This window comes from Salibaculum halophilum (assembly GCF_002094885.1).
Classification (GTDB): Bacteria; Pseudomonadota; Alphaproteobacteria; order Rhodobacterales; family Rhodobacteraceae; genus Salibaculum; species Salibaculum halophilum.
In genome coordinates, this window is sequence record NZ_MSIT01000007.1 from 1 (window position 1) to 220,350 (window position 220,350).

General features: G+C 67.4%; 232 protein-coding genes, 2 tRNA genes and 1 pseudogene (1 of these 235 only partly in view). 125 read left to right on the forward strand and 110 right to left on the reverse strand.

Features of this window, described 5'->3' with window-relative positions:
- Nucleotides 1-344 (forward strand): adenosylhomocysteinase (locus BU124_RS05565; RefSeq protein WP_143529899.1); only part of this gene is annotated, 344 nt, incomplete at its 5' end.
- 137 nt (nt 345-481) lie between these two features.
- On the forward strand, nt 482-823 hold the full coding sequence (locus BU124_RS05570; protein ID WP_084861502.1) for a DUF2853 family protein: 342 nt from the start codon (nt 482-484) through the stop codon (nt 821-823).
- A 284-nt stretch (nt 824-1,107) separates the two neighbouring features.
- Here the strand turns inward: BU124_RS05570 and BU124_RS05575 are convergent, their stop codons facing one another.
- Genes BU124_RS05575 through tsaD form a run of 4 tightly spaced genes read right to left on the reverse strand, consistent with a single transcriptional unit; the run spans nt 1,108 to nt 3,857 of the window.
- Nucleotides 1,108-1,530 carry an EVE domain-containing protein gene (locus tag BU124_RS05575; RefSeq protein ID WP_084861504.1) on the reverse strand — a complete coding sequence of 141 codons (423 nt, stop codon included), beginning with the start codon at nt 1,528-1,530 and terminating at the stop codon, nt 1,108-1,110.
- Nucleotides 1,530-1,802: a YciI family protein gene (locus BU124_RS05580; protein WP_084861506.1), complete on the reverse strand. Its 273-nt coding sequence runs from the start codon at nt 1,800-1,802 to the stop codon at nt 1,530-1,532. Before BU124_RS05580 ends, BU124_RS05575 begins: the two co-directional genes overlap by 1 nt.
- A 1-nt stretch (nt 1,803) precedes the next feature.
- Nucleotides 1,804-2,766 (reverse strand): NAD(P)H-dependent glycerol-3-phosphate dehydrogenase, encoded by a 963-nt coding sequence (locus tag BU124_RS05585; RefSeq protein ID WP_084861508.1) that lies wholly within the window; start codon nt 2,764-2,766, stop codon nt 1,804-1,806.
- Nucleotides 2,763-3,857, reverse strand: coding sequence for a tRNA (adenosine(37)-N6)-threonylcarbamoyltransferase complex transferase subunit TsaD (gene tsaD / locus BU124_RS05590; protein ID WP_084861511.1), 1,095 nt, complete (start codon nt 3,855-3,857; stop codon nt 2,763-2,765). Before tsaD ends, BU124_RS05585 begins: the two co-directional genes overlap by 4 nt.
- A 72-nt stretch (nt 3,858-3,929) precedes the next feature.
- Here tsaD and BU124_RS05595 point away from each other — a divergent pair, with 72 nt between their 5' ends.
- From BU124_RS05595 to BU124_RS05635, 9 genes are all read left to right on the forward strand, one after another.
- Entirely contained in the window at nt 3,930-4,622 is a 693-nt protein-coding gene (locus tag BU124_RS05595; protein WP_179141869.1) for a uroporphyrinogen-III synthase, read from the forward strand.
- 171 nt (nt 4,623-4,793) lie between these two features.
- Nucleotides 4,794-6,251 (forward strand): COG4223 family protein, encoded by a 1,458-nt coding sequence (locus BU124_RS05600; RefSeq protein ID WP_179141870.1) that lies wholly within the window; start codon nt 4,794-4,796, stop codon nt 6,249-6,251.
- Between the two features lie 10 nt (nt 6,252-6,261).
- Entirely contained in the window at nt 6,262-7,728 is a 1,467-nt protein-coding gene (locus BU124_RS05605) for a heme biosynthesis protein HemY (RefSeq protein ID WP_084861518.1), read from the forward strand.
- 42 nt (nt 7,729-7,770) lie between these two features.
- Nucleotides 7,771-7,846 (forward strand) — tRNA-Thr (locus BU124_RS05610).
- Nucleotides 7,847-8,025: 179 nt separating this feature from the next.
- Nucleotides 8,026-8,472 (forward strand): c-type cytochrome, encoded by a 447-nt coding sequence (locus BU124_RS05615; RefSeq protein ID WP_084861520.1) that lies wholly within the window; start codon nt 8,026-8,028, stop codon nt 8,470-8,472.
- A 156-nt stretch (nt 8,473-8,628) separates the two neighbouring features.
- On the forward strand, nt 8,629-9,252 hold the full coding sequence (locus BU124_RS05620) for a CDP-alcohol phosphatidyltransferase family protein (RefSeq protein WP_084861522.1): 624 nt from the start codon (nt 8,629-8,631) through the stop codon (nt 9,250-9,252).
- A complete protein-coding gene (locus BU124_RS05625; protein ID WP_084861525.1) occupies nt 9,249-10,448 on the forward strand; it encodes an ABC transporter substrate-binding protein in 1,200 nt (399 codons plus the stop codon). Before BU124_RS05620 ends, BU124_RS05625 begins: the two co-directional genes overlap by 4 nt.
- A gap of 37 nt (nt 10,449-10,485) precedes the next feature.
- On the forward strand, nt 10,486-12,126 hold the full coding sequence (locus BU124_RS05630) for an ABC transporter permease (RefSeq protein ID WP_084861960.1): 1,641 nt from the start codon (nt 10,486-10,488) through the stop codon (nt 12,124-12,126).
- The gene (locus BU124_RS05635; protein WP_084861527.1) at nt 12,119-12,754 is read left to right on the forward strand and encodes an ATP-binding cassette domain-containing protein; all 636 of its coding nucleotides are present in this window, start codon (nt 12,119-12,121) and stop codon (nt 12,752-12,754) included. The genes BU124_RS05630 and BU124_RS05635 overlap by 8 nt, the downstream gene beginning before the upstream one ends.
- Before the next feature lie 3 nt (nt 12,755-12,757).
- On the opposite strand, the gene msrA is transcribed toward BU124_RS05635, so the two are convergent.
- Nucleotides 12,758-13,267, reverse strand: coding sequence for a peptide-methionine (S)-S-oxide reductase MsrA (gene msrA, locus BU124_RS05640; RefSeq protein ID WP_084861530.1), 510 nt, complete (start codon nt 13,265-13,267; stop codon nt 12,758-12,760).
- Complete coding sequence (gene msrB / locus BU124_RS05645; RefSeq protein ID WP_084861532.1) at nt 13,267-13,713, reverse strand: peptide-methionine (R)-S-oxide reductase MsrB; 447 nt, start codon at nt 13,711-13,713, stop codon at nt 13,267-13,269. The genes msrA and msrB overlap by 1 nt, the downstream gene beginning before the upstream one ends.
- 171 nt (nt 13,714-13,884) lie before the next feature.
- Between msrB and BU124_RS05650 the strand changes: the two genes are divergently transcribed.
- The 5 genes from BU124_RS05650 to BU124_RS05670 all read left to right on the forward strand — a co-directional run bounded on the left by BU124_RS05650 (nt 13,885) and on the right by BU124_RS05670 (nt 19,683).
- Nucleotides 13,885-14,697 carry a flagellar motor protein MotB gene (locus BU124_RS05650; RefSeq protein ID WP_084861534.1) on the forward strand — a complete coding sequence of 271 codons (813 nt, stop codon included), beginning with the start codon at nt 13,885-13,887 and terminating at the stop codon, nt 14,695-14,697.
- Between the two features lie 107 nt (nt 14,698-14,804).
- Nucleotides 14,805-16,103 (forward strand): flagellar hook protein FlgE, encoded by a 1,299-nt coding sequence (locus BU124_RS05655; RefSeq protein ID WP_084861536.1) that lies wholly within the window; start codon nt 14,805-14,807, stop codon nt 16,101-16,103.
- A 21-nt stretch (nt 16,104-16,124) separates the two neighbouring features.
- The gene (gene flgK, locus BU124_RS05660) at nt 16,125-17,570 is read left to right on the forward strand and encodes a flagellar hook-associated protein FlgK (RefSeq protein WP_084861538.1); all 1,446 of its coding nucleotides are present in this window, start codon (nt 16,125-16,127) and stop codon (nt 17,568-17,570) included.
- A gap of 2 nt (nt 17,571-17,572) precedes the next feature.
- Nucleotides 17,573-18,583 (forward strand): flagellin, encoded by a 1,011-nt coding sequence (locus BU124_RS05665; protein ID WP_084861540.1) that lies wholly within the window; start codon nt 17,573-17,575, stop codon nt 18,581-18,583.
- Nucleotides 18,580-19,683, forward strand: a complete 1,104-nt coding sequence (locus BU124_RS05670; RefSeq protein WP_425442452.1) for a flagellar basal body P-ring protein FlgI — start codon at nt 18,580-18,582, stop codon at nt 19,681-19,683. The genes BU124_RS05665 and BU124_RS05670 overlap by 4 nt, the downstream gene beginning before the upstream one ends.
- Before the next feature lie 251 nt (nt 19,684-19,934).
- Here the strand turns inward: BU124_RS05670 and fliP are convergent, their stop codons facing one another.
- The 4 genes from fliP to fliF are packed head-to-tail and all read right to left on the reverse strand — an operon-like array spanning nt 19,935 to nt 23,103.
- Nucleotides 19,935-20,675, reverse strand: a complete 741-nt coding sequence (gene fliP, locus BU124_RS05675; protein WP_084861542.1) for a flagellar type III secretion system pore protein FliP — start codon at nt 20,673-20,675, stop codon at nt 19,935-19,937.
- Nucleotides 20,668-20,940 (reverse strand): FliM/FliN family flagellar motor switch protein, encoded by a 273-nt coding sequence (locus BU124_RS05680; protein ID WP_084861545.1) that lies wholly within the window; start codon nt 20,938-20,940, stop codon nt 20,668-20,670. The genes fliP and BU124_RS05680 overlap by 8 nt, the downstream gene beginning before the upstream one ends.
- Nucleotides 20,933-21,490, reverse strand: a complete 558-nt coding sequence (locus BU124_RS05685; protein ID WP_084861547.1) for a FliH/SctL family protein — start codon at nt 21,488-21,490, stop codon at nt 20,933-20,935. Before BU124_RS05685 ends, BU124_RS05680 begins: the two co-directional genes overlap by 8 nt.
- Entirely contained in the window at nt 21,487-23,103 is a 1,617-nt protein-coding gene (gene fliF / locus BU124_RS05690) for a flagellar basal-body MS-ring/collar protein FliF (protein ID WP_143529900.1), read from the reverse strand. Before fliF ends, BU124_RS05685 begins: the two co-directional genes overlap by 4 nt.
- A 120-nt stretch (nt 23,104-23,223) precedes the next feature.
- On the opposite strand from fliF, the gene BU124_RS05695 reads away from it, so the two are divergent.
- From BU124_RS05695 to BU124_RS05735, 9 genes are all read left to right on the forward strand, one after another.
- A complete protein-coding gene (locus BU124_RS05695) occupies nt 23,224-23,730 on the forward strand; it encodes a flagellar basal body-associated FliL family protein (RefSeq protein WP_084861551.1) in 507 nt (168 codons plus the stop codon).
- 13 nt (nt 23,731-23,743) lie between these two features.
- Complete coding sequence (locus BU124_RS05700) at nt 23,744-24,100, forward strand: hypothetical protein (protein WP_084861553.1); 357 nt, start codon at nt 23,744-23,746, stop codon at nt 24,098-24,100.
- Nucleotides 24,097-24,669, forward strand: a complete 573-nt coding sequence (locus tag BU124_RS05705) for a MotE family protein (protein WP_084861555.1) — start codon at nt 24,097-24,099, stop codon at nt 24,667-24,669. The genes BU124_RS05700 and BU124_RS05705 overlap by 4 nt, the downstream gene beginning before the upstream one ends.
- A gap of 88 nt (nt 24,670-24,757) precedes the next feature.
- A complete protein-coding gene (motA, locus tag BU124_RS05710) occupies nt 24,758-25,624 on the forward strand; it encodes a flagellar motor stator protein MotA (RefSeq protein WP_084861557.1) in 867 nt (288 codons plus the stop codon).
- Nucleotides 25,621-27,810 (forward strand): hypothetical protein, encoded by a 2,190-nt coding sequence (locus tag BU124_RS05715; protein WP_084861559.1) that lies wholly within the window; start codon nt 25,621-25,623, stop codon nt 27,808-27,810. Before motA ends, BU124_RS05715 begins: the two co-directional genes overlap by 4 nt.
- A gap of 285 nt (nt 27,811-28,095) precedes the next feature.
- Nucleotides 28,096-30,126: a flagellar biosynthesis protein FlhA gene (gene flhA / locus BU124_RS05720; RefSeq protein WP_245831625.1), complete on the forward strand. Its 2,031-nt coding sequence runs from the start codon at nt 28,096-28,098 to the stop codon at nt 30,124-30,126.
- Entirely contained in the window at nt 30,123-30,884 is a 762-nt protein-coding gene (locus tag BU124_RS05725) for a flagellar biosynthetic protein FliR (protein WP_084861564.1), read from the forward strand. Before flhA ends, BU124_RS05725 begins: the two co-directional genes overlap by 4 nt.
- Nucleotides 30,881-31,963, forward strand: coding sequence for an EscU/YscU/HrcU family type III secretion system export apparatus switch protein (locus BU124_RS05730; protein ID WP_084861566.1), 1,083 nt, complete (start codon nt 30,881-30,883; stop codon nt 31,961-31,963). Before BU124_RS05725 ends, BU124_RS05730 begins: the two co-directional genes overlap by 4 nt.
- Entirely contained in the window at nt 31,960-32,334 is a 375-nt protein-coding gene (locus BU124_RS05735; protein WP_084861568.1) for a hypothetical protein, read from the forward strand. The genes BU124_RS05730 and BU124_RS05735 overlap by 4 nt, the downstream gene beginning before the upstream one ends.
- Nucleotides 32,335-32,350: 16 nt before the next feature.
- On the opposite strand, the gene BU124_RS05740 is transcribed toward BU124_RS05735, so the two are convergent.
- From BU124_RS05740 to BU124_RS05780, 9 genes are read right to left on the reverse strand one after another with little or no spacing between them, the layout of a single operon-like run.
- The gene (locus BU124_RS05740) at nt 32,351-32,872 is read right to left on the reverse strand and encodes a flagellar basal body-associated FliL family protein (RefSeq protein ID WP_084861570.1); all 522 of its coding nucleotides are present in this window, start codon (nt 32,870-32,872) and stop codon (nt 32,351-32,353) included.
- 9 nt (nt 32,873-32,881) lie between these two features.
- The gene (gene flgH / locus BU124_RS05745; RefSeq protein WP_084861572.1) at nt 32,882-33,619 is read right to left on the reverse strand and encodes a flagellar basal body L-ring protein FlgH; all 738 of its coding nucleotides are present in this window, start codon (nt 33,617-33,619) and stop codon (nt 32,882-32,884) included.
- Nucleotides 33,606-34,034 (reverse strand): flagellar basal body P-ring formation chaperone FlgA, encoded by a 429-nt coding sequence (flgA, locus tag BU124_RS05750; RefSeq protein WP_084861576.1) that lies wholly within the window; start codon nt 34,032-34,034, stop codon nt 33,606-33,608. The genes flgH and flgA overlap by 14 nt, the downstream gene beginning before the upstream one ends.
- The gene (gene flgG / locus BU124_RS05755; protein ID WP_084861578.1) at nt 34,031-34,816 is read right to left on the reverse strand and encodes a flagellar basal-body rod protein FlgG; all 786 of its coding nucleotides are present in this window, start codon (nt 34,814-34,816) and stop codon (nt 34,031-34,033) included. Before flgG ends, flgA begins: the two co-directional genes overlap by 4 nt.
- Nucleotides 34,817-34,842: 26 nt before the next feature.
- Nucleotides 34,843-35,559: a flagellar hook-basal body complex protein gene (locus BU124_RS05760; RefSeq protein ID WP_084861580.1), complete on the reverse strand. Its 717-nt coding sequence runs from the start codon at nt 35,557-35,559 to the stop codon at nt 34,843-34,845.
- 3 nt (nt 35,560-35,562) lie between these two features.
- Nucleotides 35,563-35,832 (reverse strand): flagellar biosynthetic protein FliQ, encoded by a 270-nt coding sequence (locus BU124_RS05765; protein ID WP_084861582.1) that lies wholly within the window; start codon nt 35,830-35,832, stop codon nt 35,563-35,565.
- A complete protein-coding gene (gene fliE, locus BU124_RS05770; RefSeq protein ID WP_084861583.1) occupies nt 35,832-36,122 on the reverse strand; it encodes a flagellar hook-basal body complex protein FliE in 291 nt (96 codons plus the stop codon). The genes BU124_RS05765 and fliE overlap by 1 nt, the downstream gene beginning before the upstream one ends.
- 13 nt (nt 36,123-36,135) lie before the next feature.
- Complete coding sequence (flgC, locus tag BU124_RS05775; RefSeq protein WP_084861585.1) at nt 36,136-36,528, reverse strand: flagellar basal body rod protein FlgC; 393 nt, start codon at nt 36,526-36,528, stop codon at nt 36,136-36,138.
- A 3-nt stretch (nt 36,529-36,531) separates the two neighbouring features.
- Nucleotides 36,532-36,918 (reverse strand): FlgB family protein, encoded by a 387-nt coding sequence (locus BU124_RS05780; RefSeq protein ID WP_084861587.1) that lies wholly within the window; start codon nt 36,916-36,918, stop codon nt 36,532-36,534.
- A gap of 83 nt (nt 36,919-37,001) precedes the next feature.
- Between BU124_RS05780 and BU124_RS05785 the strand changes: the two genes are divergently transcribed.
- Entirely contained in the window at nt 37,002-38,363 is a 1,362-nt protein-coding gene (locus tag BU124_RS05785) for a FliI/YscN family ATPase (RefSeq protein ID WP_084861589.1), read from the forward strand.
- Here the strand turns inward: BU124_RS05785 and BU124_RS05790 are convergent.
- The 6 genes from BU124_RS05790 to BU124_RS05815 form a co-directional block, all read right to left on the reverse strand.
- Nucleotides 38,353-39,201, reverse strand: coding sequence for a DUF1217 domain-containing protein (locus BU124_RS05790; protein ID WP_084861590.1), 849 nt, complete (start codon nt 39,199-39,201; stop codon nt 38,353-38,355). The genes BU124_RS05785 and BU124_RS05790 overlap by 11 nt on opposite strands.
- Nucleotides 39,198-39,608 (reverse strand): flagellar biosynthesis repressor FlbT, encoded by a 411-nt coding sequence (gene flbT / locus BU124_RS05795; RefSeq protein ID WP_084861592.1) that lies wholly within the window; start codon nt 39,606-39,608, stop codon nt 39,198-39,200. The genes BU124_RS05790 and flbT overlap by 4 nt, the downstream gene beginning before the upstream one ends.
- Complete coding sequence (gene flaF / locus BU124_RS05800) at nt 39,605-39,982, reverse strand: flagellar biosynthesis regulator FlaF (RefSeq protein ID WP_084861594.1); 378 nt, start codon at nt 39,980-39,982, stop codon at nt 39,605-39,607. The genes flbT and flaF overlap by 4 nt, the downstream gene beginning before the upstream one ends.
- Before the next feature lie 84 nt (nt 39,983-40,066).
- A complete protein-coding gene (locus BU124_RS15115) occupies nt 40,067-41,410 on the reverse strand; it encodes a flagellin N-terminal helical domain-containing protein (RefSeq protein ID WP_084861596.1) in 1,344 nt (447 codons plus the stop codon).
- A gap of 239 nt (nt 41,411-41,649) precedes the next feature.
- Complete coding sequence (locus BU124_RS05810) at nt 41,650-41,991, reverse strand: hypothetical protein (protein WP_084861598.1); 342 nt, start codon at nt 41,989-41,991, stop codon at nt 41,650-41,652.
- Nucleotides 41,984-42,259 (reverse strand): rod-binding protein, encoded by a 276-nt coding sequence (locus BU124_RS05815; RefSeq protein ID WP_084861600.1) that lies wholly within the window; start codon nt 42,257-42,259, stop codon nt 41,984-41,986. The genes BU124_RS05810 and BU124_RS05815 overlap by 8 nt, the downstream gene beginning before the upstream one ends.
- Before the next feature lie 820 nt (nt 42,260-43,079).
- On the opposite strand from BU124_RS05815, the gene BU124_RS14750 reads away from it, so the two are divergent.
- Together BU124_RS14750 and BU124_RS05825 are read left to right on the forward strand one after the other, a co-directional pair.
- Nucleotides 43,080-43,793 (forward strand): flagellar hook-length control protein FliK, encoded by a 714-nt coding sequence (locus tag BU124_RS14750; RefSeq protein ID WP_179141871.1) that lies wholly within the window; start codon nt 43,080-43,082, stop codon nt 43,791-43,793.
- A gap of 10 nt (nt 43,794-43,803) precedes the next feature.
- Nucleotides 43,804-44,469, forward strand: coding sequence for a flagellar hook capping FlgD N-terminal domain-containing protein (locus tag BU124_RS05825; protein ID WP_084861604.1), 666 nt, complete (start codon nt 43,804-43,806; stop codon nt 44,467-44,469).
- Here the strand turns inward: BU124_RS05825 and ubiB are convergent.
- Together ubiB and ubiE are read right to left on the reverse strand one after the other, a co-directional pair.
- Nucleotides 44,464-45,993, reverse strand: coding sequence for a 2-polyprenylphenol 6-hydroxylase (gene ubiB, locus BU124_RS05830; RefSeq protein WP_084861606.1), 1,530 nt, complete (start codon nt 45,991-45,993; stop codon nt 44,464-44,466). The two genes, BU124_RS05825 and ubiB, sit on opposite strands and share 6 nt — an antisense overlap.
- Entirely contained in the window at nt 45,994-46,743 is a 750-nt protein-coding gene (gene ubiE, locus BU124_RS05835; RefSeq protein WP_084861607.1) for a bifunctional demethylmenaquinone methyltransferase/2-methoxy-6-polyprenyl-1,4-benzoquinol methylase UbiE, read from the reverse strand.
- Nucleotides 46,744-46,915: 172 nt separating this feature from the next.
- Between ubiE and mutM the strand changes: the two genes are divergently transcribed.
- From mutM to gyrB, 10 genes are all read left to right on the forward strand, one after another.
- Complete coding sequence (gene mutM, locus BU124_RS05840; RefSeq protein ID WP_084861609.1) at nt 46,916-47,761, forward strand: bifunctional DNA-formamidopyrimidine glycosylase/DNA-(apurinic or apyrimidinic site) lyase; 846 nt, start codon at nt 46,916-46,918, stop codon at nt 47,759-47,761.
- Nucleotides 47,762-47,822: 61 nt separating this feature from the next.
- Nucleotides 47,823-48,599: an enoyl-CoA hydratase gene (locus BU124_RS05845; protein WP_084861611.1), complete on the forward strand. Its 777-nt coding sequence runs from the start codon at nt 47,823-47,825 to the stop codon at nt 48,597-48,599.
- Nucleotides 48,600-48,772: 173 nt separating this feature from the next.
- Nucleotides 48,773-49,036 (forward strand): 30S ribosomal protein S20, encoded by a 264-nt coding sequence (gene rpsT, locus BU124_RS05850; protein ID WP_084861613.1) that lies wholly within the window; start codon nt 48,773-48,775, stop codon nt 49,034-49,036.
- Nucleotides 49,037-49,590: 554 nt separating this feature from the next.
- On the forward strand, nt 49,591-50,937 hold the full coding sequence (gene dnaA, locus BU124_RS05855; RefSeq protein WP_084861614.1) for a chromosomal replication initiator protein DnaA: 1,347 nt from the start codon (nt 49,591-49,593) through the stop codon (nt 50,935-50,937).
- Between the two features lie 177 nt (nt 50,938-51,114).
- Nucleotides 51,115-52,233 carry a DNA polymerase III subunit beta gene (dnaN, locus tag BU124_RS05860; RefSeq protein WP_084861616.1) on the forward strand — a complete coding sequence of 373 codons (1,119 nt, stop codon included), beginning with the start codon at nt 51,115-51,117 and terminating at the stop codon, nt 52,231-52,233.
- 64 nt (nt 52,234-52,297) lie between these two features.
- Nucleotides 52,298-53,413 carry a DNA replication/repair protein RecF gene (gene recF, locus BU124_RS05865; protein ID WP_084861618.1) on the forward strand — a complete coding sequence of 372 codons (1,116 nt, stop codon included), beginning with the start codon at nt 52,298-52,300 and terminating at the stop codon, nt 53,411-53,413.
- Complete coding sequence (locus BU124_RS05870; protein WP_342743724.1) at nt 53,410-53,832, forward strand: VOC family protein; 423 nt, start codon at nt 53,410-53,412, stop codon at nt 53,830-53,832. The genes recF and BU124_RS05870 overlap by 4 nt, the downstream gene beginning before the upstream one ends.
- Nucleotides 53,829-54,371, forward strand: a complete 543-nt coding sequence (locus BU124_RS05875; RefSeq protein ID WP_179141872.1) for a GNAT family N-acetyltransferase — start codon at nt 53,829-53,831, stop codon at nt 54,369-54,371. The genes BU124_RS05870 and BU124_RS05875 overlap by 4 nt, the downstream gene beginning before the upstream one ends.
- A gap of 10 nt (nt 54,372-54,381) precedes the next feature.
- Entirely contained in the window at nt 54,382-55,002 is a 621-nt protein-coding gene (locus BU124_RS05880) for a LysE family translocator (RefSeq protein WP_084861622.1), read from the forward strand.
- Between the two features lie 80 nt (nt 55,003-55,082).
- Nucleotides 55,083-57,500 carry a DNA topoisomerase (ATP-hydrolyzing) subunit B gene (gene gyrB, locus BU124_RS05885; RefSeq protein WP_084861623.1) on the forward strand — a complete coding sequence of 806 codons (2,418 nt, stop codon included), beginning with the start codon at nt 55,083-55,085 and terminating at the stop codon, nt 57,498-57,500.
- A gap of 6 nt (nt 57,501-57,506) precedes the next feature.
- Here gyrB and BU124_RS05890 read toward each other — a convergent pair whose 3' ends face one another.
- The 3 genes from BU124_RS05890 to trhO are packed head-to-tail and all read right to left on the reverse strand — an operon-like array spanning nt 57,507 to nt 60,291.
- Entirely contained in the window at nt 57,507-58,754 is a 1,248-nt protein-coding gene (locus BU124_RS05890) for an aminotransferase class V-fold PLP-dependent enzyme (RefSeq protein WP_084861625.1), read from the reverse strand.
- 40 nt (nt 58,755-58,794) lie between these two features.
- Nucleotides 58,795-59,358, reverse strand: a complete 564-nt coding sequence (locus BU124_RS05895; protein WP_084861627.1) for a hemerythrin domain-containing protein — start codon at nt 59,356-59,358, stop codon at nt 58,795-58,797.
- A gap of 9 nt (nt 59,359-59,367) precedes the next feature.
- Nucleotides 59,368-60,291 (reverse strand): oxygen-dependent tRNA uridine(34) hydroxylase TrhO, encoded by a 924-nt coding sequence (gene trhO / locus BU124_RS05900; RefSeq protein ID WP_084861629.1) that lies wholly within the window; start codon nt 60,289-60,291, stop codon nt 59,368-59,370.
- Between the two features lie 73 nt (nt 60,292-60,364).
- Between trhO and pncA the strand changes: the two genes are divergently transcribed.
- The 4 genes from pncA to BU124_RS14550 all read left to right on the forward strand — a co-directional run bounded on the left by pncA (nt 60,365) and on the right by BU124_RS14550 (nt 63,672).
- Entirely contained in the window at nt 60,365-60,958 is a 594-nt protein-coding gene (pncA, locus tag BU124_RS05905) for a bifunctional nicotinamidase/pyrazinamidase (RefSeq protein WP_084861630.1), read from the forward strand.
- 22 nt (nt 60,959-60,980) lie between these two features.
- Entirely contained in the window at nt 60,981-62,273 is a 1,293-nt protein-coding gene (gene pncB / locus BU124_RS05910) for a nicotinate phosphoribosyltransferase (protein ID WP_084861632.1), read from the forward strand.
- Between the two features lie 64 nt (nt 62,274-62,337).
- On the forward strand, nt 62,338-63,216 hold the full coding sequence (locus BU124_RS05915) for a DUF4747 family protein (protein ID WP_084861634.1): 879 nt from the start codon (nt 62,338-62,340) through the stop codon (nt 63,214-63,216).
- Nucleotides 63,217-63,672 carry a hypothetical protein gene (locus BU124_RS14550; RefSeq protein ID WP_143529901.1) on the forward strand — a complete coding sequence of 152 codons (456 nt, stop codon included), beginning with the start codon at nt 63,217-63,219 and terminating at the stop codon, nt 63,670-63,672.
- A gap of 217 nt (nt 63,673-63,889) precedes the next feature.
- Here the strand turns inward: BU124_RS14550 and BU124_RS05920 are convergent, their stop codons facing one another.
- The 6 genes from BU124_RS05920 to BU124_RS05945 form a co-directional block, all read right to left on the reverse strand.
- Complete coding sequence (locus BU124_RS05920; protein WP_084861635.1) at nt 63,890-64,813, reverse strand: L-lactate dehydrogenase; 924 nt, start codon at nt 64,811-64,813, stop codon at nt 63,890-63,892.
- A 22-nt stretch (nt 64,814-64,835) separates the two neighbouring features.
- Nucleotides 64,836-65,258, reverse strand: coding sequence for an alternative ribosome rescue aminoacyl-tRNA hydrolase ArfB (gene arfB, locus BU124_RS05925; protein ID WP_084861637.1), 423 nt, complete (start codon nt 65,256-65,258; stop codon nt 64,836-64,838).
- Between the two features lie 324 nt (nt 65,259-65,582).
- A complete protein-coding gene (locus BU124_RS05930; RefSeq protein ID WP_084861638.1) occupies nt 65,583-66,227 on the reverse strand; it encodes a queuosine precursor transporter in 645 nt (214 codons plus the stop codon).
- 89 nt (nt 66,228-66,316) lie between these two features.
- A complete protein-coding gene (mepA, locus tag BU124_RS05935) occupies nt 66,317-67,243 on the reverse strand; it encodes a penicillin-insensitive murein endopeptidase (RefSeq protein ID WP_084861640.1) in 927 nt (308 codons plus the stop codon).
- A complete protein-coding gene (locus tag BU124_RS05940; protein ID WP_084861643.1) occupies nt 67,213-68,607 on the reverse strand; it encodes an MFS transporter in 1,395 nt (464 codons plus the stop codon). The genes mepA and BU124_RS05940 overlap by 31 nt, the downstream gene beginning before the upstream one ends.
- Before the next feature lie 60 nt (nt 68,608-68,667).
- Nucleotides 68,668-69,204, reverse strand: coding sequence for an acyl-CoA thioesterase (locus BU124_RS05945; RefSeq protein ID WP_084861644.1), 537 nt, complete (start codon nt 69,202-69,204; stop codon nt 68,668-68,670).
- A 122-nt stretch (nt 69,205-69,326) separates the two neighbouring features.
- Between BU124_RS05945 and BU124_RS05950 the strand changes: the two genes are divergently transcribed.
- The 3 genes from BU124_RS05950 to yaaA all read left to right on the forward strand — a co-directional run bounded on the left by BU124_RS05950 (nt 69,327) and on the right by yaaA (nt 72,541).
- Entirely contained in the window at nt 69,327-69,593 is a 267-nt protein-coding gene (locus tag BU124_RS05950) for a YggT family protein (protein WP_084861647.1), read from the forward strand.
- Between the two features lie 78 nt (nt 69,594-69,671).
- Nucleotides 69,672-71,705, forward strand: a complete 2,034-nt coding sequence (gene recQ, locus BU124_RS05955) for a DNA helicase RecQ (protein WP_084861649.1) — start codon at nt 69,672-69,674, stop codon at nt 71,703-71,705.
- Between the two features lie 62 nt (nt 71,706-71,767).
- Nucleotides 71,768-72,541, forward strand: coding sequence for a peroxide stress protein YaaA (yaaA, locus tag BU124_RS05960; RefSeq protein ID WP_084861652.1), 774 nt, complete (start codon nt 71,768-71,770; stop codon nt 72,539-72,541).
- On the opposite strand, the gene BU124_RS05965 is transcribed toward yaaA, so the two are convergent.
- The gene (locus tag BU124_RS05965; RefSeq protein WP_084861654.1) at nt 72,538-73,716 is read right to left on the reverse strand and encodes an acetyl-CoA C-acyltransferase family protein; all 1,179 of its coding nucleotides are present in this window, start codon (nt 73,714-73,716) and stop codon (nt 72,538-72,540) included. The genes yaaA and BU124_RS05965 overlap by 4 nt on opposite strands.
- A 738-nt stretch (nt 73,717-74,454) precedes the next feature.
- Between BU124_RS05965 and selD the strand changes: the two genes are divergently transcribed.
- Complete coding sequence (gene selD, locus BU124_RS05970) at nt 74,455-76,611, forward strand: selenide, water dikinase SelD (RefSeq protein ID WP_084861655.1); 2,157 nt, start codon at nt 74,455-74,457, stop codon at nt 76,609-76,611.
- Here selD and mnmH read toward each other — a convergent pair.
- From mnmH to BU124_RS05990, 4 genes are all read right to left on the reverse strand, one after another.
- Nucleotides 76,595-77,650: a tRNA 2-selenouridine(34) synthase MnmH gene (gene mnmH / locus BU124_RS05975; RefSeq protein ID WP_084861657.1), complete on the reverse strand. Its 1,056-nt coding sequence runs from the start codon at nt 77,648-77,650 to the stop codon at nt 76,595-76,597. The two genes, selD and mnmH, sit on opposite strands and share 17 nt — an antisense overlap.
- Before the next feature lie 43 nt (nt 77,651-77,693).
- The gene (locus tag BU124_RS05980; RefSeq protein ID WP_084861659.1) at nt 77,694-78,422 is read right to left on the reverse strand and encodes a metallophosphoesterase; all 729 of its coding nucleotides are present in this window, start codon (nt 78,420-78,422) and stop codon (nt 77,694-77,696) included.
- 55 nt (nt 78,423-78,477) lie between these two features.
- Nucleotides 78,478-80,073, reverse strand: a complete 1,596-nt coding sequence (gene serA, locus BU124_RS05985; protein ID WP_084861661.1) for a phosphoglycerate dehydrogenase — start codon at nt 80,071-80,073, stop codon at nt 78,478-78,480.
- 75 nt (nt 80,074-80,148) lie between these two features.
- Entirely contained in the window at nt 80,149-81,303 is a 1,155-nt protein-coding gene (locus tag BU124_RS05990; protein ID WP_084861663.1) for a phosphoserine transaminase, read from the reverse strand.
- A gap of 205 nt (nt 81,304-81,508) precedes the next feature.
- Between BU124_RS05990 and BU124_RS05995 the strand changes: the two genes are divergently transcribed.
- Together BU124_RS05995 and serB are read left to right on the forward strand one after the other, a co-directional pair.
- The gene (locus BU124_RS05995) at nt 81,509-82,303 is read left to right on the forward strand and encodes a sterol desaturase family protein (RefSeq protein WP_342743725.1); all 795 of its coding nucleotides are present in this window, start codon (nt 81,509-81,511) and stop codon (nt 82,301-82,303) included.
- 58 nt (nt 82,304-82,361) lie between these two features.
- Nucleotides 82,362-83,231, forward strand: coding sequence for a phosphoserine phosphatase SerB (serB, locus tag BU124_RS06000; RefSeq protein WP_084861667.1), 870 nt, complete (start codon nt 82,362-82,364; stop codon nt 83,229-83,231).
- A 32-nt stretch (nt 83,232-83,263) separates the two neighbouring features.
- Here serB and BU124_RS06005 read toward each other — a convergent pair whose 3' ends face one another.
- Complete coding sequence (locus BU124_RS06005) at nt 83,264-84,274, reverse strand: asparaginase (protein WP_084861669.1); 1,011 nt, start codon at nt 84,272-84,274, stop codon at nt 83,264-83,266.
- Between the two features lie 172 nt (nt 84,275-84,446).
- Here BU124_RS06005 and BU124_RS06010 point away from each other — a divergent pair, with 172 nt between their 5' ends.
- On the forward strand, nt 84,447-84,977 hold the full coding sequence (locus BU124_RS06010) for an invasion associated locus B family protein (RefSeq protein ID WP_084861671.1): 531 nt from the start codon (nt 84,447-84,449) through the stop codon (nt 84,975-84,977).
- A gap of 55 nt (nt 84,978-85,032) precedes the next feature.
- Here BU124_RS06010 and BU124_RS06015 read toward each other — a convergent pair whose 3' ends face one another.
- Nucleotides 85,033-86,067, reverse strand: a complete 1,035-nt coding sequence (locus BU124_RS06015; RefSeq protein ID WP_084861673.1) for a permease — start codon at nt 86,065-86,067, stop codon at nt 85,033-85,035.
- Nucleotides 86,060-86,371, reverse strand: coding sequence for an ArsR/SmtB family transcription factor (locus BU124_RS06020; RefSeq protein ID WP_084861675.1), 312 nt, complete (start codon nt 86,369-86,371; stop codon nt 86,060-86,062). Before BU124_RS06020 ends, BU124_RS06015 begins: the two co-directional genes overlap by 8 nt.
- A 130-nt stretch (nt 86,372-86,501) precedes the next feature.
- Here BU124_RS06020 and rlmN point away from each other — a divergent pair, with 130 nt between their 5' ends.
- Nucleotides 86,502-87,695 (forward strand): dual-specificity RNA methyltransferase RlmN, encoded by a 1,194-nt coding sequence (gene rlmN, locus BU124_RS06025; RefSeq protein WP_084861677.1) that lies wholly within the window; start codon nt 86,502-86,504, stop codon nt 87,693-87,695.
- 35 nt (nt 87,696-87,730) lie between these two features.
- Nucleotides 87,731-87,937, forward strand: coding sequence for a hypothetical protein (locus BU124_RS06030; RefSeq protein WP_084861679.1), 207 nt, complete (start codon nt 87,731-87,733; stop codon nt 87,935-87,937).
- A 28-nt stretch (nt 87,938-87,965) separates the two neighbouring features.
- Here the strand turns inward: BU124_RS06030 and BU124_RS06035 are convergent, their stop codons facing one another.
- The gene (locus BU124_RS06035; protein ID WP_084861681.1) at nt 87,966-88,814 is read right to left on the reverse strand and encodes an LOG family protein; all 849 of its coding nucleotides are present in this window, start codon (nt 88,812-88,814) and stop codon (nt 87,966-87,968) included.
- Between the two features lie 143 nt (nt 88,815-88,957).
- On the opposite strand from BU124_RS06035, the gene dapD reads away from it, so the two are divergent.
- From dapD to BU124_RS06050, 3 genes are read left to right on the forward strand one after another with little or no spacing between them, the layout of a single operon-like run.
- On the forward strand, nt 88,958-89,785 hold the full coding sequence (gene dapD / locus BU124_RS06040) for a 2,3,4,5-tetrahydropyridine-2,6-dicarboxylate N-succinyltransferase (protein WP_084861683.1): 828 nt from the start codon (nt 88,958-88,960) through the stop codon (nt 89,783-89,785).
- A complete protein-coding gene (locus tag BU124_RS06045) occupies nt 89,785-90,072 on the forward strand; it encodes a hypothetical protein (protein ID WP_084861685.1) in 288 nt (95 codons plus the stop codon). The genes dapD and BU124_RS06045 overlap by 1 nt, the downstream gene beginning before the upstream one ends.
- The gene (locus BU124_RS06050; protein ID WP_084861687.1) at nt 90,065-90,406 is read left to right on the forward strand and encodes a hypothetical protein; all 342 of its coding nucleotides are present in this window, start codon (nt 90,065-90,067) and stop codon (nt 90,404-90,406) included. Before BU124_RS06045 ends, BU124_RS06050 begins: the two co-directional genes overlap by 8 nt.
- Here BU124_RS06050 and BU124_RS06055 read toward each other — a convergent pair.
- Nucleotides 90,397-91,485, reverse strand: coding sequence for a Hint domain-containing protein (locus BU124_RS06055; protein WP_084861689.1), 1,089 nt, complete (start codon nt 91,483-91,485; stop codon nt 90,397-90,399). The genes BU124_RS06050 and BU124_RS06055 overlap by 10 nt on opposite strands.
- A gap of 5 nt (nt 91,486-91,490) precedes the next feature.
- Complete coding sequence (locus BU124_RS06060; RefSeq protein WP_084861691.1) at nt 91,491-93,080, reverse strand: Hint domain-containing protein; 1,590 nt, start codon at nt 93,078-93,080, stop codon at nt 91,491-91,493.
- Nucleotides 93,081-93,345: 265 nt separating this feature from the next.
- Between BU124_RS06060 and dapE the strand changes: the two genes are divergently transcribed.
- Both dapE and rnr read left to right on the forward strand, forming a co-directional pair.
- Complete coding sequence (gene dapE / locus BU124_RS06065) at nt 93,346-94,488, forward strand: succinyl-diaminopimelate desuccinylase (RefSeq protein ID WP_084861693.1); 1,143 nt, start codon at nt 93,346-93,348, stop codon at nt 94,486-94,488.
- Between the two features lie 146 nt (nt 94,489-94,634).
- On the forward strand, nt 94,635-96,899 hold the full coding sequence (rnr, locus tag BU124_RS06070) for a ribonuclease R (protein WP_084861695.1): 2,265 nt from the start codon (nt 94,635-94,637) through the stop codon (nt 96,897-96,899).
- Here rnr and BU124_RS06075 read toward each other — a convergent pair.
- The 7 genes from BU124_RS06075 to rsfS form a co-directional block, all read right to left on the reverse strand.
- Nucleotides 96,896-97,372, reverse strand: coding sequence for a hypothetical protein (locus BU124_RS06075; protein ID WP_084861697.1), 477 nt, complete (start codon nt 97,370-97,372; stop codon nt 96,896-96,898). The genes rnr and BU124_RS06075 overlap by 4 nt on opposite strands.
- On the reverse strand, nt 97,369-97,851 hold the full coding sequence (locus tag BU124_RS06080; protein ID WP_084861699.1) for an RNA pyrophosphohydrolase: 483 nt from the start codon (nt 97,849-97,851) through the stop codon (nt 97,369-97,371). The genes BU124_RS06075 and BU124_RS06080 overlap by 4 nt, the downstream gene beginning before the upstream one ends.
- Nucleotides 97,852-97,854: 3 nt before the next feature.
- A complete protein-coding gene (locus tag BU124_RS06085) occupies nt 97,855-99,198 on the reverse strand; it encodes a S41 family peptidase (protein ID WP_084861967.1) in 1,344 nt (447 codons plus the stop codon).
- A gap of 29 nt (nt 99,199-99,227) precedes the next feature.
- On the reverse strand, nt 99,228-100,349 hold the full coding sequence (locus BU124_RS06090; protein ID WP_084861701.1) for a murein hydrolase activator EnvC family protein: 1,122 nt from the start codon (nt 100,347-100,349) through the stop codon (nt 99,228-99,230).
- Nucleotides 100,346-101,872, reverse strand: coding sequence for a 2,3-bisphosphoglycerate-independent phosphoglycerate mutase (gene gpmI, locus BU124_RS06095; RefSeq protein ID WP_084861703.1), 1,527 nt, complete (start codon nt 101,870-101,872; stop codon nt 100,346-100,348). Before gpmI ends, BU124_RS06090 begins: the two co-directional genes overlap by 4 nt.
- A 97-nt stretch (nt 101,873-101,969) precedes the next feature.
- Nucleotides 101,970-102,440: a 23S rRNA (pseudouridine(1915)-N(3))-methyltransferase RlmH gene (gene rlmH, locus BU124_RS06100; RefSeq protein ID WP_084861706.1), complete on the reverse strand. Its 471-nt coding sequence runs from the start codon at nt 102,438-102,440 to the stop codon at nt 101,970-101,972.
- Nucleotides 102,440-102,907, reverse strand: a complete 468-nt coding sequence (gene rsfS, locus BU124_RS06105; protein ID WP_084861708.1) for a ribosome silencing factor — start codon at nt 102,905-102,907, stop codon at nt 102,440-102,442. The genes rlmH and rsfS overlap by 1 nt, the downstream gene beginning before the upstream one ends.
- Before the next feature lie 264 nt (nt 102,908-103,171).
- Between rsfS and leuC the strand changes: the two genes are divergently transcribed.
- The 5 genes and pseudogenes from leuC (at nt 103,172) to BU124_RS06130 (ending at nt 108,155) form a co-directional block, all read left to right on the forward strand.
- Complete coding sequence (gene leuC, locus BU124_RS06110; RefSeq protein ID WP_084861711.1) at nt 103,172-104,578, forward strand: 3-isopropylmalate dehydratase large subunit; 1,407 nt, start codon at nt 103,172-103,174, stop codon at nt 104,576-104,578.
- A pseudogene (locus BU124_RS14930) lies at nt 104,578-105,271 on the forward strand (DUF429 domain-containing protein). Before leuC ends, BU124_RS14930 begins: the two are co-directional and overlap by 1 nt.
- Nucleotides 105,272-105,291: 20 nt before the next feature.
- A complete protein-coding gene (gene leuD / locus BU124_RS06120; protein WP_084861716.1) occupies nt 105,292-105,897 on the forward strand; it encodes a 3-isopropylmalate dehydratase small subunit in 606 nt (201 codons plus the stop codon).
- 378 nt (nt 105,898-106,275) lie between these two features.
- The gene (locus BU124_RS06125) at nt 106,276-107,079 is read left to right on the forward strand and encodes a hypothetical protein (RefSeq protein WP_245831627.1); all 804 of its coding nucleotides are present in this window, start codon (nt 106,276-106,278) and stop codon (nt 107,077-107,079) included.
- Nucleotides 107,080-107,102: 23 nt separating this feature from the next.
- Nucleotides 107,103-108,155 (forward strand): endonuclease/exonuclease/phosphatase family protein, encoded by a 1,053-nt coding sequence (locus BU124_RS06130; protein ID WP_245831618.1) that lies wholly within the window; start codon nt 107,103-107,105, stop codon nt 108,153-108,155.
- Here the strand turns inward: BU124_RS06130 and BU124_RS06135 are convergent.
- Both BU124_RS06135 and BU124_RS15000 read right to left on the reverse strand, forming a co-directional pair.
- Nucleotides 108,075-108,680 carry a Rossmann-fold NAD(P)-binding domain-containing protein gene (locus BU124_RS06135; protein WP_245831619.1) on the reverse strand — a complete coding sequence of 202 codons (606 nt, stop codon included), beginning with the start codon at nt 108,678-108,680 and terminating at the stop codon, nt 108,075-108,077. The two genes, BU124_RS06130 and BU124_RS06135, sit on opposite strands and share 81 nt — an antisense overlap.
- Before the next feature lie 24 nt (nt 108,681-108,704).
- Nucleotides 108,705-108,995 carry a Rossmann-fold NAD(P)-binding domain-containing protein gene (locus BU124_RS15000; protein ID WP_245831620.1) on the reverse strand — a complete coding sequence of 97 codons (291 nt, stop codon included), beginning with the start codon at nt 108,993-108,995 and terminating at the stop codon, nt 108,705-108,707.
- Nucleotides 108,996-109,089: 94 nt separating this feature from the next.
- Between BU124_RS15000 and BU124_RS06140 the strand changes: the two genes are divergently transcribed.
- The 5 genes from BU124_RS06140 (at nt 109,090) to BU124_RS06160 (ending at nt 113,322) form a co-directional block, all read left to right on the forward strand.
- A complete protein-coding gene (locus tag BU124_RS06140) occupies nt 109,090-109,983 on the forward strand; it encodes a LysR family transcriptional regulator (protein ID WP_084861720.1) in 894 nt (297 codons plus the stop codon).
- A 58-nt stretch (nt 109,984-110,041) separates the two neighbouring features.
- Nucleotides 110,042-111,148, forward strand: a complete 1,107-nt coding sequence (gene leuB / locus BU124_RS06145) for a 3-isopropylmalate dehydrogenase (protein WP_084861722.1) — start codon at nt 110,042-110,044, stop codon at nt 111,146-111,148.
- A gap of 73 nt (nt 111,149-111,221) precedes the next feature.
- Nucleotides 111,222-112,214, forward strand: a complete 993-nt coding sequence (locus BU124_RS06150) for a DMT family transporter (RefSeq protein WP_084861725.1) — start codon at nt 111,222-111,224, stop codon at nt 112,212-112,214.
- Nucleotides 112,215-112,229: 15 nt separating this feature from the next.
- Nucleotides 112,230-112,306, forward strand: a tRNA-Pro gene (locus BU124_RS06155).
- Nucleotides 112,307-112,662: 356 nt separating this feature from the next.
- Complete coding sequence (locus BU124_RS06160; RefSeq protein WP_245831628.1) at nt 112,663-113,322, forward strand: response regulator transcription factor; 660 nt, start codon at nt 112,663-112,665, stop codon at nt 113,320-113,322.
- Nucleotides 113,323-113,413: 91 nt separating this feature from the next.
- Here the strand turns inward: BU124_RS06160 and BU124_RS06165 are convergent, their stop codons facing one another.
- The 3 genes from BU124_RS06165 to BU124_RS06175 all read right to left on the reverse strand — a co-directional run bounded on the left by BU124_RS06165 (nt 113,414) and on the right by BU124_RS06175 (nt 117,119).
- Entirely contained in the window at nt 113,414-113,902 is a 489-nt protein-coding gene (locus BU124_RS06165; protein ID WP_084861729.1) for a hypothetical protein, read from the reverse strand.
- Nucleotides 113,903-114,041: 139 nt separating this feature from the next.
- Nucleotides 114,042-116,570: a hybrid sensor histidine kinase/response regulator gene (locus BU124_RS06170; protein ID WP_084861732.1), complete on the reverse strand. Its 2,529-nt coding sequence runs from the start codon at nt 116,568-116,570 to the stop codon at nt 114,042-114,044.
- 18 nt (nt 116,571-116,588) lie between these two features.
- The gene (locus tag BU124_RS06175; protein WP_084861734.1) at nt 116,589-117,119 is read right to left on the reverse strand and encodes a putative pterin-binding protein; all 531 of its coding nucleotides are present in this window, start codon (nt 117,117-117,119) and stop codon (nt 116,589-116,591) included.
- 541 nt (nt 117,120-117,660) lie between these two features.
- Between BU124_RS06175 and BU124_RS14760 the strand changes: the two genes are divergently transcribed.
- From BU124_RS14760 to BU124_RS06190, 3 genes are all read left to right on the forward strand, one after another.
- A complete protein-coding gene (locus BU124_RS14760) occupies nt 117,661-117,909 on the forward strand; it encodes a hypothetical protein (protein ID WP_084861736.1) in 249 nt (82 codons plus the stop codon).
- Between the two features lie 223 nt (nt 117,910-118,132).
- Complete coding sequence (locus BU124_RS06185) at nt 118,133-118,993, forward strand: sigma-70 family RNA polymerase sigma factor (RefSeq protein ID WP_084861738.1); 861 nt, start codon at nt 118,133-118,135, stop codon at nt 118,991-118,993.
- 120 nt (nt 118,994-119,113) lie between these two features.
- Nucleotides 119,114-119,353: a CDGSH iron-sulfur domain-containing protein gene (locus tag BU124_RS06190; RefSeq protein ID WP_084861740.1), complete on the forward strand. Its 240-nt coding sequence runs from the start codon at nt 119,114-119,116 to the stop codon at nt 119,351-119,353.
- 24 nt (nt 119,354-119,377) lie between these two features.
- Here the strand turns inward: BU124_RS06190 and ccoS are convergent, their stop codons facing one another.
- The 8 genes from ccoS to ccoN all read right to left on the reverse strand — a co-directional run bounded on the left by ccoS (nt 119,378) and on the right by ccoN (nt 127,398).
- Complete coding sequence (gene ccoS, locus BU124_RS06195; protein WP_084861741.1) at nt 119,378-119,539, reverse strand: cbb3-type cytochrome oxidase assembly protein CcoS; 162 nt, start codon at nt 119,537-119,539, stop codon at nt 119,378-119,380.
- Nucleotides 119,540-119,541: 2 nt separating this feature from the next.
- The gene (locus tag BU124_RS06200; RefSeq protein ID WP_179141874.1) at nt 119,542-121,746 is read right to left on the reverse strand and encodes a heavy metal translocating P-type ATPase; all 2,205 of its coding nucleotides are present in this window, start codon (nt 121,744-121,746) and stop codon (nt 119,542-119,544) included.
- Complete coding sequence (locus BU124_RS06205; protein ID WP_084861743.1) at nt 121,746-122,192, reverse strand: FixH family protein; 447 nt, start codon at nt 122,190-122,192, stop codon at nt 121,746-121,748. The genes BU124_RS06200 and BU124_RS06205 overlap by 1 nt, the downstream gene beginning before the upstream one ends.
- A complete protein-coding gene (ccoG, locus tag BU124_RS06210) occupies nt 122,192-123,610 on the reverse strand; it encodes a cytochrome c oxidase accessory protein CcoG (protein WP_084861746.1) in 1,419 nt (472 codons plus the stop codon). The genes BU124_RS06205 and ccoG overlap by 1 nt, the downstream gene beginning before the upstream one ends.
- A gap of 287 nt (nt 123,611-123,897) precedes the next feature.
- Nucleotides 123,898-124,788, reverse strand: a complete 891-nt coding sequence (gene ccoP, locus BU124_RS06215) for a cytochrome-c oxidase, cbb3-type subunit III (protein ID WP_084861748.1) — start codon at nt 124,786-124,788, stop codon at nt 123,898-123,900.
- The gene (locus BU124_RS06220; RefSeq protein ID WP_084861750.1) at nt 124,785-125,003 is read right to left on the reverse strand and encodes a cbb3-type cytochrome c oxidase subunit 3; all 219 of its coding nucleotides are present in this window, start codon (nt 125,001-125,003) and stop codon (nt 124,785-124,787) included. Before BU124_RS06220 ends, ccoP begins: the two co-directional genes overlap by 4 nt.
- A gap of 10 nt (nt 125,004-125,013) precedes the next feature.
- On the reverse strand, nt 125,014-125,790 hold the full coding sequence (gene ccoO / locus BU124_RS06225) for a cytochrome-c oxidase, cbb3-type subunit II (RefSeq protein ID WP_084861752.1): 777 nt from the start codon (nt 125,788-125,790) through the stop codon (nt 125,014-125,016).
- Between the two features lie 12 nt (nt 125,791-125,802).
- Nucleotides 125,803-127,398 carry a cytochrome-c oxidase, cbb3-type subunit I gene (gene ccoN / locus BU124_RS06230; RefSeq protein ID WP_084861754.1) on the reverse strand — a complete coding sequence of 532 codons (1,596 nt, stop codon included), beginning with the start codon at nt 127,396-127,398 and terminating at the stop codon, nt 125,803-125,805.
- A 201-nt stretch (nt 127,399-127,599) separates the two neighbouring features.
- Here ccoN and BU124_RS06235 point away from each other — a divergent pair, with 201 nt between their 5' ends.
- Nucleotides 127,600-128,442, forward strand: a complete 843-nt coding sequence (locus tag BU124_RS06235) for a universal stress protein (protein ID WP_084861756.1) — start codon at nt 127,600-127,602, stop codon at nt 128,440-128,442.
- A gap of 61 nt (nt 128,443-128,503) precedes the next feature.
- Here the strand turns inward: BU124_RS06235 and fnrL are convergent, their stop codons facing one another.
- Nucleotides 128,504-129,247 (reverse strand): transcriptional regulator FnrL, encoded by a 744-nt coding sequence (fnrL, locus tag BU124_RS06240; protein WP_084861758.1) that lies wholly within the window; start codon nt 129,245-129,247, stop codon nt 128,504-128,506.
- A gap of 64 nt (nt 129,248-129,311) precedes the next feature.
- On the opposite strand from fnrL, the gene hemN reads away from it, so the two are divergent.
- The 3 genes from hemN (at nt 129,312) to BU124_RS06255 (ending at nt 132,997) form a co-directional block, all read left to right on the forward strand.
- Nucleotides 129,312-130,667, forward strand: a complete 1,356-nt coding sequence (hemN, locus tag BU124_RS06245; protein WP_084861760.1) for an oxygen-independent coproporphyrinogen III oxidase — start codon at nt 129,312-129,314, stop codon at nt 130,665-130,667.
- Between the two features lie 65 nt (nt 130,668-130,732).
- Nucleotides 130,733-131,911 (forward strand): MFS transporter, encoded by a 1,179-nt coding sequence (locus BU124_RS06250; protein ID WP_084861762.1) that lies wholly within the window; start codon nt 130,733-130,735, stop codon nt 131,909-131,911.
- A gap of 63 nt (nt 131,912-131,974) precedes the next feature.
- Nucleotides 131,975-132,997 (forward strand): aspartate-semialdehyde dehydrogenase, encoded by a 1,023-nt coding sequence (locus tag BU124_RS06255; RefSeq protein ID WP_084861764.1) that lies wholly within the window; start codon nt 131,975-131,977, stop codon nt 132,995-132,997.
- A 57-nt stretch (nt 132,998-133,054) separates the two neighbouring features.
- On the opposite strand, the gene BU124_RS06260 is transcribed toward BU124_RS06255, so the two are convergent.
- Nucleotides 133,055-133,366, reverse strand: coding sequence for a P-II family nitrogen regulator (locus tag BU124_RS06260; RefSeq protein ID WP_084861766.1), 312 nt, complete (start codon nt 133,364-133,366; stop codon nt 133,055-133,057).
- Nucleotide 133,367: 1 nt separating this feature from the next.
- Nucleotides 133,368-134,345: a sodium-dependent bicarbonate transport family permease gene (locus BU124_RS06265; protein WP_084861768.1), complete on the reverse strand. Its 978-nt coding sequence runs from the start codon at nt 134,343-134,345 to the stop codon at nt 133,368-133,370.
- 363 nt (nt 134,346-134,708) lie between these two features.
- Here BU124_RS06265 and BU124_RS06270 point away from each other — a divergent pair, with 363 nt between their 5' ends.
- The 3 genes from BU124_RS06270 to BU124_RS06280 all read left to right on the forward strand — a co-directional run bounded on the left by BU124_RS06270 (nt 134,709) and on the right by BU124_RS06280 (nt 137,358).
- Nucleotides 134,709-135,089, forward strand: coding sequence for a hypothetical protein (locus BU124_RS06270; RefSeq protein WP_084861770.1), 381 nt, complete (start codon nt 134,709-134,711; stop codon nt 135,087-135,089).
- 65 nt (nt 135,090-135,154) lie between these two features.
- On the forward strand, nt 135,155-136,531 hold the full coding sequence (locus BU124_RS06275) for a leucyl aminopeptidase family protein (RefSeq protein WP_084861773.1): 1,377 nt from the start codon (nt 135,155-135,157) through the stop codon (nt 136,529-136,531).
- Complete coding sequence (locus tag BU124_RS06280; RefSeq protein ID WP_084861775.1) at nt 136,528-137,358, forward strand: C40 family peptidase; 831 nt, start codon at nt 136,528-136,530, stop codon at nt 137,356-137,358. The genes BU124_RS06275 and BU124_RS06280 overlap by 4 nt, the downstream gene beginning before the upstream one ends.
- Before the next feature lie 58 nt (nt 137,359-137,416).
- Here the strand turns inward: BU124_RS06280 and smc are convergent, their stop codons facing one another.
- On the reverse strand, nt 137,417-140,872 hold the full coding sequence (gene smc, locus BU124_RS06285; protein ID WP_084861777.1) for a chromosome segregation protein SMC: 3,456 nt from the start codon (nt 140,870-140,872) through the stop codon (nt 137,417-137,419).
- Between the two features lie 235 nt (nt 140,873-141,107).
- Between smc and BU124_RS06290 the strand changes: the two genes are divergently transcribed.
- On the forward strand, nt 141,108-142,322 hold the full coding sequence (locus tag BU124_RS06290) for a TsoY family (seleno)protein (RefSeq protein ID WP_084861975.1): 1,215 nt from the start codon (nt 141,108-141,110) through the stop codon (nt 142,320-142,322).
- An 85-nt stretch (nt 142,323-142,407) separates the two neighbouring features.
- On the opposite strand, the gene BU124_RS06295 is transcribed toward BU124_RS06290, so the two are convergent.
- Complete coding sequence (locus BU124_RS06295) at nt 142,408-144,054, reverse strand: thiamine pyrophosphate-binding protein (RefSeq protein WP_084861779.1); 1,647 nt, start codon at nt 144,052-144,054, stop codon at nt 142,408-142,410.
- 107 nt (nt 144,055-144,161) lie between these two features.
- Here BU124_RS06295 and BU124_RS06300 point away from each other — a divergent pair, with 107 nt between their 5' ends.
- On the forward strand, nt 144,162-144,695 hold the full coding sequence (locus tag BU124_RS06300; protein ID WP_084861781.1) for an NADPH-dependent FMN reductase: 534 nt from the start codon (nt 144,162-144,164) through the stop codon (nt 144,693-144,695).
- Here BU124_RS06300 and BU124_RS06305 read toward each other — a convergent pair.
- A complete protein-coding gene (locus tag BU124_RS06305) occupies nt 144,692-145,729 on the reverse strand; it encodes an NAD(P)/FAD-dependent oxidoreductase (RefSeq protein ID WP_084861783.1) in 1,038 nt (345 codons plus the stop codon). The genes BU124_RS06300 and BU124_RS06305 overlap by 4 nt on opposite strands.
- 48 nt (nt 145,730-145,777) lie before the next feature.
- On the opposite strand from BU124_RS06305, the gene mnmC2 reads away from it, so the two are divergent.
- Together mnmC2 and BU124_RS06315 are read left to right on the forward strand one after the other, a co-directional pair.
- A complete protein-coding gene (gene mnmC2, locus BU124_RS06310) occupies nt 145,778-146,437 on the forward strand; it encodes a tRNA (5-methylaminomethyl-2-thiouridine)(34)-methyltransferase MnmC2 (RefSeq protein WP_084861785.1) in 660 nt (219 codons plus the stop codon).
- Nucleotides 146,437-147,300 (forward strand): DMT family transporter, encoded by an 864-nt coding sequence (locus BU124_RS06315; RefSeq protein WP_084861787.1) that lies wholly within the window; start codon nt 146,437-146,439, stop codon nt 147,298-147,300. The genes mnmC2 and BU124_RS06315 overlap by 1 nt, the downstream gene beginning before the upstream one ends.
- On the opposite strand, the gene BU124_RS15120 is transcribed toward BU124_RS06315, so the two are convergent.
- On the reverse strand, nt 147,274-149,331 hold the full coding sequence (locus BU124_RS15120) for a lytic transglycosylase domain-containing protein (protein ID WP_084861789.1): 2,058 nt from the start codon (nt 149,329-149,331) through the stop codon (nt 147,274-147,276). The genes BU124_RS06315 and BU124_RS15120 overlap by 27 nt on opposite strands.
- Before the next feature lie 151 nt (nt 149,332-149,482).
- On the opposite strand from BU124_RS15120, the gene dapA reads away from it, so the two are divergent.
- The 4 genes from dapA to BU124_RS06340 all read left to right on the forward strand — a co-directional run bounded on the left by dapA (nt 149,483) and on the right by BU124_RS06340 (nt 153,052).
- Complete coding sequence (gene dapA / locus BU124_RS06325; RefSeq protein WP_084861791.1) at nt 149,483-150,355, forward strand: 4-hydroxy-tetrahydrodipicolinate synthase; 873 nt, start codon at nt 149,483-149,485, stop codon at nt 150,353-150,355.
- 94 nt (nt 150,356-150,449) lie between these two features.
- Nucleotides 150,450-150,926, forward strand: a complete 477-nt coding sequence (gene smpB / locus BU124_RS06330; RefSeq protein ID WP_084861977.1) for an SsrA-binding protein SmpB — start codon at nt 150,450-150,452, stop codon at nt 150,924-150,926.
- Nucleotides 150,927-150,980: 54 nt separating this feature from the next.
- On the forward strand, nt 150,981-151,865 hold the full coding sequence (sseA, locus tag BU124_RS06335; RefSeq protein ID WP_245831621.1) for a 3-mercaptopyruvate sulfurtransferase: 885 nt from the start codon (nt 150,981-150,983) through the stop codon (nt 151,863-151,865).
- The gene (locus tag BU124_RS06340) at nt 151,865-153,052 is read left to right on the forward strand and encodes an amino acid aminotransferase (protein WP_084861795.1); all 1,188 of its coding nucleotides are present in this window, start codon (nt 151,865-151,867) and stop codon (nt 153,050-153,052) included. Before sseA ends, BU124_RS06340 begins: the two co-directional genes overlap by 1 nt.
- Nucleotides 153,053-153,209: 157 nt before the next feature.
- On the opposite strand, the gene BU124_RS06345 is transcribed toward BU124_RS06340, so the two are convergent.
- Nucleotides 153,210-154,535, reverse strand: a complete 1,326-nt coding sequence (locus BU124_RS06345; protein ID WP_084861980.1) for an ammonium transporter — start codon at nt 154,533-154,535, stop codon at nt 153,210-153,212.
- Between the two features lie 25 nt (nt 154,536-154,560).
- Nucleotides 154,561-154,899, reverse strand: coding sequence for a P-II family nitrogen regulator (locus tag BU124_RS06350; protein WP_084861797.1), 339 nt, complete (start codon nt 154,897-154,899; stop codon nt 154,561-154,563).
- A 262-nt stretch (nt 154,900-155,161) separates the two neighbouring features.
- Between BU124_RS06350 and BU124_RS06355 the strand changes: the two genes are divergently transcribed.
- Entirely contained in the window at nt 155,162-157,294 is a 2,133-nt protein-coding gene (locus BU124_RS06355; protein ID WP_084861799.1) for a transglycosylase domain-containing protein, read from the forward strand.
- Between the two features lie 12 nt (nt 157,295-157,306).
- Here the strand turns inward: BU124_RS06355 and BU124_RS06360 are convergent, their stop codons facing one another.
- Genes BU124_RS06360 through BU124_RS06370 form a run of 3 tightly spaced genes read right to left on the reverse strand, consistent with a single transcriptional unit; the run spans nt 157,307 to nt 158,978 of the window.
- A complete protein-coding gene (locus BU124_RS06360; RefSeq protein WP_084861801.1) occupies nt 157,307-157,666 on the reverse strand; it encodes a hypothetical protein in 360 nt (119 codons plus the stop codon).
- Nucleotides 157,663-158,262: an MlaC/ttg2D family ABC transporter substrate-binding protein gene (locus BU124_RS06365; RefSeq protein WP_342743726.1), complete on the reverse strand. Its 600-nt coding sequence runs from the start codon at nt 158,260-158,262 to the stop codon at nt 157,663-157,665. Before BU124_RS06365 ends, BU124_RS06360 begins: the two co-directional genes overlap by 4 nt.
- Nucleotides 158,262-158,978 carry an MlaA family lipoprotein gene (locus tag BU124_RS06370; RefSeq protein WP_245831622.1) on the reverse strand — a complete coding sequence of 239 codons (717 nt, stop codon included), beginning with the start codon at nt 158,976-158,978 and terminating at the stop codon, nt 158,262-158,264. The genes BU124_RS06365 and BU124_RS06370 overlap by 1 nt, the downstream gene beginning before the upstream one ends.
- Nucleotides 158,979-159,167: 189 nt before the next feature.
- Between BU124_RS06370 and BU124_RS06375 the strand changes: the two genes are divergently transcribed.
- The 7 genes from BU124_RS06375 to BU124_RS06405 all read left to right on the forward strand — a co-directional run bounded on the left by BU124_RS06375 (nt 159,168) and on the right by BU124_RS06405 (nt 165,942).
- Complete coding sequence (locus tag BU124_RS06375; protein ID WP_084861804.1) at nt 159,168-160,925, forward strand: type I secretion system permease/ATPase; 1,758 nt, start codon at nt 159,168-159,170, stop codon at nt 160,923-160,925.
- Nucleotides 160,922-162,235, forward strand: a complete 1,314-nt coding sequence (locus tag BU124_RS06380) for an HlyD family type I secretion periplasmic adaptor subunit (RefSeq protein WP_084861806.1) — start codon at nt 160,922-160,924, stop codon at nt 162,233-162,235. The genes BU124_RS06375 and BU124_RS06380 overlap by 4 nt, the downstream gene beginning before the upstream one ends.
- 68 nt (nt 162,236-162,303) lie before the next feature.
- Entirely contained in the window at nt 162,304-162,762 is a 459-nt protein-coding gene (locus BU124_RS06385; protein ID WP_084861808.1) for a RidA family protein, read from the forward strand.
- Nucleotides 162,762-163,508 carry a glycerophosphodiester phosphodiesterase family protein gene (locus BU124_RS06390; RefSeq protein ID WP_084861810.1) on the forward strand — a complete coding sequence of 249 codons (747 nt, stop codon included), beginning with the start codon at nt 162,762-162,764 and terminating at the stop codon, nt 163,506-163,508. Before BU124_RS06385 ends, BU124_RS06390 begins: the two co-directional genes overlap by 1 nt.
- A gap of 31 nt (nt 163,509-163,539) precedes the next feature.
- Nucleotides 163,540-164,727, forward strand: coding sequence for a GNAT family N-acetyltransferase (locus tag BU124_RS06395; RefSeq protein ID WP_084861812.1), 1,188 nt, complete (start codon nt 163,540-163,542; stop codon nt 164,725-164,727).
- Nucleotides 164,728-164,742: 15 nt separating this feature from the next.
- Complete coding sequence (locus BU124_RS06400) at nt 164,743-165,027, forward strand: 4a-hydroxytetrahydrobiopterin dehydratase (RefSeq protein ID WP_084861814.1); 285 nt, start codon at nt 164,743-164,745, stop codon at nt 165,025-165,027.
- 123 nt (nt 165,028-165,150) lie between these two features.
- Nucleotides 165,151-165,942, forward strand: coding sequence for a mechanosensitive ion channel family protein (locus BU124_RS06405; RefSeq protein ID WP_084861816.1), 792 nt, complete (start codon nt 165,151-165,153; stop codon nt 165,940-165,942).
- 79 nt (nt 165,943-166,021) lie between these two features.
- Here the strand turns inward: BU124_RS06405 and BU124_RS06410 are convergent, their stop codons facing one another.
- The gene (locus BU124_RS06410) at nt 166,022-166,510 is read right to left on the reverse strand and encodes a peroxiredoxin (protein ID WP_084861818.1); all 489 of its coding nucleotides are present in this window, start codon (nt 166,508-166,510) and stop codon (nt 166,022-166,024) included.
- A gap of 84 nt (nt 166,511-166,594) precedes the next feature.
- On the opposite strand from BU124_RS06410, the gene BU124_RS06415 reads away from it, so the two are divergent.
- Both BU124_RS06415 and rsmD read left to right on the forward strand, forming a co-directional pair.
- The gene (locus tag BU124_RS06415) at nt 166,595-167,803 is read left to right on the forward strand and encodes an NAD(P)/FAD-dependent oxidoreductase (RefSeq protein WP_084861820.1); all 1,209 of its coding nucleotides are present in this window, start codon (nt 166,595-166,597) and stop codon (nt 167,801-167,803) included.
- Complete coding sequence (rsmD, locus tag BU124_RS06420) at nt 167,800-168,369, forward strand: 16S rRNA (guanine(966)-N(2))-methyltransferase RsmD (RefSeq protein WP_084861822.1); 570 nt, start codon at nt 167,800-167,802, stop codon at nt 168,367-168,369. The genes BU124_RS06415 and rsmD overlap by 4 nt, the downstream gene beginning before the upstream one ends.
- On the opposite strand, the gene map is transcribed toward rsmD, so the two are convergent.
- Nucleotides 168,363-169,232 (reverse strand): type I methionyl aminopeptidase, encoded by an 870-nt coding sequence (map, locus tag BU124_RS06425; RefSeq protein ID WP_084861986.1) that lies wholly within the window; start codon nt 169,230-169,232, stop codon nt 168,363-168,365. The two genes, rsmD and map, sit on opposite strands and share 7 nt — an antisense overlap.
- A 68-nt stretch (nt 169,233-169,300) precedes the next feature.
- A complete protein-coding gene (sfsA, locus tag BU124_RS06430) occupies nt 169,301-170,005 on the reverse strand; it encodes a DNA/RNA nuclease SfsA (protein WP_084861824.1) in 705 nt (234 codons plus the stop codon).
- Nucleotides 170,006-170,044: 39 nt separating this feature from the next.
- Between sfsA and BU124_RS06435 the strand changes: the two genes are divergently transcribed.
- Together BU124_RS06435 and BU124_RS06440 are read left to right on the forward strand one after the other, a co-directional pair.
- The gene (locus BU124_RS06435; protein WP_084861825.1) at nt 170,045-170,767 is read left to right on the forward strand and encodes a competence/damage-inducible protein A; all 723 of its coding nucleotides are present in this window, start codon (nt 170,045-170,047) and stop codon (nt 170,765-170,767) included.
- Complete coding sequence (locus tag BU124_RS06440) at nt 170,764-171,480, forward strand: GNAT family N-acetyltransferase (RefSeq protein ID WP_084861827.1); 717 nt, start codon at nt 170,764-170,766, stop codon at nt 171,478-171,480. Before BU124_RS06435 ends, BU124_RS06440 begins: the two co-directional genes overlap by 4 nt.
- Nucleotides 171,481-171,617: 137 nt before the next feature.
- Here BU124_RS06440 and BU124_RS06445 read toward each other — a convergent pair whose 3' ends face one another.
- The 5 genes from BU124_RS06445 to BU124_RS06465 all read right to left on the reverse strand — a co-directional run bounded on the left by BU124_RS06445 (nt 171,618) and on the right by BU124_RS06465 (nt 176,709).
- Nucleotides 171,618-172,523 carry a LysR family transcriptional regulator gene (locus BU124_RS06445; protein WP_084861829.1) on the reverse strand — a complete coding sequence of 302 codons (906 nt, stop codon included), beginning with the start codon at nt 172,521-172,523 and terminating at the stop codon, nt 171,618-171,620.
- 165 nt (nt 172,524-172,688) lie between these two features.
- On the reverse strand, nt 172,689-174,713 hold the full coding sequence (locus BU124_RS06450) for an NADPH-dependent 2,4-dienoyl-CoA reductase (RefSeq protein WP_084861831.1): 2,025 nt from the start codon (nt 174,711-174,713) through the stop codon (nt 172,689-172,691).
- An 86-nt stretch (nt 174,714-174,799) separates the two neighbouring features.
- Nucleotides 174,800-175,186: a hypothetical protein gene (locus BU124_RS06455; RefSeq protein WP_084861989.1), complete on the reverse strand. Its 387-nt coding sequence runs from the start codon at nt 175,184-175,186 to the stop codon at nt 174,800-174,802.
- 11 nt (nt 175,187-175,197) lie between these two features.
- Entirely contained in the window at nt 175,198-175,971 is a 774-nt protein-coding gene (locus BU124_RS06460) for a DUF6478 family protein (protein ID WP_084861833.1), read from the reverse strand.
- 105 nt (nt 175,972-176,076) lie between these two features.
- Nucleotides 176,077-176,709 (reverse strand): hypothetical protein, encoded by a 633-nt coding sequence (locus tag BU124_RS06465; protein ID WP_084861834.1) that lies wholly within the window; start codon nt 176,707-176,709, stop codon nt 176,077-176,079.
- 176 nt (nt 176,710-176,885) lie between these two features.
- On the opposite strand from BU124_RS06465, the gene accD reads away from it, so the two are divergent.
- The 3 genes from accD to BU124_RS06480 are packed head-to-tail and all read left to right on the forward strand — an operon-like array spanning nt 176,886 to nt 179,736.
- Nucleotides 176,886-177,842, forward strand: coding sequence for an acetyl-CoA carboxylase, carboxyltransferase subunit beta (accD, locus tag BU124_RS06470; protein ID WP_084861836.1), 957 nt, complete (start codon nt 176,886-176,888; stop codon nt 177,840-177,842).
- A gap of 29 nt (nt 177,843-177,871) precedes the next feature.
- On the forward strand, nt 177,872-179,110 hold the full coding sequence (locus BU124_RS06475) for a bifunctional folylpolyglutamate synthase/dihydrofolate synthase (RefSeq protein ID WP_143529908.1): 1,239 nt from the start codon (nt 177,872-177,874) through the stop codon (nt 179,108-179,110).
- Entirely contained in the window at nt 179,107-179,736 is a 630-nt protein-coding gene (locus BU124_RS06480) for a hypothetical protein (RefSeq protein WP_179141875.1), read from the forward strand. The genes BU124_RS06475 and BU124_RS06480 overlap by 4 nt, the downstream gene beginning before the upstream one ends.
- An 84-nt stretch (nt 179,737-179,820) precedes the next feature.
- Here the strand turns inward: BU124_RS06480 and BU124_RS14560 are convergent, their stop codons facing one another.
- From BU124_RS14560 to mbfA, 10 genes are all read right to left on the reverse strand, one after another.
- Nucleotides 179,821-180,465, reverse strand: a complete 645-nt coding sequence (locus tag BU124_RS14560) for a hypothetical protein (RefSeq protein WP_143529905.1) — start codon at nt 180,463-180,465, stop codon at nt 179,821-179,823.
- 156 nt (nt 180,466-180,621) lie between these two features.
- Nucleotides 180,622-181,701: a cell division protein ZapE gene (gene zapE, locus BU124_RS06485; protein WP_084861841.1), complete on the reverse strand. Its 1,080-nt coding sequence runs from the start codon at nt 181,699-181,701 to the stop codon at nt 180,622-180,624.
- Between the two features lie 66 nt (nt 181,702-181,767).
- Nucleotides 181,768-182,694, reverse strand: a complete 927-nt coding sequence (locus BU124_RS06490) for an alpha/beta fold hydrolase (protein ID WP_084861843.1) — start codon at nt 182,692-182,694, stop codon at nt 181,768-181,770.
- Between the two features lies 1 nt (nt 182,695).
- A complete protein-coding gene (locus BU124_RS06495; RefSeq protein WP_084861845.1) occupies nt 182,696-183,604 on the reverse strand; it encodes an ornithine cyclodeaminase family protein in 909 nt (302 codons plus the stop codon).
- Nucleotides 183,601-184,221, reverse strand: a complete 621-nt coding sequence (locus BU124_RS06500; RefSeq protein ID WP_084861848.1) for an HAD family hydrolase — start codon at nt 184,219-184,221, stop codon at nt 183,601-183,603. The genes BU124_RS06495 and BU124_RS06500 overlap by 4 nt, the downstream gene beginning before the upstream one ends.
- 75 nt (nt 184,222-184,296) lie before the next feature.
- On the reverse strand, nt 184,297-184,743 hold the full coding sequence (locus BU124_RS06505) for a YaiI/YqxD family protein (protein ID WP_084861851.1): 447 nt from the start codon (nt 184,741-184,743) through the stop codon (nt 184,297-184,299).
- A gap of 16 nt (nt 184,744-184,759) precedes the next feature.
- A complete protein-coding gene (fghA, locus tag BU124_RS06510; RefSeq protein WP_084861853.1) occupies nt 184,760-185,587 on the reverse strand; it encodes an S-formylglutathione hydrolase in 828 nt (275 codons plus the stop codon).
- The gene (locus BU124_RS06515) at nt 185,587-186,279 is read right to left on the reverse strand and encodes a nitroreductase family protein (protein WP_084861855.1); all 693 of its coding nucleotides are present in this window, start codon (nt 186,277-186,279) and stop codon (nt 185,587-185,589) included. The genes fghA and BU124_RS06515 overlap by 1 nt, the downstream gene beginning before the upstream one ends.
- Before the next feature lie 8 nt (nt 186,280-186,287).
- Complete coding sequence (locus tag BU124_RS06520) at nt 186,288-187,214, reverse strand: AEC family transporter (RefSeq protein WP_084861858.1); 927 nt, start codon at nt 187,212-187,214, stop codon at nt 186,288-186,290.
- Between the two features lie 146 nt (nt 187,215-187,360).
- Nucleotides 187,361-188,338 (reverse strand): iron exporter MbfA, encoded by a 978-nt coding sequence (gene mbfA, locus BU124_RS06525; protein ID WP_084861860.1) that lies wholly within the window; start codon nt 188,336-188,338, stop codon nt 187,361-187,363.
- A gap of 163 nt (nt 188,339-188,501) precedes the next feature.
- Between mbfA and BU124_RS06530 the strand changes: the two genes are divergently transcribed.
- Nucleotides 188,502-189,119, forward strand: a complete 618-nt coding sequence (locus BU124_RS06530; protein ID WP_084861862.1) for a TetR/AcrR family transcriptional regulator — start codon at nt 188,502-188,504, stop codon at nt 189,117-189,119.
- Between the two features lie 13 nt (nt 189,120-189,132).
- Here BU124_RS06530 and BU124_RS06535 read toward each other — a convergent pair whose 3' ends face one another.
- Nucleotides 189,133-189,825, reverse strand: coding sequence for an NYN domain-containing protein (locus tag BU124_RS06535; RefSeq protein WP_084861864.1), 693 nt, complete (start codon nt 189,823-189,825; stop codon nt 189,133-189,135).
- Nucleotides 189,826-189,848: 23 nt separating this feature from the next.
- Nucleotides 189,849-190,961, reverse strand: a complete 1,113-nt coding sequence (locus tag BU124_RS06540) for an S-(hydroxymethyl)glutathione dehydrogenase/class III alcohol dehydrogenase (protein ID WP_084861867.1) — start codon at nt 190,959-190,961, stop codon at nt 189,849-189,851.
- A gap of 100 nt (nt 190,962-191,061) precedes the next feature.
- On the opposite strand from BU124_RS06540, the gene BU124_RS06545 reads away from it, so the two are divergent.
- Both BU124_RS06545 and BU124_RS06550 read left to right on the forward strand, forming a co-directional pair.
- Nucleotides 191,062-191,337: an I78 family peptidase inhibitor gene (locus BU124_RS06545; protein WP_084861869.1), complete on the forward strand. Its 276-nt coding sequence runs from the start codon at nt 191,062-191,064 to the stop codon at nt 191,335-191,337.
- A gap of 67 nt (nt 191,338-191,404) precedes the next feature.
- A complete protein-coding gene (locus BU124_RS06550) occupies nt 191,405-191,746 on the forward strand; it encodes a DUF2794 domain-containing protein (RefSeq protein WP_084861872.1) in 342 nt (113 codons plus the stop codon).
- Between the two features lie 102 nt (nt 191,747-191,848).
- Here BU124_RS06550 and BU124_RS06555 read toward each other — a convergent pair whose 3' ends face one another.
- The 3 genes from BU124_RS06555 to BU124_RS06565 form a co-directional block, all read right to left on the reverse strand.
- Nucleotides 191,849-193,012: a lytic murein transglycosylase gene (locus BU124_RS06555; RefSeq protein ID WP_084861874.1), complete on the reverse strand. Its 1,164-nt coding sequence runs from the start codon at nt 193,010-193,012 to the stop codon at nt 191,849-191,851.
- A 128-nt stretch (nt 193,013-193,140) separates the two neighbouring features.
- Nucleotides 193,141-194,145 (reverse strand): glutathione S-transferase family protein, encoded by a 1,005-nt coding sequence (locus BU124_RS06560; RefSeq protein WP_084861876.1) that lies wholly within the window; start codon nt 194,143-194,145, stop codon nt 193,141-193,143.
- Between the two features lie 115 nt (nt 194,146-194,260).
- A complete protein-coding gene (locus tag BU124_RS06565; protein WP_084861878.1) occupies nt 194,261-195,433 on the reverse strand; it encodes a MalY/PatB family protein in 1,173 nt (390 codons plus the stop codon).
- 101 nt (nt 195,434-195,534) lie between these two features.
- Between BU124_RS06565 and def (BU124_RS06570) the strand changes: the two genes are divergently transcribed.
- Genes def (BU124_RS06570) through fmt form a run of 3 tightly spaced genes read left to right on the forward strand, consistent with a single transcriptional unit; the run spans nt 195,535 to nt 197,478 of the window.
- Nucleotides 195,535-196,056 carry a peptide deformylase gene (gene def / locus BU124_RS06570; protein ID WP_084861880.1) on the forward strand — a complete coding sequence of 174 codons (522 nt, stop codon included), beginning with the start codon at nt 195,535-195,537 and terminating at the stop codon, nt 196,054-196,056.
- The gene (gene def / locus BU124_RS06575; RefSeq protein ID WP_084861882.1) at nt 196,057-196,557 is read left to right on the forward strand and encodes a peptide deformylase; all 501 of its coding nucleotides are present in this window, start codon (nt 196,057-196,059) and stop codon (nt 196,555-196,557) included.
- 9 nt (nt 196,558-196,566) lie between these two features.
- Nucleotides 196,567-197,478 (forward strand): methionyl-tRNA formyltransferase, encoded by a 912-nt coding sequence (gene fmt, locus BU124_RS06580; protein WP_084861884.1) that lies wholly within the window; start codon nt 196,567-196,569, stop codon nt 197,476-197,478.
- On the opposite strand, the gene BU124_RS06585 is transcribed toward fmt, so the two are convergent.
- The 5 genes from BU124_RS06585 to BU124_RS06605 form a co-directional block, all read right to left on the reverse strand.
- Nucleotides 197,463-198,074, reverse strand: coding sequence for a trimeric intracellular cation channel family protein (locus BU124_RS06585; RefSeq protein WP_084861886.1), 612 nt, complete (start codon nt 198,072-198,074; stop codon nt 197,463-197,465). The two genes, fmt and BU124_RS06585, sit on opposite strands and share 16 nt — an antisense overlap.
- A complete protein-coding gene (rnhA, locus tag BU124_RS06590; RefSeq protein ID WP_084861888.1) occupies nt 198,071-198,541 on the reverse strand; it encodes a ribonuclease HI in 471 nt (156 codons plus the stop codon). Before rnhA ends, BU124_RS06585 begins: the two co-directional genes overlap by 4 nt.
- 101 nt (nt 198,542-198,642) lie before the next feature.
- Nucleotides 198,643-199,092: a DUF3429 domain-containing protein gene (locus BU124_RS06595; protein WP_084861890.1), complete on the reverse strand. Its 450-nt coding sequence runs from the start codon at nt 199,090-199,092 to the stop codon at nt 198,643-198,645.
- A gap of 49 nt (nt 199,093-199,141) precedes the next feature.
- A complete protein-coding gene (gene ispH / locus BU124_RS06600) occupies nt 199,142-200,092 on the reverse strand; it encodes a 4-hydroxy-3-methylbut-2-enyl diphosphate reductase (protein WP_084861892.1) in 951 nt (316 codons plus the stop codon).
- Between the two features lie 140 nt (nt 200,093-200,232).
- Nucleotides 200,233-200,805, reverse strand: coding sequence for a LabA-like NYN domain-containing protein (locus BU124_RS06605; protein ID WP_084861894.1), 573 nt, complete (start codon nt 200,803-200,805; stop codon nt 200,233-200,235).
- A gap of 125 nt (nt 200,806-200,930) precedes the next feature.
- Between BU124_RS06605 and folK the strand changes: the two genes are divergently transcribed.
- From folK to recO, 12 genes are all read left to right on the forward strand, one after another.
- Nucleotides 200,931-201,482 (forward strand): 2-amino-4-hydroxy-6-hydroxymethyldihydropteridine diphosphokinase, encoded by a 552-nt coding sequence (folK, locus tag BU124_RS06610; protein ID WP_425442453.1) that lies wholly within the window; start codon nt 200,931-200,933, stop codon nt 201,480-201,482.
- Nucleotides 201,483-201,569: 87 nt separating this feature from the next.
- Entirely contained in the window at nt 201,570-201,932 is a 363-nt protein-coding gene (gene rpoZ / locus BU124_RS06615) for a DNA-directed RNA polymerase subunit omega (RefSeq protein ID WP_084861898.1), read from the forward strand.
- A gap of 18 nt (nt 201,933-201,950) precedes the next feature.
- Nucleotides 201,951-204,089 carry a RelA/SpoT family protein gene (locus BU124_RS06620; RefSeq protein WP_084861900.1) on the forward strand — a complete coding sequence of 713 codons (2,139 nt, stop codon included), beginning with the start codon at nt 201,951-201,953 and terminating at the stop codon, nt 204,087-204,089.
- A 16-nt stretch (nt 204,090-204,105) separates the two neighbouring features.
- On the forward strand, nt 204,106-204,759 hold the full coding sequence (locus tag BU124_RS06625; RefSeq protein ID WP_084861902.1) for a DUF2062 domain-containing protein: 654 nt from the start codon (nt 204,106-204,108) through the stop codon (nt 204,757-204,759).
- A gap of 89 nt (nt 204,760-204,848) precedes the next feature.
- A complete protein-coding gene (locus BU124_RS06630) occupies nt 204,849-205,592 on the forward strand; it encodes a pyridoxine 5'-phosphate synthase (RefSeq protein ID WP_084861905.1) in 744 nt (247 codons plus the stop codon).
- The gene (locus BU124_RS06635; RefSeq protein WP_245831623.1) at nt 205,585-206,208 is read left to right on the forward strand and encodes a LysE family translocator; all 624 of its coding nucleotides are present in this window, start codon (nt 205,585-205,587) and stop codon (nt 206,206-206,208) included. Before BU124_RS06630 ends, BU124_RS06635 begins: the two co-directional genes overlap by 8 nt.
- Nucleotides 206,209-206,213: 5 nt before the next feature.
- Nucleotides 206,214-206,624, forward strand: coding sequence for a holo-ACP synthase (acpS, locus tag BU124_RS06640; protein WP_084861907.1), 411 nt, complete (start codon nt 206,214-206,216; stop codon nt 206,622-206,624).
- A gap of 63 nt (nt 206,625-206,687) precedes the next feature.
- The gene (gene lepB, locus BU124_RS06645) at nt 206,688-207,524 is read left to right on the forward strand and encodes a signal peptidase I (RefSeq protein ID WP_084861909.1); all 837 of its coding nucleotides are present in this window, start codon (nt 206,688-206,690) and stop codon (nt 207,522-207,524) included.
- Nucleotides 207,521-208,204, forward strand: a complete 684-nt coding sequence (gene rnc, locus BU124_RS06650; protein ID WP_084861911.1) for a ribonuclease III — start codon at nt 207,521-207,523, stop codon at nt 208,202-208,204. The genes lepB and rnc overlap by 4 nt, the downstream gene beginning before the upstream one ends.
- A 9-nt stretch (nt 208,205-208,213) precedes the next feature.
- Nucleotides 208,214-209,119, forward strand: a complete 906-nt coding sequence (gene era, locus BU124_RS06655; protein ID WP_084861913.1) for a GTPase Era — start codon at nt 208,214-208,216, stop codon at nt 209,117-209,119.
- Entirely contained in the window at nt 209,119-209,445 is a 327-nt protein-coding gene (locus BU124_RS06660) for a DUF1491 family protein (protein WP_084861915.1), read from the forward strand. Before era ends, BU124_RS06660 begins: the two co-directional genes overlap by 1 nt.
- Nucleotides 209,446-209,490: 45 nt before the next feature.
- Nucleotides 209,491-210,216, forward strand: coding sequence for a DNA repair protein RecO (gene recO / locus BU124_RS06665; protein WP_084861992.1), 726 nt, complete (start codon nt 209,491-209,493; stop codon nt 210,214-210,216).
- A gap of 110 nt (nt 210,217-210,326) precedes the next feature.
- On the opposite strand, the gene BU124_RS06670 is transcribed toward recO, so the two are convergent.
- A complete protein-coding gene (locus BU124_RS06670; RefSeq protein WP_084861918.1) occupies nt 210,327-212,000 on the reverse strand; it encodes an acyl-CoA dehydrogenase family protein in 1,674 nt (557 codons plus the stop codon).
- 146 nt (nt 212,001-212,146) lie between these two features.
- Here BU124_RS06670 and BU124_RS06675 point away from each other — a divergent pair, with 146 nt between their 5' ends.
- Nucleotides 212,147-212,914 (forward strand): sulfite exporter TauE/SafE family protein, encoded by a 768-nt coding sequence (locus BU124_RS06675; protein WP_084861919.1) that lies wholly within the window; start codon nt 212,147-212,149, stop codon nt 212,912-212,914.
- 31 nt (nt 212,915-212,945) lie between these two features.
- Here the strand turns inward: BU124_RS06675 and BU124_RS06680 are convergent, their stop codons facing one another.
- On the reverse strand, nt 212,946-214,544 hold the full coding sequence (locus BU124_RS06680) for a phosphoenolpyruvate carboxykinase (RefSeq protein ID WP_084861922.1): 1,599 nt from the start codon (nt 214,542-214,544) through the stop codon (nt 212,946-212,948).
- A 336-nt stretch (nt 214,545-214,880) separates the two neighbouring features.
- On the opposite strand from BU124_RS06680, the gene BU124_RS06685 reads away from it, so the two are divergent.
- Genes BU124_RS06685 through BU124_RS06715 form a run of 7 tightly spaced genes read left to right on the forward strand, consistent with a single transcriptional unit; the run spans nt 214,881 to nt 220,319 of the window.
- The gene (locus tag BU124_RS06685) at nt 214,881-215,582 is read left to right on the forward strand and encodes a response regulator transcription factor (protein WP_084861924.1); all 702 of its coding nucleotides are present in this window, start codon (nt 214,881-214,883) and stop codon (nt 215,580-215,582) included.
- Between the two features lie 3 nt (nt 215,583-215,585).
- Nucleotides 215,586-217,325 (forward strand): sensor histidine kinase, encoded by a 1,740-nt coding sequence (locus BU124_RS06690; RefSeq protein ID WP_084861927.1) that lies wholly within the window; start codon nt 215,586-215,588, stop codon nt 217,323-217,325.
- 28 nt (nt 217,326-217,353) lie between these two features.
- Nucleotides 217,354-217,758: an HPr kinase/phosphorylase gene (locus BU124_RS06695; protein ID WP_084861929.1), complete on the forward strand. Its 405-nt coding sequence runs from the start codon at nt 217,354-217,356 to the stop codon at nt 217,756-217,758.
- Between the two features lie 20 nt (nt 217,759-217,778).
- Nucleotides 217,779-218,714: an RNase adapter RapZ gene (rapZ, locus tag BU124_RS06700; protein ID WP_084861931.1), complete on the forward strand. Its 936-nt coding sequence runs from the start codon at nt 217,779-217,781 to the stop codon at nt 218,712-218,714.
- Nucleotides 218,711-219,103 carry a PTS sugar transporter subunit IIA gene (locus BU124_RS06705; RefSeq protein ID WP_084861934.1) on the forward strand — a complete coding sequence of 131 codons (393 nt, stop codon included), beginning with the start codon at nt 218,711-218,713 and terminating at the stop codon, nt 219,101-219,103. The genes rapZ and BU124_RS06705 overlap by 4 nt, the downstream gene beginning before the upstream one ends.
- Nucleotides 219,104-219,116: 13 nt before the next feature.
- Nucleotides 219,117-219,386 (forward strand): HPr family phosphocarrier protein, encoded by a 270-nt coding sequence (locus BU124_RS06710; RefSeq protein WP_084861937.1) that lies wholly within the window; start codon nt 219,117-219,119, stop codon nt 219,384-219,386.
- Between the two features lie 36 nt (nt 219,387-219,422).
- Nucleotides 219,423-220,319 (forward strand): lysophospholipid acyltransferase family protein, encoded by an 897-nt coding sequence (locus tag BU124_RS06715; protein WP_245831624.1) that lies wholly within the window; start codon nt 219,423-219,425, stop codon nt 220,317-220,319.
- A 3-nt stretch (nt 220,320-220,322) separates the two neighbouring features.
- Here the strand turns inward: BU124_RS06715 and BU124_RS06720 are convergent, their stop codons facing one another.
- A protein-coding gene (locus tag BU124_RS06720; protein WP_084861939.1) for a 3-hydroxybutyryl-CoA dehydrogenase crosses the window boundary here: on the reverse strand, nt 220,323-220,350 show its end. Its footprint extends 848 nt past the window's final position; 28 of the gene's 876 nt are visible here — the last part of the coding sequence; its start codon lies beyond the right edge, outside the window — the gene reads right to left on this strand; the stop codon is at nt 220,323-220,325.

The following is a 220,350-nucleotide window of genomic DNA, read 5'->3' on the forward strand; positions in this document are numbered from 1 at the left end:
CCAACATCAAGGAGCAGGTGGACATGATCGAGATGCCCTCGGGCAACCGCATCCTGCTGCTGTCCGAAGGCCGCCTGCTGAACCTGGGCAATGCCACCGGCCACCCCTCCTTCGTGATGTCTGCGTCCTTCACCAACCAGGTGCTGGCCCAGATCGAGCTGTGGACCAACGGCGACGACTACGCCCCCGGCGTCTACATCCTGCCCAAGCACCTAGACGAGAAGGTCGCCCGCCTGCACCTCGAGCGCATCGGCGTCAAGCTCTCCACCCTCGACCCCGACCAGGCCGCATACATCGGCGTCAAACCCGAGGGACCCTTCAAACCCGAACACTACAGGTATTGAGGGGGCACGGTACCGGGCCTGACCCCGGCTTTTGCGCTTTGTACCTGTCGAAACTGCCGCTATCGTCCGAATGACACCAGTTCTTGGGGCTTGGGTCGCAAGTGACCAGTGAACGATCGGCAAGCGAGGAGACAGACATGGGAAAGCGTGACGACCTGATCGCACAATATGCAGATGATCTGCGCAACAAATGCGGGATGACCCCCGACATGGACCTTCTGACCAAGGTTACCATCGGGTGCGGGCCATCGATCTACAACGCGGACTCCGCGACCGTGGCGGCGACACAGCAGGGCGAACTGGACACCGTGAAAAACAATTTCCTCGTCAAGAAGCTCGGCCTGTCGGACGGTCCGCAACTGATGGATGCGATCAATGCGGTTCTGGATACCTACGGCCGGTCCGAGCGCAACAAGTACCGTGCCGTGGTCTATTACATGCTGGTCAAGCATTTTGGCAAGGAAGCCGTCTACGCCTGAGGCGTGTCCGTGACAGCGGGCAGATCTGCCAGGTCCGGTGTAGCGCATTTGATAGGAATGCGAGAGGTTTTGGCTTTGCGCTCTCCGGCCGGACGCGGATATAACGGTAACAAGGCCAGGATGGCCCGGACCAGTTTCGAATACGCGTGTGGTGGCTATGGGAGCACGCGGGTGACGGAAAGGGTCCGGGCGATTGTCCGGGCCCTTTCTGCTCTTTCGACAGCCAGCCCGCACCGCGGCCAGCGCGAACCGGGGCCGACCGTGACGCGTGCGGAATGGCCGGGTCAGTCCGGGTCCGTCTCGCCCAGCGCGCAGATGATCCGCCATTCGTCTTCGGTGACGGGCTGTACCGACAGGCGCGCGTTCTTCACCAGGATCATGCCGGACAGGCGCGGATCGGCCTTTATCCGGTCGAGCGACACCGGCGTCTCGAATGGTCGTACCGCCTTGATATCCACGCAATCCCAGCGGGGATCTTCTGTTGTGCTATCGGGGTGCGCTTCGGCAATGACCTCGACGATACCGACGATGCGTTTCTCGTTGACGGAGTGGTAGAAGAAACCGCGGTCGCCCACGGACATCTCGCGCATCACATTGCGGGCCTGGTAGTTGCGCACGCCGTCCCATTCCTCGCCCGCGTCGCCCTTTGCCACCTGATCGTCCCAGCCCCAGGTGTTCGGTTCCGATTTGAACAGCCAGTAGCGCATCAGCCGATCACCTTCTTCCAGGGCATGGCGGTGACGCTGTCAAACAACCCGGCTCGGGCGTAGGGGTCGGCGTCGGCCCAGGCCCGCGCCTCGGCGCCGGATTCGACCGACAGGATGACGAGGCTGCCGCACATCTCGTCCTCGTCCGACAGCAGAGGGCCGGCCATTTCGACGACGCCGGTCTCCGCGACATAGGCGAGATGGGCCTCGCGGTTTGCCTTGCGGACGTCGAGGTGGCCGGGTTTGTCGTGGCAGATCAGGGCATATAGCATGTTATTCTTCCTTCAGGGGGCGGGTCAGGAGTGTCTCCAAGGCCTTGTCAGGGTCCATTCGGCCGGTTGTCAGCCCCTCGACAACGGTCGAAATCGGCAGGTCGAGTGCCAGTTTCCCGGCCAGCCGGATCAGCGCGCTGGCGGTTGCGGCACCTTCGACCGTTGTGTCCGCATTGAACCGTTCGCCAGCCCCTATGGCGCGACCATAGCGGAAATTCCGGGACTTGTCCGAGGTGCAGGTCAGCGCCAGGTCGCCGAATCCGGACAGACCGGCCAGTGTCTCGGGCCGGGCGCCAAGCGCCGCACCAAGGCGCTGCATTTCGGCAAAGCCGCGGGTCATCAGGGCCGCGCGCGCGCTTTCGCCGTAGCCGGCCCCGATGCAGACGCCGCAGGCGATGGCGATGACATTCTTCAGGGCGCCGCCGAGTTCGGCGCCCACGATATCGGTCGTGCGATAGAGCCGAAGGACAGGTGTCGAGAGCGTGGTCTGGAGCGATTCACCGGTTTCCGGCGCGGCACAGGCCAGGGTGAGTGCCGTCGGCAACTGGTGTGCGATATCGATCGCGAAGCTGGGGCCGGTCAGGACCGCCGGGGTGGCATCGGGGACGCTCTCGGTGATCTGGGCGGCAGTGCCGCGGAGGGTCTCCAGATCAATGCCCTTGCAGCAGGACACGAGCCGCTTGCCAGTCAGTTCACGCCGGTAGTCGGTCAGCCAGCCCCGAAGCCGTTGCGCGGGCACGGTGACGAGGATGGTATCGGACACGGCCAGCGCGGTAGGGTCTGCCGTGACAGCCACATTGATCGGCAGGGCCACGCCCCGCAGGCGACGGGTGTTCTCGAGGATGCGGGTCATCTCGGCGGCCTGCCCGGCATCGCGCGCCCAGAGGGTGACCGGCCCGTTCGACGACAGCGCCACGGCCAGCGCGGTTCCGAAGGCTCCTGCCCCGGCGACGGCGATGCTCATGCCTTGGCCCCCTTCTTGCCACTCCCAAGAAGGCCCGGGCTGTGCGCGTCCAGCGGCCAGCGCGGGCGCGCGGACAGGGTCATGTCGTCGCTTTCACCCGAGGCGTGGCGCAACAGACCAGCATAGGCGATCATGGCGGCGTTATCGGTGCACAGCGCCAGGGGCGGGGCGGTGAACTCAAGACCCATGTCGGCGCAAACCGTCTCCAGTCCGGCCCGAATGGCCCCATTGGCGGCCACGCCCCCGGCCACGGAGAAACGCGACAGCGCCGGGTCCAGCGATCGGGCCACCGTGACCGCCCGGCGCGTTTTCTGGACTAGCACATCGGCGATGGCAGCCTGGAAACTCGCCGCGAGATCGGCTTGGTCGCGTGCCGTCAGGCCACCCTTGTCCTGCATAATGTCATCGCGGGCGCGCAGTATCGCGGTCTTGAGGCCGGAAAAAGACATGTTGCAATCGTCCCGGTCCAGAAGCGGCCGGGGCAGCCCGACCCCTGCCGGGTCGCCTGCCGTCGCGACGGCCTCGATGGCAGGCCCGCCAGGTTGGGCCAGCCCCAGAAGGCGCGCAGCCTTGTCGAAGGCTTCGCCGGGGGCGTCGTCAATCGTGCCGCCGAGGCGTGTGTAATTATCGTGATCGCGCACCAGCAGAAACTGGCAATGGCCCCCGGACACCAGCAGCATCAGGTAGGGAAAGGGCAAACCGTCGGTAAGCTGCGGGGTCAGCGCGTGCCCGGCCAGATGATTGACACCGAGCAGGGAAAGCCCCGTCGCGGCGGCCAGCCCCTTGGCGCACATGACGCCCGACAGGACTCCGCCGATCAGCCCAGGGCCTGCCGTGACGGCGATGGCGTCCAGGTCGCCCAGGGTCACTCCGGCCGCAGACAGGGACTGTTCCACCATTATATCCAGTTTTTCGGCATGGGCGCGTGCGGCGATTTCGGGCACGACGCCGCCAAATCCCGCGTGCAGATCGACCTGGCCCGAGACGACGGATGACGCCACCGCGGCCTGTCCCGGCACCCCCCGCACGATGGCTGCCGCCGTGTCGTCGCAGCTGCTTTCGATGCCCAGGATGGTCAGGGGGGTGATCATGGCTCGCCCGGTTGCGCTGAATAGCGTCGGAAGTAACACTCGGGGCATGATCCGACAATGGCCGGGGGGCGCATGGCGCGGGACGCACCGACACTCTTGTTGACCCGGCCCGAGGCAGCGGCGCAGGACTTCCTGCGTGCGCTTCCCGCTGAGATTGAAGTGCGATACAGGGTGATCATCAGCCCGCTTTTCGATTACGCGCCGGTCAACCATGCGCCCATCGACCGGGACGCCGACGTTGTCCTGACATCCGCCGCCGCTGTGCCCCATGCAGGGCCAGGCGCCGGGCGCGCGGCCTGGTGCGTAGGTGACCGTACCGCCATGGCCGCGCGAGAGGCGGGATTCGAGACGCGGAATGCCCGCGGCGATGCCGAAGCCCTTGTGGCACTGATCTTGGCCAAAAGGCCAGCGGAGCCGCTGGTGCATGTCCGTGGCGCGGACAGTCGGGGCCAAATCCGCGACCGGCTCGCGGCCGCCGGTGTGACCTGCGAGGAACGGATCGTCTACGAGAAAGTGCCGCGGGACCTGACACCGCCGGCCCGGGCCGCCCTGATGGGCAGGGAGACGGTGGTGCTTCCGCTGTTTTCGCCGGAAACCGCGCGCATTCTTGCTCAGCAGGGTCCCTTTTCGGCGCCGCCTATTGTTGTTGCCATGAGCGGGGCCGTCGCCGAAGCGGCGCGACCGTTGGACGCGGATCGAGTCGAGGTCGCGGACACACCCGACCTGGCCGGAATGGTCCAGGGCGTGGCAAAGCTCGACGCTTGAGGCCCGACGAGTCGCAGGATAGGCTGACATTCGGTTTGATGGCCGGTTGGAACAGGGATTTGGGTGGCTAAGGTGGCGAAATCGTCCAAGAAGAAATCGGAAAATGCGCAATCGCGGACTCCCGAATCGCAGGATGCGGATGCGTCGCATGCGGATGCGCAGACCGGCCCGGTGTCATCGGCGACGGACAACGACGCCCCCCCCGAGGCGATCGAGGACGCCGAGATCGTTGAGCAAACGCCCCCGGACAGCGGTTCGAACGACGCGGCCGACGATGGGCCGGTCAGTACCGGGAAATCAGAACCCGCCTCGGTGACCGACGACGTGCCGGAGGCTGCGCCGGTTCCGCCGCACGTCGATCCCATGTCCGACGACAACGCGCCCGATACCGAAACGGCCAAAGAAAACACGCCGAACGACGCCATGCGAGAGGACGTCTCGCCCGTCGAAGACACGTCTGACGTCGCGCCCGACGGAGACCCGCCCGAGGAAGACATCCCCAACGATCCGGTGCCTGCGCGTTCGGCGGCGTCGCAACATGCCTCACAGCCCGCCTCGGCGACGCCCGAGCAACCCGCCAGGCGGCGCGGGGGGTTCGTTCCGCTGTTGATCGGTGGACTGGCCGCCGGGGGCATCGGCTACGGGGTCGAGACCTACCTTGACCGGCAAGCCGAGAAGGGCCCCGACCTTGCGGCCCTGATCGAGGATCAATCCGAACGAATGGATGCCCTTGGTGCCGAGATCGACGCGATCCCGCCCAACCCTGACCTTGCACCATTGCAGGATCGCCTCGACGGGCTGGAGCAGGACCTGACCCGACGGATCGACGCCGCCGAGTCTGACCTGACGGAGCGGATCGATATGGTCGAGTCCGACCTCACAGAGCGGATCGACGGACTGGATGAGCGCCTGACACAGGTCGAAAAGCGTCCGCAAAGCGATGGCACGCTGAGTGACAGCGCCATGGCGGCCTACGAACGCGAACTCGACGCGCTGCGCGCCGAACTTGCCACGCAACGAGACCAGCTTGCCACGCAGCGAGACGAAGTGACCGCCATCGCCGAACAAGCGGCCGAGGACCTGAAAGCGGCCCGGGCCGAGGCCGAACAGCTCGAGCAGCAGGCCGTAGAGGAGGCACGCGCCGCGGCCGGACGGGCGGCCCTGAACCGCCTGCGCGTTGCCGTGTCGGCCGGGGACCCCTTCGAGGATCTTCTGGGTGATCTGACAGAGGTGGCCGGCGAATTGCCGAAATCCCTGACGGAGGTGGCCGAGACCGGTGTTGCGGAGCGGGCCACGCTCGAAGAGGAATTCGACTCGGCCGCACGGGCCGCCCTCGCCGCTGCGAGGGAGGAAGGCGTTGCCGGGGAAACCGGCGGGCTGGGGACCTTCCTGCGCCAGCAGTTCGACGTTCGCTCGACCCAGCCCCGCGCGGGCGACGACCCGGATGCCGTGCTCTCAAGGGCCGAGGCGGCGGTCGAGGAAGATCGGCTGTCCGATGCCCTGGACGAGATCGCCGCCCTTCCCGAGGTGGCCCGCGCCGAAATGACCGGCTGGATAGCCAAGGCGAAGGCCCGCGCCGATGCCCTGGCCGCGATTGCCGACCTGTCCCAATCCCTGAACACAAACTGAGGCTGTCCCGATGCTCTGGTCCCTAGTGAAGATTCTGGCCTTTGTGGTCCTGGTGACGGCCCTGACCTACGGTGGCGTCCTGTTGATGGAGGTGCCCGGCGAGGTCGTCATTGACGTCGCCGGCTTCGGCATGACGATGAGCGTTCTGGAACTGGTCGTGGTTCTGGGGCTGCTCGTCGCGCTTGTCTGGCTGGGCTTCAAGCTGGCCGGGTTCCTCGTGGCGTCGTTCAAGTTTCTCAACGGCGACGAGACCGCGATCTCGCGCTACTTCTCGCGCAACCGCGAGCGCAAGGGCTTCGAGGCCCTGTCGGAGGGGATGATGGCGCTCGCCTCGGGCGAGGGCAGGTTGGCGATGACCAAGGCCTCGCGGGCCGAGAAATATCTGGGCAAGCCGCATCTGACGAACCTTCTGACCGCACAGGCGGCCGAGATGGCCGGCGATCGAAAGGTCGCCGAACGCACGTATCGCAAGCTGCTGGAAGATGAACGCACCCGCTTTGTCGGCGTGCGCGGGATCATGAAGCAGAAACTCTCCGACGGCGACACGGACACGGCCATGAAGCTGGCCGAGAAGGCTTTCGCCCTAAAGCCGCGCCACGAGGAAACCCAGGACACGCTTCTGCGCCTGCAGGCCGAGACGGCCGATTGGCAAGGCGCGCGGACAACGCTGGGGGCCAAGCTCAAGACCGGGACCCTGCCGCGCGATGTCCACACGCGCCGCGATGCGGTCCTCGCCCTGTCGCAGGCAAGCGAAATGCTGGACGCGGGCGAAAAGGCCAAGGCGCAGGACACTGTTCTGGAAGCCAACCGTCTCGCGCCCGAACTGATCCCCGCCGCGGCCATGGCCGCCGAAGTGCATGTCGAGAAGGGCAATACCCGGGCCGCGGCACGGGTCGTCAAGAAAACCTGGGGCAGCTACCCGCACCCGGACCTTGCCCGCGCCTTCGCGGCCATCGTCCCTGACGAAAGCCCGCAGGCGCGCCTGAAACGGTTCAAGCCGCTGCTCAAGATCCGGCCCGAGGACCCCGAGAGCCGGATGCTTCTGGCCGAACTTCACATCGCGGCCGAGGATTTTCCCGAGGCCCGCCGGGCGCTGGGCGACCTGATCGAAAAAGACCCGACGGCCCGGAGCCTGACCCTGATGGCCGCGATCGAACGGGGCGAGGGCAAACCGGATACCGTGGTGCGCGGTTGGCTCACCAAGGCCCTGACGGCGCCGCGCGGCCCGCAGTGGATCTGCGACAAATGTCACACCATCCATGCTGACTGGGCACCGGTCTGCACGAATTGCAAGGCCTTCGACACGCTGGCATGGCGTCGTCCGCCCGTTGGCGAGGTCGCGATGCCCGGTGGCACCGAGATGCTGCCGCTGATCGTCGGCCAGCTCGATACCACGCCTTCGACACCCGCCGAGTCCGCCGAGGAGGCGGAACTGATCGAGGACAGGCAGGACGCCGGAGCAGAGGCGGAAAAATAGCCCTTTTCCTCGGTCGCGCGCCGGTGCTAAAGCACCTCCGTGGCCGCTGTAGCTCAGCTGGTAGAGCACGTCATTCGTAATGATGGGGTCGGGGGTTCGAGTCCCTTCAGCGGCACCACAGAGTCTTTACATGAAATGCCGGGGGCGCGACGGCCAGCCGGTTCAACTCCAGACAGCGCGGGTAAGGTAAGGAACGCGCGCCGGCTGATCTCACATTTTTGGGCTGGATCACCGTGCATTTCGGATTAGTCTGCCCTGACACGTCAAGTCGAACTGACCACCATACTAGGAGACGTCATGACAAGATTCGCAATCACGGCCGCCGCCATCATGCTCGCCGCACCGGCTTTCGCGCAGAGCGACGCCTCGGGCGATGCCGCTGCCGGGGAACAGGCCTTCAACCGCCAGTGTGTGACCTGCCACAATGTCGTCGATGACGAGGGCGAGGTGCTGGCCGGCCGGCCGAACATGCGCACCGGCCCCAATCTCTACGGCGTTGCCGGCCGCTCCATCGCGTCGATCGAGGATTTCCGCTACGGGCCGGGCATCTCGCAACTGGCCGAGACCGACATGGTCTGGACCGAAGAGAACTTCGTGGCCTATCTGCAGGACACCACCGGGTGGCTGCGCGAGGCGACCGGCGATGACCGGGCCCGGTCGCGCATGTCCTGGCGCGTGCGCAACCCCGAGGACGCCACGAACATCTATGCTTACCTTGCCAGCCTTGGCGGGGGCGCCGAATAAACGCCCGGTGCCTGATCGAGATAGACGGCCACGCTCCTGACAGCGTGGCCGTTTTTCGTTGCGCAAACACGACTTGCTCACGTTCGCGTCAAGCGGCGGGCCATCGGATTGTCACACGCGCCGGTTTTCGCGAGAAGACCTGAACGAGGAGTGCCCATGCTTGACGCCGCCGCCCGCAAACTGATCGACCCGCCGCTCAACGCGGTTGGCCGTCGTGTGGCCGGGCTGGGCGTGGGGGCCGATGCCGTCACACTGGCGGGGCTGGCGCTGGGCCTTTTCGCGGCCGCAATGATCGCGTCGGGTCAGCCGCTCTGGGCGCTGGCGCCGCTGCTCGCCTCGCGCATCGCGGACGGGCTGGACGGCGCGGTGGCGCGGGCCAGCCGCAAGACGGATTTTGGCGGTTACCTCGATATCGCCTGCGACTTCCTGTTCTACGGGGCCGTTCCGCTGGCCTTCGTCCTGCTCGACCCGGCGGCCAACGGCGTGGCCGGGGCGTTTCTGCTTACGGCCTTCTATTTCAACGGCACCAGTTTTCTCGGCTATGCCATCCTGGCCGAGAAACACGGGATCGCGACCTCGGCTCAGGGGGTCAAGTCGCTCTATTTCTCCAACGGGCTACTGGAGGGGACGGAAACCATCCTGTTCTTCGTCCTGCTGTGCCTGTTGCCCGGGGCCTTCGCCCCGCTGGCCTGGGTCTTCGGCGCCCTGTGCTTTGCCACCGCGGCGCTGCGCCTTCTCGCCGCGCGAACCGTTTTTTCCGCAACCGAGGATCATCCATGAAACACCTGCCGCTTGCCGTCGCCCTGTGCCTGCCGCTTGCCGCCGCCGCCACGCCCGACCCGTCGGACTGGGAGGCCGTCCTTGAAGAGGCCGAGGGCCAGACCGTCTTCTGGAACGCCTGGGGTGGATCGACCACCACCAACGACTTCATCGCCTGGGTAGGCGAGCGCGTGGCCGAGGACCACGGCGTGACGCTGGAACACGTCAAGCTGACCGACACCGCCGATGCCGTTACCCGCGTGGTCAGCGAAAAGCAGGCGGGCACGGACAGCGACGGCGCAATCGACCTCATCTGGATCAACGGCGCCAATTTCGCAGCCATGAAAGAGGCCGACCTGCTGTTCGGCCCCTTCGCCGAGCAGCTGCCGAACTGGCAATACGTCGACACCGAGGACAAGACCGTGCGTACCGATTTCACCGTGCCGACCGAGGGCTATGAAAGCCCCTGGGCCATGGCGCAGGTGGTCTTCATGTATGACACCGCCGATATCGACGCGCCGATGGGGTCGATGGAAGAGATCCTCGACTGGTCGCAGGCCAACCCCGGGCGGTTTACCTACCCCCAGCCGCCGGATTTTCTGGGCACGACCTTCCTGAAACAGGCGCTGGTCGATCTGACCGGCAACCCCGCGGCGCTGCAACAGCCCGTGGCCGAGGCCGACTACGACGCGGTCACAGCGCCGCTCTGGGCCTTTCTCGAGGAATTGACCCCGACGCTCTGGCGGCAGGGGCGCGCCTACCCGCAGACCGGCCCGGCGCAGTTGCAGCTGATCGCCGACGGCGAGATCGACATGGCCATCTCTTTCAGCCCGGGCGAGGCGACGGCAGCGATCGCCAACAACCAGTTGCCCGATACCGTGCGCACCTTGGTGCTCGACAAGGGCACCATCGGTAACGCCAGCTTTGTTGCGATCCCCTACAATTCAGGGTCGGCGGCCGGGGCCATGGTGGTGGCCAATTTCCTAATGTCGCCCGAGGCGCAGCTGCGCGCCCAGGACCCCGAGGTGCTAGGGTACGGCACGGTGCTGGACATGGACAAGCTGCCGTCGGACGACCGCGCGGCCTTCGAGGACCTCGACCTCGGCATCGCGACGCTGTCGCCGGCCGAACTTGGCAACGTGCAGGCCGAACCCCACCCCAGCTGGATGACACGCATCGCCGAGGACTGGGCGGCGCGCTACGGCACTGCGCAGTAGAGTGCTGCGCCATCTGCCCCTCCTGACGCTGGTCGTCATGATCGGGCCAGTGCTGGCCGGGCTGTGGGGGGCGCTGCTTCCTGCGCTGGGCCATCTGCCGGGGGCCGGGCTGACTGGCCCTTCCTTCGACGCGTTTCGCACGTTGCTGGCCTGGCCTGGCCTTGAACAGGCCCTGAGGCTGTCTGTGACGACCGGGGTTCTGGCGACGGCCCTGTCGCTGCTGATCGTGGTTCTGGTGACCGCCGGCTGGTCGGGCACGCGGGCTTTCGGCGCGTTGCAACGGGTCCTGGCCCCGATACTGTCGGTGCCGCACGCCGCGGCAGCCTTCGGCCTTGCCTTCCTGATCGCGCCCTCGGGCTGGCTCGCCCGGCTGACCTCGCCCTGGCTGACGGGCTGGGCGCGCCCGCCCGACCTTCTGGTCATTCAGGACCCGGCCGGGCTGGCGATGACAGCGGGCCTTGTTACCAAGGAGGTGCCGTTCCTGCTGTTGATGACACTTGCGGCCTTGGGACAGGTTCGGCAGGACCAGAGACTGCAAACCGCGCGCACGCTCGGATACGATAGAGTGACGGGCTGGCTCAAGTGCGTCTTTCCGGCCGTTTATCGGCAGATCCGGTTGCCGGTCTACGTGGTTCTGGCCTATTCCATGAGCGTCGTTGACGTGGCCATGATCCTCGGGCCGACGCGCCCGCCCAGCCTCTCCGTGCAGATCGTCAAGTGGATGGGCGACCCGGACCTGGCGATGCGGCTTGTCGCGGCCGCCGGGGCGCTGTTGCAGCTTGTGCTGGTCCTGTTGGCGCTCGGCCTCTGGCGGCTGGGCGAGGTGGGCGTCGCCCGGCTGGGCCGTAACTGGCTCGAGACGGGCCGGCGCGGGCGCCTCGACCCGGCCCTGCGCCTTGTCGGGATCGGGCTGGGCGCGCTGTCCGCGGCGGCGACCCTGCTCGCCCTGCTGGGGCTTGCGGTCTGGTCGGCCGCCGGGTTCTGGGCCTTTCCCGACGCCCTGCCCGACGCTTTCACAATGCGCAACTGGCACAGGCACGGCCCCGGTACGCTGGAAGCCGCGGCCGAGACCTTTCTGGTCGCCGGCGCTGCCACCGGCCTCGCGCTGGTGCTGGTGCTGGGCTGCCTGGAGGCCGAGCACCGCAGCGGCCGAACGTTGACCACGCGGGGGCTGTGGCTTCTCTACCTGCCGCTGCTGGTGCCGCAGACGGCCTTCCTGCCGGGCTTGCAGATCTTGCTTTTGTCGGTCGGGGCGGATGTCGGGCGCGGGCCGGTGATCCTGGCGCATCTCGTTTTCGTGCTGCCCTACGTCTTCCTATCGCTGGGCGATGCCTGGCGCGCCTGGGACCCGCGCAATGCGGTGGTGGCCGGAACACTGGGCGCGCCACCCTGGCGGGTCTTCTGGCAGGTGCGCCTGCCGATGCTGCTGCGCCCGATCCTGACCGCCGTCGCGGTGGGCGTGGCTGTCTCGGTCGGACAATATCTGCCCACGCTGCTGATCGGCGGGGGTCGTGTCGCCACCCTGACGACCGAGGCCGTGGCGCTCGCCTCGGGCGGCGACCGGCGGGCGATCGGGGTCTACGGGCTGATGCAGACACTTGCAGCGCTGCTGCCCTTTGCGCTGGCGACACTCCTGCCGGCCCTTGTCTGGCGCAACCGGCGGGGTTTGCATGTCTGACGTGCTGACGCTGGAGCAGGTTTGCATCACCGATGGCGGCCAGACGGTGATCGAGGCCGATTGCACCATCGCCCCCGGTGACGTGCTGACCATCATGGGGCCCTCGGGCGTGGGCAAATCCACGCTCCTGGCCTTTGTGACGGGCACCCTGAAACGCGCGTTCACGGCAACGGGGCGGGTCCTGCTGGATGGCGCGGATATCACCGCCTTGCCCCCGCACAGGCGCCAGGTCGGCATTCTCTATCAGGATGACATTCTGTTTCCCCACATGAGTGTCGGGCAGAACCTTGCCTTTGGCATGGCGCCAGGTGGCACACGCGCAGAGCGCCGAGCGGCCGTCTCAGCCGCGCTGGCTGAAATTGGTCTCGAGGGGTTTGCGCATCGGGACCCGGCCACGCTGTCGGGCGGTCAGGCTGCGCGGGTGCAATTGCTGCGCGTGTTGCTGTCGCAGCCCAGGGCGCTCTTGCTGGACGAAGCCTTTTCCCGGCTGGACACCGAGCGCCGGACACAGATCCGGCGGCTCGTCTTCGACATGGCCCGCGACCGCGACCTTCCGGTCCTGATGGTTACCCATGATGCCGAGGATGCGAAGGCCGCAGGCGGGCGGATCATCACCCTCGGCGACTAGGGTCTATTCCGCCGCGTCGCGCCGCGGCAGCACCCAGTCCGGGCGCGGGAAATGGCAGGTGTAGCCGTTCGGCACGCGTTCGAGGTAGTCTTGGTGGAACGGCTCCGCCTCCCAGAAATCGCCGACGGGCTCGACCTCGGTGACGACCTTGCCGGGCCAGCGCCCCGAGGCCTCGACGTCCTTGATGGTGTCCAGCGCGATTTCACGCTGACGGGCGTCGGTGTAATAGATGGCCGAGCGATAGCTCATCCCGACATCGTTGCCCTGCCGGTTTTTCGTGGTCGGATCGTGAATCTGGAAGAAGAATTCGAGGATCCGTCGATAACTCAGCGTGTCGGGGTCATAGATGATCTCGATACCCTCGGCGTGGGTGCCATGGTTGCGGTAGGTGGCATTGGAAACGTCGCCGCCGGTATAGCCGACGCGGGTCGAGATCACGCCGGGCATCTTGCGGATCAGGTCCTGCATGCCCCAGAAACATCCGCCCGCGAGGACGGCACGGTCTTGCGCCATCAGATATCCTCCACTTGGTCGATATAGGCACCGTAGCCCTCGGCCTCCATGTCGTCGCGATGGATGAACCGCAGCGCGGCGCCATTGATGCAGTAACGCAGACCACCCTCGCTGGCTGGCCCGTCGGGAAAGACATGGCCGAGGTGGCTGTCACCATGGGCCGAGCGCACCTCTGTGCGCACCATCCCGAGGCTGGTGTCGGTCAGCTCGGAGACATGCGCCGGCTCGATCGGCTTGGTGAAACTGGGCCAACCGCACCCCGACTCGTACTTGGCCGACGAGGCGAACAGCGGCTCGCCCGAGACGATGTCGACGTAGAGACCCGGTTCCTTGTTGTCCAGATACGGGCCGGTCCAGGGCCGTTCAGTGCCGTTTTCCTGCGTCACGCGATACTGTTCGGGCGAAAGCCGGGCGATGGCGTCGGGCGTCTTCTGATAATCGGTCATGGCCTTGTCTCCTTTGGGCGGAATATGGGGCTGTCACGACGAATTGCCAGAGGCCCCCACACGCGGCTGCGATCCACCGACGCCCGGCGCACTGGCACGTATCCGACCCATTAGGCCCTCCTTCATCTTTGTCCTGCTATCCCGGCCTCGGGTGAGAGAAAGGGTGAGGTCATGGGCGACAAGTCCAATGCGCCGGTCATCATCAAGCGCAAGAAGGTCGTCGCGGGCGGCGCACACCACGGCGGCGCCTGGAAGGTCGCCTATGCGGATTTCGTGACCGCCATGATGGCCTTCTTCCTGCTCATGTGGTTGCTGAACGCGACCACCGAACAGCAACGCAAGGGCATCGCGGATTATTTCTCGCCCACTGTTCCGGTCAATCGCGTGTCCGGCGGCGGGTCCGACATGTTCGGTGGTGACAGCATCATGTCGGACCAGGCGCTGGCCCGCAACGGGACCGGACAGGCCGTCGGCCTGCGCGTTCAGGGGCAGCAGTCCGCCGCCGAGAAAGCGGCCGAGGTTGCCGCCCTGCGCGAGGTCGAGCGCGAGCTCATGGGTGTGGGTGGCGAGAGCCTGCTCCAGATGGAGGCCCTGCGCCACGTCGTCACCCGCGTCACCGACGAGGGGCTGATCGTCGAAATTTTCGCGCGCGAAGGCGCACCGATCTTCAAGGGCAACACGCGCGAACCGACGCGCGTGATGGTGGAACTTCTCCAGGCCTTCGCCCCCGTTTTCGGCATGGTGCGCAACCCGATCGCCATCGACGGCCATGTCCGGACCCAGCCGCTGGTGCTTGCGGACAATCCTGTCTGGAACATCTCTGCCGGCCGTGCCGAGGCGGTGCGCGCGCGCCTCGTATCGTCCGGTCTGGACGAGGACCGGATGGCGCGCCTGACCGGCCATGCCGACCGTGAACCGGCAACGGCCCAAGGCTCGGCCATCCGCAACGACAGGATCGAGATCACGCTGCTGCGAAGCCCTTAGCACCAGGCAAACTGGCGCGCATTTTAGACGTTAGCCTGCCGTTAATCGCCCCGGCGGTAGACAAGGGCCAGACCGCATGTGCGTCTTGTGACAGAAAGGCCAAGAAGATGACAATCTCTTCCTCGCTCAACGCCGGTGTTGCCGGGTTGGCCGCAAATGCCAGCAAGTTGGCGACCATCTCGGACAATATCGCCAATTCGTCGACCTACGGGTACAAGCGCGCCGTGACGGATTTCCATTCCATGGTCATCGACAGCGGTCTCGGCAGCTACTCGGCGGGCGGTGTGCGGGCGACCACGCAGCGGCTCATCGACGAGCGCGGTCCGCTTGTCTCGACCGAGAATGCGACCGATCTGGCCGTGCGCGGCCGCGGCATGTTGCCGGTGTCCGATTCCTCTGCCATCAGTGCCGGTGGGGATCTTCCGTTCAAGCTCGCCTCGACGGGGTCCTTCCGCCCCGACGCCGACGGCTTTCTGACCACGTCCAGCGGGCTGACCCTGATGGGCTGGGCCGCGAACCCTGATGGGACGGTACCGACCTATCCCCGTGATACAACGGGCGGGCTGGAACCGGTTCAGATCAACTCGAACCAGTTCGTCGGCAATGCCACCACCGAGGTCGACCTTGCGGTGAACCTGCCGGCCACCGAGACGCAGGCCGGCGCGTCCGGGGCTACGCAGGACCTCTCGGTCGAGTATTTCGACAACCTCGGCAAATCCGAGAGCCTGTCGATCACCTTCAATCCCACGGTGCCCGGCTCCGGGGCGTCCAACGAATGGACGATGGTGGTTGAAGACAGCGCCTCGGGCGGCGCGGTTGTCGGGGAATACACCCTGACATTCGACGACACGCGCGGGCAGGGGGGCCGGTTGCTCTCCGTTGCCAGCGTCAGTGGCGGGCCCTACGACCCGGCCAACGGCACCGTCCAGGTGGGGGCCAACGGCGGCCCCATCGATATCGACATCGGCACGCTGGGCGACCCCGGCGGGCTGACCCAGCTTTCTGATTCCTTCGCGCCGGTCTCGATCTCCAAGAACGGCTCGCCGGTCGGCAACATGACCTCGGTCGAGGTCGACCCGAATGGCAATGTCCGCGCCTCGTTCGACAACGGCATGTCCCGGCTGATCTACAAGGTACCCCTCGCGGATGTGCCCAATCCTAACGGGCTGCAGACACAGGACAACCAGAGCTACACTGTCACGCCCGACAGCGGGTCCTTCTTCCTGTGGGATGCGGGCGATGGACCCACTGGTGACGTGGTCAGTTTCGCCCGCGAGGAGTCGGCCACCGACGTGGCCGGCGAACTGACCCAGCTGATCCAGACCCAGCGGGCCTATTCCTCGAACGCCAAGGTCATCCAGACGGTCGACGAGATGCTGCAGGAAACGACGAACATCAAACGGTAACCCGATGACGGAGGCCGCGGCATGAGCCTGTCACACACCCTGTCCAACGCGGTTGGCGGCCTGACGGCCGCAAGCCGGCTTGCCGAAGTCGTCTCCTCGAACGTGTCCAACGCCATGACCGACGGGTATGGCCGCCGGCAACTGGACCTGAACGCCGCATCCATCGGTGGCCGCGGGGCTGGTGTGCAGATCGGCGGGGTGACGCGCGTGGTCGACAAGGGGCTGATCGGCGACCGCCGCCTGGCCGATGCCGCCGCCGCGGGCGCGCAAGCCGGCGTCGACATGCAGGCCAAGCTGGAAAAGATCGTCGGCGCGCCGGGCCAGGCGGACGCGCTCGCCAGCCGTGTGACGGCGCTGGAACAGTCGCTCGTCGATGCCGCAACCGACCCCGCGTCCCCCCTGCGCCTCAACGCCGTGCTGACCCGGGCGCAGGATCTCGCCGGGGCGCTCAACACGGCCTCGGACAACGTGCAGACACTGCGAGCGAAGGCTGATTCCGATATCGCGTTGCAGGTGGATCAACTGAACACCGCCCTCGAACGGATCGAGCGTCTGAACGGCGATATCACAGACAGTTTCACCGCCGGGGCCGACCCCTCGGGGTTGATGGATCAACGCCAGAAGATCGTCGACCAGATCTCCGGCATCGTGCCGATTCGCGAGCTGGCGCGTCCAGACGGCCGTATCGCGTTGATGACACCCGACGGCGAGATGCTCGTCGATGGCCCCGCCAAACGTTTTGCGTTCACGCCGACGCCCGTCATCACCGCCGACATGACCCATGCGGGTGGCGGCCTCGTCGGCATTTCCGTCGATGGCCAGGCCATCGCCCCCGACGGCCTCGGCAAGCTGGCCGGTGGCAGTCTCGGTGCCGCGTTCACAGCGCGCGACGATACTCTGGCGGCGGCACAGGACAAGCTCGACAGCGCAGCTGCCCACCTCATCGAACGGATGCAGGACGCGTCAGTCGATCCGACCCTTGGGCCGACGGATGCGGGCCTCTTCACCGATGCCGGGAGCCGCCTCGACCCTACGAACACCACAGGGCTGGCGGGACGGATCGAGGTGAACGCCGCTGTGGACACGGCCCGCGGCGGCGATACCTGGCGCCTGCGCGACGGTCTGCGCGCATCCGCGCCCGGCGCGGCCGGCGACAGCTCGCTCCTGCTGGCCACCGGTGCCGCCCTCTCGACGGGCCAGTCCCTGGGCGCCGAGGGGCCGGCTCGCAGCCTTGCGGGCCATTTCGCCGACATCCAGTCGGACATCGGGCAGGCCCGCCTGCAGGCCGACGAGGACCTCGGCTTCGCCAATGCCCGCCAGGCGGCCTTGTCCGAGGCCGAGGCGGCCACGGGTGTCGATACAGATCACGAAATGCAGACACTTCTACGCGTCGAACAGGCCTATGCCGCGAACGCGCGGCTGGTCCAGACCGTCGAAACCATGCTCGACCGCCTGATGGAGCTTTGAAGATGGCCCTGACGACGATTGGCGATCTCAGCCAGCACCTCGTTTCCGTGCGACACACAGGCCAACTCAAGGAACGGCTCAACACCCTGACGCAGGAGGTGTCGACAGGGCGCGTCGCCGACCTTGCGGCGCATCTGGGCGGCGATCAGCAACGCTACCTCGATACCGGGCGCCAACTCGATCTTCTGGCCTCCCGCGGGCGCTCCCTCGACGAAACCGCCAACCTACTCTCGGTCGTTCAGTCCGCGCTGGGCGCCGTCCAGGATGCCGGGGCGGCGGCGGGCGAAACCCTCCTGACCGTCTCGGCGCAGTCGGGTCCGATACACCGGGCAACCGCCGCGATCGAGGCCCGTACCGCCTTCGAAGGCATGGTCAGTGCCTTGAACACGCGCCGGGCCGAGCACGCGGTGCTGGCCGGTGCGGAGGCTGACAAGACCCCCCTGCCGCCGGCCTCGGACATGCTCGACGACATCCGTGCCGCGGCCTCGGGGGCGACTGATGCGGACGGGGTGATCGCCGCCGTTGACACCTGGTTCGACACGCCTGGGGGTGGCTTCATGACCACGGCCTATGGCGGCAGCACCACGACCAACCTGGCGCGCCCCATCGTCGATGGCGAGACGCTCGAGATCACGGCCCGCGCGGACCATCCGGCGGTCCGTGGCGCGCTCAAGGCCGCCGCTTTGGGGGCCATCGCCGAGGATCCCGGATTGAGCCTGCCCGACTCGGCGCGCGCCGACCTGTTGCGCCATGCCGGCCAAGCGCTCGTCGGTGGTGCGGGGGCAATGGTGCAACTCCGCGCCTCCGTCGGATCGGCCGAGGCGCGGGTCGAAGACGCCGCCACACGCCTCTCGGCGCGCGGGACGGCTCTGGAAATCGCCCGGAACGACATGAGCGTGGCCGATCCCTACGAGACGGCCACGAAACTGCAGAACGTCCAGCTGCAGCTTGAGACCCACTATACCCTGACTGCGCGCCTGTCGCGCCTTTCTCTGACGGAGTATCTGCGTTGATCCGCCTTCTTGCATTGATCCTTGCGCTTGCCAGCTGGACCTCAACTGCCAGCGCCACCCCTGTCCGGCTCAAGGACCTGGTGGAATTCGATGGTGTGCGTTCGAACGATCTTGTCGGTTACGGGCTGGTCGTGGGCCTGAACGGAACCGGCGATGGCCTGCGCAATTCGCCCTTCACCGAAGAGATCATGTCGAACATCCTTGAACGCCTCGGGGTCAACGTGACCGGTGAACAATTCCGGCCCAACAACGTTGCGGCGGTGCTGGTGACGGCCAGCCTGCCGCCCTTTGCCCGGGCGGGCAGTTCCATCGACGTCACCGTTTCCGCGATCGGGGATGCCGACAGCCTGCTCGGGGGGACCCTTGTCATGACCCCGCTCAATGCCGCCGACGACGAAATCTATGCGGTCGCCCAGGGCACGATCATCGCCGGCGGCGCCTCGGCCGAGGGCGAGGCGGCGCAGGTGGTGCAAGGCGTCCCGACTTCGGGCACCATTCCCAGCGGCGCCACCGTGGAACGCGAGGTCGATTTCGAGTTCGCCGGCCTCGAGGTCATACGGCTGGCCCTGCGGACGCCGGATTTCACCACGGCGGCCCGTATTGAGGCCGCGATCAACGGCGTCTTTGGCGGCGGCGTGGCACGGATGCTCGACGCGGGCACGGTGCGGCTGGACATCGCGGCTACCGGCGCGACTTCGCCCGCCCATGCGCTGGTGCGGGTCGAGAACATCCTGGTCGAACCCGAACGCCGTGCCCGCGTCGTCGTCGACCAGCGCTCCGGGACGATCGTGATGGGCGAGGATGTCCGGATCTCTCGAGTCGCAGTAAGCCAGGGCAACCTGACGCTGCGCATCGAGGAAGCGCCGCTGGTCGCGCAGCCGAACCCCTTCGCCGAGGGGGAAACGGTGGTTGTGCCGCGAACGAACGCCGAGATCGAGGAGGACCCGGGCCTGGCCATGGCAGAGGTGCCGGCGGCCACCTCGCTTTCCGAGGTTGTCGCCGGGCTGAACGCCCTCGGCGTTGCGCCGCGGGACATGATCGACATCCTCAAGAGCATCAAGGCCGCCGGAGCCCTTCACGCCGATTTCGTGGTGCAATAGAGCCACACGGCGCGGCGGGTGAGGCGCAATGGAACGCCGGCGATGCGCGCGGCACCACGACCCGGGCACCCGGTATTTTGCGGATGGACAGTGGACACGGCGGACATCTTCGCAGTCAAGGTGTTGTGGATCAACGCGCGATCAGTGCCCCACCGGGTCGCGCGGCAGAGAGTGCCGAACCTGCTCTAAATCGTGCAGTAACCCTTCCAAACCGCCGGCGCGCCGGCCCTCTCTCTCTCGTGGCAGCGCGGTCAGAAATAACTGCGCACCAAGCTACCCGCGATCAGGCTCCAGCCGTCGGCAACGACGAAGAAGGCGAGCTTGAACGGCAGCGAGACGATTGCCGGTGGCACCATCATCATCCCCATCGACATCAGCACGGCCGCCACGACCAAGTCGATGATGAGAAAGGGCAGGAACACCAGGAAACCGATCTGGAAGGCGCGCTCGATCTCGCTGAGCAGGAAAGAGGGGACGAGAACCGAGAGCGGCGCCGAATCGATGGGCGCCTGTGCCGAAACAGTGTCTCGGAGCGCAGCCAGCTCCTCGAAGGTGCCAGGGTCAATCCGCCCGCCCATGAAGGTGCGAAACGGGTCCATCACGCGGGGAAAGGCCTCTTCCACGGTCAGGGTGCCATCGGTCAGGGGTGCCACGCCGTCGGTCCAGGCGGCGACGAAGACCGGTTCCATCACGAAATACGTCAGGAACAGGGCCAGGCTCACGATGAGCATGTTCGGCGGCGACTGCTGCAGACCGAGGCCCTGGCGCAGGATGGCCAGGACCGTCACGATGAACGGAAAGCAGGTGATCATGATTGCGATGCCCGGAACGAGGCTGAGCACCGTGATCAGCAGGATCAACTGGATCGACCGCGTGGTCAGCGATCCGTCGGTTCCGAAGTCGAAAGACAGATCCTGCGCCGCCGCCGGACCGGCCAGGGCAGCAAGCCCCAGGACCACGACCGCGGCGGCGAGGGATCGGCGCCTAGCCAAGGGACAATCCGCCCGAGACGACTTCGGTCAGACGCACGGCGATACCGCCATCGCCCGCCTCGGATTCTTCCAGCTGGCCGCGGGCGATCAGCCGGCCACCGACGAAGAGCTCGACCGGGTCCTCGACCCGGCGATCGAGCGGAAGAACGGCCTTTTCCTCGAGCGACAGCAGGTCGCGCACAAGCGGGCGGGCCCGACCCACGGAGACCGTGATCTCGATCGGCAGGTCGTGCAGCGGGTGGTCGGGTGACGTGGATTCAGCCATTGCCACTTGTCCTTTCTTCTGGAAGCAGGCCGACCAGCGCGTCCTGCAATTGTCGGGTCAGCGCCGGCAGGTCGATCAGGGTTTCCGTTTCGGCACAGGAAAGCCGCGACTGGTTTTCCGAGAGGGCGGGGTCCGCCAGAACCCGGACCGTCGCCGAGGACAGCGCCTCGGCGACGGCGGTCTGCTGGGACGGGCAGACCGACAGCACCAGCGGCGTTTCCGCGGCCTCGGCAACAGCGTGCCGGATTGCGTCTGCCAGGCGCGGCACGAAGGTCTCGCAGACAAGTTCGGGCAGGATCGCCCGGGTCAACTGGTCGATCACCGGGGCGATTGCCGCCAGCAATTCTTCGCGAACCTCTGCCCGTGTGGCTTCGGTGTTGCGGATGTGTGCCGCGATGTCCTTGCTGAGGTGGTCCTGTTGCTGCGCGGCCGCATGCTGGCCCGCCCGGACGCCATCCTCGAACCCGGCAAGGTACGTCTTCGACGGCCCCGTATCAGCAGGGCCCGCGGCCCCGGGGCCGAAGTCTTCGAGGCGCGGGGCGCTGCTCATCGCCCGGCCCCGTGGTCTTCGGGATCGTCCATCCAGGATTGCAGCACCTGAACAGCCTCCTGCCGGCGGTCCTGGATCAGGTCGCGCAGCCGGTCCACCGGGTCATCGGCCTGATCTGGCGCGGGCTGTCCTTGGCCCCCAACCTCGGCCCGGTCGCCGGGCGCCGCGAGCGCCGGCACGGCGCTGTCGGCCGGCTGTGGCGCGGGCAGTTCGGCGGCCCGGGCCGTACCGCTGTCGTCGAGCCGCGCCGCGCCCGGTCTGCCCGTGGCCGGGCGCCCCGCGAGAATCGGACGCACGACGAACAGACCCAGGATCAGGGCGACGAGCGCCAGAACCCCGGTCTGGATCAGGCGCATCAGGTCCAGCGGCGCCGACGACGCGGCGGCGGTGCCGGCGACCTGCCCCGGTTCGCCGGTCGGCTCGAAGGCCATGGACCGGATCGTGATCTCGTCCCCGCGGTCGGCATCGAATCCCGCGGCCGTCGCCACGAGTTGGCGCAGATCCTCCAGCTCTTCCTCTGGGCGGGGCGTCTGCTGGACGTCACCGGAGTTGGTGTTCGTCTCGACGGCGTTGACCAGAACGGCCACGGTCAGGCGGCGAACGGCTCCAGGCGCTCGAACAAGTTCGCGCTGTGTCTCGGAGACCTCGTAATTCGTGACCGCCCGGCTTTCCGAGGATTCACTGCTCGAACTGCCTTCCCCGCCCTCGGCATCGCCGTCAGGCAGGTTCGAGGCGACGGTCACGTCACCGCCGCGGCTGTCGGCGCTGGTGTTAGAGCTTTCCTCGACCTCGGTCGAGATGGCGATCCGGCTGTCCGGGTCGATCTTGCGCTCGGTGATCGACTCGGTTTCGGTGACCGTTTCGAGGCTGACCTCGACAACGGCATTGCCCGGCCCGACACGCGCGGTCAAAAGGCGTTCGACGCGCGCGCGGATCTCCTCGGCGCGGTTTTCCCGTGTGCCGGGGGATGCCGGATCGCCGTCCCCCTGGACCAGCCCGTTGGCCCCGTCGATCACCGCGACATCCTCGGGCATCATGCCCGGAACGGAGGAGGCGACCAGAAACCGCAGCGCGTCCGCCTGCGCGGCGTCGAGGCGGGTCAGCTTGGTCGCGACGGTGACCGCGGCGGTCGGCTTCTGATCGCGGCGAAAGGGTTGCCCGGTGGGCGACGAGATATGCACGCGCGCCGATCTGATATGCGGGGTCGCCAGCATGGTGCGCGCCAGTTCGCCCTCTTTCGCGCGCAAGTAGGCCGCGTCGAACATCTGCGAGGTCGTGCCGAACCCCGAAAGGTTGTCGAGTATCTCGTAGCCCTGCGTCGTGTTGGCTGGCAGCCCCTCTGCGGCAAGGTTCATGCGCAGCCTGTCGCGCTGGTCGGCGGGCACGAAGATCGAGGTGCCGCGCACCTCGTAGCGCGCGCCGCGCTGGTCGAGCGCCGCGACGACCTCGCCCGACGCGGTATTGTCGAGATTGGCATAGAGCAGGGACATCTCGGCGCTGGTGCTGACCCGCGCCAGCGCGAGGACGGCCACGAAAACGGCGATAGTGGCCCCGATGACGATGACCCGGCGGCGCATGTCGAGTTTCGACCAGAGGGACGAAAGTGAGTCCAAGGCGGTTCTCCGATTTACGCGTGCGTTCTGCCGCTCGGCCTGAATAGGTCGGTCAGACTTAACAATCGGTTAGTCAGTCGCGGGATATTTCGGGGCAGACACTGGAGAGGGAGTTGCTGCATGACCGACGAATCCGCTGACGGCCCGCCCGAGGACGAGGCACCGCACGGCAAGGCATCGCGGTTGCCGCTGATACTGGGTGTCGTGCTCGCCCTCCTCGGCGGTGGCGGCGGGTTTGCGGCGGTTCATACAGGGCTGCTGGACACCGTTCTCGGAAACGGCGACGCCAAGCCCGAGGACGAGGCACCCGAAGCAGAGCCGCTGGCGCCTCTGGCCTTCGTGCCGCTGGACACGGTGGTCATCAGCCTGGCCCCGTCCGCGACGGCCGCGCACCTGCGGTTCAAGGCGCAGCTCGAGGTGGCGCCGGACCATGTCGGCGACGTCGAATCGCTGCGCCCGCGCATCATGGACGTGCTCAACGGGTACCTGCGCGCCGTCGCGGTCGAGGATCTGCAGGACCCCGCCGCGTTGACACGGCTGCGCGCGCAGATGCTGCGCCGCGTTCAGGTCGTCGTTGGCGAGGGGCGGGTGCGGGACCTTCTCATCATGGAATTCGTACTGGACTAGAAAGGCGAAAGAGATGGCGATGATCGCGGATATCCTGCTGGCGGCCGGGGCCCTTGCGGCAAGTTTCTACTGTTTCGTCCTGTCCCGGCGGCTGCGGCGTTTGTCTGACCTCGACAAGGGGCTCGGGGGCGCAATCGCCGTGCTTTCGGTTCAGGTTGATGATCTGGCCAAGGCCCTGAAGCAGACCGAGGCCGCCTCGGCGCAGGCGACCGACGATCTGGTCCGTCAGACCGAGCGCGCTGAGGCCGCGGCGAAGCAGCTGCAATTGCTGATCGCCGCGCTGCACGATCTGCCGCAGCCTGCATCGGAAGAGACGCCGATTTCGCCCTTCTTCAGTCAATCGCAAGCCAAGACCCCGGAGCGGACATGACACAGCGTGCCCCATCGGCCCTCGGCATCCTCGTCGCGATGCTGTTTCTCTCGGCGGTGCTGCGGCTGGCGATCGGCGCGGGTCCGGCCCTGGCCGAGGCTGAGGATATTCTGCCCGAAACCCCCCAAGCTCTCCCCGAGGGGCGCGCCGATTGCGATGGCGCGGTCTCGGGTGAACTGCTCGCGGCGCTCGAGGCCCGGGAAGAACGCCTGACGACCCGCGAGTCGCAACTCGCCGACCGGATGCAGGCGCTGCGCGTGGCCGAACAGGAAGTGCGCGAACACCTCGAACAGTTGCGCGCCGCCGAAGAAAGCCTCGAGGCGACGATCGCGACCGCCGAAACGGCCAACGACGGTGACATAACCAGCCTCGTCAGTGTCTACGAAGGCATGAAGCCCGCCGAGGCAGCCGCGCTCTTCGAGGAGATGGCCCCGGAATTCGCCGCCGGTTTCATGGCGCGGATGCGTCCCGATGCCGCGGCCGCCATCATGGCCGGGCTGGAACCTGCCACGGCCCATTCCATCAGCGTCGTCATCGCTGGCCGAAACGCGCGGGTTCCAACGGAATAGGGCCGGTCCACCGGCCCGTCAGCGAAGAATTAACGATCCGCGTGGCACGACATGGTCGGTATGAGGCGATCGGGGAAGGCGGACCGTCATGTTCAGCATCGCGGGGATCATCATCATCTTCGTCATGGTCTTCGGGGGCTACATGCTTGCCGGAGGCAAGATCGGCATGATCCTCAAGGCCCTGCCCTTCGAGTTGATGATGATCGGCGGTGCGGCCATCGGGTCTTTCGCCCTGTCCAATGACGGTGCCACCGCCAAGCACACGCTCCGCGACCTCGGAAAGGTCTTCAAGGGCCCGCATTGGAAGAACGAGGACTATCGCGACCTGCTGTGCCTGCTGTTCGAACTGATCCGCCTGGCCCGGGCCAACCCCGTGGGGCTGGAGGAACACATCGAGGCCCCGGACGAGAGCACCATCTTCGCCCGCTACCCGCGCATCCAGGCCGATGGCGAGGCTGTCGCGCTGATCTGTGACACCCTGCGCACGGCGTCGATGAACTACGACGATCCGCACCAGGTCGAGGAGGTGCTGGAAAAACGGATCGAGGCCTCCCTGCACCACAAGCTGCACACCTCTCACGCCCTGCAGACGGTGGCGGACGCGCTGCCCGCCCTCGGGATCGTCGCCGCCGTTCTCGGCGTGATCAAGACCATGGCCTCGATAGACCAGCCGCCCGAGATCCTGGGCAAGATGATCGGCGGGGCGCTCGTGGGGACGTTCCTGGGTGTCTTTCTCGCCTACGGTTTCATGGGGCCCTTCGCGAACAAGGTGAAATCGGTGATTGAGGAGGACTCCCATTTCTATCAGTTGATCCGCGAGGTCCTGGTCGCGAACCTGCACCATCATGCTCCAAACATCTGCATCGAGGTCGGGCGCCAGAACACGCCGGATCACTACCGGCCCAGTTTCTCGGACCTCGAGGCGGCGCTAAAGGCCACGAGGGAGGCGGCATGAGACTGCCCTGGCTCCGCCTTCTCCTCGTGCTCTGCGCCGGCCCAGGGTTTGCCCAGGACGTCGCGATACGATCGGGCGAGCACGAGAGTTTCTCGCGTCTTGTCCTCTCGATTGGCGAAGGGACCCGATGGCAACTGGAGAAGTCAGGCGCACGGGCCCGCCTGCGCCTCTCGGATCCGGCGACGGAGTTCGATACCTCCGGCATATTCGAAAGGCTGCCCCGTCAGCGGCTCGATGCCGTGACGGACGAGGGCGGTGGTGTTCTGTCGCTCCGGCTCGCCTGCGATCCCTGCCACGTCGATCCCTTTCTCTGGCGGCCAGGGCGTTTGGTGATCGACATCGTGGAGGGGCCCGACCCTGCGGCGCGCGACCGGTCCGCGCTCGCGACCAGCCCGATTCGGCTTCCGCTGGCTCGGGACGCCTCCGAGACCGGCCGGGCCTTCCTGTTGCCCGGAGCCTTTTCTGCCCGCCCGGATGCGCCCGGGTCCAACGCCGACCCGCGCGTGGCCTCCATGGCCCGAGAGGTGGCCCGCGCCGTTTCGGCCGGGTATCTGCGCACATCGGTCGAGAGCCCCACCGACCCTACGACCGAGGCGCCGCCTGGGGACGAAGAGCCGCCCGAGACAACCGATCCGTCGCGATCGGCCCGGACGCCGCCCTACGTATCCGGTGGCGTCAGCCCCGGCCTGAGCGTGGGGAATGCGCTCGACCGCGAACTTGCGGCCCTCAATGCTGCCCTGGCCGCGGCCGCTGACCAGACCTGCCTTCCCCCCGAGGTTTTCGATGTGGCCGGCTGGGCGGATGACAGCGGGTTCTCGCAGCAAATCGCGCGCCTGCGCCGAGGCCTGGTAACGGAATTCGACCGCCCCTCCCAGCCGGCGATCCTGAGGCTGGCGCGCGGCTATGTCCATTTCGGTTTCGGGCGCGAGGCGCTCGCGACGCTCGAGCGGGGCCGCGCCGCCGACCGGGCCCGCGCGGCGCTGGCCGAGATGGCGCGCCTCGTGGATCGGCTTCCCGGAACCTTTCCCGTGCTGTCGTCGCAGGCTGATTGCGACAACGGCGCCGCCCCCTGGACCCTGCTGTCGGGCACTGTTCCGCTGCAGGAACTTGACCGCAACGGCGTGATCCGTGCCTTCCGGCTATTGCCCCAGCCGCTTCAGGCGCACTTGGCAATACCCATGGCGGGTGTCTTTCTCGAGGCCGGGGATGTCGACGGTGCTGCACTGGTCTTCGAATCCGTTCGGGGCCAGGATGCAGCCCGCAACCCGGCCGCTGCGCGGATGCGGGCCGCGCTGCTGGAGGCCGGCGGAGACATCGGCGCCGCCCTTGGTGTGCTGGACGGGGCCGCCGCCGGGCGGACCGAGCCCGAGTCGTTGATTCGCCTTCTGGACCTGACGCTCGAGACAGGCGCCAAGGTACAACGCGAGGACATGACCCTCGCCGATGCGCTGATGCACGAAAATGCTGGAACAGAGACGGAATTGCGGCTCGCGTCGAGCACGTTGCGCGCCCACGTCGCCCGGGCCGAGTGGGATGAGGCCCGGGCCCTGCTCGCCCGCTACGCGGATCGTTGGCCTGCGGCGGAGCGCGCAAAGCTCTCAGTCGCGCTCTTTCAGGCCCTGGCCGACTCCGCGGCGGCGCCCGCCTTCCTCGAAACGGTTTTCGATGACGTTCCGCCGGACCTCGACGCAGGCACCGTGAACACGCTCGCCGCGCGGCTTCTGGACCAGCGGTTTCCCGAAAAGGCAATCGACCTGATGGACCGGCCCGCCGCGGCCGAGGCCATGGCAGAACGGCGTTACCTGCGTGCGCAGGCGGCCCTGCAATTGGGCCGGAACGAGGCGGTCTTGCAGCACCTTGGCGGGATGACGGATGACCGTGCCGCAGCGCTCCGCGCCAAGGCGCTCTTTGCCATGGGCGACGAGAGGAAAGCCCTCGCGGCCCTGCCGGGACCCCCTGACGCCGAAGCAGATTTCCGGGCGGGCGCCTGGGACCGGCTGGCGGCCTCCGATGATCCGCTCTTGCGCCGTGTGGCAGATCAGGCCCTGACTCGGCCCGACATGACAATAATGGAGGGTCTGGCCGCCCGTCGCGCCGCGCTCGAGCGCGCCCGGGAAACCCGGCAAACGATCAATGACCTGCTCGGCCGGTTCCCAGCTTATACCGAGGACGACCCCGCGCGGTAAATCCGGGTGTCCCCGTTGGCATCTGCTTACGAATTGGTAACGGCGCCGGTCTAACCTCGGCGTCACCAAGGCAGCAGAAAGCGCTTCGATGACATCCCGACGACCGACCCGGCAATGGCCGTCCGCGGGGGCCAGCGACGCAGTCCTGCGTGGGCTCCCGTTCAGCCCGACCGAATCCCACGAGTGTCGCGCCCGCGCGCGCAAGACCCGCCCCGGGGGCTGACCGTGCCGGCGATCGCGCTGACCGATATCTTCAGGCCGACGATCCTGCTTGCGCTGGCGCTAATGGCGGTCATCGTCATGATGATCCTGCCCATGCCCGCCTGGGTGCTGGACATCGGCCTTGCCGCCTCTTTCGCGCTGGCCATCCTGATCTTCACCGTCACGCTGTTCATCGAGCGACCGCTGGATTTCTCGGCCTTTCCGACGGTCCTGCTGGCCTCGCTCATGCTGCGGCTGTCGCTCAATGTCTCCTCCACCAAGCTGATCATCGGCAACGGCCACGCCGGCACGAGTGCCGCCGGCGACGTGATCGAGGGCTTTGCCGACTTCGTCATGGGCGGCAGCGTCTTTCTGGGGCTGGTCGTCTTCGGCGTTCTGCTGATCGTCAACTTCGTGGTCATCAACAAGGGCGCCACCCGCATGGCCGAGGTCGGAGCGCGCTTCGCGCTCGACGGGATGCCCGGCAAGCAGCTGGCCATCGACAGCGACATGAGCGCCGGCGCCATCGACCACGAACAGGCCCGCCAGCGGCGCGAGACGGAGCAGGCCGAAACGACCTTCTTCGGCTCGCTCGACGGGGCGTCGAAGTTCGTCAAGGGCGACGCGATCGCCGGGCTTCTGATCACCTTTCTCAACCTCGTCATGGGACTGATCATGGGCACGGTGATCCACGGCATGCCGCTGGGCACGGCCTTCGAGACCTACGCCATCCTGACGGTGGGCGACGGGCTTGTCTCGCAGATCCCGGCGGTCATCATCTCGATCGCCTCGGCGCTGCTGCTGGCGCGGGGCGGGGCCAACGGCGCGGTGGACATGGCCCTGGTCGGTCAGCTGGGCCGCTATCCCCCGGCTTTGGTTACCGTGGCCATCCTGATGGGGCTGTTCGCGCTGGTGCCGGGTCTGCCGTTCCTGCCCTTTCTCCTTGGCGGGCTGGTTCTGGGCGGGGCCGCCTGGCTGGCGCAGATGACCGCGCAAAACGTCGAGGCACAGCCCGAAACCGAGTCTGATACGGCGCAGGACGGGGCCAGCACCCCCAGCATGGGCGACCTTCTCGATCTCGACGACATCCACGTTGAATTCGCGCCCGACCTCGTCGACATGGTGCTGGACCCGGGGGTCGGGCTGGACGTGCGCATTTCCAACATGCGCAGCCATATCGCCACCGAATACGGCCTGCTGATCCCCGAAATCCGGCTGACGGACAATGCCGCCCTGCCGGACGGAAGTTACCGTATCCTCGTCCAGGGCGTCGAACAGGTGCGCGACACCTTGCGCAGCGACAAGGTGCTCGCCTTGCTGACCGGCACGGGCGACACCGAAGTGCCCGGCGAGGACGTGAAAGAGCCCGTCTACGGCGCCCCGGCCCGCTGGATCGCCCCGAATGACCAGGATCAGGCGGCCCTGACCGGCCTGACTACCGTGCAACCGACCGAGGTTCTGGCCACCCATCTGCTCGAGACCATCAAGAAAAATTTCCCACGGCTGCTTACCCAGCGCGCCCTGCGCCGGTTGCTGGACGAGATGGTCAACCTCAGCGACCAGGCACGCGCCGAAAGCAACCGCAAGATGCTGGACGAGCTGATGCCCGACAAGGTGCCCATGGACATCCTGCTGTCGGTGTTGCGCCTGCTGCTGGAAGAGCGTGTCTCGATCCGCAACCTCGCGACGATCATCGAGGCGGTCGCCGAAGGTCGACAGCTTTATCCCGGTGCCGAGGGCATTGCCGAACACGTGCGCCAGCGCCTCGGCTTCCAACTGGTCGCCGACCTGCGCCGCCCGGACGGAACGATACCCCTGGTTCAACTCGCCCCCGAGTGGGAAGACACCTTTGCCACCTACCAGCTGCCCTCGGACAAGGGTGGCGGGGACGTGGCGCTGCCCCCCGATGAGTTCAACCGGCTGGCCAGCGCGATCTCGGAGAAGGTCGCCGCGGCCGGCGAGGCGGGCACCTACCCGGCTATCGTCACCTCGATGAAACGCCGCCGGTTCCTGTGGACGGTGCTGACGGCCAAGGGGGTCTCGAACCCCGTCCTCTCGTTCGAGGAGATCGGGATAGACGCCAAGCCGGCTCTCGTGGGCCTGGTGCCCGCATGATCGGCCTGCCGCCCGAACTTCTGGGCCTTGCGGGCGAGACCCTTGTGGCCGCCTTCGCCGTCTTCCTGCGCGTGGCCGGGATGATGGCCCTGCTGCCCGCCTTTGGCGAACGGTCCGTTCCGGTGCGGGTCAAGCTGGCGTTGGCGCTGGCCTTCACGCTCATCATCCTGCCGGCGGTGCCGCGGCCGGACGAGATCACCCCCGGTATCCTGCTGGCCGAGACGATCACCGGCGTGTTTTTCGGGCTGCTGCTGCGGCTCTTCATTTTCGTGCTGCAGATCGCGGGCACCATCGCGGCGCAGTCGACATCGCTGTCACAGATCTTCGGCGGCAGTGCCGGGGTCGACCCGCAACCGGCCATGGCGCATGTGCTTGTGGTGGCGGGCCTGGCGCTTGCGGCCTCGATGGGGCTGCACGTGGCCGTCGCCGAATACATGATCAACAGCTACGACCTCGTCCCGCCCGGGCGCATGATCCCGGCCGAGATGCTGACCGTCGCGGGCGTTGACGAGGTCGCGCGGAGCTTTGCGCTGGGCTTCAGCCTCGCCGCGCCCTTTGTCATTGCCTCCATGCTTTACAATGTCACCCTGGGCGTCATAAACCGGGCGATGCCGCAGTTGATGGTGGCCTTCGTCGGGGCCCCGGCGATCACGGCCGGGGGGCTGGTGCTGCTGCTCCTGTCCGCGCCCATCCTTCTGTCTGTCTGGGCCGACGCGCTGCGCAGCTTCTTTGACGCCCCGCTCGGGGGTGGCCCATGAGCCAGGAAGAGGGCGAGGACGACGACAAGCAATACGAGCCGACCGCGAAGAAGCTCGAGGATGCGCGCAAGAGAGGCGAGATCCCGCGGTCCAACGATCTCAATACCGCCGCCGCCTACGCGGGGCTTCTGCTGGCCGGTCTGGCGCTGGGCGGGCCCGCGCTGACCTCTGCGGGCAGCACGCTGATGACCCTGCTCGACCGGTCGGCCGAGATGTCGCGCCTCGTCTTCGCGGGCAGTGGCGCGCCGATATCGGGCGGGCTGATCCTGGCGGTGGGGCAGGCGCTGGCCCCGTTCTTCGCGCTGCCCATCGCCGTTGTCATCCTCGTGATCCTGGCCCAGCGGGGGTTCGTTTTCGCCCCGACGAAGCTGGCCCCGAAGACGAACAAGGTCTCGCCGATCGCTCAGGCCAAGCAGAAATTCGGCCGGTCGGGCCTGTTCGAATTCCTCAAGAGCTTCATCAAGCTGATGATCTACTCGGTTGTGCTGTTCATCTATCTGGCCGGGCAGATGCCGCGCATCCTGATGACAATCCACCTCGAACCGGGGCTCGTGACCACGGAACTGCTGCGCCTGTCCGTGGGGCTTCTGGCGATCGTGCTCGTCATCGCGCTGGCACTGGGCGGGATAGATTTCGCCTGGCAGAGGGCCGAGCACATGCGCAAACACCGCATGTCGCGCAAGGAAATGACCGACGAACACAAGGAGTCCGAGGGCGATCCGGCCATGAAGCAGCAGCGCCGGCAGAAGGCCCAGGAGGTGGCCAGCAACCAGATGCTGCAGGATGTGCCCGACGCCGATGTCGTCATCGTCAACCCGACCCATTACGCCGTTGCCCTGAAATGGGCGCGGAGTGCCGGCAGTGCCCCGGTCTGCGTGGCCAAGGGTGTCGATCATCTGGCCGCGCGCATTCGCGAGATCGCGACCGAGAACGGCGTGCCCGTGCATTCGGACCCGCCCACCGCGCGGGCTGTGCATGCCACCGTGGAAATCGGCGAGGAGATCCGCCCCGATCACTACCAGGCCGTGGCGGTGGCCATCCGGTTTGCCGAACGCGTGAGAAAGGCGGCCCGGAGATGAGCCTGACCCCGGCGCAGCTGGCACGCCTGCAAGCGGTGCTGGAGGCCGCATTCCAGGCGGAACAGGCGCGATTGGCCGACGTCTCGCGCCGGATCGAGACTGTTCAGGCGCGACTGGACGCCCTGCGCCGACCCTGTCTTCCCGAGGCCGAGCAGGACATCTCGGTGGCGGCCATGGCCGAAGCGAACATGCGCTGGCGCACCTGGGTCGAGGACCGCCGCCGCAGGCTCAACGAGGAGCTCGCACGGTTGCGCCAGGAGAAGGAGGCGCGGCGCGCCGATCTCGCCGCGGCCTTTGGCAAGCGACAGGCGGCCGACGCGATGCAGGAGAAACTGCAGGCCGAGGCCCGGCAGAAGGCGCGCCGCTTCTAGAGGGTCTTGCGGTGTTCTACCCCGCCACGTCCTGCCGGACGATGTCGATGATCAGGACATCGGTGATGCCGCCGCCGACGTTGCGGATCGCGGTCTGGCGCAGGGCGTCGCGCAGCAGTTTCATGTTGGAGGACTCGGTGAAGGCCCCGTTGAACCCGCCCATGTTGGCGTGGTCGAAAAGCACTTGAAGAAAGAGATCGCGCAGCCTTGGCTCGTGGGCGAAGACGTTTTCCTTGGCCCCGGCTTCGACCTCGATCGAGAGCGACAGCACCACCAGAGAGCTGACCTTGCCCTCCTGGACGACGGGGACGACGAACTGATTGTTCAGCCGCGCGTATTCGCGGCCTTCGGTCATCGGGGTACTGTCCCGGTCCGATGGCTGCGCCGTCTCGGTTGCGTCCTCGTCTGGCGGATCGCCGCAGGGGTTTTCAGCTACGACCTCTTCCTCGTCCGCGGGCGGCGCGAGGAAGAGCCCGGCCCCGACCCCGCCGCCGAGACCCAGTGCCAGAAGAAGAAGCGGCAGAAAGATCCTCGCCATGGCTGTCCCTCAGAATGGTAGCACGGCATCTGCGGCCTGCTGGCCGTAGCGCGGTTGCTGCATGTCGCTGATCTGTCCCCGGCCGCCGTAGGAAATGCGCGCCGAGGCGATCTTGTCGTAGGTGATCTCGTTCTGGCGGGTGATGTCCTCGGGCCGGACGAAGCCCGAGACCAGAAGTTCGCGCAGCTCGTAGTTGACCCGAACCTCCTGCAGGCCCTCGATGGCCAGCACGCCGTTGGGCATCACCCGGGTGACCGTGGCGGCGACCTTCAGCTCGAGCTGCTCGTTGCGCTGCACCGAGCCGTCGCCGTTGAAGCTGGACGACGAATTGGTCTGTACGCCGGGCTGGAGGTCGGCGCCCTCGGGCAGGGATTCCTGCGCCGCCTCGGGCAGCCCGAAGAGCGCCGAAATGCCCATTTCCTCGGAGCCCGAGCGCGACCGGCCCGTCGAGTTCGAGATCGCGGCGCGGTCGTCGATCTCGATCACCACGGTCAGGATGTCGCCGCGCTGCATCGCGCGCCGGTCGCCCAGCAGTGACCCGCGCGCCCCCGTCCAGAGCGAGGGCGTGTCGGCGCGTGCGGCCTGCTGCGGCAGGTCCTCGCCGAGGCCGTATGTCGTCATCGCCCGGGCCTCGTCCGAGGCGGCGGCCGGGGTCAGGTCCGGCGGCCGGCCGATCTCGGACAGCCGCCCACAGCCGGTCAGGCTGAGCAGGGCAAGACCGGTTGCGATCAGTCTAGTCGGTGGCATGGGCAACCCCCTTGTCGTCGATGCGGGCGCGTATGGACTGCCGCGACATGACGTTCATCACGCGGATGACGTCGCCCGGCCCGGCCCTGTCCAGGGCGCGGCCCTCGGTGCGGATGATCAACCCGTTGCGGGCATAGATCAGCGGAACGATCTCGTTGCGCTCGACAACGGCGGGTGGCCCGACATCGGCGCGCCGGATCGGCCGCCCCGCGTATAGCGCGACGCGCGCCTCCCGGCCGATGATCTGCTGCGGGTCGGTGACGCCACCCAGCGTTGCCACATCGCGAAGAAGCAGGTCGTCCGGGCCGATCACGGTCTTGGCGGGAATCGTGCGTGCGGCCACCACGTGGCGCATCGCCTCCTCGGCGGCCAGTGGCGCGGCCAGCAGCCACAATAGGATCACAAGGCGTGTCATCGCATCTGCACCATGGCGCTCATCATCTGGTCGGCGGCGGTGATGACCTTGGAATTGAGCTCGTAGCCGCGCTGGGCCGCGATCAGGTCGGTGACCTGCTGGACCGGATCGACCGAACTGTCCTCGAGATACCCCTGCCGGATCACGCCCAGCCCGTCCTGCCCGGGGGACGAGACGGCGGCCGGCCCGGAGGCGGGCGTCTCCAGAAACAGGTTCGAGCCGATCGCCTCGAGCCCCCGGGGATTGACGAATCCCGACAGGCTGATCTGGCCCAGCAGTTGCGGCTGCACCTGGTCGGCGAAATAGGCGTAGACCTCGCCCTCGGGGTTGATCGAGATCGACCGGGTGTCGCGCGGGATCGTGATATCGGGCACAACCGGGTAGCCGTCCGAGGTGACGACCTGGCCCTCGCCGGTCAGCTTGAGCCCGCCGTCGCGGGTATAGGCCGGGCGGCCATCGGGCATCGCGACCTCGATATAGCCCTTGCCCTCGATCGCGATGTCCAGATCGCCCCCGGTGGCCGCCAGGGACCCCTGTTCGAGCATGGCCGAAACCGCCGCCGGGCGCACGCCGAGGCCCAGTTGCACGCCGGTGGGCAGAACGCTGCCATCGCTGGCATTGATCGTGCCGGGGCGTTGCACCTGCTGGTAGTGCAGGTCGGCGAATTCGGCCCGCCGCGCATTGTAGCCGGTGGTGTTCATGTTGGCGAGGTTGTTCGAGATCACCTCGACCCGTGTTTGCTGGGCGGTCATGCCCGCGGCCGCGATTTGAAGGGCACGCATTCTGCTGCCTCCCTGGGTTGGCTATATCACTTTCCCAGGGCGCGGATCGCGCCCCGGATGCGTTGGTCTTCCTTGTCCATGAAGCTCTGGCCCAGCTCGTAGGCGCGCTGCACCTCGATCATGCGGCTGACGGCGAGGATCGGGTCCACGTTGGACTCTTCCAGAAACCCCTGGACCATCTTTGCCCCGGGCGCCGGTTCATACCCGCCGCGGGCCTCGAACCGGACCCCGTCCTCGCGGATCATGGCATTTGGGTCCAGGGGGCGCACCAGTGCGATCTGCGCCACGGGCTGACCGCCGGTGCTGACGGTGCCGTCCGGGGCGATGCCCACCGGGCCGGCGTCGGGCGGCACGAACACCGGCGCCCCGCCAGCGTCCAGCACGCGGTGCCCCTCTGACGTGACAAGATCGCCTGCCGCGTTGGGGGTGAAGGCCCCGGCGCGGGTCAGGCGTTCGCCCTGCGGTGTCCGGACGAGGAAGAACCCCTCGCCCTCGATGGCCAGGTCCAGCGGTCCGCCTGTCCGGGTCAGGCTGCCCTGGGTCTGCACCGTTTCCCTGACGGCCGCCCCGGCCATCGACAGGGAGGGCGCGTTCGGGCCGAGTGCGGCGACATGCTCGGAAAAGATCATCCCTTCGGCGCGGAATCCTGTGGTCGCGCTATTGGCGATGTTGTTGGCGACGATCTGCATCTCGCGCATCAGGCCGGATTGCCGGGTCAGGGTCGCATAGGTCGCGTTTTCCACGGGTCAGCCTCCGGCGATGATCGGGATGAGCGTGGCCTGGAAGAAGGTCACGAGCGTTTCGGTCATGAAGTTCATCGTGACCCAGAAGATCCCGACGATCGCCAGCAGCTTGGGCACGAAGGTGAGCGTCATCTCCTGGATCGAGGTCAGGGCCTGGAACAGGCCCACGACGAGCCCCGCGGCCAGCGCAACCCCGAGGATCGGGATCGAGATCACGACAGAGACCCACAGCCCCTGGCGCAGCGTGTCATAGAGCAGGGCCTCGTTCATCATCAGACCGGCATCCTCAGGATTTCCTGGTAGGCCTCGACCACCTTGTCGCGCACCGTCACGGCTGTCTGGACGGCCATTTCGGTCTGGGCGAGGGCCTGGACCAGCGCATGCGGGTCAGCATCGCCGGTCATCGCCGCCATGGCCTGGGATTCACTGTGCTTAAGGGTCGAGGTGAACTCCGCGGCCATGTCCGCGAACGCCGTCGCGGTGCCCTCGTCGGGTTGCGGGGCGGTGGCCGGCTTGTTGGCGGCGTACTGTTGCGCAGCGGATTGGAGCGCGGTGAGTTCCAATGTCTTGGTTCCCTTACTTGCGGAGGATTTCGGTGAGCGACGAGGACATCCGGCGCACCTGGTCGAAGAGCTTGAGATTGGCTTCGTAGCTGCGCTGGGCCTCACGGGCGTCCGCGATCTCGATCAGCAGGTTCACGTTCGAGCCCTCGTAACTGCCGGTCTCGTCGGCCAGCGGGTGCGAGGGGTCGTGAACCCGTTCCAGCTCTGCGCGGTCCAGCCGAACCCGGCCGGTCTCGACCATCCCGGTGGCGCGGCCCGTCTCGATCACTTCCTCGAAGGCGACGGTCTTGCGGCGATACCCGGGCGTGTCGGTATTGGCGATATTCTCGGACACGTGGCGCAGGCGGGTCGCCTGGGCTTTCATCCCGCTGGCCGCGATGGACATGGCATCGGAAAACTCGGTCATGGCTTATCGCCGTCCGATGGACAGGCGCAGAACCTCCAGCGAATGCTGGTAGATGGTCAGGGCCCTGTTGTGTTCGCGCTCGATTTCGACGGCGCTCAGCATTTCTTGTTCGACAGAGACGGAATTGCCGTTCGGGGCCGGTTCCGCCGTGCTGAATTCGCGCCGCGCAGACCCGTCGGACCCGGGGTCCGGCGACAGGTGACCGGGCCGCGTGCGGCGCATGTCCGCGGCGGGCGCTGCCTCGTAGGTTTCCGAAAACGGCGCAATGGCGCGCGCCCGGTAGCCGGGCGTGTCGGCATTGGCGAGATTTGCCGCGGTAACGGCCTGCCGCGCCCCGGCGTGGCGGGCCATGTCCATGGCGGCCTGGAGCACATCCAGTGAATTGAACATCGGGGCTTCTCCCTCGATTGGCTTCAACGAAGGTTTAAGCGTGATTCCCTAAGGATTGGTTGTCAGATGCTGGGCGAGGGCCGATGAAAGATACCGAATTCGTGAACGTGGCGTCCGCCATCGCGCGGGCGACGGATACCTACCCGGTCGGTCGCGTCACCGGGGTCAGCGGGTCGCAGGCCGTGTTGCAGGGTCTTTCGGGGCGGGCCGCGCTCGCGGACCGGGTGCGGTTGCCGCGGTGCGGGCACACCGGGATCGTCACCCGCGCGGACGGGGTCGAAACGCATATCATGCTGGACGGTCCGGCGAATGGCGTCGCCGTGGGCGACCGGGTGGTCCTGCTGCCCGCGCCGGTTTTCGCGCCGCACGATGGCTGGATCGGCCGGGTCGTCGACCCGGACGGTCAGCCGCTGGACGGCCGCCCGCTCACCCAGGGGGCCGTGCCGGTCTCGCTTCAGGCCGCGCCGCCCCCGGCAGGCGCGCGGCGCGCGCTGGGCGCCCGGGTCGGGACCGGCCTCGCGCTCTTCGACACGATCCTGCCGCTCGCCCGCGGGCAGCGCGTCGGGCTGTTCGCCGGGTCCGGCGTGGGCAAATCCACGTTGCTGGCCAACCTCGCCCGTGGCGTCGAGGCCGATGTCATCGTCATAGGCCTGGTGGGTGAGCGGGGCCGCGAATTGCGGGAATTCATCGAGAAGGTGCTGGGCCCCGATGGCATGGCGCGTTGCGTCATCGTCGCCGCCACCTCGGACCGGCCCGCGCATACCCGCCGGCGCTGCGCGGCGGCGGCCACTGCGGTGGCCGAGCATTTCCGAGATGCCGGGCGGCATGTGCTCTTGTTGATCGACAGTGTGACCCGCTTTGCCGAGGCCCATCGCGAGGTTTCCAGCGCCGCCGGCGAGCCGGCCAGCCTGCGGGGATACCCGGCCTCGACCTCCGCCTCGATCGCGGCGCTTTGCGAGCGCGCCGGCCCGGGCACCGAGGCGGCGGGCGATATCACCGCCGTCTATTCGGTCCTGGTCGCGGGGTCGGACATGGAGGAGCCGATCGCCGATATCCTGCGCGGCGTGCTGGACGGTCATATCGTTCTGGACAGGGCCATTGCCGAACGCGGCCGTTTTCCGGCCGTCGATGTCGTGCGCTCGGTCTCGCGGTCGCTTCCGGATGTCGCGAGTGCGCAGGAGAACGGCCTGATCGCCGCGGCGCGGCGGCACCTGGGCGTCTACGCGCGATCCGAACTCATGATCCAGTCGGGGCTCTACGTGCCGGGAAGCGACAAGGCGGTGGACGAGGCCATCGCCTGTCACGACGCGCTCGACAGGTTCTGCACCGAGGCCGCCCCGCACGGGCCCAAGGCGGCCTTCGCGGCCCTGCAACGGGCCCTGTCCGCGGCGGCGGAGGGGGGCCGCGATACCGGCCCGGCCGGCGATGCCCGGGTCAGGGGCTAGGCGTGTCCGCTGGCGGGTGCTCGGGCCGGGGCTTGACCGTGGGCGGTCCGGCCTGCTGCAGCAGGGTGAGCGCCACCGAGGCCCCGCCAGGGGCGACAGCGGATTGTGCCGCGTCGCGCACCATGAACAGCCGTATCAGCTTGTCCCGGCTGTCTATTGACAGCACCTCGTCGAGACGGTCCGTGCCCAGGACCGCCTCGCTGCGGGCCTTGAACTGGTCCAATTGCTGGTCGATGTCGATACTGCCGAAACTGGGCGGGAAGCCAAGGGCGGTCTCGAAGACTTTTCGCACCGGCGGATTGCCCATGAGGGCGAACCACTGGGCGTCGCCTGCCCGGTTGGCCGAGACGATGTCGCGCAACGCCGGCTCCAGGTTTAGGGCCAGGCGCATACTGTTGTCGCTCTCGCCGACCGCGCGCTCGAACTGGCGCGCCTCGTAGCGGTCTATGATCTCGTCGGCAAATCCGGGCGCCCGAGTGCGCGGTGGCCCGACATCCCCGAAGCCGAAGGCGTCGGCCAGCTTTGCATAGCGGCTGTCGGACAAACGGTTGGCAAGGGCATCGCGGTCTTGCGTGCCACCTTCGAGGATCTTGCGGATGAAGAAGCGGTTGTTCAGGTCGTCGTCCAGCCCGAAGGCCCCGAGCGCCACCTGCAGAAGGTCGCGGTCGGCGACGAGTTGTTCGGCGGTGGTGACGGTGCCGATGCGATCGCGGAAGCGATCGGTGGCGGTTTGGATAGGGCGGCTTTCTGCGAAGGCCGCCCGCTGGGTGTCCGAGGTTCGTTCCAGGAACTTCCATCCGGCATAGCCGGAAATCGGGACAACCGGCTGAAAGCTCATGACAGGGCCGGTGTTGCCGCCAGCAACCTGTCTTCGCGTGGCAAGAGGCTGCGCAGGCGCTTGAGCGTGCGGTAGAAATCGCCGTCCGACACGGCCGCGGTGGCCTCGGACAGTTGCGTGCGGCTGTCCGGGTCGCAGAGCGCCTGGCTGAGTTGCTCTATGCCGCGCAGCAACTGGTGACGGGCCTCCTCGGCGTCGACGTCACCCGACAGCACCAGCTGGGCGATGTAGCAAACCCGGCGGACCGGCGTTGTGGCCTCTTCGGGGCGGATGGCGTCGCGCAGGCGCAGGATATTGGCATTCGGGGTCAGGATCGACACGCGCGCGCGCCTTTCACCGTTTTCGATCACGGCGCCGTTCACCAGAACCCTTTCGCGGGGCCCGAGCTTGAGGACCAGCCCGCTCATCCTGCTGCCCCGGTCGCGTTGAGGCCACGCATGACCGCACGGTTGATCTCGACCAGGGACTCGGCATCCGCCCCCTCCTTGAGCACCCGCGACGTGTGCAAAAAGGTGAATTCGGCAAGAGAGAGGAGCTGCGCCCGCAGCGGCGCTGGCAGACTGTTGGCGTCATCCGCGACGTCGACGGCCAGCACGCCCCAGAGCTTGCGATTGTCGTGCAGGGCCTCGGCCAATTGCGCGAAGGCGCCGGGACCCTTGTCGATTGCGGTCTGGATGCGTGCGGTGATCTGACCGAAGAGCTGGGCCTCGGCCGAGCGGCCTGTGCGTATCGTAGTTTGTGCCGGGTCATAGGCTTGGCGGGCCAGTTCAATGGCGTTCATCTGGTGTCCTTTCGGGACAGGGGCGTTGCGGCCTGGGCGGCATGGAAACGGGGCGCGCGCCGCAACGCGCGCCCCTCAGCGCGGTCAGCGGAACAGCGACAGGATCGACTGCGGCGCCTGGTTGGCGATCGACAGCGACTGCGTGCCCAGCTGCTGCTGCACCTGCAGCGCCTGCAGGCGCGCCGAGGTCTCTTCCATGTTGGCATCCACCAGCGACCCGATGCCCGAGTTGAGCGAGTCGGTCAGCTTGCTGACGAAATCCGACTGGGTCGAGATCCGGCCCTCGGCCGAACCGAAGGCGGCGGCCGCGTCCACCGATTTGTCGATCAGGCCCTCAATGTTGGTCAGCGCCCCGGTGGCCCCAGAATTGGTCGTCACGTCGATATTCTGAAGATCGCCCAGTCCGCCGCTCGATGCGGAGGAGCCCGGCGTGCCGCCAGCCATTGCACCGACGCCGACGTTGATAGCGTCATTGGCGCCATTCCCGTTTTCAATCACGATCTCGTTGCCGTTTTGAACCGTCGCGCTGTAGGCGGCACTCGCGTCAGTTGCTGCTTCGAAAAACGAGTTCATCTGTTTGGCGAGGTTGTTTGCCACGTCTCCGGTGCCGTCATTTGCCCCCGCGACGTACTGGAACCTCCGTTCGCCAGTTGCGGTGCTGCCATCCGCGGTATTGATGGCCAGGCCTCCGATATCGATCTGATAGCTGTCACCGTCCGCGACCTGCCCGATCGTGATGGTTTGTGAGCCGCCTCCGGCAACAGACTCGTCATTTGTGCCGTCGATCGTCGAGTCGCCGGCCGTGGCGATGGCGACAGCGGCGTCGCCCGTGCCCCCGCCATCGGAGATCCGAAGTGCGGCGTCAGCGTTGGATCCAAGCGCGGTGCCGCCGAAGCTCGTGGGTGTCGTACCGGTTGTCACCGACAGGTTCTGGCGGCCCACCTCGATCTCGTTGCGCGCCACGTTGCCGGACGAATCGCGATCGAGCGACGACAGGACGTTCACCGAATCGTTGCTGCTGCCATTGATCAGATTCAGCCCGTTGAACTGCGCCGCGTCCACGACCGAGCCGATCTGCTTGGTCAGCTGGTCGATGTCGGTCTGGATCTTGGAGCGGTCGACGTTCTCTTCCTGGGCCGCGACGATCTTGCCCTTCATCTGGGTCAGAAGGTCGGTGACGGTCTCGGCACCCTGTCGGGCGACGGCAACGGTCGATTCGCCCAGCGACAGGCTTTCGGAAATGGCCTTGAAGCCCTTCACGTCGGATTCCATCACCTTGGAAACCGACCAGATGGCCGCATTGTCCTTGGCGTTGGCCACGGACTTGCCGGTCGAGATCTCGGACTGGGTCTTGGCGAGGTCACTGTTGATGCCCTTCAGGGTCTGAAGGGCGGTCATTGCACTGTTGTTGGTCAGAATACTGGACATGTGTCTGGTCCTGTGTGTTGGAGGCGCGTTTTGCGCCGGGGTTTTCAGGGACCGGCCCCGGACAGGGCCGGACGTGACGTCCTTCTGACGATTGCGGCTGCCGGTCGCGGCAGTGCGCCATCCCATCGGATGCAGGGGAAACCTGTGCCGGCGCGACCTAACCGTGACTTAACGTGATCCGAACATTTCTGTGGTCGATCATCGCAATTTTAGATGAATCCGGCGGTGTCTGCTGAGCCTCAGAAGCGCCGCTCGGTGCCGGGCCGGGCCGGGCCGATACGGCTCTCCTGCCCGCTCCGATCGTAGGTCGTCATGCCCTGGCGCAGGCGCTGTTGTTCCTGCAGCCGCGCCTGTACGTCGCGCACGCCATCGCGCGCCGCCGCCAGAAGGCGGCGGTTGCGTTCCAGCAAGAACTGCATCTCGTCGCGTTGCGCCTGCGACAGCGTTGCAAGCCGGGACAGGTCATCGGCGAGGGTCTCTTTCCGGGGGGTCAGATCGGTCAGCGTGGCGAGATCGCCCTGCCGCAGCGCCAGGCGTTCGGCCTCGAGAAGCGCACTCAGACGGTCGAGAACATCAGTCATCGCGGCCTGCCATCGTGGCTTCGAAAAGGCTCTGGGCCAGCCCGATTCCACCGGCCGCGGCCATCTCTCGGGCCTGCTCGCGGCGCAGGAACGAGGCGAACTGATCCTCGCCGATCCCGCCGCCGAACCCTTCCGGCGTCTCGCCGACACCGGCGGATTTCAGCATCTGCGCCAGAAATGACGCCTCGAGTTGTTCTGCGGCAGATTTCAGGCGTTCTGCCTCTTGCGGAGCAGGCGGCAGGCCGGGGGGCGTTTCCGAAATAATCATCTTAGCGGTCTCTCGATTGTTCGAATTCGTCGGACTGTCGCCGATGCGCGGTAAAGATTGAGTAAGTTCCCAGAGGGTATTCGGGACATGCAACAACCGCCGGAGCCCTTTGATGATTCCCATGCAAACCCCTTTTCCGCCGCACGACGGGCCGGCGCGAGGCCCTGTCCTCAGCAGGATGCGGGCCGCGCAGGACGGCCCCGTGCCGGAGGGAAGCGGGCCGCGTGGCGGCTTCGCCGGTGTGATGTCGCGGCAGCCTTCGAAGTCAGGCGATCGGGAGGGTCTCGACCAACCTGTTGCCCCGGAAGAGACCCACGAGACTCGCCTGGCTGACACCCCCAGTCCGGGTGCCGCTGTTGCCGAGGGCACGCCATCGGAGGGCGATGCCAGCGTCATGGGGCTTTCCGACGGCGCGGTGCAGTCGCCCGCTGCGGAAACGCGCCCCCCCGAAAATCGCACTGACGGCAAGGCCCAAGACCCGAGCGAGGCCGTGGTGAAGGCACCTCAAGCCAGCGAGCGGCCGCCGCGCACCCCGACTGGCGATGTCAGCGGGGGGGTGCCGCGGGCAAGAGAAAATCCACCCGGCCCCGGGCTGGCGGCTGTGCCGGGCATTGTGGACTGGGCGCCCATGGCGGGCCGAGTCCCGCTGCAGGAGGGGTCCGCTTCGGGCCCGTCTGGCCGGCAGCCTGACGCGGCCCATCAGCCGCGATCCGGGGCCGATCTGATGCACCCGCGCGCAGAACAGTCGATAAACCAACCAACGCAAGCCAGTCATGTGTCTGGGGCGCCAGCGGGTCGTGACCCGAGCGGGCGAACTGGAATGCCCATCGGGGGCGGGCAAGCGCCACCGCCGCGGCCCGAACCGCGCAGTGCGGCGCAGCGCGACCGGCCCGCGGGCACCGAAACGGCACAGGTGGCTGGCCCGGCGCTGTCCGCGAGCCAGCGCGTCGCCGTTGCCGCCCCTGCCTCGCCCCTGCCTGCGCCCTTCCGTGCCATGCTCATGTCGACCGACCAAATGGCCCGCCAGCCTGTCGAGGACGCCGCCCTGCCCCTTGGCGACCTTGCGGCGGGATCGACCGGGGAACGCCCTTCCGCCGGGGCATCATCGGCTGGACCGGCAACGCCGCCCGCCGCTCGAGCCGTGCCGGCGCAGATCGCGCAGCAGATCGCGGTGAGTGTCTCCGTCTCCGAGAGCGGGCACACCGAACTGCGGCTCAACCCCGAGGAACTGGGCCGGGTGCGCCTGTCGCTTTCGGGGGCCGAAGGAGGGCTGACCGTATCGATCACCGCGGAACGCCCCGAGACCGCGGACCTTCTGCGCCGGCACACCGACAGCCTGGCCCGGGAATTCGCGGCGCTGGGCTACGGTGATGTCGGGTTCCATTTCGAGGGCGAGAGCCGCGAGGATCGCGCCCATGACCACCCTGGACGCCAGGCTGCCAGCGCCCCCGAGCGGACCTTGACCGACGCGACCGACCCGCAACCGCCGCGCCGAGGGATCGTGCTCGGCGGCGGCCTCGACCTGAAACTATAGGACCACGACCATGGAAATCACGCAGACGCCCCCTGACACCGCCCGAGCCGCCGCGTCGGGCACGGAAACGCCCGAGGCTGTCATCAGTTCGGATTTCGAGACGTTCCTCAAGATGCTGACCGTGCAAATGGAAAACCAGGACCCGCTGAACCCCACCGAGTCCGAGAAATTCGCGACTCAGCTGGCCACGTTCTCGGGCGTGGAGCAACAGGTCCTGACCAACGATCTGCTGGAGTCCATGATCGGCCAGATGGGCGCGACGGACATGGCGCAGATGGCGGGCTGGGTTGGCCGCGAGGCGCGTGCCGCGGTGCCGGGCCAGTTCGACGGAGACCCGATCACCGTGGCCCCCGCTCCTGCCCCGGCCGCCGATCGCGCTGAACTGGTCGTGACCGACGCCCGCGGCGCCGAGGTGCAGCGGCTGAACATCCCTGCCTCTGGCGATGCCTTCGACTGGCCGGGGCAAGCGGCGGACGGCACACCGCTGCCGGAGGGCCGCTACGGTTTCACCGTCGTCAGCTATGCCGGCGAGGAGGTCCTGGCCGAGTCCCCCGCCGAGATCTACGCCCGTGTCACCGAGGTTCGCGCCGAGGGCGGCGAGACGCACCTGATGCTTGAGGGCGGCGCGGCGGTCCCGGCCACGCAGGTCAGCGCCCTGCGCGAGGCGGGTCTATAACAGCGCGAGCAGCGCAACCGCCGCCGCGCCGATCGCCCCGCCGGCCGCGGCCCAGACCAGCGCGTGCCAGCGCCGCGGTGTCGGCGGCGGCGATTCTTCGCGCGAGAGGCGGATCAGGGCCTCCTCGGCGAGGGCGGGCAGGCGCGGGCCGAACCGGGCCAGCACCCGCGCGGTCTTGGCCAGGTCGCGGGCCACCGCGCGGGGGCCGATGCTCTCGGCGATGTAGCGTTCCACCACCGGCTTGGCCGCGTCCCAGATGTTCATCCGCGGGTCCAGCGTGCGCGCCACCCCCTCGACAACCACCATGGTCCGCTGCAGCAGGATCAGCTCGGTGCGCGTTTCCATGCCGAAGCGCTCGGTCACTTCGAAGAGATAGGCCAGCAACTTGCCCATGGAAATGCGGCTGGCATCCATGCCGAAGATCGGCTCGCCCACCGCGCGCAGGGCGCGGGCGAACTCGTCCACGTCGCGGTCGGCGGGCACGTAGCCGGCCTCGAAATGCACCTCGGCGACACGCTGGTAGTCGCGCTTGATGAACCCATAGAGGATCTCGGCGTAGACCCGGCGCGTGTATTCGTCGATATGGCCCATGATCCCGAAGTCATAGGCGATGATGTCGCCGTTGGGCGCGATCTTGAGGTTACCGTGGTGCATGTCGGCGTGAAAATAGCCGTCGCGCAGGGCGTGGCTCAGGAACAGCTGGATCACCCGCTGGCTCAGCCCGGTCATGTCGTGGCCCGCGGCGCGCAGCGCCTCAACGTCGCCGGCATTGATCCCGTCGGCCCAGGTCATGGTCATGACCCGGCGCGAGGAATGGTTCCATAGCACCTGCGGCAGCCGGAAACCGTCGTCATCTCGCGTGTTGTCAGCAAACTCCGAGGCCGAGGCGCTTTCCAGCCGAAGGTCAAGCTCGCCCAGCACCGTGCTTTCGAAGTGTTCGATCACCTCGACAGGGCGCAGCCGGCGCGAGCCGGGCAGGAACTTGGCCACGAGACCAGCCGCGAAATAGAAGGTGTCGATGTCGCGTCGAAAGGCCCGTTCGATGCCGGGGCGCAGCACCTTGACGGCCACGTCGCGATCCCCGTCGACCAGCCGCGCGCGGTGCACCTGCGCGATCGAGGCCGCGGCGACGGGCTCGGAAAATTCGGAAAAGACCTCGTCCGACGGGCGGCCCAGTTCGTAGGCCACCGTGGCGCGGGCCGTCTCGATGGGAAAGGGCGGCAGCTTGTCCTGCAACAGCCGCAGTTGCAGCGTCAGGTCGTCGCCGACCACGTCCGGCCGGGTCGAGAGGATCTGGCCGAACTTTATGTAGGCCGGCCCCATGGCCGTCAGCGCCCGTGCCACCGGCGGCAGGCTCTCGTCGCCGCCATAGCCCAGCCACTTGAAGGGCCAGGCCAGCGCGCGCAGGGCGACGCGTGCCGCGCGCGGCACCTCGAGCGCCTGCATGATGTCGGCCATCGCCCCGTTGCGTTCCAGCGTCGCGCCGGTCCGCACCAGAAGAAAGATATTGTGCGGCCCGCGCATTCAGAGCTTCCAGCCCGAGTGCAGGCAGGCGATGCCCATGGACAGGTTCCGGTACTTCGCGTTCTCTAACCCCGCCTGCCGGACCATGGACAGGAAGGTCTCCTGGTCGGGAAAGCGGCGGATCGACTCCACCAGGTACTGATAACTCTCGCGGTCGCCGGTGATGACCCGGCCCATCACCGGGATCGCGTTAAAGGAATAGACATCGTAGAGCCGCTGCATCAGGTCGTTGGGGATCTGGCTGAACTCAAGCACCATGAGCCGCCCGCCGGGGCGCAGCACCCGGAACGCTTCGGCCAGGGCGTCCTGCGGCCGGGTCACGTTCCGTATGCCGAAACTGATGGTGTAGACGTCGAAACTGTTGTCGGCGAAGGGCAGCGCCATGGCATCGCCCACCACCCAATCCAGGCTGTCGGCCCGGTCGGCGGCCTCGGCCCGTTTGCGGCCCGCGTCCAGCATGGGCGCGGTCAGGTCCAGCACCGTGGCCTCGGACTGCCCGGCACGGTCTAGAAACCGAAAGGCGATATCGCCGGTGCCGCCGGCCACGTCGAGCAGGCGCTGGCCGGGCCGCGGGGCGAGCCAGTCCATCATGGCATCCTTCCACAGGCGGTGAATGCCCAGCGACATGGCATCGTTCATCACGTCGTACTTGTCGGCCACGCTGGAAAACACGCCGCGCACGCGGCCGGCCTTGTCCTCTTCAGGGATGGTCTCGTATCCGAAATGTGTGGTGCGGTCGGTCTCGGTCATGGTCTGCGCCTGGCCCCTGCTCCGTCAGTCTGCACCTACAGCTAAGTCCGATCCGACACAAACCCACTTTCTGACGCAGGATATCAGCGGCCTGGTGCGCGATTGCCCTTTGCGCTTGCGCCGCGGCGCGGCGTGCTTACCTTTGCGCCACCCCGCCACAACCCGTGACGCCATGCCCGAACTGCCCGAAGTCGAAACCGTGCGCCGCGGGCTGGCCCCCGCGATGGAGGGGGCGGTGATCGCGCATGCGGCGGTTAACCGCCCCGACCTGCGCTGGCCCTTCCCGGCGGACATGGCCGCCCGCCTGACCGGGGCACGGGTGACGGCGCTGCGGCGGCGGTCGAAATACATCCTCGCCGATCTAGACCGGGGCGAGACCCTGTTGATCCATCTCGGCATGTCGGGGCGGATGACGGTGTCGGGTCAGACCGTCGGCGTGTTCCACCACGCCCATCCCGCGCCTGCGAAGCACGACCATGTCGTTCTGGACATGGACAACGGCGCGCGGGTCACCTTCAACGATGCGCGCCGTTTCGGGGCCATGGACCTGTTTGCGAGCGCGGGCGGGCACTGGCTGCTGGACGATCTCGGCCCCGAACCGCTGGGCAATGCCTTCGACGAACCTGGCCTGGTGGCCGCGCTGCGTGGGCGCAACACGCCCGTCAAGGCGGCCTTGCTGGACCAGCGCGTCGTCGCCGGGCTGGGCAACATCTACGTCTGCGAGGCCCTGCACCGGGCCGGAATCAATCCGCGCCGCAAGGCCGGACGTGTCGGGCCGGCGCGCGCCGCGGCCCTCGTGCCGATCATCCGCGCGGTCCTGTCCGAGGCGATCGCGGCGGGGGGCTCGTCGCTGCGCGACCATCGTCAGGCCGACGGCGCGCTTGGCTATTTCCAGCATGTTTTCAATGCCTACGGCCGCGAGGGCGCCCCCTGCCCAACGCCGGACTGCCCCGGCCATATCCGCCGTATCGTGCAATCGGGCCGATCCACCTTCTACTGCCCGCGCTGCCAAAGATAGCTTGATCCCTGGTCCGCCTCTGCTAACGCTGACCCACCCGGCAACCCGCAGGAGGGCGCAAATGGCCTACGAAACGATCAACGTCGAGATCAAGGATCACGTCGCGCTGATCACCTTGAACCGGCCCGAGGCGCTGAACGCGCTCAACAGCAAGCTGCTGGGCGAACTGGCCTCCGCCCTGGAGGAGGCCGACGCCAGCGACAAGGTGCGCTGCATCGTCATCACCGGATCGGAGAAGGCCTTCGCCGCCGGCGCGGACGTGACCGAGATGGCCGACAAGGGCTTCGTCGAGATGTACAAACGCAACTTTTTCGGCACCGAGAGCGACCGGTTCCTGCGGGTGCGCAAGCCCATCGTGGCCGCCGTGTCGGGCTATGCCCTCGGCGGCGGCTGCGAGCTGGCCATGATGTGCGATTTCATCATTGCCGCGGAGACGGCGAAGTTCGGCCAGCCCGAGATCAATCTGGGCGTCATCGCCGGGATCGGCGGCACCCAGCGGCTGACCCGCTTCGTGGGCAAATCGAAATCCATGGACATGCACCTGACGGGCCGGTTCATGGACGCCACCGAGGCCGAGAGTTGCGGCTTGGTCTCGCGCGTGGTGCCGGCCAAGAAGCTCAAGGACGAGGCGCTGGCGACCGCCGGAAAGATCGCCGAGAAATCGCTGCTGGCCACGATGGCCGCCAAGGACGCCGTCAACCGTGCCTACGAGACGACCCTCGCCGAGGGGCTGACCTACGAACGCCGCCTGTTCGTCTCGCTCTTTGCCACCGAGGACCGGTCCGAGGGCATGGCCGCCTTCACCGAAAAACGCGAACCGCAGTTCCGCGACCGCTGAGGCGGGCGCGGGGAGGGCGCAAAATCTGTTTGCAGGCGCGGCGAAACGCTGTATACGTCGCCTCAGACATGCGCGTGCGGCCCGCTCTGGCCAGAATCGCCCGGTAGCGAACCCGGGGTCGGGACGTCCCGTGCACTTGCAGTTTGTAACGACCCGACGAAAGAGACCCGCACATGGCAAACAATCCCCAGTCCAAGAAGCGCGCCCGCCAGACCGAGCGCCGCTATGCCGTCAACAAGGCCCGCCGCTCGCGCATCCGCACCTACCTGCGCCGCGTCGAGGAAGCCATCGCCGCAGGCGACAAGGACGCGGCCCGCAGCGCCTTTGAAAAGGCCCAGCCGGAACTGATGCGCGGCGTCACCAAGGGCGTGCTGCACAAGAACACGGCGGCGCGGAAGGTGTCGCGCCTCAGCGCGCGCATCAAGGCGCTCGGCTAGGCAGAATCGGGCCATACGTGCCCATCGGCAACAGGCAAGGGGCACCCGGCGGGGTGCCCCTTGTCGTTTCTGCGCCACAGGCCGTCAGGACTTTCCCTTGGGATTCAATCCCCGTCCGGATTCGTTCTCTCCGGCCACCTCGTCAAGGCCAACCTTGCAGTTGAAAAGCGCGTCGCGCGATAGCTATGGTCTTCCAGCGATTCACATCGTTCCTGGGGGAAGATGGGGGATCGGCCCGGGGGTAGCTGCAGCGTTGCGGCGGAATTGCGGTACCGGGCAGATCCATTGGGACGCCGGCGAAGGCGACGACCGGTCCGACCGGCCCTCCCGTTTCCACGGTTCCGTCGGCCGCAGCGCCGTTTCGGGCCACTCCCGCAGTGGTGCCGCCCGGCTCCGGGTTTGGGAAGAAGAGTGGCCGCCGGAACGTGTTTCGGCGGGTGGGACCCTCTTTGCCCTGACGCTTGACGGATGCCTGACAGGAGCGTTGTGCGTGCAGGGTGGCCGGCAAACCGGTCGCTTGGGACAGGGCAAAAGAACAAGGGCGTCGGGACGGAATGACACAGCAGGAATGGGGCGCGGTGAAGGAAGACATCCGACGCGCAGTCGGGGCGAGCAATTACAAGAACTGGATCGAGCCGCTGGTCCTGTCGTCGCTCAACGAAGGGGTCGCGCATATCGACGTGCCCAACGCCTTCATGGGGGATTATGTCGGCAAGACCTTTGGCGACCAGATTATCTATCATCTCAACCGCAAGGGTGCTGGCGTGCAGCGCCTGGCCTTTGCCGTCGCCGAGCCGGTCGCGCCCGGCCCCACGGCACCCGCCGCCAAGCCCGCCGATGCCGCCCCCGACCCCGGCGCGACGGGCGAGCCCCGGCCTGACCAGCGTTTCACCTTCGACACCTTCGTGGTGGGCAAGCCGAACGAACTGGCCCATGCCGCGGCCAAGCGCGTGGCCGAGGGCGGCCAAGTCACCTTTAACCCGCTGTTTCTCTACGGTGGCGTGGGGCTGGGCAAGACGCACCTGATGCACGCCATCGCGCACGATCTGGCGCACCGCCAGCCCCATCTCAACGTGCTCTATATCTCTGCCGACCAGTTCATCTATCGCTTCATCTCGGCGCTGCGCGATCGCAAGATGATGGACTTCAAGCAGATGTTCCGCTCGGTCGATGTGCTCATGGTCGACGACATTCAGTTCCTGGCCGGCAAGGAAAGCACGCAGGAGGAGTTCTTTCACACCTTCAACGCCCTGGTGGATCAGAACAAGCAGCTGATCATCTCGGCCGACCGCGCCCCGGGCGAGCTCAAGGACGTCTCGGAACGCATCCGCTCGCGGCTGCAGTGCGGCCTTGTCGTGGACCTGCACCCAACCGATTACGAGTTGCGCCTCGGTATCCTGCACGCCAAGCAGGAGATGTACCGCGCGATCTATCCCGGGGTCGAGGTCGCCCCGGGGGTGCTGGAGTTCCTGGCCCACCGGATCTCGTCCAACGTGCGCATCCTCGAAGGGGCCTTGACCCGGCTCTTTGCCTTTGCCTCGCTCGTCGGGCGCGAGGTGACGATGGAGCTGGCGCAGGATTGCCTGTCGGACATCCTGCGCGCCTCGGACCGCAAGGTCACCATCGAGGAAATCCAGCGCAAGGTGTCCGAACACTACGCCATCCGGCTGTCGGACATGCTGGGCCCGCGCCGGCCGCGCAACCTGGCCCGCCCGCGCCAGATCGCCATGTGGCTGTGCAAGAACATGACCAGCCGGTCGCTGCCTGAGATCGGCCGCAAGTTCGGCAAGCGCGATCACACGACGATCATGCACGGCATCCGCAAGATCGAGGAATTGCGCCAGACCGACAGCCAGGTCGCCGACGATCTGGAACTGCTGCAACGGGCGCTTCAGGAATAGCCCGTCCGCCACGCGCGCCCGGAATCGGCGCGCGTCGGGGCCGGGGCGGTTGACCCTTGTGCCCCGCGCGCGGACAGTCCATCAAAAGGCGTGTATGACACGGCGACGCCTGTAGGGTCGCCACCCCGGCGCCGCCGGTCCGGATCGGGCGGGGCCGCAAAGGACGGAGCGAGGGCTATGAAATTCAGCATCGAACGCGGCGTGTTGCTCAAGGCGGTGGCGCAGGCGCAATCCGTGGTGGAACGGCGCAATACCATCCCGATCCTCGCCAATGTCCTGATCGAGGCCGAGGACAGCGATGTACAGTTTCGCGCCACCGACCTCGACGTCGAAGTGGTCGACAAGGCCCCGGCCCAGGTGGAGCGCGCCGGGGCGACGACCGTCTCGGCGGTGACGCTCAACGAGATCGTGCGCAAGCTGCCCGACGGCGCGCTGGTCACGCTGGCCGAAGACAGCGCCGCGGGCCGCCTGTCGATTCAGGCGGGGCGGTCCAACTTCTCGCTGGCCACCCTGCCCAAGGAAGACTTCCCGGTCATGGCGTCCTCGGACTACACGACCAACTTCGCGGCCCCCGCGCCGGTCCTGCGGCGACTGTTCGACAAATCGAAATTCGCCATCTCGACCGAAGAGACGCGCTATTACCTCAACGGTGTCTACATGCACGTCTCTCAGGGCGAGGACGGCCAGGTTCTGCGCTGCGTGGCCACCGACGGCCACCGCCTGGCCCGTATCGACGCCGACCTGCCCCAGGGGGCCGAAGGCATGCCCGGGGTCATCGTGCCGCGCAAGACGGTGGGCGAGCTGCGCAAGCTGCTGGACGACGACGACATGCAGATCGCCGTGTCGGTGTCCGAGACCAAGGTGCGCTTCGCCACCCCCGACATCACCCTGACCTCCAAGGTCATCGACGGGACCTTCCCCGACTACACGCGCGTGATCCCGCAGGGCAACACCCGCAAGATGGAGGTGGACGCCGGCGACTTCGCCAAGGCCGTGGACCGGGTCGCCACCGTCAGCTCGGAACGCTCGCGCGCCGTGAAGCTGGCACTGGACGCCGACCGCCTTGTCCTGTCGGTCAACGCCCCGGACAGCGGTGCCGCCGAAGAAGAACTGGCCGTCGCCTATGACGACGAGCGGCTCGAAATCGGCTTCAACGCCAAGTACCTGCTTGAAATCGCCAGCCAGGTGGACCGCGAGAACGCCGTGTTCCTGTTCAATTCCTCGGGCGACCCGACCCTGATGCGCGAGGGCAGCGACACGACCGCCGTCTACGTCGTGATGCCGATGCGGGTGTGACGCGAGCGCAGGTCTTAGAAGAGCCTCCGACGGGTACGCCGTATCGGATGACCGGCCGGGCCTGATGACGCGGCTTTCGATCGACACCCTGCACCTGTCCCATTTCCGGTCGCACAAACGGGCGCGGCTGGTACCCGACGGGCGCCCCCTGGCCATCCACGGACCGAACGGGGCGGGCAAGACGAATGTCCTCGAAGCTGTCTCCATGCTCTCGCCGGGGCGCGGCATGCGCCGGGCCAGCGCCGAGGATTTGTCGCGCCGCCCCGAGGCGCTGGGCTGGAAGATCACCGCGACGCTGACGTCGCTGGGCCGCACCCACGAGATCGAGACCTTCTCCGAGAACGCCGCGCCGCGCCAGGTGCGCATCGACGGCAAGCCCGCCCCGCAGACGGCGCTGGGCCGGATCGCGCGCATTCTTTGGCTGATTCCGTCGATGGACCGGCTCTGGATCGAGGCGGCCGAGGGGCGGCGGCGTTTCCTCGACCGCGCGACGCTGAGTTTCGAGCCCGGACACGCCGAGGCCGTGCTCGCCTACGAAAAGGCCATGCGCGACCGCAACCGCCTGCTCAAGGATCAGGTGGATGACGCCCATTGGTATCGCGCGCTCGAGGCGCAGATGGCGCAGGCCGGGGCCACGATCCATCGCAACCGCGCCAATGCCATCGCCCGGCTTGCAGCGGCGCAGAACCGGGCCGAAACGGCCTTTCCCACCGCCGAACTGACCCTGACCCACCCCGACCCGGCTATCGCGGCCCCCGACGACCCCGAGGCCCTGCAGGCCGCGCTGGCCGAGGGACGCCGCCGCGACATGGCCGCCGGGCGCACCCTCGCCGGGCCGCATCGCGCCGACCTCGAGGCCGTCTTCGCCGCCAAGGGCGTGGCTGCCCGCGACTGTTCCACCGGTGAACAGAAGGCGCTACTGGTCTCGCTGATCCTGGCCAACGGCCGCGCCCTGGCCGCGGATTTCGGTGCCCCGCCGATCCTGCTGCTCGACGAGGTCGCCGCCCATCTTGACGCGCAGCGTCGGGCCGCGCTCTATGACGAGATATGCGCGCTGGGGGCGCAGGCCTTCCTGACCGGCACCGGCCCCGAGCTTTTCACCCACCTTGGCCCCCGCGCCCAGTGGTGCGCGGTCCGCGACAGTGACGGCACTAGCCATATCGAGGAGGATACCCCGTGACCCTGCCCTGCAACCGCGTGAATTTCATCACCCTCGCCGTTGCCGACCTCGCCCGCGCCCGCGCCTATTACGAGGCGCTGGGCTGGCAGGTGGAAAGCGCCAACGACACCATTGCCTTCTACGCCATGGACGGGGCGAAATTCGCGCTGTTCGCGCGCGACGGCCTGGCCCGTGAGACCGGCCGCGACGGGTCGGCGTTGCAGACCGGCGGCATGACCCTGGCCCAGAACCACCCCGACCGCGCGGCGGTGGATGCCGCCCATGCCCATGCACTGGCCTGCGGCGCCACCTCCGTGCGCGCGCCCTTCGAGACGGCCTGGGGCGGCTATTCCTGCTATGTTGCCGATCCCGACGGGCACCTGTGGGAGTTTGCCTTCAACCCCTTCGACCCGCTCGACCCGGAGGGACGGATCGCGTGACCGGGCCCATCGACCGCATCGAGGAATGGCACCTGACGCCATCGGACGAAGCGCAGATCGCCCGGCTGTTGCGCGCTGCCTTCGATGACGCGGGCAGCGGCCGCAGCTATTACCAGCAGCGCCACCACCTGCGGCTGGTCCTGCGCGACCCGGGTATCGTCGGGCACGTCGCCCTGACCTATCGCGCGATCAGGATGGGCGCGGCACTGGTTGATGTCGCGGGCCTGGCCGAGGTTGCCACCGCCCCCGAGCGGCAGGGCCGGGGGATCGCCACCCGTCTTCTGGCCGCGGCCCTGGCCGAGGTGCGGGCCAGCGCGGCCGATTTCGCCGTCCTGTTCGGGACCAGCCCGCTTTATGCCCGACACGGCTTTCGGGCGGTCGGCAACCCGCTGACCCATGTTCCGGTGCACGGCCAGTATACCGGCGATGTGGTCCGCCAGGACACGCCCGGCGCGCAGAACGACATGATGATCCTGCGCCTGGGCCGCACGGACTGGGACCCGGGCGCGCCTGTCGACTTGCTGGGCACGAAGTTCTAGAGGGTCGCGCATGACGATTTCCGCAACCGAGGCCGCGCTTTATGCCGGCGCGCTTCTGATCCTGTTCCTCACGCCCGGCCCGGTCTGGCTGGGCCTGCTCGCGCGGGCCATGTCCGGCGGGTTCGCCGCCGCCTGGCCGTTGTCGCTGGGTGTCGTGGTGGGCGACGTGCTCTGGTCGCTGCTGGCGGTGCTGGGCATGGCCTGGGTGGTCGAGCAGGTGTCGATGGCCATGATCGCCATGAAGGCGATCGCCTGCGGCACCTTCCTTGTCATGGGCGTGATGGTGCTGCGGGCGGCGGGCGGCGCGGTGGGCAAGGACACCCGCCTGACCCGGCCCGGTTTCGCCGCCGGCTTCCTGGCCGGGCTGACGGTGATCCTGGCCAACCCCAAGGCAATCCTGTTCTACATGGGCATGCTGCCGGGGTTCTTCGACCTGACAACCCTGACGCCGGCCGACGTGGCCGCCATCGCGGCGATGTCGGCGGCCGTGCCGCTGGTGGGCAACCTCGTCATGGCCGGCCTCGTGGGCCGGCTGCGGGCGCTGCTGACTTCCGATGCGGCGCTGCGGCGAATGAACATCGCCTCGGGCTGTCTGCTGATCGGCGTAGGGCTGGGAATCCCCTTTTTCTGAACGCCGAAAGGGGCCGCATCGGCGTGACATTCCCCGGCCGATACCGTATAAGATCGCAGGAATGACACAAAGGGTCCGCAATGGCCGAAGAGCAGCAGCTGCCGTCTGACTACGGCGCAGAGTCCATCAAGGTTCTCAAGGGGTTGGAGGCGGTCCGCAAGCGCCCCGGCATGTACATCGGGGACACCGACGACGGCTCGGGCCTGCACCACATGGTCTACGAGGTCGTGGACAATGGCATCGACGAGGCGCTGGCCGGTCACGCCGACTACGTCCATGTCAAGATCCACGCGGATTCCAGCGTTTCGGTGCGCGACAACGGCCGCGGCGTGCCGGTCGAACTGCACGAGGACGAGGGCGTCTCGGCCGCCGAGGTCATCATGACCCAGCTGCACGCGGGCGGCAAGTTCGACAGCAATTCCTACAAGGTCTCGGGCGGTCTGCACGGCGTCGGCGTCTCGGTCGTCAACGCCCTGTCGGACTGGCTGGAACTCACGGTCTGGCGCAACGGCAAGGTCCATCGCGCCCGTTTCGCCCATGGCGACACCACCGAGCACCTTTCGGTGATCGGCGACGCCGGCGGCGAGACCGGTACCGAGGTCCGGTTCCTCGCCGCGACCGACACCTTCTCGAACCTCGACTACCAGTTCGAGACGCTGGAAAAGCGCCTGCGCGAGCTGGCCTTCCTCAATTCCGGGGTGCGCATCATCCTGGAAGACGCACGCCCGGCCGAGCCGCTGAAATCCGACCTGTTCTACGAAGGCGGCGTCAAGGAATTCGTCAAATACCTGGACCGGTCCAAGTCCGCCATGATGGCCGAACCGATCTACGTGCGCGGCGAGCGCGACGATATCGGCATCGAGGTGGCGATGTGGTGGAACGACAGTTTCCACGAAACCGTGCTTCCCTTCACCAACAACATCCCCCAGCGCGACGGCGGCAGCCACATGGCCGGCTTTCGCGGCGCGCTGACCCGGACCATTTCCAAGTATGCCCAGGACAGCGGCATCGCCAAGAAGGAAAAGGTCAGCTTTACCGGCGACGACGCCCGCGAGGGGCTGACCTGCGTGCTGTCGGTCAAGGTGCCCGATCCGAAGTTTTCCAGCCAGACCAAGGACAAGCTGGTCTCCTCCGAGGTGCGCCCGGCGGTCGAGAACCTGGTGGGCGAGAAACTGTCCGAATGGTTCGAGGAAAACCCCAACGAGGCCAAGATGATCGTCGGCAAGATCATCGAGGCGGCCCTGGCCCGCGAGGCCGCGCGCAAGGCCCGTGACCTGACCCGCCGCAAGACAGCGATGGACGTGAATTTCCTGGCCGGCAAGCTCAAGGACTGCTCGGAAAAGGACCCCGCCAAGACGGAACTGTTCCTGGTCGAGGGCGACAGCGCTGGCGGCTCGGCCCAGACCGGGCGCGACCGGCAATCGCAGGCCATCCTGCCCCTGCGCGGCAAGATCCTCAACGTCGAGCGTGCCCGTTTCGACCGGATGCTGGGCAGCCAGGAAATCGGCAACCTGGTCATGGCGCTGGGCACCGGGATCGGGCGCGACGAATTCGACATCTCCAAGCTGCGCTACCACAAGATCATCATCATGACGGACGCCGACGTCGACGGCGCCCATATCCGCACGCTGCTGCTGACGTTCTTTTTCCGGCAGATGCCCGAGATCATCGAGGGCGGCTATCTCTACATCGCGCAGCCGCCGCTGTTCAAGGTCAGCCGCGGCAATTCCGAGGTCTACCTCAAGGACCAGCCGGCGCTGGACGACTACCTGATCGACCAGGGTACCGAGGGGGCCATGCTGCGGCTGGGCACGGGCGAGGAAATCATCGGCGAGGACCTCAAGCGCGTCGTCGACGAGGCCCGCCAGCTGCGCCGCGTGCTCGAGGCCTTTCCCACGCATTACCCGCGCAAGATCCTCGAACAGGCGGCCATCGCCGGGGCCTTCGTGCCCGGCGCCGTGGACGCGGACCTGCAGGCGGTGGCCGACACCGTGGCGGCGCGGCTGGACCAGATCGCGCTGGAATACGAACGCGGATGGCGGGGCCGCATCACCCAGGATCACGGCATCCGACTGGCCCGCATCCTGCGCGGCGTCGAAGAGGTGCGCACGCTCGACGGCCCCATGCTGCGTTCGGGCGAGGCGCGCAAGACCGGCAGTTTCACCCAGTCGCTGCAAGAGGTCTACGACCAGCCGGCCGAGTTGCACCGCAAGGACCGCCACCAGGCGATCTACGGCCCGCTGGACCTGCTCAAGGCGATCCTCGAAGAGGGCGAGCGCGGCCTGACCCTGCAACGCTACAAGGGCCTGGGCGAGATGAACGACGACCAGCTGTGGGAAACCACGCTGGACCCGGATGCCCGGACGCTGCTGCAGGTCAAGGTGGATGACATGATCGAGGCCGACGACCTGTTCACCAAGCTGATGGGCGACGTCGTCGAACCGCGGCGGGACTTCATCCAGAAGAATGCGCTGAGTGTCGAAAATCTGGATTTCTGAGGCGCTCTAGTCCTTCAGAATATCCGCCATCACAGACAGGAATTGCGCCACCTCGGCCACTGAATTGTAGTGGCACAGGCTGACCCGCACGGCGCTGTCGCGGCCCAGCGGGGTCAGGATGTTGCCGCTGTAGTGGTCGGCCTTGCGGGTGTGGGTGCGGATGCCTTCGGTGTTCAGCCGTTCGACGATGTCGGCCGCCGCGTGCCCCTCGGCCCAGAAACAGACCAGCCCCTCTCGGGCTTGGTTGTCGGTGCCGCCGATCACATGGACGCCGGGCATTTCGGCCAGCGCCTTCAGGTTTCCGGTGCCGTGCAGCATCGCCTCGGTCAGGCGCGTCTCCTGCGCCCGGATCGCCCGGCCCGCGTCCTCAATCCGGCCGCGGCGGGTCTCGGCCGAGCCGACCTGCCCGCCCAGCCAGTCGAAATAGTCCACCACGTCGGAGAAGGTGGCATAGGCCCCGGTATCGCGCGTGCCCAGTTCCCAGTTGCGGGCGGGCCCGCCGTGCAGCTGTTCCGGGCCCAGGTCGGTCAGCCGCTCGCCCACCCAGGCGACGCCGTAGCCGTGGCGCGAAAAGACCTTGTAAGGCGAGATGACATAGCCGTCGACACCGGCTGCCGCCACGTCGATATGGCCGTGGCTGGCGTGCTGGATGCCGTCCACGATGATGAGCGCCTCGGGCGCGACCGCGCGGATCGCACGCGCGATGCTGGGCAGGTCCATCCCCATGCCGGTGACGGGCGAGGTGTGCAGGATCGTGGCCACCGTCACGTCCGGCGTGACGGCGGCGGCATAGGCCTCGGGCGTGACGAGGCCCAGCGCGTCGTCATGCGGCACCAGCCGATGTTCCAGCCCCATCACGCCGGCCCAGTGCGCCGCCGCCGACCGCGATGCCGGGTGTTCCACCGTCGAGCCCAGCACCACGCCGCGCCCCTGCCGCGTCACGGCCGTCCTCACCAGCCGGAACAGCAATTCGGTGCCGCTTTCGCCAACGATCACCTGCCCGTCAGGCGCGTTGAAGAAATCCGCCCCCGCCGCCCGGGCACGCGCAATGACATCCATCAGCGCCTGCGCGGCGCCGTTGGCGCGGCCCTGGTTGTCGGGGATCGCGGCAAAGCGGGCCGAGGTCTCGACCACGCTGCTCAGCGTCAGCGTGCCGCCCGCGTTCTCGAAGAACACGCGCGGGCCGGTGAAGGGGCAGGCCGCGACATGGGCAAAGCGGCTGCGAATGTCCGTCAGCAGGGTGTCATCTATCATTCGGCTCTCCTTTGGCCCCAGAGGATCGCAAGACGCCGGATTAGCCAAGCCCCTCGGTGCCGTATTTCAGGATCACCGGCACGATCAGGTCTTCCTCGTCGTCCAGATGGCGGCGTAGCAGCTGGTCCATCCCCCGTGCTGCCTCAAGGAAATCGGCTGCGGCGGTCCGCGGGTCGGCCCCTGTCGCGCCCTGAATGGCGGTATTGGCCGAGGTCACAAAGCGGTGCAGGCGCCCGTCGAGCGCGTGGTGATCGGCGTCCAGTAACGCGAACCCCTTTTCGATCCGCGCATCGCGCGTCGCCAGAACCGGAAAGTAATGGTGATCCTCGATCTGGTGATGGCCGTGCAGCTGGTTGACGAACATGCCGCTGTAGTGGGCGACCGCCTGCGCGAAGCGGCGCGGGTCGGAGTTTTCGTCCAGCAAGGCCTCGCATTCCTGCTGCAACAAGCCACCCAGCTTGCGGAACATCATGTGCCGGTCCAGCCAGAAGGCGATCAGCCCGTTGAACTGCGGGTCCGCCTGCCAGGCCTCGCGCGGGTGCTCGCGCAGCAATACCTCCAGGGCCCCGGGCAGCCCGTCGCGTGTTTCAAGCGATGTATCCATGACATGGGCTTAATCCGCGGGACCGCCCCGGTCAGCCCCCAGATGTTGCACACCCCGTGCGCGGGCAAGCGCGATCTGGCGCTGGCGTTCGCGAAAGCGGGCCTTGTCCGTCGCGTCGGTCTCGTGGTTGCAGTGATGGCAGGACACGCCGGCTTCATACTGCGGACGTGCGCGATCCGCGGGCAGAAGGGGGCGGCGGCAGGCGTGGCACAGCACATGCGGCCCCTCCTGCAACCCGTGCGTGACGCTGACCCGCTCGTCAAAGACGAAACAGCCCCCGTGCCAGCGGCTCTCGGCCTCGGGGACCTCTTCAAGGTATTTCAGGATGCCACCCCGCAGGTGATGGACCTCGCCCACACCCTGGCCGATCAGGTAATTGGTGGATTTCTCGCAGCGGATGCCGCCGGTGCAGAACATCGCGATGCGCTTGCCCTCAAACCTGTCCTTGTTGCGTTCCCACCACGCGGGGAAGTCGCGAAGGCGCGCGGTTTGCGGGTCGATCGCCCCGTCGAAACTGCCGATGGCAACCTCGTATGCGTTGCGCGTGTCGATCACGGCGACGTCCGGCGCGGCAATCAGGGCGTTCCAGTCGGCGGGGTCCACGTAACGGCCGACGGCACCGCGCGGGTCCACATCCGGCCGGCCCATGGTGACGATCTCGCGCTTGAGCCGCACTTTCAGCTTGGCGAAGGGCGGATCGGCGGCGGTGCTTTCCGTCCAGCGCAGATCGGCGCAGCCGGGAAGCGCACGGATATGGGCCAGCACCCGGTCGATCCCGTCCCGGCTGCCCGCGATGGTGCCGTTGATCCCCTCGCGCGCCAGCAGCAGCGTGCCGGTGATCCCCGCGGTGCGGCAAACCGCGCGAAGCGGCCCCTGCAGCGCCGCCGGGTCGTCGAACGACGTGAAGTGATAGAGCGCGGCAACCGTGACCATGCGCGGGGCAATACGCCCTTGCCCTGTCCCACTCAACCCGTAGGTTGGGGCGCACCAACAGGCGGAGGCTGACATGACCCATGCTCTTGTCGTGATCGACGTGCAGAACGACTTCTGCCCCGGCGGGGCCCTGGCCGTTGACGAGGGCGACCGGATCGTGCCCGGCATCAACGCGCTGATGGCCGATTTCGGCGCGGTGATCCTGACGCAGGACTGGCACCCGGCGGGGCATTCATCCTTCGCCTCCAGCCACGGGGCCGACCCGATGACCATGACGGAAATGCCCTACGGCCCGCAGGTGCTCTGGCCCGATCACTGCGTCCAGGGCACGCACGGTGCCGCCTTCCACGCGGACCTTGCCACCGACCGCGCCGACCTGATCATTCGCAAGGGGTTTAACCCGGCGCTCGACAGCTACTCGGCCTTCTTCGAGAACGACCACGCAACGCCCACGGGGCTGGAGGGCTACCTGCGCGCGCGCGGCATCGACACCCTCACCATGGTCGGGCTGGCCACGGATTTCTGCGTCAACTGGTCGGCGGTGGATGCCGCCAAGCTCGGGTTCACCGTCACCGTGCGCCGCGACCTCTGCCGCGCGATCGACCTGGACGGCTCCCTCGACGGGGCCCTTTCGGCCATGACGGACGCGGGCGTCACCCTGGCCTGAGCGCCGCCCCGAGGAGAGAGCCATGGTCGACATCGCCACCCGCGTCTGGAACCACAAGTGGAAGATCGACCCGATCGTCCGGTCCCTGATCGACACCGATTTCTACAAGCTGCTGATGTGTCAGTCGGTGTTCCGCAACAAGCCCGACACCCGGGTGACGTTCTCGCTCATCAACCGCAGCACCGACATCCGCCTGGCCGAGCTGATCGACGAGGGCGAGCTGCGCGAACAGCTCGACCATATCCGCTCGCTCTCGCTGACCCGCGGCGAAAGCACCTGGATGCGCGGCAACACCTTCTACGGCAAGCGCCAGATGTTCACGCCCGAATTCATGGACTGGTTCGAGGCGCTGCGCCTGCCGCCCTACACCCTCGAAAAACGCGACGGGCAGTACGAACTGACCTTCGAAGGCCCCTGGCCCGAGGTCATGCTCTGGGAAATTCCCGCGCTGGCCGTCCTGATGGAGCTGCGCAGCCGCGCCGTGCTGGGCGAGATGGGCCGCTTCGAGCTTCAGATCCTCTATGCCCGCGCCATGACCAAGCTGTGGGAAAAGATCGAGTACCTGCGCCCCATCGACGGCCTGCGCATCGCCGATTTCGGCACCCGGCGGCGGCATTCCTTCCTCTGGCAGGACTGGTGCGTGCGCGCCATGACCGAAGGGCTGGGCCGGGGCTTCATCGGCACGTCCAACTGCCTGATCGCCAAGAACCGCGACCTCGAGGCGATCGGCACCAACGCCCATGAACTGCCCATGATCTATGCCGCGCTGGCCGAGGATGACGCGGCCCTGGCCCGCGCACCCTACGCGGTGCTGTCGGACTGGCACGAGGAACACGACGGCAACCTGCGCATTATCCTGCCCGACACCTTTGGGACGCCGGGGTTTCTGGACAACGCGCCCGACTGGCTGGCGCGCTGGACCGGCATTCGCATCGACTCCGGCGACCCGGCTCGGGGCGCCGAGACCGCCATCGCCTGGTGGAAACGCCGCGGCGAGGACCCGCGCGAGAAACTGATCATCTTCTCCGACGGGCTGGACGCCGAGCGCATCGCCACCCTGCACCGCCAGTTCGCCGGGCGGGTCAAGGTGTCCTTCGGCTGGGGCACCATGCTGACCAACGATTTCAAGGGCCTGACCGCGGGCGACACGCTCGCCCCCTTCAGCCTGGTCTGCAAGGCGGTCGAGGCCAACGGGCAGCCCACCGTGAAACTCTCGGACAACCCCGAGAAGGCCATGGGGCCGGTTGACGAGATCGCCCGCTACAAGCGCGTGTTCGGGGTGGGGGAGCAGGAAAGGTTGGAGGTTGTGGTTTAGCATTCGACATAATCTTTAGATTGTGTTTTGCTAACCGTAGTTGTCGGATTTAGGAGGGACGTCCATGGCGCGCCCAGCAAAGCTAGAAGTAGCAGCGCTTAGCATCAGGATCCAGAATGATAAGCCGCGCGATTATACGGGCCTCATTCTGGATATTTGCGGGCTGAAAACTGGAATGCGGATCCATGGCGAAAAGTATCTTGCGCTTTCTAATTTTAATGAAGAGTCGGGGTTTGGCCGCCTCGCGAAATACTCCGAAATTGATGTAGACGGTGATTGGTTCGATATCGAAGCATTTGACGTTGCTGATCCTGAATCGGTTGAGGATGTAAGCATACCAGAAAAGTTACGACCGAACCTTGCGATATTCGAGTTTTTTCTTGATCGAGATAACCATTTGCTGATTTTTGAGACCTATGCAGATTCGAAAACGCTAAGCGCGAACTCCGTTGAAAAGTTTTTCAAGGCAATTCTCTCTAAGGAAGAAATTGAGAGCAAGTATGGAAAAGTTGAGGCTGATGTAGTCAAGAGCATTGATGAGGTCGACAAAATATTGAGCCTTCCAATGCTCAAGGAACTTACAGTATCGATCCGAAGGCCAAACTCTGATGGATTGCCCGAGGATGTTGCGGCAGATATAGAAGAGCGATTGGCAGAGCAGAATGGAGAAGAGTACGTAGAGGGCTTAAAGTCGCGAGATCATGATGGTTTGAAGCCGAATGAAAGAACTAAGAAATTGGCTTATGTAGCTTCGGAGAATGGCGATGTATCTGCGAAATCAGTAAAAAATGGGATCTCAGTTTGGCATGAAACAAAGGAGAAGCCTATGAAAGAAATGGACACATACTCGAAAGATGATACTCATACGACGACAGTTTTTCGCAGGCTGACTGAGAGAATTAGAGGGCGAATTCTCGCGGTTCGTAAGAGGATTACGGAATAAATGATAAGAGGTCTGAAACGGCTATACTCTGCATATGGAGGATTGAATGGCCTTATAAAATCTGGATACTTTTGGGTTTCTTTCGCCATCTGGCTTATTTGCGTCCCTTCTGGTCAAGCCTGGGAGTGGACTTCCGCTGCACAGTCGGTGTTACCGTCCCTCACTGGATTCTCGATCGCAGCGTTTGCTATTGTTTTTGCCGTTCTTACGCCCGAGCAGAAAATCGCCCTTCTTCGTATTAAGGATGAGAAAGACCCGCCATTGGTGAGGCTATTTTCCTCGATCACGCACGCGACTTTAGTTCAGGTAACAGCGATCGCAATAGCATTTATCAGTGGGATTGCAAGCGATGAAAAAATATTGGATATTACCGAGCGAGTTGGGTTGGCTGCTGAAGCCGCAATGGTTTTGGGTCACGCTAAAACTTTTTTTCAGTACTTGGGCTCTTTGCATTAATATACGGAGTTGTGCTTGTTGCTTCTGTTGCGCTTGCTGTTTTTCAACTTACCTTATCGATTTCTAAGAACACAAAATGAATTCAAGATATGATAGGTTTCATAGGTTTTTTTACCCTACGTATCCGGCCGCAACTGCTTAACCTCTCCTCGTTCCTTCGGCGCTTGATCCGTCGTTCCAGTGATCACCTCATGGGCCTCTCTTGGCCCACATCCTCTCAAATCTTCTCCACCATCCCCTTCAACACCTCCGCCGAGGCCCGGAGCCCCTCTGTCTCCGTCGCGTCCAGTTCGGGCCAGAGGGTTGCCGTCACGCCCGCGGCGCCCACGACGCGGGGCAGGGACAGGGCGACGTCTTGCACGCCCAGCACCTCGCCCGGCACGGACACCGACAGCACCGCCTGTTCGTCCCCGCCGATCGCGCGGCAGATGCGGGCGAGGCCCGCGCCGATGCCGTACCAGGTGGCGCCCTTGCCCTCGATGATCGTGTAGGCCGCCCGGCGCACGCCCGCGTCGATGTGGGCGCGCACGTCGCCGGTGATCGGCGCGCCCACCTGCGCGGCAAAGCTGGCCAGCGGTACCGACCCGGCCCGCGCCGCCGACCAGGCCAGCACCTCGGAATCCCCGTGTTCGCCCAGCACGTAGGCATGGACCGACCCCGGCGCGATTCCGAGGTGCCGCCCCAGCAGCCAGCGGAACCGCGCGGTATCGAGGATGGTGCCCGAGCCGATCACCCGCCCCGGCGCCAGCCCGGCGATGCGAGCGGTGATCTGGCCCATGATGTCCACCGGGTTCGAGGCCACCAGCAGGATCGCCTCGGGCGCCACGGCCAGGACCTGGCCGACCACCGCGCGGAAGACCTCGGCGTTGCGGCCCAGCAGTTGCAGCCGCGTCTCGCCCGGTTTCTGGCCCACCCCGCAGGCCAGGATCACCACGTCCGCGCCTTTCAGATCGTCGTAGTCCCCCGCGCGGACAATGGCAGAGCCGGCAAAGGGCACGGCATGGGCGATGTCCTCGGCCTCGGCCCGGGCGCGGCCGGTATCAAGGTCGATCAGGACGATCTCGCTCGCGATGCGCTGCATGACCAGCGCGAAGGCCGCCGATGACCCGACCATCCCCGCGCCCACGATTCCGACTTTCATGGCGTTGCCTTTCGCTGTTTTCCTAATCCTCGCGCACAGGACCGCGCAGGGCCTTGACCTCGCCGCGTTTCTTCTTGGCCTCGATGCGCTTGCGTTTCTGCGTGCGCGACACCCCGGTCGGGATGCGGCGCTTGGGCCGCTCCAGCGCCGTGCGGACCAGCCCGGCCAGCCGCTCGCGCGCGATCTCGCGGTTGCGGGCCTGGCTGCGCGTCTCGTCGCATTTGATCAGCACCGCGCCCTCGCCCGTCCAGCGGTGGCCCGCGATTCGCCGCAGCCGGGTCTTGACCGGGCCGGGCAGGTTGGGCGAGCGCGCCGCCTCGAAGCGCAGCTCGACGGCGGTGGCCACCTTGTTGACGTTCTGCCCGCCGGGGCCCGAGGACCGGACGAAGTGCTCGGTAAGTTCCCAATCGGCGATTTCGATCTGGTCGTTGATACGCAAGGCCATGCCCCGATGGTACAGGGACGGGCGTTCGGGTTGAACCCTGCACGGTCTGGCGAAATGCGGCATATCAAGATTAAAAGGGCCGCCCCGGCGATGGAACGGCCCTTCGAAAGTTCAGGAGGTGGGGTCGGTTAGACTGCTCTCACGCGTTGGTGATAACCGGCCCACCCGGATTTTCGTTCACCCAAGGGCTGCCTCAGATGTCAAACCTCCGAGCTGTCCCGACACCTCTCTCCAATCTCTTTCTAGACACTGGATCACCTCCTTTCGTTGTTTCGCCTGCATTGAGACAAACACAAGATCGGGGGATCGCCAAAGGAAAAATTACTACATTTGAGTGACGGGCCGCAGCAGCCGTCCGACGATCAGCCGGAAGGGGATCAGCGCGACCAGGGCGATGGCCAGCTTGACCCCCCAGTCGGCCACCGCCAAAGAGACCCAGAGCGGCGCCTCCGGCCCGCCCAGCAGGAAGGGGGCCGGCCCCTGTGCCCAGCCGATTTGCGCGTCGGCCGCCGCACCGAAGGACAGCGCCGCGCTGAAGGCGATGGTGAAGAACAGCGCCGTGTCGACCGCCGAGCCGATCACGGTCGAGGCCAGCGGCGCGCGCCACCAGGCCCCGTCCCGCAGGCGAGAAAATATCGCCACATCAAGCAGTTGCGCCACTAGGAACGCGCTGCCCGAGGCCACGGCGACGCGCAGCGGCACCGCCGCATAGGTGAACCCGTCACCCTGCAGCATGATCTGGCTGCCGATCATCGAGCAGAGAACTCCAGTCACGAAGCCGGCAAAAACGACTCGCCGCGCCGGGCCGGGGCCGTAGACGCGGTTCATGATGTCGGTGACGAGAAAGGCAAAGGGATAGGTGAAGGCCCCCCAAGTCAGAAGGCCATCGAGCAGCAGGAACTGCACGAGGATGTTCGAGGCCACGACGACGGCGGCCATGGCAAGGATGCCGGGAAGAAGACGGGTCATGCTCTGGTCCGTTTTTACAAGGTTGCGGAGACTTGGCCCTGCGCGACAGGGCGAACTGCACTTACGGACCCGGCTCGGGACTTGTCAACTCAGTTCGCGGCGACCGCGGCGCATTGCCCCGGCAGATCGGCCATCCGCAGCGGCCCGCGTGAGGGACGCGGCGTCGCCTCCGGGTCGGGCGGGGGCGGATCGAGGATGTTGTCCACCCATGTCTGCGCTGCCGCGCAGCCGTCGCCCGGCGGCGGCGGGGCCTGGTTCTTGCAGGCGTCATTCCCCTCGGGGCAGCGCAGGCGCACGTGGAAATGGTAGTGATGGCCCCACCAAGGGCGGATCTTGCGCAGCCAGGCGCGGTCGCCGGTTTCCCAGTCGCACATTGCCACCTTGGCCCCGGGAAAGACGAAGATGCGCGCCACGCGGTCGTCGCTGGCCGCCGCGCGCAGCAGGCGCATGTGTTCGTCGGTCCAGCGGTCATTGGTAAATGCCCCGCCGTCGCGGCGCATGGAAATCGAGCTGATGTTCTCGCGGTCCTGCGCCGTCAGGTCCAGCCGGTCAGGCGGCCGCATCCAGACGTCGGCGTCCAGCCCGGACTGGTGGCTGCGGTGGCCGGTCAGCATCGGCCCGCCGCGCGGCTGGCTCATGTCGCCGACATAGAGGCCCTGCCACCCGTGCAGGGTGGCGGCGAAGCGGCTCAGGTCCTTGACGTAGTCGATCGTCTCGGGCTGCGCCCAGTTGCGATTGCGGCTCAGGCGCATGGCTTGCCAGGTCGGCCCCGTCTCGGCGAGTTGCACCGCGCCGGCCTGGCAGCCCCGCGCGTATCCGCCAAGGGCCGCGCTGGGTTGGTCCGAGGCCGTGGGCAGGAACCCGAAAACCTGCTTGGCGACGCGGGTGTCATCGGCGTTCTGGGTCGAAACACTGGGCGCGTCGCCCCCGGCGTCGCGCTCGGTGCTGGCGTCCTGACAGGCCGCTGCGAGCGTCAGCGCCAGGATCAGGGCGCCGGTATGGAGTCGTTTGACCATTCGGCACGATCTCCTTCGGGTTCAACCCAGCGTAGCAGAACGAAGCCCGCCAGGAAAAGCCCGATGACGGGGGTGAAGCCCAGCCGCGCATCGCCGAACCACCAGGTGAAGAAGGCGATCAGCCCGGGCGCGAGGAAGGCGGTCGCCTTGCCCGACAGGGCGAACAGGCCGAAGGCCTCGGTCGGGCGTTCGGGGAGGGTGTGGCGCACCATCATCGAGCGGCTGGCCGAGTAGATGCCGCCGCCCGCGCCGCCGATGATCGATCCGCAGATGTAGAACAGCAGGTCCGGCACCGGGCTGCCCGGCGACAGCGGGATGCCGAGGACCTGTTCGCGCGTCATGCCGACGATGATGACGCAGACGACCATCAGCGTGACGATGCAGACATGGATCACGGGCCGCGGGCCGAACCTTCGATCCGCCCGCCCGGCGATCGAGGTCGAGACCGCGGCGGCGACCACGCCGATGATGCCGAAGGCCGCGATCTGCATCAGCCCCCAGTCGAGCACGAGCGCGGCGTATACACCGCCGAAGGCATAGAGCGCGGCCAGCGCATCGCGATACAACATCGAGGAAATCAGGAAGTTCAACAGGCTCCGGCGATGCACCACGCCGGCGAGGGATATCTTGAGGTCGCGCAGGGCCGCGGCCATGCCGCCCGCGCGGTTGGGGGCCGCATCCTCGCGCACGTACAGCCAGTAGGGTATCATGAAGATCAGGAACCAGACGGCGATGAAGGGGCCGACCGCGCGGGTTCCTTCGCGGTCCATGCCGTTCAACAGCCCGAACCCGGGCGATATCCCCAGCATGGTCTTGCCCTCGTTCAGCTCGAAGAAGAGCGGCAGAAAGATGAGCAGGGCCACGAAGCCGCCCCAGTATCCGATGGCCGCGCCATCGCCGGAAATGCGCCCGATCTCGTCGTGATCGCCCAACCCGGGCAGGATAGCGTTGGTAAAGACAAGCGCGTATTCGGCCGCCACGAAGGCGATGGAAAAGGCCACCAGGCAAAACATCGTCGCCGACCCGTCGGGCACCATGAACCACAGCAAGGCGGTGCAGACGACGAAGACCGCCGAAAAGGCGACAAGCCAGGGCAGACGCCGCCCCGTGCTGTCGGCATAGGCACCCAGAACGGGTGCGGTGAAGGCGATGAACAGCCCGGCCAGCGTCTGGCCCAGAGACCACAGCGATTGTGCCCGCGCGTCGGCGGCGCGTTCGGTCATGCCGCTGGTCAGAAAGAACTCGGCCGCGACCGTGGCGAAATAGGGGCCGAAGATGAAGGTCAGCCCCAGCGTGTAGAACGGCTGGGTCGCCCAGTCGAAGGCCATCCAGCCCCAGACGCGCTTTTGCAACACACTCGCCATGCCCGCACCTCTTGCCTGGGGCGATAAGACAGGCAACCGGCGGGCCTGGCAAGCCTAGTGTCAGCCCTGCATCGGGGGCCAGGGCCGGGTGTTGTCGGCCTCGGCCCAGGCGCGGACCCAATCGGGCAGGGCGGGCGACGGGCCGGTGTGCCCCAGCGCCTCGGCCACCCTGGCCGGGGCGACGATCCCGTCCGGCCCGGTCACGGCCATGCGGATCAGGCCATGGTTGGCGCAGGCCCCGTCGCTGCGCCACATGGCCTGTTCGAGGTAGAGAAACCTGTCGTCGAAGCCGACGCAGCGGGTGCGCTGGGTCAGCCTGTAGAAGGCATGCACCCGGCGGCGATAGCGCACCGAGGCCCCGGCCACGGCCATGCCCCATTTGCGGGGCTTCAGCAGGTCGATCATGCCGATGCGCCGCGCCATGGGCAGGCGGCCGAGGTCGAACAGCGTCAACGTGCGGCCATTGTTCAACTCGGCCCAGATATCGAGGTCCCAGGGCCAGCACAGATGGGTGCTTTCATGTGTGTCCCAAAGGCCCAGGGGCGGGGCCCTGCGGGCGCGCGACATCTGCCACGACATGCGAAGAAATGGATACATGGGGGGACTTACCCCGCACGGCCCCAAGGGCGTCAAGGCTTACGCGGCGTGATTTCGGCCAACTCGGGGATTGCCCCCGCGGGTGTCGCTGCCTACTTGTCGGTCAACGAAAGGACCGGACCATGAATGACCTCCAGCAGATCGCGCTCCTGCTCATTGGCGTGTTGCGCTTTTTCATCATCGTGCATTTCATCATGAGCTGGCTGATAAACTTTCAGGTGCTCAACATCCGCCAGCCCTTCGTCTATCAGGTCTGGTCCGGCCTGAACCGCCTGATGGAGCCGATCTATGCCCCGATCCGCAGCGTCCTGCCCCAGATGGGCGGGATCGACCTGTCGCCGCTGGTGGCGCTGATCGGGCTCGAGATCCTGCGCATCCTGATTATCTGACGCGCCGGGCCTTGCCCCCCGAATCGGGCTGTGGGATTTGTCCTGCATCGCCCCTTCGGCAACAGACAGGTCCCCTTCATGAGCGCCGCGACGCTGCTCCGTGACGTTTTCGGATTCGACGCTTTCCGGCCCGGACAGCAGGAAATCGTCGAGGCCGTGGCGGCGGGCCGCAATACCCTGGCGATCATGCCCACCGGAGGGGGCAAGTCGCTGTGCTTCCAGCTGCCCGCGCTGGTGCGCGACGGGGTAACAGTGGTGATCTCGCCGCTGATCGCGCTGATGCGCGACCAGGTCCGCGGGCTGCAGGAGGCCGGCGTCGCCGCCCATGCGCTGACCTCGGGCAACACCGAGGAAGAGACCGACGCCGCCTTTCGCGCGCTGCAGGACGGCAGTTGCAAGCTGCTCTACATGGCGCCGGAACGGCTGGCCTCGGGCGGTGCGCAGCGGATGCTGCGGCAGGCGGGCGTGCGCCTGATCGCGGTGGACGAGGCGCATTGCGTGTCCCAGTGGGGCCACGATTTCCGCCCCGATTACATGGCGATCGGTGACCTGCGCCGGGCGCTGGACGTGCCGCTGGCCGCCTTCACCGCCACCGCCGATGCCGAAACCCGGGCCGAGATCGTCGACAAGCTGTTCGACGGAACGCCGCCGCAGACTTTCCTGCGCGGTTTCGACCGGCCCAACATCCACCTGGCCTTCGCCGTCAAGGACCAGCCGCGCCGCCAGATCCTGACCTTTGCCGCCGCGCGCAAGGGGCAGTCGGGCATCGCCTATTGCGGCACGCGCGCCAAGACCGAAACGCTGGCCGCCGCCCTGCGCGAGGACGGCCACAAGGCCTGCCACTACCACGGCGGGATGGAGGCCGAGGACCGCCGGGCCATCGAGCGGCGCTTCCAGCAGGAGGACGGCTTGATCGTCTGCGCCACGGTCGCCTTCGGCATGGGCATCGACAAACCCGATATCCGCTGGGTCGCCCATGTGGATCTGCCCAAGTCGATCGAGGCTTATTACCAGGAGATCGGACGCGCCGGCCGTGACGGCGCCCCGGCCGAGACGCTGACCCTCTTCGGCCCGCAGGACATCAGCTTTCGCCGCGGCCAGATCGACGAGGGGCTGGCCCCGCCCGAACGCCGCGCCGCCGATCATGGCCGCCTGAACGCGCTGCTGGGCCTGGCCGAGGCGCTGACCTGCCGCCGCCAGGCCCTGCTGGGCTATTTCGGCGAAGAGGCCGCCCCCTGCGGCAATTGCGACCTTTGCGACAAGCCGGCCGAGGTTTTCGACGGCACGACACCGGTGCGCATGGCCCTGTCGGCCGCGCTGCGCACGGGCGAGAGTTTCGGCGCCGGTCACCTGATCGAGATCCTGCTGGGATCGGAGACCGACAAGATCCGCCAGCGCGGCCATGACCAGTTGCCGACCTTCGGGGTGGGCAAGGACTATTCGCGCCAGCAATGGCAGGCGATCTTCCGGCAGATGATGGGCCACGACCTGCTGCGCCCCGACCCCGAGCGCCACGGCGCCCTGCGCATGACCGAGCGCGCCCGCCCGATCCTGCGCGACGAGCAGCGCATCGAGTTGCGCCGCGACACCATCAAGACAGCCAAGCCCGGCCCCAAGGTCCGCGCCATGGTCAGCGACGAGGACGCGCCTCTGCTCTCCGCGCTCAAGGCCAAGCGCCGCGCGCTGGCCGAGGCGCAGGGCGTGCCCGCCTACATCATCTTCAACGACCGCACCCTGGTCGAGATGGCCGAAACCCGGCCCCGCACGCTGGACGACATGGCGCGGCTGTCGGGCATCGGCGCAAAGAAGCTGGACAGCTACGGCCAGGCCTTTCTGCAGGTCATCACCGGCGAGGCCGAGCAGATGCATCCCGCCCGCGCCAGGCTGGCCGGGCGCGACGAGGGCACGCTCTATGATCGCCTTCTGGAAGTGCAGGCCGATCTGGCGCGCGGCCCCGAGGGCACCGACAAGCCGATGACCTGTTCCGCCGCGCTGCTGGCCCGTGTCGCACGGCAGAAACCGCGCGACGCAACCGCCATGGCCCGCCTTCTGGGGGATCGCTACGCCGACCGTTTCGGCGCGGCCTTCCTCGATGTCATCGGCGGTGGTTGACGGGCTGGCCTTTCGCGCCGCGCGCCATATCCTTGTCCTACGTTCGCAAACGAGGTTTCCCGATGCTCACCGTCCTGTCCCCCGCCAAGGCCCTCGACATGGCGCCCGTGGGCCACACGCCGACCAGGCCGATCTTTCACGATGAGGCCAACCGCCTGGCCCGCACGGCGCGCAACCTGCCCAAGAAGGACCTCAAGGCGCTGATGGGCCTTTCGGATAATCTGGCCACGCTCAACCGCGACCGCTACCGCGATTTCCTTGATGAGCCGACCGAGGACGCGGTCAAACCGGCCGTCTTTGCCTTCAACGGCGACACCTACCAGGGGCTGGAGGCCAAGACCCTGTCCGAGGACGCGCTGCGCTACGCCCAGGAACATCTGCGCATCCTGTCGGGGCTCTACGGGCTGCTGCGCCCACTGGACGCGATCCAGGCGCACCGGCTGGAAATGGGCAGCCGCCTGAAAACGCGGCGGGGCAAAAACCTCTATGATTTCTGGGGCGACCGGATCGCCGACGCGCTGACCCGGCAGGCGCAGGACCAGGGCACCGACACCCTGATCAACTGCGCCAGCGTCGAGTATTTCACCGCCGCCGACCGGCCCGCGCTGGGCCTGCGGGTGGTTACGCCGGTCTTTCTGGAAAACCGCGATGGCAAGACGAAGACCGTCAGCTTTTACGCCAAGCGGGCGCGCGGCGCGATGGCGCGCTTCGTCATGGAGAACCGGATCGAGGACGCCGAGGGGCTGACCGGCTTCGACCTTGGCGGCTACCGCCATGACCCCGAGCTGAGCGCGCCGGACAAGCCCGCCTTCGTGCGGGACTGGCCCGAGGCCTAGAGCCGTTCGATCGCCAGCGCGATGCCCTGGCCGCCGCCGATGCACATGGTGATCAGGGCCTTGCGGCCGCCCGTGCGGTCGAGTTCGTGCAGCGCCTTGACGGTGAGGATCGCCCCCGTCGCGCCCACCGGGTGGCCCAGCGCGATGGCGCCGCCGTTGGGGTTCACCCTGGCAGGGTCGAGGCCCAATTCCCGTGACACCGCGAGCGCCTGCGCCGCGAAGGCCTCGTTCGACTCGATCACGTCGAAATCCTCGGCCCCCAGCCCGGTGCGGTCGAACAGCGCACGCACCGCCGGGACCGGGCCGATACCCATGACCTCGGGGCGGACCCCGGCGTGGGCATAGCCGAGGACGCGCGCGCGGGGGGTCAGCCCGGCCGACTCGGCCGCGCCGGCACGGGCCAGCACAAGCGCCGCGGCCCCGTCATTGATGCCGCTGGCATTTCCGGCCGTGACCGTGCCGTCCGCCTCGAAGGCCGGCCGCAATCCGGCAAGCCCTTCGGCCGTGGTGGGCTTGGGGTGCTCGTCGGTGTCGACCACCACCTCCTGCCGCTTGGATTTGACGGTGACGGGCGTGATCTGGCCCGTGAAATGCCCGGCGGCGATGGCGGCGGCCGCGCGCTTCTGGCTTTCCAGCGCAAGGGCATCCTGATCGGCGCGGCTGATCCCGTGGTCCCGCGCCACGTTTTCCGCCGTAACCCCCATGTGGCCGGTGCCGAAGGGGCAGTTCAGCGCCCCCAGCATCATGTCGAGGGACCGGACATCGCCCATCTTCGCGCCCCAGCGTTGATCGGGCATGATGAAGGGGCTGCGCGACATGACCTCGGCCCCGCCGGCCACCGCGAAATCCGCGTCGCCCAGCCTTAGGGCCTGCACCGCCGAAACGACGGCCTGCGCGCCCGACCCGCACAGCCGGTTCACGTTCATCGCCGGCACGGTTTCGGGGAGGCCCGCCCCCACGGCCGCCATGCGCGACAGGTACATGTCCCGCGGCTCGGTGTTGATGACATGGCCGAAGACCACATGCCCTACACGGTCCGCCGCCAGCCCGGCGCGGTCCAGTGCGGCGCGTGTCACCGACGCGCCCAGGTCGGTCGGCGGCACCCCGGCCAGCGCCCCGCCGAAGGTGCCGATGGCGGTACGGGTGCCCGACAGCAAAACGATATCGTCGGTCATGTGATCCTCCAGTCTTATACTGCCACGTTACCGCGCGACGGCCCCGTCCCAAACCCCTGACGTGGCGACGCCTGCTTCGAATTGACGGGGCGGCTGGCAAAATCTGCGCGCGAACCCTCGTGCCAAGTCGACGAGACGGGCGAATGACGACAGCCCGCGGATGGAATTCGTCCCGCCCTTTGGATGCGCGCAGGGTTCATCCGAGGCCCCGTTACCGAGAACTTAAAAGGTGCCGGTCAGGTGTTCCCGGCTGGGCCGGTTGCACCATTGCTCCGACAGAGTGCCCTTTCGGAATACCGGCGCGAAACCCGGGCATGTCCACGGGGGCGTTCCGGCTGGCTCTCGCCGCCGTCGCACCATCGCGCGTGGCGGGATGCCGCCCTCGGCCGGGAAATGCCGACCTGACTGCCTGACACCGGTCACGAGTCCCGATACGGCCGGGAGCAGAGGCCAAGCTCCCGGCCATACCGGCCGATGCGACAGGCGGCCGACACCGTATCGGGGGCCGCCCGCCGCACCGGCCAGGAGGGTCTTGTGTATCGGGCCGAGGCGCGGCGACGGCCTCTGACCCGCAACTGGCTTGACCCTTGCATGCACCGGGTTTCCAAACAGCTAACGCGAGGGCGTTTCACCGCACCGGATCCTGGCGCGCTCGGCCGGGCTTCGCGGCCACGGGAACGTGACCGCGCGCGGCCGGAAATCCTTTCGCCCGCCCCGAAAACGCATTACGGATCAGGCATGAAAAAGCCCGTGCCACTGACCCGCGACCTGGTTTTGATCGGCGGCGGTCACACCCACGCGCTGGTGCTGCGCAAGTGGGGCATGGCCCCGCTGCCCGGCGTGCGCCTGACCGTCATCAACCCCGGCCCGACCGCGCCATATTCGGGGATGCTTCCGGGTTTCGTCGCCGGCCACTACAGCCGCGACGACCTGGATATCGACCTCGTGCGGCTGTGCCGCTTTGCCGGGGCGCGGATCATCGTGGGCCGCGCGACCGCGCTCGATCCGCAGGCGCGGACCATTACCGTCGACGGGCGCGGCGACATTGCCTATGACGTCGCCTCGGTCGATGTCGGCATCACCTCGGATATGCCGATGCTGCCCGGGTTCGCCGACCACGGTATCCCGGCCAAACCCCTGGGCCGTTTTTCCGCGCGATGGGAGGCCTTTCGCGCCGAGACCGCCACGCCGCAGGTCGCCGTGATCGGCGGCGGCGTGGCGGGGGCCGAATTGGCCATGGCCATGGCCCATGCCCTGCATGAGCGTGGCCACCAGGACGCGGCCGTGCACCTGATCGACCGCGGAAAGGTGCTGGGGGACTTCGCACCGCCCGCCCGCGACAGGCTGCTGGCGGCGCTCGACGACCAGGGGGTTGTCCGGGTCGAGGGGGCCGACGTCGCCGAGGTGACGGCGGATGCCGTTCACCTGGCCGATGGCCGCCGGATCGAAAGCCGTTTCACCACCGGCGCCGCCGGGGCGCAGCCGCAGGGCTGGCTGGCCGAGACCGGGCTGGATTGCCACGCGGGCTACCTCTCGGTCGGGCCGACGCTGCAGACCTCGTCAGCGCACGTCTTCGCCGTGGGCGATTGCGCGCATCTCGGCTTTGACCCGCGCCCCAAGGCCGGGGTCTTTGCCGTGCGCGAAGCGCCGGTGCTGCATCACAACCTCGTCGCCCATCTCTCGAACCGCCCCTTGCGCCGCTTCAAGCCGCAGAAGGATTACCTCAAGCTGATCTCGCTGGGCGGCAAGACGGCACTGGCCGAGAAGCTGGGCACGGCGCGGCGCGGGCGGCTGTTGTGGCGCTGGAAGGACCGGATCGACCGCACCTTCATGCGCCGCTTCGACGACCTGCCCGTCATGACGCCCGAGGCCCCCGCCCGCGCCGCGACCGGCGTGGCCGAGACCATTGGGCGCACCCCGCCCTGTTCCGGGTGCGGGGCCAAGGTCGGCGGCAGCGCTCTGGTCACGGCGCTGGGCGGTCTGCCGGTGCCCGGGCGCGCGGACGTGGTCAGCCGGCCCGGCGATGACGCGGCAGTGCTGTCCATGGGTGGCACGCAGCAGGTACTGAGCACCGACCACCTGAGCGCCGTGACCGAGGACCCGGCCCTGATGGCGCGGATCGCGGCCAATCATGCGCTGGGCGATATCTGGGCGATGGGCGCGGCGCCGCAGTCGGCGCTGGTCAGCGTGATCCTGCCGCGCATGACCCCCGCCCTGCAGACCCGCACCCTGGCCGAGATCACACGGGCCGCGAGCGAGGTCATGGCGCAGGCCGGGGCCGAGATCGTCGGCGGCCACACCACACAGGGCGCCGAGACGACGCTGGGGTTCACCGTTACCGGGCTGGCCGAGGCCGCGCCGATCACCGTGCAGGGCGCGGTGTCCGGCGATGCGCTGATCCTGACCAAGCCCATCGGATCGGGCACGATCCTGGCGGCCGAGATGCGCGGCCTGGCGCGCGGGCCCGACGTGCTGGCCTGCCATGAGGCCATGGTCCAGGGGCAGGGCGACGCGTCGCGCCTGCTGCGTGAGGCCCGCGCGATGACGGACGTGACGGGCTTCGGCCTGGCGGGGCACCTGTCGGCGATCTGCCGCGCCTCCGGCACCGGGGCGGAGCTGGACGCGGTGCCACTGCTGCCCGGCGCGCTGGACCTGGCGAGGGCCGGGGTGCGCTCCACGTTGTTTGACGACAATGTCGCGCATGCCCTGCCGGTGACGGGGCCGGAGGGCCCGCTGCGCGACCTGCTGTTCGACCCGCAGACCGGCGGCGGTCTGCTGGCGGCCGTGGCCGGGGACGCCGCCGAGGAAACCTGCGCCGCGCTCTGCGCCGCGGGTTACCCTGCGCGTTTGATCGGCCGGGTGACCGAGGGCACGGGCATCAGCCTGCAGACCTGACGGTGTCGGCGATCCGCGCCGCCAGGGCGTCACGCGCGGGCGGGGTCAGGTCCGCGGCCTCGATCCGCGCGAGCACGGGATGGGCGCGCGCCGCGCGCGACTTGGCATAGCTGGGGTCATAGTGATCCTGCATCAGGGCCCGGGCCAGCCCCGCGTGATCGCCCTCCGCCAGCAGCGACATCCAGCGCTCCACCACCGCGCCCCCGCGATGGCGCCGCAGAACTTGCAGCCGCTTTGCCAGATCGTCGGGGCGGGCGATGACATCCGCGTAGGCCTCGACGAGGTAGGCGGCGCGCGCGTCCAGCGGCGCGTCCAGCACGATCCGGCGCGCGGCCTTCATGGCGGCCCAGAGCGCGGGCGGAATAATCCGCTCGCCGATCTTGCTGCTCTCTGCTTCCAGAACCAGGGGCCGGGCAGGGTCGAGTTGGGCCAGCCGACAGGCCAGCGTGCTTTCAAAGGCCTTCTGGCCGGGCTGCCCCGCCGGGTCGCCGCCCAGGATCGAGCCGCGGTGCCCGGCCAGCCCCTCGAGGTCGAGCATCTGCACCCCCAGCCCTGCCAGCCGGTGCAGCAGGTCCGTCTTGGCGGTGCCGGTATAGCCGTCCAGCAGGATCACCCGGTAGGGCAGGGGCGTGTCGTAAAGCATCGCGTGGACCAGCCGGCGGTAAGCCTGGTAGCCGCCCAACACGGTTTCGGTTCGCCATCCTACGGCGCGCAGGATGGTCGCAACCGACCCCGACCGTTGACCGCCGCGCCAGCAGTAGACCAGCGGTTGCCAGCCGCCGTCGCGGTCGGCCAGGTCGGTTTCCAAGTGCCCGGCGACGTTGCGCGCCACCAGCGCCGCGCCGATCTTGCGGGCCTCGAAAGGGGCGACCTGCGTGTAGATCGCGCCGACCCGCGCGCGTTCTTCGTTCGACAGCGCGGGAAGGTTGATGGCGCCGGGGATGTGATCGGCGGCGAACTCGGCCGGGGAGCGCACGTCGATGACATCGTCATAGCCGTGGTCCAGCAGGTCGGTGAGGGTGGCGAAGCCTTGGGGCATGGCGCGTGCTTAGCCGACGGCGGGGGCGGGCGAAAGCCGCGCTTCAGTGCGGCGGCGTCAGCGGCCGGCGCCCCGCTTCGGACAGGGTGAACCACAGGCCGCCGTCCAGCACCGCCGGGACCAGCGGCCGGCCATAGCCCGCCCCGCCGTCCAGGTTGATGCGGTTGCCCTCGTGGCGGGGATGATCCAGCGCGGTGTGGCCGTGCACGACCATCTCGCCGTGGTCGCGCGTGTCGTCGAGCCAGCCGTCGCGAATCCAGATCAGGTCCTCCTCGGACTGGGCCTCGACCGGCAGGCCGGGGCGGAGACCGGCATGCACGAAGAGATGCCCCTGCGCCCGGTGCCAGAGCGGCCGCTCGGCGAGCCAGTCCAGATGCGCGCGCGGCACCGCGGCCCGGGCCTCGGCCAGCAGCGCGGCGCGGTCCGCGGACTCATCCGCCCCCGTCACGCCGTAGGAGGCCAGCGTCGCCGGGCCGCCAAGCGCCGGGAACAGCCAGCCCTTTCCCGAACTGATGGCCGGATCATGTTCCACCCCGTCGCGGACGAAACGCAGGAACATGCGGTCATGGTTGCCCAGGATCACCGTCCAGTCGCGCCCCGCGGCCTGCCCGGCCATGAGCCGGTCGATCACGCCTTTGGTGTCGGGGCCGCGATCGGGAAGATCGCCCAGAAAGACATGCGGCGCGTCGCGCCCGCCGTCCGCCTCGATCAGCGCCAGCGCACTATCAAGCTGGGCCGACTGGCCGTGAATGTCGCCGATGGCATAAAGCATCCGGAGGGGCCTCGAAAACGGGAAGGGCGCCGGACCGGCGCCCGTCCCGATGATCCTAGTCGACGTTGAAGGTCAAGGGTTTGACCTGCTTGAACAGTTCGGTTCCCTTGAGTTCGTTCAGCGCGGCGGCGGGCACGGGCTCGTCCACGTAAAGCAGCGCGATGGCCTCGCCCCGGTCTGTCGCGCGGCCAAGGGTGAAGTTGGCGATGTTCACGCCATGCGCGCCCATGGTCGCCCCCAGCGCACCGATCATCCCCGGCTTGTCCTCATTGGTGGTATAGACCATGTGCTCGCCGATCTCGGCGTCGATGTTGATGCCCTTGATCTGGATGAAGCGCGGCTTGCCGTCGCTGAAGACCGTGCCCCCGATGGAGCGTTCGCGGCTGTCGGTGACGACGGTGACCTTGATGTAGCCCTCGAAGGCTCCGGACTGGTCCTGCTTGGTGGTCGATATCTGCACCCCGCGTTCCTTGGCGATGATCGGGGCCGAGACGACATTCACGTCCGGGTTCGTCACAGTCATGATGCCCGCCACGGTGGCCGAGGTCAGCGCGGCCAGGTTCATTTCCGAGGCCTCGCCGTCATAGAGGATATTGATCGCCTTGATCGGCTCGTCGGTCATCTGGCCGATGAAGTTGCCCAGATGGTCGGCCAGCTTGATCCAGGGACCCATGATCTTGGCCTCTTCGGCGGTGACCGAGGGCGAATTGAGCGCGTTCTGCACCGCCCCGGTCTGCAGATAGTCCGACATCTGCTCGGCCACCTGCAGCGCCACGTTTTCCTGCGCCTCGGTGGTGGCCGCGCCCAGGTGCGGGGTGCAGACGACGTTTGGCAGGTTGAACAGCGGGTTCTCCGTGGCCGGTTCTTGCGCGAAGACGTCGAAGGCCGCCCCGCCGAGGTGCCCGGATTTCAGCAGGTCGGCCACGGCTTCCTCGTCGACCAGCCCGCCGCGGGCGCAGTTGATGATGCGCGCGCCCTTCTTGGTCTTTTCCAGGTTCTCGCGGCTGAGGATGTTCTTCGTCGCGTCGGTGAAGGGCACGTGCAGCGTGATGAAATCGGCCCGGGCCAGCAGCGCGTCAAGTTCGACCTTTTCCACGCCCATTTCGGTGGCGTGCTCCTCGGACAGGTAGGGGTCGTAGGCGACGACCTTCATCCTCAGCCCGCGGGCGCGGTCGCAGACGATGCCGCCGATGTTGCCCGCGCCGATGACGCCGAGGGTCTTGCCGGTCAGTTCGACGCCCATGAATTTCGACTTTTCCCATTTGCCCGCATGTGTGCTGGCGCTGGCCTCGGGGATCTGGCGGGCCACGGCGAAGATCATGGCGATGGCGTGTTCGGCGGTGGTCACCATGTTGCCGAAGGGCGTGTTCATCACGATGATGCCCTTTTTCGAGGCCGCCTCCTTGTCGATGTTGTCGGTGCCGATCCCGGCGCGGCCGATCACCTTGAGGTTGTCGGCGGCGGCGATGATCTTTTCGGTGGCCTTGGTGGCCGAGCGGATGGCAAGGCCGTCGTATTGGCCGATGACCTCGCGCAGCGCGTCCTTGTCCTTGCCCAGGTCGGGCTGAAAGTCGACGTCGATGCCGCGGTCGCGGAAGATTTGTACGGCAGCGTCGGAGAGTTTGTCGGAGATGAGTACCTTGGGGGCCATGTGCGTGGTCCTTGAACGAAATGGGATGGGAGGCGCCCCCGAGCGCCCCTTGCGGGCCAACCGGGGGCGCAGGAATCAGGCTGCGGCGGTCAGCGCGTCGATCTCGGCCTGGTAGGCCCAGTCGAGCCAGGGCAGCAGCGCCTCGATATCGCTGGTCTCGACCGTGGCGCCGCACCAGATGCGCAGCCCGGCCGGCGCGTCGCGGTAGGCGCCCACGTCGAGGGCCACGCCCTCTGACTCCAGCCGTTTCTGCACCGCCTTGGCGAAGGCTGCCCCGTCGGCGATGCGGTCGTCGGTGAATTTCAGGCAGACGCTGGTGTTCGACCGGGTGGCCGGGTCGCGGGCCAGGTTGGCGATCCAGTCGCGGCTGGCGCAGAAATTCCAGATCGCCCGCGCATTGGTGTTGGCGCGGTGGATGAGGGCGTCCAGCCCGCCGATGGATTTCGCCCAGCCCAGCGCGAAGAGGTAATCCTCGACCGCGAGCATCGACGGAGTGTTGATCGTGGCCCCCTCGAAGAGCGCCTCGTTGAGCTTGCCGCCCTTGGTCATGCGAAAAATCTTGGGCAACGGCCAGGGCGGGGTGTAGCTTTCCAGACGTTCGACGGCGCGTGGGCTGAGGATCAGCATCCCGTGCGCGGCCTCGCCGCCCATGACTTTCTGCCAGGAGAAGGTGGTCACATCCAGCTTGTCCCAGGGCAGGTCCTGCGCGAAGGCGGCCGAGGTCGCGTCGCAGATGGTCAGGCCCGCGCGATCCGCCGGGATCACGTCGCCCGTGGGCAGGCGCACGCCCGAGGTCGTGCCGTTCCAGGTGAAGACGACATCGTCGTCGTAGTTCAGCGCGGCCATGTCGACGATCTCGCCGTAATCGGCCTCGTGCACGGTGGCGTCCAGCCTGAGCTGCTTGACCGCGTCGGTGACCCAGCCCGCCCCGAAGCTTTCCCAGGCGACCACCTCGACGGGCCGTTCGCCCAGTAGCGACCACATCGCCATTTCCACCGCACCGGTGTCCGAGGCGGGCACGATGCCGATGCGGTAGTCGGCGGGGATGCCCAGCACCTCGCGCGTGGTCTCGATCGCGGACTTGAGCTTGTCCTTGCCCACGGCCGCGCGGTGCGACCGCCCCAGGGCGGCGTCGGCAAGCGCGTCGGGTGTCCATGTGGGGGGCTTGGCACAGGGGCCGGAGGAAAAACGCGGATTGGCCGGCCGCGTCGCCGGTTTCGTCGTGGTCATTTTTGCTACCCTTCCAGATAAGCGCCCCTCGTTGGGGAGGGGTGTCCCACGAACGCCCTTACTGCCTTGGCTGCGTGGCTGCAACAGTCGATCCGCCAGAATGCGACATTTTTGCGCGCAGAAGCGTCAGAGGCGCGCCTTTAAAGAGCGTCGAAAGCCTCTTGATATATTAAGATACTTATATATTTTTTCCTTTTTGGAAAACTTGATCGAACACGAACCCCTGTGGCGCGTGGCGGTCTTTGTCGTGCTGCTGGCCCTCTTTGCCCTGTGGGAGCTTCTGGCGCCCGCGCGGCGTGCCGAGATCCCGCGGTTGCTTCGCTGGAGCAACAATTTCGCGATGGTGGTGCTCGACACGCTTGTCCTGCGGCTCGTGTTTCCCGTCCTTGCCGTCGGTGTCGCCTCGATCGCGGCCAACAACGGCTGGGGGCTGTTCCCGGCGATCAACGTCTCTGGTGCGCTGGCCGTGGTCGCCGGTGTGCTGCTGCTCGATCTGGCCATCTACGGGCAGCACGTCTTGTTTCACAAGGTGCCCGTGCTGTGGCGCCTGCACCGGATGCACCACGCCGATCCGCATTTCGACGTCAGCACCGCCCTGCGGTTCCACCCCATCGAGATCGTGCTGTCCATGGCGATCAAGATGGGGGTCGTCCTGGCCCTCGGGCTGGCCCCGGTCGCGGTTATCCTGTTCGAAATCCTGTTGAGCGCGACGGCGCTGTTCAATCATTCCAACGTGCGTCTGCCAGGGGCGTTTGAGCCGCTGGTGCGGATGGTCGTGGTGACCCCCGACATGCACCGCGTCCACCATTCCGACATCCGCAGTGAAACCGACAGCAACTACGGGTTCTGCCTGCCGTGGTGGGATCGGCTGTTCGGCACCTATACCGCCCAGCCCAGCCGGGGCCATTCCGGCATGGGCATCGGGATCGGCCGCTTCGGCACGCGGCGGGATCAATGGCTGGACCGTCTGCTGATCCAGCCGTTTCGCAATGACAGGTGACGCGCTGGCACTCTGACCGGTTTTGTGGTTGTCCTGCCACGAACGGAACGGAGGCCGCATGCACATCGTGACCCTGATCGCCCGGCGAGGGGGGCTGGACCATAGCCTTGTCGAGAATCTGCGCAACGCCTGGGGCGGTGGCGATGCCCTCTGGCTGTCCCCTGACGAAGCGGCGGAGTTCGCCCTCTCGGCCCGGCCCGGCAATTTCGACACGGTGCGGGCCGAGCTTGACGCGTTGGGTGTGGACCTGAACCTGCAGCCGGCCGAGGGACGCCGCAAGGCGATGCTGCTGGCCGACATGGACAGCACCATGATCCGGCAGGAATGCATCGACGAACTGGCCGCCGCGGCGGGGATCGGCGACCGCGTGGCCGAGATCACGGCCCGCGCCATGAACGGCGAGCTGGATTTCGAGGGGGCGCTGATCGAGCGTGTCGGCCTGTTGCAGGGGCTGGAGGTTCAGGTGATCGACCGGGTCCTGGCCGAGCGGATCACCTACATGCCCGGCGGCAAGGCGCTGGTCGCCACGATGAAGGCGCAGGGCGCCCACGCATTGCTCGTTTCCGGCGGCTTCACCGCCTTCGCCGGCCCGGTGGCGCAGGCGCTGGGGTTTGACGACTACCGGGCCAATGTGCTGCTGGAAGAGGCCGGCACGCTGACCGGCGACGTCGCGCGCCCGATCCTGGGCCGCGCGGCCAAGGTTCAGGCACTGGAGGAAACCACGGCCCGGCTGGGCCTGTCAGAGCGCGATGTGCTGGCCGTGGGCGACGGGGCCAACGACCTGGGCATGCTGGGCCGGGCGGGCAGCGGCGTGGCCCTGCACGCCAAGCCCGCCGTGGCGGCCCAGTGCGCGCTGCGCGTCAATCACGGCGACCTGACCGCGCTGCTGTTCCTGCAGGGTTACGCGTGGGAAGACTTCGCCGCTTAGCGGGCGGCGCGTCGACGCGCCGCGCTCCGCGCTCACGCGCGGGGCCGTCCCGAAAGCGTCGCCGCCGGGCGCATCTCCCCCGTCACCTGCCCAGCGAAGTTGGTGATATCGGGGTTCAGGTAGGCGCGGACCTGGGGGTCGGCGTCGTCGACGACGCCGAGGCGCGCCAGCAGGGCGGCCATGGCGCATTCGGCGGCGCGGGTCGCCCCGTCGAGGATCTTGAGCGCGATGCCCATGCGCCGCTCGGGCAGGATGGCGATGAAATAGCCCTCGGCCCCGGTCTTGACCGCGGCGCGGCCCTCGGCGGCGCGCATCAGCCGCGTGCAGGCGCGGTCTTCACCAGCGACCAACTCGGGGTGGCTCATCATCGCCGCGCTCAGGCTGACCATGGCGCGTGACCGGGTGTCGGAGCGGTCCTGCGCGCTGGCGAAATGGGCCATGGCGCGCGCCATGGCGTGAACGCTCGTGGCGTGGTTTGGCGCCGAACAGCCGTCGATGCCCCAGGTGGGGCTCTCGGCCCCGGTCACCTCTTCGAAGGCGTCCTTGATCGCGACCTGCAGCGGGTGGTCGATGGCCAGGTAATCCGGCCCGGCGCCAAGATGCCGGGACACGGCGAGGAACCCGCAGTGCTTGCCCGAACAATTGTTGTGATAGCGGCAGGGGCTCTGCCCGGCGCGGATCATCTCGAATTTGGCGTCGCGGTCGCGCGGGGCCTGCGGACCACAGAGAAGCGCCCCGTCGTCCAGGCCCATCGCCGTCAACCAGTCGCGCACCGGGTCGGTGTGGATGCGCGCAGCCGAATGCGAGGCGCAAGCCAGGGCCAGCTGCCGGGTGGTCAGCCCGTCCGCCCGGGCAGCGCCTGTCTCGACCAGGGGCAGGGCCTGGATCATCTTGGCCGAGGACCGCGGATAGGTCACATGGTCGGGATCGCCCCAGGCTTCGACGATTTCGCCCTGCGCGTCGCAGATCACCGCGTGGCCGTGATGGCTGCTTTCCAAAAGGTCCCCGCGCCAGAGTTCGACGAGGTGCTGTGCCCGTGTCATGCTGATCCTTTCCCGCGCGTTGGCTGCCCGAACAGGGGAATTCCCATCGTGGCAATTTCTTGCTACTGGTGGGGGTATCGAGTTGATCTGATCCGATCCAGCAGAAAAGGTGCGCGCACAAGGCACCGGGGGTTGATCAGACAGAGGCAAGGACAGCTTGGAGGCTGTAGACATGATTTCACGACTATCGCGCGGCCTGGCCGTGGCAACGGCCATAGTCACGGGCACGGCCGCATTGGCGCAGGAGGAAAGCTCCAATCGTGTGGCGGCGAACACCGACTGGTCGGTTTTTGTCGAAGAGGACCCGGTGCAGTGCTGGGGCGTCTCCGCGCCCAAGACCGAGGAGTTCTTTCGCGACGGCAACCCGGTGTCGGCCAGCACCGGCGAGGTCCTGCTCTTCGTGTCCTATCAACCCGCCGAGGGGGTCGAGGGACAGGTCAGCTACAACGGCGGCTATCCCTTTGACGATGGCTCGACCGTGACCGTCGAGATCGGCGGCGACAGCTTCGAGATGTTCACCGAAGGCGAATGGGCCTGGGCGGCCACGCCCGAGGATGATGCCGCCATCGTCGCGGCGATGAAACGCGGCGCCGAAGCGGAACTGACCGGCGTGTCGGGCCGCGGCACCAGGGTCGTGCATACCTTTTCGCTGCTGGGCTTCACCGCGGCCGTGGAGGACGCGGGCAGTCGCTGCTCCGGCTAGACATGAAACGCTGGCGCAAGGCAGGCGGGCCTGCCTTGCTGCGCGCAGGGACCGGTCAGGCCACCAGCTGGAACACGACCCCCGACAGGATTGCCCCGCTGATCCCAAGCGCGAGGTAGAGCGCGAAGACCCGCCGCACCACCAGTGCCCAGACCGCGGCCATCGCGGGCACCGAACTGATCGCGCCGGCCACCATGAAGGCCATCGCGGCGCCGGCCGTCATGCCCTGGTCGGTCAGGCCCGCCAGCAGCGGCGGCGCGACGTAGCTGTTGAGGTAGGCAGGCATCCCCACGAAGGCCGAGATCACGATGGGCAGCATGCCCTCGCCCCCAACGACACTGGCCACGGCCTCGGCCGGGATGTAGGTGATCAGCAGCGACTCGAGCACATAGGCCAGCGCCAGCCACTTGAGCAGGAACGCCCCGTTTTCGACGAGCGCGCTGCGGAAGGTGGCGCGGCGGTCCGGGTCTTGCCAGAACCGCCAGACCGGGCGGGCCTCGGCCTTAGGCCCCGACGAACAGCAGGACCCGCATCCCGATTTCTGGCGGGACACGTTCGCCAGGTGCCCGGCGCGGGTCAGGGCTCGAACGACGAAGCCGCCCATGAGGCCGACACCGATGGCCGCGACGGCCTTGCCGATGGCAAAGGGCCAGCCAAGGGCAGCGGCGGTGATCAGCAGCGTCGGCGGGTCGATCAGCGGCGAGGCGAGCCAGAACGCCATGATCGCCGAGAGCGGCGCCCCCGCGACGATCAGCGCCGCGATGAATGGGATCACCTGGCATGAACAGAACGGCGCCAGCCCGCCGAAGACGGCTGCCATGAAGATCGCCTGCACTTCGCGCCCCTCGAATGCGCGCGAGACCAGCGTTTCCGACCCCGTCGCTTTGAGACCTGCAATCAGGATCACGGCGAAGACGATATAGGGCGCGGTCCGCCCGAGCGCCGAGAGCGCGAATTCCACCGTGGGCCACAGTTGCGGCGGGTCCAGCAGCGCCACCTCGAGAATTACGAGGGCGGTCACCGCCCACACGGATTTCACCCGCTCGGGCAGGCGCGGCCCACGCCGCGCGATCAGTCCGGTATCAGCCATCGTTGGCAATCTCTCTGGTTTCGTCGGCGCAACATTCAGTCAGGATGAAGCCGGCCAGCGCCTCAAGCCGGTCGTAATCCGCGCGGTTGATCACGCTGCGGCCCTGTTTCTGCTGGGCGACAAGCCCGGCGGCGGTCAGGAACTTGAGGTGATGCGCAAGGGTCGAGGGCGCGATCCCGGTGCGCGCCCGGATCGTGCCGATGGTCAGCCCCTCGGGGCCCGCGCGGACCAGGCAGCGCAGCACGTCGAGCCGCGCCTCCGACCCCATGGCGGCGAACCCCTGGCTGGCTTCTTCGTTTTGCATGGTGCGACTCCTTTCAGAATTCCTATATAACTAGTTTTATAGTTGTGTCTACTGGCGAAATGATTTTCTTTGGAATCGGAGCACCGCTCCTGTATCAGGCGCATCTGACCCCAAGGAGATGCGCGCACCCATGTCGGCCCCGGCCCCGATCACGCAAGACGTTCTGACCATCAAGCGGCACGTGCCCGAGGATGGCCCGACGAATATCGTCGGCCTGACCCGCCCGGCGCTGCGCGATGCGCTGATCGCCGCCGGCACGCCCGAAAAACAGGCGAAGATGCGGGTCAACCAGATCTGGCAGTGGGTCTATCACTGGGGTGTGCGCGATTTTGCCCAGATGACGAACCTGGCCAAGGACTTCCGCGCCAGGCTGGCCGCGCATTTCGTGATCGAGTTGCCCGAAATGGTGTCGAAAACCGTCAGCGCCGACGGCACCCGCAAGTATCTGGCCCGGATCAACGGCGGCCATGAGGTCGAGGTTGTCTATATCCCCGAGGAAGACCGCGGCACGCTTTGCATCTCGTCGCAGGTGGGTTGCACGCTGACCTGTTCGTTCTGCCACACGGGCACCCAGAAACTGGTGCGCAACCTGACCGCTGGGGAAATCATCGGCCAGGTCATGATGGCGCGCGATGATCTGGGCGAATGGCCCGAACCGGGGCAGGGCACCGGCGAGAACGGCCCGCGGCTTTTGTCCAACATCGTGCTGATGGGGATGGGCGAGCCGCTTTACAACTTCGAGAACGTGCGCGACGCCATGAAGATCGCCATGGATGGCGAGGGCATCGCCCTGTCGCGCCGCCGCATCACGCTCTCGACCTCAGGCATAGTCCCCGAGATCGCCAAGACCGCCGAGGAAATCGGCTGTCAACTGGCCGTGTCCTTTCATGCCACCACCGACGAGGTGCGCGACAAGCTGGTGCCCATCAACCGAAAGTGGAACATCGCCACCCTGCTCGATGCGCTCAAGGCCTATCCCAAGGCGTCGAATTCCGAACGCATCACCTTCGAATACGTGATGCTCAAGGACGTCAACGACAGCGACGCCGACGCCCGCCGCCTGGTCAAGCTGATCGAGGGTATCCCTGCCAAGATCAACCTGATCCCCTTCAACGAATGGCCCGGCGCGCCCTACGAACGCTCGGACTGGGCGCGGATCGAGAGCTTTGCCGACATCCTCTACAAGGCCGGCTATGCCAGCCCCATCCGCACCCCACGCGGCGAGGATATCATGGCCGCCTGCGGCCAGTTGAAATCGGCCACGGAACGGGCGCGCAAGTCGCGCCGTGACATCGCGGCCGAGGCGGGTCTGGCAAGCGATTAACCATTCGCCAAGACGGATCGGGCATCGGTGATGCCATGGAACAGGCCAGGACCCTCCCCCGATTGAGCGCGACGGCGCAACAGGCGTTGCAGGACGCGGCCGTCGAAGACGGTATCGCCGTGTCGGACCTGATCGAGCACGCCCTTGAACGCGAATTGCAGCGGCGCGCGCGGCGCCGGACCCTGATTGCCCGGCACCGGCGTCGCGCCGTCTTGCCGCCGCTTCAGGCGCGCCTCGGCTGACGCGGCGATCACGGCCGAGGTGCCCGGGTCAGCGGCTCGGGATGGTCTCGCGTTTTTCGCCCGCCCCGTCCCAGGTTTCCAGGTAGGCCGCCGCCTCTTCGGCCGTCTCGACGTAACGGAACAGGTCCAGATCCTCGTCCGAAATCGTTCCCGCCTCGGCCAGGGCATCCCAGTTGATGATCCTCTCCCAGAAATGCCGCCCGAACAGAAGGAAGGGGATCTTTTCCATCCGGCCGGTCTGGATCAGGGTCAGGGTCTCGAACATCTCGTCCATGGTGCCGAAGCCCCCCGGAAAGATGCACAGCGCCCGCGCGCGCATCAGGAAATGCATCTTGCGGATCGCGAAATAGTGGAAGTTGAAGCACAGCTCCGGCGTGACATAGTCGTTGGGCGCCTGTTCGTGCGGCAAAACGATGTTCAGCCCGATGCTGACCCCGCCCGCGTCGGCTGCGCCGCGGTTGCCGGCCTCCATCACGCCGGGGCCGCCGCCGGTGACGATGACGTTCTCAAGCCCGCCGTTGGCGACAGACTGCTCCGTCATCAGGCGCGCGAAGGTCCGCGCCTCGTCATAGTATTTCGACAGATCGGCAAGCGTTTCGGTCCGCGCGCTGGCCTTGTGCGCGGGTTCGGGGATGCGCGCGCCGCCGAACAGTACGATGGTGGAATTGACCCCGGCCTCGTTCATCTTCAGATCGGGCTTGAGCAATTCGAGCTGCAGCCGCACCGGCCGAAGCTCGTCGCGGCACATGAAATCGTTGTCGGTGAAGGCCAGCCGATAGGCCGAGGATCGCGTCTGCGGCGTGTCGGGGACCTCCTCGGCCACCTGCCGATCCTCGCCCGAATAGCGGAACGGGTGGTGGCGGTGGTCGTCGGTCATGGCGTGGCTCCTCGGGGTTGGTCCGGTCGGTGATGGCAGGCCTCACGCCCTTTGTCCAATGCCCGCCGGTCACGGGGCGATTGCCCAAGCCGCCGGCACAGGCTATTGCGCGGGAAACCGCAAAGCCCATCGGAGAATGCCCCATGTCCAACGCCCAGCTTGAAACCGCCATCGAGGCTGCCTGGGAGACCCGCGACCAGATCACGCCGGCCACCGGCGGCGAAACCCGCGAGGCGATCGAGGAGACGCTGACCGCGCTGGACAGCGGCGCGCTGCGCGTCGCCGAGCGGGGCGAGGACGGCACCTGGCACGTCAACCAGTGGGCCAAGAAGGCGGTGCTGCTCGGGTTCCGCATCAAGGACATGGAACACCAGGGCGGCGGCCCGCAGGGTGGCGGCTGGTGGGACAAGGTCGACAGCAAGTTCGCCGGCTGGGGCGAGAACGCTTGGCGCGCCGCGGGCTTTCGCGCCGTGCCCAACTGCGTGGTGCGCCGCTCGGCCCATATCGCGCCGGGCGTGGTGCTGATGCCGTCCTTCGTGAACCTCGGCGCCTATGTCGACGAGGGCACGATGGTCGATACCTGGGCGACCGTGGGCAGCTGCGCCCAGATCGGCAAGAACGTGCACCTGTCGGGGGGCGTCGGCATCGGCGGGGTGCTCGAGCCGCTGCAGGCCGACCCGACCATCATCGAGGATGGCTGCTTCATCGGTGCGCGCTCCGAGGTGGTCGAGGGCTGCATCGTGCGCGAAGGCTCGGTCCTCGGGATGGGCGTGTTCATCGGCAAGTCCACCAAGATCGTCGACCGCGAAACCGGCGAGGTCTTCATGGGCGAGGTGCCGCCCTATTCCGTGGTGGTCTCCGGCTCCATGCCGACAAAGAACAACCTCAACCTCTACTGCGCCGTGATCGTGAAACGGGTGGACGCGCAGACCCGGTCCAAGACCGGCATCAACGAGTTGCTGCGCGATTGATGCTGGTCAGCCGCACCCTGGCGAAGCGCCGTATCGCGGCCGGGATCCGGCCCGGATGGCTGGCGGCCTGGGGGCCGGTGGCGCTGGACGCGGCCTGCCTCGTAGCGGTCTTCGTCCTCGCCTTCGGCCCGTTCCGCGGGCTGATCGCGGCGCTGGAGATGCCGCGCGGGGCGGTGATCGCGGCGCTGGTGGCGCTGGGGTTCATCCCCATGCAGGGGGTGCTGATCGTCTCGTCGCTCTGGGCGGCGCGGTCGCGCTGGCACGACAGGGAGGCCGAGCATGGCTGACAAGACACCGCGCAAGCAGCAGGTCTACACCCTTCTGGTCGAGGTCGGGCGCTGCGCGGGCGACGGCCTGCCCAAGGGCAGCACCGGCGCGGCCCTGATGTGCTATGCGGGCGGCGTGGACGAGGCCGAGGCGGTGCGCGAAACCGTGGCGATCCTCAAGCAGGCGGACCTCGCGCCCCTCGATGTGACAGGTCACGGCACCCGCGCCGAGCGCGAGGCCGAAGGCCACGAGATCGAGGCCGACGAGGCCGAGTTGATGCAGCGCGCGCTGGACGAGAACAGCGTGGTCGTGGCCCAGGTCACCCCCTTCTTCGGTGACGCGGATCAGCCGTAGCGCGGTTCCTTCAGCGACAGCGCCTCGTAGGCCCGAAGCACGGGTGTTACGCCGCCGGTCCTGTCCGGCCAGTCCGCGCGTGGCAGGTCGGCGAGAACCGAATTGTTCACCAGCCACGGGGCGCTGAACAGCGGCTGGGCGTCGAAGCTCTCGACCGCGGCGCCATTGGCCAGGATCGCGGCGGGCGTGTCCAGCAAGACCTGCCCGTAGGTGACGACTGGCGCCGCCGGCGACGCGGGCGCCACACTATGGCGGTCGGCCAGGTGGCGCACCGGCGTGCTCACGCGTTCCTGCCCGAACAGGTATTCGACCTCGCTGCCCGACAGGAGGAGCCGTTGGTCCGGTGCCAGCTGCATGTCCGCGGTCAGGCCGTGGTACGGGGCCCGCAACCGCAGCGGTGCCTGTGTCCCGACAGCGGGCAGGGTGACCGAGCCGGCCCAGCGCACGCAGCGCGGCACGCCGTCGGTGTCGAGAACCCGGTCACCGGCCCGCAGCGCACCCAACGGGCGGTCGCCATCGGGGGTGGCGATCAGCGCCGCGGTGTCGAGCCCGGGCATGGGGCCGATCGGACAGGTGCCACGGCCCAATGCGACATGGCGCACCCCGTCGGCCAGACGGCATGCCGTGGCCTCTCGGGTCATGCGCCGCAAGTCGCGCAGCGTCATCGGAAAGGGGCCGGGGACCGGCACCTGCCACAGCTCTCGGGTCTCGGGCACATAGGCGGCGAGCACCCCGCGTCGCGCCGGGGCGTCCCAGGTGTAAGTCAGGATGATCCGGTCCGTCCGACCGGCCAGCCGCGTGTGCAACGCCGTCGAAAGGTGGCGCGGGCCCTGTCGCATCAGCAGGTGAAACGTCCCCTCTGGGTCCTGCACCAGCGACAGGTTGGCCGGCCAGGGATCGAGCACCGAATACCGAACCAGGTTGATCGGGCGGTCCGCGGGCGTCAGGGCCACCTCGGCCAGAACGGTGCCGCGGGTGACCAGGCTGGCCTCGGCGGGTGGCAGCGCCCTGTCGCGACCATGCAGCCCGCCGGGGCAGAAGGCCGCATCGTGGCGGTGCCTGAGCCCCAGCCAGCGCATCGCCGTCACGCCACCTGCCGCAGCAGGACCGAGGCCTCGCGCGTGTTCAGAATGGGGCGCGCGGCCGGTCCGTAACCCGGCCCCGGCGCGGACACGGCAAGGTCGGGAAAGAGGGTCGTCAGTTCCCGGGCGATGCCGGTCTCGGCCTGTGACAATATATGCGGACCGGGCAGGAAGCTCTCGGTCGCCAGCCCTTCGGCCCAGATGATCTGGTGGCTGTCGAAGAGCAGGTGCAGATAGGTCACAAGACCCCCCTCGACCCGGCGAATGCTGCCGTCGTTGACCAGGTCCTTGGCCTTGACCAGAACCTCGGGGGCCTCGAACATCAGCTCGGCGTAGGCGTCGCGCAGCAGAACCCGGTGCTGCGGCGACAGCATGAGCGCGCCGTGATCGCCCAATGCCCCGGGCCGGAAGGCGATCGGGGCCATCGAGCCAATGGCGGCGACGCTCCGCCGGCCGATCCAGCGGATCGGCTGCGGCGCGCCGTCCTGGGTCAGCACAAGGTCGCCGACGACGAGGGTTTCGATGGCCTTCGGTCCCTCGGGTGTGGCGATCATGGTGCCGGCGACGAAGCAGGGAATGGTCTCGGCGGTGACGAAGCCGGTGTCGGTTTCCAGCACCGTGCCGCTGCCGTCCGTGGCCTCGGCCTGGTAAGTGAAGCTGACGGTGTCATTGTCGGTGCCGGTCTCCAGGTCGATCGTCCCATCGGTGTTCAGCGTCACGACTTGCCCGGTTGCGAGGGCCACGCTGTCGCCGGCCGAGACCGAAACGCCGTTGATATGGGTGACGGCCAGCGAGCCGCCGGTGGCATTGTCGTCATTGGCCAGCAGATCGACCGTCTTGGTCGTGCCCTCCTGCAGGGTGATCGAGTCGTCCTGCGCGACGAGGTCCGTCTGCACGCTGCCCCCCGCGATCAGCAGGCTGGAGTCATACGCGCTGTCGGTGACATCGGCGACGCCGACCTTGATCGAATTCACCTCGCCGGCGTTGACCGGCATGGTCAGCGCCATGGTGACGGTGAAGCCGTCCATCTCGGTGTTGTAGGCGCTGTCGGTGTTGTCGGTGAAAAGGTTCTGGTTGTCCGACTGGTTGACCTCTCCGACGGAGGTGGCGGTGTTGGTCACCGACAGCGGGACATGCTGGCCGTTGACCCAGACCCCGACCATGTCGTTGTAGACCGAGTTGGAATACTCCGGGTATTCGTCCGAGGCGAAGACGAACTGCATCGTCATGGTGTCGCCCTCGGGGACGAAGTCCACCTCGAGGAACGAGGCATCGTAGGTGCTTGTTCCCGCGACGGCGTTGAAATCCGAATCGTTGTTCGGGCCGCCGGTGTTGTAGGATGTCGAGCTGGACTGGTTCGCGGACCCGTTGCTGTTGGTGAACCAGCTGGCCGGACCGGTTGAAAGGATGACGCCTGTGTCGCCCGGCGTGACCCCGGGCGCGGTGCTGTCTCCGCCCGAATAAACGGCCGACGCATACCAGGACCCGCTGTAACTGGCGGCCTTGATATCAACGCTGTCGCCAAAGATGGTCTGCGCCATCTGCGTCGCGGATGCCGTGGTGTTGTAGTTGAGCTCGGACGCTGCAACCATGTACTGCCCCTTGCCTCGGCCGGGACAGGTCAACCTGACCGCGTCGGCAAAACCCACCCAGATGTGGTGGTGCCGCGCTGTGAATGCCCCTTATCTGGGGCTGCTCGATCGTTGACCTGCCTCAGGTCTTTGTTATTGCTATTATACTATGTGGAAGGCGCGAAAAATTTGAGACAAAATGGGGCGTTAGGTGCAGGATGGCACCCGGATTGTAGCACGGTGGCCACAGGCGCGGCGACCCGTCGAGACCAGGGAAAGGCAGGCCATGACCATTGACGCGGTAGACCTGACCGCGGATCTGATCCGCTGCCCGACAGTCACCCCCGCGGAGGCCGGGGCGCTCGTGCTGCTCGACGACCTGCTGTCGGCGGCCGGGTTCGAGACGGTTCGGGTGGACCGGAACGGCGTGCCCAACCTATTTGCGCGCTGGGGGCCGAAGGGTGCGGCGCGGACTTTCGGCTTCAACGGCCACACCGATGTGGTGCCGGTCGGCGACATCGCGCAGTGGAGTGTCGATCCCTTCGGTGCCGAGCAGCACGCGGGCCTCCTCTACGGGCGCGGGGCGACGGACATGAAATCCGCCGTGGCCGCCTTTGCCGCCGCCGCCGTGGACCTCGTGACCGAGACGCCGCCCGACGGTGCCGTGATCCTGGCGATCACCGGCGACGAAGAAGGCCCGGGGGTGGACGGCACCCGGGCGCTGCTGGACTGGATGGCGCATCAGGACGAGCGCATGGACGTCTGCCTGGTGGGCGAGCCGACCTGCCCCGAGACGCTGGGCGACATGATCAAGATCGGGCGGCGCGGGTCGATGAGCGCCTGGATCACCGTGACCGGAAAACAGGGTCACGCGGCCTATCCGCACCGCGCCCGCAACCCGCTGCCCGCCATGGCCCGTTTGATGGACCGGCTGGCCGGGTGGGAGCTGGACCAGGGCACGGCGCATTTCGACCCCTCGACCCTCGCCGTGGTGTCAATCGAGACGGGCAACGCCGCGACTAATGTCATCCCGGGCAGGTGCCGCGGGATCATCAACATCCGGTTCAACGACCTGCACAGCGGCGCGGGCCTGAGCGACTGGCTGCGGGCCGAGGCGGCGGCCGTGGCCGACACTTTCGGCGTGGAGATCGAGTTCGACATCAAGGTCTCGGGCGAGAGTTTCCTGACCCCCCCGGGGGAGCTGTCGACGCTTGTCAGCCGCGCCGTGACGGCCGAGACGGGCCGTTTGCCCGAGCTGTCGACCACCGGAGGCACTTCCGATGCGCGCTTCGTCAAGGACCACTGCCCGGTGGTGGAGTTCGGTCTGGTCGGCAAGACCATGCACCAGGTGGACGAATGCGTGCCCGTGGACGAAATCGCGCGGCTCAAGGCGATCTACGCCCGCATCCTGCGCGACTATTTCCGGTGATCGCCATCAAAAAAGGAGTGGCTGCGCCACGCATGTCATGTTCGGCAATGAGGGGGCGCTGCCCCCTCAAACTCCCCCGGGATATTTCCGGCCAGAAGATGACACTGGGTCTGCCGTGGCCCGCGGCGACGTGTTAGGCCCCGGTCATGGCACCTATTCCGACCAAGAAAGAGATCCGCGACTGGATCTCGGAGAATCCCGCCCAGGGGTCGAAACGCGAGATCGCGAAAGCCTTCGGCATCAAGGGGGCCGACCGGATCGACCTCAAGCGCATCCTGAAGGAACTGGAAGACGAGGGCGTGCTGCGCAAGCGGCGCAAGAGTTATCGCGACCCCGAGAAGCTGCCGCCGGTCGGTGTCCTGCAGGTGCTGGGTCCGGATGCGGACGGCGACCTGTCCGCGCGGCCCATGGAATGGAGCGGCGACGGGCCCGAGCCGCGCGTCCTGCTGGTGCCGCGCGACAGTGACCCGGCGCTGGGCGAGGGCGATCGCATCCTGGCCCGGCTGACCGAGGAACGTGGCGCCGAGCATGCCTATTCCGCGCGGCTGATCCGGCGGATCGGGACCAATCCCCTACGCATCCTCGGAGTTTTCCGGGCCCGCAGCGAGGGCGGCCGGATCGAGCCCGTGCAAAAGGGCAGCGACAAGGCATGGCAGGTGCCCGAGGGCCTGTCGGGCGGGGCGAAGGACGGCGAGCTGGTCGAGGCGGAACAGGCCGGGCCTAAGGGCCGCATGGGCCTGCCAAGGGCGCGGGTGATCTCGCGGCTGGGCGACCCAGGTGCGCCGCGCGCGGTCAGCCTGATCGCGATCCATCATCACGGCATCCCGGACCGGTTTCCCGACGATGTGATCAATGAGGCGGACAGGCAGACACCGGCCGGGCTGCAGGGCCGGGCAGACCTGCGCGATCTGCCCCTGATCACCATCGACCCGGGCGATGCGCGTGACCATGACGACGCCTGCTGTGCCATTCCCGATAGTGACCCGGACAACCCGGGCGGGCATCTTTTGTGGGTCGCCATCGCGGATGTGGCGCATCACGTCCGGCCCGGTTCGGCGCTGGATCGCGAGGCGCGCAAGCGCGGCAATTCCACCTATTTCCCCGATCGTGTGGTGCCGATGCTGCCCGACCGTTTGTCGGGCGATCTGTGTTCGCTGCACGAGGGTGTACCGCGGGCCTGTATCGCGGTGGAAATGAAGCTCGACGCGCGGGGGCGGAAACTGTCGCACCGCTTCGTCCGCGGGTTGATGCGATCGCCCGCGTCGCTGACCTACGACGAGGTGCAGGCGGGCATGGACGGGGACCCGAATGACAAGGTGGCCCCGCTGATGGATCAGGTGATCCGGCCGCTGTTCGCCTGCTACGACAGCCTGGTGAAGGCGCGGGCGGACCGTCAGCCGCTGGACCTGGACCTGCCCGAGCGCCGGATCGAGCTGGACGAGGCCGGCAAGGTGGCGCAGGTCGCCTTCAAGGACCGGCTGGATGCGCATCGCATGATCGAGGAATTCATGGTGCTGGCCAACGTGGCCGCCGCCGAGACCCTGACCGCCAGGCGCCAGCCGCTCTTGTTCCGGGTGCACGAGGAACCCAGCCCGGAAAAGCTGGACGCCCTGCGCGAGGTCGCGGGCGCCAGCGGGTTGACGCTGGCCAAGGGGCAGGTGCTCAAGACGGCGCATCTCAACCGGTTGCTGGAGCAGGCCGCCGAGACCGAAACCAGCGATCTGATCAACATGGCGACGCTGCGGTCGATGACGCAGGCCTACTACAATCCCGAGAATTTCGGGCACTTCGGGCTGGCGCTGTCGGCCTATGCGCATTTTACCTCGCCGATCCGACGCTATGCCGATCTTATCGTGCACCGGGCGCTGATCACGGCGCATGGCTGGGGCGACGACGGGCTGAGCCCGCGGGATGTCGAGGAGCTGGACAGCACGTCGGAGCATATCAGCGACACCGAGCGCCGTTCGATGATGGCAGAGCGGGACACGACCGATCGCTATCTCGCGTCCTACCTCAATGACAGGGTCGGGTCGGAGTTCACCGGCCGGATCAGCGGTGTGGCGCGCTTCGGGGTCTTCGTGAAGCTGGACGAGACCGGCGCCGACGCCATGATCCCGATGCGCAACCTCGGGGCCGAGTATTTCCACCATGACGCGGAAAGCCAGACCCTGATGGGGGCGGATACTGGCCAGATCATCGGCCTAGGGCAGCGCGTGGTGGTCAAGCTGACCGAGGCGGCGCCGGTCACCGGCGGACTGATCGTCGAACTTGTCTCGCTCGAGGGTAATACGGTGCGGCAGGGCCCGAAATCGGCACGGGGCAAGCCGCCGCGCCGCAAGAAGGCACAGGCGCGCAGGAAGTCCGACAAGACCGCGCGAAAAATCAAGCGCACCCGGCAGACTCGGGGTTAGTCCGGGGCGCAGGGGCCGCCGGCCATGCAGGTCTCGACCGTCTCGATCACGGTCCGGTCCGGGTCGACGAAGACCCGGCTGTCACACGGGCCGATGGTGATCCTCAGGCCATCCGTCCCGTGCCGGGCAAAGGCCAGAAGGCGGGTGCCGGGATCGAGGGTGCCGCACCAGTCACCCGCGCAGGAGAATGCGAGGCGGACCTCGCGGTCGGATGTCGGTGCAAAGCCGCCACGCCCCAGCGCCTGGCCCGAGAAACGGGCGCTGCGCGTTTGCTCGTCGGCGTTCGGGGCAAAGGCCCCGCGGGGCCTGTCGAGCGGCGTGAAGTCGAGGGTGCCCAGCAGAACCGAAAAGACCGCCTCGTCTGCCCCGGCGCGCTGGAAAGTCCGGGCCGGGTCGGCCGGCATGCAGGACAGGGCCAAGGCCGGGCCGCCTGCCATGATGGCCAGAAGCGCGGCTGGCAGCCACCGGGTCATAGGCGGTCCCCGAATTCATCGAGGACGCGGGCGTAGACCTCGCGCTTGAAGGCCACGATGTTGTTCAGAAGGTCGCCGGGATCAGACCATGTCCAGCGCGAGAATTCCGGCTCGGCGGTCTCGATCCGCACTTGGTCGTCACGGCCCTCGAACCGCATCAGGAACCATTTCTGTTCCTGCCCGCGATAGCGCCCGCCCCAGCGTTTCGGCACGACCTCGGGTGGAAGATCATAAGGAATCCACCCCGCTGTTTCGGCCTCGACGCTCACGAGGTCGGGGGTCACGCCGGTTTCCTCCTCCAGTTCGCGCAGGGCGGCGGCGCGCGGGTCCTCGCCCGGGTCGACGCCGCCCTGGGGCATCTGCCAGGCCGGTTCGGGCCAGTCGATGCGCTGGCCGACGAAGACCCGGCCCGCGGCGTTGACCAGCATGACGCCGACGCAGGGGCGATAGGGCAGGGCGGCAATCTGCTCGGGCGTCACGCTCTACTCCGCGTCGGGGCCGAGCGCCGTCAGCCCCTTGAGGATGTCGATGGCATAGGCCAGCTGGTAGTCCTGTTCGCGCAACTGGGCGGCCTCCTCGGCACGCTCGCGGTCCTCCTCGATCTGGCGGACTTCGTCTTCTGACAGGCTGTCATTTTCCAGCGCGCCGCGCAGGTCCGACTCCGACCGGAAGCCGGGTGTCTCCTCCTCGTCCTCTTGCGCGGCCTCTTCTGGCGCGCGTCGCGGCTGCTGGACGATGATGTCGGGCGAAATGCCCAGCGCCTGAATCGACCGGCCCGACGGCGTGTAATAGCGCTGGGTCGTCAGGCGCATGGCGCTGTCACCGCGCAGGGGCATCACCGTCTGCACCGACCCCTTGCCGAAGGACTTGGTGCCCACGACGATGGCGCGGCGATGATCCTGCAGCGCGCCGGCCACGATTTCCGAGGCCGAAGCCGATCCGCCGTTGATCAGCACCACGATGGGCTTGCCCTCGGTCAAGTCGCCCTCTTCGGCGTTCCAGCGCTGGCCGTCCTCGGGCGCGCGGCCGCGGGTCGAGACGATTTCGCCCGCGTCGAGAAAAGCGTCCGACACCGCGATCGCCTGATTGAGCAGCCCGCCGGGGTTGTTGCGCAGATCGATGACGAAGCCGTTGACGTTGTCCATACCGCCGGCTTCCTCGACCTTCTCGGCCAGTTGTTCCTTGAGGTTGGGATAGGTCTGGTCCGAGAAGGTGACCAGGCGCAGGACCACCGTTTCGCCCTCGATCCGGCTGCGCACGGCCGTCAGGGTGATGGTATCGCGCACGATGGAGACCTCGAAGGGCTGCTCGACCCCCTCGCGGACCACGGTGATGGTAATCTCCGACCCAACCGGCCCGCGCATCCTCTCGACGGCCTCGTCGAGCGTCAGGCCCATCAGGTTCTCGCCGTCAACGCCGGTGATGAAATCACCCGCCTCGATCCCGGCGGCATCGGCCGGCGTGCCGTCGATGGGCGAGACGACCTTGACGAAGCCTTCCTCCTGCGTGACCTCGATCCCAAGGCCGCCGAATTCGCCGCGCGTCTGGGTGCGCATTTCCTCGGCGTCTTCGGGCGAAAGATAGCTGGAATGCGGGTCAAGCGAAGACAGCATCCCGTCGATGGCAGCCTCGATCAGTTCGGATTCGTCGGCCTCCTCGACGTATTCCGAGCGGATGCGTTCGAAGACATCGCCGAACAGGTCCAGCTGTTCGTAAACGCTGGCGTTGTTCTGCGCTTCCTGCGCGATCAGGGGCCCGGCGATCTGCGTGGTGGCGACGGCGCCCAGCAGGATGCCGCCCGTCGCGGCCATTGCGAATTTCTTCATCATGTTCCTCATGTCGTTTCGGGCCCGTTTCAATCGTAGGAAAACCACGCGGCGGGATCGCCGGCACCTTGCCCGTCTCGAACCTCGAGATAAAGCGTTTCGGGCCGGTTCGAGGCTGCGCCCTGTCGGGTCTCGGTCAAAATAGCTTGAGCGTCGCCTGTGTCGCCCCCCATCAGCCCCACCGGCGCCCCCTCTGGGAGGACCTGTCCGGCCTCGCCGAAGATGCGGTCCAGCCCCGCGAAGACCCAGAGCACGTCCGGCGCGGGTTCAAGGATCACGACCTTGCCGTAGTCGAGAAGCGGCCCGGCATAGCGCACCGTCGCGGCGGCGGGTGCACTGACCAGCGCCTTGGGACGGGTTGCAATCACAAGGCCCGGGCGTTCGATCCCGGCGGCGTCGGCCTCGCCGAAGCGGCGCAGGACGCGCCCGTTCACCGGCAGGGCCAGCTGCCCCTTGAGCGCGGTCGCATCCGGGGCGGGCGGGGCATCCGCCGCGGCACCGGTTTGGGCCAGGCTGCTGGCGAAGGCGGCGAGGGTTTCGGTGTTGTCCAGCAAGAGCGCGGTCCGGACGGGGTCCTCGGAAAACCGGCGCGGCAGATCGGTGCGGTCCGACACCGCCTCGGACAGGGTGGCCCGGGCCTCCTGTGCGGCGGTCAGCCCTTTTTGCAGGGCCTCCAGCGAATGGGCGCGCAGGGTGCGCAGGGTCTCGACTTCCTGCAGCTGCGCGCGCAGCCTGTCGACCTTGTCCTGCAGGCCGGGCGTGACATCGGCCAGGATCATGCCTGCGCGGGCCGTTCCGGTCGGCCCCGACGGGTGCAGCATCAACAGCGGCGTCGGCGCCCGGCCCATGCGTTGCAACACGCCCAGCAGCCGGGCAACCTCGTCCGAGCGCGCGTCGAGGTCGCGGGTCAGGGTGCGTTCGCGGATCGCGGCGCGGCGCAAACCATCGCGCAGGGCGGTCATGCCGTCCTCGTAGGCGCGCAGCGTCTCGGTCAGGGCCGCGATGCGGTCCTCGGCCGACTGCGCCCGGTCCAGCGCGACAGAGGCGGCTTCCAGGTCACGGGCGGCCTGTCGGGCGGCCTCGGCTGCGCTGTCCCGGGCCGTGGCGCCGCCTGCAATGAGGCACAGGACAACCGCGAGCGCCCGGATCATCGCGTGATCAGGCTTTCCCCGGTCATCTCCGGGGGTGCGTCGAGCGCCAGCAGGTCGAGCAGCGTCGGTGCCAGATCGGCCAGGCGCCCGTCGCGCAGGCCCGCGCCCTGCGGCCCGCCGACGAGGATCACCGGCACGGGGTTCGTGGTATGGGACGTATGCGGCCCGCCGGTTTCGGGGTCCACCATGGTTTCGCAGTTGCCGTGATCGGCGGTGACGATCATTGCGCCGCCGGCCGCCTCCAGCGCCGCCAGAACCCGGCCCAGCCCGGCATCCACCGCCTCGCAGGCGGCCCGGGCCGCGTCCAGGTCGCCGGTGTGGCCGACCATGTCGGGGTTGGCGTAGTTGCACACGATCAGGTCATACCCGTTTTCGATGGCGCCGACGAAGGCCTGCGTGACCTCGCCCGCCGACATCTCGGGCTGCATGTCGTAGGTCGCGACCCGGGGCGAGGGCGCCATGTGGCGATCCTCGCCCTCTTCCGGCACCTCCTTGCCGCCGTTGAGGAAAAAGGTGACGTGGGGATATTTCTCGGTCTCGGCGACGCGGAACTGGCGCAACCCCTTCGCAGCCGCCCAGGCGCCGAGCGTGTTCACGATCTCCTGCTTGGGATAGCAGGTGGTCATGAAGGCGCTGTGGTCGGTGGAATAATCCACCATGCCCAGAAGGCCGGCCAGTTCGGGCCGGCCGGTAACGTCGAATTCGGCAAAATCGGGGTCGCCGATGGCGCGCAGGATTTCCCGCGCGCGGTCGGCGCGGAAGTTCAGGCAGAAGACCCCGTCGCCATCCTGCACCCCGGCGTAATCGCCGACCACCGTTGCAGGCAGGAATTCGTCGGTCAGGTCCTGGTCGTAATAGCCTTCGACGATGTCCGCTGGCGACAGTGCGCCGCCCTGTGCGCCCTTGCCCTCGACGATGGCGCGATAGGCGGATTCGATCCGATCCCAGCGGGTGTCGCGGTCCATCGCGTAATAGCGACCGGTGACGGTGCCGATGCGGGCAGTCTCGGGCAGGGCGGCTTCCAGCCGCCGCAGGAACCCCGCCCCGGATTTCGGCGATACGTCGCGACCGTCGGTGATCGCGTGCAGCACGACCGGAACGCCCAGCCCGGTTATGGCGTCGACCGCCGCGAGCGTGTGGTCGATGTGCCCGTGAACGCCCCCGTCCGAGACGAGGCCCATCAGGTGCGCGGTGCCGTGCGTGACCTGTAGCTCCTCGATGAAGGACATCAGCGCGTCGTTCTCGGCAAAGCGGCCCTCCTCGATCGCCAGGTCGATCTGGCCCAGGTCCATCGCGACGATCCGGCCGGCGCCGATGTTGGTGTGCCCGACCTCGGAGTTGCCCATCTGCCCGCCGGGCAGGCCCACGTCCTTGCCGTGGGTGACGAGCCGGGCCGTGGGGCAATCACGCGTGATCCGGTCGAAGTTGGGCGTTTCGGCCAGCGCGGGGGCGTTGGCCTGCGTGTCGGCGCGGTCTCCCCAACCGTCGAGAATGCACAGAACTACGGGGTGCGGGGCGGTCATGGCGCTCTCCTGCTGTCGCGGGGTTGCTTCTAGCGCATGGCGCGAGGCGGGAAAACCGCCGCCATGCGCCCCGGGCCGAAAATCGCGCGGCGCAGGATCAGGCCCGGTGGTAGGGCGCACCCGCCAGGATCGCCGCCGCACGATAGAGTTGCTCGGCGAGCATCACCCGCGCCAGCATGTGCGGCCAGACCATCGGCCCGAAGGACAGCGCCAAGTCGGCCCGGGCGCGCAGGGCCGGGTCGATCCCCTCCGCCCCGCCGATCACGACGGCCAGGTCGCTGCGCCCCTCGTCGCGCCATTTTCCAAGCTGGCCGGCAAAGTCGGGGGACGTCATGGCCTTGCCGCGCTCGTCGAGGCAGCAAACCGCGGCCCCGGCCGGGATCGCCTTGGCAAGCCGTGCGCCCTCGGCCGCCATGCCGCCGCCCTTGCGGTCCTCGACCTCCTGCAGCGTGATCGGCCCGAGGCCAAGGCCCCGGCCCGTCCTGTCGAACCGCTGCGTGTAATCGTCGAACAACGCCTTTTCCGGCCCCTGCCGGAGCCGGCCCACCGCGCAGATCGTGACCCGCATCAGCCGGAGGTGACGGCGCCATCCTCGCCGGGGGCCAGCCACATCTTCTCGAGCTGGTAGAACTCGCGCACTTCGGGGCGGAAGATGTGGACGATCACGTCGCCGGTGTCGATCAGCACCCAGTCGCCGCTGTCCTTGCCCTCGACCTTCGACAGGATGCCGAAGGCGTGCTTGAGACGGTCGGTCAACTTTTCGGACATGGCCGCCACCTGGCGGCTGGACCGGCCCGAGGCGATCACCATGTAATCGCCCATTTCGGACTTGCCGCGCAGATCGACCTGCACGACGTCCTCGGCCCTGTCATCGGAGAGTGAGTCAAGCACGGCGGCCAGCGTTGCGGCGGCTGTGGCCTGAGTTGGTGCGCCCGTCACCGGGGCCCCGTCATCTGCGGCCCGCGCCGCGAATGATGTAAGAGACAGAACATCGTCCTCCTGCAAGAGCGCCGCCAAGGCCCCGGCGCTGGGCATGCAACAAAGCTAGCAAGCAACCCATGACATTTCAATGTATCCCCGCCGCAAGGCGACCGCGCGCCACTTGCGAGTCCGGCCCGGCCGGTATACTTTTCACATATGACCCGTGTTTTCGACATGGATGACCGCGCGCGCCTGCCCTGGCGGTTCTTCGGCGCCCGGATGGCCATTCTCGCCCGTCCGTGACGGCCTGCGCGTGCCCCCCTGGCACGCAGCCCAGACGCGCTCACCCCCATATTCATTCAGCCAACGAGGACTCTCATGTCCGGCAAGACACTCTATGACAAGATCTGGGACGCCCACCTGGCCCACGAGGCCGAGGACGGCACCAGCCTGCTCTACATCGACCGCCACTTGGTGCACGAGGTGACCAGCCCGCAGGCCTTCGAGGGGCTGCGCATGGCCGGCCGCACCGTCCGCGCGCCCGACAAGACCATCGCGGTGCCCGACCACAACGTGCCCACGACCGAGGGCCGCGAGAACCCAGACCAGATGCCTGCCGACAGCCGCACCCAGGTGGCCGCGTTGGACACCAACGCCAAGGATTTCGGCATCCATTACTACCCGGTCAGCGACGTGCGGCAAGGAATCGTGCACATCGTCGGCCCGGAACAGGGCTGGACCCTGCCGGGGATGACCGTCGTCTGCGGCGACAGCCACACCGCCACCCACGGCGCCTTCGGGGCGCTGGCCCACGGCATCGGCACCTCCGAGGTCGAGCACGTGCTGGCCACCCAGACCCTGATCCAGAAGAAATCCAAGAACATGAAGGTCGAGATCACCGGCAAGCTGCCGCCCGGTGTCACGGCAAAGGACATCACCATGGCGGTGATCGGCGAGACGGGCACTGCCGGCGGCACCGGCTACGTCATCGAGTACTGCGGTGAGGCGATCCGCGAGCTGTCCATCGAGGGCCGCATGACGATCTGCAACATGGCGATCGAGGGCGGCGCCCGCGCCGGGCTGATCGCGCCGGACGACAAGACCTTAGACTACATCAAGGGCCGACCCCACGCCCCCAAGGGTGCCCAGTGGGAGGCCGCGATGGCCTGGTGGCAGACCCTGCACTCGGACCCGGACGCGCACTGGGACAAGGTCGTCACCCTGCGTGGCGAGGACATCGCGCCGCTCGTCACCTGGGGCACCTCGCCCGAGGACGTGCTGCCGATCGACGCGGTGGTTCCCGCGCCCGACAGCTTCGAGGGCGGCAAGGTCGGTGCGGCCCAGCGCGCGCTGGACTACATGGGCCTGACCCCGGGGCAGAAACTGTCGGATATCGAGATCGACACGGTCTTCATCGGCTCTTGCACCAACGGCCGGATCGAGGATCTGCGCGCCGCCGCCGAGATCCTGCGCGGCAAGAAGGTCAAGGACGGCCTGCGCGCCATGGTCGTTCCCGGCTCGGGCCTCGTGCGTGCCCAGGCCGAAGAAGAGGGCCTTGCCGACATCTTCAAGCAAGCCGGGTTCGAATGGCGCATGGCTGGCTGTTCCATGTGCCTGGCCATGAACCCCGACCAGCTGGCCGAGGGTGAACGCTGCGTCTCGACCTCCAACCGCAACTTCGAGGGGCGTCAGGGTTACAAGGGCCGCACGCACCTCGCCTCGCCCGCCATGGCCGCCGCTGCCGCCGTGACCGGCAAGCTGACGGATGTGCGGGAGATCGTGTAATGCGCGTCGCCGGGATCGACGGGTGCAGGGACGGCTGGGTCGCCGTCACCGTCGAGTCCGGCGCGTTCGCCGCCGCGACCTGCCGGCACGGGGCCGACCTGCGGCAGATGCTGTCAGGTCTCGCGGCGGATATGGCGATCATCGACATACCGATCGGTCTTTCGTCGGGGCCGGCCGGCCGGTCGGTCGAAAAGGCAATGCGTGATTTGCTCAGGGGCAAGGCCTCCTCTGTCTTCAACGCGCCCTGCCGGCAGGCCCTCGATGCGGCATCATACGAAGAGGCCTCGCGCCGGAACGCCGAGGTTCTGGACGTCGGGTTGTCGCGACAGACTTACGGCATCATGCCCAAGATTGCCGAGGCCGACCGGACCATCGCCGGCTTCGGCCAAGACCGCGTCAGGGAAGGCCACCCCGAAGTGTCCTTTTGCGTTGCCGATGGGTTGCCGATTGTCGCGAACAAGTCCACGGCCAAGGGTATGCTCTGGCGCGCCGGGGTCCTGCAGCGGCTGGGCTTCGATCTAGGGGGCGCTCGCGCGCAGTCTGCCGGACACGCTCCGGGCCAAACCGGACGATGTCATGGATGCCGCGATCCTGTGCTGGTCGGCGCAGCGGGCTGCGCTGGGCACCAGCCGATCCATTCCGCCCACCCCCGCCACGGATGATCGGGGCCTGACGATGTCAATCACCGCCTGATACGGCGAAGGAGAGAGAAAATGCAGAAATTTGACAAACTCACCGGAATTGCCGCGCCGTTGCCGCTGGTCAACATCGACACGGACATGATCATCCCCAAGCAGTTCCTCAAGACGATCAAGCGGTCCGGGCTGGGCGTGAACCTGTTCGACGAGATGCGCTATGACCGGCAGGGCAATGAAATCCCTGATTTCGTGCTTAACAAGCCTGCCTACCGCGACGCGCAGATACTGGTGGCGGGCGACAATTTCGGCTGCGGCTCGTCGCGCGAACACGCGCCCTGGGCGCTGCTCGATTTCGGCATCCGCTGCGTGATCTCGACCAGCTTTGCCGACATCTTCTATAACAACTGCTTCAAGAACGGCATCCTGCCCATCGTTCTGCCGCAGGAGGACGTCGACAAGCTGATGGAGGACGCCGAGCGCGGCTCCAACGCGACCGTGACCGTCGATCTGGAGAGCCAGACGATCAGCGGCCCCGACGGTGGCGAGATCACCTTCGAGGTTGATCCCTGGCGCAAGCATTGTCTGCTCAACGGGCTGGACGATATCGGCCTGACGCTGGAAAAGGCGCCGGCCATCGACGCCTTCGAAGAGAAAATGCGCGCCGAACGCCCCTGGGTGTGACATATTTCGGATGGGGCCGGGCAACGATCCGGCCCCGGTATCGCCCCAAGTTTTGACAGCCCCTGAACGGCGCTAGTGGCTGGCGCGTACCTGGCCGCTACATATAGATCTTTTCATTTCAGTGCTTTGGAATGGTTGCATTGTCGCACCAGTCTTGCCGCAAAACCGCCCCGTTTCCGCGCCAGCAACAGCGGTGACTTGCGGCACGACCGGGAAGTGGGCAAAATCATGGCAACAACAAGGCATCGTGACAGGCTCGACACGGGCGAAGGTGCAGACGCGGGTACAAAGGGTCGGCAAAGTATCGGCCCTGACCGGATTGAGGATAATGGGGCAGTGGTTTCCCGGATCGCAGGCGCGGTGCTCCGCGCGGCATTGATGGTCATACTGGTGATCCTGCCATCGCTGATGGTGGCAGGAACCTCGCATGACACCAATCAGACCGTTGCCCTGGTGGCGCTGGTCGCCGCGCTGTTCACCCTGGCCGAGTACAACTCCGCCTACCCCAGCCTCGTCGAATTCCGCTATGCCCCGCCCTTCAACCGGCTGCGCTATATCGTGCTGTTCCTAATGGTCTTCTCGATGGCGATGATCGCCAAGGGCAAGACCGATCCATCAACGATGACCGACCTGTTCTCGATGTTCGGGGCCCGTCTGGCCGATGTGATGGACTTTCCCTACTCGCCCGTGCGCCTCGTCGTCCTGATGTTGCCGGACAACGCGCCGGGTCGGCTGGTCTGGGACGTGCGGACCGCCGCCGGGTTGAGCTACCTGATCTCGCTGGTGGGGTTGATCGCCTTCATCCTGATCCTGCGCATAAGGGCTTGGCCTAGCCAGGGCGGCGGGGCCTTCAATGTCTGGGTGAACCTTCCCACCTTCGATCCCACGGCCGGCGGCGACGTCGTGCATCGGCTGGAGCGCGACAGCAACATTAACCTTATATTAGGCTTCCTGCTGCCATTCATGATCCCGGCGATCGTCAAGCTGGCCTCGAGTGTCTTCGACCCCATCAGCCTGGCGAATTCACACACGCTGATCTGGACGATGACCGCATGGGCCTTCCTTCCCGCCAGCCTGATCATGAGGGGCATCGCCCTCGGGCGACTGGCCCAGATGATCGCGGCGCAGCGGGAACGCGCCTATATGCAGGAGTCCGACGAGGCCGAGCCCTCGGTCGTCTGAGCGCGGCCCTGCTCCTTTGCCTCGTGCCCCTGGCGGCGCTGTCGCAAGACGCCCTTCGCATCGCCACTTTCGCCGCCCCCCTCAGCCGCGACGGGCCGGGTCTGTTGCTGCGCGATATCCTTGATGGCGACGATCCGCAGGTGCGCGCCACGCAACGCATTGTCGATGCGGCTGTGCCCGACATTCTGTTGCTGACCGATTTCGACCACGATCGGGGGCTGGCCGCGTTGCGGGCCTTCAACGCGCGGCTCGAACGCCCCTTCGCCCATGTCTTCGCGCTTGCGGGAAACGCGGGCCTCGCCACCGGGCTGGACATGGACGGTAACGGCCGGCTGGGCGAGCCGCGCGACGCCCAGGGGTATGGCCGGTTTCGCGGCGACGGGGGGCTGGCGCTGCTGACGCGCCAACCTGTTCTGGAAGGTCAAGTGAGGGATTTCACCAAGTTGCCCTGGCCGGACTTGCCAGGGGCGGTGCTGCCCGAAACCGCGGACGGTCCCTTCCCCTCGGCCGAGGCGCAGGCTGCCGGGCGCTTGTCCTCGACCTCGCACTGGGTGGTGCCGTTGCGCCTCGGGGATGGCAAGACACTGACGCTGCTGGCCTATTCGGCAACGCCGCCGGTCTTCGACGGCCCCGAGGACCGCAACGGCCTGCGCAACCGCGACGAGCTGAGGCTCTGGGTGCGTCTTCTGGCGGGCGATCTCGGCCCCGTGCCCGAGCCGCCGCTGGTGCTGCTGGGCAACACCAACCTGGACCCGGCCGATGGCGACGGGTTCCGCCGTGCCATGGCCCGTATGCTTGACCATCCGCTTTTGCAGGACCCGAAACCGGCGAGCGCCGGCGGCGCGGCCAACCCCAGCCCCGGTCACAGCGGCGATCCTGCGCTGGACACCGCCGACTGGGACGAGGCCGGCCCCGGCAACCTGCGGGTGTCCTACGTGCTGCCCAGCCGCGACCTGACCGTTACCGGGGCGGGGGTTTTCTGGCCCGCGCCCGGGTCACCGCAGGCCGATCTGCTCGGTGCGGACGGGCGCGCCGCCGGACCTCACCGTATTGTCTGGGTGGATGTCCGCCGGTAGCCCGGCCAGCATCACCGTTCGACGATCGGTTGCCGTGAACCCTGGCAAAAGGTGCGCGAATTTCTCGCCCGCTAGCCGGTGATCGGTGTTCCAGAGGTAACGCATCTCGAGAAGTTCCCGCGCCAGTTCCCAGACCGGTGCGGCCAGCCGCAGCATCGGCCACGGCAACCGGGCGATCCGATGACGGCGGCCGGTCTCCGCATCGAGCAGGCCCTGCAACGCGCGGATCGTGAAGGCATGGCCCGGAAAGGGAACGTCCTCGAACTGTGCGAGTCGGTCGCGACGCTCGGCCAGCATTACCGCCGCCTTTGCCCAGTCGGGCAGGTAACAGAAGGCGTGCAGGCAATCAGGATCACCCGCGGCGGTCAGCTTGCCCCGCCGGATGTCGCGCATGTGCAGCGCGGCCATGGCGTCCCCCTGGTGCGCCGGGTCGATGAAGCTGCCGGCCCGCAGAATGATCGTCTGGATGTCGGCGGCGCGATACGCGGCTTCCATTTCCTTGCGGATCAGGCCCTTGCGCGACACCGGTCGCTGCGGTGTTTCCTCGGATCAGGTTCCGGGGGTGTCACCGAAATTGTAGACGTTGCCGGGCAGGATCACAGTCGCGCCGCTGGACTGCGCCGCGGCGATCACCCGCGCGGTGATCTCGGGGACCAGGCGGGCCCAGTCGTGATAGGCCGGGGGATTGAGGCCGTTGACGATGACATCCGAACCCGCGGCGGCCCGGGTCATGTCGGTCCCGCGGGTATAGGGTCGAACGCGCCAGTCCGCGCTTTCAAAGGCGGAGGCCGCGTGGCGGCCGATCTTTCCATTGGCGCCGAGTATGAGGGCAGTGGGCATGTCTTGGTCTCCTGTGTAACGCATGCCGAGAGTCTGTCACCTGCCGTTCTGAACAGGAATTGCCTGACAGCGCAGGGCATGTATTCATTTGTGAATGGAAATGCTGCATCGTCTGGACTGGTCGCTCTTGCAGACCTTTCTCGCTGTCGCCGAGGAGGGCAGCCTGTCCGGCGCGGCCCGGCGTCTGGGCGCCTCGCAGCCCACGGTGGGACGGCAGGTCAAGGCGGCCGAGCAGCAACTGGGCGTCGCCCTGTTCCAGCGCCGCGCGCGCGGGGTCGCGCTGACCGAAACCGGTGCAGCCCTCGTCGCGCCAGCGCGCAGCATGGCCGAAGCGGCCCAGCAGATCGCCCTGACCGCGGCTGGGCGGGACACGGCCCTGTCGGGCACCGTGCGGATCACCGCGAGCATGATTATCTCCGGCGCGCATCTGCCGCCGATCATCGCCGGATTGCGCCGCAGCGAACCGGACATCGAGATCGAGCTGGTCCCCTCGGACACGACCTCGAACCTGCTCTACCGCGAGGCAGACATCGCGCTGCGGATGTTCCGCCCACGGCAATTGGACCTCGTCACCCTGCACCTGGGCGACATCGCCCTCGGCACCTTTGCCGCCCGATCCTATGTCGCGCGGCGCGGTCTGCCCGGGCGACCCGAGGAGATGGCCGCGCATGACGTGGTCGGCTTTGACCGCGACCCGGCCATCCTCGAAGGCTTCGCGCAGATGGGCGTTCCGGTCACGCGGAATTTCTTCCCCGTCCGCTGTGACGACAACCTGGTCTACTGGGAACTGGTGCGCGCGGGGTGCGGCATCGGCTTTGCCCAGCGAGAGATGGGCCTGGCCGACCCGGATCTGGTCGAGATCGACCTCGGCCTGCCGCTGCCGACCCTGCCTGTCTGGCTGACCGCGCACGAGGCCATGCGCGAGACCCCGCGCCTGCGCCGGGTCTGGCGCGCCTTGCAAGAGGGGCTCGCGCCGCTGGTTTCTTGACGCCCCGCGGGGGCTCGGCTAGGCGGTTTCGCACGCAACGCGCAAAGGACCAGACAAGATGCCCACGCCCTCGCTGCTTATCCTTGCCGGTGACGGCATCGGCCCGGAAGTCATGACCGAGGTCAAGAAAATCATCGGCTGGTTCGGCGACAAGCGCGGCATGGCCTTCGACGTGCAAGAGGATCTTGTCGGCGGGGTTGCTTACGATGCGCACGGGACCCCGCTGCACGACGACACGATGGCCCGCGCCCAGGCCGCCGACGCCGTGTTGTTGGGCGCCGTGGGCGGGCCGAAGTACGACGCCCTCGACTTCAGCGTGAAGCCAGAGCGCGGGCTGCTGCGCCTGCGCAAGGAAATGGACCTTTTCGCCAACTTGCGCCCGGCGCAGTGCTTCGACGCGCTGGCCGATTTCTCGTCCCTAAAAAAGGATGTGGTCGCCGGCCTCGACATCATGATCGTGCGCGAACTGACCAGCGGTATCTACTTTGGCGAGCCGCGCGGCATCTTCGAGGAGAGGGGCGAGCGCGTGGGCCTCAACACCCAGCGCTACACCGAGGGTGAAATCGCGCGCGTGGCCCGAGCCGCCTTTGACCTGGCGCGCAAGCGTTCGGGCCGGGTCTGTTCCATGGAAAAGGCCAACGTCATGGAATCCGGCATCCTGTGGCGCGAGGTCGTCCAGGCGGTGCATGACGCCGATTACCCGGACGTTGAGCTGTCGCACATGTATGCCGACGCCGGTGCCATGCAGTTGTGCCGCTGGCCCAAGCAGTTCGACGTGATCGTCACCGACAACCTCTTCGGGGACCTGCTGTCGGACGCCGCCGCCATGCTGACCGGCAGCCTCGGGATGTTGCCCTCGGCCTCGCTCGGGGCGCCCATGGAAAACGGCCGGCCCAAGGCGCTGTATGAGCCCGTCCACGGATCGGCCCCCGACATCGCCGGGCAAGGCAAGGCCAATCCGATCGCCTGCATCCTCAGCTTTGCCATGGCCCTGCGCTACAGCTTCGACATGGGCAATGAGGCGGACCGCCTGGAAAAGGCGGTGGAACGGGTGCTGGCCGAGGGCAAGCGCACCGCCGATCTTCTGGGCGGGGAAGGTGTGCAGCCCGTGACCACGAGCGAGATGGGCGATGCCGTGGTCGCGGCGCTGAACACCAGCCTGTAGGGTTGGCCGGGTTTGGCCTTTTTCGCGTCGCGGCGTTGGTGCTAACATCGCGCCAAGCCAAAAGGATCACCCCATGTCGGCCAACCTGCGCGGTGCCCTGTTCGCGCTCCTCGCCTTCGGGATATTCGCCACCCATGATGTTTTCGTCAAAACGCTGGGGGCAAGCTATTCGCCTGTACAGATCCTCTTCTTCTCGGTCTTGCTGAGCTTCCCGCTCGCCACGCTGATGCTGATGCGGGATTCCTCGCCGGGCACGCTGGTGCCGGTCCACCCTTGGTGGATGGCGCTGCGCACCGTCGCGACGGTGCTGACCGCGCTCGGGGCCTTCTTCGCCTTCTCGGTGCTGCCGCTGGCACAGACCTACGCCATCCTGTTCGCCGCCCCGTTGCTGATCACCGTGCTGGCGATCCCGATGCTGGGCGAAACCGTGCGCCTGCGCCGCTGGATCGCCGTGATCGTAGGGCTGGGTGGTGTCATGGTCGTCCTGCGTCCCGGTGCGACCGAGATCGGGGCCGGTCACCTTGCCGCGCTCACGGCCGCCGTGGGCGGCGCGTTCAATTCCGTCATCGTGCGCAAGATCGGGGCCGAGGAACGCCCCGTCGTGATGATGCTTTACCCCATGGTGGCGAATTTCGTGCTGCTGGGGGCAGCCCTCTATTTCGTCTACGAACCGATGCCGATCGAGCATCTGGGCCTGCTGGCGCTGATCGCGATCTTCGCCTTCACCGCCGGGCGCCTCGTCATCGCCGCCTACCAGGCCGGCGAGGCGGCGATCATCGCGCCGATGCAGTATTCCCAGATCATCTGGGCATCCTTTTACGGCTACCAGTTCTTCGGCGAGACAATTGATCGGCCCACCCTGATCGGCAGCTCTCTGATCATCGCCTCGGGGCTTTACATCGTGCTGCGGGAAAGCACCGGCACGCATTCGCGCACCACGCCGGTGCTGCGCACCCGGTCGCGCCCGGACACCGGAACCAGCCTGCGCACGGGTCCATTTCTGCGCTTCATCGGCAAGCACCCCGACAGCAGAATCGGCCTTGCAAAAGCCGACCGGCAGGAGTAATTCGCGCCCCACGGTCGGAGTGTAGCTCAGCCTGGTAGAGCACTGTCTTCGGGAGGCAGGGGTCGTAGGTTCGAATCCTGCCACTCCGACCAATGGGCTCTGGCACATCTTGGCGTGTCAGCACACGTGCATCGGATCATTGACCGTCTTTCCTTGTAAAAAACCGGATGGGGCGTGTCGCGGTTCGCTGGCGCGCCGGGCTGGCGCGGGTGTGGCAGGGCAGGACCGCACCAACGCGGCTACTTTGGTATCTCGCGTTGGGCAAAAGGGTGTATCGCGAGGGTGCCGTTAGCGGCCGCTTTTCATTTGATTTATATCGTTGCCCACGGTGAGCCGATCCACCCGCGCGACCGGATCGTAACGCATAAGCATGTGCGTGTCGCGAACAGGTCAAGGGCGACGTCGAGCATCAACCTTGCAACCGATTGGCGGTGACCACGTGGAAGAGATGACAAGAAGAAGCGAGAAACCCGGGTCCGAACCGGCACCGGACGACATTCACGTGCTCATTGCGGATGATCATCGGATGATTGCCGAAGCCTTGCGTGCAACGTTGCTCGAACACGGCGGGTTCCGGGTCAGTCTCAGCGAAACGCTTGACGGGACACTCGGCACGTTGCGTGCCAACGGCAAGGACAGGGTTCTTGTCATGCTCGACATCACGATGCCCGGCATGCAGGGCCTGCGCTCGGTCAAACGGGTGATCGATGCGGTGCCCAACGGCTCGGTGGTTCTTTTCTCGGGCACCAGCGACGGGGATTTCGTCTGGCGCGCGATCGACCTCGGCGCCAAGGGGTTCGTTTCGAAATCGCAGCAGTTGCGCAGTCTGCCGACCACGCTGCAGCTCATTCATGACGGCAATGAATTCGTTCCGATGTCGCTGCCGCGCCGTGACGCCGCCAAGAAAGCCTCCGACGCCTCGCTGAGCGATACGGATCTGTTCATCCTCAGGGCCGTGGCCGAGGGCAAGACCAACAAGGAAATTGCCCTGGAGATCGATCGAAGTGAGGTCGCCGTGAAGATGCGGATGCGCACGATCTGCCAGCGGCTAAACGCGCGCAACCGGGCCCATGCCGTCATCGTGGCGTCCAAGGCAAATCTGTTGTGACCGGGACGCCGCCGCCGAGGTGATCGGCTTGGTTGCGGACGGGATGGCCGGCTGGGCAGTCACGCGTTTTTCGGGCGTGGCCCTTTGTCCGCTATGCCGGCGTGTAGGCTGCTTCCCCGCGCCGAGCGTTCCAGGCCACGGCGACCGGCTCGGCAGGCCGCGCGTCGAGATGCCGGCGCCAGTCGAGGTTGTTCACCGGGGCCTGTAGAAGTGCGATTTCCAGCGACGCGTGCAGCACCGGCACGCGCAGGGAAACGTCGCCCAGCATCATGCGGTGCGTGCCGAACTCGTCCGTCTCGAAGTCCCGCGACAACAGGATGGTGGGCCTGTCGCTATGGGTGAGGCGCAAACGGCTCAGCGCGTCGAACTGGGCGGCCACGCTTTCCTGGCTGTCGAGGTCGATCATCACGACGTTGATACCGGGATCGGCTGCAAGCGCGCGGTCAAGCGCCGGGTAGTCCGAGACCTGCACGATCTCCGCCTCGTTCTGTTCGAGCACGTCGCGCAATCCGACCAGGACGGTCGGCTGTTTGCTGAGCAGGATGCAGCGGGCATCCGGGCCGTCGTAAACGCTGAACATTGCGGTTTGTCCTTGTTTTTGCCTGTGACCCCACTGTGCCACCAACGGGGCCATAACGCGTGCAATCGATCGTGTGTGCGCCGGACTCGGAAGATGGCCCTGCACCCTTTGAGACTGCCCTGGCTTTGCGGCCCGGGTTTCAGATGGGCGGGACGGGTTCACCCGCGTGGGCGAGGAACCGCTCGATCTCGACGCCGAGAACGAGCGTCATGCCGCGCAGGCCGTCGGGATCGTCCGCCCCGCACAGGCGTTCGAGTTCCAGCAGCGCATGGCCGAGCCGCGCGTGCCCGATGCAGAGCAGTGCCCCGCCCGCGTGATGCGCCATGCGCGCCAGCGCGTCGAGGTCAGCCGCCTCTGCCGGGGCGCCTTCCCCCGGCAACAGGGCCAGCACCCGGCGCAAGTCCTGCGCCGACCGGGCCAGCATGTCGGGGTCGCGGGTCGCATCCGTATCGTCAAAGGTGTCATCGCCCATGGCCCGTTCCTCCAGGGCGTCGCGGATCACGGCTTCGAGCCGCGCACTGTCGAACGGCTTGAACAGGAAGGCATCGATGCCGCCGGCGGCGACGCTCTCTTTGTCCGCCTGCGACATCGTCGCCTTGGCGGTTGCCGCGATGATGCAGGCGTCACCGGAAACGCTCGAATGGCGCAGGCATCGGGCGACCGTCTCGCCGGTCAGGCCGGGCATGTTCAGATCGGTCAGGACCAGGTCGAAGGGTGACCCGAGCGCGATCCGAAGTCCCGCTAGGCCGTCCTCCGCGGCGGTGACTGTGCAGCCGATGGTCGCGAGCATGCGTTCCAGCAGCTCGCGGTTGGTGGCGTGATCCTCGATCAGCAGCACGTTTCGGCCCCGGCATGATAAATCCGCCACCGGCGGCGCGGCCTCGTGCTTGTCCTCGACCGCCGGCGTTGCCGCATCGGTCCCGGATGCCTGCATGGCCAGGGGGAGGACGACCCGAAAGGTCGTCCCCGCGCCCGGCGTGCTTTGCAGGTCGATCCGGCCGCCGAGGGTCAGCACGGCCTTGCGGACGATCCCCAGCCCGAGGCCCGTGCCCGCGCCGTCGCGGTCGCGAAACCCCGAGACGTAGTCGGTAAAGATGTGGTGGGCATCGGTGTCGCTGATCCCGGGTCCGGTATCGGCAATGTCCAGACACAGCGCCGGCCGGCCGGAAAGATCGCCGTCGGATGCACGGATCGTCACGGTGCCGTCCTCGGTCGCCTTGACCGCGTTCGACACGAGGTTGTGCACGACGCGGAACAGGTCGCGTGGCACGCCGTGCAGCATCGCCGGACCGTGCCAGTCGAACACCAGCCTGGTACCGCGTGCGGCGGCGAGAGGCTGCATTTGCAGAAAGACTGAATGCGCCACCGCACGGGCGTCGAATGTCTCGGGCGGGCGGGGGCGTGTCTCGTCGCTGTCGCGGGCCACATCGAGCACGTCTTCGACCTGCTGCAGGGCGGTCTGCGCGGCGGCCCGAACCTTGGGCAGATAGCCCAGCCCTCCGCTGCTGGTATCGGCCTTCTCGGCCATGTCGGCGGCGACGACGATACTGTGCAGCGGCGTGCGCATCTCGTGGCTCATGGTCGACAGGAACCGCTGCTTGGCCGCGGCATCGCGCCGGGCCTGGGCCAGGGCACGCCGGGTTCTGCGCCGGGCGTTCCGCTCCACGGAGAGATCGCGCAGGAAGCCGACAAGCACGCGCCGGCGGTCCTGGTCGCGAACGCGCACCACGCTCAGTTCGGCGGGAAAGAGCGTTCCGTCGCCACGGCGCGCGACGACCGGCATGCGGCGCAGTCCGGTGCCCGCCGCATCGGGCTGGTCTAGCGCGGCACGCAGGCGGGCCGCCATGGCCGCGTGGCCGCGCCGGGGCGCGAATTCCGCCAGTGCGTCGCAGCCCAGAACGGCCGCCCGCTCCCGCCCGAAGATCCGTTCCGCGGTGCGATTGATGTCCGCCACCCTGAGCGCCCGGTCGACCACGATGATGCCGTCACTGGAGACTTCGAGCATCTTTGCCAGATAACTGGTCAGGTTGCGTTCAGAGGCGTTCTTTCGGGCCAGCGACCGCCCCAGATGCGCCAGCAACCCGCCCAGGATCAGCATCACGAGAATGAGCGCCGACAGGGTCAGGAAGGCCGTGCGCAGCGAGGCGTGAACCTCCTCGCGCCGGGCTTCCTGATCCTCGATGCCGGCCAGCATCGCGGCCAGCGCGAAATCACGGACCTCCGGGCGGCCGGCGCGGACGGTTCCAAGAATGTCGCGCACCTGTGGCGCGTTGACGTATCGGCCGGCATCGATCGGCACGGTCAGGCCGTCGCGCAGCTGCTGCACGGCTGCGAGCGTTTGTTCGACATCGGGGCGCGCGGCGAACATGTCATAGCGCTCGGCCACGGTGTCGACGCGCGCGTAGAATATGTTGAACCGTTCCAGGATCGCGGCCCGGGTCGGCGGCGACAACTGCCCCTCGGCCTGAATCTCGATCAGCCCGTCCTGAAGGGCCAGGTGGAACCGGTTGTAGGCAACCTCGACCTGGGCGAAGTTCCAAGCGTCGCTGTCCGACCGCGCGAGCGCGAAATGGTCTACCTTTTCCGACAGTTGACGGCCCAGCACCACCAGCATGGCGAGGGCCAGGAAGAGCGCGAGGCCACCGCTGACCCGGCGCAACATCAACATGATGCACTGGCCCCGGGATCAGTTTCCGGCATCCGGGCCCGCGCCGGGCTGACCCAGCCTGATATCCGTCAACTGCCAGACCGACAGGCTGTAGTGCAGTTCGGTCTTGAATTCGGGCTCCTCGTCGAATGGAAACATCACCCACAGCGGGCCCTTTTCGCGGATCGAAAACGGGGCGCCATCCAGCCGGTTGGCGATGATTGGATACTGTTCGCCGATCAACTCGGGCTCGAGGGTCACCGCGTAGTCATTGGCGGCCACAAGTTTGACCGGGGCCGACGGCTCGGCCCCGACCTTTGTCAGAACCCGGTGCAGGGACGGCCCGGAAAAGCTGTGCCGCTCCGCTGTCCAGAGCGTCGAGGTGACGAAGGATGTCTGCGCCAAGGCCATGAGGTCGGCATCGGTCAGTTCGATGGGCGGCGTGCCCTGTGCCGGATGGATCGTCAGCACGACCGGCGTGTCATCCGCGAGGGCCCGATCCGCCACCAGAAACGGGGTCACGAGGGCCAGCACGACGGCGCGCACAGTCTTTAGCGGGCGCTTGCGCATGAAATTGTTCCTTCCGGTTTTCGATCACGTCCGCCGATCCGGCGATCCACGCCAGTGGCGCCTGAGTTTCGCTGCGCAGATATCAGGCTTCTTTCAGCGGTTGAACATAACTTTGGTTTCCAAATAGATCGTAAGCTTGACGGCGCGATACCCCGCAAAAACAGGGCGCGACAGCGGCGGGCGTGTCGTCTGACCCCGGCACGATGCATTTGCGCGGTGGCGGGGGCGGTTGTCAGGCAACCAAGGCGCGGACAGAAACTTTCGATCTCTTGTGGTTAGCCGCAGTTCACGGGACCTTGGAAAAACGATGTTCCCTCCGAATATCGGCCGATGCGACGGGCGCAGCGGCAATGCTCCGCCGCGCGTGTCCGTGCCTTCGGCACCGTGTCCGGCCAGGCCGTCCTTCCCCAACAGGTTCGACCTGGCCGGACATTCCTGCAGGCCCTTGTGACGGCTGAACGATCAATGCCCAGTCCGGGACCGGACCGCGGCTCCGTCCCCGCACCGTGAGACTAAAAGCACGCGCCAGAGACCACGCGCCATGACCGATGTGATGCACAGGGCCCGAAAGCCCCAGCCCGAAGAGCAGGCCCTTCTGACCTTCGTTAAGACGGCGAAACCGCGGGACTCCCATGTCTACGGTCACAGCGACAGGCGCGCATCACGCTCGGTCATGGAGCTGGCGCGCGTCTTGCAGACACGCGGGCTGATTCTACTGGTGCAGAAGCGCGAGAAAAAAGGCTTCGCATACACGGCGATCCGAACATCCAGGCCCGCCGACCCGAGGTAACGGTTTGCGACGCGGTGCCACTGGCCCGATTGGAAGGAGCCAGGGCGACCCTATGTCGCCCGGTGCCGCGACCGGATGAACAAGGCCACCGTCCGCGCGCCGGTTGGGCCCCGGGCCGACATGGGTCGGCACAAACCTTCAAGAAGTGATAGCGTATCGAAACGGGTTTGACAGCGGCTGGGCGCTGCACGTAGTTTCGCTTCGAAACCAATAAAGCCCTTTCATGAACAAGCCCGTCACCAACATCACCAGCGGCAGCCGCCGTGTCCGCAGCCCCGGAATGCTGTCCCGCGACACCGAACAGGCCCTGATCCGCGCCTGGCAGGGGCAGGGCGACCGCGCCGCACGAGACCGTCTGCTCGCCGCCTTTGCGCCGCTGGCCGCCGCGATCGCCAAGCGCGTCGGGCGAGACAGCGGCGAGGTGGACCCGGACCTGCTCCAACAGGCCAATATCGGCTTGATGAAGGCGGCCGACCGCTTCGACACCGACCGGGGATTGAGGTTCGCGACCTACGCGGCCTGGTGGGTGCGCGACGAGGTGCAGGCCTACGCGCGGTCGAACATGTCGATCGTGCGGCGGCCCAATTCGCACCAGACCCGCGCTGCGGTCGCGCGCCTTGCCCGACTCGATGCGCAAACGCCGGACGAGGGCGGTGCCGACAGCGCCGCGCAGAACAGGCAGCTCGCCGAGGCGCTGGGCGTGGGCGAGAAACGCGCCGCCGAGTTGCGCGCGCTCGTCACCGGGCGGGATCAGTCCCTCAATGCCCCGGCGCAGGACGAGGACGGCGCCGAGCGCATCGCCCTTCTGGTCGATCCCGCGAGCCTCGACACGCCCCTGCCCCTGCAACGGCTGGAAACGGAGGGCCTGCGGGCGGTGCTGGCCGAGGCGCTCGCGACGCTGCCCCGGCGCGAGTGCGATATCATCATCGCCACCCAGATAAGTGACCCGCCGGCCACGTTGGACGGGCTGGGCGCACAGTATGGCGTCTCCAAGGAACGGGTGCGGCAGTTGCGCGAACGCGCCTTCGAACGGCTTCGGGCGGCCCTGGCCGACCACGGTGTCGGCCCGGACCACCTGAGCTGAGCGCGCCCGTTGCCAGAATGTGCGCTGCCCGGGGGCTTGATCGCCGGCGCGACGGCATCAGCTATCGGGTAGGCGTGCCGTGCACGCCCGGCAACGTCACACAACAGCGAAAGGAAACCCATGTCGGCCCCCGAGATCGCCCGCAAGGCCCCCTATGCAACGAATGTCGAAGCCGGAAAGAGCTACTTCTGGTGCGCCTGCGGCAAGAGCGCTAACCAGCCCTTCTGCGATGGCAGCCACAAGGGCACCGATTTCACCCCGGTGAAATACACGCCCGAGACGGATGGCAAGGCGGCCTTCTGTGGTTGCAAGGCCTCCGGCAACGCGCCGCTCTGCGATGGCACCCACGCCAAGCTCTAGCGCGAAGCGCCACCGGCCGCCGGGTCAGTCCTCGGCTGGGTGGTCGTCGTAGGTGTCCGACAGGATACGGCGGGCGTCGCCCTCGGGGTCGTCGTACTGGTTGGTGCGCAGGGTCCAGATGAACCCGGCCAGCCCGATGATCCCGAGAAAGATCGAGATGGGGATGAGAAAGGACAGGACTTCCATGCCTACCTCACGCGTAGGGCGTTCAGGGAAACGGTGATCGAGCTGGCCGACATGGCCAGCGCCGCGATGAGGGGCGAACACAGGCCCGCGACCGCCAGCGGCACCGCGATGATATTGTACCAGGTGGCCACCGTGAAGTTCTCGCGGATGCGGCGCAGGCTGCGCCCGGCGGTCGAGATCGCCTCGGGCAGGGGCGACAAGGTCGCGCCCAGCAGCACGATGTCCGAGGCCACGCGCGCCGCGTCCAGCGCCGAGGCCGGCGAGATCGAAACATGGGCGGCCGTCAGGGCCGCGGTGTCGTTCAGCCCGTCGCCCACCATCAGAACCTTGGCGCCCTCGGCGCTCAGCGCCTCGATGCGGGCGGCCTTGTCGGCCGGCAGCGCCTCGGCCGTCCAGTCGTCGATCCCCAGGGAGCCGGCCAGCGACTGCACCGCCCTCGGACTGTCGCCCGACATCAGGATCACGCGCATCCCGCGTTTCTCAAGCGCCGCGACGGTTTCGGCGGCGCCATCGCGCAGGCGGTCGGTGAACAGGATCGGGTGTGCCGCCTCGTCGCCGACCCGCAACCAGGCAGCGGTCTGGTCCAGCGGCTCGGCGCCCAGCCAGGCGGCGCGGCCCAGCCGAACGGGGTGGCCCTGCCAGGTGCCTTGCGTCCCGTGGCCCGGCACCTCGGTGATATCGGTCACGTCGGCGGGGACGACACCGGCCGCACGGGCGGCCTGGGTCAGCGCCTTGGAAAGCGGATGCGCCGATCCTGAGGCCAGCGCCAGCGCGATCTGCAGGTCGCGCGGCGGCATGTCGGCCAGGTTGGTCGGAACCGGGGTGCCCGCGGTCAGCGTGCCCGTCTTGTCGAACACCACCGTGTCGACCTGCGCCAAACGTTCCAGGGCGGTGGCGTTCTTGATCAAAAGCCCGTGCCGGAACAGCCGGCCCGAGGCGGCGGTCGTCACTGCCGGAACGGCCAGCCCCAGCGCGCAGGGGCAGGTGATGATCAGTACGGCGGCCGCGATATTCAGCGCGACGCGCAGATCGCCGGTGTAGGCAAGCCAGCCCACAAAGGCCAACGCCGAGAGAACATGGACCCCGGGGGCATAGAGCTTGGCCGCCTTGTCGGCCAGCGAGGTATAGCGCGACCGGCCGGATTCGGCGACGGCCACCAGATCGGCCATGCGGTGCAGCGAGGTATCGCGCCCCACGGCCGTTGCGCGGATCACCAGCGGGCCAGTCAGGTTGACCTCGCCCGCGCTGACCGCGCGGCCCGGTTCGGCGCGGACCGGCACGGTTTCCCCGGTCAGCAGAGACCGATCAAGCTCCGACGTGCCGTCGGTGATGTCCCCGTCTACCGGCATGCGCGCCCCGGGATGGACACGCACAAGGTCGCCCACGGCAAGGGTCCCAGCATCGACCTTCTCGTCGCCCTCGGCGCCGATGCGCCAGGCCTTGGGCACCTCCAGCGCGGCCAGTTCGCGCGCCGCCGAGCGCGCGACGGACCGGGTCCGGTGATCAAGGTAGCGGCCCGTCAGCAGGAAGAAGGTCAGTGCGATGGCGGCGTCGAAATAGGCGTGCTCGCCCGACAGCGAGGTCTCCCAGAGCGAAGTGACCAGCGCCAGCAGGATCGCCAGCGAGATCGGCACGTCCATGTTCAGGTGACGCGCGCGCAGCGCGGTCCAGGCGTTGCGAAAGAACGGCTGCGCCGAGAAGGCCACGGCCGGCATGACGATCGCCGCGGAAATCCAGTGGAACAGGTCGCGCGTGGCGCCCTCGGCCCCTGACCAGACCGCGACGCTCAGCAGCATGACGTTCATCGACGCGAACCCGGCCACCGCGAGCCGCATCAGCAGGTCGCGCCCGGCCCGGTCGGCCGCGTCGCCCGACAGGGTCGCGGAATCCAGCACATGCGCCTCGTAGCCCAGCCGTTCGACATCGGCGGCGATATCGGCCGGGTCGGTGCCGGGAGCGGCGTGCACCGTGGCGCGCTTGCGGGTCAGGTTGACCCGCGCGTCGCGCACGTGGGGCAGGGCCAGAAGCCCCTGTTCGACGGTGTTGATGCAGGCGGCGCAATGGATCGTCGGCAGGGACACGAGGATGGTTTCATCCTCCGCGCCGGCCTGTTGCCGCGCGCGCTGCGCGGCGACGCTGGCCATGGAACAGCCCGGGCAGGCCGCGGCCCCCGTTTCGAACTCGGTGTCGAAATCCGTGCTTGCCATCAGTCGACCAGGACCACGATCCTCTGCCGGAAGTCGGTTCCGTCCGGCGCCACGGCGTCGAGCCGCAGGTTCCAGTTGCCGTCCGCGGTTTCGACCGGGGCGACATAGGCCTCGCCGTTGAATTCGAAATCCGGGGTCTGGTCATCGCGGACCGACGTGGCCCGCCCGAAGACGCCGCTGAGGCTTTGCACCTCGACCGGTACGCCCTCGGCGTCGGTGATGGACAGTGTCAGGACCTCGTCGCGCACAACGGCATCGACCGTCCAGTCAAGCGCCAACTGGGCGGCGCGTTCCGCGTCCCAGTTCTGGCTTGCGACGTAGGAATTCTTGACCTCGAGGCCCGGGAAGGTGCGCACCGCCGAAAAGGCCAGCAGCAGGTTCACGGAGATGATGACGGCAAAGGCGCCGGCGAAGAAGAAAAAGACCTTGCGGCCGGTGATCACCATTATCTGCTCTCCAGTCCATTGAAGTGGGTGTCTTCGTGGGTGCGCTCGTTGCTTTCGAGGTCCTCCACCCAGATGCGGAAATCCGTGCGTGTCTCCTGGGCCGCCTCGGACCCGGCCGGTGCCGTGACATAGACGCGCTGGATCAGCATTTCGTCGGCCTCGACCTGCACGGTCTCATAAGGCGTGCCCTCGATCTGCAGATAGAGCATCGGCGCGCCCGTCACCGTGATCCGGAAGGGGCGGTCATCGCCGGTCATGTTGCGCAGGCGCAGTTCGTAGGTGTTGCGCACCGATCCGTCCGCCATCTGGTCGAAGAGCGGGTTGCGTTCGGCCCGGACCGTCAGGTCGATCTCGGAGCGCACGAAGAGCGCCACCACGAGGCCCACGCCGACTGCGGCCCAGAGCGAGGAATAAAGCACGGTGCGCGGCCGGAAGATGTGGCGCCAGATGTCCTTGGCCTGGCCGCCGGCGCGCTCGACCTCTTCGTCGCGCAGGGTGAAATAATCGATCAGCCCGCGCGGCTTGCCGATCTTTTCCATCACCTCGTCGCAGGCGTCGATGCACAGGCCGCAGGTGATGCAGGCCAGCTGCTGGCCGTCGCGGATGTCGATGCCCGTGGGGCAGACGTTGACGCAGGCATTGCAGTCGATGCAGTCGCCCAGGCCCTCGCGGGTCTTGCCCTTGCCGCGCGGTTCGCCGCGCCATTCGCGATAGCCGATGGTGATCGTGTCCTCGTCCATCATGGCGGCCTGGATGCGCGGCCAGGGGCAGGCGTAGATGCAGACCTGTTCGCGCGCGACGCCGCCCATGAAAACAGTGGTGAAGGTCAGGATCGCCATGGTGGTATAGGCAACCGGATGCGCCTGGCCGGTGACCAGGTTTTGCAGCAGGGTCGGCGCGTCGGCGAAGTAAAAGATCCAGGCACCGCCCGTGGCCAGCCCGATCAGCAGCCAGACGACGTACTTCACGGCGCGCTTGCGGACCTTTTCGGTGTCCCATTTCTTTTTCCAAAGGCGCACGCGGGCGTTGCGGTCCCCCTCGATCCAGCGTTCGGTGAGGATGAACAGATCGGTCCAGACCGTCTGCGGGCAGGTATAGCCGCACCAGACCCGCCCCAGCGCCGAGGTGAAAAGGAACAACCCCAGCCCGGCCATGATCAGAAGCCCGGCGATGAAATAGAACTCGTGCGGCCAGATCTCGATCCAGAAGAAGAAGAAGCGCCGGTTGGCCATGTCGACCAGAACCGCCTGGTCGGGCAGGGCCGGGCCGCGATCCCAGCGGATCCAGGGCGTCAGGTAATAGATGCCAAGCGTCACCGCCATGATCCACCACTTGAGGGTACGGAACTTGCCCTTCACCCGGCGCGGGAACACGGGCTCGCGCTTGGCGTAGAGCGACTGGTCTTCGGTCGAACTCATGGAATCGTCCTGTTCGTGACTGTTCGCGTTGCACCCGGTTTCGCCGATATGACCGGCCCGTGGCTTTGACCTGGATCAACTGAAAGCCGTATCTGCGGGTCAGGTTTGCGATTCCCGGCATGTGGTCGGTCTGTCCGGCCCCACACCCGCGGGTCTCGGGCAAGGAAAACCCCCGGGCGCGACCCCGGGGGTTTGGCCCTCCGATCGGAGGGGACGGGCCTGAGGGAATGCGCGAACAGGTCTCGGGCCCGCTATTGCCGGGGCAGCCGCACGCCCCGGCAAGTCCTTTACTGGCCGCCGCCCAGCTGGTGGACGTAGACGGCCACGGCATTGACCTCGTCCTGGCTTAGGCCCGCGCCGACGCGGTAGTCTTCCGACCAGGCCGGCATGACGCCGAACCGCGAATTCATGACCGTCTCGGTCACGGTCTCCTCGTCGCCGCCATAGAGCCAGATCGCATCGGCCAGGTTCGGGGCGCCCTGGAAGGTGTCGCCCATGCCCTCGGGCCCGTGGCAGGAGGAACAGTTGAGGTCAAAGACCTCGGCCCCGGCCTCGGCCAGTGCGGCGTCGCTTTCGTTGCCCGACAGCGACAGCACGTATTGCACGACCTGGTCCACCTCCTCGGGCGGGAGGATGTCGCCGAAGGCCGGCATCTCGGACCAGCGCGCATCGAGCGATTGTTCGTTGCGGATGCCGTGGGCGACCGTGTGCGCGATCTCGTCCACCGTGCCGCCCCAGAGCCAGGCGTCGTCGCGCAGGTTGGGGTAGCCGTTGGCGGGGGCGACGCCGTTGGCGCCCGACCCGTGACACTGCGAACAGTTGGCGGCAAAGACCGCGCGTCCGCCGTTGACCGCGTAGCTGTAGACCTCGCTGTCGCGGTTGTCGACAAGCGCGGCAAGGTCCGCGCCGGCCAGTTCCGTGCGCAGCGCGGCGTTCTGGTCGTTCACCGCCGCGATGTCCTCGGCCACGTCGGCCCGGGTCGAGTAGCCCAGCAGACCGGCGGTCGAACTCTTGATGCCGGGCCAGGCCGGATAGGCGATGGAATAGCCGATCCCCCAGACGATGGTTGCGTAGAAGATCCAGACCCACCAGCGCGGCAGCGGATTGTTGAGCTCCTCGATGCCGTCCCACTCGTGGCCGGTCGTCTCGACACCGTCGTATTCTTTCTTTTCACTCATTTCTGACCCTCCGGGTCGGTGTTGTTGTCCTGGGAGCCGTCAGCATCGTCTTCCGCCGGTGCGTCCTCGTTGCGGAAGATGGAATTGGCCGCGTCCTCGTGCACCCGGCGCGATCCGGGCCGGAAGGCCCAGAACCAGGTCCCGATGAAGAAGATGAACAGCGCCAGCAGCATCCAGCTGTCTGCGAAGTGGCGAAGCAGGGAATAGGTTTCCATCGGTCTCTCCTCAGCGCGGCATCGCGGCTTCTTCGGGGGTGAAGGTCGAGAAATCGACCAGCGTGCCGAGCATCTGCAGATAGGCCACCAGCGCGTCCATCTCGGTCACCGCCTCCTGCCCGTCGTAGTTGCGCGCCACGATCGTATTGCGGGGCTCGCGGTCGTCGTCGGGGTTGTCGTCGGTGATGTAGCGCGCGACCAGCCCGTCATAGCCCTCCGAGAAGGGATCCAGCTGGGCGTGGAAGTCCGCTTCCACGTTCTCGATCATCTCGTCGGTGTAGGGCACGCCCACCATGGCCTGCGTGCGTAGAAGATCGTCCATGTGTTCCGGGTCGATCTCGCGATCCATCAGGTAGGCATAGGGCGGCATGATCGATTCCGGCACCACCGACTGAGGGTCGATTAGGTGATCCACGTGCCAGGCGTCCGAGTAGCGGCCGCCGACGCGGGCCAGGTCCGGCCCGGTCCGCTTGGACCCCCACTGGAACGGGTGGTCATACATCGACTCGGCGGCCAGCGAGTAGTGCCCGTAGCGTTCGACCTCGTCGCGCATGGGACGGATCATTTGGCTGTGACAGACATAGCAGCCCTCGCGGATGTAGATTTCCCGGCCTGCCAGTTCCAGCGGGGTGTAGGGGCGCACGCCTTCCACTTCCTCGATCGTGTTCTCGAGGTAGAAGAGCGGTGCGATCTGGACGATACCGCCGACGGTCACCACCAGGAAACTGCAGACGAGCAGCAGCGTGGCGTGTTTCTCCAGCACCTTGTGCTTGTCGAGAATGGACATCTCTTGGTCTCCTTATTCGGCGGGGGTGGCGGCGGGGGCGGCGGACACTTGCCTCTGCCCGCGGACCGTCATCCAGAGGTTGTAGCACATGATCAGCGCACCGGAGAGGTAGAGCACCCCGCCCAGGCCGCGCACCACGTACATCGGGAACTTGGCGCTCACGGTGTCGGCGAAGGAGTTCACCAGGAACCCTTGCGAGTCGACCTCGCGCCACATCAGGCCCTCCATGATCCCGGTGACCCACATCGAGGCGGCGTAGAGCACGATGCCGATGGTGGCGAGCCAGAAGTGCCAGTTGACCAGGGACAGGCTGTAGAGCCGGGCGCGGTTCCACAGGCGCGGCGTCAGGAAGTAGAGCGCGCCGAAGGTGATCATGCCGTTCCAGCCCAGCGCGCCGGAATGAACGTGGCCGATGGTCCAGTCGGTGTAGTGCGACAGCGAGTTGACCGCCCGGATCGACATCATCGGGCCCTCGAAGGTCGACATGCCGTAAAAGCCGATCGAGATGACCATCATGCGGATGATCGGGTCGGTGCGGATCTTGTCCCAGGCGCCAGACAGCGTCATTAGCCCGTTGATCATGCCGCCCCAGGAGGGCATCCAGAGCACGATCGAGAACACCATGCCCAGCGTCGAGGCCCAGTCGGGCAGCGCGGTGTAGTGCAGGTGGTGCGGACCGGCCCAGATATAGATGAAGATCAGCGCCCAGAAGTGGATGATCGACAGCTTGTAGCTGAACACCGGGCGTTCGGCCTGCTTGGGCACGAAGTAGTACATCATGCCGAGGAAACCCGCGGTCAGGAAGAAGCCCACCGCGTTGTGGCCGTACCACCACTGGGTCATTGCGTCCTGCACGCCGGCCATGGCGCTGACCGACCGCGACCCGGTGAGCGACACCGGCAGCGCCAGGTTGTTGACGACGTGCAGCATGGCCACCGTCACGATGAAGGACAGGTAGAACCAGTTGGCCACGTAGATGTGGGGTTCCTTGCGCTTGATGATCGTACCCAGGAAGACGCCGAGGTAGGCGACCCAGACCACCGTGAGCCAGAGGTCGACGTACCATTCGGGCTCGGCGTATTCACGCGACTGCGTGGCCCCCATGAGGTAGCCGGTCGCCGCCAGCACGATGAACAGCTGGTAGCCCCAGAAGACGAACCAGGCGGTGTTGCCACCCCAAAGCCGGGCGGCACTGGTGCGTTGCACGACATAGAAGGACGAGGCGATCAGGGCGTTACCGCCGAAGGCGAAAATCACCGCCGAGGTGTGCAGCGGACGCAGGCGGCCGAAGTTGCCATAGCCCTGCAGGAAATCGAAGTTGAGCTGCGGAAACGCCAGCTGGAAGGCGATGAAGGTCCCCACCAGGAACCCGGCAATGCCCCAGAAGGCGGTGGCGATGACGCCCGCGCGCACGACCCCGTCCATATAGCCGGCCGGGGCCGGTTTCTCGTCGCCGGCGGTTCTCACCGTGTATATGAACAACCCGGCCGCGACGGCCATGACGAGCAATGCGTGGACCTGGAATGCCAGGTCCCTCGCAAAGTTCGCCGCCACTGCGGCCAGCAGGGCAGTGATGCCCAGGACCGCGATCTTGATCCAATCCCACATGACGTGCGTTCCCTTCCTTGGCCCGCGCGAGTCAGATCGGACTCGTCCGGGCGGATGCTTCTGCGTCCGGGGTGTGTCATCTCGGGCAGGGCGCGGCCTTGATCCATGTCAAGTGAATCCGGGCCAAGGCTTGCTAGGACTGAAAGGGCAAACACCCGCGACCGCCCCATGGTTCGGCCCGCAAGAGCTCGAGGATCCGCCATGTCCTACAAGACAATCGCCGTCATCGTGACCGATGCGGTCGCCGACGCGCCCGCGCTGACCGCCGCCGCCGAGATTGCCGTGCGCGAGCGGGCCCACCTGGATGTCCACGCGCTCGGGGTCGATCCCGCGCGGTACGAGGCCATGCCGGTGGGGGCCGCCGGCGTCGTCCTCGAGTCCGGCGTCGACGAAGCACGCCAACAGGCCGATGACCTCGTCGGGTGGGCCGAAGGCGTGCTGGCGGCCTACGACCTTGCCGCCGTGGTGGCGCCCGCCGTGGTGACGACAATGGGCCTGGACGGGACAGTGGCGCGGCTGGCGCGCTATGCCGATCTGGTGGTCGCGGCCCAGCCCTATGGCGAGGCGGCGACGCAGATGCAGGTCCTGACGCTGGAGGCCGCGCTCTTCGGGACGGGGGCGCCTGTCATGGTGGTGCCGGCCGGTGCCTGCGATCTGGGCCGGCCCCTCGACCGCGCCGTGATCGCCTGGGACGAGAGCGACGAATGCCTCGAGGCCGTGCGCAAGGCCCTGCCGGCCCTGCGTGACGCGGACCATACCGACATCGTCATGGTCGATCCGCCCAGTCATTCGCCTGAACGCTCGGATCCGGGCGGCGTGCTCTGTCTGATGCTGGCCCGCCACGGGGTGAAATCCGAGGTCTCTATCCTGGCCAAGACCCTGCCGCGGGTTTCGGCGGTGCTGAACCGTTTCGTGGCCGAGCACGGCAGCAAGGTGATCGTCATGGGCGCCTACGGGCACGCGCGCATGCGCGAGGCTGTCCTCGGCGGGGCGACCCGTGAAATGCTCCAGTCGGCCACCGTGCCGATCCTGATGACCCACTGAGCGGGGCGGGATGCGTGCGATGACGACCCCCGGCAACAGGCAGGACGCGACCGCGGCCCGGTCAGGCGATCAGGCCGCCATCCATGTCGTCGCCGGTCTCTTCCATGAGGGCGGGCATGTCGGGGACGATGATTCGGCGCTTGCCGTCCAGCTCGATGATGCCCTCGCGCTTGAGCGCGGAAATCTGGCGGCTGACCGTTTCCAGCGTCAGGCCCAGGTAGTCGGCCATGGCTTCCCGTGTCAGCGGCAGGTCGATGACCACCGCATCGCCCTGGGCGGCGAATTCCATGCTTTTCTCGCGCCGGGCGATGATCGTCAGCAGGCTGGAGATCTTCTCGCGGGCGGTCTTGCGCCCGAGGATCAGCATCCATTCCCGCGCCGCGTCGAGGTCGTCGAGCGTCATTTCCAGAAGCCGCTCGGAGATATGCGGCGTCATCGCCAGCTGTTTCTCGAAGGGCTTGCGCCGGAAACAGCACAGCGTGATCTCGGAGACGGCCGTGACATCGTAGGGCAGCGAGGCGCGCCCAGGGCGACCGACGAAATCGGAGGGCAGCAAAAGGCCCACCATCTGCGTGCGCCCGTCCTCCATGGTCTGGCTGAGCGAGGCAACTCCCCGCACGACCGACCCGACGAAGGTCAACTCGTCACCGCCCCAGGCGATCGTCTGCCCGGGCGCATAGGTGCGGTAGTACTTGATCTGGTCGAGCTCCAGAAGCTCGTCGTCGGTGCAACTGGAACAGACCGCCCGATGGCGGATCGGGCAATCGGCACAACGGATGTCCGTTGTCGACAGCGAAATAGACACAGCTTGGGTCCCCGTTCGCAAAGAAGAACGGATTTAGCCTAACGCGAAGGATCAGGAGTTAGCAATGTCATCCATCGACCGACTGCGGCGTTTGGGGCTCTTTGACGCGAGGGCCCCCCGCTACACCAGCTATCCGCCCGCCAACCATTTCAACGAAAATGTCGGCCCCGAAACCGTCGCGAGCTGGTTGCAGGCCGTCCCCTCGGGGGCGCGCGTCTCGCTTTACCTGCACATCCCTTATTGCCGGCGCCTGTGCTGGTTCTGTGCCTGCCGGACACAGGGCACCAGCACGGATCGTCCGCTGATCCCCTACCTCGACCAATTGCGGGCCGAGATGGCGATCGTTGACGCGAATCTGCCGCAGGACATGGTGCTCAGCCAGGTACACCTCGGCGGCGGCACGCCGACGCTGCTGCCACCCAACATGATCCGCGACCTGGGCCGCGACATCGCCGCGTTCCGCCCCCGGGCCGAGGATTGCCAGTTCTCGGTCGAGATCGACCCGACCGAGGTGGACCGGCCGCGAATCGAGGCCCTCGGCGAGATCGGCATGACCCGCGCCTCGATCGGGGTGCAGGACTTCGACCCGGTCGTGCAGGAGTGTATCGGCCGCCAGCAGAGCTTCGAGCAGACCCGCGATGTCGTCGACATGCTGCGCGAGACCGGGGTGCACAGCCTGAACATGGATATCCTTTACGGCCTTCCGCACCAGGACAAGGGGCGCATGGCCGACAGCGTGCAGAAGGTGCTGTCGCTGGCCCCCGACCGGGTGGCGCTTTACGGCTACGCGCATGTGCCGTGGATGGCCAAGCGGCAGGCCATGATCCCCGCGGATGCTCTTCCCGACGCCGAGGCGCGGCTGGCCCTCTTCGACACTGCGCGGCGGCTGTTCGTCTGGGACGGCTACCGCGAGATCGGCATCGACCACTACGCCCGCGAGGGCGACACCCTCGCCGAAGCCGACCGCCTCGGCACCCTGCGGCGCAATTTCCAGGGCTACACGGATGACACCTCGGACCTGCTGATCGGGCTGGGCGCTTCGGCGATCTCGCGCTATCCGCAGGGGTTCGCGCAGAACCATTCGACCTCCTCGACCTATGCCGGGGCCGTCGCCGAGAGGCGCCTGGCCACCGTGCGCGGCCATGCCACGAGCGCCGAGGACCGGGTGCGCGCGGACATGATCGAAATGCTGATGTGCCGCTTCGAACTGGACCTCGACGCGCTTGCCGCGCGGCATGGCCTGTCGGTCGCGGCCCTGCGCGACCGGGTCCGGCACATCCCGCGGGATTTTCCCGACCATGTCGAGGTGCATGACAATCGCATCCGCCTGACCGAGAACGCCCGCCTGGTGGCGCGTCTGATCGCCGCGGAACTGGACGAATACGCCATGCCTGAGGGGCGCCACTCGCGGGCGCTCTGACGCGCCCGGTCTTGTCGCTGATGCCGCGACGTGCGACCTGACCCCGATCGAAGGGAAGGGAAGCCATGCAAGCGGGCGTCATCAGCCTCGTGCTGGCCTATGTGCTCAGCCAGTTCTATCGCGCGTTCCTCGCAGTGCTGGCGCCTGCGCTGGAGGCCGATCTTGGGGCCACGCCGGCCGATCTGTCCTGCGCCTCGGGCATGTGGTTCGTGGTCTTCGCCGCGATGCAGATTCCGGTGGGCGCGGCGCTCGACCGAGTCGGGCCGCGGCGCACGGCTTCGGTGCTCTTCGCGCTGGGCGGGGCCGGCGGCGCGCTGGTCTGTGCGCTGGCGCAATCGCCGCTGCACATCGTTTTCGGCATGGTGCTTCTGGGGATCGGCTGTTCGCCGGTGCTGATGGCGTCCTACTTCATCTTCGCGCGGGTCTACCCCGCGGCCGTCTTCGGCACGCTGGCGGGCGTGGTGCTGGGCATCGGCTCGCTGGGCAACGTCGCCAGTTCCGTGCCGCTGGCCTGGACGGCCGAGGCCATCGGCTGGCGCGGCACGATGTTCGCGCTGGCGGCGATCAGCCTGACCATCGCCGGGCTGATCGCCGCCTTCGTCAAAGACCCGCCGCGGGCCGAGGCGGACAGGCGCGGCTCGGTCCTCGATATCCTGAAAATCCCGGCAATGTGGCTGATCCTGCCGCTGATGCTGGTGAACTACGCGCCCTCGGCCGGCACGCGTGGGCTCTGGGTCGGTCCCTACATGGCGGATGTCTTCGCGGCTGACGCAGCGCGGATCGGATTGGTGTCGCTGGTCATGGGGCTGGCCATGATCGCGGGCAACTTCGTCTACGGCCCGCTCGACCGCTGGCTGGGCACCCGCAAATGGGGCGTCCTTGCGGGCAACCTGCTGGGGGCCCTGGCCTGTTTCGCGCTGGCCGGGCTGACCGCGGGCAACATCTGGATCGTGACGGTGCTTCTGGCGATGATCGGCTTTTTCGGGGCCTCCTTCCCGCAGATGATCGCCCATGGCCGCGCCTTCTTTCCCGCGCATCTGACCGGGCGCGGCGTGAGCTTGCTCAACCTCTTCGTCATCGCGGGTGTCGGGGCCATGCAGTTCGTCACCGGCCGGGTCCACGCCGCCCGCGCGGCGGTAGCCGAGAGCCCGGCCGACCCCTACGCCACGCTGTTCGGGCTTTACGGTGCGCTGCTCCTGGCAGGGGTGGCGATCTATGCCTTCAGCCGCGACCGCACCGACTAGCCCTTCCAATTTCTGCCGTGCAGCGTTATCAGGCGTACGATTTCTAATCGGGAGCCGAAGCCAATGGGCTACAAAGTCGCCGTCGTCGGGGCCACGGGCAACGTGGGCCGGGAAATGCTCAACATCCTGGCCGAGCGCCAGTTTCCGGCTGACGAGGTCGTCGCGCTGGCCAGCCGCCGCTCGCTGGGCACCGAGGTCAGTTATGGCGACGAGACGCTCAAGACGAAGGACCTTGACGCCTTCGATTTCACCGGCTTCGACATGGCGCTTTTCGCCATCGGGTCGGACGCGACCAAGACCTACGCGCCCAAGGCCGCCGCCGCGGGCTGCGTGGTGATCGACAATTCGTCGCTCTACCGCTACGATCCCGATGTGCCGTTGGTTGTGCCCGAGGTGAACCCGCAGGCGGTCGACGGCTACGCCAAGAAGAACATCATCGCCAACCCGAACTGTTCGACCGCGCAGATGGTCGTCGCACTCAAGCCGCTGCACGACCGCGCCGGGATCAAGCGTGTCGTTGTCAGCACCTACCAGTCGGTGTCCGGGTCTGGAAAGGATGCCATCGACGAGCTGTGGAACCAAACAAAGGGGGTCTACGTCCCCGGCCAGGAGGTCGAGCCGAGCGTTTATCCCAAGCAGATCGCCTTCAACGTGATCCCGCATATCGATGTCTTCCTCGATGACGGGTCCACCAAGGAAGAGTGGAAGATGGTGGCCGAAACCAAGAAGATCGTCGATCCCTCGATCAAGGTCACGGCGACCTGCGTGCGCGTGCCTGTCTTTGTCGGCCACGCCGAGTCGATCAACATCGAGACCGAGGATTTTCTCGACGATGACGAGGCGCGCGACATCCTGCGCGAGGCGCCTGGCCTCATGGTCGTCGACAAGCGCGAGGACGGCGGCTATGTCACGCCCGTCGAATGCGTCGGCGACTTCGCCACCTTCATCAGCCGCATCCGCCAGGACAGTACCATCGACAACGGCCTGAACTTCTGGTGCGTCAGCGACAACCTGCGCAAGGGCGCCGCCCTCAACGCCGTCCAGATCGCCGAGACACTGGGCGTGCGGGTGCTCAAGAAGGGCTGAGCGACGCCCCCACACAGCCGTTGCAGGGCCCGCCGGTTTCGGCGGGTCCTTTCCGTTTCAGAACCGTTCCGCCCGCAGGACCTCCACGTCGGTGATGGTGACCACCCCGATGTGCGTTTCGACCACGTCGAAGGCGGCGTCCAGAAGGTCGTCGAGGCGCTCGGGCCGGATGATGCAGACCACCTGCACCATGCCGCTGGCGCGGCCGACCTGGCCCTCGCGCGTCCATGCGCCCGAGCGGCCCGACCCGCCCAATACCGGCAGGATGGAATAGCCCGTCACCCCGGCCTCCTCGATGGTGTCGGTCAGCCGCTTCTGCATGATCGCCTCGATGGTGATGACGACGCGCTTTGCCTTGTGGGTCTGCATGTCAGCCTCCGGTGACCAGCCGGGCCAGCGTCACGTAAAGCGGGATGCCGACCGTCAGGTTGAAGGGAAAGGTTATGCCCAGCGACAGGGTCAGGTAGATGGATGGGTTCGCCTCGGGCAGGGCCACGCGCATGGCCGCGGGCACCGCGATGTAGCTGGCCGAGGCCGACAGCACCATGAGCAGGACGGCCCCGCCGGTGCTCAGCCCGATCAGCAGCGCCGCCGCCAGCCCGGCCAGGCTGCCGATCACCGGCATCAGCATGCCAAAGGCGATGGCGCCGCCGCCCAGCACACCACGCACGTCGCGCAGGCCCCGCCCCGCGACCAGACCCATGTCCAGCAGGAACAGGCACAGGACGCCGGTAAAGGGCGCCACGATGAAGCTCGAAATGCTGGCCAGTCCCTCCTCGCCCGTCACCACGCCGATGACGAACGCGCCAATCAGCAGCACGATGGAGCCGTTCAGCAGGATTTCGCGCAAAAGCGCCCCGTCCATGCGTTTCTCGGTGCCGCCGGTCGAGATCAGCCAGAGCGCCGAGAGGATGGCCGGGGCCTCCATCACGGCGGCGACGGCAACCATGTAACCCTCGGACGAGATGCCGCGCCCTTGCAGCACCGATGTGGCGGCGACGAAGGTCACGATCGAGATCGAGCCGTAGTGCCCGGCCACCGCGGCCGCATCCGTGCGCGACATCTTCGTCATGATCTTCAGCAGGTTGAAGGCGATCATGGGCAGGCCGGCCGACAGGACCAGCCCGGCCGCGAGGGTCGCGACCAGCGTGGCGTCCACCCCGTGGCTGGCCACGCTGGCCCCGCCCTTGAACCCGATCGCGAAGAGCAGGTAGATCGACAGCCCCTTGGCAACGGCCTCGGGCACCGAAAGGTCGGACCGGGCAAGGGCCGCGGAAACGCCGAGGATGAAGGACAGGATGACGGGGGACAGAAGGTTGTCGGCGGCAAGAGATAGGATGTCAGCCATTGGCCCCCCCGGTTGTCGCAGGTTGCCGGTGCTTAGGATCGAATTTCCGCGGGGGCAACCGCTATCGATCATGGCGGGGCGAATTCCCCGGTCTGCGGATCGCGGCACGACAGCGTGCTCGCTCGCAACAGCCTTTCAGGCCGACATGGTCGCGATTGACACGGTCGTCGGGCCAAAGGCTGGGCGTGGTGCTGTCGACCTCCGGTCCGGGGTCTCGGGCATAGGCCCAATTCGCTGCAATTTCGAGGGAAAACGCCGTTGCGTGGTGCCGCCCCGTTACCGCCTTGGAAACCGTTTCGCGCCACGCTGCCGCGAGTGGTGACGGAACAAGGGCCTTGCGACGTGTCGCGGGGAACGGGGAAAATGCAGATCATAAGACTGGTTCCGCGCGAGGCGGGACAACATGACCAGTGCCTGCACGTGGTGGGCGAGACGCAGGACGTCGCGGACATCCGGCGGACCGAGGATTTCATCGCGGTCTGCGTGACCGACCTCGGCCGCCACCTGCGCCGGCTCGAGGACGATTACCGGCTGGCCGAACCCGAGCGGCTGGACAGCCGGTTGCATGCCATCGTGGCTCTGGCCGACCGGATCGGCATGCGGCAGGTCGCGCGGGTCGGGGCCGATGCTCACCATTGCCATGTTGTCGGTGACGAACCGGCCCTGGCGGCGACCCTGTCAAGGCTGATGCGCCTGCTGACCGCCACGCTGGACGAGATCGGCCTGACCCGCCCGATCTCGTGATCGGTTGCAGCGGGCGCCCCATGCACTAGGCTGCCGGGACACGACAGTCGCAAAGGTCCCGTGTCATGAAATTCCTGTCGCCCGAGACGCCGACCATTCCCCTGCATGCCGTCGCCGCCGAGGACCTGGAGGCGCACCTGGACAGCCTGCCCGCGCCCCGGGCCGCCTGGCTGCGCGCGACCGGCTTTGCCGGTCGGGTCGGGGAACTGCACCTGGCGCCGGACGAGGCGGGCAGGATCGCATGTGCCTTCGCCGGGCTGGGAAGCGCCGATCAGCGGCGGCGCAAGCGCATGGCCCTGGCCGAGGCCGCCGCCGGCCTGCCGGCGGGGAATTATCACCTCGAATCCACGCTGGACGGCGCCGCGCTGGACGAGGCGGCGCTCGCCCTGCTGTTGACCGGCTACCGCTTCGACCGGTACCGGGCCGCGTCCGAGGACGGGCCGCGCTTCGCCGCGCCCGCCGGGGTCGATGCCGCGCGGCTCGAGGCCATCGCCGCGGGCGAGGGTCTGACCCGCGACCTGATCAACACGCCCGCCAACGACATGGGCCCGCAGGAGCTTGCCGCGGCCGCCACGCGGCTGGCCGAGGATCACGGCGCCGCGGTCGAGATCACCGAGGGCGCGGACCTGCTGACGCGCAACCTGCCGCTGATTCATACCGTCGGCCGGGCCGCCGCCCGCGCCCCGCGCCTGATCGACCTGCGCTGGGGCGACACCGGGCCGCGGCTGACGCTGGTGGGCAAGGGCGTGATCTTCGACACCGGCGGGCTGAACCTCAAACCCGGCGGGTCCATGGCGCTGATGAAAAAGGACATGGGCGGCGCGGCCACCGTGCTGGGCCTGGCGCGGATGATCATGGCGCTGGGCCTGGAGATGCAGCTGCGCGTGCTGATCCCGGCAGTGGAAAACGCGGTTTCCGGCGACGCGTTCCGCCCCGGTGACATCCTGACCAGCCGCAAGGGCCTGACGGTCGAGATCAACAACACCGATGCCGAGGGGCGGCTGGTGCTGGCCGATGCGCTGGCCCTCGCCGACGAGGAGGCCCCGGACCGGATCGTGTCCTTCGCCACGCTGACAGGTGCGGCGCGCGCCGCCGTGGGGCCCGACATCGCACCTTTCTACACCACCGACGATGCCATGGCCGAGGCACTGCCGCGCGCCGGGGCTCAGGTGGGCGACCCGGTCTGGCAGATGCCCTTCCATGACCCCTACGAGGCCATGATCGAGCCGGGGATCGCCGATCTCGACAACGCGCCCGCGGGCGGTTTCGCCGGGTCGATCACCGCGGCGTTGTTCCTGCGCCGTTTCGTCGAGGCCGCCCCCTACACGCATTTCGACATCTACGGCTGGCAACCCGCCCCGGCCCCGGCCCGGCCCAAGGGCGGCGTAGGGCAGGGCGCGCGCGCCCTGTTGCAGGCCCTGCCGGGGGTGCTGTCGTCGTGAGCGACCCGCGCCTGACCCCGGTCAACGACCGCGTCGTCGCCCGCTGGCTGGCCGCGGACTATCCCGACCGTGCCCCCGCCGACCCAGAACCGCCCTGCCATGTCGCCACGCCGGTCCTGGACCTGAGCCTGTCACCGGGCGGGCCGCGCGACAGGCAGTTGCGCTATGGCGAGGGCTTCGAGGTGCTGGAGCGGCGCGACGGCCAGGCCTTCGGCATCGCCGCGCTGGCCGAATACGTGGGCTGGGTGCCCGAGTCCGGCCTCGCCCCGGCCAGCGACCGCGGCGCGGCGCTGGACTGGATCGGCGCCCGGCAGACCCATGTCTATGCCGCGCCGGACTTCAAGGCGTCCGAGCGGCTGGCGCTGCCGCACATGGCCATCGTCGCCGCCGCCGAGGTCGAGGGCCGGTTCACCCGCACCGAACTGGGCTGGGTGCCGACCGCGCACCTTGCCGATACACTGGAAACCGACCCCGTGGCGGTGGCCGAACGCTACCTCGGCACGCCCTACCTCTGGGGGGCGAATTCGTCGTTCGGGATCGACTGTTCCGGGCTGGTGCAAGTTGCGCTGCACGCCTGCGGGCGGCCCTGCCCCGGCGACAGCGACCTGCAGGAGGCCGAATTGGGCGCGCCGGTCGCGCCGGACGATCCCGTGCAGCGCGGCGATCTGGTCTTCTGGGCCGGCCATGTCGCGTTCGCGGTGGACAGCCAGACCCTGATCCACGCGACTGTCCATGACATGGCCGTGACCCTTGAACCACTCGGCATGGCCGTCTCGCGGATCGCGGCGCAGGGGGATGGGCCGGTCACGGCGCGCAAGCGCCTCTGATCGCGCGCTTTCAACAGGTTGGCCACCCGGGCCGATGGCGAAATCGGCAATGTCGCTGTCAGGCGACCATCTTTTCGGCCGCCTTCAGATCGACCGACACCAGCTGGCTGACCCCCTGTTCCTGCATGGTCACGCCGAACAGGCGGTCCATCCGGCTCATGGTGACCGCATGGTGCGTGATGATCAGAAAACGCGTGTCGGTGCGGCGGCACATCTCGTCCAGCAGGTCGCAGAACCGACCCACGTTGGCGTCGTCGAGCGGCGCGTCCACCTCGTCGAGCACGCAGATCGGCGCCGGGTTGGCCAGGAATACGGCAAAGATCAGCGCCAGCGCGGTCAGTGTCTGCTCGCCACCCGACAGAAGGCTGAGCGTCGAGAGCTTCTTGCCCGGCGGTTGGCACATGATCTCGAGGCCCGCGTCCAGCGGATCGTCGCTTTCGACCATGACCAGCTTGGCCTCGCCGCCGGCAAACAGGTGCTTGAACAGCATCCCGAAATTCTCGTTGACCTGCTCGAAGGCGGTCAGCAGCCGTTCGCGGCCCTCCTTGTTGAGGCTGGCGATGCCGGACCGCAGCGCGCGGATCGCCTCTTCCAGGTCGGTCTTTTCCCGCAGCAGCGAGTCGTGTTCCTCCTGAACCTCGCGGGCATCCTCCTCGGCGCGCAGGTTCACCGCCCCCAGCGCGTCGCGTTGGCGGCGCAGGCGGGTGACATCCGCCTCGATCTTCTCGGCATCGGGCATGTCCGCCGGGTCGGTTTCCAGCCGGTCCAGAAGGGTGTCCGGCGTGACCTCCTGCGCCTCCATGATGCGGTCTGACGCTTGATCGACGGTTTCCCGCGCGGCCTCGGCGCGCGCCTCGGCGCGGGCGCGGGCCTCGCGGGCCTCTCCGGCGGTGCGCTCGGCGTCGCGTTCGGCCAGGCCGGCCTCGCGCAGAGCAGTCTCGCCGGCCGCCAGCGCATCGGCGGCGGCCTTGCGCCGGTCCTCGGCGGCCGTGATCTCATCGGCGAGGGCCGCGCGCTGGGCCGCGATCTCGGCAGGGGCCGATTGCGCGGCCTGCAATTCTTCCGTGCTGGCCGCGCGCCGCTCTTCCAGCTCGGCCGACCGTTTCGCCGCCGTCTCCAGCCGGTGTTTCCAGCCCGAGATCTCCTTGGTGACCTCCTGGCGGCGCTTGAGGCGCGCCTCGCCCTCGCGGCGCAGTTCGTCATGGGCCGCGCGCTTGGTCATCATGGTCATGCGCGCCGCCTCGACCGTCATCTTGACATCCTCGACCCGGGCGCGGGCGGCATCCAGATCGCCAAGGGTCGTCAACGCGGCCTCGGCCTCGGCCAGGGCCTTGCGCGCCGCCTTTGCCTCGTCCGCGTTGCGCGTCACGGCAAAGCCCGAGCTTTCCAGCTTGCCCTCGGCGAGGTTGCGGTCCGCCTCGGCCCGGCTCAGGGCGCGGGCGGCCTCGGCCACCTGCGCATCCGCGGCACGGCGCGCCTCGCGGGCGCTGCGTTCCGCTTCGGTCAGGTCGGCCATTCGTTCGGTCAGGTTATCGTGGGCCAGGCGCGCGCCATGGGCCTTGGCGTTGGCCTCTTCCAGGTCGCGCTTGAGTTCCACGAGCCGGTTGAGCTGTTGCAGGCGCAGCGCGGCCGCCGAGGGCGCGTCTTCCGCCGCCGACCGAAACCCGTCCCAGCGCCAAAGATCGCCGTCGAGGCTGACGAGCCGCTGGCCCGGCAGCAGGTCGTTTTGCAGACGCGCACCCTCGGCCGCCTCCACCAGCCCGACCTGCCCCATCCGGCGCACCAGGACCGGTGGAACCGACACGAAATTGGTCAGCGCCATGACGCCCGCGGGCAGGGCCTGTGGGTGGGCATACCCCGGTAGCGCAACCCAGCCCGAGCTTTCCGCATCCTCGACCGCGGGCGCGCGCAGGTCGTCGGACAGGGCCGCGCCGAGCGCCTTTTCATAGCCGCCCTCGACGCGCAGCTGATCGAGGATCTGCGCGCCTTCCTCGGCGTCGCGGTCGACCATCTTGGCCAGGGCGGCCACCTCGGCGCGCAGCGCGTTGGCCTCGCCCTCGGCCTCGGATCTCTGGGCGCGGGCATCGGCCTCGCGGGTCTGGGTCTCGCTGCGGGCGGTCTCGGCCTCGGCCAAAACCTGTTCGGCCCGGTCGGCCGTGGCGCGGGCGGTGGTTTCGGCCTCTTGCGCGGCGGCATGATCCGACGCGGCCGTCTCGAGCGCCGCCTGCGCGTCCGCGCGTGCGGCCTTGGCGCGGGCCGCCTCGGACTCGGCCTTTTCGAGGGTCTTGCGGTTGTCCTCGATCAGGCGATTGGCCGATTGGTGCCGCGCGGCCAGCCGGGCCACGTCCTCGGTCAACTGGCTCAGGTCGGTCTCGCGGTCCTGCAGCACCTGCGCGGCGTCATGCGCCTCGGCCTGTGCTGTGTCCAGCTTGGCGGCGTGGCCTTCGCCCGCCTTGTCCAGCTCCCGGGCCTCCCACTCCAGCTGTTCGATGGTCTCGTCCGCGTCGCGGTTCAGCCCGGCCTCGCGGTCGATGTCACGGGTCAGCTGGTCGATCCGGGCCGTCAGGGTCTCGATCGTCTGTTTCGCGCGGGCTTCCTGGTCGTTGAGCGTGTCGCGCTGCACCTGCAAGCGCTGCAGGACAGCCGCGGCGATGGACTCTTCCTCCCGCAGGGGCGGCAGGGCCTCTTCGGCTTCGGCGCGGCGCCGGGCCGCGTTGCGGGCCGCTGTCTCGGCCTGTCCGGCCTCGCGAGTCGTTTCCGTCAGGGCCGCCTCGGCCTCGGCGCGGGCCTGATCGGCCTCTTGCCAGCGGCGATACAGCAAGAGCCCCTCGGCCCGGCGCAGGTCCGCGCCGATGGCGCGGTAGCGGGCGGCCTGTTTCGCTTGCCGCGCCAGTTGCTGCAGCTGGCCGGCCAGCTGCTCGATCACGTCATCGACGCGGGCGAGGTTGCTTTCCGAGCCCTTGAGCTTCAATTCCGCCTCGTGACGCCGCTGGTAGAGGCCGGAAATGCCCGCCGCCTCCTCGAGGACGCGCCGCCGGGCCTTGGGCTTGGCGTTGATCAACTCGCTGATCTGGCCCTGCCGGACCAGCGCGGGTGAATGCGCCCCTGTCGAGGCATCGGCAAACAGCATCTGCACGTCGCGCGCGCGCACGTCCTTGCCGCCGACCTTGTAGGCGCTGCCCGCGTCGCGGGTGATCCGGCGCAGGATGTCCAGCTCGTCGCGGTCATTGAAGGCCGCGGGCGCCAGCCGATCGGAATTGTCCAGATGCAGCGAGACCTCGGCATGGTTGCGCGCCGGCCGCGTGGCCGCCCCGGCAAAGATCACGTCCTCCATGCCGCCGCCGCGCATCGCGGTGGGCCGGTTCTCGCCCATGACCCAGCGCAGCGCTTCCAGAAGGTTGGACTTGCCACAGCCGTTGGGCCCGACAACCCCGGTCAGCCCGTCGCCGATCACCAGGTCGGTGGGGTCGACGAAGCTCTTGAAGCCGTTGAGTCGGAGGCGGGTGAACCGCATGGGCGGGCTGCTCGGTCTGATTCCTGTCTGGTGGATATCGTGGGCCGCGCTTTCCACGGCTGTCAACGCGGGACGCACCGATATGGGTGATATCGCGCGATTATCCACAACATATTGATCTTGTGCTCGCCCGCGTCAGCCGCGCGTCGGTGAAACACATTTCATTATTGACATACGTGTCCCGCTACCCCATGTTCAGACATATCAAGATTTTGCCATGTATCAGGAGGCACCCATGTCCCGAACACCGCACCGCCCGGCGGATACCTATTCGCCGCTCTACTTCCTCGCCTCGCTGGGGGCCGGTGGCCTTGCCGTCACCTTCTTCATGTACCTGATGTTCTGGGTCCCGCACCCCGGCCAGCCCGTCCCCGTCTTCGAGAACATCATGGCCGCCTTCCAGTCCGGCGGGCTGCCGCTCAAGGCCGCGATCGGGGTGGCCGTGACCGGCATCGCAGGCTTCGCCTTCCTCAACATCAAGCTTCTGGTCTGGAACCTGAGCCAGCTGTCGGGCTTCTCGAAAACCGAGAAATTCGACAAGCTGGTCAATTCCAACGCCGAGACCACGCTGCTGGCCATGCCGCTGGCGCTGGCGATGACGGTGAACGCCATGTTCATCCTCGGCCTCGTCTTCGTGCCCGGCCTCTGGGGTGTCGTCGAATACCTCTTCCCGCTGGCGCTGGTCGCCTTCACGCTGATCGGCTGGATCGCCTTCCGCCGCATCGGGGCCTTCCTGGGCCGCGTGCTGTCCGATGGCGGGGTCTTCGACGTGACCGCGAACAATTCCTTCGCCCAGCTTCTGCCCGCCTTCGCGCTGTCGATGGTCGCCGTCGGCCTGGCCGCCCCCGCCGCCATGAGCACCGTGCCGCTGACCGTCGGCGTTTCGCTGATCCTGTCGATCACCGTGGGCACCATCGCCGCGCTCTATGCCGTTGTCGCCGCCGTGCTGGCCTTCAACTCCATGCTGCACCACGGCACCGCCAGGGAAAGCGCCCCGACCCTGATGGTCGTCGTGCCGATCCTGACCGTGCTGGGCATCATGATGCTGCGCCAGAACCACGGCCTGCACACCACCTTCGAGGCCACGGGCGCCCCGGCCGACAACCTGATGATGACGACCATGATCCTGGCCGTGCAGGGTGTCTTCGTCGCGCTCGGCCTGCTGGTGCTGCGCCGCCAGGGCTACGCCGATGCCTATCTGCGCGGTGACGGCAACTCGCCCGGCGCCTACGCCCTGGTCTGCCCCGGTGTCGCCCTGTCGGTCATGACCCACTTCTGGATCAACAAGGGTCTTGTCGGTGCCGGCCTGATCGCCAAGTTCGGTGTCGCCTACTGGGCCTTCAGCGGTGTCGCCATCGCCTTCCAGGTGGCCATGATCGCCCTGGTCTTTCACCTCAACCGGCGCCACTTCCGCCAGCCCGCCGAGGGGCAGGCCGTGCCGGCCGAGTAATATACCCGCCTATTGGGCTGGGCCGGGCGCGCCACGCGGTGCGCCCGGTCTTGCGTTGAGTCGGGCGCAGTGCCGGGCCGGCCGGTCAGGCCCCCGGCGCCAGGTCGGACAACCGCGTGGTTGTCGACAGCGCCTCGGCATCGACCTGCAGTTCGATCACCGCCAGGGTTCCGGCGGCCCGGGATCGCGCAAAGGCAGCCGGGAAATCCGCGGTTTTTGTCACGACCTCGCCATGACCGCCATAGGCTTGGGCCAGCGCGGCAAAGTCGGGGTTGGCCAAGTCGGTGCCCGAGACGCGGCCCGGGTACTGCTTTTCCTGGTGCATGCGGATCGTGCCATAGCGGCCGTTGTTGACCACGACGACGATGGGCGCCGCTCCGTGCTGCACGGCCGTCGACATCTCGGTCAGCGTCATCTGGAAACAGCCGTCGCCGGCGAAACAGACAACCGTCCGGTCCGGATGCTCAAGCGCCGCCGAGACCGCCGCCGGAAACCCGTAGCCCATCGAGCCGCTGGTCGGCGCGAGTTGCGTGCCGTGCCGCTTGTAGCAGAAATAGCGGTGCAGCCAGGCGGCGTAGTTGCCTGCGCCGTTGGTCAGGATCGCATCCTCGGGCAGGGTGTCGGACAGCCAGCGCACGACCTCTTCGAGCTTGACCGCGCCGGGGGTTTCCTGCGGCGCCACCCAGGCCGCGTAATCGGCCCGCGCCGCGCGGGTCCAGTCCGACCAGTCCCGCCCGCATGCGGGCAAGTGTGCCAGCGCCCGGGTGAAGGTGACCGCATCGGCGGTGACCGCTAGCTCGGGCGGATAGACCCGGCCCGGCTCGCCCGGGTCTGAGTGGACATGGCAGATCCGGCAATGCGGATCGGCGGGGTCGATCAGCGTGTAGCCGCGCGTTTCGATATCGCCAAGCGGCGAGCCGATGACCAGTAGGGCATCCGCCGCCTTGACGCGCTCGGCCAAGCCTGGGTTCATGCCGACGCTCAAGTCGCCGGCATAGCACGGGTGGCGATTGTCGAGGTAGTCCTGCCGCCGAAAACCCAGCGCCACAGGAAGACCCTGGGTTTCGGCAAACATCGCCAGGTCCTGCGCCGCGTCTTTCGACCAGTGCGGCCCGCCGACCACCACCAACGGCCGCTCGGCGCGGGCAAGCCAGTCCAGCGCCTCCTCGGCCGCGCCGGCGTGGGGTGCGGCAAGTTCCACCAGCGGCGCGCGGATCGCGGGCCGGGCGACCCGGGCCGACAGCATGTCCTCGGGCAGGGCCAGCACCACGGGGCCGGGCCGCCCGCTGACGGCCACGCAAAAGGCCCGGGCGATGTATTCGGGCAGGCGTTCGGTCTGCTCGACCTCGGCCACCCACTTGGCGAGCCCCCCGAACATGGCGCGATAGTCGACCTCCTGAAAGGCCTCTCGGTCGCGATGGGCGCGGGCGACCTGGCCGACGAACAGCACCATCGGCGTGCTGTCCTGCCGCGCGACGTGAACCCCCGCGCTGGCGTTGGTGGCCCCCGGCCCGCGGGTGACGAAACAGGTCCCCGGCTGGCCGGTCATCTTGCCATGGGCCTCGGCCATCATGGCGGCCCCGCCCTCGTGGCGGCAGACGATGTTGGCGATGCCGCTGTCGTGCAGCCCGTCGAGCGCGGCGAGGAAACTCTCACCGGGCACCGAGAACACCCGCCGCACCCCCAGCCGCTGAAGCTGATCGACAAGGATCTGACCGCCGTGTCGTGTCATACCGTCTCCTTCGCGTTTGCGCACAACCATGTGGCACGCCGCGCGGGGTGGCAAGCCGGTGCCAGGCGCCTATGTCCCGCTCAAACCAATTCAAGAGGGAACTCACCATGTCCTACCTGCTCGGCCTGTCCGGCTCCCTGCGCGCGGCCTCGACCAACACCAAGCTGATGCGCGCGGCTGCCCGGATCTATGCCCCCGCCGACTTCGTCGAGGGCGACCTGGATCTGCCGCTTTACAACGGCGATGTCGAAGCGCAGGGCCTGCCCGAGACCGTGCAGACCCTGTCCGACCGGATCGCCGGGGCCGAGGCCGTCATCATTTCCTGCCCGGAATACAACAAGGCGCTGTCGGGGGTGATGAAGAACGCGCTGGACTGGATCAGCCGCACCAAGGGAAGCCCCTGGCGCGACAAGCCGGTGGCCATCATGTCAGCCACGGCCGGCCGGGCGGGCGGCGAACGGTCGCAGTCCTCGCTGCGGCTCTGCCTGAACCCGTTCCGGCCCATGGTGATCCCGGGGCCGGAGGTGCTGATCGCGGGCAGCGGCGAGGCCTTCGACGAGAACGGCGAACTGGTCAACGAAGCCTCGGTGCGGATGCTGACCGAGCTGATGGACCAGCTGCGGGCCATGGCGCGCGGCTAGAGGCTGGCGCGCGGGTCGAAGGCGGCCGGGATTCGGTCGCGGCCCTCCAGCACACGGTCGGCCATGACCTCGCCCGCCAGCGGGGCCATGCCGAAGCCGATCTTGAAGCCGCCGTTGGCCACGAATTCACCATGACGGAACGGATGCCGCCCCAGCATCGGCGCGCGCGTCCGGCTGCGCGGGCGCACCCCGGCCCAGCGGCGAACCTCGGGGACCTCGGCCAACGCGGGCACGGCCGCGCGGGCGCTGGCCAGAAGGGCGTCGCAGTGCGCGTCGGTTGCGTCCGGGCTGTCGAAGTCGCGCTCGGTCGTCGATCCGACGGCAACGGTGCCATCGGCATGAGGCACGATGTGCAGCCCGTCCACGAACAGCTGCGGCAGGGCGGCCGCGTCATGGGCCAGCAGGACCGCCTGCCCCTTGATCCCGGCCCCGACGAGGCGGCTGTGTCGGGTGGTCATCTCCTCCAGCCCCCGCCAGCCGGTGGCGTGGACGACCTGGCCCTCGGCCCGGCCCTCGGACACGATCTCGCCGCCTTTTGCGCGGATGGCCGTGGCCAGCGCCGCGCAGGCCTGCCCGGGGTGCAGCCGCGCCGTCAGCGTGTCGTGGATCAGGTGCCCGGTGGGCGCGGCCGGCGCCCAGTCGCCGCCGGGGCTGTCGATCACCTGCCACGTCGCGCGCCCCTGCCAGAGCTGCGCCGCACCCTCGGCGCGCGTGCGGGCACGGGCGAGGGCCTCGGCATCCGCCACGGGCTGCCAACGGCCGGTGCGGGCATAGCCGGGCGACAGGCCGCCGGCCTGCGCGACCTCGTCCCAGAACCCTTCGGCCATCAGCAGGCTTTCCAGCTGGAAGGCTTTCTTGTCGTTCCACTGTTCGGGCACATGCGGGGCCAGCGCGCCCACGATCCCGCCCGAGGCCCCGGCGCCGACGCCGCCGGGGTCGATCACGCGCACCGCGGCCCCGCGCCGGGCACAGCACCAGGCCACCGACAGCCCAAAGACCCCGGCCCCGAACAAGGTCACGTCCATCATTGCCATTCCCCCGTTTCCCGGCGCATCGTCCGGGGCAGAGCCATAGGACAGAACATGACAACAGACCAGCGGGCCGAGATCGACTGGCGCGACGGGCGGGTGCCCGTCTCGACGCGCTTCGATGATCCCTATTTTTCGCTCGAGGATGGCGTGGCCGAGACCACGCACGTGTTCCTTGCGGGCAATGACCTGCCCGCGCGGTTTCGCGACGGTTTTCACATCGCCGAACTGGGGTTCGGGACGGGGCTGAATTTCCTTGTGGCGCTGGCGGCCTTCCGCGCGGCGGGCATCGCGGGCCGCCTGCATTTCACCAGTTTCGAGGCCTATCCCATGGCCCCCGCAGACCTGCGCCGCGCGCTGGCGGCGCACCCCGACCTGCCGGGCGGGCTGTTGCACGACGGCGTGCCCGACGCGCTGGAGGGGCCGGATTTCAGCCTGCGGGTGATCCCCGGCGACGCCCGGCAAAGCCTGCCCGCCTGGCCCGGCCGCGCCGACGCCTGGTTTCTCGATGGCTTCGCCCCGGCCCGGAACCCCGAGCTTTGGGGCGTGGCCCTGATGACGCAGGTCGCCCGGCACACCGCCCCCGGCGGCACCGCGGCCACCTATACCGCCGCCGGCCACGTGCGCCGGGCACTGCAGGCCGCGGGTTTCGAGGCCAGCCGTGCGCCCGGCTATGGCCGCAAGCGCCACATGACGCGGGCGAGGCTGCGCTGATGCAGTCCAACACCCGCCTCGGCATCGGGTTGATGATCGCCACCACCTTCGTCTTTGCCATGCAGGACGGGATCAGCCGCCACCTGGCGCGCGAATACAACGTCATGATGATCGTGATGATCCGCTACTGGTTCTTCGGGGCCTTCGTCATGGCCATCGCCGGCCGGCAGGCCGGCTCGATCCGGGCCGCGGCGCGCACCACTCAGCCCGCGCTGCAGATATTTCGCGGCCTGCTGCTGGCCGCCGAGATCTGCGTCATGGTGCTGGCCTTCGTCTATCTCGGTCTCGTCGAAAGCCACGCGGTCTTTGCCTGTTACCCTCTGTTGATCGCCGCCCTCTCCGGCCCCGTGCTCGGCGAGGGCGTCGGCTGGCGGCGCTGGGTGGCGATTGCCGTGGGCTTTCTCGGCGTGCTGGTGATCCTGCAGCCGGGGATAACGGTTTTCCAGCCCACGGCCGTCATTCCGCTGATCGCGGCCAGCATGTTCGCGCTTTACGGCCTGCTGACGCGCTATGCCGCGCGGCGCGACAGCGCGGCGACCTCGTTCTTCTGGACCGGGGTCAGTGGCATGGTGGCCCTGACACTTGCCGGACTCTGGTTCTGGCAGCCGATGACCGCGCCCGACTGGGGCTGGATGGGGGCGCTCTGCCTGACCGGAGCGCTGGGGCATTTCCTGCTGATCAAGACCTACGAGGTCGCCGAGGCCAGCGCCGTCCAGCCCTTTGCCTATCTGCAACTGGTCTTCGCCTCGGCGCTCGGTATCGCGGTGTTCGGTGAAACCCTGGCGCCGAACGTCGCCATCGGCGCCGCCATTGTCGTGGGCGCCGGGCTGTTCACGCTATTGCGCGGCCCACGCGGGGCCTGACAGGTCGTCCGGGCGCGGTCGGGGCCGCAGCGCGGACAGGCCCAATGCGTCGGGCCGCAGGCGCGGCCGGATCACTGGCGCGGCCCCGCGCAGCAGCGCGCGGAAGGCCACCGGGCCGGTGTCGCCGCTCAGGCGCGCGCGGTAGACGGGAATGCCCTCGGTCACGCGCATGACGTAGTTGCGGGTCTCGCGGAAGGGGATGTGCTCGATCCAGTCGATCACGTCCATGCCGCCGGCCATGTCGCCGCGCCGCGGGTCGCCGCGCGACGCTATCCAGTCTCGCACCCGGCCCGGGCCGGCGTTGTAGCCCACCGCGATCAGGGCGGGGCTGTTGCCGAACGCGCCGCGCAGGTAGTCCAGATAGGCCGCCCCCAGCCGCGCGTTGTAGGGCCAGTCCAGCACCAGCCGCGCCCGCGAATAGGGCAGACCTTGCGCATCGGCCATGTCCTGCGCCGTGCCGGGCATCAGCTGCATCAGGCCCAGCGCGCCCACGGCGCTGCCCGCGTCGGGGCGAAACTCGCTTTCCTGCCGCGCGACTGCGAGGGCCAGCGCGGGGTCCACCGACAGGTCCATCCCGGCCAGGGGGTGGATCGGGAAATGGTGATCCTGCACCAGAACGCCGCCGCGCAGGGCGGTCTTGGCCACCAGAACGGTGAAAAAGGGTTCGTCCATGTCCATTAGCAGATCGCCCAACTGGCCCACCGCGGGGCGGTTGAGGTCGCGGGCCAGGTCAGCGAGGAACAGCACGGCAAGGCCGCGTTCGCCACCCGACAGCAGCAGCATGGCGGCGCGGAACCGGTCATCGCTCACGAAGGATGCCGACTGCCAGTCGGCAAAGTCCTCGCCGCCAGCGACCCAGGGGGCCAGCGGCCGGCCCAGACGCTCGGAGGCCAGAAGCCCGTAAAAGGTTGTCTGGTGCTGCGCGGCACGGGAATAGGCGTCACGGGCGGCCTCGGGGTCGTCGAGCGCGTCGTGGGCCCGGCCCAGCCAGAAGCCCGCGCGCCCCTGCGAGATCGGGGTCGAGACCGCCGCGGCGAAGGTCTCGAAATGGTCGAGCGCGCGGGCGGGATCGTCGAGGTAGGTCAGCGCCACGTAGCCCGACAGCCATTCGAGATCGGCGAAAGAGGCCCCGTCGTCCAGGAAATGCCGGCTTGCCAGGTCATAGGCGACGCGCGGCTTGCCCTCGCGCATCTGCCATCGCGCGAGAATGCGCCGCCAACTGGCCCAGCGCCAGGGGTGAACCAGCGCCGCGACGCTTTGCGAGCGGTCGCGCAGCAGGGCCACGGCCTCGGTCCAGTCGCCCCGCGCGGCCAGCCAGTTGAACCTGTCGTAGGCCAGCGCCGGGTCGTCGCGCAGGTCCGGCGGAACAGCGGCCAAGCGGGCGTCAAGGTCATCGGTGTCCTCGATATAGCCGATGCGGGCGCGGGCCAGGGCGCGCCCGTCCTTGTCCAGCAGGGGCAGCAGGCGGGCGGCATCCTCGGTCCGCCAGCGCCAGAGCATCCGGTCGGCCCGCGTTGCGTGATGCGGGGCCAGCAGTGCCGGGTATTCCGCGAAAAGTGCCGCGAACCCCTCTTCTGACAGGCCCCGCGTCGTCCAGACATCCACCAGCATGGCCTCGGCCGCCTCGGAACGGCCCGCGTCGGCAAGCGCCCGGGCATGGGCAAGGGCGCCCGCGCCCGTCTCAGTTGCGCGCCCCTCGAAAAACGACAGCACGCGGTCGGTCGGCACGGTTTCGTCGATCAGGCCCTCGGCGGCCTCGCGCGCGGCGTCCAGCCCGGGCCAGTCGGCCCGCGCAGCCAGAAACGCCGGGTATTCGGCAAAGACAGCATCGCCCGCGCGCAGGCGCAGCCAGGTGATCAGATCGCGCTCCAGATCGCCCTCGTCGGCCATCAACGCATAGGCCGTCGGCCAGTTCCCGGCCTCGGCGGCCTCGAAGGCCGCCCCGACCGGGCCGGGGTCTTCCGGCCCCTGCGCCGTGGCCGGGACGCAGAGGCAGAGCCAGACACCCAGGGCTGCCAGTAGTCGGTGCATTCCGCATTCCCTGCCGTAACGATAATCGGCACGCTAGCGCCGTGGGGCCTGGCCGCAATTCACAAACTTGGCAAAGGCGGAAAACCGCACTAGGGTCCGCGCGATTTCACCACTGGGCGATCCCGCCCGCACCACGGAAAGGAAGCGTGTCATGATCAAGGGGTCCATTCCCGCCCTCGTCACGCCGTTCAGCGACGGCCAGGTCGATCTTGAGACGCTCAAGAAACTGGTGGACTGGCACGTCGATCAGGGCAGCCACGGGATCGTGCCGGTGGGCACCACGGGCGAGAGCCCGACCCTGAGCCATGCCGAGCACGATCGCGTCGTGGCCGAGGTGATCGCGGCAGCCGACGGCCGCATCCCGGTGATCGCCGGGGCCGGGTCCAACAATACCGCCGAGACAGTGCGCCTGGTCAAGGCCGCGAAAGAGGCCGGGGCCGATGCCGCGCTGGTCGTCACGCCCTATTACAACAAGCCCACCCAGAAGGGCCTTATCGCGCATTACACCGCCGCCGCCGATTGCGGCCTGCCGATAATCATCTACAACATTCCCGGCCGGTCGGTCGTGGACATGACCCCGGCAACCATGGGCGAACTGGCCCGCCACCCCAACATCGTCGGGGTCAAGGACGCCACCGGCGACCTGGCCCGCGTGCCGCGGCAACGCATCACCTGCGGCACCGATTTCATCCAGCTCTCGGGCGAGGACCCCACGGCGCTGGGCTTCAACGCCCATGGCGGCACCGGATGCATCTCGGTGACGGCCAATGTGGCGCCAAAACTGTGCTCCGAGATGCAGGAGGCCACGCTGGCCGGCGATTTCGCGAACGCGCTGCGCATAACCGACAGGCTGATGCCGCTGCATATCGCGATTTTCGAGGAGCCGGGCCTCGTCGGGGCAAAGTACGGCATGTCGCTTCTGGGGCTGTGTGACGCCGAGGTGCGATCGCCGCTGGCCCCGCTGGAGGACAGCACCAAGGCGCATATCCGCGACGGCATGGTCCATGCCGGGCTGCTGAACTAGGCGGGCCGGGTCATCGCACCCGCCAAGGTGCCGGCGGCCGGATCGGCGCCGGGCGGCTTGTGTGCGCCGGCCCCATGGCCTATCTCCGATGCTCATGGCCAAGAAAGAACCCGACAATCCCAATTACAAGGTCATCGCCGAGAACCGGCGAGCCCGCCGCGACTTCGAGATCGTCGACGATCTCGAATGCGGCATCGTGCTGTCCGGGTCCGAGGTGAAGTCGCTGCGCAGCGGCCAGTCCAACATCGCCGACAGCTATGCCAGCGTCGAAGACGGCGAGCTGTGGCTGACCAACGCCTATATCGCGCCCTACCAGCAGGCCATGTTTCCGCACGAGGAACGCCGCCGCCGCAAGCTTCTGGTCGGCAAGCGCGAACTGGCCCGCATGTGGAACGCCACCCAGCGCGAGGGCATGACCCTCGTGCCGCTGGTGATGTATTTCAACCACAAGGGCATCGTGAAGGTGAAGGTCGCCACCGCCAAGGGCAAGAAGAAGGCCGACAAGCGCGCCACCGAGGCCAAGCGCGACTGGAACCGCCAGAAGCAGCGCCTGCTCAAGCAGAACGGCTGAGCCGCCGGCGCCGCATGCAAACCTTGCAGTCTCGCGGGCACGGCGGTAGGGACAATGCGTTTCCAGCGCGAGAGTGGCCCGATGGCGAAGGATGATCCCAAGACGCTTGTCTCGACGGACTGGCTGGCCGGCCACCTGAAGGACCCGGACCTGCGGGTGCTTGATGCGTCGTGGTACATGCCCGACGCGGGCCGCGACCCGCGCGCGGAGTACGACGCCGCCCATATCCCCGGCGCGCGCTTTTTCGACATCGACGAGATCAGTGACCACCGCTCCGAGCTGCCGCACATGGCCCCCCCGGTCGAGAAGTTCATGGCGCGGATGCGCGCCATGGGGGTGGGCGACGGCCATCAGGTTGTCATCTACGACGGCGCGGGGCTGTTTTCCGCCGCGCGTGTCTGGTGGCTGTTCCGGCTGATGGGCAAGACGGATGTGGCCGTGCTGGACGGCGGGTTTCCGAAGTGGCGCGCCGAGGGCCGCCCGGTCGAGGACATGCCCCCCGTCATCCGCGATCGCCACATGACCGTCCAGCGCCAGAACCACATGGTCCGCGATGTCACGCAGGTGGCCCGCGCCGCCAAGCTGCACGATCACGAGATCATCGACGCCCGCCCCGCCGAGCGGTTTCGCGGCGACGGGCCGGAACCGCGTGCGGGTCTGCGCGCGGGCCATATCCCCGGGTCGCGCAACCTGCCCTTCGACTCGCTGCTCAACGACGACGGCACCATGAAGGATGCCGAGGCGCTGAAGACCGCCTTCGCGGCGGCCGGGGTCGACCTGACGAAGCCGGCCATCACCACCTGCGGCTCGGGCGTGACGGCCGCGATCCTGTCGCTGGCGCTGGAACGGATCGGAAAGACGGACCACGCCGTCTATGATGGCAGCTGGTCGGAATGGGGCATGTACGACGACCTGCCCATCGCAACCGGAGAGGCCTGATGCTGGAAAACCTGCGCCAACAACCCGCCGACAAGATCCTCGCGCTGATGGCGCAGTACAAGGCCGACGATCGCCCCGGCAAGATCGACCTGGGCGTCGGCGTCTACCGCAACGCCGAGGGCAAGACGCCGGTGATGCGCGCGGTCAAGGCCGCCGAACGCCGCCTTGTCGAGGACCAGGAGACCAAGGCCTACACCGGGCTGGCGGGCGATCCGGCCTTTTCCGACGCCATGATCGAGCTGGTGCTGGCCGACAGCGTTGCGCGCGACAGGGTTGCGGCCATCGCCACGCCCGGCGGCACCGGGGCCTGCCGGCAGGGGTTCGAACTGGTCCGGCTGGCCAACCCCGAGGCCACTTTCTGGCTGTCCGATCCGACCTGGCCGAACCATGTCTCGATCCTGAATTTCATGCAGATGCCGCAGCGGACATACCGCTACTTTGACGACGCGACCGGCGGGCTCGACTTTGACGGGATGCTGGCCGACCTGGCTGGCGCCAAAACGGGCGATATCGTGCTGCTGCACGGCTGTTGTCACAATCCGACCGGCGCCAACCTGTCGCTGGAGCAGATCGACGAGGTCATCGCGGTGATGGAAGGCAAGGGCCTGGTCCCGATGATCGACATCGCCTACCAGGGCTTCGGCGACGGGCTGGACGAAGACGCCGCCGTGACGCGGCGCGTGGCCACCGCCTTCGACAACGTGCTGATCGCCGCGAGCTGTTCCAAGAATTTCGGCGTCTACCGGGAACGCACCGGCATCCTGATGGCCCTGTCGCGCGATGCCGACGAGGCTGCTGCGAGCCAGCAGAACATGAACTACCTCAATCGGCAGAACTATTCCTTTCCGCCCGATCACGGCGCGCGCTGCGTCAGCACCATCCTGTCGGACCCGACACTGCGGGCCGACTGGCAGGCCGAGCTGGAAGAGGTGCGCCAAGGCATGCTGGAACTGCGCCGGCAACTGGCCGAGGAACTGCGCCGCCTGACCAACTCCGATGCTTTCGATTTCGTGGCCGAGCATCGCGGCATGTTCTCGCGGCTGGGGCTGACGGCCGAGCAGGTCGAGACGCTCAAGACCGATCACGCGATCTACATGGTGGGCGACAGCCGCATCAACATCGCCGGGCTGAACCGGGACACCGTGCCGGTGCTGGCCCGCGCCATCGCCGAGGTGATCGGCGACTGATCACTTTTCCAGCGCCGGGCGACGATCCGGGGCCGTCGGCCCCGAACCGTCGCCCTCGGTTTCGCGGCAGATGCCGCGGGATCGAGGGCGCCTGAAGACGAAAAAACCCGGGCGATCTCTCGCCCGGGCAGGGTGTCAAAGGCTTCAGGAAGGAAAATCAGCCCTTGGTAAAGTCGGGGTAGGCCTCCATGCCCAGTTCGGTGGTGTCGAGGCCGTTGATCTCTTCTTCCTCGCCGACGCGGATGCCCAGCGCCGCCTTGAGGATAAAGAACACGATACCAGAGAGGATGAGCGTCGCGCCGCAGATGGCCACGATCCCCATCAGCTGGGTCCCGAGGTTGGCGTCGCCGTAGACGACCACCGCGATGGTCCCCCAGATACCGGCAAAGCCGTGCACCGGGATGGCCCCGACGACATCGTCGATCTTGACCTTGTCCAGCAGCGGGACGGTCAGCACCACGATGATACCACCGATCGCCCCGATCCACAGAGCACCGAAGAGCGTCGGGGCCAGCGGTTCGGCCGTGATCGAGACGAGGCCGGCCAGACAGCCGTTGAGCACCATCGTCAGGTCGACCTTGCCATACATCAGCTGTGTCAGGATCAGGGCGGCCACGGCGCCCGAGGCTGCGGCCATGTTGGTGTTGGAAAAGATCCGCGAGACGTCGGCGATATCGCCCACCGTCCCCATGGCCAGCTGCGAGCCGCCGTTGAAACCGAACCAGCCCAGCCACAGGATGAACACGCCGAGCGTCGACAGCGCGAGGTTCGACCCCGGCATCGGGACGGTCTTGCCGTCCTTGTACTTGCCGATCCGCGGCCCGAGGATCAGCGCGCCGGCGACGGCGGCCGAAGCCCCGCAGGCGTGCACGATGGTCGAGCCGGCAAAGTCCGAGAACCCGGCCGCGGACAACCAGCCGCCGCCCCAGGTCCAGGACGCGGTCAGCGGGTAGATGAACCCGGTCAGGATCGCGACGAAGATCAGGAACGGCCACAGCTTGATCCGTTCGGCCAGCGCGCCCGACACGATCGACGCCGTGGCGGCACAGAACATCAGCTGAAAGATGTAGTCCGACCCGGTCGAGGCATAGCCCGCATCGTCGGCCTCGGCCAGGGTGACGCCCACGGCCTCGAGCACGGCGACGGAGGGGAACAGCCCCGAGAAGTAGTTCTCGATGGCCCAGTCGCCCAGCGGATACATCAGGTTGTAGCCGATCAGCCAGTACATGATCGCGGCGATCGAGAACAGCGAGATGTTCTTGGTCATCTGCATGGCCACGTTCTTGGACCGCACGAGGCCGCCTTCGAGCATGGCAAAGCCAGCCGCCATCCAGAAAACCAGGAAACCGCCGATCAGGAACAGCAGCGAGTTCATGATCCAGACGAATTCGTCCGAACCGACGGGCGCGGCCTCCTGGGCCAGCGCGAGGGTCGGCAGGGCGGTCAGGGCCCCGGCGACCGGAAGTGTCTTGAGAAGTTTCATTGTCAGATGTCCCTTGGCCAGCGCGTCAAAGCGCGTCGTCATTGGTTTCGCCCGTGCGCACGCGCAGGGCACTTTCCAGGTCGAGCACGAAGATCTTGCCGTCGCCGATCTTGTCGGTCTTGGCGGTCTTGGTGATGGTCGCGACGACCTCGTCGGCCATGGCGGCGCTGACCGCGATCTCCAGCTTGACCTTGGGCACGAAATTCACGGCGTATTCCGCCCCGCGGTAGATTTCGGTGTGACCGGACTGGGACCCGAACCCCTTGATCTCGGTCACCATCATGCCGCGCACGCCGATGGAGGTGAGCGCTTCGCGCACCTCCTCCAGCTTGAACGGCTTGATCGTTGCAATGATGAGTTTCACTGGCTTCCCCTTGCGTTTGGCTTCGGTGCGCAACCGGCTCGGTCGCGCTCGCGTACAAGGGGGCCGGTTGCGGGGGCGGACCTCAACACTATGCTGCGCCTGCGAAATCGGCAGGGGCTCGAAACCGCACAAAAATTACACAATTTTTGCAATGTGACTAAATTTTGGTCATTCAGAAAAGCGCGGGGTGCGGGCCGATGCGTCTCTACAAACGAATCCTGCCCGGCTATCATGCCCGCAAACTGGCAACGGCAGAGCAGCAATGTCCCGAAAGACTAACAGGCGGCCGCCGCTCGTGGCCGACAATCGGCAGGCGGCAAAAACCGGGCGCAAGCAGCCTGCGCGCACGCCGGCTCAGGCGCAGCGGGCGGGCCGCCGGCGCCGTGGCCCGTTGGGCGCCCTGCGGGCGGTGCTTGTCGGGGCCGTGATGTGGGGCCTGCGCCTGGCCTGGCGGTTCGGGCTGCGCGCCGGCCTGACGATCGTGCTCCTCACCGGGTTGGGCGTGTTCTACTATGCTGCGACGCTGCCGCCGATCGACGACCTTATCGATGGGCGCACCCGCGGGTCCGTCACGCTTCTGGACAATACGGGCGAGGTATTTGCCTGGCGCGGTGACCAGTTCGGCGGCATGGTCACCGCCGATACCGTCAGCCCGCACCTACGCAATGCCATCGTGGCGACCGAGGACAAGCGGTTCTTCGCCCCCTATCACATCGGGATCGATTTCTACGCCACCGCCGCGGCAATGGTTCGCAACTACCGCGAGAACGGTAATCCGCTGTCGGGGGCCGGCGGGTCCTCGATCAGCCAACAGACGGCCAAGCTGCTGTGCTTCGGCCGCCCCTACGACCCGGACACCTGGGAGGACGAGGCCGCCTACGAGGCCGACTGCCGCGAGACCACGCTCTGGCGCAAGGTGGTCGAGGCCACCTATGCCATGGCGATGGAGGCCCGCTATTCCAAGGACGAGATCCTCACGGTATACATGAACCGTGCCTACCTTGGTGCGGGCTCACGCGGGTTCGAGGCCGCCGCCCAGCGCTATTTCGGCATTTCCGCGGCCGAGGTGGACCCGGCCCAGGCGGCCATGCTGGCCGGGCTGCTGCGCGCGCCCTCGGCCACCTCGCCCACGCGCAACCTGCAAGCCGCGCAGGACCGCGCCGATACGGTGCTGCGACTTATGCAGCAACAGGGCTATCTGACCGCCCGGGAAACGGCTCAGGCGCGGGCCAACCCCGCCACGCTTTCCAAGGCCGCGCGCCAGCGATCGGGTGGCTATTTCGCCGACTGGGTCATGGCCAGCGGGCCGGAGTTCTTTACCCGCCAGACCACCGAGGACGTGATCATCCGCACTACGCTCGACCAGCGGATACAGCAGGCTGCGGAAGAGGGCCTGACCCGGATTTTCGAGGAAAAGGTGCGCGACGGCTCGCGGGCGCAGGCCGCGATCGTGGTGATGGGCGCCGATGGCGCCGTGCGCGCAATGGTCGGCGGCCGCGACACCGAGGCGGCGGGCGCCTTCAACCGCGCCACCCAGGCCCTGCGCCAGACCGGCTCGGCCTTCAAGCCCTTCGTCTATGCCACGGCGCTGGACCTCGGGATGCGCCCCACCGACGTGGTCGTTGACGAACCCACCTGCTGGGACGTGCCGGGGCCGGATGATTGGTGCCCCGAGAACTACAGCCGCGACCACGCCGGCGAGGTGACGCTGACACAGGCGCTCATGGCCTCGCTCAACATCCCGGCGGTCAAGGTGTCGGAACGTGTGGGCCGCGACAATGTCCGCACCGTGGCCGAGATGTTCGGCATCGAAAGCGACCTTGCCGCGGGCCCGGCCCTCGCACTGGGCACCTCGGAAAGCACGCTGCTGGAGATGACGGGGGCCTATGCCGGCATCCTCAACGGCGGGTCGGCCGTGGCCCCCTACGGCCTGGTCGAGTTGCGCCTGATGGGCGACGAGACGCCGCTGATGGACGCCGGCGGCGGCATCCGCGACCGGGTGATCCGCGAGGACGCCGCCCGGCAACTGACATGGATGATGCACCAGGTCGTGGAAGATGGCACCGGGCGCGCGGCGCGGATCGACGGCTGGCAGATCGCCGGCAAGACGGGCACCTCGCAACAGGCGCGCGACGCCTGGTTCATCGCCTTCACCGCCGATTACGTCGCCGGGATATGGATGGGCTACGACGACAACACGCCGCTGACCGGGGTCACGGGATCGGGGCTGCCGGCCGACATCTGGCGCGAGACCATGACCGGGGTCCTGGACGCCGTGCCGCCGACGCCCTTGCCGATGGCACCACCGCCGGCCGCGGCCGACGGCCCGGGCCTGTCCGACGCTGACGCCGACGCCCTGATAAACACGTTGTTGCAGGAACTTGGCGGTGAGTAGCGCGGGGCGGCGTTACTCCCGCGTCGGCGGGGTGCAGCGGTCGTAACGAAAGGCGTAGCCGTCCCAGATCATGATGATCCCGTCGCCCTCGGCGGCCTCCATGACCATGGCGCGTTCGGTCCAGCGCGCCCCCTCGCCGCTGCACTCCATCGTGTAGAGCGTGGCGTCCATGTCCACCACATTGACGGGCCGCGTCATGCGGCATTCGTTCTCGACCCCGTAAAAGATACCGCCCTCGATCCGCAGCGCGCCCCCGTCGACACCGACCAGCCCGCAATCTGCATTGGCATTCTGGCGGTAGGTGCCGTCATAGGGCGTGGCCAGTGCCAGCCCGGGCAGGGCCGCAAGGGCAAAGGGCAGTGCCCGGTTCATCCCATGGCCCTCAGGTCCGCGATCAGCTGGTCGAGATCGCCGCCGCGCTGGTCCAGCATGGCCCCGATCTCCTGACGTTCGGAGACCAGCATGTTCACGCCCTCGACGATCAGGTTGAAAAAGACCGGGCGGCCGGGCCGGTCGTAGACGTGGAAATCCACGCGGAACGGGGCTTGTCCGGGCAGGTCGGCGACCGTCTGTACCTCCATGTAGTTGTTCACGGGAACGGTGCGCTGCACCTTGATTTCGCCGCCTGCGAATTCGCGGAAGCGCCGGCCGTACTTGTTGGCAAGGTAGGTTCCGAAGGCGTCGGCAAAGGCCGACCGCTGCGCGTTGCTGGCCGAGCGCCCCGCCACGCCGAGGGCCGAGGCCGCGATCGCCGCCGAGTGCGCATAGTCGTCGAACACGCCTTCGAACTGCCGGATCATCTGGTCTTCGCTGCCGCCAGAGGAGATGATGGCGTTGATGTCGGCGACGGCGCGGTCGACAAGCTGACGGGCCTGTGCCTCCGTCACGGCAAGGGCGGGCAGGGGAAACGTCGCGGCCCAAGCGGCGGCGAGGCCGAAGGCGGCAAGCTGGCGACGGGTCAGGGGCATCATTCGAATCCTTCCAGGTCCAGGGCAAACGGGTCGACGCCGGCGTCGGCCGCGGGCGGCTCTTCGCCGAGGTCGAACCGGCGGTTCTGAAGATACGCGGAGCGCGATTGCAGGTAGCTGTCGGCGCTGTCGTAAAGCACGCCGTCCATGCTCTGCATGAAGCGGCCGCGGTCGATGACGATGGCGGCACCCCGCGCGGCCAGACCGTAATCAAGCTGCGGCTGCGTGCCCACCCGCGACAGCGGGTCGAGCGCGAGGTCCACGATGCGGCCCGCGGCATCCCGCTCGGTCGAGGGTCCGAAGACCGGAAGCTCCAGATAGGCGCCTTCGGCAGCGCCCCAGACCGCCAGGGTTTCCCCGAAATCGGTAGTCTGTTCGTCCAGGCCGATGCCGCCGGCCGGGTCGAACAGCCCGCCGAGGCCGATGGTCGTGTTCAGCAGGAAGCGCATGGTGTTGGTGCCGGCCCCGCCGACATCGCCCTGCAGAACGCCGTTGAGGACCATTCCCGGCAGGCCGACATTGTCGGCGAAATTGGCCACGGGGCCGGTGACTTCGCGCGGAGCCTCGGCCGCCACCTGGCCCAGCGGACGCAGCACGGCGCGGTCGAGGGACTTGTTGAAGGCATGCACCTCGCGGTTCGTGGTCTCATAGGGGTCGTTGACGCCACCCCCGGGCGGGGCGGGCGTGCAGGCGGCCACCGCGCTCAGGATAAGCACGGCACCGAGGCCGAGGAGGCGGGTGCGAAGAACAGAAGACAAGGGCGGTTCCACTCAGGACTTTGATAACCTCTTCCAGATAATGAACGCGCAGGCGATGAACAGGCCCTTCACGACAGCAAGGCAAATTCGTGATCGGGATACCACGCCGAAACCGATCACGGCACGGAGATTGGCAAGATCACGCCCATGCAGCACGCCTCCCCAACACAGGCTGAGACTGCCGACGGCCATCAGGAACTGCGGTCGGCCCGGCGGCGGTCACGCGCGCTCTTCTGGTGCGTTGCCGTGTTCAGCGTCTTCGTCAACGCGTTGATGCTGACCGGACCGCTCTACATGCTCAATGTCTACGATCGCGTGCTGGGCTCGCGCTCGGTGGAAACGCTTGTCGCGCTCTCGGTGTTGGCGGGGTTCCTCTACCTGATGATGGCGCTGCTGGACTATGCCCGGGGCCGGGTCATGGGCCGGGCCGGGGCGCGGTTCCAGTGCGCGCTTGACCGCCGGGTCTTCATGGCCACGCTTGACCCCCGCGCGGCGGCGCGCGTTCCCGCGGAAACGGCAAGCGGCCAGCGCGACCTTGAAAGCGTGCAGCGGCTGATCGCCTCGCCGGCGCTGACGGCGGCATTCGACCTGCCATGGACGCCGGTTTTCCTGCTGGGCATCTTCATCTTTCACCCCGTGCTGGGCTATCTGGCCACGGCTGGGGGCGGCGCCCTGATCCTGCTGGCGCTGGCCAATCAGCTGACGACCCGCGCGCCGCTGGCCGAGGCGACCGCGGCGGCCCATCGCGCCGAAGCGCTGGGGCAGTCCCTGCGCGACGAGGCCGAGATGGTGCAGGCGCTGGGCATGCGGCGCGCCGCTTTCGATCGTTGGGACCGCCTGCGCGACCAGGCCCTGGCGGCCAGCATCCGTGTCTCGGATCGCATGGGCAGCGTCTCGGCGACGACGCGGGCGTTTCGACTGTTCCTGCAATCGGCCATGCTCGGCCTCGGGGCCTACCTGGTCTTGCAGGATCAGCTTACGGCGGGGGCCATGATCGCCGGGGCCATCCTGCTGGGCCGGGCGCTGGCCCCTGTCGAGGCCCTGATCAACCAATGGGCCGTGGTCCAGCGCGGGATCGACGCCTGGCGCAGTCTGGCGCGGTTGCTGGGAACGGCACCGCCAGCCACCGCACGCACCGCCCTGCCGGTCCCACGCGCCATCGTCGAGGCCAGTGACGTCACCGTGGTGCCGCCGGGCCAGACCAGTGCCGCGCTTCGCATGGTCAGCTTCCGGCTCGAACCGGGGCAGGCCATGGGGGTGATCGGTGTCTCGGGTGCGGGCAAATCGACCCTTGCCAGGGCGCTGACCGGGCTGTGGCAGCCCGCCGGGGGCAAGATCCGCCTCGATGGCGCCGCGCTGAACCAGTATCCGCCCGACACCCTGGGCACGCACATCGGGTATCTGCCCCAGCGGGTGCAGCTCTTCGAAGGGACCATCAAGGAGAATATCGCCCGGATGTCGACGGACCCGGACGATGCCGCCGTCGTCGCGGCGGCGAAACAGGCCGCCGCCCATGACATGATCCTTAGGCTGCCCGAGGGGTACGACACCCCCGTCGACATGACCGGCGGGCGGCTCTCGGGCGGGCAGATACAGCGAATCGGGCTGGCCCGCGCCCTCTACGGCGATCCGGTGGTCCTGGTGCTGGACGAACCCAACGCCAACCTCGACAACGCAGGATCGAATGCGCTCAACGCCGCGATCCGGGCGGTGAAAGCGGCGGGGCGCGCGGTCTTCATCATGGCGCATCGACCGGCCGCGATCCGGGAATGCGACCTGGTCCTATACCTTGAAAACGGCGCGGCCCGCGCGGTCGGCCCGCGAGACGACGTCATGAACAAGGTCGTCGCGAATCGCGCCCAGGTAGAGCAGGTCCGCCCCGAGCGCGGCGCGGGCGTGGCATGACCAGGGGGCGGGACGGGCCCCCGCGGCACTGGCCGGTGCGCCGCCCCGTTGCGATCGGCATGGTGTCAGTGCTGATCCTGGTGGCCGGGTTCGGCGGCTGGGCCATCACCGCGCGGATCACCGGGGCGGTCATTGCGCCGGGCCGGATCGAGGTGGAACAGAATCGGCAGGTGGTCCAGCACATCGACGGTGGCGTCCTGCGCGAGATCCTGGTGTCCGAGGGCGATACCGTCCCCGAAGGCAGGGTGCTGGTGCGGCTTGATCCGGACGACCTGACAGCGCAACTGGCCATCGTCGAGGGGCAGCTCTTCGAGGTCCTGGCCCGCCGCGCGCGCTTCGAGGCCGAACGCGACGGTGCCGACACTCTCGCCTTCGCGCCGATCCTGCGCGCCGAGGGCGATGCCGAAACACGGGAGCTGATGCAGGGACAGCAGCGGCTGTTCCGCACCCGCCTGGAAACGGCCGAGCAGGAGGCCGAAAAGCTGCGCCGCCGCGCCGGACAGGTGCGTAGCCAGGTTGACGGGATCGCGGCGCAACAGGCTGCCCTGGCCCGCCAGCTGGACTTGATCGAAGAGGAGCTGGAAAGCCAGCGCGCGCTGCTGGACCGCGGCCTCGCGCAGGCAGGCAAGGTCCTCGCGCTGGAACGGGAAAAGGCCCGCATGTCCGGCCAGGCTGGCGACCTCGCCGCGCGCCGGGCCGAGGCCGAGGAAAAGATCACCGAACTGGACCTCGAGATCATCCGCCTGCGCACCGCCCGCCGCGAAGAGGCCATCACCCGTCTGCGCGATCTGCAATTCAACGAGCTGGAGCTGCGCGAACAGCGCGCCGACCTGCAACGCCGGCTCGACCGACTCGAGATTCGCGCCCCCGTCTCCGGCGTGGTCCACGGGTTGCAGGTTTTCGGGGCCGGTGCCGTGATTCGCCCGGCCGAGCCCGTGCTTTACCTGGTGCCCCAGGACCGTCCGCTTGTGATTGCCGCGCGGGTGGCCCCCACCGACATCGACTCGGTCCGGCTTGGACAGTCGGTAACGCTGCGCTTTTCCTCGCTGGACACGCGCCGCACGCCCGAGATTTCCGGCACGGTGCGCCAAGTCTCGGCCGATGCCTTCACCGACGAGGCGACAGGCCGCAGCTACTACGAGGCCCGGGTCGTGCTGAACGCAGGTGCGGCGGCGCGCCTGCCCGAGGACACGACCCTGATCCCAGGCATGCCGGTCGAGACCTTCATACGCACGGTGGACCGCACGCCGATGGCCTACCTGACGCAGCCCTTGATGGACTACCTGGCGCGCACCTTCCGCGAGAGCTAGCTTAGGGTCTTTCGCACGTGCGGGATCGGGGCTAGCGTCATGGCCGATCACCAAGAGGGAGCCCGGACATGCCCATCGAATCGCGCCTTGCCGAACTCGGCGTCACCCTGCCCGAGGCCCCCGTGCCGGCGGGCAATTACGTGGCCTTCGTGACCACGGGGTCGCTGGTGCATGTCTCGGGCCAGATCGCGATGGATGCCGACGGCCCGGTGACGGGCAAGCTGGGCGACACCATGACAGTGGCGCAGGGCGCGGCGGCGGCCCGGCTCTGCGCGATCAGCCTTCTGGCCCAACTCAAGGCGGCCTGCGACGGCGACATCGACAGGCTGGTGCGCTTGGTCAAGCTGACCGGTTTCGTCAATTCCACCCCCGATTTCACCGACCAGCCCAAGGTCATCAACGGGGCCAGCGATTTCATGGTCGAGGCGCTGGGCGAGGCCGGACGCCACGCGCGCTCGGCCGTTTCGGCGGCCGCCCTGCCGCTGGGGGTCGCCGTCGAGATCGAGGGCCTGTTCGAGATCGCCTGATGCTGCCGCCGGGGTTTCACGCGCGCCCCTTCGCCCACCGGGCGCTGCACGGGCCGGGCCGGCCCGAGAACAGCCGGTCAGCCATCGATGCGGCCATCGCCGCCGGCTACGGGATCGAGATCGACCTACAGCTCTCGGCCGACGGGCAGGCCATGGTGTTTCACGACTACGCGCTGGACCGGCTGACAGGGGCGCGCGGGCCGGTGCGCGGGCTGAGCGCGGAACGCCTGTCGTCGCTTCACCTGACCGACAGCGAAGAGGGTATCCCCACCCTGACCCGGGTGCTGGACCAAGTCGCCGGGGCGGTACCGCTGCTGATCGAGGTCAAGGACCAGGACGGCGCTCTCGGCCCCGAGGTCGGTCCGTTGGAAGAGGCCGCCGCCGCCTGCTTGGCCGACTATCCTGGCCCTGTGGCCGTCATGTCCTTCAACCCGCATTCCGTGGCGCGCTTGGGCCAGCTTCTGCCAAGTCTGCCGCGGGGTCTGACGACCGATGCCTTCGCCTCGGACACCTGGCCGACCGTGCCCGCGTCACGGCTGGCCGAACTGCGCCCGATGCCCGACCTTGCCCCCCTCGGCGCCGCCTTCATAAGCCACCGATGGGACGACCTGACCAACCCCGCCGTCGCCAATGCCCGTGCCGAGGGGCGGCGCATCTTGTGCTGGACCACCCGGTCGGACAGGGAGCAGGCCGCGGCGCTGGCCGACGGGGCCGACCAGGTCACTTTCGAGGGGTACCTTGCTTGACCGCGGGGGTCCCGGGGCCAACTCTCAGGGCATGGACGCCTCTCCGGTCGAGATCACCGCGCATCGCAGCCTGTCGGACATTCCGGCGGCCGACTGGGATGCCTGCGCCTGTCCCGAGGCCGTCTCGGGCGGCAGGCCCGTCGACCCCTTCACCACGCACAGGTTCCTCACGGCGCTGGAGGAAAGCGGCAGCACCGGCCCCGGAACGGGATGGGAGCCGCATTACCTGGCCGCGCGCAGCAATGGCGCGATCATCGCCGTCGCCCCGCTCTACGGCAAGGCACACAGCCAGGGCGAATACATGTTCGACCACAATTTCGCCCATGCCTATGAACGCGCCGGCGGGCGCTATTATCCCAAGCTGCAGATCGCCGTGCCCTTCACGCCCGTCACCGGCCGTCGCTTTCTGACCAAGCCGGGGCACGAGGCCCAGGGCATGGCGGCGCTGGTGCAAGGCGCGGTGCAACTGGCCACCGACAACGGCCTGTCCTCGGTGCACGCGACCTTCTGTACCGAAGACGAGGCCCTTGCGGGCGAGGAGATGGGCCTGCTACGGCGCACGGCGCAGCAATACCACTGGGCCAACGACGGTTACGCCGACTGGGCGGATTTCCTGGCCCACCTGTCCAGCCGCAAGCGCAAGACCCTGCGCAAGGAACGCCGCGCCGCGCAGGATTTCGGCGGCGAGATCGTGCAACTGACCGGCGACGCCATTCAGCCGCATCATTGGGACGCGATGTGGACCTTCTACCGGGACACGGGCGCGCGCAAATGGGGCACGCCCTACTTGACCCGGCGCTTCTTCGACATCGCCCACGAAAGGTTGCGCGACGACATCCTGCTGGTCTTTGCCCAGCGCGAGGGGGAACCGATCGCGGGGGCGATGAACCTGATCGGGCGGGACAACCTGTTCGGGCGCTACTGGGGCTGCACCGAGCATCACCCCTTCCTGCACTTCGAGGTTTGCTACTACCAGGCCATTGACTACGCCATCGCCCACGGTCTGCGCACGGTCGAGGCCGGCGCGCAGGGCGAGCACAAGCTGGCGCGCGGCTACCTGCCGGTGACGACCCACGCCCTGCACTGGTTCGCCGATGACGGGTTCCGCTATGCCGTGGAAGATTACCTGCAGGCCGAGCGCCGCGCAGTTGATGAAGAGATCGAGGTGCTGACAAGCTACGGCCCCTTCCGCCGGGCCGAGACCGACGACCACGACTGACCAAAGGAGATCACCATGGCCGATCCGATAGACGACGCCGGGCGCAAGACGCTGCAAGAGGCGGGCTGGACCCCGGTCGAGGGCCGCGACGCGGTCACCAAGACCTATACCTTCATCAATTTTGTCGAGGCCTGGGGCTTCATGTCCCGCGCCGCGATCTGGGCCGAGAAGCTCAACCACCATCCCGAGTGGTTCAACGTCTTCAAGACGGTCGAGGTGACGCTCTCGACTCACGACATCGGCGGGTTGAGCGAGCTGGACCTCAAGCTGGCCCAGAAAATGGACAAGCTCGCCGCCTGAGAGGGGCGTCGGCGCAACATCCTCAGACGGGGGCGTTGCGCCGCGTTATCGCCATGGCTGTTGCGGCGCCGCGGCCGGGGATATACTCCGGCGATTAAGGGATTCAACACCGGGGCCATTGCCATGTCAGAAGACTTCATTTTCGATCTTGTCGTGAACATCGCCGTCGCGCTGGCGATCTTCGTCGCCGCACTCTGGCTGAGCGGCTGGGCCCGGGGCCGGATCGTCAAGGTGTCCGAGAAGAACCCACGGTTCGACGTCACGCTGGCCCGGTTCCTGGGCAGCGTTGTGCGCTACGCCGTGCTGGCCATCGCGGTGATCTTCATCCTCGGCCGCTTCGGGATCGAGACGACATCGCTCGCTGCGCTGGTGGGCGCCGTGGGCCTGGCCATCGGGTTCGCCCTGCAGGGGTCGCTGGCAAACCTGGCGGCCGGGGTCATGCTGATCGCATTCCGCCCATTCAAGGCCGGGGATTACGTGACCGCGGGCGGCCAGTCGGGTACCGTCGACGAAATCACCCTCTTCACGACCGAGATGACAACGCCCGACAACGTCAAGATCATCGTGCCCAACGGAGATGTCTTCTCGGGGGCGATCACCAACTTTTCGCATTACGAGACGCGGCGCTGCGACCTGGTTTTCGGTGTCTCCTATGGCACCGACCTCAAGACGGCCGAGACGATCATCACCGAGATCGTCACGAACGACGAAAGGGTCATGGCGGACCCGGCCCCCTTCGTGAAGGTGACCAACCTGGCCGACAGTTCGGTCGATTTCACGGTGCGGGCCTGGTGCGCCGCGGGTGATTACTGGGACCTCAAGTTCGACCTGACCCGTGCGGTCAAGGAAGCCTTCGACGCGCAGGGCGTGGAGATCCCCTTCCCGACCCAGACCATGGTGCAGCGTACGGGATAACGCCCCGATCCCGCCCGGCGGGCGGAACCGGGGCGCCGGTTCAGGACGGATGTCCCGGATCGGCACCTCGCCCGGGGTCCTACAGCGCCGCGAGCAACGCCTCGCCGGCCGAGGTCTCGCAGACACCGGGGTTCTCCTCGACGTGCAGGACTTTGACGACCCCGTCCTCGGCATAAAGTGCGAAGCGTTTCGAACGGTCGATCAGCCCGACCGGCGGCGCGCTGAAATCCATGCCGATGGCCTTGGTGAACGCGGATGCGGCGTCGCCGACCATCTGGATGCCGGCCTGCGTGGCGCCCGTGCTCTCGCCCCAGGCGTCCATCACGAAGGGGTCGTTCACGCTGACACAGATGACCGCGTCGACGCCCTTGGCCTCGAAATCCGCCTTGGTGCGGATGAAACTGGGCACATGGGCCGTGGTGCAGGTGCCGGTATAGGCCCCGGGCAGGCCGAACAGCACCACCTTGCCCGACCCGGCTAGGTCGGCCATCTGCACCTCTTCGGGGCCCTCTTCGCCCATGCGCAGCACCGTTGCATCGGGCAGGGTCTCTCCAACTGAAATCGTCATTCGTCAGGTCCTTCGTCAATTGCGTTTCGTCCCTGCGCGACTATAGGGTCTGACCGGTCCAAGGTCAGCAGGAGATCGTGACACATGGCGCATCATATCGTGATCGGCGGCGGCCAGGCGGCGGCCTCGCTCGTGGCCAGGCTGCGCGCCAGCGGCTTTGAGGGCGCGATCACCCTGATCGGGGCCGAACCGGTGCCCCCCTACCAGCGGCCGCCACTGTCCAAGGCCTATCTGCTGGGCGACATGACGCTCGACCGGCTCTTCCTGCGGCCGGAAAAATGGTATGCCGACAACAACATCACCCTGCGCACCGGCGTGCGCGTGACCGAGGTGAATGCCCAAGACAAGACCCTGCGCCTCGATACCGGCGAGGTGCTGACCTATGACAAGCTCGCCCTCGCCACCGGCTCGCATCCCCGCACGCTCCCGGCCGCGGTCGGCGGCACGCTGGATGGAGTTTATACCGTGCGTGACCTGCACGACGCCGATGCCATGGCGCCCGAGTTCCGTGCGGGCGCACGGCTTCTGGTGATCGGCGGCGGCTACATCGGGCTCGAGGCCGCGGCGGTGGCCGCGAAGAAAGGCGTCACGGTCACGCTGGTCGAAATGGCCGACCGCATCCTGCAACGGGTGGCCTGCCCCGAGACCGCGGCCTATTTTCGCGACCTGCACCGCCGGCACGGGGTGGACATCCGTGAAGGTGTCGGCCTGCAGCACCTGACCGGGACCGACCGTGTCACCGGCGCGGTGTTGACGGATGGCACCGAACTCGAGCTGGATTTCGCCATCGTCGGCGTCGGCATCGAGCCTGCAACTACCCTCGCCGAAGCGGCGGGCCTCGCGGTCGACAACGGCATCGTCACCGACGCGCGGTGCCGCACCTCCGACCCCGACATCCATGCCGCGGGCGACTGTGCCACGTGCCTGTTCAGGGGGCAGCGCATCCGGTTGGAGAGCGTGGGCAACGCGATCGACATGGGTGAGGTCGCGGCGCGGAACATGGCCGGCGAAGATGTCGCGTATGATCCGAAACCGTGGTTCTGGTCGGACCAGTACGATTGCAAGCTGCAGATCGCCGGGCTGAACCTTGGCTACGACGCGGTGCATGTCCGCGGGCACGGTGACGCCCGGTCCCACTGGTATTACAGCGGCGATGAGCTGATCGCGGTGGACGCCATGAACGACGCCCGCACCTACATGGTGGCCAAGCGCCTGATCGAGGCCGGGAAATCGCCCGCGCCCGAGGTCGTCACCGACCCGGAGACCGACATGAAGGCGCTTTTGAAGGCGTGAGGATCATCGGCGGCCAGCATCGCGGGCTGACACTCGCCTCGGTCGGCAAGGGCGACGCTGGCGCGCACCTGCGCCCCACACCGGACCGGGTGCGCGAAAGCCTGTTCAACGTGCTGGCCGGATACGGTCTGCCCCGGGGTGCGCGGGTGCTGGACCTGTTCGCCGGGACCGGCGCGCTGGCGCTCGAGGCGCTGTCGCGCGGGGCCAGCCACGCAACCCTTGTGGACAAGGGACGCGTGGCCCGTCGCCTGATCGGCGAAAACCTTGCCAAGGCGCGGCGCGAACAGGATGCCCGCATCCTGACCTGCGCCGCCGACCGCCTGCCGCAGGCGGACGCGCCCTGTGATCTGGTCTTTCTCGACCCGCCCTACGGGCAGGGTCTGGGCGGGCCGGCCGTTCTTGCCGCACAGCGGCACAGCTGGCTGGCCCCGGCGGCCCTGATCGTCTGGGAGGACAGCGCGCCGCAGGCCGCGCCCATGGGGTTCGCCATGCTCGACAGCCGCCGCTACGGCGACACGCATGTCACCCTGCTGCGCGCCGCGCCCGTGCCGGACGGGGGTCAGTAGGTGGGGTGGAACCGTCCCGCGGGAGACAGGGTGAAAATCTCCGCGCCCTGATCGGTGATACCGATGGAATGCTCGAACTGGGCCGACAGCTGCTTGTCGCGGGTCACCGCCGTCCAGTCGTCCTTGAGGACAACCGTTTCGGGGCGGCCCAGATTGACCATGGGTTCGATGGTGAAGAACATCCCCTCTTCCAGTACCGGGCCGGTGCCCGCGCGGCCGTAATGCAGCACGTTCGGCGGGGCGTGGAACACCCGGCCCAGCCCGTGGCCGCAGAAATCGCGCACGACGCTCATGCGCTGGCCCTCGACGTGGGACTGGATGGCATGGCCGATATCGCCGAAGGTGTTGCCGGGCCGCGCGGCCTCGATCCCCGCCATCAGGGCATCGTGCGTGACCTGGATCAGCCGTTCGGCCTTCTGGTTGGGTTTGCCGCCGGCGACGAACATCCGGCTAGTGTCGCCGAACCAACCGTCGAGGATCACCGTGACGTCGATGTTGAGGATATCGCCGCTCTGCAGCGCGTCATCCTCGCGGCGCTTCTCGAAGTTCTTCGAGATCGTCTCGGAGCGCGCCTTGGGAATCGGCGCGCCGGGAATGCCGTGGCAGACCACGTGATTGACGCTGATGCAACTGGCGTGCTGGAACCCCTTGTAGCCGATGGTGGCGGAGTCCGCCCCGGCCGCGCGGACCCACTCGGTGATCTTGCGGTCCAGCTCGCCAGTGGTGGCGCCGGGCACGACGTGATCGGCGATCCGGTCGAGGATTTCGGCGGCCAGCCGCCCCGCGGCCTGCATGCCGGCGAAATCCGCCCGATCGTGCAGGCGAATGCCGTCCTTGGTGATCCTGCCGCGCGTGTCGTCCATGGCCTCTGCTTCCCGTTTCAGCGACAGATAGGGCAAAACCGCCCGGCGCAAAAGGCCCGGCGCTGCGTCTATTTCACCGTGTCAGGGTCAAGGACCGTGCAGGCGGGGCCGAGCGTGATCGCCGCGGGCGTGATCGCGGCACGGTGGCAGAGCATCTCGACCCCCGCGGCACGCGCCGCCTGCCAGGCGCGGGCATACGCGGAGTCGATATCCGCGGCCAGGGTCATGGCGGCGCAATCCGTGCGCTGGACGAGGTAGAGCATCACCGCCCGCCGCCCGGTCCGGGCGACCTCGGTCAACTCCTGCAGATGCGTCGTGCCGCGCCGGGTGACACTGTCGGGGAACTCGGCCAGGCCGGGCTGGCGGGACAGGGTGACCGACTTGACCTCGACGAAAGTATCGCCGCCCAGGCAGAAATCCACGCGACTGGCGGTGCCGAATTTCACCTCGGCGCGGACCGTGCCCGCCCCGGCCAGCGCCGGCACCGCGCCCGTGCGCAGCGCCTCACCCACCACGCGATTGGCCAAGCCGGTGTCGATGGTGACAAGGCCGCTGTCCAGTTCGACCAGGCGCCAGCCCCAGTCCAGTTTCTTTCGCGGATCGTCGGTGCGTTCCAGCCAGACCCTTGTCCCCGGCGCATCAAGTCCCAGCATGGAGCCGGGATTGGGGCAATGCGCCGTGACCTCTTCACCCGTGTCCAGCACGATGTCGGACAGGAACCGCTTGTAACGGCGGTCCAGCCGGCCGGGCACGAGGGGCGTGGCAAAGCGCATAGACCTGATCTATACCAGCGCCCGGACAAGGAGAAGACCATGCCGAACCCAACCGCCGCCATGCTCGTCATCGGGGATGAGATCCTGTCGGGGCGCACGCGCGAGTCCAACATGCATTACCTCGCCGGCGAGCTGACGCGGATCGGCGTGGACCTGAAAGAGGTGCGCGTTGTCAGCGACGACCAAGATGCTATCGTTGCCGCGTTGAACGCCCTGCGCGGGGCCTTCGACACGGTCTTCACCTCGGGCGGGATCGGGCCGACGCATGACGACATCACCGCCGACAGCGTGGCCGCGGCCTTCGGCGTGGGCATTGACGTGCGCGCGGACGCCCGCGCCGTGCTGCAGGCCCATTACGACCGCGCCGGAACCGAGCTGAACGCGGCGCGGTTACGCATGGCGCGAATCCCCGACGGGGCGGCGCTGATCGACAACCCGGTCAGCGCGGCGCCCGGCTTTTCCATCGGCAACGTGCATGTCATGGCCGGGGTGCCCTCGATTTTCCAGGCGATGGTGGCCAGCGTTCTGCCGCAGGTTGTGGGCGGCGCACCGGTGCAAAGCCGAACGTTGCGCGTGCAGCGCGGCGAGGGCGACGTCGCCGCCCCGCTGGCACGGCTGGCCGAGGCTTATCCGGACCTGTCCGTCGGCTCCTACCCGTTCCAGACGGACGGGGCCTACGGCACGCATGTCGTCGTGCGCGGCACCGACGCGGCACGGGTCGAGGCCGCCATGGCCCGGCTGGCCACCGACCTCGGGCTGTGACACCGCAGTCGCTGACCGCGCTGATCGACGCGACATGGCCCGCCGCGCGCCTTGACCGCGTCGGGCCGTGGACAATTCGCGCGGGTGCGGGCGGGGGCAGCCGGGTCAGCGCCGCGACAGCAAGCGCGCCCGCCGGGGCCGATGACATTCCCGCCGCCGAGGCGGCCATGCGGTCCCTCGGCCAGGCCCCGCTGTTCATGGTGCGCCCGGGCGAGGCGGCGCTGGACGCGGCGCTGGCCACGCGGGGATACCGGGTCAAGGACCCGGTGACGCTTTATACCGCGCCCGTGGCCGACCTGGCGGGGCCGCTGCCGCCTGTCACCTGCTTCAGGGTCTGGCCGCCGCTGGCGGTCCAGCGCGACATATGGACCGCGGGCGGGATAGGGCCGGCGCGCCTTGCGATCATGGCCCGCGTCGCGGGGCCGAAAACCACGATCCTGGGGCGCAACGGTGATAGCCCGGCCGGGACGCTCTTCGTGGCACGGCACGCGGAGACGGCCATGGTCCACGCCGTCGCGGTTCCGCCCCGTTTTCGCCGCCGTGGCATGGCCCGGTCGATGATGCAGGCCGCGGCGGTCTGGTCGCAGGAGGCCGGCGCGCAGGACCTCGCCGTTCTTGTCACGACAGCGAATGCCGCGGCGAACGCGCTCTACGCGTTACTCGGGATGCGGGCCGCTGCCGGTTATCACTACCGCATTCACCCACAGGCCTGAGGCCCGGCACCGACCAGCCCACCGCGCCGGACAGGCCAGCTTGGCGGGCTGCGGCACGGAGGGACCAAAAAGAAGCCGCGGCCCGGGGACCGCGGAGGTGGGGACGCATCCCGTCGGGAATTACGTTGCACGGCACTCTACCAGCGTTCCGGACCCTTTTCTGCAAAGGCATGGGCGAGGAAATCGATGAAGGCCCGAACCTTGGGCTGGGTGAACCGGCCCGGCGGATACACGGCGTAGATGCCCTGGGTCTCCAGCGGCAGATCGGGGATTGCGTCCTCGACAAGGCCCTGATCCAACGCTTCGGCGTAGAGAAAGCTGGGCAGATAGGCGATGCCCAGTCCGGAAATCGCGGCATTCAGAAGGGATTGCCCGTCGTTGACAGTCAGCCATCCGGCGGTGCGGACCTGGCGTTTCTCGCCCGAGGGCGCAGTCAGTTTCCAGACGGCGGAATTGGCGGCATTGGAATAGTGCAGCAGCTTGTGTTCGTTCAGATCGTCGATGCGCTGCGGTCGGCCGTGTTTCTGGAAATACGACGGGCTGGCGACCATCCGCTTTGATGTTTCGGTAAGCTTGCGCGCGCGCAGGCTGCTGTCTTCCAACTCGCCGATGCGGATGGCCATGTCGAAGCCTTCCGAGATCAGTTCGACATAGCGGTTGTTGAGCACCATGTTGACGGTGATATCGGGAAATTCCTGAAGGAATTCGCCCAGAACAGGCGACAGGTGATTGACCCCGAAATCGGTCGCCACGGAAATCCGCAACAGACCTGACGGGTCCGACTGCATCGAGGTGACAAGCGCGTCCGCCTCGCCCGCGTCGGTCAGCACCCGTCGCGCCCGGTCGTAGTAGGCCAGGCCGATCTCGGTTGGGCTGACCCGGCGCGTGGTCCGGTTGAGCAGGCGGGCGCCAAGCCGCGCTTCGAGCGCGGACACGTGCTTGGACACGGCGGACTTCGAGATGCCCATCTTCTTGGCGGCATCCGTGAAGCCGCCCTGGTCAACGACCGTGGCGAAGGCCTCCATTTCGGTCAGACGATCCATCCTGTGTCCTCGGTACTGTCCCACGTTCGAAGACAGTCCTGATCCCGAAATCGGGCAGGACTGCGGCGCATGCCTGACAATTGGTAGGTTTTCACGCGACCGTTCAGCGCAGGGAAACGCGCCGCGGCCGCGCGGGCGGCTACCGATCAGGCCGGTGCCCAACGGTCAAAGTGTGGCGGCAAGCCGCACGCCCTGGTCGATGGCGCGTTTGGCATCCAATTCGGCGGCCACATCGGCCCCGCCGATGACATGCGGGGTCTGTCCGTTTGCCTGCAGCGCGTCGGCCAGGTCACGTTCGGACAATTGCCCGGCACAGAGCACGATCGTGTCGGCCTCGATCAGGGTCGGGTTTTCGCGGGCCTCGCCGTAGGTGACGTGGAGCCCGTCGGCGTCGATGCGTTCGTAGTTGACGCCGCCGATCATCTCGACATTGCGCATCCGCAGGCTGGCCCGGTGGATCCAGCCAGTCGTCTTGCCAAGCCCCTTGCCCAGCTTCTGCGCCTTGCGCTGCAACAGCGTGACCTTGCGCGCCGGGGCCTCGGGTTGCGGCCCCTCGGGGCGCAGACCGCCGCGCATCTGCGCGGGGTCACCCACACCCCATTCCGACATCCACTCGTCCAGATCCTCAGTCGGGCTGTCGTCCACGGTCAGGAACTCGACCACGTCGAAGCCGATCCCGCCGGCCCCGATCACCGCCACGCGGTCGCCCACGGGCGCGCCGTGATACAGCACGTCGATGTAGGACAGCACGTTGGGGCCGTTCTGCCCGGGGATCGACGGATCGCGCGGCACGACCCCCGTGGCGATGATGACCTCGTCGAAGTCCGCCAGCATCGCGGCGGTCGCCTCGGTGCCAAGTCGGGTTGTCACGCCGGCGGCATCGACGCTGGCGGTGAACCAGTCCACCAGCCCGTGAAACTCTTCCTTACCGGGGATGCGCCGCGCCATGTTGAGCTGCCCGCCCAAGCTGTCGGCCTTGTCGAACAGCGTCACGTCGTGGCCCCGGCCTGCGGCGGTGACGGCGGCGGACAGGCCCGCCGGGCCGGCCCCGACCACGGCGATGCGCTTGGCCTGCGCGGCCGGGTCCAGGGTGATCTCGGTTTCATGCGCGGCGCGCGGGTTGACCAGGCAGGAGGCGATCTTCATCGAAAAGGTGTGGTCAAGGCAGGCCTGGTTGCAGGCGATGCAGGGCGCGATCAGGGCGGCGCGCCCCTCGGCCGCCTTCCTGACGAAATGCGCGTCGGCAAGGAAGGGCCGCGCCATGGAGACCATGTCGGCACAGCCCTCGGCCAGCACGTCCTCGGCCACTTGTGGCGTGTTGATCCGGTTCGAGGTGATGACCGGAATGCCGACCTCGCCCATCAGCTTTTGCGTGACCCAGGCAAAGGCGCGGCGCGGCACGCTGGTGGCGATGGTCGGGACGCGCGCCTCGTGCCAGCCGATGCCGGTATTGAGGATCGTGGCCCCGGCCCCTTCGATCTTTCGCGCCAGCGTGACGACCTCGTCCCAGGTCTGGCCCTGGGGGATGAGGTCGATCATGGACAGCCGGTAGATCAGGATGAAGTCGTCGCCCACGGCCGCGCGCACCCGGCGCACCACCTCGACCGGCAGGCGCTGGCGGTTTTCGAGACTGCCGCCCCAGCGGTCGATCCGCTTGTTGGTGTGTTCCACGAGGAACTGGTTGAGGAAATACCCCTCGGACCCCATGACCTCGACCCCGTCGTAGCCCGCCTCGCGGGCGCGGGCGGCGGCGGTGACGATGTCGGCAATCTGTTTCTCGATCCCCGCCTCGTCGAGTTCCGCGGGCGCGAAGGGCGAGATCGGCGACTTGATGGCCGAGGGCGCGACGCACTCCTTGCCATAGGCATAGCGGCCCGCGTGCAGGATCTGCATGGCGATCTTGCCGCCCGCATCATGGACGCGATCGGTGACGACACGGTGATTGGCGATGTCCTCGGCAGTGAACAGGCCGGCCGCGCCGGGAAAGACGCCGCCCTCGCGGTTGGGGGCCATGCCGCCGGTGACCATCAGCGCGACCTCGCCGCGTGCCCGCTCGGCGTAGAATTCGGCGACACGGTTCCAGTCCTTCGTCTCTTCCAGCCCGGTGTGCATGGAGCCCATCAGCACGCGGTTCTTCAGCGTGGTGAAGCCAAGATCCAGCGGGGCCAGCAGATGCGGATAATCGGTCATGGCACGACTCCCTTCGGTTGCGTCTTGCCGCATGTCGGCGCGCGGGTCACGCGCAACGCCGCGTCAGGCGTAAGACAGGCTCGGGATCAGTCCCCCGCCGTTTCGACGCAGTGCCGCCGGAAGGCCTTTTTGAGCATGTCGAGCTCGGCGCGCAGCAGGCCGATCTCGGCACGGATATCCTCGGCCAGGGCGTCCCCTGCGACGATGGCGAAAGATGCCAGCACACTGTCCTCCTGCCGGTCACGGACCAGGAACGTCTGCACACCGTCGGCGATCCGATCCGCCGGGATGGGCACCCTTACGTACCAGCATTCCTCGACCCGGTCGTGCTCCACCTCGACACCCTTGATCTCGTGGTCGAGGTGCGTGACCACGAGATCCGGCTGCCGGGTGTCGTGCTTGCCCCGGGTGAGCACGCCGTGCCAGACACCCTCGATCAAGCGCAGCTTGGTCAGCGTCACGTCCCGTTCCATGGCATCCCCCATCAAAGCGCGGCCCGGGGCACGCGGCACAGGGTGACATCGCGGAGTGTCACCTGGTTCATCTGCGGCCCCTCGAAGATCAGGTCCACCCAGGCGGACTCGACCCTCTTTTCGTTGAGATTGGTATAGGCCAGATCGAATTCGACCATGACCGGATCCTCGTGCAGGGGCAGTTCCCGCACGATCTGTTCGGTGTTCGGCCCGTGCCGCACGTTGAGGCGCGCGAAGATTTCCAGCGGTGTTTCCATCTCGACGATCACGTCAAGCCGGATCAGATGCCGCTTGCGCAGCCCCTCGCAGGCCGCGCGCGGCAAGTCGAGGACGAGGCTCAGGAACGAGCCGTCGAACTGGAACACGTCCAGGCGCAGGCCGAAGGGCGCGAGGTCCGCCTCGCGCGTGTTGCGCAACTGCCGCAGGCTCAATTCCGAGACGCGGCAGTCGTGGAACAGCGTGACCTCGTCGCCAAGCGCGGTTCGGGTTTCGACCGCCGCCAGCCCCTTTACCGGCAGCGCCCCGCGCCAGGCCTGCGGCCGCCAGGACCAGTCGGTTCCCTGCGGCTGCGGAAAGGACGTCGACCCGATGCGGGGCAGGGCGAGGCGGTTGTCAGCCTGGTAGGTCAGTTCATCCAGCGTGTGCCGCAGGTTGCGGGCGGCATTGCGCTGGCGGCGCAGTTCCGAAATCTCGGTCCGCGGGGCCTGTGCCGCCGCCCGCGACCAGTAGCGTCGCATCCGGCGGTCGACGAATCGAGCCAGAAGCCCATTGCGCAGCTTTGCCATGTCAGGCCTTCGCCCTGTTCAACTTTCGACAATATATCTGCCAAATTGTTTCACGAATGGAAACAGATAGCGAGAGCGCTGAGAGTCCTTGGCCCGGATCACCGGTCATGCGTCCGAGGGCGTCGGCTGGTTCACGTCTTTCAGGGCGCGCAGTGCCGCTTCCAGAAGGGTGCGCCCCGCCTCTGTGGTCAGCGGGTCACGGTCATAGGCCAGAACCGAGACCGTGACCAGCCGATCCTCGATATCGGTAAAGCCCCGCCAAACCTTGGGCGTCGTGCCCGGAACTGGCGCCCCGGCGTGATCCTCGAACCGGACCATGACACGAGTGCCATCGACCTCGACCTCGCCGACCTCGACGCCTGCCTCGCCGCTCGACAGAAGGCCTTGGCCGGAATCTTCGCGCAGCATATCGGCCAGGTCCGCGGCCCCCGCGCCGACAAGCGCACTGCCCGGTGCCCCGAACTGCACCGTGATCAACCCGGCCCGGTCCGGCATCGTTCCGCCACGCTTCGACAAGACGGCGCAGCCGGCCATGATGGCAAACCCGCTTGAGGCTGCGCTGGCGGACGGGTCCACGCAATACCCATCAGGGCCGCGCACCCGCACCGCGCCATCGAGCAACGCGAGGGTGCGGATACCATCGCCGGTCATGTCGCGCCCGAAGCCGGGAAGGGTGATACCGAGGTCGCAGGCCGACAGCCAGGTCAGCCCTGCCAGCGCCAGAATGGTCTTGCGCATGATCCTCCTCCGCGCCGCCCTTCGCGCCGGTTTAATCCCGCGCCGCGGCAGGAACAAGGCCGCTGGCCCGGCCGCGCCCCGCGACCGGGTCGGGCAGCCGCGCGGTGGGCCACCCGCCGCCGATTGCATTCCATCCGCGCCCGCCTTATCCCTGTCGCGCAACGTCAGAGGCGCCCATGAACTGGATCTCCAACTACGTCCGCCCGCGCATCAATTCGATCTTCTCGCGCCGCGAAGTGCCCGAGAACCTGTGGTCGAAATGCGACGAATGCGGCACGATGCTGTTCCACCGGGAACTGAAAGAGGCGCTGTATGTCTGCACCTCCTGCGGGCATCACATGGGCATCACGCCGCGGGATCGTTTCAAGGCGTTTTTCGACGGCGGCGTCTTCACCGAGGTCGCGGTGCCCCAGCCGGTCGAGGACCCGCTGAAATTCCGCGACCAGAAGAAATACCCCGACCGTCTGCGCGCGGCCCAGAAGAAATCCGGCGAGCGCGAGGCGATGCTCGTCGTCGAGGGCGAGATCGGCCGCACCCCCATCATCGCCGCGGGTCAGGACTTTTCCTTCATGGGCGGGTCGATGTCGATGTATGTCGGCAATGCCATCCTCGCCGCCGCCGAGCGCGCGATCGAGACCGGGCGCCCGCTGATCCTGTTCTCGGCGGCGGGCGGCGCGCGGATGCAGGAGGGCATCCTGGGCCTGATGCAGATGCCGCGCACCACCATCGCGGTGCAGATGCTCAAGGAGGCTGGCCTGCCCTACATCGTGGTGCTGACGCATCCCACGACCGGGGGCGTCACCGCATCCTACGCGATGCTGGGCGACGTGCAGATCGCCGAACCTAACGCGCTGATCGGCTTCGCCGGCGCGCGCGTGATCGAGCAGACCATCCGCGAGAAGCTGCCCGAGGGGTTCCAGCGCGCCGAGTACCTGCTGGATCACGGGATGCTGGACCGCGTGACCCCGCGCGCGCAGCTTCGCGAGGAACTGATCACGATCACGCGCATGCTGTTGGGCGAAAGCCCTGCCGTCGCGGGTGATCTGCCCGCCCCCGCCGAAGAGACCCTGCCCGATGTCGTCGCCGAGGATACGGGGCAGGCGGCCGACCCGGAACAGGACGCCAAGGCGTGAGCGGCGGGTCCGACATCATCCTGCAGCGGATGATGGCCCTGCACCCCAAGATCATCGACCTGACGCTGGACAGGGTCTGGCGGCTGCTGGAGGCCCTGGGCAACCCGCAGGACCGCCTGCCGCCGGTGATCCACATCGCCGGGACCAACGGCAAGGGCTCGACCCTGGCGATGCTGCGCGCGGGGCTGGAAGGGGCCGGGCACGACGTGCACGCCTATACCTCGCCGCATCTCGCGCGGTTTCACGAACGCATCCGCCTGGCCGGTGACCTGATTTCCGAGGGCCATTTGGCGCGGGTGCTCGACCGTTGCGAGGCCGCCAACGGCGGTGCCCCGATCACCTATTTCGAGATCACCACCTGCGCCGCGCTGCTCGCCTTTGCGGAAACCCCGGCCGATTACACCCTGCTCGAGGTGGGCCTGGGCGGGCGGCTGGACGCGACCAACGTGATCGGCCGCCCGGCGCTGACCGTCATCACCCCGGTGGACATGGACCATCAGCAGTTCCTGGGCGACACGCTGCCCGCGATTGCGGCCGAGAAGGCCGGGATCATCAAGCGTGGCGTGCCCTGCATCGTCGGGCGTCAGCACGCCGCCGCGCTGGAGGTGATCGAGGACCGCGCCGCGCGGCTGGCCGCCCCCGTTCTGGCCCATGGGCAGCACTGGCAGGTCGCCGAGGACCGCGGGCGGCTGACCTACCAGGATGAGGCCGGCCTGCTGGACCTGGCCCCGCCCAGCCTGCCCGGCCCCCACCAACTGGACAACGCCGGCATGGCGCTCGCTGCCCTGCGACAACTGGGGACGGGCGAGATGGCCTGCGCGGCGGCCATGACCGGAGCCGTCTGGCCGGCCCGGATGCAACGGTTGAGCACCGGCGCGCTGGCCGACCGCGTCCGGCCGGCCGAGCTCTGGCTCGACGGCGGGCACAACCCGGCGGCGGGCGCGGCGCTGGCGGCCACGCTGGACGGGCTGCCCGAACGGCCCACGCACCTGGTTTGCGGCATGCTCGACACCAAGGACATCACCGGCTACATGGCGCCGCTCGCGCGCCATGCCGAAGGCCTCACGGCCATCTCCATTCCCGGCGAGGCCGCCACCCTGCCCGCCGAAACCACGGCCCGCGCGGCCGCGAAGGCGGGGATGGCCGCGACCACCGCGCCGGACCTCGATAGCGCGCTGCAAGCGATCATCGCCGAGCGGCCCGGGGCGCGCATCCTGATCTGCGGCTCGCTCTACCTGGCCGGGCACGTCCTGAGGGCCAACGCATGATCCGGTTGCTGGCCCTTCTGACGCTGGCCACGCCGGCCACGGCCGCCGATTTTGTGTTCTGCTGGCAGGGCGACAATGGCTACCGGATGGAGGGGCGCATGACCGTCCCAGACGAGCGCCTGTCGCAACCGCTGGTAAGGCAGGACGACGTCACGGGGTTTTTCATCCGGGGCTTTCACAACGGCATCCCCATCGGCAGCTGGGACCTGTCGCAACTGACGCCCGAGACCAGCTGGAACCTGTCCTTCGACCCACAGCGCATGGTCTTTCCCACCGGCGGCATGCACACCGGCCCCGCGGGGCAGGCCTGGAACGCCGGCGGGCGCGCCAACGACTGCGGCGACCCCGGCTTCGGCTTCAATTCGGGGACCAACGCGCAGGATCTCTGCGTCAACAACGCCTGGATCACCGACAGCATGATCAACCGCTACACCCGGTTCCCCGTCTACGAGGCGGGCGCGGTCGATCTCGATTGCGGCGGGGCGCCACTGCTCGGGCAAGCGGGCGACAGTGTCGATTTGAACAGTCTTGCTCAGCTTGAAATTTATCAATTGGTCCGGAGCGGCAACCACGGCTCTGCAGATCGAATTGGTTCCTACGGCGCAATGGCCAAGAAAACAGAATGAAAGCTCGGGAGGCTAATCGGCACCCAAGCACAAACACTTGTTTTTAGTAATAAACTATAAATTTTAAAGGTCTATTGCTTCCGCTCAATCAGCCGACGCATCAGCATTGGGCTGCACGAATGCAACTGGCCCCAAGTCTGTATTAAAAAACCAGTCCCGATGCTTTAAGTTCCCGTCCGCGATATACAAATCTCGGATCATGTAACGTTCCGTACCATCCTCAAAATCCAAGACCAATTCTGGGCCATCATTTTTATCCGAAATTGAAATGGCAGGATCATTGATAGCGACGCTTTCCAAAATTCGTTTTATTTGGAATGGGTCGTTGATCCTTTCAACTTGAAAATAACAGGCACCTTCAAAAGCACCCACACCCACCAGCGTAACTGCCCCTGCCACGATCGTAACTGGAGCTGTCACCACGCTGGCAACCGTCGCACCGAAACCTGCGGACCCAGCAATAATACCTGTTGTTCCAGCGGCCGAAGCTCCTGCAGCCGTCGAGCCCAACATCGTCAGGCCTGACGCCGAGTGAACAAGCGTGTAGTAGCCAGCAGCTTTCAATCCAGCACCAGCTGCCGCCGCACTGCCTCCCGCAGCTGCTGCCGCCGAGGTCACCGTTTGGCCGGCGAGCTTCGACGGCTTGTAGTCGCAGATCTCTGCATAAGCAGTTCCCGAGGCCAAACAACTACCAAAAACGAGACCTGCAACTCGATTTAATGCTGCCATAGACTCACTCCTCTTTCCACGGACAGAAGAAAACAACTGCGGGGGCATGTCAAGTTCTGGTGGCAATCAGCATATTGGAAGTTGCCTATACCACTACCCGCAAGGTGTCTAAAAAGACAAGGATGGGCAAAACACCTTAGACTGGCTCATGTCTACTCAAGCGGATTGGGCCACCCAGTCCGCGCCCTGCATTTCGCGCAGGCGGCTGGCGGTGCGCTCGAACTCGAAGACGCCGTCGCCCTCGACATAGAGCATTTCGGGCGCCGCGGCGGCCGAACAGATCAGGTGCACCTGGGCCTCGTAGAGGGCATCGACGAGGGTGACGAACCGCTTGGCCTCGTTGTAGTTTGACCGGCCCAGCTGCGGGATGTCTTCCAGGATCAGCACGCGCGCCACCTCGGCCAGCGACAGGTAATCGGCGGCCCCAAGCGCACGGCCGCAGAGATCGTGGAACTTCGCCCGCGCCACGCCATTGTAGAACCCGGGGATGTGCAGGTCGTGCCCCTTGACGCGCAGCACCATGGGTTCGGCCCTGCCGCCGGTGAAATCGGCCCAGATCGCCCGGATCCGCGCCCGCGCCTCGGCGTCGGCGGGGGTGAAATACGACGGCGCACCGGCAAGAACGCTCTGCCGGTAGTCGGTGTCGCTGACCAGTTCCCAGACCGTCAGCTTGTCCTTCATCAGGGCGATGAAGGGCAGGAACAGCTGCCGGTTCAGCCCGTCGCGGTACAGATCGTCGGGCGGCCGGTTCGAGGTGGTCACGACCGTCACACCGGCCGCGAAGAGCGCCTCGAACAGGCGACCCACGATCATGGCGTCGGTGATGTCGTTGATCTGCATCTCGTCGAAGGCCAGGAACCGGACCTCGGCGGCCAGGGCCTCGGCCACGGGCTGTATGGCGTCGTCAACGCCCGTCTCGCGGGCCTTGGCGATCTCGGCGTGGACCCATTGCATGAAGGCGTGGAAATGGGCCCGCCGCTTGGGCGCCTCGACAAGCTCCACCAGCAGGTCCATCAGCATGGACTTGCCGCGCCCGACACCGCCCCACATGTAAAGCCCCTTTGGCGGCGCGACCGGCCGGGCCTTGCGGAACAATCCCTTTTTCGGGGGGCTGGGCGGATTTTCCAGTGCCAGGCGGACGCGCTCCAGCTCGCCCAGAACGGCCTCCTGCGCCGCATCGTGATGCAACTCGCCCGCATCGACCCGGGCGAAATAGGCGTCCTGAACACGTCCCATGCCAGCCTGATAGCGCGATCGGCAAGGGTTGAAAAGAACAGGCCGACGCCGCCGGCGATGGCACTGTCAGTCAGCCTCGCGCAGAACGCCGGCCAGCAGCGCCGTGACGTCTTGCGCATGTGTGAAAGGTATCTGGTGGCCGGCCTCGGGGACAACCTCCTGCCGGACGACCCGGTTCCACTGGGTCAAGGTGCCCAGCGCGGACAGCGGGATGACCCTGTCGGTTTCGGCCCAGATGCCGACGACGGGCACGCCCTCACGGCCCAGCAGGCGGTGGTCCGCCTCCTGGACCTCGGCCAGAATATGCCGGCGGCTGGACAGGACCGACCGCAGGAATCCCTTTCCCGCGTATTCGGCCAGTTGCAGCTCAATGATCCCGTCGATGTCGAAGTCGCCCCCCAGCTGGCGGCGCAGGGCGCGGCGGTCTCGGCGCTGCGCGATCACCGCGTGCACCCAGTCGCCCAGCACCGGCGTTGTCCGGCAGAACCGGGTGAGGCGGTCCTCGCGCAGACGCACACCGGCGGGGGCCAGCAGGATCAGCCGTTTCATTCGCCCCGGATGGGCCGCCGCGAAGGCGGTGGCGATGGCCCCGCCCATGGAGTAGCCAAGCAGGGTCAGGTCCGCGTCCAGCTCCTGATGCGCCAGAAGGTCCTGCAGCTGGGTCAGGAAGAACGCCCGATCCTGCCGGCCGCGGGGCGCGTCCGAGTAGCCGCGGCCGTAGAGGTCGTAGATCAGCACCCGGTATCCGATACCTGCCAGCCCGCGGGCGATGGCGTAGAACACCGGGCCGGGCGTGGACAGCCCGTGGATCGCCACCACGACCGGCCCGCGCACCGGCCCCAGCCATTGGTAGTGCGTCACGCCCTGCGACAGCCTTGCGAAACGGCCCGGCGCGGCATCGCGCATCCGCTCGGCGGGAAGACGGCGCGCCTCGGCCTGCTGGGGCAGTGTTGCGACGATTGCCGCCAGGATCGTCAGCAGAAGCCAGCCCATGTCAGCCCTGCCATTTCTCGAGGATGTAGCGGCTGGTCATCAGGTCCAGGTGCGCGCCCCCTCCGTTCTTGAACAGGGTGATCTCGTCGCGTGACGTCCGGGTGAACGCCTCCGGCGCGTAGTGGTCGGCCACCACGTCGTCGCGGGTGATCGCGCCCGTTTCCAGCGGGATGCGCAACTCGCCGATGTGGCCGAGCGTCGTGTCGCGGCTGTCCACGAAGATGCGGGCGCGCTGCAGCGCGGTATCGTCGGCCTCGCGCATGTCGGGACGGTAGGCGCCGATCAGATCAACATGCTGACCCGGTTTCAGCCAGGCGCCGTGCAGAAGCGGATCGGTGCTCATCGTGGCCATGGTCACGATATCGGCCTGTTCGACCGCCGCCTGCAGATCCTCGGCCACGGCCACGCCGGGGCAGTCCCGCGCGAACCGCGCCGCCCCCGCGGGCGAGCGGTTCCAGACCGTGAACTCGGCCCGCGGAAAGGCCGCGCCATAGGCCTGCCAGAGCGACCGGCCCACGGTCCCGGCGCCGACGATCAGGATCTTGCGGCTGTCGGGCCGGGCAAGGCGGCGCGCGGCCAGCAGGCTGTCGCCGGCGGTCTTCCACTTGGTCACCAAGTGGAAATCGAGGATCGCCTCGAGCTGGCCGCCCGTGTCGGCGAAGAGCATCACTGCCCCGTTGATCATCGGATCGCCCGCGGCGGGATTGGCGGGAAAGATCGTGGCGCATTTCACCGCGATTCCCATGCCGTCGATCCAGGCCGACCGGTTGAGCAGCGTGTCCCGGTCGCGGTAGAGGAACAGGTCGTCGACGGCAGCGCGCGGCCGGTCGTGCCCCGCCGCCAGCGCGTCGGTCAGCGCCAGCCAGTCCAGCCCGGCCTCGCCGTCCTTGAAGGGAATGATCGTCGTCATGTCAGGGCGTCCCGCGTGACAAGGCCGGCGGCCACCAGCCGGTCGGCCCAGCCCGCCGGTCCGTCGAAGAGATGCGCCTGCCAGCCGCGCGCCCGGGCCGCGGCGATGTTCTCGGCCCGGTCGTCGGTGAACAGTAGCCGCTCCGGCGCGATGCCGCAGTCCTCTTCCACCATATCGTAGATGCGCGGGTCGGGCTTGGTCACGCCCATGTGCCCGCTGATGTAGTGGCGGTCGAATTCCTCCAGGAACGGATAGTTTTCGCGCCCGATCTCGAAGGTCTCGATGCCGAAGTTGGACAGGGCGAAAACCGGCACACTGGCCCTGCGCAGCGCCCGCAGGATGCCGACCGATGCGTCGATCGCCGGGGCGGCCATGTCGATCCAGCGGTCCTGCCACATCCGGATTTCGGTGGCCCAGCCGGGATGGGCCGCGGCGACCTCGGCGATGACCTCGGTGAAGGGTTCACCGCGGTCGACACGGTCATTCATCCCGTGCAGGTCGATGGCCGCGAAGAAGGCCGCGCGCCGGTCCGCCCCGATCACGCGGTCGTAGAACCGTTCGGGCTGCCACTCGATAAGGACATTGCCGATGTCGAAGATCACCGCCTGGGGGGTCATGGGTGCTCCTTGCTGTCTGGCAGGAACAGTAGCCGCGCCCGCGGGCCGGGAAAAGCCCCGACCTGCGGCACGCAATCACTGCCGCGCGGCGCGGCGCAGCAGGTGTTCCAGCCGGTCGAGGAAGCGCGACCGGTCGGCCTTGGAAAAGCCCTTGCCGCCGCCCTGGCGGAAGGGGTCGGCGGCGCGCAGGTCGGTCATCAGGTCGCGGGTGGCCAGCGCCTGGCCCACGTTGCGTGCCGTCAGTTCCTCACCGTCGGGTTTGAGCACGGCCGCCCCCGCCTCGATGCAGCGCGCGGCGAGGGGTATATCGGCAGTAACGACCACGTCGCCCAGGCCGCACCGCGCGGCGATCCACTTGTCGGCCGCGTCCGGGTCGTCTGAGACGAAGACGGTCTCGACCAGCGGGTTTTCAGACGGTCGCAGCCCGCCGTTGGCGACGATAGTCGCCGGGTGGCGGTGGCGCGTGGCGACGCGCGCGACCTCGGCCTTGACCGGGCAGGCGTCACCGTCGACGTAAATCAAACGGCCGTGCCCCCGCTCATTGCCACAAGGCCTCGGCGTGGAAGGCCACGTGGTCCGCGATGAAGCTCGAGACGAAGAAATAGCTGTGGTCGTAGCCCTCTTGCAGGCGCAGTTGTCCCGGTTGGCGCTGCGTGGTCATGGCGTCGGCCAGCACCTCGACACGCAGCAGGTCCCAGAAATTGTCGCGCGTGCCCACGTCCACCAGGACCGGGCCGTCGAACCCGGTTTCCCGCATCAGCAGGCTGGCGTCATGCGCCCGGCCCGCCTCGATGCCGCCCAGGTAGGCCTCGAACTGCTTGCGGCCCCAGTCGCCTTGGGTCGGGTTGCAGATCGGCGCAAAGGCCGAGACCGACCGGAACCGCCCGGGTAGGGACATGGCCAGCGTCAGGGCCCCGTGCCCGCCCATGGAATGCCCGGTGATCGCCTGCCGTTCGGGGTCGATGGCAAAGCTGGTGTCGAGGACACGCGGCAGTTCCTCGGCCAGGTAATCCCACATACGGAAATGCGGCGCCCAGGGGGCTTCGGTCGCGTTCACGTAGAACCCCGCGCCCTGGCCCATGTCGAAGTCGGGGTCGTCCGCGACCCCCTCGCCCCGGGGCGAGGTATCGGGAAAACACAGCGCGATCCCGTGGTCTGCCGCCCAGGCCTGTGCGCCCGCCTTGGTCATGGCGTTCTCGTGCGTGCAGGTCAGGCCCGACAGGTACCACAGTAGCGGCACGGGGCCGTCGCGCGCCTCTTCGGGCAGGAACAGGCCGAAGGTCATGTCGCAGGAACAGGCGTCCGAGCGGTGGCGATAGACGCCCTGCGTGCCGGCGAAACAGCGGTTTTCGGAAAGGGTCTCCATCAGGGGTTTCCTTCATAGACGGTCATTATCTGGTCCAGCGGTTTCTTTTTCTTGGCCACGGCGGGAACGGTCGCATCCGCTGCCGGGTGGCCCACGGCAAGGATCATGACCGGTTTCTCGTTCTCGGGCCGATCGCACAGGCCGTTGAGGAATTTCATCGGGTTGGGCGTATGGGTCAGGCACGACAGCCCCGCGGTATGCAGCGCGGTGATCAGCACGCCGGTGGCGATGCCGACGCTTTCGGGCACGTAGTAGTGCTTGACCCGCTCGCCGTCGCGATACCCCCAGCGCTGGGCGAAGATCACGATCAACCACGGCGCGACGTCCAGGTGCCGCTTGACGGCATCCGTGCCGATGGGCTCCAGCGCGGCCAGCCATTCATCGCTGCCACCGCCGTCGTAGAACTTTTCCTCTTCGGCCTCGGCGGCCAGCCGCACCTTGTGCTTCATCGCCTGGTCCGAGATCGCCACGAAGTGCCAGGGCTGCTGGTTGGCCCCGCTGGGCGCCGTGCCGGCCGCTGCGATGCAGGTGTCGATCACCCTCCGCGGGACGGGCCGCTCGGAAAAGTCCCGGATGGAATGGCGTGTTTTCACCAGGCCCAGGAAATCCCGGGCCTGCCGCTCCATCTCGGCGTCGGGGAACGTGCGCCGGTCGGGCAGGGGCAGCGCCTGGTAGACGGGTTTTTCGGGCATGGCCCCTCCTATCCGGTGACAAGGGCGATGACGCCCGAAACGGTGACGACGCTCGCTGCGGTCGAGATCAGGATCGCGGCCGACACTCGCTGCGGCGCGACCCCGTAGTGCTGCGCCAGAATGTAGACATTCCCGGCCACGGGCAAGGCGGCCGCGGCGATCATGACCCCGGCGGCATAGGGGTCCACCGGCAGCATGTAGAACGCGGCAAACCCGACAGCGGCCGGGTGCAGCACCAGCTTGGCCAGCGACAGCCAGCCTGCGACCGCGACGCGCTCGGCCGATTTGCCGGCCAGCGAGGCCCCGATAGCGAAAAGTGCACCGGGCGTGGCCGCGGCACCGAGGATTTCGAGGAAATCATTCGCCGGGCCGGGTATGGGCAGCCCCAGGGCCGAGACCACCAGCCCGAGCCCGATGGACATGATCATCGGGTTCTTGAGCAGGCCCAGCCCGACGCTACGCAGGATGCCGAGGCTCATCCGGCCGTCGCGCGACCCGGTGATCAGGATCACGATCAGCGAGCCGAATACGATCAGGTCCACCGACAGGACCATCATGATCGCCGGGATGGCCTCGGGGCCCAGCAGCATGGCCAGCATGGGAATCCCGAGAAAGCCGACGTTGCCGATGACGGCGCATTGCGCCTCGACCGCCGCTTCCTCGATCCCGCGGCGGCGCAGCAGGGCCACGCCGGTGGCAACAAGGTAGATCAAAAGCGTGCCCCAGAGATAGGCCAGCACGAAGGGCCAGTCGAAGATCTCGCCGATCGACAGATTGGCCGCGAAACGGAACAGCATGGCCGACAGGGCGAAGTAGAAGACGAACTTGGTCAGCCAGGCCGTCGCCTCGGCGGTGAAAAAGCCCGTGCGCCCCGCGCCGTAGCCCAGCCCGATCAGCGCGAAAAACGGCAGCGTCTGAAGGAGGATGTCCCACATGGACGCAGCGTTATCACGCCCGGTCGGCGGGACAAGCGGCAATGCGCACCTTCCGCCAGTCCGCGCCGCCGCCCGTGTTTCTTCTGGCCGCAAATATCCTTGGGGGTGAATTGGCCGTAGGCCAAGAGGGGGCGGACAGCCCCCTGTCAGCCGCCGCCGATCAGGACCCCGGCGGCAAAGACCAGCGCGCCGCCCAGCACCACCTGAAACGTCGCCCGCAGGAAGGGCGTGTCCATGAACCGGTTCTGAATCCAGACGATGGCCCAAAGCTCGACGAAGACGACGATGATCGCGGTGATGGTCGCCGTCCAGAAATCGGGAATGAGGTAGGGCAGCGCGTGGCCCAGCCCGCCCAGCGTTGTCATGACCCCGCTGGCCAGCCCTCGCTTTAACGGCGATCCGCGCCCTGAGATCTGCCCGTCATCCGAGGCCGCCTCGGTAAAGCCCATGGAAATCCCGGCCCCGACCGAGGCCGCGAGCCCGACCAGGAAGGTCGTCCACGTGTCCTGGGTGGCAAAGGCCGTGGCGAAGATCGGCGCCAGCGTAGAGACCGAACCGTCCATCAACCCGGCAAGCCCAGGCTGCACCCAGGTCAGAACGAATCGACGATGCGCCTCGGAATCCTCTTCGGAGCGGGTCACATCACCCAGGTGTTCCTGCTCCAGGGTGTCGGCGGTGTCGGCATGGCCTGCCTCGGCCGCGGCCAGGTCGCCCAGCAGCTTGCGGGTGTCGGCATCCGTGGTGGCGGCCGCGGCGGCCTCGTAGAAGCGCTGCGCGTCGCGTTCCATCAGGTGCGCCTCTTCGCGGATCCGCTCCAGCCCGAGGTTCTCGACCAGCCAGACCGGGCGCCGCGCATGGAACCCGGCGACGTGTTCGCGCCGCAGCAGGGGGATGACCTTGCCGAACCGGGTCTCGTGCAGGTCGATCAGGCGGTGGCGGTGGGCGTCCTCTTCCTCGGCCATGCCGTCGAAAATCGCGGCAGAGGCCGGGAAATCCGCGCGCAGTATCTCGGCATAGGTGCGATAGATGCGGGCGTCATCCTCTTCCGAGGAGATGGCGAGCGCGAGGACCTCTTGTTCGGACAGGTCCTTGAAACGGCGGCGGGTTGGAACTCCGGGGATCACGGGACACCTCTTTTTTAGAATTGTTCTAATATGCAATAGTTCTGTTGAATTGCAAGCCCCGGCGCCGCTCTATCGGCCACGACGCGGCCCCGGATGCGGCTGACGTCGCGGATTCCTTGCTGCGACTGAACCGCGCGGTTTATGGTCCGGCCAAGGAGGAGCGATGGCCGACGGCGATTTAGAGATCAAGAAGGGCCGCAAGTTCGACCAGGTGCTGGCAGGCGCCCGGACGGTTTTCATGGCGCATGGCTACGAGGGGGCCTCGGTCGACGAAATCGCCCGGGCCGCGGATGTGTCCAAGGCCACGCTCTATAGCTATTTCCCCGACAAGCGCCTGCTGTTCGCCGAGGTCGCCAGGGTCGAGAGCGAACGCCAGGCGCAACTTTCGCTTGCCGAGATCGACACCGACGGGCCGCCTGAGGAAGTGCTTTATCGTGCCGGCAAGCGGCTGATGACCTTCCTGACCTCGCGCTTCGGGCAACAGGTTGTCGGCCTGTGTTCCGCCGAGGCGCAGCGCTTTCCTGAACTCGGGTGCATGTTCTACGATTCGGGCCCCGGCCTCGTGCGGGAGCATTTCAGCCACTACCTCGCCTGCGCTGCCCAGGCCGGCCGCTTGCGCATCGACGACCCGCTGCTGGCCGCCGACCAGTTCGCCGAATTATGCAAGGCGCGGATATTCACCCGCATCACCTGCGGCGTTCAGACCGAGTTCGACGACGACGAGCTGGAGACGATCCTGACCGCGGCGGTCGAGATGTTCATGGCCCGCTACGGCCCCTGATGGGGCGCGACGGTCAGTCCTTGCGGCGCACTTCCATGTGATTGCCCGACCCGCGGCGCAACTCGAACAACTTGAGCGACCCGACAAGATCGCTCAGCTTGACCTTGCCGTAGGTGCGCGGGTCGAAGTCGGGGTTGTCCGCCACGAGCTTCTGCCCGATCGCGCCCAGGCCGACCCACTCGCTCTCCTGGTCGACCGCGTCCATGGCGCGGCGGATCAGCGGCACCGCCTCGGTTGGCTTGCGCTTGCCCGATTGCGGCGCGTCCTCCTCGGCGATGTTCTCGATCAGGACGAAGCGGTTGCAGGTGTTGCGCAGGCTCACCGGGGTCTTGGCCTCGCCGATGCCGATCACCGCGAGGCCCTGTTCGCGGATGCGGCTGGCCAGCGCGGTGAAATCGCTGTCGGAACTGACCAGCACGAAACCGTCGAACCGGCCCGAGTGAAGGATGTCCATGGCGTCGATGACCAGCCCGATGTCGGTGGCGTTCTTGCCGGTGGTGTTCGAGGGCAGTTGCCGCTGTACCAGCCCCAGTTCGGCCGCGGTCTTCTTCCAGCCCGCCAGATGGCCGGTGGACCAGTCGCCGTAGACCCGCCGCAGGGCCGGCTCGCCGAACTGGGTGATCTCCTTGAGGATCGCCTCGGCATGGCTGGACGAGACGTTGTCGGCGTCGATCAGCACGGCATAGAGGCTGCTTGGGTCCGGCATGTTCCCTCCGGGCGCGGTGGGGGTCAGTAGAGCACGACCGAGCGGATCGACTCGCCCCCGTGCATCAGGTCGAAGCCGGTGTTGATCTCGTCCAGCCCCATGGTGTGGGTGATCATCGGGTCGATGTCGATCTTGCCGTCCATGTACCAGTCCACGATCTTCGGCACATCCGTGCGGCCCTTGGCCCCGCCGAAGGCCGTGCCGCGCCAGACCCGCCCGGTGACAAGCTGGACGGGGCGGGTCGAAATCTCGGCTCCGGCGGGGGCGACGCCGATGATGACGCTCTCGCCCCAGCCCTTGTGGGCGGATTCCAGCGCGGCGCGCATCACCTCGACGTTGCCGGTGGCGTCGAAGGTGTAATCGCCGCCACCCCCCGTAAGATCGACAAGGTAGGGAACAAGGTCGCCCTCGACCTCGGCCGGGTTGACGAAATCGGTCATGCCGAACCGCTCGGCCATGGCGCGCTTGTCGGGGTTCAGGTCCACGCCGACGATCTGGTCGGCCCCGGCCAGGCGCAGCCCCTGGATCACGTTCAGTCCGATGCCGCCCAGGCCGAAGACGATGGCGCGCGCGCCGATCTCGACCTTGGCGGTGTTGATGACGGCCCCGATGCCGGTGGTCACACCGCAGCCGATATAGCAGATCTTGTCGAAGGGCGCGTCGGGACGCACCTTGGCCAGTGCGATTTCCGGCAGCACGGTGTGGTTGGCGAAGGTCGAACACCCCATGTAATGCAGGATCGGGTCGCCATCGAGCGTGGAAAACCGGCTCGTGCCGTCGGGCATCAGGCCTTTGCCCTGGGTGCCGCGGATCGCTTGGCACAGGTTGGTCTTGCCGCTCAGGCAGTATTCGCATTCCCGGCATTCCGGGGTGTAGAGCGGGATCACGTGATCGCCGGGCTTGAGGCTCTTGACCCCCGCGCCGACCTCCTGGACGACGCCGGCGCCCTCGTGGCCGAGGACGGCCGGGAACTGCCCCTCGGGGTCGGCGCCCGACAGCGTGAAATCGTCGGTATGGCAGATGCCGGTGGCCTTGATCTCGACGAGGACCTCGCCCGCGCGCGGGCCTTCGAGGTTCACGTCCATGATTTCGAGCGGTTGCTGGGCGGCGGTGGCGACGGCGGCGCGGGTACGCATGGTGGCTCCTCCCTGATACTTTGGCGAAACAGTGTTGGAAGCGCTGCCACGTTGCAAGCGCCGGAGTTGATTTCACCCGCAAAAATGTGACCATGGCGGCATGCGACGCGCCTGGCTTGCCGCCCTTCTTCTCGGCCTTGCTACCTGCGACCTTGCCGCGCCCCCGGGCGTGCCTGCCAGTGACGCGGACACCTGCGGTGCGGCTGACCACGCCGGGCTGGTGGGGCAGGACGCCACGGCGCTCGAACGGGTGCTGATCCTCGGCCCGGTGCGGGTGATCCGGCCCGGCATGGCGGTGACAATGGATCATCGCCCCGACCGGATCAATTTTTCCATCTCCGAGGCGGGGCGCATCACGCGCATCTACTGCGGTTGAGCCCGGCGCGACGGACCCGTTACGAGACGGGTTGAAAAACGCGGGCACAGCGGCAACTCTGTCGGGCATGACCGCGCATCCGCCCACCCCGCTGACGACCCGCGAAAGCCAGAAGGTGGCGTTTCACCGGTCCGAATTGAATGTCATCCTGTCGCTCTACGGGCGTATGGTCGCCGCCGGGGAATGGCGTGACTACGGGATGTCTTTCCTCAAGGACGTGGCGATCTTCTCGGTCTTTCGGCGCACCGCCGAGGTGCCTGTCTACCGCATCGAGAAACGCCCCAAGCTTCGGCTGCGGCAGGGCCAGTACTGCGTCATCGGGATGGAGGGGCAGGTGCTCAAGCGCGGTGACGATCTGAAAACCGTGCTGCGCGTGCTCGACCGCAAGCTGATCCGCGCGGTGGAATAGTCGTCATCTGGGTCTGCAATCCGCCGGTGTGCCGGTGCCGCATGACCGCTGCCTGAAACCTCAGGGGTCAAAATGGAAGCGCTTTAGCGCGTCGGGCACCGCTCAGAGCGCGTCGAGCAGCGCGCGCGTTGGCCAGGCATCGGCGGGCAGGCCGCGGCGGAGCTGTTCCTTCTGCACCGCGTCCCGTGTCATCGCGCCGATGATGCCGTCGACGCCGCCCACGTCGTAGCCGCGCGCCACCAGCTTTTCCTGCAGCGCGATGATCTCCGGCCCGGACAGCCCCGGATCGGGGGTCCCGGGGTCGAAGCGCGGGGCGCCTTCTAGAATGTTGGCGAAATAGGCGGCCGTGAGCACGTAGACGAAGCTCTTGTTCCACTCGAAATAGACGTTGAAATTGGGATAGGCGAGAAAGGCCGGCCCCTTGCGCCCCATGGGCAGCAGCAGGGCGCCGTCGAGGTCGCGCCGCAGGTCGCCGGTGCGCGCGGTCACGCCCCGGGCGGCCCAGTCCGAGGTCGGCCGCGGCTGATCCAGCCCGGTCAGCGACCAGTCGAGCGTGTCGGGCACACGGACTTCCTGCAGCCAGGGTTCATTCGCCCGCCAGCCGAGGTCCGACAGCATGGCCGCCCCCGACATCAGCGCATCCGCCGAGGAGGTCTTGAGCGTCACGCGGCCGTCACCGTCGCCGTCAACGCCGTTGGTCAGGATGTCCTCGGGCAGCATCTGGACCTGGCCGATCTCGCCGGCCCAGGCCCCGGTGGTGGTGCCCGGGTCGAAATCGCCGCGCGCGAACAGCTCGATCGCGGCGAAGACATGCGGGCGGAAGAGATCTGGCCGGCGGCAGTCATGGGCGAGCGTGACCAGCGCGTCGCGCGTATTGTAGTCGCCCTGCACCTGGCCGAAGTCGGTCTCGAAGGCCCAGAAGGCCAGCAGGACGCCGCGGCTGACGCCGTAGCGCGCCTCGATCCGGTCGAAGAGACTGTCGAGTTGCCTGGCGTAGTATTTGCCGTTGTCCACTCTGTACTGGGCGATCAGCCGGTCGGAGAAGTCTATGAAATTGCGCTGGAAATGGCCCTGGCGGCGGTCGGCGGCGATGACATCCGCGTCGCGGCGCGTGCCGCGAAAGAACCCGTCGACCGTGGCGCGGTCATGGCCGCGCTCCAGCGCCTTGGCGCGCAACTGGTCGACGAAGGCGGAAAAGCTGCCGCCGCATGTCTGGGCGGCAGCGGGGCCGGCAAGAAGGGACAGGACGAGGGCAAGGGCGCGCATGCGGAACTCCGATGGAAGGCTGCTCGGAGCCTAGCAAGTTGCCACACTCGGGCAAGGGCATGTCGCACGTGCCGCCCGGCGGCAAGCGGGGTGCCGCCGAGCAGTGTGTCAGCCCCTGTCGCTTGGGGTCAGGCCGCGGCTTGCACCCGCTCGCGCCCGTGCGGCGCCGCGTGATCCAGGATCGGGTTGATGGGAATGATCCGGTGCGGGTTAATCGTCTCGTGGCTGTAGTGGTAGTGCTCGACGATGTGGCCCATGTGAACGGTGTCCGCCACCGGGCCATCGGGGGCCTGCCACTGGTAAAGCTCGCGGGTGAAGCCCCAGAGATTGGGATAGTCGATCAGCCGTTTGCGGTTGCACTTGAAGTGCAGGTGATAGACCGGGTCGAACCGGATCAGCGTGGTCCAGAGCCGCCAGTCGGCCTCGGTGATGCGCCCGCCCATGAGATAACGGTTGCGCGAGAGGTGATCCTCAAGCCACTCCAGACTGTCGAAGAGGGGATGCACGGCCGCCTCGTAGGCCTCTTGCGTGGTGGCGAAGCCGGACTTGTAGACGCCGTTGTTGACCGTGTCGTAGACGCGCGCGTTGATCGGCTCGATCTCCGCGCGCAGGTCTTCGGGGCAGTAGTCGTCGGTGTTGCCGGTCAGCCCGTCGAAGGCCGAATTGAACATGCGGATGATTTCCGCGCTTTCGTTCGACACGATGGTTTCGCGCTGCCGGTCCCAAAGGATCGGCACGGTCACGCGCCCCGAAATGTCCGGATCGGCCTTGAGGTAGAGGTCGCGGGTGAAGGGCAGTCCGTAAAGGCGATCGCCCGTGGCGCCGTCGAAATCCGTCTCGAAGGTCCAGCCGTCGGACAGCATGTGCGGATGCACGACCGACACGTCGATGTGATCCGCCAGGCCCTTGAGCAGGCGGAACACCAGCGCCCGATGCGCCCAGGGGCAGGCGTAGGACACATAAAGGTGGTAGCGCCCGCTTTCGGCCGGAAAGCCGCCCTCGCCCGAGGGGCCGGGCCGGCCGTCCGGGGTGACCCAGTTGCGAAACCGCGACGTGTCGCGCTGGAAGGCACCGCCGGTCGACTTGGTGTCGTACCAGGTGTCTTCCCATTTTCCGTTGACCAATCGACCCATGCCGACCTCCTTTTTTCAGTTCACCGATCAAGGTAGAGGTCTGCGGTTTACGCGCAAAGGGCGAGGAATGCGCATCACCCTCGGCACAGGCGCACACGGGGCAGTCGAACGCCGGTTACTGCAAATCGGCGAATGCCCGTGACAGCCGCGCGAGCGCTTCCTCCACGCGTGCCCGCTGGGTGCCGAGGTTGAAGCGCATGAAGCTCTCGCCGCCGGTGCCCAGGGTATGGCCCGGGGTAGCGGCGATCCCGGCGCTGTCCTGCAGCCGGGCGTGGATCTCGGCCCGGTCCATGCCGGTTGCGGTGAAATCCACCCAGGCGAGGTAGGTGCTTTGCATCGGCATGGCCCGAAGCCCAGGGATTTCATCCACCCCGGCGCAGAACAGATCGCGGTTGGCTTGCAGGTAGGGCATCAGCTGGTCCACCCAGGCCGCGCCCTCGGGGCTGTAGGCGGCACGGGTCAGCGTCACGCCCAGCAGGTTGGGGCTGATGTCGAAGCCGCGAAAGAACCGCGCAAACCGCGCGCGCAGGTCAGGGTCGGGGATCACCATGTAGCCGGTGCGCGCGCCCGCGACCGAAAAGGTCTTGGAGGCCGCGCTCATGGCGATCAGCCGCGGCGCGATCCCGGGCACCGCCATGTGGGTCGGCACGAACCGGTGCCCTTCGAAGACCAGGTCGCCATGGACTTCGTCCGAGACGAGCAGCAGGTCGTGGCGGTCGCAGAACGCCGCCATCTGTTGCAGTTCCGCCGGGGTCCAGACGCGGCCAGCGGGATTGTGCGGCGAACTGATCAGCAGCATCTTTTCCTTGCCGGTCATGCGGGCCTCGACGGCGTCGAAGTCCAGCGCGTAGACGCCATCGCACACGGCAAGCGGCAACTCGGTCACCACGCGTTCGGTCCGGCCGATCTTGGCGGCGAATTCGTGGTAGACCGGTGTCAGGATGGCGACGTGATCCCCGGGATCGGTGAAACACTGGATGGTCAGGGAGATGGCATTACCCAGACCATGGGTCGTGAACAGCCAGTCGCTGTCGATCTGCCAGCCGTGGCGCGTTTCCTGCCACCAGGCGATCGCGTCATGAAACGAGTCCGTATCGCAGAAATAGCCGTAATCGGCCCGGTCGAGCAGGCCGCGCACGGCCTTTTGCAGGAAATCGGGGGCCTCGAAATCCTTGTCGGCCACCCACATCGGCAGGCCCGCGTCTGGCGATATGCCGAAGGCGGGCTGCATCATGTCCCACTTGGTGGAGCCGGTGCCGGTGCGGTGGGTCAGCGTGTCGAAGCTCATGCGGTCCTCGTCTGGTGAGTTTTGGCGACGCTACCTGTCCCCGCGCCGGGTGCAAGGGGCGTGTATTGCGCCGCGTGGTGCAATCACATAAATGCATCCACATGACCCTGAGACCCATCCTGATCCACCCCGATCCGCGCCTGAAGAAGGTGGCGACGCCGGTTGCGGAAGTGACCGACGAGGTCCGGCGGCTGGCTGACGACATGCTGGAAACCATGTACGACGCGCCGGGCATCGGGCTGGCCGCGCCGCAGGTGGGCGTCGCAGATCGCCTGCTGGTGATGGATTGCGTCAAGGACCCTGAGGCGACGCCCGAGCCCATGGTCCTGATCAACCCCGAGATCGTCGAGACCTCCGAGGAAACCGGCGTCTACGAAGAGGGCTGCCTGTCGATCCCCGAACACTATGCCGACGTGGAGCGCCCGGTTGCGGTGACCGTGAAATGGCTGGGGCTGGACGGCCGGACCCACAGCGAACATTTCGACGGGCTCTGGGCGACCTGCGTGCAGCACGAGATCGACCACCTCAACGGCAAGCTTTTCATCGACCACCTCAAGCCGCTGCGCCGACAGATGATCACGCGCAAGATGGTCAAGTTCAAGCGCGAGAAGGCCCGCGCCTGAATGCCACCGCGCCCCTTCGTGCCCTGGCCCGACAAGGTGCTGCGCACCCCCGCGCAGCCAGTCGCAGAAATCACGGATGACATTCGCGCGCTCTGGGACGAGATGATCGCGGCCATGGACGCCATGCCCGGGGTCGGTCTGGCGGCGGTGCAGCTGGGTGTGCTCCTGCGCATGGCGGTGGTGGATGCCAGTGACAGGCGCGGGCAGGCGGTGCGCATGGCCAACCCGGAAGTCCTGCACGCCAGTGTCGCGCTGCGCGACCACCGGGAAGCCTCGCCCAACCTGCCCGGCGTCTCAGAAGTGATCTCGCGGCCGCGCGCGGTGACGGTGCGGTTCATGGATGAAAACGGTATTGATGAACGGCGCGAATTCGTCGGGCTCTGGGCGACCAGCGTCCAGCATCAGATCGACCATCTGAACGGGTGGATGTATTTCGATCACCTGTCGCGGCTCAAACGCGACCGGCTGATCGCCAAGGCCCGCAAGCTGCGGGCAGGCTAGGGGGCGCCGATGCGCATCGTCTTCATGGGCTCGCCCGAGTTCTCGGTTCCCGCCCTCGACGCGCTCGTGCAGGCGGGGCACGAGATCGCCTGCGTCTATTGCCAGCCGCCGCGCCCGGCGGGCCGGGGCAAGAAAGACCGGCCGACGCCGGTGCAGGCCCGGGCCGAGGCGCTGGGCCTGTCCGTGCGCCACCCGGTGTCGTTGAAAGGGGCACAGGACCAGGCGGAGTTCGCCGCGCTGGACGCGGATGTTGCCGTCGTGGTGGCCTATGGCCTTTTGCTGCCGCAGCCGGTGCTGGACGCGCCTGTGCACGGTTGTCTGAACATCCACGCCTCGCTTCTGCCGCGCTGGCGCGGGGCGGCCCCGATCCACCGCGCGGTGATCGCGGGCGACCGCGAGACCGGCGTCTGCATCATGCGGATGCAGGCCGGGCTGGACACCGGCCCGGTGCTGCTGCGCGAGGCGACGCCCATCGGCCCCAAAGACACAACCGGGGATCTGCACGATCGGCTCTCGGCGATGGGCGCGCGCCTGATCGTCGCGGCGCTCGACGATCTGGGCGGTTTGACGCCCGCGCCCCAGGCGGACACCGGCGTGACCTATGCCGCCAAGATCGACAAGGCCGAGACGCGCATCGACTGGACCCTGCCCGCGTGGGAGATTGATGCAAAGGTCAGGGGGCTCTCGCCCGCCCCCGGTGCCTGGACCGAGGTTTCCGGCGAGCGGATCAAGCTGCTGGCATCACGGATGGCTGCGGGCGCGGGGGCACCGGGCGAAGTGCTTGATGACAGGTTTACGGTCGCCTGCGGCCAGGGCGCCGTGCAGTTCCTGCGCGTGCAGCGCGCGGGGCGAGGGCCGCAAGACGCCGCGGATTTCCTTCGGGGCAGGGCGCTTCGAGCCGGGGCTTACCTCGGGCGGTAGGTCGGCAGGCGCCAACCGAAGGCAAGCGACCCGGCGCGCAGCGCGAATGTGACCGTTATCGCGACCACGACGGGGGCGAACACCCCCTCGATCACCTGCATCACCGCAACGGCAGCCGCCGCCCCGCCAAAGGACGCGGCGGCATACATCTCGCCCGGCGTAAGCAGAAGCGGCATTTCCCGTGCCACGACGTCGCGCATCAAGCCGCCGAGGGTTCCCGTCACAACCCCCATTATGGTCAGGATCAGCAAGGACTGTTCCATGTTCTGCGCCGTTGCCACCCCTGCCGCGGTGGCGATAGACAGGGCCACGGCGTCGAGCCAAACCAATGCACGTTGCCATTTCTCGAGCAGATGGGCGACGAGGAAGGCCACCAGGGCGGCCCCCGTGGCCGCGAGTATATGCACCGGGGTCTCGACCCAGAAAACGGGGTGCCGGTCAAGCAGCAGGTCGCGGACGGTCCCGCCGCCCACCGCGGCCAGGGCTGCCAGAAAGACAAAGCCGATAACGTCGAGCTGGGCTCGGCTGGCCCGGATGGCCCCGGTCAGGGCAAAGAGGATGACCGCGACAAGGTCGAGTGACAGCGGTGTGATCATCCCTGCGGTCCCGGGCCGGCCTTGAAGGGGGCCATGCCGGCGCGGGCCAGGGCATCGGCACGTTCGTTTTCCGGGTGCCCGGCATGGCCCTTGACCCATTCCCAGGTCACGTCGTGGCGCGCGGCGGCGGCCTCCAGCGCCTGCCAGAGCTCGGCGTTCTTGACGGGCTTTTTCTGCGCCGTCTTCCAGCCCTTGGCCTTCCAGCCGTGAATCCACTTGGTGATTCCGTCGCGGACATAGTTGCTGTCGGTCACGATGGTCACGCGGCTGGACTGTGTCAGCGCGTTGAGCGCCTCGGTCGCGGCCATCAGCTCCATGCGGTTGTTCGTCGTGCCGGCCTCGCCGCCCGAAAGTTCGCGTTCGCGCAGCACGTTTTCGCCCTCGCGGGCCTGCAGCAGCACACCCCAGCCACCGGGGCCGGGGTTGCCGGAACAGGCACCGTCGGTGAAGGCATAGAGGTCGGGCATGGGTTGGTCAGGCCGATCCTAGGGCGTGTCTGTCGAACCGTCCGTTTGCCTTGGTGCGGCGGTCGGATGCAACCGGGAAAACGGCCCGCGCCGGCCCCGGTTCACAGGATCACCGGCGCGAGGCACAGCAGCACCACCAGCGTCAGCGGCACGCGCAGGGCCATCCACCAGCGCGGCGCCAGCCCTGCGTTCCAGAAGAACCAGTCCAGCAGCAACAGCCCGGCAAATCCCGTTGCCAGGTTGACCGCGGCGCTGACGGCCCCGCCGCCCACCATGAAAAAAGCCCAGAGCGCCGGGACGACGGACAGGGTATAACCAAGCGCGGCCAGCCGCCCCGCTGCTCGGGTGGCGAAGCCCCAGAGGACACCGGCCATGAAGGCCAGGATTACGGTGCCATAGGCGATCTGGACGTAGGGCCCGATGAAGCGGCCGCCGATCCGGCCCATCGCCCGCATCCCCAGATCGGGCAGCAGCACGGTCGCGGCCCCCCAAAGGAAGGGCAGAAGCCCGGCCAGGCCGAGCACGAGGGCGGAGCGGGGGATATCCTTCATGGGGCCCTAGATGATCTGGCCGCGCGGGATTGGCAAGCGGCCGGATGCCTCAGGCCGGTTCGCGCAGGGCGCGGGGCACCTTGAATTCCACGTCTTCGCGGGCGGTCTCGACGGATTCGACCGTGACGGCGTAGCGGTCGCGGAAGCTGTCGATCACCTCGTTGATCAGGGCCTCGGGGGCCGAGGCGCCGGCGGTGACGGCAACAGTCGCGACTCCGTCCAGCGCGCGCCAGTCGATGTCGGCGGCCCGTTGCACCAGTTGCGCGTAGGGGCAGCCGGCCTTGCGCCCCACCTCGACCAGCCGCCGCGAGTTCGAGGAATTGGGCGCGCCCACGACCAGCAGCGCATCGGCGCGCGGCGCCACCGCCTTGACCGACTCCTGCCGGTTCGTGGTGGCATAGCAGATGTCTTCCTTGTGGGGGCCGATGATATTGGGAAACCGCGCCTGCAGCGCGGCCACGATATCCGAGGTGTCATCCACCGACAGCGTGGTCTGGGTGACGAAGGCCAGCTTGTCGGGGTCGCGGACCTGCACGCGCGCGACGTCCTCGACCGTCTCGACCAACAGAACCTCGCCCTCGGGCAACTGGCCCATGGTGCCCACGGTTTCGGGGTGGCCGGCGTGACCGATCATGATCATCTGAAGGCCGTTTTCGGCGTGGCGGGCGGCCTCGATATGCACCTTCGACACCAGCGGGCAGGTGGCATCGACATAGATCATCTCGCGCTTGGCGGCCTCGGCCGGGACGGCCTTGGGCACGCCATGGGCCGAGAAGATCACCGGGCGATCGTCCGGGCACGCGTCCAGCTCCTCGACGAAGACCGCGCCCTTGGTGCGCAGGTCATCGACGACGTACCTGTTATGCACGATCTCGTGGCGGACGTAGACGGGGGCACCCCATTTCTCCAACGCCATCTCGACGATCTTGATGGCGCGGTCGACACCGGCACAGAACCCGCGCGGGGCGGCGAGCAGCAGGGTAAGGGGCGGCTTCGTCATGCCGGAAACCTAGGCGCTCGCGCCGCGCGCGTCCAGAACCGTGCCGGGCAAATCATGTGCAAAAGGCCTCGGGCGCTGTCCGGGCGCCCGCCACCACCGGGATGGCGGCGGACGATCCGTGACGCGCGGAGCCTTCGGTTTCATTCGGTGCCGACCGGGGCCTCGCTGCGGGGTTCGCGGGGTTCCCGCGGGGGGCGGCCGATGACCTCGCGCAGGTCTTCAAGTTCGATGAAGTTGTCGGCCTGGCGGCGCAGCTCGTCGGCGATCATGGGCGGCTGGCTGCGGATGGTCGAGACGACCGAGACCCGCACCCCCTTGCGCTGGATCGATTCGATCAGCGGCCGGAAGTCGCCATCGCCCGAGAACAGCACGATGTGGTCCACGTGAGGGGCCAGTTCCATGGCATCGACGGTCAGTTCTATGTCCATGTTGCCCTTGACCTTGCGCCGGCCCTGGCTGTCGGTGAACTCCTTCGCCGGCTTGGTCACCATGGTGAAACCGTTGTAGTGCAGCCAGTCGACAAGGGGCCTGATCGGTGAATACTCGTCGTTTTCCAGCAGGGCGGTGTAGTAGAACGCCCGCAGCAGCTTGCCGCGACGCATGAATTCCTGTCGCAGCAGCTTGTAGTCGATGTCGAACCCGAGCGCCTTGGCCGCGGCATAGAGGTTCGACCCGTCAATGAAGAGCGCAAGGCGCTCATCACGGTAGAACATGAATTTTTCCTTCCAATGAAAGCTCGCCGGTTGGGGTTGCGCGTGAGTGGTATTAATCCGGCGGACAGGGCATGTAAGAGATTTGTAACATGACACAACCTTTCCTTAGGGGCACTATCGAAAGATTGACCCTGGTCGCCATAGGGTCGAACGCCAGCTCGCCGCACGGCGACGCGCGGGCGACGGTGGAGGCGGCCGTTGCGGCATTGCGCGCGGCCTTCGGCGACGGGGTCGCGGTCAGTCGATTCTTTGCCACCCCGGCCTTTCCGGCCGGATCGGGGCCGGATTTCGTGAACGCGGCGGCGGCCTTTCGCAGCGCAGACGCGCCGGGCAACATCCTGGCCCGCCTGCACGAGATCGAGGCGGATTTCGGGCGCAGCCGGGGCGCGCGATGGGGCCAGCGCAGCCTCGACCTGGACCTAATCGCGGTTGGCGACCTGGTCCTGCCGGACGCCGCCACGCAGACTCATTGGCGCGACCTGCCCCTGTCCGAGCAGCAAAGGATCGCCCCCGAGGACCTGATCCTGCCGCATCCGCGGCTGCAAGACCGGGCCTTCGTTCTGGTGCCGCTGGCGGATGTGGCCGAACACTGGCGCCACCCGGGGCTGGGCCTGACTGTCACCCAGATGCGCGCGGCGCGACCGGCGGACGAGGTCGCGGCGGTTGTACCGCTCTAGCGACCCGGGAATCGCCTTGTCAAACGGCTGTCAAGGCTTTATGCCGCCCCTTCCACCGACGACCAGACCGACCGATTGGAGTGCCCCATGGCCCGCGTGACCGTTGAAGACTGCGTAGACAAGGTTCCGAACCGCTTCGAGCTGGTGATGCTTGCCGCGCACCGGGCCCGCGAGATCTCGGCTGGCTCGCCCGTCACCGTGGAGCGCGACAACGACAAGAACCCTGTCGTGTCCCTGCGCGAGATCGCCGACGAGACCCAGCAGGCTGACGATCTGCGCGAGCGCCTGATCGAATCGAACCAGACCCAGATCGAGGTCGACGAGCCCGAAGAGGACTCCATGGCGATCCTCATGGGAGGCGGCGGTGAACAGCCCGACGCCCCGGCCGAGGACGACATGAGCGAGGAAAAGCTCCTGCGCGCCCTCATGGATGCCCAGAGCGAAAAGTAGAGGCGGACCCCGACCGGCATGATCGCGGCAGATGACCTGATCGGGCTGGTCCGAACCTACAACCCCAAGTCCAACGAGGACCTGATCCGCGACGCCTTCGCCTTCGGGGCGGAGATGCACGACGGCCAGTTCCGCCATTCCGGCGAGCCCTATTTCACCCACCCGGTGGCCGTGGCCGGCATCCTGGCCGAGCAGCAGATGGACGATGCCACCATCGTCACGGCCCTGCTGCACGACACCATCGAGGACACCAAGGCCAGCTTCCGAACGGTCGAGCACCGCTTCGGCCGCGAGATCGCCGATCTTGTCGAGGGCGTCACCAAGCTGACCAACCTGCAGCTGACCGATGCCGCCTCGAAACAGGCCGAGAATTTCCGCAAGCTGTTCATGGCCACCGCGCGCGATCTGCGGGTGACGCTGGTCAAGCTGGCCGACCGGCTGCACAACATGCGCACCATCAAGTCCATGCGCACCGACAAACAGGTCCAGAAGGCGCGCGAGACGATGGACATCTATGCCCCGCTCGCCGGGCGCATGGGCATGCAATGGATGCGCGAGGAACTTGAGGACCTGGCCTTTCGCGTGCTCAACCCCGAGGCGCGCAATTCCATCATCCGCCGGTTCATCACGCTGCAACGCGAAACCGGCGACGTGATCGAGAAGATCACCGCCGACATGGAGGCCGAGCTGGACCGCGCCGGTCTCGTGGCCGAGGTCTACGGCCGCGCCAAGAAACCCTATTCGATCTGGCGCAAGATGCAGGAAAAGGACCAGGGCTTCTCGCGCCTGTCCGACATCTACGGCTTTCGCATCCTGACCGGGACCGAGGCCGACTGCTACGCCGTTCTTGGCGTGATCCACCAGCGCTGGCGCGCGGTGCCGGGCCGGTTCAAGGATTACATCAGCCAGCCCAAGTCGAACGGCTATCGCTCCATCCACACCACCGTGTCCGGGCGCGACGGCAAGCGCGTCGAGGTTCAGATCCGCACCCGCGAGATGCACGAGGTCGCCGAGACGGGCGTCGCCGCGCATTGGTCCTATCGCGATGGCGAGCGGGTCGAGAACCGCTTTGCGGTCGATCCCGCGCGCTGGGTCGCCTCGATGACCGAGCGCCTGGACGAGGGGCACGACCACGACGAGTTTCTCGATTTCGTCAAGCTGGAGATGTACCAGGACCAAGTCTTCTGTTTCACCCCCAAGGGCGATGTCATCAAGCTGCCGCGCGGGGCGACGCCGATCGACTTTGCCTATGCCATCCACACCCGGATCGGCCATGCCACCGTGGGGGCCAAGGTGGACGGGCTGCGCGTGCCGCTGTGGACGCGGCTCAAGAACGGGCAGTCGGTCGAGGTCATCACCGCCGAGGGCCAGAGCCCGCAGGTGACATGGGTCGACATAGCCGTGACCGGGCGCGCCAAGACCGCCATCCGCCGCGCCCTGCGCGAAGAGGATCGCGAGCGGTTCATCCGGCTGGGCCGGGAACTGGCCCGCGTCGCTTTCGAGAACATCGGCAAGAAGGCCACCGACAAGGCCCTGCGCACCGCCGCCAAGGCGATGGGGCTGGCCACCACCGAGGACCTGCTGGAACAATTGGGCAGCGCCGACGTGACCAGCCGCGAGGTGGTGCGCGCCATCTACCCCGAACTGGCCGAGGCCGAGGGCCCCGAGATCGAGCCGCGCCGCGCCGTCGTCGGGCTGGCCGCCGACCAGTCCTTTCGGCGCGCGCAGTGCTGTCAGCCCGTGCCCGGCGAGCGCATCGTCGGGATCACCCAGCGCGGTCAGGGCGTTGTCGTGCATGCCATCGACTGCGACGTGCTGGCCCAGTACGAGGACCAGCCCGACCGCTGGGTCGATCTGCACTGGGCCGAAGGCACGCACCGGGCCGGAAACACCGTCACCATGGAGCTGACGATTTCCAACGACGCCGGTGTCCTGGGCCGCGTCTGCACGCTGATCGGCGAGCAGGAGGCGAACATATCCGATCTTGTCTTCGTCGATCGCAAGCCGGACTACTACAGGCTGCTGATCGAGGTTGACCTGCGCGACGTAGAACATATGCACAGGATCATGACGGCGCTTGAAGCGGAAAGCCATGTCTCGGCCATCGGCCGTCACCGCGATCCCGACCGCGCGGGGACGGTCGAACGCCAGCAGTAGAACGGGAACGCGACAGGTGGTCTTCAGACGCAGGGACAGACGCCCGATCTGGCGGATCATCTTCGAGGTCTTCTGGCCGCGCGGCGGCTGGGCCCGGGCGGCGCGCTACGTCCAGTATCGGGTGCGCCGGCTGCCCGACACCCCCGAAAAGATTGGTCGCGGCATCTGGGCCGGGGTCTTCGTGACCTTCTCGCCCTTTTTCGGGCTGCATTTCTTCATTTCGGTTTTTCTGGCCTGGTTGATGCGGGGCAACATGGTGGCCGCCCTGTTGGCGACGTTTTTCGGCAATCCCCTGACCTACATCCCCATCGCGGCGACGTCGCTGTGGTTCGGGCATCTGCTGCTCGGCGAGGCCCCGCGTCAGGTGGACCTGAATGCCGAGATTTCCGCCGCCTCGGCCGATATCTGGCACAACCTCGGTGCAATTTTCTCGGCCGCGCCGATGCGGTGGGACGGGCTGCAGGACTTCTATCAGACGACGTTCTTTCCCTTCATGATCGGAGGGATCATCCCGGGCCTCGTCGCGGCGACGACCTGCTACTATCTGGCCGTGCGGGTGATCCATGCCTATCAGAACCGGCGGCGCAAGGTGCTGCGGGCCAAGCTGCGCAAGCTCAAGCAGCCGTCCGCCGGGTCGGATGCCGGCGACGACCCGCCGCAGCGCCCGTGATGGACCGGGTCAGGAATTGTCATGCCGGGCGCCTTTCACCCGGTGGCGCGGGGCGCTAGCCTCGCGCGGCAGAAGAAGGGAGAACAGCCATGGACGACCTGCGTCTGGGCGTGAACATCGACCACGTGGCCACGGTGCGCAACGCCCGCGGCGGCACCTATCCCGAACCCGTTCGCGCCGCCAAGCTGGCCGAGGCGGCCGGCGCCGACGGGATCACCGCGCACCTGCGCGAGGATCGCCGCCATATCTCGGATCGTGACATCGCGGCGCTGACCGAGGCGCTAGAGACACCGCTCAATTTCGAGATGGCCGCGACCGAGGAAATGCAGCGTATCGCCCTGCGGCACCGCCCGCATGCCGTCTGCATCGTCCCCGAAAAGCGCGAGGAACGCACCACCGAGGGCGGGCTCGAGGTCGCGCGGGAGGAAAACCGCCTGGCGCATTTCATCGCGCCGCTGCGCGAGGCGGGCTGCCGGGTGTCGATTTTCGTTGCGGCCGACCGGCGCCAGATCGACGCCGCGCACCGCATCGGCGCGCAAGTGGTCGAACTGCACACCGGTGCCTACTGCGACGCCCACGCCGAGGGCCGCCTCGACGACTGCGACCGCGAACTGGAGGGTCTGCGCGAGATGGCCGCCCTCGCCCAGTCACTGGGCCTCGAGGTGCACGCGGGCCACGGCCTGACCTTCGAGACCGTTCAGCCGGTGGCCGCCTTTCCTGAAGTCAGGGAACTGAACATCGGCCATTTCATCATCGCCGAGGCGATCTTCATGGGGCTGGACCCGGCGATCCGCGAAATGCGCCGCCTGATGCACGAGGCCCGCGGTGCCTGACGTCCTGATCCCGCTGCCGGTCCTGCTGGGGGGCTGGATGCTCGCCGCCGGGAGTCCCGGCCCGGCGACGCTGGCCATTTCCGGCACCGCGATGGGCTACGGCCGCGCGACGGGCACGGCGCTGGCGCTGGGCATCGTCGCCGGCTCGGCCAGCTGGGGCATCGCCGCCGGGCTCGGGTTTTCGGCGGTCATGATGTCGAACGCCTGGCTGTTCGAGGCGCTGCGCCATGCCGGTGCCGCCTATCTGCTTTACCTGGCGCTGAAATCCCTGCGCACGGCCTGGGCAGGTGGCCCTGCCGCGCAGGCGGCGGCGCCGCGCGGGCGGTTTTTCGTGAAGGGGCTTCTGATCCACCTGACCAACCCCAAGGCCATGCTGGCCTGGGGGTCGATCTACGCTATCGCGCTGCCCCCGGGGGCCGGTCTGCTGGCGGTCTGGCAGGTGTTCGCCATGCTGGCTGGCGTCTCGGCGGTGATGTTTCTGGGCTATGCCTGGCTGTTCTCGGTGGGGGCGATCTCGAAGGCCTATGCCCGCGCCCGGCGCTGGTTCGAACTGGCCTTCGGGCTGCTGTTCGGCGCGGCCAGCCTGCGTATCCTGACCCTGCGGCTGGAGACCTGAGGGCGATGATCCTCGGCATCGGCACCGACTTTGCCAACATCGAGCGCATCCAGGGCACGCTCGACCGTTTCGGCGCCCGGTTCCGGAATCGTGTCTTCACCGAGGTCGAGCAGGCCAAGGCCGAGCGCCGCGCCGATGTCGCGGGCACCTATGCCAAGCGCTGGGCCGCGAAAGAGGCTTGTTCCAAGGCGCTGGGCACGGGCCTGCGCATGGGCATCGCCTGGAAGGACATGGCGGTCACGAACCTCGCGACCGGCCAGCCCGTCATGGCCGTTACCGGCTGGGCACGCGACAGGCTGGCAGAGATGACACCCGCGGGCCACACGGCCATCATTCACGTCACCCTGACCGACGATCACCCCTGGGCGCAGGCCTTCGTGGTGATCGAGGCGCGGCCCCTGACAGCCCCGGACTGACAGGTTGACTCGGGGCCGTCCCCGCCCCATGAAGCATCGGTCTTTCACAGGGAATTCCAGTCAATGTCCGAAAGCGCCGGCCTGCTGCACACCGTCAAGGAAACCATCAAGACGGTTGTTTATGCCTTGCTCATCGCCGGGGTCTTTCGGACCCTGTTCTTCCAACCGTTCTGGATTCCCTCCGGCTCGATGAAGGACACGCTGTTGATCGGCGATTTCCTTTTCGTCAACAAGATGGCCTACGGCTATTCCTATGCCTCTTGCCCCTCGATCCGGATACCGCGCTTCGGCATCGATGTCGGCGCGGATGACTTCTGTGGCGTCTTCGAGGGCGGCAACGACCGGTTGTTCGGCTCCGAGCCCGAGCGCGGCGACGTCGTTGTCTTTCGCCATCCGGTGACAGGCCGCGACTTCATCAAGCGCGTGATCGGCCTGCCGGGCGACCGCATCCAGATGCGCAACGGGGTTGTCCAGATCAACGGCGAAGCCGCCGAGCAAAGCCCCGACGGCTTTTTCATCGAAACCATGGACCGGCAGGGTCCCAGCGGGTTGCTGCCGCAGTGCATGAACGGGGCGGTGGGCCTCGGGTCCGAGTGCCAGAAGCAGCGCTTCACCGAGGAACTGCCCAACGGTGTCACGCATTCCGTCCTCAACATCGGGCCGCGGGCGCTGGACAACACCGGCGTCTTCACCGTGCCCGAGGGGCAGTATTTCTTCATGGGCGACAACCGTGACAATTCCTCGGACAGCCGCGTCCCGCAGGCCGCGCGCGGCGTCGGCTTCGTGCCTTACGAGGATATCGTGGGGCGCGCCGACCGGATCATGTTCTCGTCCGCCGGGCGGTCCATGCTGGCCTTCTGGACCTGGCGGTCGGACCGCTTCTTCAAGGCGATCGAGTGAAACTCTCGGCCGAGCTACGAGCGTTCCAGGACAGGCTGGGCCATCGCTTCGCCCGGCCCGAGCTGCTACTCCGCGCAGTGACGCATCCGTCGATGTCCAGCCTGCACCGGGACGACAACCAGCGGCTGGAGTTCCTCGGCGACAGGGTGCTGGGGCTGGTCATGGCCGAGGCGCTGCTCGAGGCGGACCCGGCTGCGGCCGAGGGGCAGCTGGCGCCGCGCTACAACGCGCTGGTGCGCAAGGAAACCTGCGCCGCCGTGGCGCGTGAAACCGACCTTGGCGCCGTGCTGAAACTCGGCCGGTCCGAGATGAAATCGGGCGGTCGCCGCAAGGAGGCCCTGCTGGGCGACGCCATGGAGGCGGTGATCGCCGCCGTCTACCTGGACGCCGGCTTCGCGGCGGCGCGCGCGCGCATCATGGCCCTGTGGGGGGATCGCATCACCACGGTCAAGGCCGATGCCCGCGACGCCAAGACCGCGCTTCAGGAATGGGCGCAGGCGCGGGGCCAGCACCCGCCCGTTTATGAGGAAAGCGCGCGCTCGGGCCCCGATCACGCGCCGCAGTTCACGATCCAGGTGAGCCTGCAAAGCGGCCAGAGCGCCAGTGCCACCGCCGGATCCAAGCGCCACGCCGAGCACGCTGCCGCGCAGGCTTTGCTGGACCGTGTCGAGGCAGAGTAGGAGAGCCGGATGACCCAACGCGCCGGATTCGTCGCCCTGATCGGAGAGCCCAACGCGGGCAAGTCCACGCTGACCAACCGGATGGTGGGGGCCAAGGTCGCGATCGTCACGCACAAGGTGCAGACCACCCGCGCGCGCCTGCGGGGCGTGGCCCTGGAGGGCGACGCGCAGATCGTCCTGGTGGACACGCCGGGCCTGTTCCGCCCGCGCCGGCGGCTGGACCGGGCCATGGTGACCGCCGCCTGGGGCGGGGCCGCCGATTCGGACGTGATCGTCCTGCTGATCGAGGCGCATCGCGGCGTGACCGAGGGCGTCGAGGCGATTTTGGAGCAGCTCGAACAGGTGGGCGCGGGCCGCAAGGTGGCGCTGGCCATCAACAAGATCGACCGGGTCGAGGCGCCGGCCCTGCTGGCCCTGACGCAGGCGATGAACGACCGGTATCCTTTCGCCGAGACCTTCATGATCTCGGCGGAAAAGGGGCATGGCTGCGACGATCTGCGCCGCTGGCTGGCCGGGCAGATGCCCGCGGGGCCGTGGCTCTACCCCGAGGACCAGATCGCCGATCTGCCGCTGCGCATGATCGCCGCCGAGATGACGCGCGAAAAGCTGACCCTTCGGCTGCACCAGGAACTGCCCTACCAGCTTACCGTCGAGACCGAGAGCTGGGAAGAGCGCGACGACGGTTCGGCCCGCGTCGACCAGGTGGTCTACGTGGTCCGCGACGGGCACAAGGGGATCGTCCTGGGCAAGCACGGCGAGACGATCAAGGCCGTAGGCAAGGCCGCGCGCGAGGACCTGGAAGAGTTCCTCGGCCGCAAGATCCACCTGTTCGTGCAGGTCAAGGTGCGCCCGAACTGGCTGGACGAGGCCGAGCGCTATTCCCAGATGGGACTGGATTTCCGGGACGGCAACTGATGCGCCTGACGGCGGATGTCTGGGTGTCGGCCTATCTGACCCGGCTGCGGCTGGCCGACATACCCGCCTTCGTCGTGCGGCGGGGGGATGCCACCGCCGGGGCGGTTCTGGTCAAGCTGAACACGCTGGACGGCCGGGCCGAGGCCTATCAACGATCCGTCGACCTGATGAGCGGGAACCGGCAATGGGTCGTGCTGACCGAGGGCGACGAAGCGGATGTCGACGCCGCGCTGGCACGGCAGGCCGGGTTCGACCCCGACGTCTGGATCATCGAGGTCGAGGACCGCGCCGGGCGCCACCTGCTGGACGCGCCGGGATTGGCGTGAAACCCCCTTGCACTCGCGGTTCGCGTCCCGCTTGATGCGCGCATGATCGAATGGCGCGAGGAGGGGGCGGTCCTTCGGGTCCGCAAGCATGGCGAGAATGCCGTGATCCTGGATGTGCTGACCGAGGGGCATGGCCGGGCCGCCGGCGTCGTGCGCGGTGGCACCGGGCGCCGGCTGTCGCCGATCCTGCAGCCGGGGGCGCAGCTCGACCTGACCTGGAAGGCCCGGCTGGAGGATCACTTGGGCACCTTCACGGTCGAGCCCCTGCGCAGCCGCGCGGCGCAGACGCTGGGCGGACGCATGCCTCTGGCCGGGCTGAACGCGGTGACGGGGCTGTTGTGCTTCGTGCTGCCCGAACGCGAGGCGCACCCGCCGCTTTATCACCGCAGCGTGCAGTTGCTGGACCTGCTGGGCCAAGATGACCTCTGGCCGCTGGGCTACCTGCGCTGGGAGCTGGCCCTGCTGGAAGAGATGGGCTTCGGCCTCGACCTGTCGGCCTGTGCCGTGACGGGCGCAACCGAGGGGCTTGTCCACGTCTCGCCCCGCTCGGGCCGGGCGGTCTCGGCCGCGGGGGCGGGCGACTGGGCCGACAGGCTCTTACCGCTGCCGCCGGTCTTGCTGCGGCAGGGTGATGCAACGCCCGCCGATATCCTCGACGGGCTGGAGGTGACGGGGCACTTTCTGCGCCACCGCCTGGCCCCGGCGCTGGGCGACAAGCCGCTGCCCGAGGCCCGCGCGCGGCTTATGGACCTGCTGCACCAGCGCGCTTGACCGGCACACTTAAAGGCCACACACCCCGAACAGGGCACGCGTTAGACAACGCCAGAAGCTAGCCGTGCAGCTTGTGGCCGCAACGCTCCCCCGGAGCGTTGCGCAGGGTGTTACCCCAGCAAGCGCCGCGCGATGACCTGCGCTTGGATCTCGGCGGCACCCTCGAAGATGTTGAGGATGCGGGCATCACACAAGATGCGGCTGATGGGGTATTCCAGCGCGAAGCCGTTACCGCCGTGGACCTGCAGCCCGTTGTCGGCCGCCGCCCAGGCCACGCGGGCGCCCAGCAGCTTGGCCATGCCGGCCTCGAGGTCGCAGCGGCGGTCGTTGTCCTTCTCCCGCGCCGAGAAATAGGTCAGTTGCCGCGCCACCATGATCTCGACCGCCATCATCGCCAGCTTGCCGGACACGCGGGGAAAGGCGATCAGGGGTTTGCCGAACTGCTTGCGGTCCTGGGCGTACCGCATCGAGGTGTCCAGCGCCGACTGGGCCACGCCCACGGCGCGGGCGGCAGTCTGGATGCGGGCGCTCTCGAAGGTCTGCATGAGCTGCTTGAAGCCCTTGCCCTCTTCACCGCCCAGCAGGTTCTCGCCCTTGACCGTGAACTTGTCGAAGCCGATCTCGTATTCCTTCATGCCGCGGTAGCCCAGCACCTCGATCTCGCCGCCGGTCATGCCGTCAGTGGGAAAGGGCTCCGCGTCGGTGCCCGGCGTTTTTTCGGCCAGGAACATGGACAGGCCGCGATGATCGGTGCTGTCGGGGTCTGTCCGGGCCAGCATGGTCATCACATGGGTGCGAGACGCATGCGTGATCCAGGTCTTGTTGCCGGTGATCTCGTAATCCGCGCCCGCCTTGACGGCACGGGTGCGCAGCGCCCCGAGGTCCGACCCGGTGTTGGGTTCGCTGAAAACGGCCGTCGGCAGGATCTCGGCGGTGGCGATCTTGGGCAGCCACTGCGCCTTCTGGTCCTCGGTCCCGCCGCAAAGGATCAGTTCCGCCGCGATCTCGGAGCGGGTGCCGAGGCTGCCCACCCCGATATAGCCACGGCTGAGCTCCTCGGAGACGACGGCCATGGCCGTCTTGGGCAGGCCGAAGCCGCCCAGCTCCTCGGGGATGGTCAGGCCGAAAACCCCCATCTCGGCCAGTTCCTCGATGATCTCCATCGGGATCAGCTCGTCCTTGAGGTGCCAATCCTGCGCATGGGGATCGACGCGGTCGACCGTGTAACGGCGGAACTGTTCGCGGATCATGTCCATCTCGTCGTCGAGGCCGGGCGCGCCCACGGTGATGTTGGCGGACTGGTCCTGCATCAACTCGACCAGCCGGGTCCGCGCGGCCTGGCTGTTGGCCTGCTGCGTCAGGGTCATGACCTCGGGCGTCATCAGTCCCCGCATCTGGTCCTGGTCAAGCCCGAGGTCCTGAAGCCGGACAAACTCGCCCTGGCTCATGGGGATGCCGCCGTAAATCTGCCAGAGGTATTCGCCGAAGGCGATCTGGTGGAGCAGTTGCTCGACCTCGCCGAATTTGCCCTCGGCCTGCAGCCGCTCGGCCCAGTCCTGCATCTGGCGCAGCGATTCCACGTAGGTGGTGACCCAGGCCAGCCCGTGCGCGGCGGTCTGGTTCTGCTCGATCAGCGTGCCCGAGACACGCTCACCCTCCGTCACCACCGCGCGGACCGACTCGGTCGCCGCCTGCTGCAGGGCCTCCAGCGGCGGCAGGGCGGCCCTGGTCAGGCTCAGCAGGTTGGTCAGAATGGGGCTCATATCGTGTCCGTCCCGGGGCATGGCGAATCCTCTGTTTTGCGGTTGCAGCAATAGCGCCTTTGCGACTGCGGCGCAATATTGCTGCGATATAGCCCGCAGATACGTGAAGAAAATGTCGCGCGCGATTTCGGGGTGCGGCGGATCGCCGGCCGGGGTAGGGCGGGCGCATGAACATCGTCGCAAGCATCGACAGCGCGGGCCTTCTGGCGGGCGTGCTGGCCATCACCCTGCTAGCCGGGGTGGTGAAGGGGGCGGTTGGCTTTGCCATGCCGTTGATCATGGTCTCGGGTCTGGGATCGCTGCTGGACCCGCGGCTTGCCGTCGCTGGGCTGATCCTGCCCATCGTCCTGTCCAACGCGCTGCAAGTGCTGCGGGCCGGGTGGCGCGAGGCTGTCGCGGCGATACGCGATTTCTGGCTCTACCTCGTGCTGGTCTGCAGCATGATCCTGATCTCGGCGCAATTCCTGACCGTGATCCCCTCGGAGACCATGTTCCTCGTGCTCGGGGTGCCGGTGGTGGTGCTCTGCGGTATCCAGTTGCTGGGCCTGCGCCTGGTGATTCCCGAGGGCCGCCGAACCCTCGGCGCGGTCATCGCGGGGCTGGTGTCGGGGGCGCTTGGGGGGCTCGCGGGCACCTGGGGGCCGCCGACGGTGCTCTACCTCGTCGCCATCGATACCCCCAAGGCGCGGCAGATCGTGGTGCAGGGGGTCATCTACGGGCTGGGGTCGGTCATGCTGCTGCTGGGCCATGTGCAATCGGGCGTGCTCAACCGCGAGACAGTGGGCCTGTCGGCGCTGCTGGTGATCCCTGCGGCGCTGGGCATGTGGGCCGGGTTCCGGGTTCAGGACCAGATTGATCAGGCCACGTTTCGCAAGGCCACGCTCGTGGTGCTGATGCTGGCCGGGCTGAACCTGATCCGGCGGGGCCTCGTGTGACGGCTCCCAGGGCGCAACGGCCGCCCATAATCTACCCGATCGCGGCGGCCTTCACGTCGTCGTTGATGTAAGGCACGTACTGGGTAAAATTCTCGGCGAACATCTCGACAAGCCGCCGGGCCTGCGCATCGTAGGCCGCCGGGTCCGCCCAGGTGTCGCGCGGGGTAAGCAGGCGGTCGTCCACGCCGGCACAGGTCACCGGCACGTCAAAGCCGAAGTTCGGATCCTTGCGGAAACTGCCCTCGACCAGTGTTCCGTCCAGCGCCGCCGTCAGCAGGGCACGGGTGGCCCGGATGGGCATGCGGCTGCCAGTGCCATGGGCGCCGCCGGTCCAGCCGGTGTTGACCAGCCAACAGGTGGCACCGTGGCTGGCGATCTTCTGGCGCAGCAATTCGCCGTAGACCTCGGGCCGGCGCGGCATGAAGGGCGCGCCGAAGCAGGTCGAGAAGGTCGGTTCCGGCTCGGTCACGCCGCGCTCGGTGCCGGCCACCTTCGAGGTGAAGCCTGACAGGAAATGATACATCGCCTGCGCCGGCGTCAGCCGCGCGATGGGCGGCAGCACGCCGAAGGCGTCGCAGGTCAGCATGATGATGTTCTTGGGGTGCCCGCCAAGGCCGGTGTCGCTGGCGTTGGCGATGTAGTGTAGCGGGTAGGCGCAGCGCATGTTGGCCGTCAGGCTGTCATCCTCGAAATCCAGTTCCAGCGTGTCGGGGTCGAAGACCATGTTCTCGATCACCGTGTGCGGCATCTCGGTCGTGGCATGGATCTCGGGCTCGGCCTCGGGGTCCAGGCCGATGGTCTTGGCATAGCAGCCCCCCTCGAAGTTGAATATGCCACGCTCGGACCAGCCGTGTTCATCGTCGCCGATCAGCACGCGGTCGGGGTCGGCGGACAGGGTGGTCTTGCCGGTGCCCGAAAGGCCGAAGAACACGGCGGCGTCCACCGGGTTGCCCTTGGCGTGGTTGGCCGAGCAGTGCATCGGCATGATGCCCTTTTCCGGCAGGATGTAGTTGAGCAGGGTAAAGACCGATTTCTTGTTCTCGCCGGCGTATTCCGTGCCCCCGATCAGGATCAGCTTGCGGTCGAAGTTCATGGCGATCACGGTTTCGCTGCGGCAGCCGTGGCGCGCCGGGTCGGCCGTGAAGCTGGGGCAGTTGATGATGGTGAAATCGGGGCTGAACCCGTCCAGTTCCGACGTATCAGGCCGCCGCAGAAGATGACGGATGAACAACCCGTGCCAGGCCAATTCGGTGACGACGCGCACATCCAGCCGGTGCGCCGGATCGGCCCCGCCGAAGAGGTCCTCGACAAAATAGTCGCCACCCGCCATGTGGGCGGTCATGTCATCATAAAGCCGGTCGAAGGCATCGGCCTCCATCGGGGCATTGTTGTCCCACCAGATGGTGTGTTCGGTGGCTGGGGTGCACACGATATGCTTGTCCTTTGGCGAGCGGCCCGTGAATTCGCCCGTGGTGGTCAGGAAAGTACCACCCCGGCCCAGCGTGCCCTCGCCACGGTGCAGGGCGGCTTCCACCAGCTCTTGTTCGCGCAGGTTGTAATAGACATGGCCCAGCCCGCTGATGCCCTGATCCTGCAGTTTCATCGTCGGATTGACCGTTCCGTGGTCCATGTCTCTCTCGCTCCGTGGTTGTGAGGCGGATGTTCCCCCCGATGCCGTGCAGTTAACACGCTGAATTTTCTTATGAACAGGTGGGGGTGTAGCAGTTAGCGCAATCATTAGCGCAACCAGACAGCCGTTAGCGCCACCATTGCGGTGCCGTGCCGACCGGGCCAGACCTTCGGGACGACAAAGTGAGGCATTTTAGCCATTGATTATCGTTTTCGGGGGCAAAACGGGCGCGAGGCCGGGGTGCCTGCGCAGATTGGGATTGATTCGCGCCATGCTATCAGGGCAAAAATGTTCAAAATAAAAGGCGATAATTGAGCAGTAGGAAAGGGCAGTGACATGTCACGCATCGCGCTTGTCGATGACGACCGCAACATTCTGACGTCGGTATCCATGACGCTCGAGGCCGAGGGGTTCGACGTCGACACCTTCAACGACGGCCAGACGGCGCTGGACGCGTTCAACAAGAAGATGCCGGAACTGGCCGTTCTGGACATCAAGATGCCGCGCATGGACGGCATGGACCTGCTGCAGCGCCTGCGCCAGAAGACCAGCATGCCGGTGATCTTCCTGACCTCCAAGGATGACGAGATCGACGAGGTGCTGGGCCTGCGCATGGGGGCGGACGACTATGTCAAGAAGCCGTTCAGCCAGCGCCTTCTGGTCGAACGGATCCGGGCGCTGCTGCGCCGTCAGGATGCGATTTCGGGCGACCTCGTCGAAGAGGGCGAGGATCAGAAACTCATGGTTCGCGGCGAACTGAGCATGGATCCCCTGCGCCACGCCGTCACCTGGAAGGGCCGCGCCGTATCCCTTACGGTGACAGAGTTTCTTTTGCTCGAGGCGCTGGCCCAGCGTCCAGGTTTCGTCAAGTCGCGCGATCAGCTGATGGACGTGGCCTATGATGATCAGGTCTATGTCGACGACCGCACCATCGACAGCCACATCAAGCGGCTGCGCAAGAAGATGCGCCAGGTCGACGACGAGTTTTCCGCGATCGAGACGCTTTACGGGATCGGCTATCGCTACAACGAAGAATAAGGGATGACGACGACCCCCAAGATCGACGTTCGGGACCTGAAGTCTGTCCGGCAGGCCGCCGGGCAGAACGAATCCGTCGTTCTGGGGGATGACTGGATCGCCCCCCGCCCCGACGACACCGACCTGCAGAAACGCCGCGCCCGGCGGGGTATCCTGCAACTCAACAAGTCGCCGCTGGCACGCAAGATCATCACCTTCAACCTGCTGGGACTCATCGTGCTGGTGGCAGGGGTGCTCTACCTCAGCCCGTCGCGCGACAACCTCGCATATCAGCGCGGTTCGTCGCTGGTCAACGAGGCCGAGTTGATCGCCGATGTCTTCGAGGCGCAGCTGCCCCTTGGCGCGCCGGTCAGTCTCATGACCGGCGACGGGATAGAGGCGCAGGCCACGCTCGAGGGTCTGGATCTGCGCGGCGGGGTCGATGTCTATCTGTTCGACCGGCAGGGCGTGCTGGTGTCCAGCTGGTCCGATCCCACGCTCGGTGACGCGCCGGTGCCCGGCCTGGAACTCGAGGGGCACGGAACCCTCATCACGGACTTCCTGAACGGGGTGTTCAACTGGTTCGCCTCGGTCCTGCGCGGCGGCGATCCGGCGGCGACACCGGTCGATCCGGTGCTGGATTTCGGGGGCTCTGTCGCGCAGACGATCGAAACCGGCACACAGTTCGAGACCCGGCAGGACCCGGAGGGCCGCGCCTTCTTTACGGTTTCGACGCCGGTGATGCAGGGCGACCGGCCGATCGGGGTGGTGGCCGTCGTCTCCGCCCCGGGCGAGCTGAACGAGCTGGTCAGTCGCGACCGAGAGCAACTTTTGCAGATGTTCGTGATCGGGGCGATCGTCTCGATCGCGCTCAGCCTCGTTCTGGCCTCGACCATCGCCAACCCCCTGTCCGACCTGGCCGAGGCGGCCGAGCTGGGCCGTGACAAGAACGCCCGCAAGGTCGCGCCCGAACGCATCCGCATTCCCGACCTGACCGGGCGGCCTGACGAGATCGGCCGCCTGTCCGGGGCGCTACGCGGCATGGTCGCCGCCCTGACCCAGCGGATCGAGGGCAATGAACAGTTCGCCGCGGACGTGGCGCACGAGATCAAGAACCCTCTGGCCTCGATGCGCTCGGCCGTGGGCACGCTGCGCGTGGCCAAACGCGAGGACCAGCGCGAGCGGATGCTGGAGGTGATCGAACACGACGTCCAGCGCCTCGACAGACTTGTCAGCGATATCTCCAACGCGTCGCGGCTGGACACCGAGTTGGTCAAGGACGAGGAAACGCAGTTCGATCTTCTCAAGATGCTGTCGAACCTCACGGAGTTCCTTGCCAACGAGGCCGAACAGAAGGGTGTGGATTTCATCACCGACCTGCCCCAACAGCCGATCCCGGTCGTGGGTCTCGAGGGGCGTCTGGCGCAGGTGTTCGTCAACCTCATCTCCAACGCGATCTCCTTCTGCGAGGAGGGTGACGCGATCCGTGTCTGGACCCGCAAGCGCGAGAACCGCGTGCTGGTCGTGGTCGAGGACACTGGCCCGGGTATCCCCGACGGCGCATTGTCAAAGATTTTCAAGCGGTTCTATTCCGAACGCCCCGAGGGGCAGTTCGGCAAAAACTCCGGCCTGGGGCTGGCCATCTCCAAGCAGATCGTCGAGGCGCACGGCGGCGTGATCTGGGCCGAAAACATCCGGCCCACGGACGCCGATGTCGGGTCCGATCCGCTCGGCGCCCGCTTCGTGGTCGGCCTGCCGGTCTAGCCCGGCGGTGCCCGGCGCGGCCGTTCAGATGCACGCCACGACCGTCGCCGTGGCGGGCCGGGGTGTTGTCATCACCGGGCCGTCCGGGTCCGGCAAATCCACCCTGGGGCTGAACCTGATGGCGCTGGGCGCGCAGCTGGTGTCCGATGACATCACCTGCCTGACCCCCGAGGGGGCAGAGGTGATCGCCCGGCCCCCGCACGGCGCGCCCGCCGGTATCGAGGCCCGTGGCGTGGGCCTTTTGCGGGCCGATCCGGCCGGGCCGGTTCCGGTTGGGCTTGTGATCGACATGGCGCAAGAGGAACAGTTGCGCCTGCCCCCGCCGCGCCGTTTCGCACTTCTCGGGCGGGACATGCCCTGCTTTCACAAGGTCGCGCGCGGCTGTTTCCCCGCCGCAATCCTGCAATACGTCAGACATGGGCGGTTTGACTGACCACCCCTTTCGGAGATTTCATGGACACCTCGCCGCAGCAGACACCTCGCGCCGACCGGACACGGCCCACCTCTCAGAGGCTGGTCATCGTGACCGGCCCGTCCGGGGCCGGGCGGGCCACCGCGATCCACATCCTCGAGGATCTGGGGTTCGAGGCCATCGACAACATCCCCATGTCGATGCTCCGTCGCCTGGTCGAGGCGCCCGGCGGCGACCGCCCCATGGCCGTCGGCGTGGATGTGCGCAACCGGGATTTCTCTGTCGAGCGGTTGCAGGACCTTGTCGACTGGCTCGACGGGCGCGAGGGCCTGGCGCTGCAGTTGCTGTTTCTCGACTGCGGCGAGGATGTTCTGGTGCGCCGCTACTCCGAGACGCGGCGCCGCCACCCGCTGGTGCCCGACGCCCCGGCGATCACCGGCATCCGCCAGGAGATCGCCTTGCTCGCCCCGATACGAGATCGCGCCGACATCCTGCTCGACACCACCGAGACAAGCCCGCACGACCTGAAGGCGGCGTTGTCGGAGTGGTTCTCGGACGGGCGCGGGGGCGCCATGGGGGTGACGCTTCAGTCTTTCGCCTTCAAGCGCGGCGTGCCCAAGGGCCTCGACATGATGTTCGACTGCCGGTTCCTTCGCAACCCGCATTGGGACACCGACCTGCGCCAGATGACCGGCCTGGATGCGCCCGTGCAGGCCCATGTCGAGGGCGATCCGCGCTTTGCGCCTTTCGTCGAGCGCGTGCACTCCCTGATCCTGGATCTTTTGCCGGCCTTCCGCGACGAGGGCAAATCGCACCTTTCCATCGGGTTCGGATGTACCGGCGGGCAACACCGCTCAGTTGTCGTGGCCGAAACCCTGGCCCGGGGGCTTGCAGAGGCGGGGTGGCAAGTGTCTAAGAGACACGGGGAGCAGGAACGCTGGGGCTGCGTGGTGGCCGAACGGGACAAGCACACGTGATCGGGATCGTGATTGTGGCGCATGGGGGACTGGCGGCGGAATATCTGTCCGCCGTCGAACATGTCGTGGGCCGCCAGCCCGGCATCCGCGCCATCTCGATCGAGGCCGAGGTCGACCGCCCCGCCAAGCAGGACGAAATCTGCACTGCCGCCGATGCCGTGGACACGGGGGATGGCGTGGTCATCGTCACCGACATGTTCGGCGGGTCCCCCTCGAACCTGTCGCTTCGGGCCTGCAACCCCGAGAACCGCCGCATCGTCTATGGTGCCAACCTTCCTATGCTCGTCAAGCTGGCCAAGTCGCGCCGCAAGCCGGTGCCCGTCGCGGTCGAGGATGCACTGGCTGCGGGGCGCAAATACATCAACAGCCATTCCGTGGGCCTGGACTGAAGGGGGAGGGGCCATGGCGCGCCGCGAATTGGAGATCGTCAACATCAAGGGCCTGCACGCCCGGGCCTCGGCCAAGTTCGCCGAGACGGTCGAACAGTTCGATGCCCGGGCCGAGGTGACCAAGGACGGCCTGTCAGCGGCGGGCGACAGTATCATGGGGCTTTTGATGTTGGCAGCCTCAAAGGGAACCATTATTGAGGTCGAAACGACGGGCAGGCAGGACGAAGACCTTGCAGAGGCGCTTGCGGCGCTCGTGGCCGGCAAGTTCGGCGAGGGGGATTGAGCCCCGCCCGCATCTCGAACGAGGGGACACTCACGCTTGACGGAAACGTCGCCGAGAAACCTGCACGGGGCGCAGGGGCGCGGGCCTTCCAGGGTCTATGATCGGCGCAGCCTGACGTATTCCGACACGTTCGACAATCCGCTGCTGCGCCTCCTCATCAAGGCGATGGAGTGGGGCACCGGCAAGCTTGAGGTGATCCGCCGCGTCCGCCGCTTCGAGGCGCGCTCGATCCCCAAGGGCCAGGCCTTCTGGCCGGCGACGATGGATGTGATGGGGATCGACATCCTGACGCCGGCGCATCAGCTGGACCGCATTCCAACGTCAGGGCCGGTCATCCTGGTGGCCAACCATCCCCACGGGCTGATCGACGGCATGGTGCTGGCCGACGTGATCGGTCGGCGGCGCAACGATTACCGCATCCTGACGCGCTCGCTGCTGACCGGCCTCGATGAAAGCGCGGCCAGCTACATGATCCCGGTGCCCTTCCCGCACGAGTCCGACGCCCAGAAACGCATGATCGAGATGCGCGCGCGGGCGATGGATCACCTGGACAAGGACGGGCTGGTCGCCCTTTTCCCGTCGGGCGTGGTGGCCCAGGCCGAGACGATGTTCGGCCCCGTGATCGAGGCCGAGTGGAACGTTTTCACCGCCAAGATGATCCGCCGCTCGGGGGCGACCGTCGTGCCCTGCTACTTTCCCGGGGCCAATTCGCGGGCCTACCAAGTGGCGGCGAACGTCTCGCCCATCCTGCGGCAGGGCCTGTTGATCCACGAGGTCGTCCACGCCTTCGACAAGCCGCAGGCGCCGGTCATCGGCAAGCCCATTCCACCGCAGATGGCCGCCGACAAGGGCCGGGACCCGCGCCGTTTCATGTCATGGCTGCGCGCGCAGACGATCGCGCTGGGCGAGGACCCGGACCGCGATCCGGGATGAGCCTCAGCGGGTCGGCACCGGCGTGTCCCCG

Coding starts and splice junctions, on each gene's coding strand:
- BU124_RS05625 (WP_084861525.1), top strand. CDS start 9,249: ATGAAACACCTGCCGCTTGCCGTCGCCCTGTGCCTGCCGCTTGCCGCC.
- BU124_RS06020 (WP_084861675.1), bottom strand. CDS start 86,371: ATGCAAAACGAAGAAGCCAGCCAGGGGTTCGCCGCCATGGGGTCGGAG.
- map (WP_084861986.1), bottom strand. CDS start 169,232: ATGGACGACACGCGCGGCAGGATCACCAAGGACGGCATTCGCCTGCAC.
- BU124_RS15120 (WP_084861789.1), bottom strand. CDS start 149,331: ATGCACCGACTACTGGCAGCCCTGGGTGTCTGGCTCTGCCTCTGCGTC.
- mnmH (WP_084861657.1), bottom strand. CDS start 77,650: ATGCCCCAAGGCTTCGCCACCCTCACCGACCTGCTGGACCACGGCTAT.
- leuD (WP_084861716.1), top strand. CDS start 105,292: ATGCAGAAATTTGACAAACTCACCGGAATTGCCGCGCCGTTGCCGCTG.
- BU124_RS06410 (WP_084861818.1), bottom strand. CDS start 166,510: ATGACGATTTCAGTTGGAGAGACCCTGCCCGATGCAACGGTGCTGCGC.
- BU124_RS06555 (WP_084861874.1), bottom strand. CDS start 193,012: ATGCGCGCCCTTGCCCTCGTCCTGTCCCTTCTTGCCGGCCCCGCTGCC.
- BU124_RS05700 (WP_084861553.1), top strand. CDS start 23,744: ATGGCGATGATCGCGGATATCCTGCTGGCGGCCGGGGCCCTTGCGGCA.
- BU124_RS06055 (WP_084861689.1), bottom strand. CDS start 91,485: ATGCGCTGGCTGGGGCTCAGGCACCGCCACGATGCGGCCTTCTGCCCC.
- BU124_RS06305 (WP_084861783.1), bottom strand. CDS start 145,729: ATGGCAATGATGGACGTGACCTTGTTCGGGGCCGGGGTCTTTGGGCTG.
- selD (WP_084861655.1), top strand. CDS start 74,455: ATGAAAAAGCCCGTGCCACTGACCCGCGACCTGGTTTTGATCGGCGGC.
- BU124_RS06140 (WP_084861720.1), top strand. CDS start 109,090: ATGGAAATGCTGCATCGTCTGGACTGGTCGCTCTTGCAGACCTTTCTC.
- BU124_RS06050 (WP_084861687.1), top strand. CDS start 90,065: ATGGCTGACAAGACACCGCGCAAGCAGCAGGTCTACACCCTTCTGGTC.
- BU124_RS06460 (WP_084861833.1), bottom strand. CDS start 175,971: ATGGCAAAGCTGCGCAATGGGCTTCTGGCTCGATTCGTCGACCGCCGG.
- msrA (WP_084861530.1), bottom strand. CDS start 13,267: ATGGCGCAAGACCGTGCCGTCCTCGCGGGCGGATGTTTCTGGGGCATG.
- BU124_RS06255 (WP_084861764.1), top strand. CDS start 131,975: ATGGGCTACAAAGTCGCCGTCGTCGGGGCCACGGGCAACGTGGGCCGG.
- BU124_RS06560 (WP_084861876.1), bottom strand. CDS start 194,145: ATGGGTCGATTGGTCAACGGAAAATGGGAAGACACCTGGTACGACACC.
- BU124_RS05790 (WP_084861590.1), bottom strand. CDS start 39,201: ATGAGCTTTCAGCCGGTTGTCCCGATTTCCGGCTATGCCGGATGGAAG.
- ubiB (WP_084861606.1), bottom strand. CDS start 45,993: ATGCGCGGGCCGCACAATATCTTTCTTCTGGTGCGGACCGGCGCGACG.
- ubiE (WP_084861607.1), bottom strand. CDS start 46,743: ATGACCGAGACCGACCGCACCACACATTTCGGATACGAGACCATCCCT.
- BU124_RS06660 (WP_084861915.1), top strand. CDS start 209,119: ATGCGCCTGACGGCGGATGTCTGGGTGTCGGCCTATCTGACCCGGCTG.
- BU124_RS05735 (WP_084861568.1), top strand. CDS start 31,960: ATGAGCCTGACCCCGGCGCAGCTGGCACGCCTGCAAGCGGTGCTGGAG.
- BU124_RS06490 (WP_084861843.1), bottom strand. CDS start 182,694: ATGGGCTGGCTTCTGCTGACGATCCTGGCGGCAATCGTCGCAACACTG.
- rapZ (WP_084861931.1), top strand. CDS start 217,779: ATGGACACCTCGCCGCAGCAGACACCTCGCGCCGACCGGACACGGCCC.
- BU124_RS06265 (WP_084861768.1), bottom strand. CDS start 134,345: ATGGCTGACATCCTATCTCTTGCCGCCGACAACCTTCTGTCCCCCGTC.
- BU124_RS06355 (WP_084861799.1), top strand. CDS start 155,162: ATGTCCCGAAAGACTAACAGGCGGCCGCCGCTCGTGGCCGACAATCGG.
- BU124_RS06550 (WP_084861872.1), top strand. CDS start 191,405: ATGACCGCGCATCCGCCCACCCCGCTGACGACCCGCGAAAGCCAGAAG.
- BU124_RS05920 (WP_084861635.1), bottom strand. CDS start 64,813: ATGAAAGTCGGAATCGTGGGCGCGGGGATGGTCGGGTCATCGGCGGCC.
- dapE (WP_084861693.1), top strand. CDS start 93,346: ATGACCATTGACGCGGTAGACCTGACCGCGGATCTGATCCGCTGCCCG.
- BU124_RS05945 (WP_084861644.1), bottom strand. CDS start 69,204: ATGTATCCATTTCTTCGCATGTCGTGGCAGATGTCGCGCGCCCGCAGG.
- ccoG (WP_084861746.1), bottom strand. CDS start 123,610: ATGAGTTCGACCGAAGACCAGTCGCTCTACGCCAAGCGCGAGCCCGTG.
- BU124_RS06200 (WP_179141874.1), bottom strand. CDS start 121,746: ATGGCAAGCACGGATTTCGACACCGAGTTCGAAACGGGGGCCGCGGCC.
- msrB (WP_084861532.1), bottom strand. CDS start 13,713: ATGACCGATTATCAGAAGACGCCCGACGCCATCGCCCGGCTTTCGCCC.
- BU124_RS06680 (WP_084861922.1), bottom strand. CDS start 214,544: ATGGACCACGGAACGGTCAATCCGACGATGAAACTGCAGGATCAGGGC.
- BU124_RS05705 (WP_084861555.1), top strand. CDS start 24,097: ATGACACAGCGTGCCCCATCGGCCCTCGGCATCCTCGTCGCGATGCTG.
- BU124_RS06710 (WP_084861937.1), top strand. CDS start 219,117: ATGGCGCGCCGCGAATTGGAGATCGTCAACATCAAGGGCCTGCACGCC.
- BU124_RS06295 (WP_084861779.1), bottom strand. CDS start 144,054: ATGACACGACACGGCGGTCAGATCCTTGTCGATCAGCTTCAGCGGCTG.
- BU124_RS05585 (WP_084861508.1), bottom strand. CDS start 2,766: ATGAGCATCGCCGTCGCCGGGGCAGGAGCCTTCGGAACCGCGCTGGCC.
- BU124_RS06530 (WP_084861862.1), top strand. CDS start 188,502: ATGGCCGACGGCGATTTAGAGATCAAGAAGGGCCGCAAGTTCGACCAG.
- BU124_RS05730 (WP_084861566.1), top strand. CDS start 30,881: ATGAGCCAGGAAGAGGGCGAGGACGACGACAAGCAATACGAGCCGACC.
- accD (WP_084861836.1), top strand. CDS start 176,886: ATGAACTGGATCTCCAACTACGTCCGCCCGCGCATCAATTCGATCTTC.
- sseA (WP_245831621.1), top strand. CDS start 150,981: ATGCGTTTCCAGCGCGAGAGTGGCCCGATGGCGAAGGATGATCCCAAG.
- BU124_RS06630 (WP_084861905.1), top strand. CDS start 204,849: ATGGACGACCTGCGTCTGGGCGTGAACATCGACCACGTGGCCACGGTG.
- BU124_RS05620 (WP_084861522.1), top strand. CDS start 8,629: ATGCTTGACGCCGCCGCCCGCAAACTGATCGACCCGCCGCTCAACGCG.
- tsaD (WP_084861511.1), bottom strand. CDS start 3,857: ATGATCACCCCCCTGACCATCCTGGGCATCGAAAGCAGCTGCGACGAC.
- BU124_RS05605 (WP_084861518.1), top strand. CDS start 6,262: ATGCTCTGGTCCCTAGTGAAGATTCTGGCCTTTGTGGTCCTGGTGACG.
- BU124_RS05915 (WP_084861634.1), top strand. CDS start 62,338: ATGGCGCGCCCAGCAAAGCTAGAAGTAGCAGCGCTTAGCATCAGGATC.
- BU124_RS05630 (WP_084861960.1), top strand. CDS start 10,486: ATGATCGGGCCAGTGCTGGCCGGGCTGTGGGGGGCGCTGCTTCCTGCG.
- BU124_RS06045 (WP_084861685.1), top strand. CDS start 89,785: ATGCTGGTCAGCCGCACCCTGGCGAAGCGCCGTATCGCGGCCGGGATC.
- BU124_RS06060 (WP_084861691.1), bottom strand. CDS start 93,080: ATGGTTGCAGCGTCCGAGCTCAACTACAACACCACGGCATCCGCGACG.
- BU124_RS06085 (WP_084861967.1), bottom strand. CDS start 99,198: ATGAAGAAATTCGCAATGGCCGCGACGGGCGGCATCCTGCTGGGCGCC.
- fghA (WP_084861853.1), bottom strand. CDS start 185,587: ATGGAGACCCTTTCCGAAAACCGCTGTTTCGCCGGCACGCAGGGCGTC.
- BU124_RS15115 (WP_084861596.1), bottom strand. CDS start 41,410: ATGTCCAGTATTCTGACCAACAACAGTGCAATGACCGCCCTTCAGACC.
- BU124_RS05695 (WP_084861551.1), top strand. CDS start 23,224: ATGACCGACGAATCCGCTGACGGCCCGCCCGAGGACGAGGCACCGCAC.
- BU124_RS06005 (WP_084861669.1), bottom strand. CDS start 84,274: ATGACACGGGCACAGCACCTCGTCGAACTCTGGCGCGGGGACCTTTTG.
- ccoN (WP_084861754.1), bottom strand. CDS start 127,398: ATGTGGGATTGGATCAAGATCGCGGTCCTGGGCATCACTGCCCTGCTG.
- BU124_RS05990 (WP_084861663.1), bottom strand. CDS start 81,303: ATGACCACGACGAAACCGGCGACGCGGCCGGCCAATCCGCGTTTTTCC.
- BU124_RS06405 (WP_084861816.1), top strand. CDS start 165,151: ATGTCAGAAGACTTCATTTTCGATCTTGTCGTGAACATCGCCGTCGCG.
- mutM (WP_084861609.1), top strand. CDS start 46,916: ATGCCCGAACTGCCCGAAGTCGAAACCGTGCGCCGCGGGCTGGCCCCC.
- BU124_RS06605 (WP_084861894.1), bottom strand. CDS start 200,805: ATGTTCTACCGTGATGAGCGCCTTGCGCTCTTCATTGACGGGTCGAAC.
- rpoZ (WP_084861898.1), top strand. CDS start 201,570: ATGGCCCGCGTGACCGTTGAAGACTGCGTAGACAAGGTTCCGAACCGC.
- BU124_RS06390 (WP_084861810.1), top strand. CDS start 162,762: ATGCTGCCGCCGGGGTTTCACGCGCGCCCCTTCGCCCACCGGGCGCTG.
- BU124_RS06300 (WP_084861781.1), top strand. CDS start 144,162: ATGTCCTACCTGCTCGGCCTGTCCGGCTCCCTGCGCGCGGCCTCGACC.
- BU124_RS06030 (WP_084861679.1), top strand. CDS start 87,731: ATGGAACAGGCCAGGACCCTCCCCCGATTGAGCGCGACGGCGCAACAG.
- leuB (WP_084861722.1), top strand. CDS start 110,042: ATGCCCACGCCCTCGCTGCTTATCCTTGCCGGTGACGGCATCGGCCCG.
- BU124_RS06275 (WP_084861773.1), top strand. CDS start 135,155: ATGAAATTCCTGTCGCCCGAGACGCCGACCATTCCCCTGCATGCCGTC.
- BU124_RS05665 (WP_084861540.1), top strand. CDS start 17,573: ATGGCCCTGACGACGATTGGCGATCTCAGCCAGCACCTCGTTTCCGTG.
- sfsA (WP_084861824.1), bottom strand. CDS start 170,005: ATGCGCTTTGCCACGCCCCTCGTGCCCGGCCGGCTGGACCGCCGTTAC.
- BU124_RS06185 (WP_084861738.1), top strand. CDS start 118,133: ATGAACAAGCCCGTCACCAACATCACCAGCGGCAGCCGCCGTGTCCGC.
- BU124_RS06010 (WP_084861671.1), top strand. CDS start 84,447: ATGATTTCACGACTATCGCGCGGCCTGGCCGTGGCAACGGCCATAGTC.
- BU124_RS06090 (WP_084861701.1), bottom strand. CDS start 100,349: ATGATCCGGGCGCTCGCGGTTGTCCTGTGCCTCATTGCAGGCGGCGCC.
- leuC (WP_084861711.1), top strand. CDS start 103,172: ATGTCCGGCAAGACACTCTATGACAAGATCTGGGACGCCCACCTGGCC.
- BU124_RS06450 (WP_084861831.1), bottom strand. CDS start 174,713: ATGACCGATTATCCGCATCTGCTGGCCCCGCTGGATCTTGGCTTCACC.
- BU124_RS06125 (WP_245831627.1), top strand. CDS start 106,276: ATGGTCATACTGGTGATCCTGCCATCGCTGATGGTGGCAGGAACCTCG.
- serA (WP_084861661.1), bottom strand. CDS start 80,073: ATGGCCCCCAAGGTACTCATCTCCGACAAACTCTCCGACGCTGCCGTA.
- BU124_RS06515 (WP_084861855.1), bottom strand. CDS start 186,279: ATGCCCGAAAAACCCGTCTACCAGGCGCTGCCCCTGCCCGACCGGCGC.
- rpsT (WP_084861613.1), top strand. CDS start 48,773: ATGGCAAACAATCCCCAGTCCAAGAAGCGCGCCCGCCAGACCGAGCGC.
- flaF (WP_084861594.1), bottom strand. CDS start 39,982: ATGAACGCCATTGAACTGGCCCGCCAAGCCTATGACCCGGCACAAACT.
- BU124_RS05880 (WP_084861622.1), top strand. CDS start 54,382: ATGACGATTTCCGCAACCGAGGCCGCGCTTTATGCCGGCGCGCTTCTG.
- gyrB (WP_084861623.1), top strand. CDS start 55,083: ATGGCCGAAGAGCAGCAGCTGCCGTCTGACTACGGCGCAGAGTCCATC.
- mepA (WP_084861640.1), bottom strand. CDS start 67,243: ATGGTCAAACGACTCCATACCGGCGCCCTGATCCTGGCGCTGACGCTC.
- BU124_RS06220 (WP_084861750.1), bottom strand. CDS start 125,003: ATGGAAACCTATTCCCTGCTTCGCCACTTCGCAGACAGCTGGATGCTG.
- BU124_RS05930 (WP_084861638.1), bottom strand. CDS start 66,227: ATGACCCGTCTTCTTCCCGGCATCCTTGCCATGGCCGCCGTCGTCGTG.
- BU124_RS05765 (WP_084861582.1), bottom strand. CDS start 35,832: ATGATGAACGAGGCCCTGCTCTATGACACGCTGCGCCAGGGGCTGTGG.
- BU124_RS05895 (WP_084861627.1), bottom strand. CDS start 59,358: ATGGATACATCGCTTGAAACACGCGACGGGCTGCCCGGGGCCCTGGAG.
- BU124_RS06365 (WP_342743726.1), bottom strand. CDS start 158,262: ATGCCCCTGACCCGTCGCCAGCTTGCCGCCTTCGGCCTCGCCGCCGCT.
- dapD (WP_084861683.1), top strand. CDS start 88,958: ATGTCCAACGCCCAGCTTGAAACCGCCATCGAGGCTGCCTGGGAGACC.
- yaaA (WP_084861652.1), top strand. CDS start 71,768: ATGCTCACCGTCCTGTCCCCCGCCAAGGCCCTCGACATGGCGCCCGTG.
- BU124_RS05680 (WP_084861545.1), bottom strand. CDS start 20,940: ATGGCTGAATCCACGTCACCCGACCACCCGCTGCACGACCTGCCGATC.
- BU124_RS06235 (WP_084861756.1), top strand. CDS start 127,600: ATGTCCTACAAGACAATCGCCGTCATCGTGACCGATGCGGTCGCCGAC.
- BU124_RS06675 (WP_084861919.1), top strand. CDS start 212,147: ATGAACATCGTCGCAAGCATCGACAGCGCGGGCCTTCTGGCGGGCGTG.
- BU124_RS05655 (WP_084861536.1), top strand. CDS start 14,805: ATGACAATCTCTTCCTCGCTCAACGCCGGTGTTGCCGGGTTGGCCGCA.
- BU124_RS05685 (WP_084861547.1), bottom strand. CDS start 21,490: ATGAGCAGCGCCCCGCGCCTCGAAGACTTCGGCCCCGGGGCCGCGGGC.
- def (WP_084861880.1), top strand. CDS start 195,535: ATGACCCTGAGACCCATCCTGATCCACCCCGATCCGCGCCTGAAGAAG.
- BU124_RS06415 (WP_084861820.1), top strand. CDS start 166,595: ATGGCGCATCATATCGTGATCGGCGGCGGCCAGGCGGCGGCCTCGCTC.
- BU124_RS06685 (WP_084861924.1), top strand. CDS start 214,881: ATGTCACGCATCGCGCTTGTCGATGACGACCGCAACATTCTGACGTCG.
- BU124_RS05890 (WP_084861625.1), bottom strand. CDS start 58,754: ATGATAGATGACACCCTGCTGACGGACATTCGCAGCCGCTTTGCCCAT.
- acpS (WP_084861907.1), top strand. CDS start 206,214: ATGATCCTCGGCATCGGCACCGACTTTGCCAACATCGAGCGCATCCAG.
- BU124_RS05965 (WP_084861654.1), bottom strand. CDS start 73,716: ATGACCGACGATATCGTTTTGCTGTCGGGCACCCGTACCGCCATCGGC.
- BU124_RS06190 (WP_084861740.1), top strand. CDS start 119,114: ATGTCGGCCCCCGAGATCGCCCGCAAGGCCCCCTATGCAACGAATGTC.
- motA (WP_084861557.1), top strand. CDS start 24,758: ATGTTCAGCATCGCGGGGATCATCATCATCTTCGTCATGGTCTTCGGG.
- arfB (WP_084861637.1), bottom strand. CDS start 65,258: ATGGCCTTGCGTATCAACGACCAGATCGAAATCGCCGATTGGGAACTT.
- BU124_RS05580 (WP_084861506.1), bottom strand. CDS start 1,802: ATGCTATATGCCCTGATCTGCCACGACAAACCCGGCCACCTCGACGTC.
- BU124_RS06520 (WP_084861858.1), bottom strand. CDS start 187,214: ATGTGGGACATCCTCCTTCAGACGCTGCCGTTTTTCGCGCTGATCGGG.
- recF (WP_084861618.1), top strand. CDS start 52,298: ATGACGCGGCTTTCGATCGACACCCTGCACCTGTCCCATTTCCGGTCG.
- BU124_RS06695 (WP_084861929.1), top strand. CDS start 217,354: ATGCACGCCACGACCGTCGCCGTGGCGGGCCGGGGTGTTGTCATCACC.
- BU124_RS06315 (WP_084861787.1), top strand. CDS start 146,437: ATGCAGTCCAACACCCGCCTCGGCATCGGGTTGATGATCGCCACCACC.
- BU124_RS06455 (WP_084861989.1), bottom strand. CDS start 175,186: ATGGAACGGGACGTGACGCTGACCAAGCTGCGCTTGATCGAGGGTGTC.
- flgC (WP_084861585.1), bottom strand. CDS start 36,528: ATGACCGAGTTTTCCGATGCCATGTCCATCGCGGCCAGCGGGATGAAA.
- BU124_RS14750 (WP_179141871.1), top strand. CDS start 43,080: ATGCCCATCGGGGGCGGGCAAGCGCCACCGCCGCGGCCCGAACCGCGC.
- BU124_RS05940 (WP_084861643.1), bottom strand. CDS start 68,607: ATGGCGAGTGTGTTGCAAAAGCGCGTCTGGGGCTGGATGGCCTTCGAC.
- BU124_RS06585 (WP_084861886.1), bottom strand. CDS start 198,074: ATGATCACACCGCTGTCACTCGACCTTGTCGCGGTCATCCTCTTTGCC.
- ccoP (WP_084861748.1), bottom strand. CDS start 124,788: ATGAGTGAAAAGAAAGAATACGACGGTGTCGAGACGACCGGCCACGAG.
- serB (WP_084861667.1), top strand. CDS start 82,362: ATGCACATCGTGACCCTGATCGCCCGGCGAGGGGGGCTGGACCATAGC.
- BU124_RS06015 (WP_084861673.1), bottom strand. CDS start 86,067: ATGGCTGATACCGGACTGATCGCGCGGCGTGGGCCGCGCCTGCCCGAG.
- BU124_RS05715 (WP_084861559.1), top strand. CDS start 25,621: ATGAGACTGCCCTGGCTCCGCCTTCTCCTCGTGCTCTGCGCCGGCCCA.
- ispH (WP_084861892.1), bottom strand. CDS start 200,092: ATGACGAAGCCGCCCCTTACCCTGCTGCTCGCCGCCCCGCGCGGGTTC.
- BU124_RS06170 (WP_084861732.1), bottom strand. CDS start 116,570: ATGTTGATGTTGCGCCGGGTCAGCGGTGGCCTCGCGCTCTTCCTGGCC.
- flhA (WP_245831625.1), top strand. CDS start 28,096: ATGGCGGTCATCGTCATGATGATCCTGCCCATGCCCGCCTGGGTGCTG.
- era (WP_084861913.1), top strand. CDS start 208,214: ATGACCCAACGCGCCGGATTCGTCGCCCTGATCGGAGAGCCCAACGCG.
- flbT (WP_084861592.1), bottom strand. CDS start 39,608: ATGAGCGGGCTGGTCCTCAAGCTCGGGCCCCGCGAAAGGGTTCTGGTG.
- BU124_RS05950 (WP_084861647.1), top strand. CDS start 69,327: ATGAATGACCTCCAGCAGATCGCGCTCCTGCTCATTGGCGTGTTGCGC.
- BU124_RS06290 (WP_084861975.1), top strand. CDS start 141,108: ATGTCCCGAACACCGCACCGCCCGGCGGATACCTATTCGCCGCTCTAC.
- BU124_RS05725 (WP_084861564.1), top strand. CDS start 30,123: ATGATCGGCCTGCCGCCCGAACTTCTGGGCCTTGCGGGCGAGACCCTT.
- BU124_RS06435 (WP_084861825.1), top strand. CDS start 170,045: ATGCCGAACCCAACCGCCGCCATGCTCGTCATCGGGGATGAGATCCTG.
- BU124_RS06690 (WP_084861927.1), top strand. CDS start 215,586: ATGACGACGACCCCCAAGATCGACGTTCGGGACCTGAAGTCTGTCCGG.
- BU124_RS06565 (WP_084861878.1), bottom strand. CDS start 195,433: ATGAGCTTCGACACGCTGACCCACCGCACCGGCACCGGCTCCACCAAG.
- BU124_RS05570 (WP_084861502.1), top strand. CDS start 482: ATGGGAAAGCGTGACGACCTGATCGCACAATATGCAGATGATCTGCGC.
- BU124_RS06175 (WP_084861734.1), bottom strand. CDS start 117,119: ATGCGCAAGCGCCCGCTAAAGACTGTGCGCGCCGTCGTGCTGGCCCTC.
- flgH (WP_084861572.1), bottom strand. CDS start 33,619: ATGCCACCGACTAGACTGATCGCAACCGGTCTTGCCCTGCTCAGCCTG.
- BU124_RS06480 (WP_179141875.1), top strand. CDS start 179,107: ATGATCCGGTTGCTGGCCCTTCTGACGCTGGCCACGCCGGCCACGGCC.
- BU124_RS06270 (WP_084861770.1), top strand. CDS start 134,709: ATGCAGATCATAAGACTGGTTCCGCGCGAGGCGGGACAACATGACCAG.
- recQ (WP_084861649.1), top strand. CDS start 69,672: ATGAGCGCCGCGACGCTGCTCCGTGACGTTTTCGGATTCGACGCTTTC.
- gpmI (WP_084861703.1), bottom strand. CDS start 101,872: ATGACCGCCCCGCACCCCGTAGTTCTGTGCATTCTCGACGGTTGGGGA.
- BU124_RS05595 (WP_179141869.1), top strand. CDS start 3,930: ATGGCGCGGGACGCACCGACACTCTTGTTGACCCGGCCCGAGGCAGCG.
- BU124_RS06250 (WP_084861762.1), top strand. CDS start 130,733: ATGCAAGCGGGCGTCATCAGCCTCGTGCTGGCCTATGTGCTCAGCCAG.
- BU124_RS15000 (WP_245831620.1), bottom strand. CDS start 108,995: ATGCCCACTGCCCTCATACTCGGCGCCAATGGAAAGATCGGCCGCCAC.
- fmt (WP_084861884.1), top strand. CDS start 196,567: ATGCGCATCGTCTTCATGGGCTCGCCCGAGTTCTCGGTTCCCGCCCTC.
- BU124_RS05780 (WP_084861587.1), bottom strand. CDS start 36,918: ATGTTCAATTCACTGGATGTGCTCCAGGCCGCCATGGACATGGCCCGC.
- BU124_RS06545 (WP_084861869.1), top strand. CDS start 191,062: ATGCGACGCGCCTGGCTTGCCGCCCTTCTTCTCGGCCTTGCTACCTGC.
- hemN (WP_084861760.1), top strand. CDS start 129,312: ATGTCATCCATCGACCGACTGCGGCGTTTGGGGCTCTTTGACGCGAGG.
- ccoO (WP_084861752.1), bottom strand. CDS start 125,790: ATGTCCATTCTCGACAAGCACAAGGTGCTGGAGAAACACGCCACGCTG.
- BU124_RS06035 (WP_084861681.1), bottom strand. CDS start 88,814: ATGACCGACGACCACCGCCACCACCCGTTCCGCTATTCGGGCGAGGAT.
- BU124_RS05650 (WP_084861534.1), top strand. CDS start 13,885: ATGGGCGACAAGTCCAATGCGCCGGTCATCATCAAGCGCAAGAAGGTC.
- BU124_RS06475 (WP_143529908.1), top strand. CDS start 177,872: ATGATGGCCCTGCACCCCAAGATCATCGACCTGACGCTGGACAGGGTC.
- flgA (WP_084861576.1), bottom strand. CDS start 34,034: ATGACACGCCTTGTGATCCTATTGTGGCTGCTGGCCGCGCCACTGGCC.
- mnmC2 (WP_084861785.1), top strand. CDS start 145,778: ATGACAACAGACCAGCGGGCCGAGATCGACTGGCGCGACGGGCGGGTG.
- BU124_RS06260 (WP_084861766.1), bottom strand. CDS start 133,366: ATGCAGACCCACAAGGCAAAGCGCGTCGTCATCACCATCGAGGCGATC.
- BU124_RS06670 (WP_084861918.1), bottom strand. CDS start 212,000: ATGCCCCGGGACGGACACGATATGAGCCCCATTCTGACCAACCTGCTG.
- BU124_RS06445 (WP_084861829.1), bottom strand. CDS start 172,523: ATGGATCGTCTGACCGAAATGGAGGCCTTCGCCACGGTCGTTGACCAG.
- BU124_RS05845 (WP_084861611.1), top strand. CDS start 47,823: ATGGCCTACGAAACGATCAACGTCGAGATCAAGGATCACGTCGCGCTG.
- flgG (WP_084861578.1), bottom strand. CDS start 34,816: ATGCGTGCCCTTCAAATCGCGGCCGCGGGCATGACCGCCCAGCAAACA.
- BU124_RS05785 (WP_084861589.1), top strand. CDS start 37,002: ATGAAAGATACCGAATTCGTGAACGTGGCGTCCGCCATCGCGCGGGCG.
- dnaA (WP_084861614.1), top strand. CDS start 49,591: ATGACACAGCAGGAATGGGGCGCGGTGAAGGAAGACATCCGACGCGCA.
- def (WP_084861882.1), top strand. CDS start 196,057: ATGCCACCGCGCCCCTTCGTGCCCTGGCCCGACAAGGTGCTGCGCACC.
- BU124_RS06360 (WP_084861801.1), bottom strand. CDS start 157,666: ATGAACCGGGCACTGCCCTTTGCCCTTGCGGCCCTGCCCGGGCTGGCA.
- rlmH (WP_084861706.1), bottom strand. CDS start 102,440: ATGCGGGTCACGATCTGCGCGGTGGGCCGGCTCCGGCAGGGGCCGGAA.
- rnhA (WP_084861888.1), bottom strand. CDS start 198,541: ATGCCCGACCTCTATGCCTTCACCGACGGTGCCTGTTCCGGCAACCCC.
- BU124_RS05740 (WP_084861570.1), bottom strand. CDS start 32,872: ATGGCGAGGATCTTTCTGCCGCTTCTTCTTCTGGCACTGGGTCTCGGC.
- BU124_RS06075 (WP_084861697.1), bottom strand. CDS start 97,372: ATGACCCGGTGGCTGCCAGCCGCGCTTCTGGCCATCATGGCAGGCGGC.
- pncB (WP_084861632.1), top strand. CDS start 60,981: ATGGTCGACATCGCCACCCGCGTCTGGAACCACAAGTGGAAGATCGAC.
- BU124_RS06205 (WP_084861743.1), bottom strand. CDS start 122,192: ATGGTGATCACCGGCCGCAAGGTCTTTTTCTTCTTCGCCGGCGCCTTT.
- smc (WP_084861777.1), bottom strand. CDS start 140,872: ATGCGGTTCACCCGCCTCCGACTCAACGGCTTCAAGAGCTTCGTCGAC.
- BU124_RS14560 (WP_143529905.1), bottom strand. CDS start 180,465: ATGGCAGCATTAAATCGAGTTGCAGGTCTCGTTTTTGGTAGTTGTTTG.
- BU124_RS06465 (WP_084861834.1), bottom strand. CDS start 176,709: ATGCGCAAGACCATTCTGGCGCTGGCAGGGCTGACCTGGCTGTCGGCC.
- trhO (WP_084861629.1), bottom strand. CDS start 60,291: ATGGTCACGGTTGCCGCGCTCTATCACTTCACGTCGTTCGACGACCCG.
- BU124_RS06540 (WP_084861867.1), bottom strand. CDS start 190,961: ATGCGTACCCGCGCCGCCGTCGCCACCGCCGCCCAGCAACCGCTCGAA.
- BU124_RS06395 (WP_084861812.1), top strand. CDS start 163,540: ATGGACGCCTCTCCGGTCGAGATCACCGCGCATCGCAGCCTGTCGGAC.
- ccoS (WP_084861741.1), bottom strand. CDS start 119,539: ATGGAAGTCCTGTCCTTTCTCATCCCCATCTCGATCTTTCTCGGGATC.
- BU124_RS05815 (WP_084861600.1), bottom strand. CDS start 42,259: ATGATTATTTCGGAAACGCCCCCCGGCCTGCCGCCTGCTCCGCAAGAG.
- BU124_RS06535 (WP_084861864.1), bottom strand. CDS start 189,825: ATGCCGGACCCAAGCAGCCTCTATGCCGTGCTGATCGACGCCGACAAC.
- BU124_RS14550 (WP_143529901.1), top strand. CDS start 63,217: ATGATAAGAGGTCTGAAACGGCTATACTCTGCATATGGAGGATTGAAT.
- BU124_RS06380 (WP_084861806.1), top strand. CDS start 160,922: ATGACCAGGGGGCGGGACGGGCCCCCGCGGCACTGGCCGGTGCGCCGC.
- rnr (WP_084861695.1), top strand. CDS start 94,635: ATGGCACCTATTCCGACCAAGAAAGAGATCCGCGACTGGATCTCGGAG.
- BU124_RS05635 (WP_084861527.1), top strand. CDS start 12,119: ATGTCTGACGTGCTGACGCTGGAGCAGGTTTGCATCACCGATGGCGGC.
- dnaN (WP_084861616.1), top strand. CDS start 51,115: ATGAAATTCAGCATCGAACGCGGCGTGTTGCTCAAGGCGGTGGCGCAG.
- BU124_RS05810 (WP_084861598.1), bottom strand. CDS start 41,991: ATGACTGATGTTCTCGACCGTCTGAGTGCGCTTCTCGAGGCCGAACGC.
- BU124_RS14760 (WP_084861736.1), top strand. CDS start 117,661: ATGACCGATGTGATGCACAGGGCCCGAAAGCCCCAGCCCGAAGAGCAG.
- BU124_RS06595 (WP_084861890.1), bottom strand. CDS start 199,092: ATGAAGGATATCCCCCGCTCCGCCCTCGTGCTCGGCCTGGCCGGGCTT.
- lepB (WP_084861909.1), top strand. CDS start 206,688: ATGTCCGAAAGCGCCGGCCTGCTGCACACCGTCAAGGAAACCATCAAG.
- BU124_RS06340 (WP_084861795.1), top strand. CDS start 151,865: ATGCTGGAAAACCTGCGCCAACAACCCGCCGACAAGATCCTCGCGCTG.
- BU124_RS06150 (WP_084861725.1), top strand. CDS start 111,222: ATGTCGGCCAACCTGCGCGGTGCCCTGTTCGCGCTCCTCGCCTTCGGG.
- BU124_RS06165 (WP_084861729.1), bottom strand. CDS start 113,902: ATGTTCAGCGTTTACGACGGCCCGGATGCCCGCTGCATCCTGCTCAGC.
- BU124_RS06495 (WP_084861845.1), bottom strand. CDS start 183,604: ATGACGACGATCATTCCCTTCAAGGACGGCGAGGCCGGGCTGGACTGG.
- rlmN (WP_084861677.1), top strand. CDS start 86,502: ATGTCGGCCCCGGCCCCGATCACGCAAGACGTTCTGACCATCAAGCGG.
- BU124_RS06385 (WP_084861808.1), top strand. CDS start 162,304: ATGCCCATCGAATCGCGCCTTGCCGAACTCGGCGTCACCCTGCCCGAG.
- BU124_RS06400 (WP_084861814.1), top strand. CDS start 164,743: ATGGCCGATCCGATAGACGACGCCGGGCGCAAGACGCTGCAAGAGGCG.
- flgK (WP_084861538.1), top strand. CDS start 16,125: ATGAGCCTGTCACACACCCTGTCCAACGCGGTTGGCGGCCTGACGGCC.
- BU124_RS05615 (WP_084861520.1), top strand. CDS start 8,026: ATGACAAGATTCGCAATCACGGCCGCCGCCATCATGCTCGCCGCACCG.
- BU124_RS06620 (WP_084861900.1), top strand. CDS start 201,951: ATGATCGCGGCAGATGACCTGATCGGGCTGGTCCGAACCTACAACCCC.
- BU124_RS05575 (WP_084861504.1), bottom strand. CDS start 1,530: ATGCGCTACTGGCTGTTCAAATCGGAACCGAACACCTGGGGCTGGGAC.
- dapA (WP_084861791.1), top strand. CDS start 149,483: ATGATCAAGGGGTCCATTCCCGCCCTCGTCACGCCGTTCAGCGACGGC.
- BU124_RS06500 (WP_084861848.1), bottom strand. CDS start 184,221: ATGACCCCCCAGGCGGTGATCTTCGACATCGGCAATGTCCTTATCGAG.
- pncA (WP_084861630.1), top strand. CDS start 60,365: ATGACCCATGCTCTTGTCGTGATCGACGTGCAGAACGACTTCTGCCCC.
- zapE (WP_084861841.1), bottom strand. CDS start 181,701: ATGGGACGTGTTCAGGACGCCTATTTCGCCCGGGTCGATGCGGGCGAG.
- BU124_RS05825 (WP_084861604.1), top strand. CDS start 43,804: ATGGAAATCACGCAGACGCCCCCTGACACCGCCCGAGCCGCCGCGTCG.
- BU124_RS06160 (WP_245831628.1), top strand. CDS start 112,663: ATGACAAGAAGAAGCGAGAAACCCGGGTCCGAACCGGCACCGGACGAC.
- smpB (WP_084861977.1), top strand. CDS start 150,450: ATGGCCAAGAAAGAACCCGACAATCCCAATTACAAGGTCATCGCCGAG.
- BU124_RS05980 (WP_084861659.1), bottom strand. CDS start 78,422: ATGCTTTATGCCATCGGCGACATTCACGGCCAGTCGGCCCAGCTTGAT.
- BU124_RS06375 (WP_084861804.1), top strand. CDS start 159,168: ATGCAGCACGCCTCCCCAACACAGGCTGAGACTGCCGACGGCCATCAG.
- BU124_RS06345 (WP_084861980.1), bottom strand. CDS start 154,535: ATGAAACTTCTCAAGACACTTCCGGTCGCCGGGGCCCTGACCGCCCTG.
- rsfS (WP_084861708.1), bottom strand. CDS start 102,907: ATGCCCAGCGCCGGGGCCTTGGCGGCGCTCTTGCAGGAGGACGATGTT.